The sequence below is a fragment of the Streptomyces sp. SCSIO 30461 genome (genome assembly GCF_037023745.1).
GTDB lineage: Bacteria > Actinomycetota > Actinomycetes > Streptomycetales > Streptomycetaceae > Streptomyces.
In genome coordinates this window covers 6,439,228-6,669,913 of sequence record NZ_CP146101.1, presented here as the reverse complement: position 1 = coordinate 6,669,913, position 230,686 = coordinate 6,439,228, and the positions used below count along the sequence as shown (strand labels likewise).

The 230,686-nt window shown below is 70.1% G+C and carries 181 protein-coding genes, 5 tRNA genes and 6 pseudogenes (2 of these 192 running past the window's edge); 127 read left to right on the top strand and 65 right to left on the bottom strand.

What is annotated here, in order from left to right:
- Positions 1 to 159 (bottom strand): annotated as a pseudogene (gene cutA, locus V1460_RS29955) (divalent-cation tolerance protein CutA) (it extends 169 nt beyond the left edge of the window).
- A gap of 348 nt (positions 160 to 507) precedes the next feature.
- Here cutA and V1460_RS29950 point away from each other — a divergent pair.
- The 3 genes from V1460_RS29950 (at position 508) to V1460_RS29940 (ending at position 2,914) form a co-directional block, all read left to right on the top strand.
- The gene (locus V1460_RS29950) at positions 508 to 939 is read left to right on the top strand and encodes a winged helix-turn-helix domain-containing protein (RefSeq protein WP_338678263.1); all 432 of its coding nucleotides are present in this window, start codon (positions 508 to 510) and stop codon (positions 937 to 939) included.
- Positions 940 to 1,187: 248 nt separating this feature from the next.
- Complete coding sequence (locus V1460_RS36525; protein WP_407077553.1) at positions 1,188 to 1,520, top strand: helix-turn-helix transcriptional regulator; 333 nt, start codon at positions 1,188 to 1,190, stop codon at positions 1,518 to 1,520.
- On the top strand, positions 1,517 to 2,914 hold the full coding sequence (locus V1460_RS29940) for a site-specific integrase (protein ID WP_338676719.1): 1,398 nt from the start codon (positions 1,517 to 1,519) through the stop codon (positions 2,912 to 2,914). The genes V1460_RS36525 and V1460_RS29940 overlap by 4 nt, the downstream gene beginning before the upstream one ends.
- Before the next feature lie 251 nt (positions 2,915 to 3,165).
- Here the strand turns inward: V1460_RS29940 and V1460_RS29935 are convergent.
- Positions 3,166 to 3,241 (bottom strand) — tRNA-Arg (locus V1460_RS29935).
- A gap of 314 nt (positions 3,242 to 3,555) precedes the next feature.
- Between V1460_RS29935 and V1460_RS29930 the strand changes: the two genes are divergently transcribed.
- The 8 genes from V1460_RS29930 to solA all read left to right on the top strand — a co-directional run bounded on the left by V1460_RS29930 (position 3,556) and on the right by solA (position 13,573).
- A complete protein-coding gene (locus tag V1460_RS29930) occupies positions 3,556 to 5,151 on the top strand; it encodes a dynamin family protein (protein WP_338676718.1) in 1,596 nt (531 codons plus the stop codon).
- Positions 5,152 to 5,157: 6 nt separating this feature from the next.
- A complete protein-coding gene (locus tag V1460_RS29925) occupies positions 5,158 to 7,032 on the top strand; it encodes a GTPase (protein WP_338676717.1) in 1,875 nt (624 codons plus the stop codon).
- Between the two features lie 208 nt (positions 7,033 to 7,240).
- On the top strand, positions 7,241 to 7,726 hold the full coding sequence (locus V1460_RS29920) for a single-stranded DNA-binding protein (protein ID WP_338676716.1): 486 nt from the start codon (positions 7,241 to 7,243) through the stop codon (positions 7,724 to 7,726).
- 213 nt (positions 7,727 to 7,939) lie between these two features.
- Entirely contained in the window at positions 7,940 to 9,370 is a 1,431-nt protein-coding gene (locus tag V1460_RS29915) for a Cys-Gln thioester bond-forming surface protein (RefSeq protein WP_338676715.1), read from the top strand.
- 155 nt (positions 9,371 to 9,525) lie between these two features.
- Positions 9,526 to 11,190 carry an energy-dependent translational throttle protein EttA gene (gene ettA / locus V1460_RS29910; RefSeq protein WP_338676714.1) on the top strand — a complete coding sequence of 555 codons (1,665 nt, stop codon included), beginning with the start codon at positions 9,526 to 9,528 and terminating at the stop codon, positions 11,188 to 11,190.
- A 15-nt stretch (positions 11,191 to 11,205) separates the two neighbouring features.
- A complete protein-coding gene (locus V1460_RS29905; RefSeq protein WP_338676713.1) occupies positions 11,206 to 11,634 on the top strand; it encodes a thioesterase family protein in 429 nt (142 codons plus the stop codon).
- A complete protein-coding gene (locus tag V1460_RS29900; protein WP_338676712.1) occupies positions 11,631 to 12,353 on the top strand; it encodes a hypothetical protein in 723 nt (240 codons plus the stop codon). Before V1460_RS29905 ends, V1460_RS29900 begins: the two co-directional genes overlap by 4 nt.
- 68 nt (positions 12,354 to 12,421) lie before the next feature.
- On the top strand, positions 12,422 to 13,573 hold the full coding sequence (gene solA, locus V1460_RS29895; protein WP_338676711.1) for an N-methyl-L-tryptophan oxidase: 1,152 nt from the start codon (positions 12,422 to 12,424) through the stop codon (positions 13,571 to 13,573).
- Here solA and V1460_RS29890 read toward each other — a convergent pair.
- From V1460_RS29890 to V1460_RS29840, 11 genes and pseudogenes are all read right to left on the bottom strand, one after another.
- Positions 13,557 to 13,961 (bottom strand): globin, encoded by a 405-nt coding sequence (locus V1460_RS29890; RefSeq protein WP_338676710.1) that lies wholly within the window; start codon positions 13,959 to 13,961, stop codon positions 13,557 to 13,559. The two genes, solA and V1460_RS29890, sit on opposite strands and share 17 nt — an antisense overlap.
- A gap of 111 nt (positions 13,962 to 14,072) precedes the next feature.
- Entirely contained in the window at positions 14,073 to 15,224 is a 1,152-nt protein-coding gene (locus V1460_RS29885) for an FHA domain-containing protein (protein ID WP_338676709.1), read from the bottom strand.
- 73 nt (positions 15,225 to 15,297) lie between these two features.
- Positions 15,298 to 16,680 (bottom strand): VWA domain-containing protein, encoded by a 1,383-nt coding sequence (locus tag V1460_RS29880; protein ID WP_338676708.1) that lies wholly within the window; start codon positions 16,678 to 16,680, stop codon positions 15,298 to 15,300.
- Positions 16,681 to 16,801: 121 nt separating this feature from the next.
- Positions 16,802 to 18,118 carry a protein phosphatase 2C domain-containing protein gene (locus V1460_RS29875; RefSeq protein WP_338676707.1) on the bottom strand — a complete coding sequence of 439 codons (1,317 nt, stop codon included), beginning with the start codon at positions 18,116 to 18,118 and terminating at the stop codon, positions 16,802 to 16,804.
- Between the two features lie 12 nt (positions 18,119 to 18,130).
- Positions 18,131 to 20,887: a tetratricopeptide repeat protein gene (locus V1460_RS29870; protein ID WP_338676706.1), complete on the bottom strand. Its 2,757-nt coding sequence runs from the start codon at positions 20,885 to 20,887 to the stop codon at positions 18,131 to 18,133.
- Positions 20,884 to 22,224 (bottom strand): hypothetical protein, encoded by a 1,341-nt coding sequence (locus V1460_RS29865; RefSeq protein WP_338676705.1) that lies wholly within the window; start codon positions 22,222 to 22,224, stop codon positions 20,884 to 20,886. Before V1460_RS29865 ends, V1460_RS29870 begins: the two co-directional genes overlap by 4 nt.
- A 113-nt stretch (positions 22,225 to 22,337) precedes the next feature.
- Positions 22,338 to 23,375 (bottom strand): glutamate ABC transporter substrate-binding protein, encoded by a 1,038-nt coding sequence (locus V1460_RS29860; protein ID WP_338676704.1) that lies wholly within the window; start codon positions 23,373 to 23,375, stop codon positions 22,338 to 22,340.
- An 11-nt stretch (positions 23,376 to 23,386) separates the two neighbouring features.
- Positions 23,387 to 24,670, bottom strand: coding sequence for a hypothetical protein (locus V1460_RS29855; protein WP_338678262.1), 1,284 nt, complete (start codon positions 24,668 to 24,670; stop codon positions 23,387 to 23,389).
- 561 nt (positions 24,671 to 25,231) lie between these two features.
- Positions 25,232 to 25,873: pseudogene (locus V1460_RS29850) on the bottom strand (hypothetical protein); the annotation flags it as partial.
- Between the two features lie 2 nt (positions 25,874 to 25,875).
- Positions 25,876 to 26,106: pseudogene (locus tag V1460_RS29845) on the bottom strand (6-phospho-beta-glucosidase); the annotation flags it as partial.
- 52 nt (positions 26,107 to 26,158) lie between these two features.
- On the bottom strand, positions 26,159 to 27,196 hold the full coding sequence (locus V1460_RS29840) for a mechanosensitive ion channel family protein (RefSeq protein ID WP_338676703.1): 1,038 nt from the start codon (positions 27,194 to 27,196) through the stop codon (positions 26,159 to 26,161).
- A 274-nt stretch (positions 27,197 to 27,470) separates the two neighbouring features.
- Here V1460_RS29840 and V1460_RS29835 point away from each other — a divergent pair, with 274 nt between their 5' ends.
- The 4 genes from V1460_RS29835 (at position 27,471) to V1460_RS29820 (ending at position 31,241) form a co-directional block, all read left to right on the top strand.
- A complete protein-coding gene (locus V1460_RS29835) occupies positions 27,471 to 28,007 on the top strand; it encodes an HNH endonuclease (RefSeq protein ID WP_338676702.1) in 537 nt (178 codons plus the stop codon).
- A gap of 388 nt (positions 28,008 to 28,395) precedes the next feature.
- Positions 28,396 to 28,623: a hypothetical protein gene (locus tag V1460_RS29830; RefSeq protein WP_338676701.1), complete on the top strand. Its 228-nt coding sequence runs from the start codon at positions 28,396 to 28,398 to the stop codon at positions 28,621 to 28,623.
- Positions 28,624 to 30,978, top strand: coding sequence for a 4-alpha-glucanotransferase (malQ, locus tag V1460_RS29825; protein WP_338676700.1), 2,355 nt, complete (start codon positions 28,624 to 28,626; stop codon positions 30,976 to 30,978).
- 20 nt (positions 30,979 to 30,998) lie between these two features.
- Positions 30,999 to 31,241, top strand: coding sequence for a hypothetical protein (locus V1460_RS29820; protein ID WP_338676699.1), 243 nt, complete (start codon positions 30,999 to 31,001; stop codon positions 31,239 to 31,241).
- A gap of 181 nt (positions 31,242 to 31,422) precedes the next feature.
- Here V1460_RS29820 and V1460_RS29815 read toward each other — a convergent pair whose 3' ends face one another.
- Positions 31,423 to 32,703 carry a S8 family peptidase gene (locus V1460_RS29815; protein WP_338676698.1) on the bottom strand — a complete coding sequence of 427 codons (1,281 nt, stop codon included), beginning with the start codon at positions 32,701 to 32,703 and terminating at the stop codon, positions 31,423 to 31,425.
- Between the two features lie 492 nt (positions 32,704 to 33,195).
- Here V1460_RS29815 and V1460_RS29810 point away from each other — a divergent pair, with 492 nt between their 5' ends.
- Positions 33,196 to 33,651, top strand: coding sequence for a hypothetical protein (locus tag V1460_RS29810; protein WP_338676697.1), 456 nt, complete (start codon positions 33,196 to 33,198; stop codon positions 33,649 to 33,651).
- Between the two features lie 54 nt (positions 33,652 to 33,705).
- Here V1460_RS29810 and V1460_RS29805 read toward each other — a convergent pair whose 3' ends face one another.
- The 8 genes from V1460_RS29805 to V1460_RS29770 all read right to left on the bottom strand — a co-directional run bounded on the left by V1460_RS29805 (position 33,706) and on the right by V1460_RS29770 (position 45,671).
- A complete protein-coding gene (locus V1460_RS29805; RefSeq protein WP_338676696.1) occupies positions 33,706 to 34,758 on the bottom strand; it encodes a selina-4(15),7(11)-diene synthase in 1,053 nt (350 codons plus the stop codon).
- A gap of 212 nt (positions 34,759 to 34,970) precedes the next feature.
- Positions 34,971 to 35,597: an ATP/GTP-binding protein gene (locus tag V1460_RS29800; protein ID WP_338676695.1), complete on the bottom strand. Its 627-nt coding sequence runs from the start codon at positions 35,595 to 35,597 to the stop codon at positions 34,971 to 34,973.
- Positions 35,578 to 35,940, bottom strand: a complete 363-nt coding sequence (locus tag V1460_RS29795; RefSeq protein ID WP_338676694.1) for a DUF742 domain-containing protein — start codon at positions 35,938 to 35,940, stop codon at positions 35,578 to 35,580. The genes V1460_RS29800 and V1460_RS29795 overlap by 20 nt, the downstream gene beginning before the upstream one ends.
- Positions 35,937 to 36,374, bottom strand: coding sequence for a roadblock/LC7 domain-containing protein (locus tag V1460_RS29790; RefSeq protein WP_338676693.1), 438 nt, complete (start codon positions 36,372 to 36,374; stop codon positions 35,937 to 35,939). Before V1460_RS29790 ends, V1460_RS29795 begins: the two co-directional genes overlap by 4 nt.
- A complete protein-coding gene (locus V1460_RS29785) occupies positions 36,371 to 38,071 on the bottom strand; it encodes an ATP-binding protein (protein WP_338676692.1) in 1,701 nt (566 codons plus the stop codon). The genes V1460_RS29790 and V1460_RS29785 overlap by 4 nt, the downstream gene beginning before the upstream one ends.
- 206 nt (positions 38,072 to 38,277) lie before the next feature.
- Complete coding sequence (gene pepN / locus V1460_RS29780) at positions 38,278 to 40,848, bottom strand: aminopeptidase N (protein ID WP_338676691.1); 2,571 nt, start codon at positions 40,846 to 40,848, stop codon at positions 38,278 to 38,280.
- Positions 40,849 to 41,055: 207 nt separating this feature from the next.
- Positions 41,056 to 42,084, bottom strand: coding sequence for an aspartate-semialdehyde dehydrogenase (locus V1460_RS29775; RefSeq protein WP_338676690.1), 1,029 nt, complete (start codon positions 42,082 to 42,084; stop codon positions 41,056 to 41,058).
- Positions 42,085 to 42,323: 239 nt separating this feature from the next.
- Positions 42,324 to 45,671, bottom strand: coding sequence for a S8 family serine peptidase (locus V1460_RS29770; protein ID WP_338676689.1), 3,348 nt, complete (start codon positions 45,669 to 45,671; stop codon positions 42,324 to 42,326).
- 442 nt (positions 45,672 to 46,113) lie between these two features.
- Here V1460_RS29770 and V1460_RS29765 point away from each other — a divergent pair, with 442 nt between their 5' ends.
- Positions 46,114 to 47,295, top strand: coding sequence for a serine hydrolase domain-containing protein (locus V1460_RS29765; protein ID WP_338676688.1), 1,182 nt, complete (start codon positions 46,114 to 46,116; stop codon positions 47,293 to 47,295).
- A gap of 17 nt (positions 47,296 to 47,312) precedes the next feature.
- Here V1460_RS29765 and V1460_RS29760 read toward each other — a convergent pair whose 3' ends face one another.
- The 4 genes from V1460_RS29760 to V1460_RS29745 form a co-directional block, all read right to left on the bottom strand.
- Positions 47,313 to 48,338, bottom strand: a complete 1,026-nt coding sequence (locus V1460_RS29760) for a hypothetical protein (RefSeq protein ID WP_338676687.1) — start codon at positions 48,336 to 48,338, stop codon at positions 47,313 to 47,315.
- A 460-nt stretch (positions 48,339 to 48,798) separates the two neighbouring features.
- Positions 48,799 to 51,360 (bottom strand): aminopeptidase N, encoded by a 2,562-nt coding sequence (gene pepN, locus V1460_RS29755; protein WP_338676686.1) that lies wholly within the window; start codon positions 51,358 to 51,360, stop codon positions 48,799 to 48,801.
- Between the two features lie 240 nt (positions 51,361 to 51,600).
- Positions 51,601 to 52,245 (bottom strand): superoxide dismutase, encoded by a 645-nt coding sequence (locus tag V1460_RS29750; RefSeq protein WP_338676685.1) that lies wholly within the window; start codon positions 52,243 to 52,245, stop codon positions 51,601 to 51,603.
- Positions 52,246 to 52,389: 144 nt separating this feature from the next.
- A complete protein-coding gene (locus V1460_RS29745; protein ID WP_338676684.1) occupies positions 52,390 to 53,823 on the bottom strand; it encodes an amino acid permease in 1,434 nt (477 codons plus the stop codon).
- Between the two features lie 414 nt (positions 53,824 to 54,237).
- On the opposite strand from V1460_RS29745, the gene V1460_RS29740 reads away from it, so the two are divergent.
- Positions 54,238 to 54,834, top strand: a complete 597-nt coding sequence (locus V1460_RS29740) for a biotin transporter BioY (RefSeq protein WP_338676683.1) — start codon at positions 54,238 to 54,240, stop codon at positions 54,832 to 54,834.
- Positions 54,835 to 54,864: 30 nt separating this feature from the next.
- On the opposite strand, the pseudogene V1460_RS29735 reads toward V1460_RS29740, so the two are convergent.
- A pseudogene (locus tag V1460_RS29735) lies at positions 54,865 to 55,101 on the bottom strand (amino acid transporter); the annotation flags it as partial.
- A 134-nt stretch (positions 55,102 to 55,235) separates the two neighbouring features.
- Here V1460_RS29735 and V1460_RS29730 point away from each other — a divergent pair.
- Together V1460_RS29730 and V1460_RS29725 are read left to right on the top strand one after the other, a co-directional pair.
- On the top strand, positions 55,236 to 55,730 hold the full coding sequence (locus V1460_RS29730) for a ribose-5-phosphate isomerase (protein ID WP_338676682.1): 495 nt from the start codon (positions 55,236 to 55,238) through the stop codon (positions 55,728 to 55,730).
- Positions 55,730 to 56,551: a DNA-formamidopyrimidine glycosylase family protein gene (locus V1460_RS29725; RefSeq protein ID WP_338676681.1), complete on the top strand. Its 822-nt coding sequence runs from the start codon at positions 55,730 to 55,732 to the stop codon at positions 56,549 to 56,551. The genes V1460_RS29730 and V1460_RS29725 overlap by 1 nt, the downstream gene beginning before the upstream one ends.
- A 70-nt stretch (positions 56,552 to 56,621) precedes the next feature.
- Here the strand turns inward: V1460_RS29725 and V1460_RS29720 are convergent, their stop codons facing one another.
- Positions 56,622 to 57,851: a GNAT family N-acetyltransferase gene (locus V1460_RS29720; protein WP_338676680.1), complete on the bottom strand. Its 1,230-nt coding sequence runs from the start codon at positions 57,849 to 57,851 to the stop codon at positions 56,622 to 56,624.
- Positions 57,852 to 57,994: 143 nt separating this feature from the next.
- On the opposite strand from V1460_RS29720, the gene V1460_RS29715 reads away from it, so the two are divergent.
- Both V1460_RS29715 and V1460_RS29710 read left to right on the top strand, forming a co-directional pair.
- Complete coding sequence (locus V1460_RS29715) at positions 57,995 to 59,137, top strand: PP2C family protein-serine/threonine phosphatase (RefSeq protein ID WP_338676679.1); 1,143 nt, start codon at positions 57,995 to 57,997, stop codon at positions 59,135 to 59,137.
- A gap of 14 nt (positions 59,138 to 59,151) precedes the next feature.
- The gene (locus V1460_RS29710; RefSeq protein ID WP_338676678.1) at positions 59,152 to 59,625 is read left to right on the top strand and encodes an HD domain-containing protein; all 474 of its coding nucleotides are present in this window, start codon (positions 59,152 to 59,154) and stop codon (positions 59,623 to 59,625) included.
- Here V1460_RS29710 and V1460_RS29705 read toward each other — a convergent pair.
- Positions 59,549 to 60,859, bottom strand: a complete 1,311-nt coding sequence (locus V1460_RS29705) for an acyltransferase family protein (protein WP_338676677.1) — start codon at positions 60,857 to 60,859, stop codon at positions 59,549 to 59,551. The two genes, V1460_RS29710 and V1460_RS29705, sit on opposite strands and share 77 nt — an antisense overlap.
- Positions 60,860 to 61,249: 390 nt before the next feature.
- Here V1460_RS29705 and V1460_RS29700 point away from each other — a divergent pair, with 390 nt between their 5' ends.
- The gene (locus V1460_RS29700) at positions 61,250 to 61,444 is read left to right on the top strand and encodes a hypothetical protein (protein WP_338676676.1); all 195 of its coding nucleotides are present in this window, start codon (positions 61,250 to 61,252) and stop codon (positions 61,442 to 61,444) included.
- A 3-nt stretch (positions 61,445 to 61,447) separates the two neighbouring features.
- On the opposite strand, the gene V1460_RS29695 is transcribed toward V1460_RS29700, so the two are convergent.
- Positions 61,448 to 61,621, bottom strand: coding sequence for a hypothetical protein (locus tag V1460_RS29695; RefSeq protein ID WP_338676675.1), 174 nt, complete (start codon positions 61,619 to 61,621; stop codon positions 61,448 to 61,450).
- Between the two features lie 107 nt (positions 61,622 to 61,728).
- A tRNA-Gly gene (locus V1460_RS29690) sits at positions 61,729 to 61,799 on the bottom strand.
- A gap of 199 nt (positions 61,800 to 61,998) precedes the next feature.
- Between V1460_RS29690 and V1460_RS29685 the strand changes: the two genes are divergently transcribed.
- The 5 genes from V1460_RS29685 (at position 61,999) to clpX (ending at position 66,835) form a co-directional block, all read left to right on the top strand.
- Positions 61,999 to 62,075, top strand: a tRNA-Pro gene (locus V1460_RS29685).
- Positions 62,076 to 62,260: 185 nt separating this feature from the next.
- Entirely contained in the window at positions 62,261 to 63,634 is a 1,374-nt protein-coding gene (gene tig / locus V1460_RS29680) for a trigger factor (protein ID WP_338676674.1), read from the top strand.
- Positions 63,635 to 64,049: 415 nt separating this feature from the next.
- The gene (locus tag V1460_RS29675; RefSeq protein ID WP_338678261.1) at positions 64,050 to 64,655 is read left to right on the top strand and encodes an ATP-dependent Clp protease proteolytic subunit; all 606 of its coding nucleotides are present in this window, start codon (positions 64,050 to 64,052) and stop codon (positions 64,653 to 64,655) included.
- A 71-nt stretch (positions 64,656 to 64,726) separates the two neighbouring features.
- The gene (locus tag V1460_RS29670; RefSeq protein ID WP_338676673.1) at positions 64,727 to 65,404 is read left to right on the top strand and encodes an ATP-dependent Clp protease proteolytic subunit; all 678 of its coding nucleotides are present in this window, start codon (positions 64,727 to 64,729) and stop codon (positions 65,402 to 65,404) included.
- A 147-nt stretch (positions 65,405 to 65,551) separates the two neighbouring features.
- Positions 65,552 to 66,835 (top strand): ATP-dependent Clp protease ATP-binding subunit ClpX, encoded by a 1,284-nt coding sequence (gene clpX, locus V1460_RS29665; protein WP_338676672.1) that lies wholly within the window; start codon positions 65,552 to 65,554, stop codon positions 66,833 to 66,835.
- A 93-nt stretch (positions 66,836 to 66,928) separates the two neighbouring features.
- On the opposite strand, the gene V1460_RS29660 is transcribed toward clpX, so the two are convergent.
- Complete coding sequence (locus V1460_RS29660) at positions 66,929 to 67,981, bottom strand: hypothetical protein (RefSeq protein ID WP_338676671.1); 1,053 nt, start codon at positions 67,979 to 67,981, stop codon at positions 66,929 to 66,931.
- Positions 67,982 to 68,119: 138 nt separating this feature from the next.
- On the opposite strand from V1460_RS29660, the gene V1460_RS29655 reads away from it, so the two are divergent.
- The 19 genes from V1460_RS29655 (at position 68,120) to V1460_RS29565 (ending at position 96,130) form a co-directional block, all read left to right on the top strand.
- Positions 68,120 to 70,741, top strand: coding sequence for a valine--tRNA ligase (locus tag V1460_RS29655; RefSeq protein WP_338676670.1), 2,622 nt, complete (start codon positions 68,120 to 68,122; stop codon positions 70,739 to 70,741).
- Between the two features lie 196 nt (positions 70,742 to 70,937).
- Complete coding sequence (locus V1460_RS29650; RefSeq protein ID WP_338676669.1) at positions 70,938 to 72,449, top strand: folylpolyglutamate synthase/dihydrofolate synthase family protein; 1,512 nt, start codon at positions 70,938 to 70,940, stop codon at positions 72,447 to 72,449.
- A 5-nt stretch (positions 72,450 to 72,454) separates the two neighbouring features.
- Positions 72,455 to 72,820: a DUF4233 domain-containing protein gene (locus V1460_RS29645; RefSeq protein ID WP_338676668.1), complete on the top strand. Its 366-nt coding sequence runs from the start codon at positions 72,455 to 72,457 to the stop codon at positions 72,818 to 72,820.
- Between the two features lie 99 nt (positions 72,821 to 72,919).
- Entirely contained in the window at positions 72,920 to 73,333 is a 414-nt protein-coding gene (gene ndk, locus V1460_RS29640) for a nucleoside-diphosphate kinase (protein ID WP_338676667.1), read from the top strand.
- 303 nt (positions 73,334 to 73,636) lie between these two features.
- On the top strand, positions 73,637 to 74,656 hold the full coding sequence (locus V1460_RS29635; protein ID WP_338676666.1) for a rod shape-determining protein: 1,020 nt from the start codon (positions 73,637 to 73,639) through the stop codon (positions 74,654 to 74,656).
- A gap of 142 nt (positions 74,657 to 74,798) precedes the next feature.
- Entirely contained in the window at positions 74,799 to 75,863 is a 1,065-nt protein-coding gene (gene mreC, locus V1460_RS29630) for a rod shape-determining protein MreC (protein WP_338676665.1), read from the top strand.
- A gap of 22 nt (positions 75,864 to 75,885) precedes the next feature.
- Positions 75,886 to 76,557 (top strand): rod shape-determining protein MreD, encoded by a 672-nt coding sequence (gene mreD / locus V1460_RS29625; RefSeq protein ID WP_338676664.1) that lies wholly within the window; start codon positions 75,886 to 75,888, stop codon positions 76,555 to 76,557.
- Positions 76,558 to 76,577: 20 nt separating this feature from the next.
- Positions 76,578 to 78,746 (top strand): penicillin-binding protein 2, encoded by a 2,169-nt coding sequence (mrdA, locus tag V1460_RS29620; protein WP_338676663.1) that lies wholly within the window; start codon positions 76,578 to 76,580, stop codon positions 78,744 to 78,746.
- Position 78,747: 1 nt separating this feature from the next.
- Positions 78,748 to 79,947, top strand: coding sequence for a rod shape-determining protein RodA (rodA, locus tag V1460_RS29615; RefSeq protein WP_338676662.1), 1,200 nt, complete (start codon positions 78,748 to 78,750; stop codon positions 79,945 to 79,947).
- Positions 79,948 to 80,012: 65 nt separating this feature from the next.
- The gene (locus tag V1460_RS29610) at positions 80,013 to 81,665 is read left to right on the top strand and encodes a CHAD domain-containing protein (protein ID WP_338676661.1); all 1,653 of its coding nucleotides are present in this window, start codon (positions 80,013 to 80,015) and stop codon (positions 81,663 to 81,665) included.
- A gap of 72 nt (positions 81,666 to 81,737) precedes the next feature.
- A complete protein-coding gene (locus V1460_RS29605) occupies positions 81,738 to 83,696 on the top strand; it encodes a TIGR03960 family B12-binding radical SAM protein (RefSeq protein WP_338676660.1) in 1,959 nt (652 codons plus the stop codon).
- A 97-nt stretch (positions 83,697 to 83,793) separates the two neighbouring features.
- The gene (locus V1460_RS29600) at positions 83,794 to 84,339 is read left to right on the top strand and encodes a hypothetical protein (RefSeq protein WP_338676659.1); all 546 of its coding nucleotides are present in this window, start codon (positions 83,794 to 83,796) and stop codon (positions 84,337 to 84,339) included.
- Between the two features lie 25 nt (positions 84,340 to 84,364).
- Entirely contained in the window at positions 84,365 to 85,432 is a 1,068-nt protein-coding gene (locus V1460_RS29595; protein ID WP_338676658.1) for a hypothetical protein, read from the top strand.
- Positions 85,433 to 85,560: 128 nt separating this feature from the next.
- Positions 85,561 to 86,298: a TIGR03936 family radical SAM-associated protein gene (locus V1460_RS29590; RefSeq protein WP_338678260.1), complete on the top strand. Its 738-nt coding sequence runs from the start codon at positions 85,561 to 85,563 to the stop codon at positions 86,296 to 86,298.
- Positions 86,299 to 86,611: 313 nt separating this feature from the next.
- Positions 86,612 to 90,742, top strand: coding sequence for an Rne/Rng family ribonuclease (locus V1460_RS29585; protein WP_338676657.1), 4,131 nt, complete (start codon positions 86,612 to 86,614; stop codon positions 90,740 to 90,742).
- A 351-nt stretch (positions 90,743 to 91,093) separates the two neighbouring features.
- Entirely contained in the window at positions 91,094 to 92,212 is a 1,119-nt protein-coding gene (locus V1460_RS29580) for a DegT/DnrJ/EryC1/StrS family aminotransferase (protein ID WP_338676656.1), read from the top strand.
- The gene (locus tag V1460_RS29575; RefSeq protein WP_338676655.1) at positions 92,209 to 93,222 is read left to right on the top strand and encodes a Gfo/Idh/MocA family oxidoreductase; all 1,014 of its coding nucleotides are present in this window, start codon (positions 92,209 to 92,211) and stop codon (positions 93,220 to 93,222) included. The genes V1460_RS29580 and V1460_RS29575 overlap by 4 nt, the downstream gene beginning before the upstream one ends.
- On the top strand, positions 93,219 to 94,850 hold the full coding sequence (locus V1460_RS29570; protein WP_338676654.1) for a glycosyltransferase: 1,632 nt from the start codon (positions 93,219 to 93,221) through the stop codon (positions 94,848 to 94,850). The genes V1460_RS29575 and V1460_RS29570 overlap by 4 nt, the downstream gene beginning before the upstream one ends.
- Positions 94,847 to 96,130 (top strand): nucleotide sugar dehydrogenase, encoded by a 1,284-nt coding sequence (locus V1460_RS29565; protein WP_338676653.1) that lies wholly within the window; start codon positions 94,847 to 94,849, stop codon positions 96,128 to 96,130. The genes V1460_RS29570 and V1460_RS29565 overlap by 4 nt, the downstream gene beginning before the upstream one ends.
- 93 nt (positions 96,131 to 96,223) lie before the next feature.
- Here the strand turns inward: V1460_RS29565 and wecB are convergent, their stop codons facing one another.
- A complete protein-coding gene (wecB, locus tag V1460_RS29560) occupies positions 96,224 to 97,312 on the bottom strand; it encodes a non-hydrolyzing UDP-N-acetylglucosamine 2-epimerase (protein WP_338676652.1) in 1,089 nt (362 codons plus the stop codon).
- A gap of 324 nt (positions 97,313 to 97,636) precedes the next feature.
- Here wecB and V1460_RS29555 point away from each other — a divergent pair, with 324 nt between their 5' ends.
- From V1460_RS29555 to V1460_RS29545, 3 genes are read left to right on the top strand one after another with little or no spacing between them, the layout of a single operon-like run.
- Positions 97,637 to 98,725 (top strand): glycosyltransferase, encoded by a 1,089-nt coding sequence (locus V1460_RS29555; RefSeq protein WP_338676651.1) that lies wholly within the window; start codon positions 97,637 to 97,639, stop codon positions 98,723 to 98,725.
- 9 nt (positions 98,726 to 98,734) lie between these two features.
- A complete protein-coding gene (locus V1460_RS29550) occupies positions 98,735 to 99,289 on the top strand; it encodes a hypothetical protein (RefSeq protein ID WP_338676650.1) in 555 nt (184 codons plus the stop codon).
- Positions 99,290 to 99,309: 20 nt separating this feature from the next.
- A complete protein-coding gene (locus V1460_RS29545) occupies positions 99,310 to 100,695 on the top strand; it encodes a glycosyltransferase (protein ID WP_338676649.1) in 1,386 nt (461 codons plus the stop codon).
- A 72-nt stretch (positions 100,696 to 100,767) separates the two neighbouring features.
- On the opposite strand, the gene V1460_RS29540 is transcribed toward V1460_RS29545, so the two are convergent.
- The 4 genes from V1460_RS29540 to V1460_RS29525 all read right to left on the bottom strand — a co-directional run bounded on the left by V1460_RS29540 (position 100,768) and on the right by V1460_RS29525 (position 106,108).
- Entirely contained in the window at positions 100,768 to 103,032 is a 2,265-nt protein-coding gene (locus tag V1460_RS29540; RefSeq protein ID WP_338676648.1) for a glycosyltransferase family 4 protein, read from the bottom strand.
- Between the two features lie 127 nt (positions 103,033 to 103,159).
- Entirely contained in the window at positions 103,160 to 103,762 is a 603-nt protein-coding gene (locus V1460_RS29535; protein WP_338676647.1) for an acyltransferase, read from the bottom strand.
- Positions 103,763 to 103,816: 54 nt separating this feature from the next.
- Positions 103,817 to 105,103: a hypothetical protein gene (locus V1460_RS29530; protein ID WP_338676646.1), complete on the bottom strand. Its 1,287-nt coding sequence runs from the start codon at positions 105,101 to 105,103 to the stop codon at positions 103,817 to 103,819.
- Positions 105,104 to 105,331: 228 nt separating this feature from the next.
- The gene (locus V1460_RS29525) at positions 105,332 to 106,108 is read right to left on the bottom strand and encodes a polyprenol monophosphomannose synthase (RefSeq protein WP_338676645.1); all 777 of its coding nucleotides are present in this window, start codon (positions 106,106 to 106,108) and stop codon (positions 105,332 to 105,334) included.
- 394 nt (positions 106,109 to 106,502) lie between these two features.
- Here V1460_RS29525 and rplU point away from each other — a divergent pair, with 394 nt between their 5' ends.
- From rplU to V1460_RS29465, 12 genes are all read left to right on the top strand, one after another.
- A complete protein-coding gene (gene rplU / locus V1460_RS29520) occupies positions 106,503 to 106,823 on the top strand; it encodes a 50S ribosomal protein L21 (protein WP_338676644.1) in 321 nt (106 codons plus the stop codon).
- A gap of 14 nt (positions 106,824 to 106,837) precedes the next feature.
- Entirely contained in the window at positions 106,838 to 107,092 is a 255-nt protein-coding gene (gene rpmA, locus V1460_RS29515) for a 50S ribosomal protein L27 (RefSeq protein WP_142151933.1), read from the top strand.
- 128 nt (positions 107,093 to 107,220) lie between these two features.
- Complete coding sequence (obgE, locus tag V1460_RS29510; protein ID WP_338676643.1) at positions 107,221 to 108,657, top strand: GTPase ObgE; 1,437 nt, start codon at positions 107,221 to 107,223, stop codon at positions 108,655 to 108,657.
- A 188-nt stretch (positions 108,658 to 108,845) separates the two neighbouring features.
- Entirely contained in the window at positions 108,846 to 111,011 is a 2,166-nt protein-coding gene (locus V1460_RS29505) for a glycosyltransferase family 4 protein (protein WP_338676642.1), read from the top strand.
- Between the two features lie 175 nt (positions 111,012 to 111,186).
- Positions 111,187 to 112,686, top strand: coding sequence for a bifunctional cytidylyltransferase/SDR family oxidoreductase (locus V1460_RS29500; protein ID WP_338676641.1), 1,500 nt, complete (start codon positions 111,187 to 111,189; stop codon positions 112,684 to 112,686).
- A 158-nt stretch (positions 112,687 to 112,844) separates the two neighbouring features.
- Positions 112,845 to 115,025: a hypothetical protein gene (locus V1460_RS29495; protein WP_338676640.1), complete on the top strand. Its 2,181-nt coding sequence runs from the start codon at positions 112,845 to 112,847 to the stop codon at positions 115,023 to 115,025.
- Positions 115,026 to 115,313: 288 nt separating this feature from the next.
- Positions 115,314 to 116,510, top strand: coding sequence for a glycosyltransferase family 2 protein (locus V1460_RS29490; RefSeq protein WP_407077641.1), 1,197 nt, complete (start codon positions 115,314 to 115,316; stop codon positions 116,508 to 116,510).
- A gap of 98 nt (positions 116,511 to 116,608) precedes the next feature.
- Positions 116,609 to 117,715 (top strand): glutamate 5-kinase, encoded by a 1,107-nt coding sequence (gene proB, locus V1460_RS29485; RefSeq protein WP_338676638.1) that lies wholly within the window; start codon positions 116,609 to 116,611, stop codon positions 117,713 to 117,715.
- A 295-nt stretch (positions 117,716 to 118,010) separates the two neighbouring features.
- On the top strand, positions 118,011 to 118,514 hold the full coding sequence (locus tag V1460_RS29480) for a hypothetical protein (RefSeq protein ID WP_338676637.1): 504 nt from the start codon (positions 118,011 to 118,013) through the stop codon (positions 118,512 to 118,514).
- 208 nt (positions 118,515 to 118,722) lie between these two features.
- Positions 118,723 to 120,006 carry a glutamate-5-semialdehyde dehydrogenase gene (locus V1460_RS29475; RefSeq protein ID WP_338676636.1) on the top strand — a complete coding sequence of 428 codons (1,284 nt, stop codon included), beginning with the start codon at positions 118,723 to 118,725 and terminating at the stop codon, positions 120,004 to 120,006.
- Between the two features lie 88 nt (positions 120,007 to 120,094).
- Positions 120,095 to 120,673 (top strand): hypothetical protein, encoded by a 579-nt coding sequence (locus tag V1460_RS29470; RefSeq protein ID WP_338676635.1) that lies wholly within the window; start codon positions 120,095 to 120,097, stop codon positions 120,671 to 120,673.
- A gap of 100 nt (positions 120,674 to 120,773) precedes the next feature.
- Positions 120,774 to 121,859 carry a hypothetical protein gene (locus V1460_RS29465; protein WP_338676634.1) on the top strand — a complete coding sequence of 362 codons (1,086 nt, stop codon included), beginning with the start codon at positions 120,774 to 120,776 and terminating at the stop codon, positions 121,857 to 121,859.
- Between the two features lie 161 nt (positions 121,860 to 122,020).
- Here the strand turns inward: V1460_RS29465 and V1460_RS29460 are convergent, their stop codons facing one another.
- The gene (locus V1460_RS29460) at positions 122,021 to 123,106 is read right to left on the bottom strand and encodes a M48 family metallopeptidase (RefSeq protein WP_338676633.1); all 1,086 of its coding nucleotides are present in this window, start codon (positions 123,104 to 123,106) and stop codon (positions 122,021 to 122,023) included.
- A gap of 229 nt (positions 123,107 to 123,335) precedes the next feature.
- On the opposite strand from V1460_RS29460, the gene V1460_RS29455 reads away from it, so the two are divergent.
- The 8 genes from V1460_RS29455 to V1460_RS29420 all read left to right on the top strand — a co-directional run bounded on the left by V1460_RS29455 (position 123,336) and on the right by V1460_RS29420 (position 128,269).
- Complete coding sequence (locus V1460_RS29455; RefSeq protein ID WP_338676632.1) at positions 123,336 to 123,497, top strand: hypothetical protein; 162 nt, start codon at positions 123,336 to 123,338, stop codon at positions 123,495 to 123,497.
- Positions 123,498 to 123,541: 44 nt separating this feature from the next.
- Positions 123,542 to 124,159 carry a nicotinate-nucleotide adenylyltransferase gene (nadD, locus tag V1460_RS29450; RefSeq protein ID WP_338678259.1) on the top strand — a complete coding sequence of 206 codons (618 nt, stop codon included), beginning with the start codon at positions 123,542 to 123,544 and terminating at the stop codon, positions 124,157 to 124,159.
- Between the two features lie 19 nt (positions 124,160 to 124,178).
- Positions 124,179 to 125,942 carry a LytR C-terminal domain-containing protein gene (locus tag V1460_RS29445; protein ID WP_338676631.1) on the top strand — a complete coding sequence of 588 codons (1,764 nt, stop codon included), beginning with the start codon at positions 124,179 to 124,181 and terminating at the stop codon, positions 125,940 to 125,942.
- A gap of 126 nt (positions 125,943 to 126,068) precedes the next feature.
- On the top strand, positions 126,069 to 126,509 hold the full coding sequence (rsfS, locus tag V1460_RS29440; RefSeq protein WP_338678258.1) for a ribosome silencing factor: 441 nt from the start codon (positions 126,069 to 126,071) through the stop codon (positions 126,507 to 126,509).
- On the top strand, positions 126,506 to 127,165 hold the full coding sequence (locus tag V1460_RS29435) for a histidine phosphatase family protein (protein WP_338678257.1): 660 nt from the start codon (positions 126,506 to 126,508) through the stop codon (positions 127,163 to 127,165). The genes rsfS and V1460_RS29435 overlap by 4 nt, the downstream gene beginning before the upstream one ends.
- 205 nt (positions 127,166 to 127,370) lie before the next feature.
- Positions 127,371 to 127,443 (top strand) — tRNA-Ala (locus tag V1460_RS29430).
- A gap of 359 nt (positions 127,444 to 127,802) precedes the next feature.
- Positions 127,803 to 128,036: a hypothetical protein gene (locus V1460_RS29425; RefSeq protein ID WP_338678256.1), complete on the top strand. Its 234-nt coding sequence runs from the start codon at positions 127,803 to 127,805 to the stop codon at positions 128,034 to 128,036.
- Positions 128,037 to 128,196: 160 nt separating this feature from the next.
- Positions 128,197 to 128,269 (top strand) — tRNA-Ala (locus tag V1460_RS29420).
- A 72-nt stretch (positions 128,270 to 128,341) separates the two neighbouring features.
- Here the strand turns inward: V1460_RS29420 and V1460_RS29415 are convergent.
- On the bottom strand, positions 128,342 to 129,937 hold the full coding sequence (locus V1460_RS29415; protein ID WP_338676630.1) for an NADH-ubiquinone oxidoreductase-F iron-sulfur binding region domain-containing protein: 1,596 nt from the start codon (positions 129,935 to 129,937) through the stop codon (positions 128,342 to 128,344).
- Positions 129,934 to 131,619 carry a hypothetical protein gene (locus V1460_RS29410; RefSeq protein WP_338676629.1) on the bottom strand — a complete coding sequence of 562 codons (1,686 nt, stop codon included), beginning with the start codon at positions 131,617 to 131,619 and terminating at the stop codon, positions 129,934 to 129,936. Before V1460_RS29410 ends, V1460_RS29415 begins: the two co-directional genes overlap by 4 nt.
- Before the next feature lie 495 nt (positions 131,620 to 132,114).
- On the opposite strand from V1460_RS29410, the gene leuS reads away from it, so the two are divergent.
- From leuS to V1460_RS29385, 5 genes are all read left to right on the top strand, one after another.
- On the top strand, positions 132,115 to 134,988 hold the full coding sequence (leuS, locus tag V1460_RS29405; RefSeq protein ID WP_338676628.1) for a leucine--tRNA ligase: 2,874 nt from the start codon (positions 132,115 to 132,117) through the stop codon (positions 134,986 to 134,988).
- A gap of 128 nt (positions 134,989 to 135,116) precedes the next feature.
- A complete protein-coding gene (locus V1460_RS29400) occupies positions 135,117 to 135,887 on the top strand; it encodes a hypothetical protein (protein ID WP_338676627.1) in 771 nt (256 codons plus the stop codon).
- A 197-nt stretch (positions 135,888 to 136,084) separates the two neighbouring features.
- The gene (locus V1460_RS29395) at positions 136,085 to 136,930 is read left to right on the top strand and encodes a DegV family protein (RefSeq protein ID WP_338676626.1); all 846 of its coding nucleotides are present in this window, start codon (positions 136,085 to 136,087) and stop codon (positions 136,928 to 136,930) included.
- A gap of 599 nt (positions 136,931 to 137,529) precedes the next feature.
- Complete coding sequence (locus V1460_RS29390) at positions 137,530 to 138,150, top strand: ComEA family DNA-binding protein (protein ID WP_338676625.1); 621 nt, start codon at positions 137,530 to 137,532, stop codon at positions 138,148 to 138,150.
- The gene (locus V1460_RS29385; protein ID WP_338676624.1) at positions 138,147 to 140,621 is read left to right on the top strand and encodes a ComEC/Rec2 family competence protein; all 2,475 of its coding nucleotides are present in this window, start codon (positions 138,147 to 138,149) and stop codon (positions 140,619 to 140,621) included. Before V1460_RS29390 ends, V1460_RS29385 begins: the two co-directional genes overlap by 4 nt.
- Here V1460_RS29385 and V1460_RS29380 read toward each other — a convergent pair.
- Positions 140,618 to 141,079: a pyridoxamine 5'-phosphate oxidase family protein gene (locus V1460_RS29380; RefSeq protein WP_338676623.1), complete on the bottom strand. Its 462-nt coding sequence runs from the start codon at positions 141,077 to 141,079 to the stop codon at positions 140,618 to 140,620. The two genes, V1460_RS29385 and V1460_RS29380, sit on opposite strands and share 4 nt — an antisense overlap.
- Before the next feature lie 77 nt (positions 141,080 to 141,156).
- Here V1460_RS29380 and V1460_RS29375 point away from each other — a divergent pair, with 77 nt between their 5' ends.
- The 4 genes from V1460_RS29375 to holA all read left to right on the top strand — a co-directional run bounded on the left by V1460_RS29375 (position 141,157) and on the right by holA (position 145,151).
- On the top strand, positions 141,157 to 142,737 hold the full coding sequence (locus V1460_RS29375; protein WP_338676622.1) for an IS1182 family transposase: 1,581 nt from the start codon (positions 141,157 to 141,159) through the stop codon (positions 142,735 to 142,737).
- A 290-nt stretch (positions 142,738 to 143,027) separates the two neighbouring features.
- Positions 143,028 to 143,837, top strand: a complete 810-nt coding sequence (locus V1460_RS29370) for an arylamine N-acetyltransferase (protein WP_338676621.1) — start codon at positions 143,028 to 143,030, stop codon at positions 143,835 to 143,837.
- A 16-nt stretch (positions 143,838 to 143,853) separates the two neighbouring features.
- Complete coding sequence (locus V1460_RS29365) at positions 143,854 to 144,099, top strand: hypothetical protein (protein WP_338676620.1); 246 nt, start codon at positions 143,854 to 143,856, stop codon at positions 144,097 to 144,099.
- A 65-nt stretch (positions 144,100 to 144,164) separates the two neighbouring features.
- Positions 144,165 to 145,151: a DNA polymerase III subunit delta gene (holA, locus tag V1460_RS29360; protein ID WP_338676619.1), complete on the top strand. Its 987-nt coding sequence runs from the start codon at positions 144,165 to 144,167 to the stop codon at positions 145,149 to 145,151.
- 456 nt (positions 145,152 to 145,607) lie between these two features.
- Here holA and rpsT read toward each other — a convergent pair whose 3' ends face one another.
- Entirely contained in the window at positions 145,608 to 145,874 is a 267-nt protein-coding gene (gene rpsT / locus V1460_RS29355) for a 30S ribosomal protein S20 (protein ID WP_338676618.1), read from the bottom strand.
- Positions 145,875 to 146,076: 202 nt separating this feature from the next.
- Here rpsT and lepA point away from each other — a divergent pair, with 202 nt between their 5' ends.
- The 4 genes from lepA (at position 146,077) to hemW (ending at position 153,872) form a co-directional block, all read left to right on the top strand.
- Positions 146,077 to 147,948: a translation elongation factor 4 gene (gene lepA, locus V1460_RS29350; RefSeq protein WP_338676617.1), complete on the top strand. Its 1,872-nt coding sequence runs from the start codon at positions 146,077 to 146,079 to the stop codon at positions 147,946 to 147,948.
- A 349-nt stretch (positions 147,949 to 148,297) separates the two neighbouring features.
- A complete protein-coding gene (locus V1460_RS29345; protein WP_338676616.1) occupies positions 148,298 to 150,187 on the top strand; it encodes an AMP-binding protein in 1,890 nt (629 codons plus the stop codon).
- 275 nt (positions 150,188 to 150,462) lie between these two features.
- Positions 150,463 to 152,499 carry a SpoIIE family protein phosphatase gene (locus tag V1460_RS29340; RefSeq protein ID WP_407077552.1) on the top strand — a complete coding sequence of 679 codons (2,037 nt, stop codon included), beginning with the start codon at positions 150,463 to 150,465 and terminating at the stop codon, positions 152,497 to 152,499.
- Positions 152,500 to 152,639: 140 nt separating this feature from the next.
- Positions 152,640 to 153,872 (top strand): radical SAM family heme chaperone HemW, encoded by a 1,233-nt coding sequence (hemW, locus tag V1460_RS29335; protein ID WP_338676614.1) that lies wholly within the window; start codon positions 152,640 to 152,642, stop codon positions 153,870 to 153,872.
- A 142-nt stretch (positions 153,873 to 154,014) separates the two neighbouring features.
- Here hemW and V1460_RS29330 read toward each other — a convergent pair whose 3' ends face one another.
- Together V1460_RS29330 and V1460_RS29325 are read right to left on the bottom strand one after the other, a co-directional pair.
- Positions 154,015 to 154,821, bottom strand: a complete 807-nt coding sequence (locus V1460_RS29330) for a DUF3097 domain-containing protein (protein ID WP_338676613.1) — start codon at positions 154,819 to 154,821, stop codon at positions 154,015 to 154,017.
- Between the two features lie 47 nt (positions 154,822 to 154,868).
- Positions 154,869 to 155,606, bottom strand: coding sequence for an MBL fold metallo-hydrolase (locus V1460_RS29325; protein WP_338676612.1), 738 nt, complete (start codon positions 155,604 to 155,606; stop codon positions 154,869 to 154,871).
- 200 nt (positions 155,607 to 155,806) lie between these two features.
- Between V1460_RS29325 and hrcA the strand changes: the two genes are divergently transcribed.
- From hrcA to V1460_RS29305, 4 genes are all read left to right on the top strand, one after another.
- Positions 155,807 to 156,823: a heat-inducible transcriptional repressor HrcA gene (gene hrcA / locus V1460_RS29320; RefSeq protein ID WP_338678255.1), complete on the top strand. Its 1,017-nt coding sequence runs from the start codon at positions 155,807 to 155,809 to the stop codon at positions 156,821 to 156,823.
- A complete protein-coding gene (dnaJ, locus tag V1460_RS29315; RefSeq protein ID WP_338676611.1) occupies positions 156,824 to 157,957 on the top strand; it encodes a molecular chaperone DnaJ in 1,134 nt (377 codons plus the stop codon).
- 101 nt (positions 157,958 to 158,058) lie between these two features.
- Positions 158,059 to 159,168, top strand: a complete 1,110-nt coding sequence (locus V1460_RS29310) for a nitronate monooxygenase (RefSeq protein ID WP_338676610.1) — start codon at positions 158,059 to 158,061, stop codon at positions 159,166 to 159,168.
- Complete coding sequence (locus V1460_RS29305; protein ID WP_338676609.1) at positions 159,165 to 159,896, top strand: 16S rRNA (uracil(1498)-N(3))-methyltransferase; 732 nt, start codon at positions 159,165 to 159,167, stop codon at positions 159,894 to 159,896. The genes V1460_RS29310 and V1460_RS29305 overlap by 4 nt, the downstream gene beginning before the upstream one ends.
- Here the strand turns inward: V1460_RS29305 and V1460_RS29300 are convergent.
- A complete protein-coding gene (locus V1460_RS29300; RefSeq protein ID WP_338676608.1) occupies positions 159,806 to 160,171 on the bottom strand; it encodes a hypothetical protein in 366 nt (121 codons plus the stop codon). The two genes, V1460_RS29305 and V1460_RS29300, sit on opposite strands and share 91 nt — an antisense overlap.
- 193 nt (positions 160,172 to 160,364) lie before the next feature.
- Here V1460_RS29300 and V1460_RS29295 point away from each other — a divergent pair, with 193 nt between their 5' ends.
- The 3 genes from V1460_RS29295 to V1460_RS29285 are packed head-to-tail and all read left to right on the top strand — an operon-like array spanning position 160,365 to position 162,667.
- Positions 160,365 to 160,724, top strand: coding sequence for a histidine triad nucleotide-binding protein (locus V1460_RS29295; protein ID WP_338676607.1), 360 nt, complete (start codon positions 160,365 to 160,367; stop codon positions 160,722 to 160,724).
- 22 nt (positions 160,725 to 160,746) lie between these two features.
- Positions 160,747 to 161,655: a ribonuclease Z gene (locus V1460_RS29290; protein ID WP_338676606.1), complete on the top strand. Its 909-nt coding sequence runs from the start codon at positions 160,747 to 160,749 to the stop codon at positions 161,653 to 161,655.
- Positions 161,656 to 161,665: 10 nt separating this feature from the next.
- A complete protein-coding gene (locus tag V1460_RS29285; protein ID WP_338676605.1) occupies positions 161,666 to 162,667 on the top strand; it encodes an adenosine deaminase in 1,002 nt (333 codons plus the stop codon).
- 124 nt (positions 162,668 to 162,791) lie between these two features.
- Here the strand turns inward: V1460_RS29285 and V1460_RS29280 are convergent, their stop codons facing one another.
- From V1460_RS29280 to V1460_RS29255, 6 genes are all read right to left on the bottom strand, one after another.
- The gene (locus V1460_RS29280) at positions 162,792 to 164,801 is read right to left on the bottom strand and encodes a hypothetical protein (protein WP_338676604.1); all 2,010 of its coding nucleotides are present in this window, start codon (positions 164,799 to 164,801) and stop codon (positions 162,792 to 162,794) included.
- Between the two features lie 326 nt (positions 164,802 to 165,127).
- Entirely contained in the window at positions 165,128 to 165,637 is a 510-nt protein-coding gene (gene folK, locus V1460_RS29275) for a 2-amino-4-hydroxy-6-hydroxymethyldihydropteridine diphosphokinase (protein ID WP_338676603.1), read from the bottom strand.
- A 33-nt stretch (positions 165,638 to 165,670) separates the two neighbouring features.
- Positions 165,671 to 166,129: a dihydroneopterin aldolase gene (locus V1460_RS29270; RefSeq protein WP_338676602.1), complete on the bottom strand. Its 459-nt coding sequence runs from the start codon at positions 166,127 to 166,129 to the stop codon at positions 165,671 to 165,673.
- 68 nt (positions 166,130 to 166,197) lie between these two features.
- Positions 166,198 to 167,601 carry an MFS transporter gene (locus V1460_RS29265; protein ID WP_338676601.1) on the bottom strand — a complete coding sequence of 468 codons (1,404 nt, stop codon included), beginning with the start codon at positions 167,599 to 167,601 and terminating at the stop codon, positions 166,198 to 166,200.
- 280 nt (positions 167,602 to 167,881) lie between these two features.
- Positions 167,882 to 168,706 carry a GTP cyclohydrolase, FolE2/MptA family gene (locus V1460_RS29260; protein WP_338676600.1) on the bottom strand — a complete coding sequence of 275 codons (825 nt, stop codon included), beginning with the start codon at positions 168,704 to 168,706 and terminating at the stop codon, positions 167,882 to 167,884.
- A gap of 540 nt (positions 168,707 to 169,246) precedes the next feature.
- Complete coding sequence (locus V1460_RS29255; RefSeq protein WP_338676599.1) at positions 169,247 to 170,749, bottom strand: MFS transporter; 1,503 nt, start codon at positions 170,747 to 170,749, stop codon at positions 169,247 to 169,249.
- A gap of 343 nt (positions 170,750 to 171,092) precedes the next feature.
- On the opposite strand from V1460_RS29255, the gene V1460_RS29250 reads away from it, so the two are divergent.
- The 6 genes and pseudogenes from V1460_RS29250 to V1460_RS29225 all read left to right on the top strand — a co-directional run.
- Positions 171,093 to 172,265 (top strand): PfkB family carbohydrate kinase, encoded by a 1,173-nt coding sequence (locus tag V1460_RS29250; RefSeq protein ID WP_338678254.1) that lies wholly within the window; start codon positions 171,093 to 171,095, stop codon positions 172,263 to 172,265.
- Positions 172,266 to 172,445: 180 nt separating this feature from the next.
- A complete protein-coding gene (locus V1460_RS29245) occupies positions 172,446 to 173,549 on the top strand; it encodes a PhoH family protein (RefSeq protein ID WP_407077551.1) in 1,104 nt (367 codons plus the stop codon).
- Positions 173,550 to 173,562: 13 nt separating this feature from the next.
- Entirely contained in the window at positions 173,563 to 174,060 is a 498-nt protein-coding gene (ybeY, locus tag V1460_RS29240) for an rRNA maturation RNase YbeY (protein WP_338676598.1), read from the top strand.
- Between the two features lie 106 nt (positions 174,061 to 174,166).
- Positions 174,167 to 175,468 (top strand): hemolysin family protein, encoded by a 1,302-nt coding sequence (locus V1460_RS29235; protein WP_338676597.1) that lies wholly within the window; start codon positions 174,167 to 174,169, stop codon positions 175,466 to 175,468.
- Positions 175,469 to 175,476: 8 nt separating this feature from the next.
- Positions 175,477 to 175,830: an MmcQ/YjbR family DNA-binding protein gene (locus V1460_RS29230; protein WP_338678252.1), complete on the top strand. Its 354-nt coding sequence runs from the start codon at positions 175,477 to 175,479 to the stop codon at positions 175,828 to 175,830.
- Between the two features lie 94 nt (positions 175,831 to 175,924).
- Positions 175,925 to 176,365: pseudogene (locus V1460_RS29225) on the top strand (hypothetical protein); the annotation flags it as partial.
- 134 nt (positions 176,366 to 176,499) lie between these two features.
- Here the strand turns inward: V1460_RS29225 and V1460_RS29220 are convergent.
- Positions 176,500 to 176,859: a cytidine deaminase gene (locus V1460_RS29220; RefSeq protein WP_338676596.1), complete on the bottom strand. Its 360-nt coding sequence runs from the start codon at positions 176,857 to 176,859 to the stop codon at positions 176,500 to 176,502.
- A 223-nt stretch (positions 176,860 to 177,082) separates the two neighbouring features.
- On the opposite strand from V1460_RS29220, the gene V1460_RS29215 reads away from it, so the two are divergent.
- The 3 genes from V1460_RS29215 (at position 177,083) to era (ending at position 180,499) form a co-directional block, all read left to right on the top strand.
- Positions 177,083 to 178,423 (top strand): beta-xylosidase, encoded by a 1,341-nt coding sequence (locus tag V1460_RS29215; protein WP_338676595.1) that lies wholly within the window; start codon positions 177,083 to 177,085, stop codon positions 178,421 to 178,423.
- 70 nt (positions 178,424 to 178,493) lie between these two features.
- Positions 178,494 to 179,468 (top strand): WxL protein peptidoglycan domain-containing protein, encoded by a 975-nt coding sequence (locus V1460_RS29210; protein WP_407077550.1) that lies wholly within the window; start codon positions 178,494 to 178,496, stop codon positions 179,466 to 179,468.
- 53 nt (positions 179,469 to 179,521) lie between these two features.
- Positions 179,522 to 180,499 (top strand): GTPase Era, encoded by a 978-nt coding sequence (gene era, locus V1460_RS29205; protein WP_407077549.1) that lies wholly within the window; start codon positions 179,522 to 179,524, stop codon positions 180,497 to 180,499.
- Positions 180,500 to 180,514: 15 nt separating this feature from the next.
- Here era and V1460_RS29200 read toward each other — a convergent pair whose 3' ends face one another.
- Both V1460_RS29200 and V1460_RS29195 read right to left on the bottom strand, forming a co-directional pair.
- Positions 180,515 to 180,790 (bottom strand): protealysin inhibitor emfourin, encoded by a 276-nt coding sequence (locus V1460_RS29200; RefSeq protein ID WP_338676592.1) that lies wholly within the window; start codon positions 180,788 to 180,790, stop codon positions 180,515 to 180,517.
- 5 nt (positions 180,791 to 180,795) lie between these two features.
- Positions 180,796 to 181,878: a M4 family metallopeptidase gene (locus V1460_RS29195; RefSeq protein ID WP_338676591.1), complete on the bottom strand. Its 1,083-nt coding sequence runs from the start codon at positions 181,876 to 181,878 to the stop codon at positions 180,796 to 180,798.
- A gap of 326 nt (positions 181,879 to 182,204) precedes the next feature.
- Between V1460_RS29195 and leuA the strand changes: the two genes are divergently transcribed.
- The 8 genes from leuA to V1460_RS29155 all read left to right on the top strand — a co-directional run bounded on the left by leuA (position 182,205) and on the right by V1460_RS29155 (position 194,183).
- Entirely contained in the window at positions 182,205 to 183,983 is a 1,779-nt protein-coding gene (gene leuA, locus V1460_RS29190) for a 2-isopropylmalate synthase (RefSeq protein WP_338676590.1), read from the top strand.
- Positions 183,984 to 184,197: 214 nt separating this feature from the next.
- Positions 184,198 to 184,881 carry a TerB family tellurite resistance protein gene (locus V1460_RS29185; protein ID WP_338678251.1) on the top strand — a complete coding sequence of 228 codons (684 nt, stop codon included), beginning with the start codon at positions 184,198 to 184,200 and terminating at the stop codon, positions 184,879 to 184,881.
- 202 nt (positions 184,882 to 185,083) lie between these two features.
- A complete protein-coding gene (locus V1460_RS29180) occupies positions 185,084 to 187,213 on the top strand; it encodes an MMPL family transporter (RefSeq protein ID WP_338676589.1) in 2,130 nt (709 codons plus the stop codon).
- Between the two features lie 102 nt (positions 187,214 to 187,315).
- Positions 187,316 to 188,623: a sensor histidine kinase gene (locus tag V1460_RS29175; protein WP_407077548.1), complete on the top strand. Its 1,308-nt coding sequence runs from the start codon at positions 187,316 to 187,318 to the stop codon at positions 188,621 to 188,623.
- Entirely contained in the window at positions 188,620 to 189,297 is a 678-nt protein-coding gene (locus V1460_RS29170) for a response regulator transcription factor (RefSeq protein WP_338676588.1), read from the top strand. The genes V1460_RS29175 and V1460_RS29170 overlap by 4 nt, the downstream gene beginning before the upstream one ends.
- Positions 189,298 to 189,486: 189 nt before the next feature.
- Positions 189,487 to 189,768 (top strand): hypothetical protein, encoded by a 282-nt coding sequence (locus V1460_RS29165; protein WP_338676587.1) that lies wholly within the window; start codon positions 189,487 to 189,489, stop codon positions 189,766 to 189,768.
- Positions 189,769 to 189,926: 158 nt separating this feature from the next.
- Positions 189,927 to 191,417 (top strand): hypothetical protein, encoded by a 1,491-nt coding sequence (locus V1460_RS29160; RefSeq protein ID WP_338676586.1) that lies wholly within the window; start codon positions 189,927 to 189,929, stop codon positions 191,415 to 191,417.
- A 501-nt stretch (positions 191,418 to 191,918) separates the two neighbouring features.
- Complete coding sequence (locus V1460_RS29155) at positions 191,919 to 194,183, top strand: tetratricopeptide repeat protein (protein ID WP_338676585.1); 2,265 nt, start codon at positions 191,919 to 191,921, stop codon at positions 194,181 to 194,183.
- On the opposite strand, the pseudogene V1460_RS36520 reads toward V1460_RS29155, so the two are convergent.
- A pseudogene (locus V1460_RS36520) lies at positions 194,170 to 194,259 on the bottom strand (DUF397 domain-containing protein); the annotation flags it as partial. The gene V1460_RS29155 and the pseudogene V1460_RS36520 sit on opposite strands and share 14 nt — an antisense overlap.
- Before the next feature lie 372 nt (positions 194,260 to 194,631).
- Here V1460_RS36520 and V1460_RS29145 point away from each other — a divergent pair.
- The 13 genes from V1460_RS29145 to V1460_RS29085 all read left to right on the top strand — a co-directional run bounded on the left by V1460_RS29145 (position 194,632) and on the right by V1460_RS29085 (position 211,356).
- Positions 194,632 to 196,299, top strand: coding sequence for an FAD-dependent oxidoreductase (locus V1460_RS29145; RefSeq protein ID WP_338676584.1), 1,668 nt, complete (start codon positions 194,632 to 194,634; stop codon positions 196,297 to 196,299).
- Complete coding sequence (locus V1460_RS29140; protein WP_338676583.1) at positions 196,296 to 197,744, top strand: ATP-binding protein; 1,449 nt, start codon at positions 196,296 to 196,298, stop codon at positions 197,742 to 197,744. Before V1460_RS29145 ends, V1460_RS29140 begins: the two co-directional genes overlap by 4 nt.
- A gap of 543 nt (positions 197,745 to 198,287) precedes the next feature.
- Complete coding sequence (locus V1460_RS29135; RefSeq protein ID WP_338676582.1) at positions 198,288 to 202,901, top strand: RICIN domain-containing protein; 4,614 nt, start codon at positions 198,288 to 198,290, stop codon at positions 202,899 to 202,901.
- Between the two features lie 43 nt (positions 202,902 to 202,944).
- Positions 202,945 to 203,184, top strand: a complete 240-nt coding sequence (locus V1460_RS29130; protein WP_338676581.1) for a hypothetical protein — start codon at positions 202,945 to 202,947, stop codon at positions 203,182 to 203,184.
- A gap of 294 nt (positions 203,185 to 203,478) precedes the next feature.
- A complete protein-coding gene (gene recO / locus V1460_RS29125) occupies positions 203,479 to 204,303 on the top strand; it encodes a DNA repair protein RecO (RefSeq protein WP_338676580.1) in 825 nt (274 codons plus the stop codon).
- 7 nt (positions 204,304 to 204,310) lie between these two features.
- Positions 204,311 to 205,153 (top strand): isoprenyl transferase, encoded by an 843-nt coding sequence (locus tag V1460_RS29120; protein WP_338676579.1) that lies wholly within the window; start codon positions 204,311 to 204,313, stop codon positions 205,151 to 205,153.
- A gap of 108 nt (positions 205,154 to 205,261) precedes the next feature.
- On the top strand, positions 205,262 to 205,918 hold the full coding sequence (locus tag V1460_RS29115; RefSeq protein ID WP_338676578.1) for a response regulator transcription factor: 657 nt from the start codon (positions 205,262 to 205,264) through the stop codon (positions 205,916 to 205,918).
- Complete coding sequence (locus V1460_RS29110; RefSeq protein ID WP_338676577.1) at positions 205,915 to 207,045, top strand: ATP-binding protein; 1,131 nt, start codon at positions 205,915 to 205,917, stop codon at positions 207,043 to 207,045. Before V1460_RS29115 ends, V1460_RS29110 begins: the two co-directional genes overlap by 4 nt.
- Positions 207,046 to 207,242: 197 nt before the next feature.
- Positions 207,243 to 208,112, top strand: coding sequence for a DUF3152 domain-containing protein (locus V1460_RS29105; RefSeq protein ID WP_338676576.1), 870 nt, complete (start codon positions 207,243 to 207,245; stop codon positions 208,110 to 208,112).
- A 139-nt stretch (positions 208,113 to 208,251) separates the two neighbouring features.
- A complete protein-coding gene (locus V1460_RS29100) occupies positions 208,252 to 208,758 on the top strand; it encodes a WXG100 family type VII secretion target (RefSeq protein WP_338676575.1) in 507 nt (168 codons plus the stop codon).
- A 106-nt stretch (positions 208,759 to 208,864) separates the two neighbouring features.
- On the top strand, positions 208,865 to 210,463 hold the full coding sequence (locus V1460_RS29095) for a peptidoglycan-binding protein (protein ID WP_338676574.1): 1,599 nt from the start codon (positions 208,865 to 208,867) through the stop codon (positions 210,461 to 210,463).
- Positions 210,464 to 210,472: 9 nt separating this feature from the next.
- Positions 210,473 to 210,946, top strand: coding sequence for a protease inhibitor I42 family protein (locus V1460_RS29090; protein WP_338676573.1), 474 nt, complete (start codon positions 210,473 to 210,475; stop codon positions 210,944 to 210,946).
- Positions 210,943 to 211,356, top strand: a complete 414-nt coding sequence (locus V1460_RS29085; protein ID WP_338676572.1) for a hypothetical protein — start codon at positions 210,943 to 210,945, stop codon at positions 211,354 to 211,356. The genes V1460_RS29090 and V1460_RS29085 overlap by 4 nt, the downstream gene beginning before the upstream one ends.
- Before the next feature lie 133 nt (positions 211,357 to 211,489).
- Here V1460_RS29085 and V1460_RS29080 read toward each other — a convergent pair whose 3' ends face one another.
- Genes V1460_RS29080 through V1460_RS29065 form a run of 4 tightly spaced genes read right to left on the bottom strand, consistent with a single transcriptional unit; the run spans position 211,490 to position 214,693 of the window.
- Positions 211,490 to 211,915, bottom strand: coding sequence for a transcriptional repressor (locus V1460_RS29080; RefSeq protein ID WP_338676571.1), 426 nt, complete (start codon positions 211,913 to 211,915; stop codon positions 211,490 to 211,492).
- 57 nt (positions 211,916 to 211,972) lie between these two features.
- Complete coding sequence (locus V1460_RS29075; protein WP_338676570.1) at positions 211,973 to 212,872, bottom strand: metal ABC transporter permease; 900 nt, start codon at positions 212,870 to 212,872, stop codon at positions 211,973 to 211,975.
- 1 nt (position 212,873) lies between these two features.
- A complete protein-coding gene (locus V1460_RS29070; RefSeq protein ID WP_338676569.1) occupies positions 212,874 to 213,650 on the bottom strand; it encodes a metal ABC transporter ATP-binding protein in 777 nt (258 codons plus the stop codon).
- A gap of 59 nt (positions 213,651 to 213,709) precedes the next feature.
- Entirely contained in the window at positions 213,710 to 214,693 is a 984-nt protein-coding gene (locus tag V1460_RS29065) for a metal ABC transporter substrate-binding protein (RefSeq protein ID WP_338676568.1), read from the bottom strand.
- Positions 214,694 to 214,882: 189 nt separating this feature from the next.
- Here V1460_RS29065 and V1460_RS29060 point away from each other — a divergent pair, with 189 nt between their 5' ends.
- The 3 genes from V1460_RS29060 to V1460_RS29050 all read left to right on the top strand — a co-directional run bounded on the left by V1460_RS29060 (position 214,883) and on the right by V1460_RS29050 (position 216,916).
- The gene (locus tag V1460_RS29060; protein WP_338676567.1) at positions 214,883 to 216,265 is read left to right on the top strand and encodes a glycine--tRNA ligase; all 1,383 of its coding nucleotides are present in this window, start codon (positions 214,883 to 214,885) and stop codon (positions 216,263 to 216,265) included.
- A 96-nt stretch (positions 216,266 to 216,361) separates the two neighbouring features.
- Entirely contained in the window at positions 216,362 to 216,559 is a 198-nt protein-coding gene (locus V1460_RS29055; protein WP_338676566.1) for a hypothetical protein, read from the top strand.
- 171 nt (positions 216,560 to 216,730) lie between these two features.
- Positions 216,731 to 216,916 (top strand): DUF6243 family protein, encoded by a 186-nt coding sequence (locus tag V1460_RS29050; protein WP_338676565.1) that lies wholly within the window; start codon positions 216,731 to 216,733, stop codon positions 216,914 to 216,916.
- A gap of 256 nt (positions 216,917 to 217,172) precedes the next feature.
- Here V1460_RS29050 and V1460_RS29045 read toward each other — a convergent pair whose 3' ends face one another.
- On the bottom strand, positions 217,173 to 218,627 hold the full coding sequence (locus V1460_RS29045) for an MFS transporter (protein ID WP_338676564.1): 1,455 nt from the start codon (positions 218,625 to 218,627) through the stop codon (positions 217,173 to 217,175).
- 52 nt (positions 218,628 to 218,679) lie between these two features.
- Here V1460_RS29045 and dusB point away from each other — a divergent pair, with 52 nt between their 5' ends.
- The 3 genes from dusB (at position 218,680) to V1460_RS29030 (ending at position 224,874) form a co-directional block, all read left to right on the top strand.
- The gene (dusB, locus tag V1460_RS29040; RefSeq protein WP_338676563.1) at positions 218,680 to 219,816 is read left to right on the top strand and encodes a tRNA dihydrouridine synthase DusB; all 1,137 of its coding nucleotides are present in this window, start codon (positions 218,680 to 218,682) and stop codon (positions 219,814 to 219,816) included.
- Positions 219,817 to 220,219: 403 nt separating this feature from the next.
- On the top strand, positions 220,220 to 222,928 hold the full coding sequence (gene ppdK, locus V1460_RS29035) for a pyruvate, phosphate dikinase (protein ID WP_338676562.1): 2,709 nt from the start codon (positions 220,220 to 220,222) through the stop codon (positions 222,926 to 222,928).
- 803 nt (positions 222,929 to 223,731) lie between these two features.
- Entirely contained in the window at positions 223,732 to 224,874 is a 1,143-nt protein-coding gene (locus V1460_RS29030; RefSeq protein WP_338676561.1) for a winged helix-turn-helix domain-containing protein, read from the top strand.
- Here the strand turns inward: V1460_RS29030 and V1460_RS29025 are convergent.
- On the bottom strand, positions 224,852 to 226,012 hold the full coding sequence (locus tag V1460_RS29025; RefSeq protein ID WP_338676560.1) for an alkaline phosphatase PhoX: 1,161 nt from the start codon (positions 226,010 to 226,012) through the stop codon (positions 224,852 to 224,854). The genes V1460_RS29030 and V1460_RS29025 overlap by 23 nt on opposite strands.
- A 395-nt stretch (positions 226,013 to 226,407) precedes the next feature.
- Here V1460_RS29025 and V1460_RS29020 point away from each other — a divergent pair, with 395 nt between their 5' ends.
- The gene (locus V1460_RS29020) at positions 226,408 to 226,812 is read left to right on the top strand and encodes a VOC family protein (protein ID WP_338676559.1); all 405 of its coding nucleotides are present in this window, start codon (positions 226,408 to 226,410) and stop codon (positions 226,810 to 226,812) included.
- On the opposite strand, the gene V1460_RS29015 is transcribed toward V1460_RS29020, so the two are convergent.
- The 4 genes from V1460_RS29015 to V1460_RS29000 all read right to left on the bottom strand — a co-directional run.
- Positions 226,806 to 227,324 carry a DinB family protein gene (locus V1460_RS29015; RefSeq protein WP_338676558.1) on the bottom strand — a complete coding sequence of 173 codons (519 nt, stop codon included), beginning with the start codon at positions 227,322 to 227,324 and terminating at the stop codon, positions 226,806 to 226,808. The genes V1460_RS29020 and V1460_RS29015 overlap by 7 nt on opposite strands.
- Positions 227,325 to 227,422: 98 nt before the next feature.
- Positions 227,423 to 227,755, bottom strand: a complete 333-nt coding sequence (nirD, locus tag V1460_RS29010) for a nitrite reductase small subunit NirD (protein ID WP_338676557.1) — start codon at positions 227,753 to 227,755, stop codon at positions 227,423 to 227,425.
- Complete coding sequence (gene nirB, locus V1460_RS29005; RefSeq protein ID WP_338676556.1) at positions 227,752 to 230,385, bottom strand: nitrite reductase large subunit NirB; 2,634 nt, start codon at positions 230,383 to 230,385, stop codon at positions 227,752 to 227,754. The genes nirD and nirB overlap by 4 nt, the downstream gene beginning before the upstream one ends.
- Position 230,386: 1 nt before the next feature.
- Positions 230,387 to 230,686 carry the 3' end of an FAD-dependent oxidoreductase gene (locus V1460_RS29000; protein WP_338676555.1) on the bottom strand. 930 nt of this gene lie beyond the right edge of the window, so the window shows 300 of its 1,230 coding nt (coding positions 931–1,230); the start codon falls outside the window, past its right edge; the stop codon is at positions 230,387 to 230,389.

The window sequence follows — 230,686 nt, the reverse complement described above, 5'->3', positions numbered from 1 at the left end:
CGCCGCTTCGGCCTTCCCCTTCCACCAGTGGAAGGCGGTGATCGGCGCATCGATGTGAACGCCCGCTGCCAGCTTGCTCTCAACCGCGCCTCGGGCGAGAGCCTCCGCCCGATCAGCGATATCACTGGCCGTCTGCGCGATCACGATCTCGTGCTCCATCAGCTACCTCACCTCGGCTACTGCGACCCTGGCCAGACGCCCGACAAGGCCAGCGGGTGGTGGCGTCAGGAGGACTGCGCGAACTCAGCTTCCGCGTCGATCCTCTGCCGCGGCCCCGTAATCTGCGTAACGACCTCCAGGTGCCGGCGGTATGTGTATCTCAACGGGCCCGCGACGGAGGATCGCCGGCCAGTTCGGCGTGCGCATTCGCGGACGGCAGACGGGAAAGAACGCCGAAAGACTGGATAGTTGCGCGAGGGCTATGTCAACGTACAAGTGCCTGCAAAAATCCACGCCAGCGGGTGCCGCTACTCGATCGCGATCAGGCTCCACGAGCTGTTTGGAATCATGTGTCGCGAAGATCGGCCCTTTGACGTGTGTTCTTCCTGGGAGGTCTGTCTGTCTGAGTCTGCCATCCGATCTGCTCGATTCACTTCACCCGTGCTCTTTGCCCTCGGCGGGCTGAATGCCTGGGCAGGACAGACGGCCGGTGATTATCTGGCGGTCTCCGCGGGCTTCTGCGTCCCCGTCTGTGCGGCCGGTCTATTCGGTGAAGATCTCTTGCGGCGGGGGTACCGCGGTGACCGTGTGGTCCTCGCGTACGTGGCGCGGCATCCCGGCGCCACAACCGGGGAAGTGGCGCAGGCCGTCGGAATGCCTGAGCGCCGTGTCAGGGCGAATCTCGGCCGGCTCAGGGACGACGGTCTGCTGGCGGTCACCTCGGACGGCGCTTCCGGAGCCCCGCGCCCGTACCTTCTCCCATCCCTGGACAGTGGATAGGGGAGGGCAAGGAGGCGTCGAGCGCGTGAGGCTGCGGGGAACATAGCCGATGATCGCCGGTTAGCCTAACCGGCGATTCTCGCGACCATTGAGGTGTTCGCTTTCGGCTGCGCTTGGCGGTGGAGTCGTCGCGGACGCGGGCAGCTTCGCGTTGGCAAGAGGAGGCGCGGGGCAGCTCTGCTGCGGCGCGTTTGCCGTAGGCAGCGCGTGCCGTCGGCAGGCAGCCGTCCTGGCGCAGACCGCGCGAGGTGGTGCTGCCGAGTCCCTGTCGCTCCTCGTTCCCCGCAAGGAAGTCCTGTCATGTGCCGATCCGCGATATCCCCTGCCTTTTTCCGCCGGGAGAAGGCGATGAGCCCCGTCCTCGGTGGCTGCGAGGTGGCGGCGTGGCAGTAGCCGTGGGGCCTGGGGCAAAGCTGACGGTGGATGACGTTTGCAACGAGCTGGGGATAGCCCGATCCACCTTCTACGACTGGCGGCAGAAGGGGCGAGGTCCCCGCTGTATTCGGCTGCCCAATGGATCCTTGCGCATACGGCGCGGAGATCTCGAAAACTGGCTTATGGAATGTGAGGATGTTTCTTGACGGACACCAGCTCATTGGACGTTCGCTTCTATCCGATAGAGGTGAACGAACGGGCCAAGGGTGCCACCTACACCGTTCGCTGGAAGGTCGCGCACAAGAAGCACAGCAAGACCTACAAGAAGCGTGCGGTGGCCGATGACGAGCGCTCGAAGCTGATGTCCGCGCACAGGAGGCAGGAGCAGTTCGACATCGACACCGGCCGGCCGGTTTCGTGGGCCGCGAAGGCCGCCGAAGTGAGCTGGTACGACTTCGCTGTCGAGTACGCGGACTGGAAGTGGCCTCGCTCGTCCGGCAACACCCGCAAGAACACGGCCAAGACACTCACGGCAGCGACGACGGCCCTGCTGCGCACGTCGCCGCCGAAGCGCTTCGCCCCGGTCCAGGTGCGCAGGGCGCTGCGGGAGTACGCCTTCAACACCAGACGGCGCACCGATCCGGAGAACCCGGTGCCGTCCGAGGTACAGGCGATCCTCAACTGGGTCCGGCGCAACGCGCTCCCGATGCGCGCGTGGGAGAAGACCGAGACGGTCGACAAGGCCGTCACCGCTCTCGGCACTCTCCTGGACGGAACAGCGGCAGCCGCCAGCTCGGTCACGCGCAACGACCGGATCATGAATCTCGTCATGAACTACGCGGTCAAACACGACTATCTGAAGGCCAACCCACTCCCCAAGGGCAAGGGGGAGCGGATGGCTCCGAAGGTGACCCAGGCCGTCGACAAGCGCAGCCTGCTGAACCGTGACCTGGTCGCGAAGATGCTCGACTGGATAGGTGAGCGTCCCCGGCGAGGACACCTCTACCGGGCCTTCTTCGCCACCCTGTACTACGCGGGGCTCCGTCCCGAGGAAGCCGTCGCTCTCCGGGTAGGCGACGCCGCACTGCCGGAGAACGGGTGGGGCGAGTTCCTCGTCCATGAGGCCCAGCCCGAAGTCGGCAGCCAGTGGACCGACAACGGCACGGTCCACGAGGAACGGGACCTCAAGGGCAGAGGCGAGGGCGACACGCGCCTCGTCCCCATCCATCCCACCCTTGTTCCCTTCCTCCGGGGGGTCATCGAGGAGTACGGCCTCAAGGACGATGACCTCCTCTTCCCAGGAGAGAAGGGCGGCATGCTGGCGGGCTCGGTCTTCCGGCGCGTGTGGGCCAACGCGCGCGAGGAGATCCTCTCCAAGCACGAGTTCAAATCTCCGGTCGGCAAGCGCGTGTATGACCTGCGCCACACGTGTCTGACCATGTGGCTCAACAGCGGCATCCCGCCGGCCGAGGTCGCAGAGTGGGCCGGGAACAGCGTGCTGGTGCTCCAGAGCATCTACGCACGCTGCATCGTCGGCCAGAAGGACGACTACCTCAAGCGCGCCGAAGGCGTCCAGGACCTCTCGAAGGTCGCGGAGTGATGAAGCGGCCCTGGGTCCCCCGCCGAACGGGGGACCCAGGGCCGCTTCGCTGCGTCGCGGGGAGGCCGGAATCGAGTTCCCAGGGCCCTCGTTTTGTGGGACGTATGTGGGACGGACACCCGTAGAAACCCGGTTTCAGCCGGTGCCAGCCGGACTGCCCGCCCTGCGGAAGGGCGGAGTCCGATTCCTTTCGGTCGTCGGCCAGACATAGCCTGACCTGCGAAAATACCGCCAACCAGATGGTCGGCCAGTGGTGCCCCCGGCAGGACTCGAACCTGCGGCCAAGCGCTTAGAAGGCGCCTGCTCTATCCGCTGAGCTACGGGGGCCGAAAGTGGCCTCGGTGGCCTGGAGCCCCTGGTGGGTCGGCCGTGACCGTGCCGGGACAAGGATAGGGCTCCGTTGCCCTTGACCCGGCTGCTTCACCTGCGTGGCACGATGTGGAGGTTCGGTGAAGCGAACCGATAATCGCAGGCAGGTGCGATTCTTGCAGCGGTTTTTTCGCCTGTCGCCCCGGGTGTTGTGCACTCGTTATGCCTGCGCCTCCCTTGTCTCGCCCATTTCGCCCATCTGATCGGCGCGCAGGGGTGGCCATACGCTTCAAAACGACTCCAAAATTGGGCATTCTTCGCATGTGGTGACCATGGAAGTACGGCCTCAGCTGATCGACGCACTCTCCGCCCTGCGCGACCGTGTCGCCGCCGTGCGTCTGCCACTCCCGCTCCCAGGAGCCCCGCGTGCCCGGCAGACCAGGGACGAACTGCTCGCGCAGCTCGACGACTACCTGGTTCCGAGGCTCAGGCACCCCGACGCGCCCCTACTGGCGGTGATCGGCGGGTCCACGGGGGCGGGCAAGTCCACCCTGGTCAACTCCCTGGTGGGGCGTCGGGTGAGCGAAGCAGGGGTGCTGCGGCCCACGACGCGGACCCCCGTGCTCGTGTGCCACCCGGACGACCGCCACTGGTTCGCGGGGGTGCGCGTGCTGCCGCACCTCCCACGTGTGTGGCTGCCGCAGCAGGAGACCGAGGCCGCAGGGGAGGAGCGCGGGGCCCCGGAGGGAGGGGGGCTGCGGCTGGAGACGGCGGGTTCGCTGCCCCCGGGGCTCGCGCTGCTCGACGCGCCCGACATGGACTCCCTCGTCATCGAGAACCGTATGCTTGCCGCCGAGTTGATCTGCGCCGCGGACATCTGGGTCATGGTGACGACCGCCTCCCGGTACGCGGACGCCGTTCCCTGGCACCTCCTGCGTACGGCCAAGCAGTACGACGCCTCGCTGATCACCGTGCTCGACCGGGTGCCGCACCAGATGCTGGGCGAAGTCTCCCGGCAGTACGCGGCGCTGCTGACGAAGGCCGGGCTCGGACACCTGCCGCGCTTCACCATCCCGGAACTCCCGGAGTCCACCGGCCTCGGCAGCGGGCTGCTCCCGGAGTCCGCCATCGTCGCGCTCAGGGACTGGCTGGCCCACCAGGCCCTGGACCCCCTGGCGCGCCGGGCGACCGTGGTGCGTACGGCGGCCGGGGTCATCGACTCACTCTCGTCCCGTATGCCCGAGCTCGCGGGTGCGGTCGCGGCGCAGTACGCCGCCGCGGTCCGTCTCTCCGGCGCCGTGGACGAGTCCTTCACCGGAGAGACGGAGCGGGTGCGCAAGCGACTGGATCGGGGTGCCGTGCTCGCCGGCGACGCCCGTACGCGCTGGCGCGGCTATCCGCGCGACAGCTCGGCCGGCGAGGTGCTCGACGCGATCGCCGAGAGCCTGACCGCGCTGCTGCACTGCGCGGTGGCCGCCGCCGACGAGCGGCTACGGGAAACATGGCGCCGCGAGCCCGCGGCCGGGGCGGTCGGCGCGTTCACCGGGGTCGACCGGGAGTGCGCCGAGCGGATCGGCATGGCCGTGCGGCGCTGGCGGCGGGTGCTGGAGGAGCTCACCGATGAGGCGGTACGTGACATGGAGAAGGCCGCCGCGCCCGATCCGGAGACCGTCGCCGCCCTGCTCGCCGCCGCGCTGCTCGGCGGTAGGCGCACCCGGGCGGCCGGCGAGTTGCTCGCCGAGCGGCTCGGCGCCCAGAGCGCGCTGCGACTGCGGGACAAGGGCGGTGAGCTGGTGACGAGTTGCGTGGAGGGTGTCATGCGGGATGAACGCGATCGGCGGCTCGCACCGCTGGACGCCCTCGAAGTCTCCCCGGAACCCCAGGCCGACCTGATCGCCGCGCTGTCCGTACTACAGAAGGAAAGGTGACCGCCGATGACCGCAGTCACTGGGGAGACCGAGGGACGCTCGGGAGCCGGTTCCGAGGAGGGGACGGGACAGGGGACCGGCGGGGTCGCAGCGTCCGCTGACGGTGCCGCAGAGGGGCGGCCGCCCGGGACCGTGCCCGGGACGGCCGTGATCGAGGAGGGCCCGGCGCGGGAGGCGCAGGCCCTGCAGCCGGGCGAGCAACCTGCCGATGACGGGCGCTGGGACGACGGGGTCATCGCCCGCCGTGCAGTGGACTCGCCTCCGGACGATGACCCGGCCGGAGCGCTGCACGCCCCCGTAGCGGGCCCGTACGCAGCCCCGCTGAGGAACCGTCTCGATGCCCTGAGAGAGCTCGTGGGCCTCTCCCGTACCCGGATCGAGGGCCAGGTGCTCGAAGAGGCGGGACGGGTGCTGGACGAGGCGGTGGCGCGGCAGCGACTGTCCTCGGAGCACACCGTCGTCGCCATCGCCGGTGCGACCGGGAGCGGTAAGTCGACACTGTTCAACGCCCTTGCCGGGGTGCCCGTCTCGGAGACCGGACTGCGCCGACCCACCACATCCGCCCCGATCTCCCTGACCTGGTCGGACGGAGCGGGCGAGCTGCTCGACCGGCTTGCCATCCCCGGGCGGCTGCGCCGCAGGCCGCTGGCGGGGGGGTCGGGCGACGAGGCACTCCAGGGCCTGGTGCTGGTGGACCTGCCCGACCATGATTCGGCGCTGACCGCGCACCGGGACCAGGTGGACCGGGTACTGCGGCTGGTGGACGCGGTGATCTGGGTGGTCGACCCGGAGAAGTACGCCGACGCCGCGCTGCACGAGCGCTATCTGAGGCCGCTCGCGGGACACGCCGAGGTCAGCTTTGTCGTGTTGAACCAGATCGACCGCCTGCCCGGCGAAGCCGCCGACCAGGTGCTGGACGATCTGCGCAGGCTCCTCGACGAGGACGGCATGGCGGTCGGCGAACACGGAGAGCCCGGTGCCACGGTGCTCGCCCTCTCGGCCCTCACCGGCGAGGGCGTCGCGGATCTGCGGGAGCTGCTGGGGCGCTTCGTGCAGGAGCGTACGGCCGCGGCCAAAAGGATCGCGGCCGACGTGGACGCCGCCGCGAAGACGCTGCGCCCCGTCTATGTCGCCGACGGACACGCCGGACTGAGCGAGCGAGCCAGGGACGACTTCTCCGCCCGGTTGGCGGTCGCGGTCGGCGCCACGGCGGTCGGTGAGGAGGCGGAGCGGCAGTGGCGCCGAAGCGCGGGCCGGGCCTGCGGCACGCCCTGGTTGCGGCTGTGGCGCTGGTGCGAGCGTGTCCGGATGCCGGGTAGCGGGTTTCCGCAGCCGCCGGAGCCGGTGGAGGAGGAGCTCACGGCGCGTCAGCGGGTCGAACAGGCCGTTCGGTTCGTCGCGGACGAGGCGTCACACGGACTGCCGGGGCCTTGGGCGCAGGCCGTGCGGGAGGCGGCGGTGCGGGGGGCTGACGGGTTGCCGGAGGCGCTCGACGAGCTGGCCGTCACGCTGTGGACTCCGAACACGCGGCCTCCTCGCCCGAGGTGGTGGCCCGCCGCTGTGCTGGCGCAGGCGCTGATGACGATCGTTCAGGTGTGCGGCGGGCTGTGGCTGGTGGGGCAGATCGTCGGGATCACCGAGCCGTTGCTGATTCCCCCGGTGCTGTTGATGCTGACGGGGATCATCGGGGGCCCGCTGGTGGAGTGGGCCTGCGCGAGCGCGGCGAAGGGGCCCGCGCGCAGATACGGCCAGGACGCGGAACGGCGGCTCAAGGAGGCGGCGGCGGCGTGTGGAAGGGCACGTGTGCTGGATCCGGTAGCGGCCGAACTACTGCGCTACCGGGAGGTGCGGGACCAGTTCGTGACCGTGTCGAGGCGCTGAGGGCGGCCGCCGGTGTCCGCTGACCGATGCCCCGTCACCCGAAAGGGTGGCGGGGTTTTCCACATGCCCGTCCGTGTGCACAGTCCCCGGCGGGAGCCGGCGTACGGATCCACCATGGGGGCGAAGCCGTCGGTTTCACGGCTTCGGCGGCATTCCGGCAGTGCACGAGGGGACAGAGCGGTGCACGAGGGGACAGAGGAGGCAGGGTATGAACGAGACGATGGTCACGTTGGTGGGCAATGTGGCGACGGCGGTGGAGTACCGGGATTCGGCGAGCGGGGGATACGCGCGGTTCCGCTTCGCGGTGACCTCGCGCCGCTGGGATCGGCAGCGCGACTCCTGGGGCGACGGGGCCACCAGCTTCTACAACGTATGGGCCTGGCGGGGCCTCGGGCAGAATCTCGCGGCCTCCGTGGCCGTCGGTGAACCACTCGTGGTGCAGGGCAGGTTGCGGATCAGGGAGGAGGACAGAGACGGACAGCGGCGGACATTCGTCGATGTCGACGCGGTGGCGGTGGGACACGACCTGTCGAGGGGCACCTCCGCGTTCCGCCGGGTGCTCAGAGGGGACACGGCCGGTGACCCCGGCACGGGTCCGGACGGCCAGGACCCCGGGGAGCGTGTACCGGGCGGGGGCGCCTCCGCCGACGGGAGGCACGGGTCCGCCGAGAAGACGTTCAGCGCGCCGTTCTGATCTTCCGGTTGAGGAGATTTGACGATCACCGCCCGAGGGATGTGAAGGCGGCGATAACGATTCCGATTCGGAACGGTTATCTCCAGGCATCATGGGGCACCGACTCGCGCTGCCCCCTAGGATTCCCAGTGCTCACGGGGCACTTGAGTCTTTTGGCGAGGCACTCCTCCCCCACGCATCCCACGCGATCGGCCTCGCTCGGAGGGAAAGTCTGTGTTGGTCTCCTTCTCTGCTTCCTCGGCGTTCTCCGCGCTCTCGGCCGATTCCGCGCGCAGACGGGGAGCAGTCCGGCTCGCTGTCGCGGCCTTGCTGTCGGGGCTGCTCGCGGTGGGTTCGATAGGTACCGCGGGACCGGCTGCGGCCGACGAAGCCCCGCAGTACAGTGGCGCCGCCGCCACCCTCGGCGGACTGGCCGTGTCCGATCGCGCGGTGCTGTACGAGGGAGGCCAGGCCCAGGAGCTGCCCGCCGGGCTCTTCGAGATGACCGTGGACGGCGGCGGCAGCCTCAAGACCTACTGCGTGGACATCCACAACCCCACCCAGGAGCAGGCCAGGTACCTGGAGACGCCCTGGGAGCAGACCTCACTCGGCACCAACAGGAACGCGGGCAAGATCCGGTGGATCCTGCTGCACTCCTACCCGCAGGTCGACGACCTCACGGCGCTCGCAGAACGGGCGGACACCGGGCCGCTGACCGAGCGGACCGCGGCCGCGGGCACCCAGGTCGCCATCTGGCGCTATTCGGACGGCGTCGATGTCGAGGCGGTCGATCCGGCGGCTGAGAAGCTCGCCGACTGGCTGGAGAAGAAGGCGAAGGACATCGGGGAACCGCGTGCCTCGCTCGGCCTGGAGCCGAGCGCCATATCGGGGAGGGCCGGCGGCAGGCTCGGCCCGATCACGGTCCGCACAGACGCCGACAGGGTCACGGTGACCCCGCCGGCCGACGCGGTCGCCACAGGCGTCAGGGTGGTCGGCGTGGACGGCAGGCCCGTCGACTCCACGGTGAACGGCGGCCGGTTGTATCTCGACGTACCGCCCGGTGCCGCGGACGGCACGGCCACGCTCTCCGTCCAGGCGACCACCTCGGTCCCGGTGGGCCGTGCGTTCGCCGGGGCGACCAGGAGCCAGACGCAGATACTCGCCGGATCGAGCCGGTCCACGGTCTCCGCGACCGCCACGGCGGCCTGGGCCGAGGGCGGACCCATACCGACGCTGTCGGCGAGGAAGGACTGCGCCAAAGGAGGTGTCGCGATCACGGCGGGAAACACGGGTGACGAGGTGTTCACCTTCGAGCTGATGGGCTCTGAATACTCCATCGCGCCCGGTGAGACCCGCACCATGACCGTCCCGCTACCCGAGGACAGGGCGTACGACTTCACGATCACCGGGCCCGGTGGCTTCTCGAAGACCTTCAAGGGCGTGCTGGACTGCAAGACCACCAGCCAGGCGGGCCCCCTGCCCGACCAGCCGTCCTCGGCGCCCAGCCCGGCGCTGATGGGGGCGAACCCGGGAGGTGAGAACCTGGCCGCAACCGGCTCGTCGGGCCTCACCCCGGTCATCGCGGGTGTGGCGATCGCCATGGTGGTCGTGGGCGGCGCCGTGACCGTCCTGGGACGCCGCAAGAAGGCACCCTCCGACGACTGAAACGGCCGTGACGACGGAGAGTGACGGATCGACTACCCGTATGAGCGGCGAAGTGCCAGGCCAGCGCGCCCTGACGGAACGGGTTTCGTTCCCGGGGTGGCGGTCAGGCAAGATGGAATCCATCTGCCCACTCACATATTGCCGGACGGTTTCTCTTGGCTGAGTACATCTACACCATGCGCAAGACGCGCAAGGCGCACGGCGACAAGGTGATCCTTGACGACGTCACGCTGAGCTTCCTGCCCGGTGCGAAGATCGGTGTGGTCGGCCCGAACGGTGCCGGTAAGTCCACCGTGCTGAAGATCATGGCCGGCCTGGAGCAGCCGTCGAACGGCGACGCCTTCCTCTCGCCCGGGTACAGCGTCGGCATCCTGCTCCAGGAGCCCCCGCTGGACGAGAGCAAGACCGTGCTGGAGAACGTCCAGGACGGCGTGGCCGGGATCAAGGGCAAGCTCGACCGGTTCAACGAGATCGCCGAGCTGATGGCCACGGACTACTCCGACGCGCTGATGGAGGAGATGGGCAAGCTCCAGGAGGACCTGGACCACGCCAACGCCTGGGACCTCGACGCACAGCTGGAGCAGGCCATGGACGCGCTGGGCTGCCCGCCCGCCGACTGGTCCGTGACCAACCTGTCCGGCGGTGAGAAGCGCCGGGTCGCCCTCTGCAAGCTGCTGCTCGAGGCGCCCGACCTGCTGCTCCTCGACGAGCCCACCAACCACCTCGACGCCGAGTCCGTGCAGTGGCTGGAGCAGCACCTGGCCAAGTACGCCGGCACCGTCGTCGCCATCACCCACGACCGGTACTTCCTGGACAATGTGGCCCAGTGGATCCTTGAGCTGGACCGCGGCCGTGCCCACCCCTACGAGGGCAACTACTCCACCTACCTGGAGAACAAGGCCGCCCGTCTGAAGGTCGAGGGTCAGAAGGACGCCAAGCGCCAGAAGCGGCTCAAGGAAGAGCTGGAGTGGGTCCGCTCCAATGCGAAGGGACGGCAGGCCAAGTCCAAGGCCCGTCTGGCCCGTTACGAGGAGATGGCCGCCGAGGCCGAGAAGACCCGGAAACTGGACTTCGAGGAGATCCAGATCCCGCCGGGCCCCCGGCTGGGCAGTGTCGTGGTCGAGGTCGAGAACCTCAGCAAGGCCTTCGGCGACAAGGTCCTCATCGACGATCTGTCCTTCACCCTGCCGCGCAACGGCATCGTGGGTGTGATCGGCCCCAACGGTGCCGGCAAGACCACACTGTTCAAGATGCTCCAGGGTCTGGAGACCCCGGACTCCGGGCAGATCAAGGTCGGCGAGACCGTCAAGATCTCGTACGTGGACCAGAGCCGCGAGAACATCGACCCCAAGAAGACCCTGTGGGCCGTGGTCTCCGACGAGTTGGACTACATCAACGTCGGCCAGGTCGAGATGCCGTCCCGGGCGTATGTCTCCGCGTTCGGCTTCAAGGGCCCGGACCAGCAGAAGCCGGCCGGTGTGCTCTCCGGCGGTGAGCGCAACCGACTGAACCTGGCGCTCACGCTGAAGCAGGGCGGCAACCTGCTGCTCCTCGACGAGCCGACCAACGACCTCGACGTCGAGACTCTCTCCTCGCTGGAGAATGCGCTGCTCGACTTCCCCGGCTGCGCCGTGGTCGTCTCCCACGACCGCTGGTTCCTGGACCGGGTGGCGACGCACATCCTGGCGTACGAGGGCGACTCGAAGTGGTTCTGGTTCGAGGGCAACTTCGAGACCTACGAGAAGAACAAGATCGAGCGGCTCGGTCCGGACGCGGCCCGTCCGCACCGCGCCACCTACAAGAAGCTCACCCGGGGCTGAGGCAGGACGAGGTCAGTGGCTCGGCATATCTACCAGTGCCCTCTGCGCTGGTCCGACATGGATGCCTTCGGGCATGTCAACAACGTGGTCTTCCTCCGCTATCTGGAGGAGGCCCGTATCGACTTCATGTTCCGGCTGGCCCCGGGGGACGGTTCCCCGTCGTTCTCGGGAGGGTCCGTCGTGGCCCGTCATGAGATCGACTACGTGAGGCCCCTGGTGCACCGGCACACACCGGTCACCGTGGAGTCATGGGTGAAGAAGATCGGGGCGGCGTCGCTGACGATCGCCTACGAGATCAAGGACCCCGAGCAGGTGTACGTCCGGGCCTCGACCGTCGTGGTGCCCTTCGACCTGGCGGCGGGACGTCCGCGGCGGATAAGCGCCGAGGAGAAATCCTTCCTCCTGGAGTACCTGGAAGTCGCGGAGGACGCGGTCGCGGCATGACGGCCCCCGTGCAGACCCTGCTGCTCGCCGATTCCAGGGAGGCGGCGGACCTCGCCGCCTTCCTCGGCCGACTGCTGCGCTACGACCGGGCGGCAGCGGTCCGGATGCAGGCCGGGGGCGCCCGGGGAGGGCAGGGCGGCAGCCTCGCCGTGTTCGGCAGGCCGCCGTCCTTCGAGGTGCTGGCCATCCGCACTGCCCGGCTGGCGGACCGGGATGACACCGACACGGCAGCCGTTCTCGACGTCACCGTGGCGGCGGGGGAACTGCTCGAATCCATCGAGGGCTCCGCACTCGCCGTCCCGGCAGCGATCACCGGGCCGCCCTGGGCCGGGGTGCTGCCGCCGCGCGGAGGCTGGCGGGAGATCCCCGGGCTGCCCGGGGTCCCCGAGATGCGCGGCGCGGTCGCCGCGGCCGTCGCCGAGTTCCGCGCCCGTGACGAGGCGCTGCCCCCGGAGCGGCGCATCCGCACCGAGCGGGACCGGATCGGCCGCGAGATCTGGTCACGCACCCTCGGCGGTACCGCACTGCCGCTGCGTGCCGTGCACGCTGCCCAGTCCCTGGGGTTTCTGCGGCCGGCGGCCCCGGGGGCACCCGGCGGGGCGGCCCTGCTGGCCGCGGGCGGCTGGTTGCGGCTGCGCACCCCCTACGGTTCGATCGCCGTACGTACCGGGGGACTCGGTGGGCTGACAGTCACCCCCACCGCGGGGCACTCGGCATAAGGTTCACGCAAGATCCGGAACCCGTTCTCTGGGCTGGGACCCCCGGAACCCGTGCTGAGGAGCTGCCGATGGCGCCGGCCACTGATGTGATCGTCCTCGGACTCGGTGGCATGGGCAGCGCCGCCGCCCACCATCTGGCCGTGCGGGGGGCCCGGGTCATCGGCCTGGAGAAGTTCGGCCCGGCGCACGACAAGGGCTCCAGTCACGGTGGTTCACGTATCACCCGGCAGGCCTACTTCGAGGGCGCCGACTACGTGCCGCTGCTCCTGAGGGCCTATGAGCTCTACGCACGCCTCGAACGTGACTCGGGCCGGTCGCTCGCCACCTTCTGCGGTGGGGTGATGATCGGCAGACCGGATTCCAGGCCCGTCGCCGGGGCGCTGCGCTCCGCCGAGCAATGGGGCCTGCCGCACGAACTGCTCGACGCGGCAGAACTCCACCGGCGTTTCCCGGCCTTCACACCCGGCCCGGACGAGGCCGCGCTGTACGAGCCGCGGGCGGGACTGCTGCGCCCCGAGGAGACCGTCTCCGCCCATCTGGAGCTGGCCGCACGCGACGGCGCCGAACTGTGCTTCGGGGAGCCCGTCATCCGCTGGGAGGCGGACGGCCGCGGAGTACGTGTGCAGACCGCCGAGCGTGTCCTGACCGCTGGACAGCTCGTGGTGTGCCCCGGTGCCTGGGCTCCCGACCTGCTCCCCTGCCTTGGTGTGCCGATCACCGTCGAGCGCCAGGTGATGTACTGGTTCCAGCCCACCTCAGGCACCGGGCCCTATACCCCGGACCGGCACCCCGTGTTCGTCTGGGAGGACGGCGACGGCGTCCAGATCTACGGTTTCCCGGCCATCGACGGGCCCGAGGGCGGGGTCAAGGCCGCTTTCTTCCGCAAGGGCGAGGTCTGCACCCCCGAGACCATCGACCGCGCCGTCCACGAGGGCGAGATCCGGGCGATGGCGGACCAGCTGGCCACACGGCTGCCCGCTGTCCCCGGGGCCTTCCTCAGGGCAGCCACCTGTATGTACTCCACCACCCCCGACGAGCACTTCGTGATCGCCCGCCACCCGCGGTATCCGGAGTCCGTCACCGTCGCCTGCGGCTTCTCCGGGCACGGCTTCAAGTTCGTCACCGTGGTCGGCGAGATCCTCGCCGACCTGGCGCTGACCGGCACGACCGCCCACCCCGTCGAGCTGTTCGCGCCCGGCAGGTTCACCCCGCCGTGTTGAGCATCGATGCCGCAGCGTAGGTGAGGTAGTCCCACAGCTGCCGCTCGTGCTCGGGCGCGAGCCCGAGTTCGTCTACCGCCGCCCGCATGTGCTTCAGCCAGGCGTCGTGCGCGGCCTGGTCGACGGTGAACGGGGCGTGGCGCATCCGCAGTCTGGGGTGGCCGCGGTGCTCGCTGTAGGTGCGGGGGCCGCCCCAGTACTGCATCAGGAAGAGCGCGAGCCGCTCCTCGGCCGGGCCCAGGTCCTCCTCGGGGTACATCGGGCGCAGCAGCGGATCCTCCGCGACGCCGTCGTAGAAGCGCCGCACCAGGCGGCGGAAGGTCTCCTCGCCGCCGACCTGCTCGTAGAAGGTCTGCTCCTGAAGCGTGCCCCGCGGAATCTCATTCACCCTGCCATGGTCTCAGACGCGCCGGGGAACGATCCGGGCCCTGGGGCAACGAGGGGCGAACACGCCGAGGCGGACGGCCCGCGGGCCGTCCGCCTGATCGCTCCGGCCGGATCAGCCGAGGCGGATGGTGATCGTCGTCCAGGCACCCACGTGCACCCGATCGCCGTCCTGGAGCGGTACCGGGACGTATGGCTGGATCGGGTCCTCGCCGCCGTTCACCGTGGTGCCGTTGGTGGAGTTCTGGTCGACCACCGCCCAGCCCCCGTCCGGCTGCTGCACCAGGATCGCGTGCTGGTGCGAGACACCCGGGTCCTCCGGGGGCACCGCGAGGTCGATGTCGGGTGACTCGCCGGTGGAGTGCCGGCGGCGGCCGATGGTGACCTGGCCTCCGGTGAGCGGAAGCTGCTGCTCAGGGGAGTACGCGGGCAGGTTGAGACCGGTCGCCTCCGGGCCGCTGCGCTGCATCATCGCCAGGAAGTAGTCGCGGTCGGGCGCGATGACCGCGATCCAGCCCATGGGCGCCTGAGGTGCCTGGTGGGCGTGGGGAGCCTGGTGGTGATGCGTCTGGTACGGCTGCGGACCCTGCGGCGGCTGGGCCTGGGAGGGCGGCGGCAGCATCCAGTCGTCTTCGCCCGCGCCGTGCTGCGGTGGCGCAGGTACGGCCTGCGGGAACCCGGGCGGCGGCTGGTAGCCCTGCGGCGGAGGCGGGGGCCCGGGCGGGTGGTATCCGCCCGGCGCTCCCGACTGCGGGAACCCGGGCGGCGCCGGCGGTCCGGCCGGCCGGTCGCCCGGACCCGGCTGCTCACTCATCAGCGGTTCGGCGGGCCGGTTCAGCTGGGAGGGCCGGGAGTCCTGGTACTCGTACGGATCCGGGTGGCGGGGCGCCGTCTGGTAGCCCGAGCCGACCGGACCACCGGGGCCGGGGCGTCCGGGCGGGGCCGCGGGGGTGTACGACGTCGCGGTGTTCGTGAGGAAGTTCCAGCGGCACTCCTCGCAGAACGGCGCCATCGGCTCACGCGGCGTACGGCACTGGGGGCAGATCTCCGCCTGTGCCGTGGCGTCGGGGCCCGGGTAGCCGTACCCGGCCCGCGGGGGCGGCGGGCCGTCGGGGCCCGGGTAGCCGTAGCCCTGAGGGGGCGGTGGGGGCATGGGGGGCTGCGGCTGGGGAGGCGGCGGCACCGCGCCGGCCCCGGTCATGCGATGGCCGCAGACCTCGCACCAGTCGTCGGAACCCGACTGGTGTCCGTTCGGGCAGGTCGGCATGTCGGTGCTTCCCCCTCTCCTTCGTCGGGCCCGGCAGGGCCTGACACACTCATGTGTCGCGTACGGATTTGGTCTACTTTTTTACGCGAACTGTCTTTGTGGAGCGCGTTTCGAGTGTCATCTCGTCCGCGTCGGCCACTTTTGCTTTCAGTCGCACAGTACCGGTCGCCACATCCACGACGTCCACCACCTTCGAGAGCAGCTTCGCGGTGCCCTCGTTCCCGGAGACCGCCGCCAGTTGCACCGCACGGCCCAGCTTCGCCGTGGCGCCGTCGATATCGCCAGATTTGCGTGCATCGAGACCCTGTTGGATGGCCTGGGCCAGTTCGGCCTGTCCTGTGTAGTGCGCGACCTGCGGATTGATCGACGTGGACGCTGCCATGTCATCCGTCCACACGGCCCGGACCAGGCCGTGGGAGAGCGCCTGCGGGGTCCCGCCCGCCGGGTCGGGCAGGACCAGCGAGACCCGGGCTGCCAGCATCTCCTGGCCGAGACCGGTCTGCGGTACCCGTACGCACACGTGGTAGTCGCGGGACTCGTCGCCCCAGGAGCCGGTCGGGTAGTCCCCGGCGCGTGGTCCCGACTGGGAGCGCCGATCGGTCAGGTCCTCCACCGCGGGGGCGACCTGCTTCACGAAGACGATCTCCGCGCCGACCGGAGTCCAAAGCCGCAGCGCCACATCCGCGACCTCCTTGCCCATCGCGTCCGTCATCATCCGCGTGAAGTCGGCGGCCAGATGGGCCGGGTCGGCGACGATGTCCGCGCTGCCGAGCAGTGCCGAGGCGACCGCCGTGACCTCCTTGACCTCCCAGTCGGTGCCCACCCCGCGTGCGTCGCAGGTGAAGCGGCCGGCGCAGACGTCCAAGGCGGCCTTGAGGTCATCCGGTGACTCGTGCTCGTTACGGCCGTCGGTGAGCAGGATGCCGTGGCGTATCGCGGCGTCGCCGGAGTGCAGTAGCCGGTCGGCGAGCTGCAGCCAGGTGCCGATCGCCGTACCGCCGCCCGCGCCCAGCCGGCGCAACGCCTCCTTGGCCTGGGCCCGGGTCTGCTCGTTCGCGTTCGCGAGACGGCCACCACCGGGATAGACCTCGCTCGCCACATGGGTGCCCGCGACCACGGCGAAGGCCGTACCGTCGCGGAGTGCGTCGATGGCCGCGGCCGTGGCTTCCCGCGCGTTGCGCATCTTCGTCGGCGGATACTCCATCGATCCCGAGCAGTCGACCATCAGCACCACCGCGGCCGTCGCGCCAGGGCCCGGAACGCCCGGGTCCGGTGCGCCGCGGCCCGGCCGCGACGTCGGCGGGGCGGCGGCGAACGCGCCACCGCGGCTTGTGCCGCCTCCGGTGGAGGTGACCGTGACGATCGCGTTCACCTCACGACCGCCCTCCGGCAGGTACTCGTTCTGGTACACATCGACCGAGAACCGAGGCACATTCGACTTCGCGAAGTTCGCCATCCGAACTGGCTCCTTGACGTTCCGCGCAACGGGCAGAACAGATAGATCGAACAGACACGGCACAACATGGCAAGCGAGGCAAGCACCTCACCTGACGGGGAAACGGGTAAGAGCCCCCCGTTCAGGCCGATCCTGCCCCCGCGCCGGGCACCGTGAACGGCATGACGGCCACTGTTACGTTGTCGTGGCCGCCCCCGTCGAGGGCGTGCCCGACGAGCGCCCGCGCTGCCGCCAGCGGTCGGCCGACCGCGTCGGCCGGCAGCGCGAGCGCCATGTCCTCCGCTGCCTCCGCGTAGTTCCACAGTCCGTCCGTGCACACCACGACCACACCCGGGCGGTCCGGCTTGAACGCGGCGGTGTGCGGCTCCAGCTCGTACGCGTCGGCGCCGAGCCACCCGGTGATGGCGTGGGCGCGCTCGTCCGCGTACGCCTCGGCCTCGTTCATCAGACCCGTCGCCACCATCTGAGCCGCCCAGGAGTCGTCCTCCGTCAGCCTGGCCGGGGGCATATCGCGGTCGTCCGGCACCCAGTAGACCCGGCTGTCGCCTACCCAGCCCACGACCAGCAGTCCCGCCGCGGCGACGGCGCCGACCAGCGTGCACGCGGGGGCGTTCTGGTGCCGGTGCGGATCGTGCTCCATCGCCCCGGACGGTTCGGCGGCCAGCGAGTTGACCGCCTCGGCCGCCGCGACGATCGCTTCGTGCATCGCCTGCTGCGGGTGCACACCGCGGGGCAGCGCCGCGAGCAGCGACTCACTGGCCGCGTCGGCGGCTGCGGCGGACGCGTCGTCCGGCCGGGTCGCCGACGACACTCCGTCGCACACGATCGCCACGACAGCCGGGGTACCGTCGCCCAGCGCCGTCGACGACACGGCGAACGCGTCCTCGTTGCGGTGGTGGCGCAGCCCGCGGTCGCTCACCGCGGCCACGGTGTCGCCGAGCCCCTGTTCCATGTGGTCGCGCTCACGGGGCTGGGCGTGACCGCAGTGCTCGCAGTAGCCGTCGGTGTCGACGCGCCCCGCGCGGCAGGCCACACAGACCTTGCCCTCCGGTGCTGCAGCGGCGGGCGCCGACGCGGTACGCGGATCGGGTGCGGCCAGCTCGAAGTCACCCGAGGCCGCGAAGGTGTTCGCCGCCGGGGACGGCGCCGGGAACGGACCCGGCTCCAGCGCGGCGTCGGGGCCGTCGTACCGCACGGCGGTCGCCGGCAGCGGACGGCCGCCCGTGTCGATGTCAGGCCGCTGCCGGGCCAGTGCCGGTGCGCCCGCTCCGTACCGCTCCGAGGCGCCCGGCCAGGGTCCTGCGGAGCCGATGGCAAGCGTGGGGCGGTCCGGGGGCGTCGCGGGTACGGCCGACAGGTCGTACCCGCAGGCACCGCAGAACAGGTCGGTCGATTCAAGAGGCTCTGCGCAGCCGGGGCAAGCCGAGAGCTGGTGCATGCGGTCCCTCACTCACACCCACGTCCGAGGGCGGAAACGGTTGGCCCGTTCCACCAGTTCCATGCGCTCCTCGCCGTGCTGGGCGAGCCGGGCGAGCACCCGGAACGAGCGTTCAAGGCCGAAGCGCAGTCCACGCTCGTCCAGTGCACTTCCGAGCAGGACGGTCGCGGTGGGCCGCGCCCCGGGACTACCGGAGAGTACCCAGTCCAGCGCCGTCCCCAGTACCTCTGTGGACAACCTTTCGCGGCGCACGGCGTCCAGACCGAACCCGCCCAGTGCCCCGACCTGGTCGGCGGCGGCCGTCAGTTCGTCGATCAGGGGCTCCCCGGCGGCCCTTCTGCGCAGCCGGGCCCGTACGGCGGCGACCCGCGCGGCCGTGTAGTGGATCGACGCCTCGGGCACCGACTCCAGGGTGCGTACGGCGCCGGCGCGGTCACCGGCAGCGAGCTGTACCCGCGCCAGACCGAACGCCGCGCTCACGAAGCCGGGGTCCGCCGTCCACACCAGCCGGTAGTACTCCGCGGCGTTGTCGAGCTGCCCCAGCACCTCGGCGCACACGCCGAGGGCCAGCTTGGGGGCGGCTTCGCCGGGGAAGGCGTCGTAGACCGCGTCGAAGGACAGCGCCGCCGTCTCGTCGTCGCCGGTCGCCAGCGCCGCGACACCGCGGCACCAGACCACCCGCCAGTCATCGGGGTGGTGGGCCTCGAGACCGGCGAGCGCGGACTGCACGGAGTCGAGCTCACCCATCTCCAGCAGCGCCCGCAGCTCACGTAGGCGCAGTTCGATGGAGCCGCTCGGCGCGGCGCTGAGAGCGGATATCAGTTCGGTGGGTGCGGAGGCCGCGAGACCGGCGAGGAAGCCCGCGTTCGGGTCGCCCGGATCGACCCGGGGCACCGGCAGTGCCAGTGCGGCGGCCCGGGTCTCCACCGGGTTCAGGGCCGGTTCGGACGCCGCCCGGGCCGGAGACCGGGGCCGCGTGTCCGGCGCGCCCACTGCCTCTGCGCCGCCTGTGGTCCGGACGCCCGCGAAGCCCTTGCGCTTCGTCGGACGAGCCCCGAGCGCCGACACCTCGCCGTCGTCCTCCATGAACAAGTCGCTGTCCGTCACCCGGAGTTCCGGACCGAACAGCGTGGAGAGCGCCGGCCGGGGACGTCCTGTCTGAAGGGCCACGACCTCCCGGAGCACACCCGTCAGCTGGTCCGCCATTTCCTGGGCCGAGGCGAACCGGCGGGCCGGATCCGGGTCGGTCGCCCGGACCAGCAGCCGGTAGAAGGACTCGTACCGCCGGAACACCTCGATGTGCTCCGGATCGGGAAGAGCGTCCACGAACACGTTGGTGTAGCCCTGGAAGTCGAACGTCAGCACAGCGAGAGCCCGGGCCACCGTGTAGAGGTCCGAGGCGACCGAAGGCCCCAGCTCGGCGACCTCGGGTGCCTGGTACCCGACCGTGCCGTAGATCGCGGACTCGTCGTCGTCCATCCTGCGGACCGCTCCCATGTCGATCAGCTTGAGCTGGTCCTCGGTCTGGATGGCGTTGTCGACCTTGAAGTCGCAGTACAGCAGATTGCGGCTGTGCAGATGGCCCAGCGCCTCAAGGGCCTCGATCCCGTACGCGCAGGCCTGCTCGACCGGCAGCGGATCACGTCTGCCGTCGGGCGCCCGGCGTTCGTTGGCGATCTCCTTGAGCGACTTGCCGCCGACGTACTCCATCACGATGTAGCCGTCGAGCGAGCCCGTGCGCGGGTCGAGGTGCTCGACGAAGTTGTAGATGCGCACGATGTTCGAGTGCTCGATCTCCGCGAGGAAGCGGCGCTCGGAGATCGCGGCGGCCATCGCGTCCTGGTCACCGGTGTCCAGCAGGCCCTTGAGGACAACCCAGCGGTCGGACACGGCACGGTCTATGGCCAGATAGACCCAGCCGAGGCCGCCGTGGGCCAGGCAACCGATCACCTCGTACTGGCCGTGGACGATGTCCCCGGCGCGCAGCTTGGGCACGAACGAGTACGGATGGCCGCACTTGGTGCAGAAGCCCTCCGTGCGTCCCGGCCGGTCGCCCCGTGCCCGGCCGACCGGAGCGCCGCACTCGCTCCGGCTGCAGAAACGCTTCCGCTCTGGCACTTCCGGGTTCTGCATGACCGCGGAACGCGGGTCGGGACGCGGTACTTCCGGTACGGCGACGAGTCCCGCGCCGAGCCGTCCCCGGCCTGACGAGGACGAGGAGGAACCGGAGCTTCGCACCGACACCGAACGGCCCGTGCTGCGTCCGGACAGCTGGCGCGACAGCCGTCCCGAGACCGACCTGCGGGAGGTCGAGGAACGGGATGAGCGGGAGGTCGAAGAACGGGACGAGCGCGAGGCAGCCGACCGCGAGCCGCCGGTCAGCGGCGCCGAACCCGTGCCGCCGCTTCCGCGGGCGGGCACCGCCACCCCGGTGGGCGGCGAGGACAGGGCGCCGGCGGCCGAGACGACCGGGGCGAGTCCGCAGGTGTCGCAGTAGAGTTCGCCGCCGCCCATGTCCTCGTACGCGCCCCCGCAGCCCGGCCGCTGACAGGCACCCGGGCCGGCGGACGGACCACGGTACGGGCCATCGGGCGCCGCGGCGGACGAGCCGGCGGCTGTGCTCCCCGTGTGCCCCGTGCTCCCGGGCGCTCTCCCCGCCGCCAGGGCGGCCGGGGCGAGTCCGCAGGTGTCGCAGTAGAGTTCGCCGCCGCCCATGTCCTCGTACGCGCCCCCGCATCCGGGGCGCTCGCACCCGACCGTCGCACTCATGATTCCCCCTGGTGGCCGGAGCGGTCATGCGGTCCCGGCTGCTGCGGGACCAGTACGTCGGCAGCCGCCCGCTGATAGCGCAGCACCGCCTCCTCGGCTGCGCGCAGATCGCAGGGCGCGCTCCACAGCATGCGGCGCGCCACGTCATAGCGCTCGATCAGCAGTGAGTCCTCCGCCATGCCGTGGCGGGCCACCTTGGCACGGTAGGCGTCGAGCCGCCCCCGGAGCTCCGCGCGGACCGCGAGCGGAGCGGTCACGGCCGTCAACGACTCGCGGGCCCTGAGTAGTTCGTCCTCCGCTTCGCGCTCAAGGGATTCCAGCAGGGGCGACAACCGGTGCCACTGGGCGTGGCGCCGGTAATCGGCAGCCGCGGCGAGGCGCTCCTGGAGGGCGGTCGGAGGGCCGCTGACGGCGGGGACCTCCGACGCCGCGATCTTCGCCAGCACCTCGCCTCGTGCCGCCCGGGCCTCAGCGAGGGTGCGGTCCGCACGGGAGAGCACGTCCCGCAGCCGGAGCAGCCGTTCCTCCGAGTCCTGCCGTACCGCGAGCACGGCCTCGATCTCGCGGCGGATGTCCTCCAGCGCGCGCGCCGCCCGGTCGTAGCGGTCGGTGTCCGGCCTGCCGCCGCCGGGGGCCGAGCTCATCGGCGCGGGCGACCAGAACGCCAGCGGGTCGGACACCACCTGCCCGCGCAGCGCCGACAGCTCGTGCGTGATCGACTCCAGCTCGTCCCCCGCGGGGTGCTCACCGGGCCGCACTCCGACGGAGTGCGCGAGGGAGCGGGTGCGCTGGAGCTCGGCGGAGAGCAGGTCGATCCGCGCGGGCAGCGCGGACCAGACCGCGTCGGCGGCGACGACCATGTCCAGCGAGCGGGCGTACAGCTGGTTCATCCGCCTCACCAGGTCCTCCAGGGAGAACCGCTCCGCGAGCTTGGCCGGTCCGGTGATCGATGGGGAGGAGTGCACGGCAGGGCTCGTGACGGTGACGCTCGGGCCGCGCAGCCGGTCGGTGAGGGCGACCAGGTCCTCACGGCTCGGCCAGCGGCGCCGGGCCCGCAGCTCACGCGCGGCGGTCAGCGCCGCGGAGTAGGCGTCGAAGTAGCTCCAGAGCAGGGTGATCGCCTGTTCCGCCGATGCCCAGCGGTCCTTGGTGACGCCCGTGAGCTCCGCGCCTTCCAGCAGCCGGCGGCCCGCATGGTCCTGGAGGGCGAGCAGTGAGGTCTCGATCGCCTCGTGCTCCTCTCCGAGCCGCGCCAGCGCACGGTCCACCTCGTCCCGGTCCATGACCGGACTCGGGTGTTCCCCCGCCCGTCCGGGGGAGGCTCCCGTGACGCCCATCGATCACTTCTCCGCTCGTCTGCTCGCGCTCGTCGTCTGCCCGGGCTCGCCATGCCGCCGGTCCGTTCGCCTGTCCGCCCACCTCATCGCGTCCAAGTCCGCCGCACCATCGCTCAATCGTTCCGGTACCTGGGGGTGGGCGGCGCGGTTATGCCGGGCAGGTCCGCTGCCAGCCACTTGTCGTACGCAGCCATCCACGGGCCCCTGCGGTAGTCGTCGAGCACCTTGTTGACCCGGCGGACGAGGTCGTCATTGCCCAGTTTGGCGGCCACACCGTAGAACTCGGTGGTGAAGGGCTTCCCGCCCTTCAGCTCGATGGCCGGATCCTGCGCCGCCTGTCCGGCCGCGAGCGCCGCGTCCGTCACCACGGCGTCCACCTCGCCCAGTTGCAGCCGGACCAGGCAGTCGAGTTGGTTGGGCACGGTCAGCCGGTCCTTGTCCCCCTCCCCGCCGTCGCCCTCGTCTTTGAAGACCGCGCCGTACGACTTCTTCTCCAGCGCCTCGTACGCCGTCGAGCCCTCCGCCGTGCAGACCCTGCGGTCGGCGAGGGTGCTGTTGTAGCCGGTGATGGGGGAGCCCTTGGGGGCGAGCACCTGCTGGCCCGTCTGGAAGTACGCGGTCGAGAACGCGACCTGCTTGATGCGGGCGCAGTTGATGGTCATGGTGCGGACCACCAGGTCGACGGTGCCGTTCTCCAGCGCGGGAATGCGTTGGTTGGTGGGGACGGCACGGAAGATGATCGCGTCCTTGTCGCCGAGTATGTCCGCGGCGACGGCCCGGGCGAGATCGATGTCGAAGCCCTCCAGGGTTCCGTCCGCCCTGCGGTAGCCCCAGCGGTAGCTGTTCTGGTCGACGCCGACGACGAGTTTGCCGCGCTGCCTGATCGCGTCGATCGCGGGTCCGCCCGATGCGGACGCCGGCAGCGATGCCTCCGGGTCGGTGCAGTCGGCGGCCTTCTCCGCGGCCCCATCGGCGACCGCGGAGGGAATCCGCGCGGCCGTCGTGTCCCGCGCTCCGTCGACCGGACGGGATCCACTGTGCGGGAGTGGCGACAACAGCAGCGACGCGGTCACGGCGCACATGGCCGCCATCGCAGCCACCCCGCCCCAGCCGCGCAAGCGGCCCGGCTTCCCCTCGGCTGTGTCGCCCATCCCTCCCCCTCTCACCGGTACTCCGAAAGCCTGCGGCCGATGCCCAGCATGGCACCCGCGGCGCCGAGCACCGCGAGTGCGGCCGCGCCGACGGGCAGACCGGTCAGCGCGTCACGGCCGTCGGTGGCCGCAGCAGTGAACTCCGCCTGCTCGTGCGCCAGGGCCCGTTCGAGCGCCGCGTCCACCCGATCGAAGGACGAGCCCGTCGACTCCTTGCCGCCGATCACCTTGGCCAGGGCGCCCGCGTAGTCACCGGCCGTGTCGGTGTCGGCGGCCGATTGGTGCCGGGTCGTCCACTCCGCCACGGCCGAGGAGGCGTCCAGCACCGGGGTACGGCCCTTGCCGTCGTCCGCGAGCCCCTCCGCCTCGCTCAGGGAGGTGCGGAGCCTCTCCATACCCGCCTTGTAGTCGGTCTCGTACTTGTCGTGTTTGCCGTCCGCGGTGAGCACTGCGCCGCGCGCAACCAGCGTCAGGTTCTCGTTCGCTCTGGCCTTGAGGCTGCTGATGCGGGCGTCGTTGAGCACCTTCAGCGACTGCTGGCCGTGCGCGCGGGCGTCGTGCAGTTCGGCCCTGGCCACGGTGTGCCCGATCGCCAGCCACAGCAGGACCACCGTGGACGCGGCGCTCGCCGCCAGCAGCCCGTGATTGAACACCCTGTTGGTCAGCAGGTAGTTGCGCCGCTGGGTCCAGACCAGGGTGCCCAGGGCCAGCACGCCGAACGCCAGTGACACGAACGGCCACAGCCGGGCCGCGTCATGGTCCTCGTCGAGGCGCTCCGTCTCCGCCTCGTACAGTTTCTGTGCCGCCGGCAGGAGTTCGGTGGTCATCTGCTGGTTCGCGTACCGCAGATACGCGCCGCCCAGGGGCAGCCCCTGGCGGTTGTTGGCGCGGGCCCGCTCGACCAGGCCGGTGTAGCGGGGCAGATGCTCGTTGAGCGCGGCGATGTAGTGGCCGGACTGGGTTGAACCGTCCGTGTTCGCCGCCGCCTTGACCAGCAGCCGGGAGGCGTTCGCGATGTCCCGGTGGTAGCGCTCCCGCATGTCCGCGGGCTCCTGCGCGCCTGCCAGGAAGCCGCTGGCCGCGGCCGTGTCGGCGTCCGCGAGCGAGCGGTAGATGCTCGCCGCGTCCGCGCTGAGCGGCTGGCTCCGGCTCACCACGTCATCGGCGGCCGATGACCGGTCGGCGATCTGGAAGGCGGTCAGGGCGCCGAAGGCCATCAGCAGTACGGCCAGTACGGCGCCGATGATGCGCAGCCGACCGGGCTCCGTCATGGCCGCGGCGCGCAGCCGGTCCATGTTCTCCGCCCAGGCGCGCCGCGGCGGGGCGGCGGCATCCGCGCCGACACCGTCGCCGGGTGGCGGCGGCACGGGGCTCCCGGAGGCGGCGGCCACCCGCTTCGGCGGCGGGCCGCCGTGCGCGGTGTTCCCGGACGGTGGGGCGGACTGCTCACCCGAAGGCAGCGAGCCGAGAGCGGACTGGGGCAGGGGCGTACCCCCGGGTGCGGGTGCGGTTCCCGGGGCAAGCCCGGACTCTGCTCCGGGGCCCGGCACGAGCCCGGTCACGGGCACCGGGCCCGGGTGCCCCGATGCCGCGGGGACGTGCCCGCCCGAGGGCACGGGCGAACCCGCGCTCGGCGTGTGTGTCACTCTCTGACCCCCCCTTGGTCATCGGCGGCCCTCTGCCCCGCGAGCCGGGAGACGACGACTGGATCTTCAGTCATCTCGCCCGTCCCGTCAATGGCGGGCGCTTTCCGCCGACCGCCACCGCTCTCCCTGCCCGGACCTGCGGCGGCTACACGCCCCGCACACATATGAATACGCCACCTGCCCAGGGCCGGTTCCCTCCCGGGTGGGGTGTCAGCGTCGGCGCCCGTCCTCGTAGTGGTCCCGCAGCCGCCGCTTCGCAGCCACCGGCACCCCCAGTTCATCCAGCCCGAGCAGTGCCGCACCCAGTACCCGGGGTGCGGCCAGTACCGAGACGGTGGCGTTCGGCGCGCGAACGGCCAGCAGTCCGGTGATCCGGGCGTCGAGCCGGGCATGCCGTGCCGCCAGCACACTGCCGCCGAGCACCACGGGCACCTCCTCCGCGGCGGACGCACCACCGGAGGCACCGACCCCGCCGGAGCCGTCGGCGCCGCCGAGCAGCCCGAGGCGGTCCAAGGCCACCGTCGCCATCGCGACCACCTCGTCAGCCAGCCGGTCCACGATCGCCCCGGCCACCCGGTCGCCCCCCGCAGCCACGTCGAACAGCAGCGGAGCGAACTCCAGGCGCCGCCCCCGCGGGACCCGGCCCAGATGCAGCGCCTCGATCAGCGCGTACATCGAGCCCAGGCCGAAGTGCCCCGGCAGTGCCCGTGCCAACTCCGTGGGCTCGCCCCGCCCGTCCTCGGCCCTCGCCGCGTACCACAGCGCCTCGTCGGCGAGCCCCGCGCCACCGCCCCAGTCGCCCGAGAGCCTGCCGAGTGCGGGGAACCGCGCCGTGCGGCCGTCCGGGAGCAGCCGGCGTCGGCGTCCGCCACCCCGCTGTCGAGGTCGTCGGTGGTGGTGACGGTCGCGGGATGGCCCTGCCCGGCGAGGATCCGCCGGGCCAGCCCGCCGACCGGTTCGAGCCTGTCCCCGGCCGGGTCGATGAGGATCAGCTCACTGAGCGGCAGGATGTCTCTCAGCCGGGCGAACCCGTCGACCAGTTCGGGGGTGTAGGTGGAGCCGCCGCCCACGACGGCGAGTTTCACGGGTCTCATGCAGCCGTCCCTACCCACCAGGCGACGGCGGGCTATGCGGGGATCACTTGGTCAGCGGGGAAGCCGCGACCGACTGCGGAGAGGTGCTCGACGCGTACGCGGACGGCGCGGCCATGCCCGCGGTCGGGTCCGCGGCCGCCTGTTCGTCTCCGGTCTGGGCAGGCAAGCCGCCGACGATCCGGATGCCCGCCTCGTCGAACGCCTGCTTGATGCGCCAGCGCAGCTCGCGCTCCACGCGGAGTGCCTGGCCTGGCATGGTCTTCGCGGAGACGGACACGGTCATCCGGTCCAGCATCACCTCGGTGAGGCCCAGGATCTCGACCGGACCCCACAAGCGCTCGTTCCAGGGCTCGTCCTTGGACATCACGGCCGCCGCGTGCCCGATGGTCTTCCTGACCGTGTCGAGGTCCTCGGTCGGCCGCACGTTCACGTCGACGGACGCCGTGGCCCAGCCCTGGCTCAGGTTTCCGATGCGCTTGACCTCGCCATTGCGGACGTACCAGATCTCCCCGTTGTCCCCGCGCAGCTTGGTGACACGCAGACCGACCTCGATCACCTCACCGGACGCCACACCCGCGTCGACCGTGTCGCCGACGCCGTACTGGTCCTCGATGATCATGAACACGCCGGAGAGGAAGTCGGTGACCAGGTTCCGGGCGCCGAAGCCCAGCGCCACACCCGCGACACCCGCGGAGGCCAGCAGCGGGGCGAGATTGATGTCCAGAGCGCCGAGTACCATCAGGCCCGCCGTGCCCATGATCAGGAACGACGCCACCGAACGGAGTACCGAGCCGATCGCCTCCGAACGCTGACGGCGGCGTTCGGCGTTCACCAGGAGCCCGCCGAGTGCGGTGCCCTCGACGGCCTGGACGCTGCGGTTCATTCGTTCGATCAGCTTGGTGAGGGTTCGGCGGACGAAGATCCGCAGCACCACGGCGATCGCCACGATCAGCAGGATCCGCAGGCCTACGTTCAGCCAGGTGGACCAGTTCTGCTCCACCCAGCTCGCTGCGTCGTTGGCCCGCTCCGCGGCCTCGTCGAGGGTGACGGGCGGGGTGGACGGATCGACGGCCAGGAACACGGCTGGGTACCTCCAGATCTTGCTGCGGCTTCACCACACTAACGGGGGATCCATCGTGACCCGAGCGTTATCTGCGAAGGAGAGACAAGGGTCACTCGGGGATGTTCCGGGCGTGAGCACGAGTCGGGGAGGGGTCGGCGATGTGGCCGACCACACAGAAAATCGTCCCGGCCCGTTACAGGTACGTAGTGGCGCTTCGACCAGGCAGGAGGAGAGACTGAGGGCAGATCGTCCCGGCGCGAGCCACGCGCCGCCGGCGTACAAGGAGGCATCCGTGCCGCATGTCCTGGTCCTCAACGCGTCGTACGAGCCCCTTGGCGTCGTACCGCTCCGCCGCGCACTCGTTCTCGTCCTCGAGAACAAGGCCGTCTGCCTCGAGGAGTCCGGCGCCTTCATGCACAGCGCCACCCGGGCGATCCCCGCGCCCAGCGTGGTGAGGCTCAAGCGCTTCGTGCGGGTCCCCTACCGGGGGCCCGTTCCTCTGACCCGGCGCGCGTTGTTCGCACGCGACGGAGGACGCTGCATGTACTGCGGTGGCGTCGCGACCAGCGTCGACCACGTCATTCCGCGCAGTCGCGGGGGCCAGCACGTCTGGGACAACGTGGTGGCGGCCTGCCGCCGCTGCAACCACGTCAAGGCGGACCGGCACCTGCACGAGGTGGGCTGGCGGCTGCGGCATCAACCGGCACCGCCGAGCGGTCTCGCGTGGCGGATCATCGGGACCGGGCACCGGGACCCGCGGTGGCTGCCGTACCTGCAACCGTACGGAGCGGATGATGTGATGGCCCGGATCGACGGCGTCTCAGCCTGAGACCGGGCCTTCGTGTCGCCCGGTCACGCCCGTGGCCGGGCGGTCCGCCGGACGGCCGCCTGGGCGGTGGCCGCAGTCCGCAGTCTGCCTGCTCCTTCCGGATCCCGGCGACCGGCCTCCCTCGTCGCTCCGGCGTCGACATCTGCGTGACCGACTCCGCACCGGCGGTCGGCCCGCGACCCATGCGGTGACGGAGGCGGCGCCGCCGCCCACCGTGCCCTCTTCGCCGGCTGCGCGCGTGTCCGCGCGCGGTGACAGCTCAACTTCCGCGCGTGACGCAGAATGTGACGCAGCACACGTTGAGGCGGGGCGTACGTCTGCGGCTCCGCCCAATGGGTAGGGCTGCAACTGACCCGTACGAACCCGCAGCCGACCTGAGGAGGCCCCTGTGGCCACGTCCGCCCCGCTTCGGTTCACCGCGACCCTGTCCAAACAGGTGCCCGGGCCGCTCACGAGCGAGCCCTCGCTCTCCATCGCCGCACCGCTGACCAGCGAGCCCCCGCTCGCTGATGCCCTGCCGCTGACCAGCGAGCCCCCGCTCACCGCAGCAACCCCCCTCACCAGCGAACCCACCGCCCCCGGCCCGGCCGGCGGCTCGGAGTCCCCAGGAGTCTGAATGGGCCTGGACCGCCTGGCCGCGTTGCACGGTGTCGCCACCACCCACTCGCCTTCACCTGGTGTCACCGTCCCGGTCCCCGAGGCCACGGTGGTCGCAGTCCTCGCCGCGCTGGGCGTCGACGCCTCCGCTCCGGAGGCCGTCCGCTCCGCGCTCTCCGCCGCCGAAGCCGCCGCCGCGGACCGACTGCTGCCGCCGACGGTGGTCCTCTGGATCCCGGCCGCCGGGCCCCTGGAACCCGCCGGGTCTCCAGCCGCCGGGCAGAGCACCCCCGGGGCGCCCGTCGCTCTTCCGCCCGGCACTCGGGTGCGAGTCCGGCTGGAGGCAGGCGGCACGCGCGAATGGCGGGAACCGCACGGCGCCGTCGGCGGTGTACCCCGTGCCGCAGGTGCGCTCACGGCGGAGCTGCCTCCGGCCATCGGGGACCTGGCGGCGGCACCGGACGCGGCCATGCTGACACCGGGCCTGCCCGAGGAGCCCGACCCGCGGGAGCCCGGCGTGCCCGGCCTGGTGCCACCGGCCCCGGCGGCAGCCCACGCCTCCCATGCCGAGGCTCCCTGGGCCCTGCTGCCCACCGGAGTGCACCGTCTGGACGTGCGGACCACCGACGGCCGCACGGCCAAGGCCTGCCTCGTCGTCGCCCCTGACGCCGCGCCCCAGCCGCCACGGCGCGCACACGGGTTCCTGGTGCAGCTCTACTCCCTGCTGTCCGGGCGCTCCTGGGGCATGGGCGACCTCGGCGACCTCGCCGAACTGGCGAGCTGGGCCGGACGTTCGCTCGGCACCGGGTTCGTCCAGGTGAACCCCCTGCACGCGGCCGTGCCCGGAGCGCCCACCGACCCCTCCCCGTACCGCCCGAGCTCACGCCGCTTCCCCGATCCGGTGCATCTGCGGATCGAGGACGTCCCCGAGTACGCCCATGTCACCGGCCCCGACCGGCTGCGCCTTGAGGCGCTCGCCGAGAAGGCGGCGGGACTGCGAGCCTCGGTGCTGGACAAGGGCGCGCTGATCGACCGGGACGCGGTGTGGGCGCTCAAGCTCCAGGCCCTGGAACTGCTCCACCGCGTCCCGCTGGGGCCCGGCAGGCGGGCCGCCTACTGCGACTTCCTCGCCGAGCGGGGCCAGGCGCTGGACGACCACGCGACCTGGTGTGCGCTGGCCGAGGTCCACGGCTCCGACTGGCACCGCTGGCCGTCCGGCCTGCGCGACCCCCGCTCCACGGAGACCGCCCGGGCCCGGGGCGAGCTGATGGACCGGGTCGACTTCCACTGCAGGCTGGCCTGGCTGACCGACGAGCAACTGGCCGCGGCGTCGCGCGCCGCCCGGGACGCGGGAATGGCCGTCGGTGTGGTGCACGACCTCGCCGTGGGCGTGCACCCGGGCGGCGCGGACGCCTGGGCCCAGCAGGACGTCTTCGCGGGAGGGATGTCGGTCGGCGCGCCGCCCGACGCCTTCAACGCACGAGGACAGGACTGGGGCCTGCCCCCGTGGCGGCCCGACGCCCTCGCTGCCTCCGGCTACGTTCCGTACCGGGGGCTCCTCCGGGAGCTGCTGCGCCATGCGGGCGCCCTGCGGCTCGACCATGTGATGGGCATCTTCCGGTTGTGGTGGGTGCCGATCGGCGCCGAGCCGACCGACGGCACATACGTCCGGTACGACGCGGAGGCGATGCTCGCCGTGCTGGTGCTCGAGGCGGACCGGGCGGGGGCCGTGGTCATAGGGGAGGACCTCGGCACGGTCGAGCCCGGCGTCCGCGAGGCCTTGGCGCGCCGGGGCGTACTGGGCACGTCCGTGCTCTGGTTCGAGCGCGACTGGGCCGGGTCGGGCCGCCCGCTGCCCGCCGGGGAGTGGCGGGAGGGGTGTGTGGCGACGGCCACCACCCATGATCTGCCGTCCACCGCCGCCCGGCTCAGCGGCGACCATGTGGCGCTGCGCCACCGCCTCGGTCTGCTGGCCCGGCCCCTGGAGCAGGAGCACCGGGACGAGTCGGCCGATGTGGAGCAGTGGCTGGCGTATCTGGCCAGGCTGGGACTGCTGCCCGAGGGCAGGCTCGACGAGGAGGGCGGCATCCGCGCCGTCTACCGGTTCCTGCTCCGCACGCCGGCGCGGATGGTGGGTGTCTGGCTGCCGGACGCCGTGGGGGACCGAAGACCGCAGAACCTCCCGGGCACCTGGGACCAGTACCCGAACTGGCGGCTGCCCGTCGCCGACTCGGGTGGGCGTCCGCTGCCCCTTGAGGCGCTGGCGGCGTCGCCGCGGCTGCATGCCCTGATGGAGGTGTTCCGGCAGCGGCCCGCGACCGGCCCAGCGGGGGAGGTCTCCCATACGGGCACCCCGGGCGCGCGGCCCGCTTAGTGGTTCGCTACGTTTGCACCGTGGACAAGAAGAACGCCCTGCGCGCCGGCGCCGTCGCGGCCGGTACGACGCTGATGATGTTGCTCATGTCGTCCCCGGCGCTCGCGCTGACCCGCGACGACGGTGACGACCCGGGTCCCGGCCTGAGTGCGGTCCAGACGGTCGGGCTGTACGTGGTGCTGCCGATCGTGCTGTTCCTGGTGATCGCGGGCCTGGTGATGGTGCTGGACAAGTCCGACCGGGCCCGTACCGCCCACAAGTAGGCCCCGGGCACGGCACCTGCTCGCCCAGCCGGACGCAGACACGCCTGAGGGCGCCCGACGGAAGCATCGGTCGGGCGCCCTCGGACGTTCCCGCGGGGGCTCGCGTCCAGGCCGCCACGGTCGACGGAGGCGGTCGGGGCAGGGCCGCCCCGGCCGCCCCGCTCCCGGCTGGGGGCGTCGGTCAAAGTCCCGCCGTGTACAGCAGCCGGTCGGGGGAGCCGGGCGACAGGTTGCGGATGGCCTTCTTGGTGGCTTGGCCGACCAGCCAGTCGCTGACGGCCTTCGGACTGGCGTCCGGGTGGGCGCCGCGGTAGAGCGCCGCCACGCCCGCCACATGCGGGGCCGCCATCGACGTACCGCTCATCTGGGTGCTGCCGCCGCCCAGCAGGGCCGACACGATCTCGGTGCCGGGGGCGTAGAGGTCCAGGCAGCGGCCGTAGTTGCTGAAGTCCGCCTCGGTGTCCGTACGGTCTACCGCGCCGACCGTGACGACCCGGGGAGTGCTGGCGGGTGAGGTCCGGCACGCGTCGTCGGCCGAGTTCCCCGCCGCGATGACCGGAAGCACACCGCGGGCGAAGACCGCGTCGGCCGCGCCGTTCACGGAGGGGGACTTGGTGCCGCCCAGGGAGGCGGTCAGCACGGCACGCGGTTTGGCGTTGCGGACCACCCAGTCGAGTCCGGCGATGATCCCCGACCAGGCACCGACCCCGTCGCAGTCGAGCACCCGCACACTCACCAGCGTGGCCTTTCTGGCGAACCCGTAGGTCGCCCCGCCCACCGTGCCCGCCACATGGGTGCCGTGGCCGTCGCAGTCCCGCCCGCGGCGTCCGTCGCCCACCGAGTCGAAGCCGTAGAGAGCGCGTCCGCCGAACTCGCTGTGCTTGTAGTCGATTCCGGTGTCCACCACGTAGACGGTGGTGCCGTCGCCTGTCGCGGTGGTGGCGAACTTTCCGTCCAGGGGCAGTTTCCGCTGGTCGGCACGGTCGAGGCCCCAGCTCGCCGCAAGCGCCGACCGGAGCGGTACGGACCCTGCACGCGGTGCGGTGTCCGCCCGCCGCCCGGGGGCGCCGAGACCTGTGGGAACGGCCGGGAACGAGTGCGGTCGACGCGGCGGCGTCCGGTGGACGTAGACCCTGGAGTCCTCTTCCACCGCCGCGACCCCGGGCACCAGACGTACCGCCGCGAGCTGCTCCTTGCTCAGGCGTGCGGAGAAGCCGCGCATGGCTTTGTCGTAGGTGTAGCGGGCCTTCACTCCGGCGTGCTGTGTGACGGCCGCGGCGTCGGCACCGGCCTCCAGGGAGACGATGTAGCTCCCTCTGAGCGGCTCGTCCGCCAGATGCAGCGGCGCGGGACCCGGTCTCGGTTCGGCCCCGCGGTCCTGGGCGGTGGCCGCGTGCCCGGGGGCGGTCAGGGACAGGGCGGCGAGCAGCGCGGTCGCCGCGCCGCGCGCGAGCAGTCGCATGGGTACTCCAATCGGGAAGATGATCACTTCGCCGTTCTTTTCGACCTGATCGAGCGACTGCTTGAGTCCCTGTCAATCGATACCCACATAGGGACGGTTGTGAAATCAACCACAACTTTGCCGTTTCTCGGTGTGGTCCGACGCGCGTTCGGACAGCCTCGCATGCAACGGCGGTAACCGTCGCTGACAGCCTGGACCCCTGACCACGGGTCTGTTTTGTGCTGCCGCGGCCTGGTTCACCGATCCCCCTGCACCATGTGAAAGGCACAGCAACGACCATGCACCACATCCTGAGGAGCGGCGGCCGGTTGATGACGGCCGCCGCCGCTCTGTGCGCCGTCACGGCGGCGTCGGCATCGCCCGCGGCGTGCCGACGAGCAGCCGACACGCGCACGGCTCACCGCGGATTGCGCCTCGGGCGAGGGCAAATGCACCTTCAACTCGCCCGTACTCGGCAAGGCGTACCAAGGGGAAGTTCCACCGGGTTCCGACGTGCTCTACGACTGCTCCAGTTCGGCGGCGACCCAGTCCATGGGCTGGAGCGACTCGGTGGGCGCAACGGACTCGGTGGGCGTCTCGGTCACCGCGGGCGGCAACATCGCCGGGATCGTCGACCTGATTGTGACGGCGACGTACAACCACACCTGGACGAGCACGCACACCGAGGACAGCTCGCTCACCATGACGGTGAAGCCCGGGGAAGTGGGCTGGATCTCCCGCGCCCAGGTGATGCAGAAGGTCTCCGGCACCTGGCAGACCCACTACGACAGCCCCAAGTGGGGTCATTACCACTGGTTCTTCGGCGACACCGTCACCGGTCCCGCCAAGAACGGCACCGACGGTGTGAGCAACGCCGTGGTCGTCGAGAGCCGCAAGATGACGAGCGCCGAGAAGCGGTCCTGCGCGGCCGGCGACAAGGCCGGAAGGGTCCTCGTCCGAAGTCGCTGACGGCATCGTGCGACGGTCCCCGCCCCCTCGCCACGTGGGGGGCGGGGACCCGTATCAGGAGGCGTGCGATGGGCGTGCCGCGAGCTCCCACCACCAGGCGATGGCAGGGATGTCGAGCGGCTCGTGACCGTCGTCGGCCGGGGTGTCGGTGAAGGTGGACACCGACAGCAGCTCGGGTCGGGACCCGAGGCCCCAGTCCTGGGCGCCGCGTATGTAGCAGGCCAGCCCTCGCAGGTACTGCCGCAGCTGCGGGCTGCCCCGCTCGGCCAGGCTCCCGCTCAGTCGCAGGAACAGCATCATCACCCGGTCGCGCTGACGGACTGCCAGCTTCAGGGCATCTTCGGGAGCGAGCCCGTGCTGCTGTTCGAGCACCCGCACGACGTTCAGGTGGCTCGCCTCGGCGCCGGTGCCGAGGCGCTCCCGGTGGTAGGAGAAGACGTCCCGGTCCCATGTGGTGACGAAGGAGGCCGACTCGGCAGCGGCGCGTACCGAGGGATGGTCGCGCTCATGGGGCTGGAGCTCATAGGCGTGGCCCATCTCCAGGAGGGGGAGCATCACGGAGGTCGCCCCGTTGTAGAGGCGCATCAGCGTGTAGTCGCCCAGGGTGGGCAGGGTGCCCGCACGCCGGTGGGCCGCCTCCCACACGACGGAGAAGAAGTACTCGCGCAGCGCGTCGCTCCAGCGGGCGGACTGGCCCGCGGTGCCGAACCGGTCGATCCGCAGCCGCAGGTCTCGAAGCCCCGCGGCGAGAGGGTCGTCGTCCATCATCGGCGCCTCGGGGTTCTGGGCGACCCGGATAAGCCGGTGCAGCAGCCCGACCGCGTCGTCGGCGCCGTCCCTGCCTGGCCTGTCCGGCACCTCGTCCACCGCGGCGAGCCACAGCATGAAGTCCGAGAGGACGGAGACGACCTGTTCGCTGCCTTCGGGCAGGATGCGGGCGCAGAGAGAGCCGAAGCTCCGCCCGGCGAGCTCGTCGCGCAGCTCCGCCGAGCCGATGCGGAAGGTCTCCGCCCACGCTGCCGTCTGTACGTCGATACCGGAGTGGTTCGGGTGGATCGCCGGGGCGATGGGAGAGAAGAGCGGTGGTACGGACAGCTCAGGCCCCACGTCGGCCTTCCTCTCGTTGAGTTGTTCGGTCGTGTGCCACTTGTTCGGTCGTATGTCGCAGGTGTGGTCGATGGCGCACAGGAAGTCAGGTGCAGGTCAAATCTCCAGATGCGGGTCAGATCCGCCATGGCGCTGGTTCCACGTGTCCGTGCCGCCCGTGCCGAAGGCAGGGGCTCGTGCCGGCGCGGTACCGCCGCAGCGCGGCGGTCCGCTCAGGACACCTGTGACATCGCGAGCGACTGGAGGTAGCGCATCAGGGTCAGCAGGACATCACGGCTGGACGCACGGTCCCGGGCGTCACACGAGATGATCGGCACCGAATCCGGCAGGTCCAGTGCGGCCCTGAGCTCCTCGACCGGGTAACGGGGCGCGCTCGGGAACGAGTTCAGGGCGACCACGAACGGCACCCCGCGCTCTTCGAGCCGGCCGATGACATCGAAGCTGACTTCCAGGCGACGGGTGTCCACCAGGACCACCGCGCCCAGTGCGCCCTCGAAGAGCCCGCGCCACAGGAACCAGAAGCGCTCCTGACCCGGGGTGCCGAAGAGGTACAGCACCAACTCCTCGTTGATGCTGATGCGCCCGAAGTCCATCGCGACGGTTGTCGAGGTCTTGCTGTTGACCCCGGCGGTGTCGTCGATGCCGACCCCCGCCTGGGTCATCGTCTCCTCGGTCGTCAGCGGGCGAATCTCACTCACCGAACCGACCAGGGTCGTCTTGCCCACGCCGAACCCGCCCACGACCACCACCTTGACGGCCGCGGCGGCAGTCACCGGCAGGGCGTCCTCGCTCCGGGGCCCTGCGGCCAGGGAGGGCTGCTCAGAGCTTTTGAAGTCCATGGATCACTGCCTCAATCAACGCGCGGTCGGGGAGTTTTGCGGCCGGGACGGGAGCGCGGGCGATCATCCGGTTCTCTGCGAGCAGATCGCCGATGAGGACGGTGACGACGCTGAACGGAAGGTTCGTATAGGCGGAGACCTCAGCCACCGATAACGGTGCCTGGCACAGCCCCATGATCGCGGTGTGCTCGGGTGGCATTCCGGGCTTCGGCTGGGACTTGGCCACTACCAGGGTGACCAAGTCGAGCCCGACGGGGGCCGACGAGGTGCTGCGCCCGCCTGTGATCACGTAGAGCCGTTCGGGGCTCGTCTCCTCCCAGCCGCCACCGCCAGGGTGGCTCACCTGGCCGCCCCTCCGCCGGTGTAACCGCCCGAGTAGGTGCTGTCGGCCCGCGGTGGGCTGGTCAGGTGTTCGCCGATGCGCAGGACGAGATCACGCATCCGCTGGCCCATCAGCCCGGCGTCGACTCCTTCGTCCGCGAGCACGGCGAGGAACGCCCCGACTCCCGCGGCCATCAGGTAGAAGAAGCCGCCGTCCATCTCGATGACGACCAGCCGCATCCGTCCCTCGCTGTAAGGGAGTTCGGACGCCACCGCGCCGGCCAGCGACTGGAGCCCGGCGCAGGCGGCAGCGAGCCGGTCGGCGGTGTCGGTGTCGGTGCCGTACTGGGCCATGCGCAGCCCGTCGGCCGAGAGCACCACCACATGCCGGGTCTGCGGTACCCCCTCCGCGAGGTCCTTGAGCATCCAGTCCATATTGGCCTGCTGCTGAATCATGGCTGCGTGTTCCCCTTGCTGACATCGGTGGACTCCCCGGAGAGACCGCTCTGGAAAGCGGCCAGCCACATTCCGGGCTGCACCTGAGGTGTGGGCTCGTGGTCGGGAGCCGAGGTCGGTACGTGAGCCGATGAGTCCGGTACGGACGCGGCGGTGTCCGGTGCGGGGGCCGTACCGTACGGGCTTCCGTTCGCGGCCGGGACCACCGGGTCGGGTGCCGCCGCGAGGCGCGACTTGCGGCGGCGCTGCGGCAGCCCGTTCGGTGTCCATTCGGCCACCACGCGCTCGCTGGACCGCGACACGATGGTGCCGTCCGACGACATGGGGCCGACCTCCGACGACATGGGACCGGTGGCCGGGCGTGGGTGCGCGTACGACTGCGTATGGGCGTCCGCCTGGGGCTGTGGGTACATCTCCGCCTGCGGGTGCGCCTGAACCGCCGCCTGCTGGTACATCTGCGGCTCGTGGCGCTGCGCGGGCACGAACGGGGCCGCGGGGGCCGACGCCGTGCGCGCGGTGGTCGGCGGGAGCGTCGTACGCGGCAGGGACGCGGCGCCGATGCCGTGTGCGATGCCGGTCGCGGACTCGACCCCGGTGATCATTTCCTGGGGCATGACGACGACCGCGCGGACACCGCCGTAGGCGGAGGAGCGCAGCGAGACCTGGAAGCCGTATGCCTGAGCCAGTCGGCCGACCACGGCCAGGCCGAGTCGCGGGGTCTCGCCCAGGTCGTTGAGGTCGATGCCCTGCTGGGCCTGGCGCAGCACCAGCTCGGCGCGGCGGCGGGTCTCCTCGCTCATGTTGACGCCGCCGTCCTCGATCTCGACGGCGATGCCCGACTGCACGTCCACGGCGGTCAGGTGGACCCTGGTCTGCGGTGGCGAATAGCGCGTGGCGTTGTCGAGGAGCTCGGCGATCGCGTGGATCAGCGGCTCCACGGCGGGTCCCACGACCGCGACCTCGGCGACGGTGTGCAGTTCGACCCGCTGGTAGTCGGTGATCCGCGACATGGCGCCGCGCAGCACGCTGTAGAGCGGCACGGCCCTGCCCCACTGACGGCCCGGGCGGGCACCGCCGAGCACGGCGATGGAGTCGGCGAGCCGTCCGATCAGCGCGGTGCCGTGGTCAAGCCTGAGCAGATCGCCGAAGACTTCGGGGGACTTGCCGTGCCGGTCCTCCATCTCCCGCAGCTGCTTGGCCTGCTGGTGGACGATGGCCTGCACACGGCGGGAGATGTTCACGAAGGCCCGCTGTGCGGACTCGCGCAGCTCCTCTTCGCTCACGACCGCACCTACGACAGCCTGGACCACGGCCCGGTGCGCCTCCGACGCGGAGACCGAGCTCAGCACGTCCTCCGGCAGTTCGCCCCGGTGCAGCCGGTCCATGGTGTCGGGGAGCAGCGAACCGGCGAGGTGCGCGCTCTCCGACGAGTGGCGGGCCAGGATGGCGTCCCGCTCGCGGAGCGCGCGACGCATGGTGTCGATGGTCTTGCCGCGGCGGTGGACCTCGAAGCCGACGACGGCGACCGCGATGGTGGCGATGGCACCGATGACCACGACGGGGACACGGGCCGGAGTGGGCACCAGCACCGCCGCGACGGCGGTGGCGACGGCTGTCACGGCGGCGGGCAGCAGCCACCCGAAAGAGGCCGCGGTGCGCGGGCTTCCACTTCCGGGCGACGATTCCTCACGGATCATCAGCACCCTCAAAAAGAATCGAATGGGAACGATCGCATGGCGACGCTGAGGGAGCATAGTCGTTCGTTGAGGGGCTTGTTGACGTCAGGTCAAACTTCAGACACTGACCGAATCGTGCCAGATGCGCGAAACACGGGAGCGCCCCGGACCGTCAGGTTCCGGGGCGCCCTTACTCGCCAGTAAGCAGAGTTGCGCAGATCCGCAGGTCAGGCGGCTGCGGCGTCAGCCGCCTGAGCCTTCAGTGCCCGCTCGATCCCCGCGCGGGACTCCGAGATCAGTCGACGCAGGCCCGCGTTCGGACCGGCTGAATTCAGCCACTCTTCCGTGGCCGCAAGTGTCTCCTGTGACACCTGGAGCGACGGATACAGGCCGATGGCGATCTGCTGGGCGATCTCGTGGGAGCGGGACTCCCACACGTTCTTCACGACCGTGAAGAACTTCTCCGTGTACGGAGCAAGCAGTTCACGCTGGTCGGTCTGGACGAATCCGCCGATCACCGCCTCCTGCACGGCGTTCGGCAGTTGGTCCGACTCGACCACGGCCGCCCAGGCCTCCGCCTTCGCCTCGGCGGTGGGCCGAGCCGCACGGGCGGTCGCCGCATGCCGCTCACCCGCCGCCGTCTTGTCACGCTCCAGCTCGGCCGTGATCTCCTCCTCGTCGAAGACCCCGGTGGCCGCGAGCCGCCCCACGAACGCCCAGCGCAGCTCGGTGTCCACGGCCAGGCCCTCGACCGTCTCCCGGCCCTCCAGCAGCGCTTGGAGCAGGTCCAGCTGCTGCGGGGTGCGCGCGGTCGCCGCGAAGGCCCGTGCCCACGCCAGCTGGTGGTCACTGCCGGGCTCCGCCGCACGCAGATGGGCCAGCGTGGCGTCCGTCCACTGGGCCAGGCCCGCGTCCCGCCACTCGGGAGCCGCGTACAGGTCGATCGCGAGCTTCACCTGGCGGAGCAGCGACTGCACCACGCCGATGTCCGACTCCTTGGCGATACCGGACAGCACCAGCGACAGGTAGTCGCGCGTCGGCAGCTCGCCGTCGCGGGTCATGTCCCAGGCCGACGCCCAGCACAGCGCGCGCGGCAGCGACTCGGCGAAGTCGCCCAGGTGCTCCGTTACGGCCTTCAGGGACTCGTCGTCCAGACGCACCTTCGCGTACGACAGGTCGTCGTCGTTCAGCAGCACCACCGCGGGGCGGGGCTTGCCCACCAGTTCCGTTACGGCGGTGAGCTCGCCGTCCACATCCAGCTCCACGCGCTCGGTGCGCACCAGCTTCCCGGCTTCGTCCAGGTCGTAGAAGCCCACCGCGATCCGGTGCGGGCGCAGCACCGCCTCGCCCTTGGCGCCGGCCGGCAGCGCCGGGGCCTCCTGCTTGACGGCGAAGGAGGTGATGGCGCCGGACGAGTCCGTGTCGATCACCGGCCGCAGGATGTTGATGCCCGCGGTCTCCAGCCAGGCCTTCGACCATGTCTTCAGATCCCGGCCGCTGGTCTCCTCCAGCGCGCCCAGCAGATCCGTCAGCCGGGTGTTGCCGAAGGCGTGCTGCTTGAAGTACGCCTGCACGCCGCGGAAGAACTCGTCCATCCCGACGTACGCGACCAGCTGCTTCAGCACCGAAGCGCCCTTGGCGTAGGTGATGCCGTCGAAGTTGACCAGCACGTCGTCCAGGTCCCGGATCTCGGCCATGATCGGGTGTGTGGACGGAAGCTGGTCCTGCCGGTAGGCCCAGGTCTTCATCGAGTTGGCGAACGTGGTCCAGGCGTGTGGCCACTTCGAGCCCGGGGCGTACACCTGGCAGGCGATCGACGTGTACGTGGCGAACGACTCGTTCAGCCACAGGTCGTTCCACCACTCCATGGTGACCAGGTCGCCGAACCACATGTGCGCCAGCTCGTGCAGGATCGTCTCCGCCCGCACCTCGTACGCGGCGTCCGTCACCTTGGAGCGGAACACGTACTGGTCGCGGATGGTCACCGCGCCCGCGTTCTCCATCGCGCCGGCGTTGAACTCCGGCACGAACAGCTGGTCGTACTTGGCGAAGGGGTAGGCGTAGTCGAACATCTCCTGGAACCAGTCGAAGCCCTGCCGGGTGACCTCGAAGATCGCGTCCGCGTCCAGGTACTCGGCGAGTGAGGGGCGGCAGTAGATGCCGAGCGGCACGCTCTGCCCGTCCTTCTCGTAGGAGCTGTGCACGGAGTGGTACGGGCCGACGATCAACGCGGTGATGTACGTGGAGATCCGCGGCGTCGGCTCGAACCGCCAGACGTTGTCCTTCGGCTCCGGCGTCGGCGAGTTGGAGATCACGCTCCAGCCCTCGGGTGCCGTCACCGTGAACCGGAAGGTGGCCTTGAGGTCCGGCTGCTCGAAGGAGGCGAACACCCGGCGGGCGTCCGGCACCTCGAACTGGGTGTACAGGTAAGCCTGGTCGTCGACCGGGTCGACGAAGCGGTGCAGACCCTCGCCGGTGTTGGTGTACGCGCAGTCCGCGACGACCCGGAGTTCGTTGACGCCTTCGTGCAGATGCGGCAGGGCGATCCTGGAGTCCCGGAAGACCGCGGCCACGTCCAGGGACTTGCCGTTCAGCACGACTTCGTGGACGGCGGGCGCGACGAGGTCGATGAAGCTCTCCGCCCCTGTCTCGGCGGAGTCGAAGCGCACGGTGGTCACGGACCGGTAGGTGCCGCCCTCCTGCGCCCCGGTGAGATCGAGGTCGATCTCGTACGAGTCAACGGTGAGCAGGCGTGCTCGCTCTTGCGCCTCTTCACGGGTCAGGTTTGTGCCAGGCACCCGGTCATCTCCTCGGTATGTGACGTTTCCGGCCATCTTTCCACGGAGCGGGGGCGCCACTCATCCGAGTGACGCCGCGGTGCCGGAGCACGCGGACCCGGGAAGCGGCCGGGGCGGTCCGGGCACGTCTGCGTGGCCGGACCGCCCCGGATCAGGACTGCGGTCGGGTGCCGGTCAGGTGGCTGCCGCCGAGCGGTCGAGAGGCGCTCAGGCGCCCAGCTCGGCCGCCACCAACTCCGCGATCTGCACCGCGTTCAGGGCGGCGCCCTTGCGGAGGTTGTCGCCCGAGAGGAACAGGGCGAGGCCGTGGTCCACGGTCTCGTCCACTCGGATGCGGCCCACGTACGAGACGTCCTTGCCCGCGGCCTGGAGCGGCGTGGGGATCTCGGATAGTTCCACGCCCGCCGCGCCGCTCAGCAGCTCGTAGGCGCGCTCCACGCTGATCGCCCGCTCGAAGCGGGCATTGACCTGGAGGGAGTGGCCGGAGAAGACCGGAACCCGCACGCAGGTGCCGGAGACCTTGAGCTCCGGGATCTCCAGGATCTTGCGGGACTCGTTGCGGAGCTTCTGCTCCTCGTCGGTCTCGAAGGAGCCGTCGTCCACGATGCTGCCGGCCAGCGGCAGCACGTTGTACGCGATCGGGCGCTTGTAGACACCGGGCTCGGGGAACGCGACGGCCTCGCCGTCGTATGCCAGTCGGTCGGCGTTCTCGGCGACCGCGCAGGCCTGGGTGCGCAGCTCGGCGACGCCCGCGAGGCCCGAGCCGGACACGGCCTGGTAGGTCGTGGCGACCATGGCGACCAGTCCGGCCTCCTGGTGCAGCGGCTTCAGCACCGGCATGGCGGCCATGGTGGTGCAGTTCGGGTTGGCGATGATCCCCTTGGGGCGGTCCTTGACCGCGTGCGGGTTGACCTCGGACACGACGAGCGGGACCTCGGGGTCGCGGCGCCAGGCGGAGGAGTTGTCGATCACGACGGCGCCCTGAGAGGCCACCTTCTCGGCGAGCGCCTTGGAGGTGGCACCGCCGGCCGAGAAGAGCACGACGTCCAGTCCGCTGTAGTCGGCGGTGGCGGCGTCCTCGACGGTGATGTCCGTGCCCTGCCATTCGATGGCGGATCCCGCGGAGCGAGCCGAGGCGAACAGCCGGAGCTCCTCGACCGGGAACTTCCGCTCGGCGAGGATCTTGCGCATGACAGTGCCGACCTGCCCGGTGGCTCCGACGATTCCGACCTTCACGGGACTCCTCCGTACCTTTTCCGTGCTTCAGCACAGACTGTGTGGCCTGGTGTGTTCCATGATGCGTCTGTCCCAGGCGGGGTTGTCCAATCCATTGTCCAAGGGGCGGGATGCATGGTCCTGCTCACAGTTCTGCCCGCACGATGATGCCGGTCGCACGCCGAAGGGCGGGCGCCCTGTGGACGCCCGCCCTCCGAATGGTGCCGTCGGTCACACCGCGGTGGACCTGGTGGCCCGTGTTACGGGATGACCTTCTCGATCACGACGCTGCCGGTCCCGGCGGCGGTGCCGCGGGCGTTCAGCAGCTGGACCTCGCCGAAGAACCGACGCCCCTCGGGCGCCTCGCTGCCCACCAGGACCTCGGCGGCGACCTGCGCCGACGCGCCGCTGGCGAGCTTGACGGCCTTGGTCTCGTCGACCTTGACCGTGCCGAGGGAGGACGAGAAGAAGACGTCCCGGTAGTTGTACTCGGTGCTGCCGTTCGGGACGGCGTAGCCCACGATCTTGACCGTGTACGTACCGGCGGCGGGCTTGGTGAGGCTGACCGCCTCCTCCGAGTCGCCGTCGGCGGACGTGCCGACCTGCTTGTCGCCCAGCCACACCTCGAGGTCGAGGTCGGCGCCGGCGTCCGAGGTGCCGCCGATGGCGACGTCCAGGCGCTCCACGCCCTCACCGATGGTGACGGTGCTCTCCTGCGTCTCGCCGTCGGCGATGGTCGGGCGGCTGACCTTCGCCGAGCCCAGCGAGCCGCCCTTCAGCTTGCCGTCGATCGCGGCGAAGCCGTTGGAGACCGTCCAGTCGACCTTGGCGGCGGTGCCGACCTTGGCCTCGGGGATGGTCTTCACGGCCGGGTCGAAGACCGCGCCGAGCACGGACACGTCCAGCTTGTACGTGTTGTTCAGCAACGGGGACGTACGGCGGGACTCGACCTCGATCTCCCAGACACCCGGCTGCGGGTCGGCGTACGACCGCAGGTCGGGGCGGCAGGTGTTGGTCGGGCTGGTGTAGTTCGGGTAGCAGTAGATCGTGGAGCTGTTCTCGACGGCCACACCGTAGGGGTGGATCGAGATGAAGCGGGTCTGGCTCTTGTCCTTCAGCCCGCTCAGCGCGACCTCGAGGGTCTTGGCACCTTCGGGGACGGTCACGAAGTACGACTTGTGACTGTTGCGCTGTACGGTGCCGGACGCGGAGAACGCGTAGTAGGACGGCAGGGTGAGCTGCTTCGAGACCACGACCGTGGAGAGGATCTGGCGATCCACGCCCTCCGTGCGGAGGTCGTCGAGCTCCAGGATGGCGCTGTGTACACCGGCGGTGCTGGGCAGTGCGTCCACCTTGACGGTGACCGGCTCGTCCAGGGGCAGCATCACGTAGCCGCGGCCCGGCAGGTCGAAGGTGCCGTCGTTGTACTTCCAGTCCAGCTCGTGCCGGATCGGGCGGTCCGGACCGGTGGTCCGGGTGATGGTGATCGTGTACGACTTCTTCTGGCCGGTCTTCAGGCCGCCCTCGCGGTCGTACAGACCCGTGCCGAAGCCCGGGGTCTTCAGGTACTGGTCGATCGCGGTGTCGACCGGCGCCTTCACGCTGTACTCGGTGGCGGTCGCGCCGGCCTTGACGGCCTTCCAGGCACCCGGGATGTTGATCAGGCCGGAGCCCTGCTCGTGCGCCGCCGCGCCGTCGATCTTCTTGGCGCTGCTGGTCAGCGCCGTGCGCAGGTCCGCCGGGGACAGGTCGATCTTGCGCTGCTTGGCGGCGGAGAGCAGCAGCGCGCTCGCGCCCGCCGCCTGCGGCGAGGACATCGAAGTGCCCTGCAGCATTCCGTAGCCGGCCGGCAGCGTGTATCCGGCCTCGGCGACCGGGGCGCCCGGCAGCCAGGTCTGGATGGTGTTGATCGAGGCACCGGGGGCGGTGATGGTCGGGGTGAAGCCACCGTCCTCACGCGGACCGCGCGAGGAGAACGGGAACATCGCGTACGGCTTCGCGACCTCGGAGCCGTAGTTGGACGCCCAGGTCTCCTTGGAGATCGCGGCACCCACGGAGATCACCTTGTCGGCCAGACCGGGGTCGCCGATGGTGTTGATTCCGGGACCCTCGTTGCCCGCCGAGATGACCAGCTGCGCGCCGTACTCGTCGATCAGGCGGCTGTAGAGCTCCGCACGGGCGTTGTTGCCGTCGTTGAGCGCCGGCAGACCGCCGATGGACATGTTGACGATGTCCACGCCGCGGTTGATGACCAGGTCGGCCATGCCCTCGGTGAGCGCCACGTTGGTGCAGCCGCCGCTCCAGGAGCAGGCGCGGGACGAGACCAGTTTGGCGCCGGGCGCCGCGCCGTTCATCTTGCCGCCGAACAGACCGTTGGCCGCGGTGATGCCCGCGACGTGGGTGCCGTGCTCGGACTCGATGATGCCGACGTTGACGAAGTCGGCCTTCTTGCCGACCCAGTCGCCGCCCAGCGGGTCCATGGCGACGTTCTTGCGGATCTCGATCACGAACGGGATGCGCTCGGCGACGTCGGTCGCCGGGTTGTCCGTGCCGAAGTAGCCGATCTGGTAGCCGTCCTTGTACGGCTTCATCGGCTCGTTGTCGGTGAAGTCGCCGTTCTGGTCGGTGTCGACGCGGACGGTGCCCGCGGCCGGGTCGTAGAGCAGCCCGAACCGGTCGCTGGTGTCGCCGTCGCGGTTGACGTCACCCTTCATGTCGCCGTTGGCGGTGATCGACTCCGTGAACCGGCTGAACTGGTACGAGCCGGGCGGAGCCGTCCAGGTGCTGCCCGACGCGGTGAACGTCGGACCGGCGACCGGGGTGATCTGGGCGCGCCAGGTGCCGTCGTTGTCCGTGATCGGGTCCGTCGCCGTCACCCAGTCGGTGATCTTGCGCTCGCCGGTGGTGGTCTTCTGGAGCGCCGGGTGGGCGACGTCGACACCCGAGTCCATGATGCCGATGGTGACACCGCGGCCGTCGTACTTCGGGTGGTCCTCGACGAACTTCACCGCGCCCGTCTCGAAGGACGGGTTGTACGGGTTCTTGGCGGGAGTCTTCTTGCCCGGAGCCGCGTAGCTGCCGGCCTTGGTGCTCTTGCCGCCCTTGCCGGACTTGCCGTTGGGCGAGGTGGCGATCCCGCTCGCGCGGTCGCCCGCGGGAGTCGGGTCGTCCAGCTCGATCTCGTGCTTGAGGTCGATGCCGTGCACGCTGGGCAGCTTGCCGGCGGCCTTGATCGCCGCCTCGGCCTTGCCCGTCGGCACGGTGGCGCGGACGTAGCCGAGCTTGTCGTAGACCTTGCCGACGGAGGCACCCGGCACGGCGTCGAGCTGCGCGGCAACCTTCTCGGTCTCACCGGGGGCGGTGGCGACCATCATGGTGACGGTCTTCTCGCCCTTGGTCTCTGCCTGCTCCAGGAGGTCGGCGTCGGCCGCCCCCAGCTTGTCGGAGCTCGTGGACTTCACGGGGGCGGAACCGACCGGGTCGTCAGTCGCCGCCGCGAAGGCGGGCACGACTCCAGCGGTGACCAGCGCGGCCACCAGGCCGGCCGCGGCTGCCACACGGGCCGCGCGCCTCCGGCCGGATATGGAGCTCTGGGATTCGGGGGTCATCTACATCCCTGTAAGTGAAAGAGAGGGTCCGGATTTCGGTGCCGGATGACCGCTTACCTTTTCGTAAGAGACGGGTGTTTGTGGAGAGTTGACGGAGACGTGAAGGGTTGATGGCGTACATCCGCCACTGGCGTGACATGGGTCGAGGGGGCGAACCATCCTGATACCGGACATTCGGTCGTTCGGTTTCGAGGGGTGGTCAAGGGATGGGCTGGGGGATTCCCGATTGCGGTGCCCGCCGTGATGTGGATCGCGGTGTGTTCGTCGTGTGCGCGCGTGGCGGGAGCGGCCCCGGGCGGGCAGGGTGCCCGGGGCTCGTCACGGGAACGGCTGAAACCCGCTCAACCCGGGGATGCCGGTCAACCCGGCGGCATCGGGCGGAGTTCTTCCGGTCGAACCACCTCTGATCCGCCCAACAGCACGCGTAGACAGGAGTTCCCGCATGACCGTGCGTCTGACCGTACGTCCTGTTCGCATGATCCGGTCGGTGCTCGCCGCAGCGGTGGGGGCCGCGCTCGTCGGCACCGCGCTCGTCACGCCCGTGGCAGCGGCCGGCGCCACCCCCAGGCCGCCCTCCGAGCACGAGCGCACCCAGCAGGCGCTGGAGGCGGCCGTCGCCGAGGGGGTGCCGGGTGCGCTCGCACAGGCGGCCAGAGCCGGGCACCGCGTCTGGAACGGCGAGGCGGGCGTGGCCGACCGCACCACCGGACGTGAGCGCCGGCCCGAAGACCGCTTCCGCGTCGGTTCCATCACCAAGACGTTCGTGGCCACGGTCGTCCTCCAGCTGGAGGCCGAAGGGAGACTGAGCCTCGACGACACCGTGGAGCGCTGGCTGCCCGGGCTGGTGCGGGGCAACGGCAACGACGGGCGGGCCATCACCCTGCGACAGCTCCTCAACCACAGCAGCGGCCTCTACAGCTACACCGAGGATCCGGGGTTCTCGGAGAAGGTCTTCGGGCCGGGCTTCTTCGAGCATCGCTACGACACCTACACCCCGCGTGAACTGGTCCGGCTCGCCATGGGCCACCGCCCGAACTTCGCCCCGGGCACCGGCTGGCAGTACTCCAACACCAATTTCACGCTCGCCGGACTGGTCATCGAGAAGGCGACCGGTCGCCCCTACGGCTCGGAGGTCGAGCGCCGGATCCTGCGCCCGCTGGGGCTGCGCGGCACCTCTGTCCCCGGCGTCCGCCCATGGCTGCCGGGTCCCAGCGGACGGGCGTATTCGACCCTGGTCGGCCCCCAGCCGAGCCACACCATCCACGATGTCACCGAGCTGAACCCGTCGGCCGCCGGATCGGCCGGCGAGATGATCTCCACGACCGGCGACCTCAACCGCTTCTACCGGGTACTGCTCGGCGGGCGGCTGCTGCCGAAGGCGCAGCTGAAGAAGATGACCACGACCCTGTCGACGGGTGAGGACGCACCGAACCTCCGGTACGGGCTCGGGCTGATGGCGGTGAAGTTGTCGTGCGGCAAGGAGGTCTGGGGGCATGGGGGAGGCATCCACGGCTCCTCGTCGGGAGCCGTCGTCACCCGGGACGGCGGTCACGCCCTCGCCATGAACTTCAACAGTGACTGGGTGGGAGACACGGCTGCCGTGATGGAGGCGGAGTTCTGCTGACCGCGGGGCCGCGGGGGTCAACGGGGGAGTACCACGACATAGGCGGCGGGCTCCCGGTGCGGTGAGGCCATCAACGCAGTGCGGATCACCGCCGCCTGCTGGGCGGGGGCGTCCCGCAGGCGCTTCGGTGAGACGTGCACCACCGTGATGCCGAGGCGCTCCAGATGCTCCCGCTTGCGGCTGTACGCGGGCCACTCCAGGTCCGGGCCAGGCCCGCCCCCGCGCTCGTCCCCCGCTGCGCGGGGCGGGCGCGGGGCTCGGGTGTCCAGCTCCAGGGCGATCGCCTGCTCGGGCCAGTAGGCGTCGACACTGCCGAGACGCGGGCCGCCGGACAGTCGCAGATCGACGTTCCAGACCGGGTCGGGCAGCCCGTACAGGTGGATCAGCTCGTAGAGCCGGTCCTCGGCCAGGGTCCGCCCCTCGGCCAGCAGGGAGTCCACCGCGTCCACCAGATGGGGCCTGGACAGCAGCCGCGCGCGGTCCAGCTCCCCGACCACGGCGGCCGGTTCGCAGTATCCGGCCCGCACCGCCTCGGTGAGCAGTCGGCGCACCGAGGTCGCGTCGGTCAGACGCGCGACCGCGTCTGCGAGCGCTCGGGGCACCGGGGCGACCGGCAGTCCGGCGAGGTACTCGGGCCTCGGCGGCGACTGGGTGCGGATCAGCCGGGCGCAGCCCGCCGACCGGAGTCGCCGGGTGTGCGGCACCAGCACATCGATCCGGCTCAGCAAGGGCAGGGCCGGTACGGACGCGAATCGGCGCAGCGCCAGTGCCGCCAGCCCGGTGATCATGGCCTCCCCGCCGCCTACGGGCCTTCCGGCGTACGCCATTACCGCGTTCAGCCGCTCCTCGCTGGTGAGCGGCCTCCGGTGCAGCACGTACACACCGGGCAGCACCTGCTGCCATGGCCCGCCGAGCCCGCACTGCTCGGCGGCCCGGTCCGCGGGCACTCCGTGCGCTCGGAGCTGGGTGGCGGTCAGTACTCGGCTACGCACATCGGACCGAAGGTTCAAAGGGGAAGGGTAGAGAGGGGTGTTGGGGTTCATGGTGCGCCAATTCCCTGGCTCCGTATGCCTTCTAACCGCTGTTACACGGTCGTCGATATTTCCGGACAACACCGCCCTAAAGTACGGTAGTTCGAAAGCCGATCAGGCGCTGTGCTCACCGGCGCCGACATCGCCGCCAGGTCGTCCGCCGAAGCCTGGTGACCCCGTGGAGCGTGACCACGGAGAAGTAGGCGAGCGTCCACCGTGGGGGAGCGCGGTCGTGGTCTGCCCTTCGGCCATCGGAGTGGCCGCGCCCGGCAGCCTGACCGAGCGCCCGTCCGTGCCGCCTCGCCACCGCACACCCGCCGCAGCCCGAAGCGCATCACGCGCTTCTGCCGCGGTGAGTCGACCTGGGTGAGGTCGGGCCCGCCGCGCCGGTACCGGGAGACCGGTACCGGCGCCGTAGGTTCGCTCCGGGCCGGCTCTGCGAGCCGATCGCGTCGGCTCGCAGCAGCTCAGCTCAGTCCCGTACCGCGTCCCGCTGCTGGGCGCGCAGCACGCGGGCGAGATCGTCGCGCTCCTCGATGACCAGACGGCGCAGCGCCGGAGCGGCATCGGGGTGCGAGGCCAGCCAGCCGTCCGCCGCGTCCAGGGTGGCCTGGTCGTCCTGGAGGCCGGGGAACAGCCCCTGCACCACGTCCATGCCGATCTGGATCGACCGCTCCGCCCACACCCGTTCGATCGAGTCGAAGTACTTCCGCGTGTAGGGCGCGATCAACTCGCGCTGCGACGCCTGCGCGAAGCCGGAAATCGTCGCCGCCACCAGGGCGTTGGAGAGCGCGTCGGACTCCACCACCTGCGCCCATGCCTGGTCCTTGACCGCCGCCGAAGGGCGCGCCGCCAGGCACCGGACCTGGTGGCGCTTGCCGGAAGCGGTGTCGTCGCGGGCCAGCTCCGCACCGATCGCCGCCTCGTCGGTCACCCCGTGTGCGGCCAGCGGCTCCAGCAGCGCCCAGCGCAGCTCCTGGTCGACATCGAGGCCGTCGATCCGCGCGCTGCCGTCGAGCAGTCCCTGGAGCAGCTGGAAGTCGGCGTGGGTCGTGGCCGTCGCCGCGAAGAAGCGCGCCCAGGTCAGTTGGTGCTCGCTGCCCGGCTCGGTGAGCCGCAGCTCGCGCAGCGCGCACGCGGACAGCAGCCGGCCGCCCTCCTCACGCCAGGACGGGGCGGCGTAGTGCACCAGCGCGGTGCGCGCCCAGGCGTGCACCATCTGGAGCACGCCCATGTCCGACTCCCGGCCGGCGAAGTCCATCACCACGGCCACGAAGTCCCGCGCCGGCATGAGTGCGTCGCGGGTCATGCTCCACAGCGCCGACCAGCACAGCGCACGGGCCAGCGGATCGGTGATCGCCCCCAGGTGCGAGCGCAGGGTGTCGAGTGAGACCTCGTCGAAACGGATCTTGCAGTAGGTGAGGTCGTCGTCGTTGACCAGGACCAGCGTGGGACGCTCCGCCCCGGCGAGCTCGGCCACGACGGTCCGCGCCCCGACGACGTCCACCTCGGCCCGCGCGTAACGCACCAGGTCCGACCCTTCGAGCCGGTACAGCCCCACCGCCACCCGGTGCGGCCTGAGTTCGTCGCCCTTCTGGAGCACCGCGAGTTCGGTGATCCGTCCCTCGGCGTCGTACACGGCCACCGGGGTGAGCGTGTTGACGCCTGCGGTCTCCAGCCAGGAGCGCGACCAGGCGGCCAGGTCCCGGCCCGAGGTCTCCTCCAGCACCGACAGCAGATCGCCGAGCTGGGTGTTCCCGTACGCGTGCCGCTTGAAGTAGCGCCGGACACCCTCAAGGAAGGCGTCCCGGCCCGCGTAGGCCACCAGCTGCTTCAGCACCGACGCGCCCTTGGCGTAGGTGATGCCGTCGAAGTTGAGCTTCGCGTCCTCGAGGTCACGGATGTCCGCCGTGATGGGGTGCGTGGACGGCAGCTGGTCCGCGCGGTACGCCCAGGCCTTGCGGTTGTTCGCGAAGGTCACCCAGCCGTTGCGGAAGCGGGTGGCCTCGACCATCGAGAGCGATCCCATGAAGTCCGCGAAGGACTCCTTCAGCCACAGGTCGTCCCACCAGCGCATGGTGACCAGATCGCCGAACCACATGTGCGCCATCTCGTGCAGGATCACGTTGGCGCGCCGCTCGTACGACGCCTGGGTCACCTTGCCGCGGAAGACGAACTCCTCACGGAAGGTCACACACCCCGGGTTCTCCATCGCCCCGAGGTTGTACTCGGGCACGAAGGCCTGGTCGTACTTCCCGAAGGGGTACGGGTAGTCGAAGTGCTCGTGGAAGAAGTCGAGACCCTGCTTGGTGACCAGGAAGATGTCGTCGGCGTCGAAGTGCTTGGCGAGTGACTTGCGGCACATGGCGCCGAGCGGGATCTCGAGCGTGCTCCCGTCGGGCAGTACGCGGGTGTAGAGGTCGCTCTCGTGGTGGTAGGGGCCGGCGACGACAGCGGTGATGTACGTCGAGATCGGCTTGGTCTCGACGAACCGCCAGGTGCCGCCGTCCCGGGATGCGACGGCTTCGTTGCTCCAGACCGTCCAGTCCTCAGGCGCGGTCACCTCGAAACGGTAGGGAGCCTTGAGGTCCGGCTGCTCGAAGTTGGCGAACACCCGGCGGGCGTCGGCGGGCTCGTACTGCGTGTAGAGGTAGACCTCCCCGTCCTCCGGGTCGACGAACCGGTGCAGGCCCTCGCCGGTGCGGCTGTACGCGCACTGGGCGTCGACCACCAGCACGTTCTCCGCGCGCAGCGCGGGAAGCGCCACCCGTGAGCCGTCGAAGACGACGGCCGGGTCGAGCTCCTCGCCGTTCAGGGTCACGGCGGTGACCGAAGGGGCGATCAGATCGGCGAAGCTCGCGGAACCCGGCTCGGCCGCGCGGAAGCGGATCGTCGTCACCGAGCGGAACGTCCTGGGCTCCGGCGCCTGTTCCTCGGCGGCGGACCGCACGTCGAGGAAGACCTCGTACCCGTCGACGGACAGCAGCGCGGCCCGTTCGTCGGCCTCGTCGCGGGACAGATTCTCTCCGGGCACGGCCACTCCTTTGTGTCTCGTTCGAACGGCACTGATCCTCGCATGGGCCCGGACGGCCGTGCCGTCGGCCCGGGGCGGGCCGACGGGGCACACAGAAGGGCCCCCGCGAGTCCTGTCCTCGCGGGGGCCCTTCCTCCATCCGCCTGCAAGTGAAGGTAGAGAAGACGATCACGAGCAGGACGCCTCCTTCCGGAGGGCCGGTTCCCCCGGCCTTCGGCCGGGCGGACATCCGAGCCCGCCTCAGGCGGTGATCAACGGCGTGCGCTCCTTCGCCTCGGCATAGCGCTTCGCCACGTCCTGCCAGTTGACGACGCCCCACATCGCGTCGATGAAGTCCACCTTCTGGTTCTTGTACTGGAGGTAGAAGGCGTGCTCCCAGGCGTCGAAGACCAGGATCGGCACCGAGCCCTGGCCGACGTTGCCCTGGTGGTCGTAGACCTGTTCGACGATCAGCCGGCCGCTGACAGGCTCATAGGCGAGGACGCCCCAGCCGGAACCCTGTGTGGTGGCAGAGGCCTTCGAGAGCTGGGTCCTGAACTTGGCGAAGGAGCCGAAGCACTCGGTGATCGCGTCCGCCAACTCGCCGACGCCGTCCGCTGCCAGCGGCTCACCGCCGCCACTGTCCTTCGGGGACGCCATGTTGTGCCAGTAGATGCTGTGCAGGATGTGGCCGGAGAGGTGGAACGCGAGGTTCTTCTCCAGACCGTTGATCGAGCCCCAGGCTTCCTTGTCCCGCGCCTCCGCCAGTTGCTCCAGGGTGTCGTTGGCGCCCTTCACATACGCGGCATGGTGCTTGTCGTGGTGCAGCTCGATGATCTGTGGATTGATCACCGGCTCCAGCGCCGCATAGTCGTACGGGAGTTCAGGAAGCGTGTACACGGCCATGTCCAAGCCCTTCGACCACTAATTGCAAAGTATTCGCAAGTGCAGGCTAGCAGCAACAAGGCCCGGTGGAGGGAGTGCGTGATCGAGAGGACCCCCGGACCGCGGGTGCGGTTCGGGGGTCCTCTCGATTTGGTCGGTGGCGCGTCAGTCCGCCGACCGCGTCCGCTTGCGGTTCCGCTGTACGAGCAGGCCGCCGACGGCCAGCATCAGGGTCATCCCACCCGTGTAGAGCAACTGCTCGCGGGTGCCGGGCTCACGCAGCATCAGCGCGAACACGCCCAGCATGCCCGCGATCGCGATCCAGGTCAGCGCCGGGTACAGCCACATCCGCACCACCAGCTTCTCCGGGGCCTCGCGCTCGGTGCGGCGACGCAGCACCAGCTGGGAGACGGCGATGAAGAGCCAGACGACCAGGATCACCGCGCCGATCATCTTCAGCAGCCAGGGGAACACGTCGTCGGGGCGCCAGTACTTGAGCACCACGCACACGAAGCCGAACACCGAGGACACCAGCACGGCGATCCGCGGCACACCGCCAAAGACCCGGCCCAGTGCCTTCGGGCCCTGGCCGCGGGCGACGAGCGAGTAGGCCATACGGGAGGCGCCGTAGATGTTGGCGTTCATCGCCGACAGCAGCGCGATCAGCACCACCACCTGCATCACGGTGCCCGCGCCGGGGATGTCGAGCTGGTTCAGGGCGGTGACATAGGGGCCCTTGTCGGGGTTGGCGACATCCGGGTGGTCCCAGGGCACCAGCGTGACGATGACCGCCATCGACCCGATGTAGAACAGCGCGATCCGCCACATCGCCGTTCGGACCGCCTTGGCGACGCCCTGCACCGGCTGCTCGGACTCGGCCGCCGCGATGGTGACCGTCTCCAGGCCGCCGTAGGCGAACACCGACGCGAGCAGACCGATGACCAGTCCCTGGGACCCGTTGGGCAGGAAGCCGCCCTCGCCCGTGAGGTTCGCCGCGCCGGGCGCGGCGGTGCCGGGCAGCATGCCGAGGATGGCGAGACCCCCGAGAACGAGGAAGAGGGTGATCGCGCCGACCTTGAGCGCGGCGAACCAGAACTCGAATTCGCCGAAGTTCTTCACCGCCGCCAGGTTGGTGCCGCAGAACACGGCCATGAACAGTGCGACCCAGGCCCACTCCGGCGTGCCGGGCAGCCAGCCGCTGACGATCTCGGCGGCACCGATGCCCTCCAGGCCCACCGCGACGGACAGCAGCACCCAGAAGGCCCAGCCCGCGGTGAAGCCCGCCCAGGGGCCGAGCGCCCGCTCGGCGTGTACGGAGAAGGAGCCGGAAGCCGGGTTGGCCGCCGACATCTCGCCGAGCATGCGCATCACGAGCATGACGAGCAGCCCGGACACCGCGTAGGCGATGACGATCGAAGGGCCCGCAGCCGCGATGCCCTCACCGGAGCCGACGAAGAGGCCGGCGCCGATCACGCCGCCGAGGGCGATCATCGACAGATGGCGCTGCTTGAGACTGTGCGCGAGCGCCGGGGAACCGACAGCGCCGGCGGTCCCGCCGGTCTTGTCGGTGGCGGGCGCGGGCGCCGGGGTCCGAGACATGGATGTGCCTTGTGTGTGGGAGACAGGGGCGGCCCAAGTCTGGGCCCCGTACCGCTCACGGAGCCTGGGTGACCGCTATACGGACAAAATGCTCACACAATGTGAAGCTCCGGGCACCGAGCGGTTGCATATCCCGCATATCCTCGCGGGCCGGTTGGGCTCTTGGAGGGAATCGACAGGCTTCCGAGGTGCGGCCTTCTTGCCGAAAGGCGCGCCCTCGGGCCTTTCCTGCTCGTCAACTCCGTGATCAGCATCACGTCCCGGAGGTGTGTGCATCCATCGCTTTGTCCGAACCCCACCAAGCCACCGAGCAGCGGTTTGTTCTCGACTGACGGTGAACGGGCGTTCACTCGTCGGCTAGCGTCGTCATGTCCACTTCGACACCGCCCCTGTCCCTGCCTCCGCGGAGTACCGATGAGCACCACTGCCGCCGCCCCTGTCCGTCCGCCTTTCACCGGCGTGGTCCTCGCCGACCTGCTGCCCGCCTCGCGCACCAAGGACATCGCCCTTGTCGTGGGCGGCGCCGTGCTCACCGGGGTCGCGGCCCAGATCTCCCTACCGGTCCCGGGCTCCCCGGTCCCGGTGACCGGCCAGACCTTCGCCGCGCTGCTCGTCGGCACCGCGCTCGGCGCCCGCCGCGGCTTCCTCGCCCTCGCGCTGTACGCCGTCGCGGGTGTCGCGGGGATGCCGTGGTTCGCCGGCGCGTCGTCCGGTTACGCCATGCCGTCCTTCGGCTACATCCTCGGCATGCTGCTCGCCGCGACCGTCGTCGGTGCACTCGCTCGCCGTGGCGCGGACCGCTCGGTGCCGCGTACGGCCGGTGCGATGGTGCTGGGCTCGGCGATCATCTACGCGGTCGGCGTTCCGTATCTTGCTCTCGCCACCGGGATGACCTTCGGGAAGGCCGTGTCCCTGGGTCTGCTCCCGTTCCTCGTCGGTGACGCGCTCAAGGCGGCACTGGCGATGGGGGCCCTGCCTGCGGCCTGGAAGCTCATCGGGCGCCGAGGCTGACCGCGGCCGAATCGCCCACAGGCTCGGTGCGATCATCGTCGCGGTCGCCCAGGCCGGATATGGGAACAGCCACATCTTCACGGTCAGTTTCTCCGGCGCCTCGCGCTGCAGGATCCCGCGCATCCGCAGCTGGGTGAAGCAGATCACCAGCCGGACGAAGAGCGGGACCGCACCCGATGAGTTCAGCAGGAACAGGAAGACGGTGTCCTTGTTCGTGTAGTTGAGGATGACGGTGACGAAGCCGAAGACGACCGAGGCCAGGATGGCGGGGCCGGCTTCGGCTATGCCGCTGGACGAGCCGACGAACAGTCCGGCGCCGATGTGGGTCTGGTCATCCGACAGGGCCCGTGCGACGGACCCCGCTGACGCCTGCCCGGCTTCCCGCGTGCCACACTCGGATCATGCGCGTGTACCTCGGCTCCGACCATGCCGGCTTCGAACTCAAGAACCACCTAGTCGAGTGGCTCAAGGCCCATGGCCACGAGCCCGTGGACTGCGGTCCCCACATCTACGACGCCCAGGACGACTACCCGCCGTTCTGCCTGCGCGCCGCCGAGCGGACCGTCGCGGACCCGGACAGCCTGGGCATCGTGATCGGCGGCTCCGGCAACGGCGAGCAGATCGCCGCGAACAAGGTGAAGGGCGTACGTGCGGCCCTCGCCTGGAGCGAGCAGACCGCTGCCCTCGGTCGTGAGCACAACAACGCCAACGTGATCGCGGTCGGCGCCCGGATGCACACCGAGGACGAGGCGACCAAGTTCGTCGAGATCTTCGTCAACACCCCCTACTCGGGTGAGGAACGTCACACCCGCCGCATCGAGATGCTCGCCGAGTACGAGAGCACCGGCGAGCTCCCCCCGATCCCGGCGCACCACCCGCAGGAACCGACCGCCTGATGCCCGAGGGGCACACCATCCACCGGCTGGCCGCCGACTACCGGGAACGGTTCGGCGGCCGGTCCGTACGGGTCACCAGCCCGCAGGGCAAGTTCAGCGACTCGGCCGCGCTGCTCGACGGCACGGTGCTGGAGCGCACCCAGGCCCACGGAAAGCATCTGTTCCTCGGCCTCGGCGGCTCGGGCGGCGCCGGCGAGTGGGTGCACATCCACCTCGGGCTCTTCGGCAAGGTCGCATTCGGGGACGCGCCGGCCCCGCCGCCCACCGACACCGTGCGGCTGCGGCTCACCGACCGCGATTCCTACGGCGATCTTCGCGGACCCACGACCTGCGCCCTGATCACGGACGGCGAGAAGCGGGCGATACACGCCCGGCTCGGCCCCGACCCACTGCGTTCCGAGGACGGCCCGGACCGCGCCTGGGCCAGGATCTCCAGGTCCCGTACGTCCATCGCGGCACTGCTGCTGGACCAGAAGGTGATCGCGGGAGTCGGCAATGTCTACCGCGCCGAAGTCCTCTTTCGGCACGGCATCGATCCCTACCGTGCGGGCAGGGATCTCACCGAACGCGAATGGCACGCCATCTGGACGGACCTGGTGGCGCTGATGCGCGAGGGCGTACACCACAATCGCATCGACACCGTACGACCCGAGCACACCCCCCAAGCGATGTGCCGCCCGCCGCGGGTGGATGACCACGGTGGCGAGGTCTACGTCTACCGCCGGGCCGCGCTGCCCTGCCACATCTGCGGCGGCGAGATCCGCACCGCCGATCTCGCCGCCCGTAACCTCTTCTGGTGCCCGGGCTGCCAGCCGGGTTAGGGAACCAGGCCCGCTGGCCGGGCAAGGAGCGGACCACACCCTGCTGCCGTGCCCGGTTCCGTCGCCGGAATCAGAATCCGTGCGGCAGCCATGGAGCCGGATCCGATCCGAAGGCGAGCGAGGCCACCGCGAGCGCGCCCTCGCGCAGCTCGCGCACCCGGCCTGCGCCCGCCAGCGAGGACAGCGACACACCGCCCAGATAGGCGGCCCCCAGCTCCGCCACCGACAACGCCAGATCCGGCGCGTCCTGGGTCCGCTCGCAGGATGCCCCCTTCATGTCACCGGTCAGCCGCCAGCGCCCTTCGTTCCAGGGGCAGAACGTGTCCGCCACCTCGAACACCACGTCCACCGGCGTCTGGTACGTACGCGCCGCCAGCGCGGTGCCCACATCCACCAGCCGTACGTGCAGTGAGTCCTTCATCCGTACGACGCAGCGCCGGATATCGCTGACCATGCTCAGCAGCGGATCGTCCACCGGCCTGTTCCGGACGGTCACGGACGACGTCAGATCGATGCCGCAGACAAAGCGCCACAGCGCCGCATAGGCGGCCGGGTCGACGGCGTCGAGCTGCCGCACGATGATCGAGCCGTCCGGCCCCGACGCCCCCCACTGCGGCTTGTTGTGGAACCGGACGAATCCGACCACCTCGCCGTCCCGTTCGGCCAGTACGCACTGCATCGGCGACGCGCCCTCACGCTCGGACGGCGGGTCCAGCAGCGGCAGCCGCTCCCAGCCCGGTGTCCGCGCGAACATTCCCGGCCGTACGCCGATGGTACGGCGGTAGATCCGCTCGCAGGCCTCTGCGGCATCCGTCACCGGCGCGAACCGCAGTCGTACACCGTCCGTCCCCGCGGGCGCGGCGATTCGCACCCGGTTGGTGTCGATCTCCAGGTTCAGCAGATGGGTGGCGATCCCGTATCCGAAGCGCCCGTAGATCTCGGGCTCCGACGCTGTCAGCACAGCCAGCGGCTCACCCCACTCGCGTACGTCGTCCAGCTGGCGCCGCATCATCGAGGTGAGCACTCCGCGCCGCCGGTGGGTCGCGGCCACGCTGACCATCGTCACTCCGGCCGCGGGCACGAACGCGCCGCCCGGCACCGACATCCGGAAGCTGAACGCTCCCGCGGTGCCGACGCACTCGTCGCCGTCCCAGACCCCGAGCGAGCGGTCGACCTCGGCCAGCTCGCGATACAGCGCGCGCTCCTCCTGGGTCTCCAGGACACCGCCGAAAGCGAGCTCCAGCCTCCCGTACCAGTGATCCCACTCAGACCGGTCAAGCACCCTAAGATCCGTCGTCATACGCCATGCGTACCAGGGGGCCGCCGACCGTCGCGACCCGATATTCGCGCGCGATGCCGTGCGTACCGCCCCCGTCCGCGTCTTCGAGCGCTTTGGGGGTCCCCCCTGCACGAGGGCCGCGCGGATGGATAAGGTCCACGTCGATGGCACGTGGCGCAGCAGGTTCGTTCGCGGCCCGGCTGCGGAGGTCCGCCCGCCGGGCCCGCACCGCGCTGCGCAAGTCCGGAGTCGACTACTTCCGGGGCGACGGTTCCGACTGGATCGCCTTCGTGGGCCTGCTGCTCACCATCCCGGCGATCGCCTGCGGCACCATCGCCATGCCGGTCTGGTTCGCCCCCACCGCGATGGTGCTGCCCATCGTCGCGGGCGGGGTGCTGCTGCGTCCCGCGAGCCTGCTCGGGCTCTACGCGACGGCGGCCGGCGCGCTGATCATCGAGTCGATGGCGCTCGGGCCGTATCTGGACGGACCCGCACGCGTCACCCCGGGCACCGTGCTGGTGGTGGCGGCCTGCGGACTGTTCGGACTGCTCATCGCCCAGTTCAGGGCCCGGGTCGGCGTGCCCTGGCGGCGCGGTGGAACCATGCTGTTCGACCTGCGTGAACGCATCCGCGTCCAGAGCGCGCTGCCCAGACTGCCCAAGGGCTGGCACCACGAGATGGCACTGCGCCCGGCCGGCGGCCAGTCCTTCTCGGGTGACTTCGTGGTGGGAGCCCGTACCAACGGCGGACGCACCCTCGAAGTCGTCCTCACCGATGTCTCGGGCAAGGGCATGGACGCGGGCTCACGCGCCCTGCTGCTGTCCGGGGCGTTCGGGGGCCTGCTCGGCTCCCTCCCCCCTCACGGTTTCCTGCCGGCGGCCAACGCCTATCTGCTGCGGCAGGACTGGGACGAGGGCTTCGCGACCTCCATACATCTGGTGCTCGACCTGGACTCGGGTGACTACGAACTCCTCTCCGCGGGGCATCTGCCCGCCCTCCAACTGCACGCGGGTACGGGCCGCTGGGAGGAGAAGACCGCCGACGGGTCGCTGCTCGGGGTGTACGACGGGGCCCAGTTCGATCCGGTGAAGGGCTCGCTCCAGCCCGGAGACGTGCTGATGCTCTTCACGGACGGCCTGGTCGAGGCGTCCGATCGCGAGATCGCGGAGGGTATGGACCGGCTGACGGGCGAGGCCGACCGCTATGTCGCCACCGGGTTCGAAGGCGCCGCCTGGCATCTGATCGAGGCGGTCGCCAAGGACGTCAACGACGACCGTGCCCTCCTTCTACTACGCCGCGAACCCTGAACAGGGTCGGACGCATGCCGTATCTCAGCCTGACCGAGGTCGAGTCGATCGCCCGCGAGGCCCATGCCGCGCAGTTGGACAAGGCCGGCCGCCCTTACACCGAGCACCTTCAGGCGGTGGCGGACGGTGTGCGGGCCCGTGGCGGCAGCCGCGAGCAGATCGCGGCCGCCTGGTTGCATGACGCCGTCGAGGACCACGCACTGAGTCGCGACTGGCTGGCCGCCGCCGCACTGCCGGGGTCCGTCAAGGACATGGTCCTGGCCCTCACCAAGAACCCGGGCGAGCCGCTCGCGGACTACACCCGCCGTATCCTCGCGACTCCCGGCGCGCTCCTCGTCAAACAGGCCGACCTCGCCCACAACGCGGACCCGGCCCGCCTCGCCGTACTGGACGAGGCGACCAGGGACCGGCTCACCGATAAGTACGCGACGGTACGGCGGTTGCTGGGGCTGATCGCGACGGGGGACCCGCCGACGGCTGACGGCTGACGCCCCGACCTTCCTGGTCGCCGCTCCGGCCCTCCCCGCTCCTGCGCTCCTCCCGGCGGAAGGCCCAGGACAGGTCGGGCTCCGTTGCCCACCGCAGTGCCCGCCGCACCGGCGGTGTGCAGAGCACCGTGACGGCGGCGGCGATGGCCAGCGTCAGGACGATCTCCCCCGCGGGTGTGGCCAGCCACGGGTACTGGGGGACCAGGTCCCGCCAGTCCAGGGTCTTCACCAGGAAGCCGTGCAGCAGATAGCCGCAGATGGTGCCGGCCCCGAGCACGGTGAACCAGGTCCGCCGCTGCGGTACCCAGGCCAGGAAGGCGGCGGTCAGCAGCATCGAGCACACGAACAGCACGGGTGCCATGACCAGCCCGGCCCACCAGGGAGCGTCCAGGTCCTCGGCGCCGGACGAGTGGTAGAACCAGCCCATCCGCATGTGCGGTGCCACCGCGTAGGCCACCGCGGCGGCACCGGCGAACAGGGGCAGGGCCAGCAGCCGCACCTCGCGCCTTCGCACGATCCGGAAGTGCTCCGGCTTCAGCAGCAGTCCCACCACGAAGAACGGCAGGAACTGGAGGATCCGCTGCAGGTCGAGATCCTGCCCGATGCCCGAGGTCAGCGAGCCGAGCGCGGCGATCACGAGGGCGATCGGCAGCGGGTGGCGCAGTGAACGCCACAGCGGGGTCGACAGGCGCCAGACGAACAGGGCGATCAGGAACCAGGTGAGATACAGCGGGTCCGTCATGCTGAACGGGTAGCCGGGATCGTCGTCCGCCCAGCGCTTGAACAGCGTGTACGCCACTTCGAACACCAGATACGGCACCACGATCCCGCTGACCAGCCGCTTCAGCTGGTCCGGCCGGGCGGTGAAACTCCGTGAGAAGTAGCCCGAGATGACGATGAACGCCGGCATGTGGAAGGTGTAGACGAGCATGTACAGCGCCCGTGTGGCGCGGCTGCCCTCCATCACCGGCTCCCACGCGTGCGCCATGGCCACCAGCACGATCGCCAGGTACTTGGCGTTGTCGAAGTAGGGGTCGCGTCTGCTGCCCTGGGCCTGATCCGCCGCCACCGACGCGGCCGCCGGGCGCGGCGTCGGCAGTGCCGCCGCTGTCGGCGGCGCCGACGGCTTCGCCACTGTCGCCACTTCTGTCACGTTCGCTGCGGGGACGGGTTCCGGATCCCGGGAAGCCTCGGGCGACCGGTTCCTCCGCAATGCATTCGGAGCCTGGAACATTCGAGGCACCCTAGCTCGCCATATCGGATTACGTAAAACACGCTCGCCGATTCTCTCAATTCGTTCTCTAAGCCACCGACAGGCGCCGCGTATGCCCCAGTTCATCCATGGCGAACCGGGCAATTCGACCACTCCGGCCGTGGGTCCGAAGAGAGGGGTGAATTAACTCACCAATATTGCTTGAATTTCTTGTGACCGGGTCGTGTGCATTTGGCGGAAGTGGGTAAACGGGGAGAGTCGGCTGTGTGTCGGTCCGGCTCGCCCGTCCGACGATGCGTCAGTCGGCATCCGCGGCCCGGTGGTTGGTGGCACGATGGGATGGGCAGGGGGCGTGCTGGGTCGCATGCTCCCCGTGTGGGCCCGGTGGACCGACCGAGGGTGTGATCAGTTGTGGCCATTTCGCTGTCTGTGGTGCTGCTGTTGGCGATCATCCTCGTAGTGATGATCCGCAGCGGCTCGATCAAGGCCGGGCCCGCGGTCGTCGCGGCACTGTTCGGCTTCTTCCTGGCCTCGACGGGCATGGCGCCGTCGATCCAAAACTTTCTCGACTCGATAGCGAGCTCGATCAACGCGATCAAATTCTGACACTCAACGCTTCTGTGCCCTGTACCGCTTGACCAGGACGGCGATCCTGGTCTGATCGGCGGCGCCGTTGAGTTCCGTCAGAAGGTCGGCAGGGCGCAGTTCGTCGTGGTCGTCCCACCGGCGTTGCCGCCGGCTGTCCCAGATGCGGTAGCCGCCGCCCGGCACGCCCTTGGCCACGTATCGCCGTCTGCCCGCGCTCCCACCCCCGCCGCCCCGTGCGTGTGGGGAACGCATCAGGGCCAGGCCGGAGTTCTAAGCCTCTGACCTGGCCCTGAGCCATCAAGAGCGGGCGACGGGAATCGAACCCGCGTAGCTAGTTTGGAAGACTAGTGCTCTACCATTGAGCTACGCCCGCAGGAACCGTGCGACGTCCGCCCGTGAAGGTCGTCGGCGCCGCGGCACGAAGAGCATCGTAGCGGGTCCGTGAGGGTGGCCGCACACTCATTCCGTCCATGGCGCGTGCGGCGGCCGCCCGGTACCTCCGGGCGACGCCTGTGCGGCAAAGAGGTCCGACCACGGGCGTTCGGCCATGTACCCTACGTGTCGCACCGAAACGGGGTGTGGCGCAGCTTGGTAGCGCGTCCGCTTTGGGAGCGGAAGGCCGTGGGTTCAAATCCCGCCACCCCGACCAGTACGTACACCTCTCATAGGTCACGTTGTGGGGCTCGTCCCGCTTGCGGTTACTATGCAAGCTGCGTGCCCGTGTGTCTGACGAGTGTCTGAAGAGCCGGGCCCGATCCGCTGAGCCGCCGCCGGACCACGCGCCGGGATGAGTCCAGCAGACCCCCAGTATTCAGCCACCAAGGAGACCGAACCGTGAAGAGCGCCGTAGAGACCCTGAACCCGACCCGGGTTCGGCTCACTGTCGAGGTGCCCTTCGAGGAGCTCAAGGCCAGCCTCGACGCGGCGTACAAGAAGATCAACCAGCAGGTCACGGTCAAGGGCTTCCGTAAGGGCAAGATCCCGGCCCGGGTCATCGACCAGCGGTTCGGCCGTGCGGCGGTGCTGGAGGAGGCCGTCAACGACGCCCTCCCGAAGTTCTACACCGAGGCCGTCAACGAGGCGGAGATCAACCCGCTGGGTCAGCCCGAGGTCGACATCACCGAGCTGAAGGACGGCGAGACGCTGAACTTCACCGCCGAGGTCGACGTCCGCCCCGAGATCGAGATCCCGGACTACTCCGGCATCGAGGTCGAGGTCGACGCCTTCGAGGTCAGCGACGAGGACATCGAGAAGTCCGTGGAGCAGCTCCGCTCCCGCTTCGCCTCCACCTCCCCGGTCGAGCGCGCCGCCGCCGAGGGTGACGTCGTGACCGTGGACCTGGAGGCCAAGGTCGACGGCGAGGTCCTCGCGGACGGCGTCGCCAACGGCGTGCAGTACACCATCGGCTCCGGCGAGCTGCTCGACGGCATCGACGAGGCCGTCACCGGCCTCGAAGCCGGTGGTGAGGCCACCTTCACCTCCGAGCTGAAGGGTGGCTCCGCTGAGGGCAAGGAGGCCGAGGTCGCCGTCAAGGTCACTGAGGTCGCCGCGCGCGAACTGCCCGAGCTGGACGACGAGTTCGCCCAGATGGCGAGCGAGTTCGACACCCTTGAGGAGCTGCGGGCCGACAGCCGCAAGCGCCTTGAGAACATGAAGCAGTACGACCAGGCCACCCAGGCCCAGGAGCGTGTCCTGGAGAAGCTGCTCGAGCTGGTCGAGGTCCCGATCCCCGAGAAGCTGCTCGAGGACGAGGTCAACACCCGCAAGCACAACCTGGAGCACCACCAGCTCGGCCAGATGGGTCTCGACCTCGCCAAGTACCTGGAGATCCAGGGCAAGACCGCCGAGGAGTTCGACGCCGAGACCAAGGAACAGGCGATCAAGGGCATCAAGACCCAGTTCGTCCTGGACGAGCTGGTCAACAAGGAGAAGCTGAACGTCAGCCAGGAGGAGCTCACCGAGCACCTCATGCGCCGCGCCGCCTCCTCCGGCATGTCCCCCGACCAGTTCGCCCAGGCGATCGTCGAGGGCGGCCAGGTTCCGATGCTCGTGGGCGAGGTCGCCCGCGGCAAGGCCCTCGCCACAGTGGTCGAGGCCGCCACGGTCAAGGACACCAACGGCGAGATCGTCGACCTGGGTGACGAGGACGAGGACGAGGACGAGGCCGCTGAGGCCGCTGAGGCGTCCACCGAGAAGACCGAGGCCTGAGCACCTCACCCCATCGGGTAGTACGGGCCCGGCCGCACATGCGGCCGGGCCCGTCCGCTTTTCGGGCTCCCCACCCGGCGACGCCCGGCTCCGGGATGCCGCGAGCCGCGGGCAGGGCGTGGGGCGGTCTCCGGCGCGTGGGCACGGTACGCGGAGCAGGGCGGGGGCGGGCGGCGGCAGGGCCGGAGGCCCCCGGTCCGGCGGGGGCTGCCCCGGACCCCGGCACCTTGCGCTCCCAGCGAACAGTTCCAGAACCGGGATGGCGCCCGCCCACCAGCGCGTTAGGGTCCATGAATACGAGGGCAGGGGAGTACCCGCCCCCGGGATCATCCCGGGGAGTCGCCCCGGCAGTACTACAGACGCTGAGACGGCCGCAGCCGTCAGAGACGAGCAGGTGGATTACGTGACGATTCTGATGCCTAACGCCGCCGGTGAGCCGTCCATCGGTGGAGGCCTCGGCGACCAGGTCTACAGCCGGCTGCTCGGCGAGCGCATCATCTTCCTGGGCCAGCAGGTGGACGACGATATCGCCAACAAGATCACGGCACAGCTCCTTCTCCTGGCCGCCGACCCCGAGAAGGACGTCTACCTCTACATCAACAGCCCCGGTGGCTCGGTGACGGCCGGCATGGCGATCTACGACACCATGCAGTACATCCCGAACGACGTCGTCACCATCGGCATGGGCATGGCGGCCTCCATGGGCCAGTTCCTGCTCACCGGAGGCACCGCGGGCAAGCGCTTCGCGCTGCCGCACACCGACATCCTCATGCACCAGGGCTCCGCCGGTATCGGCGGCACCGCGTCGGACATCAAGATCCAGGCCGAGTACCTGCTGCGCACCAAGCAGCGGATGGCGCAGATCACCGCGCACCACTCCGGTCAGTCGGTCGAGACGATCATCCGCGACGGCGACCGCGACCGCTGGTTCACGGCTGAGGAGGCCAAGGACTACGGGCTCATCGACGAGATCATCTCCGCTGCCTCGGGCGTTCCGGGCGGCGGTGGCACCGGGGCCTGAGCCTGTCCCCGGGCCCGCCTCGGCTCCCGCCCTCGGCCTTCCAGACTTCCAGCCCGCGAAACGCCACCAGGATGGTGAACACCCACATGCAGAACAACCTCTCCGCGAGCGGCCTCTACACGGGCCCGCAGGTGGACAACCGCTACGTCGTCCCCCGCTTCGTCGAGCGCACCTCGCAGGGCGTGCGCGAGTACGACCCGTACGCGAAGCTCTTCGAGGAGCGCGTGATCTTCCTCGGCGTGCAGATCGACGATGCGTCCGCCAACGACGTCATGGCGCAGTTGCTGTGCCTGGAGTCGATGGACCCGGACCGCGACATCTCGATCTACATCAACAGCCCGGGCGGCTCCTTCACCGCGCTGACCGCGATCTACGACACGATGCAGTTCGTGAAGCCGGACATCCAGACCGTGTGCATGGGCCAGGCGGCATCCGCCGCGGCCGTGCTGCTTGCCGCCGGTACCCCCGGCAAGCGGATGGCCCTGCCGCACGCGCGGGTGCTGATCCACCAGCCGTCCTCGCAGACCGGCCGCGAGCAGCTCTCCGACCTGGAGATCGCCGCGAACGAGATCCTGCGCATGCGCGAGCAGCTCGAGGAGATGCTGGCCAAGCACTCCTCCACGCCGATCGAGAAGGTCCGCGAGGACATCGAGCGGGACAAGATCCTCACCGCCGAGGACGCCTTGGCGTACGGCCTGGTGGACCAGATCGTGTCCACCCGTAAGAGCACGGCCGCATCGGCCGCCTGACAAAGGCCCAGCGACCCTTGGCGTGGTGCACGTCAAATGTGAACCACGCCAAGGGGGGCCCGAACGAGGGGCCCGGCAAGGTACCGTCGGATATGAGGCACCAGGAGCAGCTGAACCAAGCGCTCCCAGGCGAAGGGGAAGCACCTCGTGGCACGCATTGGTGATGGCGGCGATCTGCTCAAGTGCTCGTTCTGCGGAAAGAGCCAGAAGCAGGTGAAGAAGCTCATCGCAGGCCCCGGGGTCTACATCTGCGACGAGTGCATCGACCTCTGCAACGAGATCATCGAGGAGGAGCTCGCCGAGACCTCCGAGGTGCGGTGGGAGGAGCTTCCCAAGCCGCGCGAGATCTACGAGTTCCTCGAGGGCTATGTCGTCGGGCAGGAGCCCGCGAAGAAGGCCCTCTCGGTCGCGGTGTACAACCACTACAAGCGCGTCCAGGCCGGTGAGAACGGCGGCGGGCAGGGCCGCGACGACGCGATCGAGCTCGCCAAGTCCAACATCCTGCTCCTGGGCCCCACCGGCTCGGGCAAGACCCTGCTCGCCCAGACTCTCGCGCGGATGCTCAACGTCCCGTTCGCCATCGCGGACGCCACGGCGCTCACCGAGGCGGGCTATGTCGGCGAGGACGTCGAGAACATCCTGCTGAAGCTGATCCAGGCCGCCGACTACGACGTCAAGAAGGCCGAGACCGGGATCATCTACATCGATGAGATCGACAAGGTCGCCCGCAAGAGCGAGAACCCGTCGATCACCCGCGATGTCAGTGGCGAGGGCGTGCAGCAAGCCCTGCTGAAGATCCTGGAGGGCACCACCGCCTCCGTACCGCCGCAGGGCGGCCGCAAGCACCCGCACCAGGAGTTCATCCAGATCGACACGACGAACGTGCTGTTCATCGTGGGCGGTGCCTTCGCCGGTCTGGAGAAGATCATCGAGGCGCGGGCCGGTGCCAAGGGCATCGGTTTCGGCGCCACGATCCGCTCCAAGCGGGAGATCGAGGCGAGTGACCAGTTCCAGGAGGTCATGCCCGAGGACCTGGTGAAGTTCGGCATGATCCCCGAGTTCATCGGCCGCCTCCCGGTCATCACCTCGGTGCACAACCTGGACCGCGAGGCCCTGCTGAAGATCCTTGTCGAGCCGCGCAACGCGCTGGTCAAGCAGTACCAGCGGCTGTTCGAACTCGACGGCGTGGAGCTTGACTTCGACCGCCCGGCGCTTGAGGCGATCGCCGACCAGGCGATCCTGCGCGGAACGGGTGCACGTGGGCTCAGAGCCATCATGGAAGAGGTCCTGATGTCGGTCATGTACGAGGTGCCGTCCCGCAAGGACGTGGCACGCGTGGTGATCACGGCGGACGTGGTGCACAACAACGTGAACCCGACCCTGGTACCCAGGATCGTGAAGCACGACGGCCGCCACGAGAAGTCGGCTTAGCCGTTCCGCTCGCTCACGCGCGAAGGGCGCCCTCGGTCGATGCGACCGGCGGGCGCACTTCGGTATACGCGCGGTATGCGCGCCGCACGTGTCTCAGGCCTTGGTGCGGATCTCGTTGCGGAGCTTGGCCGTGATGTCCATGGCCGTGTCCTTGTCCACGTTCTTGGTGCGGTCGCCCGGTGACACCATCGCGATGGTGCTGTAGTCGGCCCAGGCGCAGAACCAGTCGGTCTTGGTCTGCTTGGTCACCGGGTCGCTGCCTTCCGCGGCCTGGCACTTCATGGTGCCGTTGTCGAAGTCGTCGGGGCTGACCTCCTCGGGCGTTCCGACGAGCTTCCCCTTCCCGCCGCTCCCGGACGCGTTCTTGTTCATGTCCGCGAAGAGTGTGTCCAGCGCCTTCTTCGGGTCGTCGATCCTGCCGTAGGCGCCGAAGAACGAGATGCCCTTGGCTGTTGCCAGCTCAGGGGGCCACGTGGTGGGGTCCGCCAGGTCGAAGCGGTTGAGTTCCGACGGGTCGAGGTCGGCGGTCGTGTACGCGCCGACGACGGACTTGCCGTCCTTCACCCCGCTCTTCTCGAGGTCCTCGCTGACGGAGTTGTCCGTGCTGCCCGCCTGGTTGCCGTTGGACAGGCTGTTGTACTCGCCGAGTACCTTCGCGGGCGTGGTGAGCTTGTGGGGGCCGTCGTCCGCGAGTGTCGCGCCGCCGCCGAACACGAAGTACGCCCCCACGGCGATCGCAGCCACCACGGCGACGCCTCCGATGATCAGCCCGACCTTCTTGCCGCCGCCCTGCGCCGGCGGGGCCGGATACACGCCTGGGCCCGCGCCGTACGGGGGCTGCTGGAGCGGCTGCCCGTAGGGACCCTGCTGGTGGGGAGGCTGCCCGTACGGGCCCGGCTGCTGCTGGGGAGGCTGGCCCGGGTAGCCGTAGCCGGGCTGCGGCGGTGCCTGCGGATAGCCGTAGCCGGACTGCGGCGGTGTCTGCGGATAGCCGTAGCCGGGCTGGGCGGGAGCCTGTGGCGGCCGGCCGTAGGGACCCGGCTGGCCACCGCCGTACGGACCGGGTTGCTGCGGAGGTTGACCGCCGTAGGGGCCCGGTTGCTGCGGAGGCTGGCCGCCGTACGGGCCCGGCTGGTTGTAGCTCATTACTGGGTTCCCCTCCAGATGCCTATGCGTACCGAACATCCTGTCGGAAACGGGCCCCGCCTCGGGGGCATCGGGCGCAGACCGTTACGGAGGATTCCCGTTTCAGAACGCGACCGCGACACCCCTAAACTGTGGCCCGTGACCGACAACACTCATCACCAGCCAGCCAGCAACCCCGAACTGCCGACCCAGTACGCGCCGGCCGAGGTGGAGGGGAAGCTGTACGAGCGCTGGGTAGAGCGCGGTTACTTCGAAGCCGACGCGAAGAGCGACAAGCCCCCGTACACGATCGTCATCCCGCCGCCGAACGTCACCGGCAGCCTGCACCTGGGCCACGCCTTCGAGCACACGCTGATCGACGCACTCACCCGCCGCAAGCGGATGCAGGGCTACGAGACGCTGTGGCAGCCGGGTATGGACCACGCCGGTATCGCCACCCAGAACGTGGTCGAGCGCGAGCTGGCCAAGGAGGGCAAGTCCCGCCACGACCTCGGCCGTGAGGCGTTCATCGAGCGTGTCTGGCAGTGGAAGGGCGAGTCGGGCGGCCAGATCTCCGGGCAGATGAAGCGCCTCGGTGACGGCGTCGCATGGTCCCGTGAGCGCTTCACCATGGACGAGGGCCTGTCCCAGGCCGTCCAGACCATCTTCAAGAGGCTCTACGACGACGAGCTGATCTACCGCGCCGAGCGCATCATCAACTGGTGCCCGCGCTGTCTGACCGCCATCTCGGACATCGAGGTCGAGTACCAGGACGACGACGGCGAGCTGGTCTCCATCCGCTACGGCGAGGGCGAGGAAGCGATCGTCGTCGCCACCACCCGCGCCGAGACGATGCTCGGTGACACGGCCGTCGCCGTCCACCCGGAGGACGAGCGCTACAAGCACCTCGTCGGCCGGGAGATCGAGCTGCCGCTCACCGGCCGCCGTATCCCCGTCGTCGCCGACACCCATGTCGACCCGGAGTTCGGAACCGGCGCGGTCAAGGTGACGCCCGCGCACGACCCGAACGACTTCGAGATCGGCCAGCGGCACGGGCTGCCGAACCTCGCCGTCATGGACGAGCGCGCGGTCATCACCGCCCACGGCCCCTTCCAGGGCCTGGACCGCCTCGAAGCCCGCTCCGCCATCGTCGCCGCCCTGCGCGCCGAGGGCCGGATCGTCGCCGAGAAGCGCCCTTACGTCCACTCCGTCGGCCACTGCTCCCGCTGCAAGACCACCATCGAGCCGCGGCTGTCCATGCAGTGGTGGGTCAAGGTCGGCCCGCTGGCGAAGGCCGCCGGCGACGCGGTCCGCGACGGCAAGGTCAAGATCCACCCGCAGGAGATGGAGAAGCGGTACTTCGACTGGGTCGACAACCTCCACGACTGGTGCATCTCGCGCCAGCTCTGGTGGGGCCACCGCATCCCGGTCTGGTACGGCCCGGACGGCGAGATCGTGTGCGTCGGACCCGACGAGCAGCCCCCGTCCGGCGACGGCTGGACCCAGGAGACCGATGTCCTGGACACCTGGTTCTCCTCCGGCCTGTGGCCGTTCTCCACGCTCGGCTGGCCCGAGCGGACCGAGAGCCTCGCGAAGTTCTACCCGAACTCCGTCCTGGTCACCGGCTACGACATCCTCTTCTTCTGGGTCGCCCGGATGATGATGTTCGGCCTGTACGCGATGGACGGCACCCCGCCGTTCCACACCATCGCCCTGCACGGCATGGTCCGCGACCAGTTCGGCAAGAAGATGTCCAAGTCCTTCGGCAACGCGGTCAACCCGCTGGACTGGATGGACAAGTACGGCTCCGACGCACTGCGCTTCACGCTGGCGCGTGGCGCCAACCCGGGCGTCGACGTCCCGATCGGCGAGGACTGGGTCCAGGGCTCGCGCAACTTCGCCAACAAGATCTGGAACGCCACCCGCTTCGCGCTGATGAACGGTGCCACGGTCGAGGGCCCGCTGCCCGCGCCCGAGCGGATGTCGTCCACCGACCGCTGGATCCTGTCGCGGCTGAACACGGTGGTCGCCGAGGTGGACGCGCTCTACGAGGACTACCAGTTCGCCAAGCTGTCCGACGCGCTGTTCCACTTCGCGTGGGACGAGGTCTTCGACTGGTACGTGGAGCTGTCCAAGACCACGTTCCAGGCGGGCGGCGAGGCTGCCGAGGTCTCCAAGCGGATCCTCGGCGAGGTCCTCGATGTCACCCTCAAGCTGCTGCACCCGATCGTTCCGTTCGTCACCGAGACCCTCTGGACCACTCTCACGGGTGGTGAGTCGGTCGTCGTCGCCGACTGGCCGGTCGACAGCGGCTTCCGCGACCGGGCGGCCGAGCGCGAGATCGAGTCCCTTCAGTCCGTCATCACCGAGGTCCGCCGCTTCCGCGCCGACCAGGGCCTCCAGCCCGGCCAGCGGGTCCCCGCCCGGCTGAGCCTGGACGGCACCGCGCTGGTCCCGCACGAGGCCGCCATCCGGCAGCTGCTGCGGCTCCAGCCGGAAGGCGAGGACTTCACCGCGACGGCCACCCTGCCGGTCGCGGGCGCCGAGGTGGCACTGGACCTGTCCGGCACCATCGACGTGGCGGCGGAGCGCAAGCGCCTCGCCAAGGACCTCGCGGCGGCGCAGAAGGAGCGCCAGCAGGCGGAGGCGAAGCTCGGCAACGAGGCGTTCCTGGCCAAGGCCCCCGACAACGTGGTGGAGAAGATCCGTACTCGGCTCGCCAAGGCGGACGAGGACATCGCACGGATCGAGAGCCAGCTCGCGAAGCTGCCGCAGGGCTGACCCGCACCGAGCAGGTGCGAGGTCCCCGCAGCCACCCGTGACGCCGTCGGACCGGCGGCGTCACGCCCGGCTCCGGGGACCTCGCACCTGCTCGGGGTGCGCACCGCACGGCGCGCCTCACACCGATCGCGTCACGCTCGCCCGTCACACCCCCTGCCCCGTCATCGGCTCCGCGGCGGCTCCGTAGACTGGCTGCGTGAGTGAGCAGCAGCCGCGCCCCTTCGATGCCCCCGACGCGTTCGACGAGATCGTCGACGCCGAAACCGACCGTGACCCGGACCTGGCGGTGATCGAGGCCGGCAGCCGTACACTGCGTACCCAGGCCGGACCGCCCCGCGGCGACCAGGTGCCCGCGCGCCCCGCCGACCCCGAGGTGGACAAGACTCTGCGCGAGATCGAGCAGGAGCTCGCGAGCCGCTGGGGCGAGACCAAGCTGGAGCCGTCCGTCAGCCGGATCACGGCACTGATGGACCTGCTCGGCGAGCCGCAGCACGCGTACCCCTCGATCCACATCACCGGCACCAACGGCAAGACCTCGACGGCCCGCATGATCGAGGCGCTGCTCGGAGCCTTCGAGCTGCGCACCGGGCGCTACACATCCCCGCACGTCCAGTCGATCACCGAGCGGATCAGTCTGGACGGAGTGCCGATGGACGCCGAGCGCTTCATCGCGACCTACCGGGACATCAAGCCGTACGTCGACATGGTGGACTCCTCCCAGGACTACCGGCTCTCCTTCTTCGAGGTGCTGACCGGCATGGGCTACGCGGCCTTCGCCGACGCTCCCGTGGATGTGGCCGTGGTCGAGGTCGGCATGGGCGGCGGCTGGGACGCGACCAATGTCATCGACGGGTCGGTGGCCGTGATCACCCCCATCTCCCTGGACCACACCGACCGGCTCGGCGGCACTCCCGCCGAGATCGCCGCCGAGAAGGCCGGGATCATCAAGCAGGGCGCGACGGTCATCCTGGCCCAGCAGTCGGTGGATGCCGCGCAGGTCATGCTCAAGAAGGCCGTCGAGGTCGACGCCACGGTCGCCCGTGAGGGTATGGAGTTCGGCGTGGTCTCCCGCGAGGTCGCGGTGGGCGGGCAGTTGGTGACGCTGCGCGGTCTCGGCGGCGAGTACGAGGAGATCTTCCTGCCGCTGTACGGCGCCCACCAAGCACACAACGCCTCGGTGGCGCTGGCCGCCGTCGAGGCGTTCTTCGGCATCGGCGACCAGCACGCCCGCACGCTCGACATGGACACCGTGCGCACCGCTTTCGCCTCGGTCACCTCGCCCGGTCGACTGGAGGTGGTGCGTCGCAGCCCCACCGTGATCCTGGACGCCGCGCACAACCCGGCGGGCGCGCGGGTGAGCGCCGACGGCGTCACCGAGGCGTTCGGCTTCTCCCGGCTCATCGGTGTGGTCGGCGCGAGCGACGACAAGGACGTGAAGGCGGTGCTCGAAGCCTTCGAGCCGGTCTTCACGGAGATCGTCGTCACCCAGAACTCCAGCCATCGCGCCATGGACGCCGACATGCTGGCCGCGATCGCCGTCGAGGTGTTCGGCGACGAGCGCGTCGTCGTCGAACCGCGGCTCGACGACGCTCTGGAGGCGGCGATCACGCTCGCCGAGGAGGAGGCGGAGTATTCGGGTGCCGGCGTCCTGGTGACCGGTTCCGTGATCACGGTCGGCGAGGCCCGGCTGCTGCTCGGGAAGGGGTGAATCAATTGCGTACGCTCTGCGCGTCCACTCTGATCGGTGAATTCTTCGTCATCGGCTTTGCCGGCCTTGTCGCCATGAAGAATCCCGATCTGTCGATGGCCGCGGTCTGGACCGTGTGCGGGATCGCGATGCTGCTGTCCGTGCTGCTGTGCGGAATGATCACCCGCCCCGGTGGGGTGCAGCTCGGCTGGGCCCTTCAGATCGGACTGATCGCCAGCGGCTTCGTGGTGCCGATGATGTTCATTCTGGGCGCGGTGTTCGCGGGCCTGTGGTGGGCTTCCGTCCACTACGGGCGCAAGGTGGACGAGGCGAAAGCCCGGTTCGCGCAGCAGGGGGCGGCGGGAGCCGCCGCCCCCGGATCCGAGGCCTGAAAGCCCTGTCCAGGTGCTGTCGGACGCTGCCGGAAGGGCCGCCGAAGCGGCCCTGTAGCCTCTGAAGTGCAGTTGAACCACACTCGAAGGAGCCCGCACGTGAGCCAGCGCACGCTCGTCCTGCTGAAGCCCGACGCCGTACGCCGCGGCCTGATCGGCGAGATCATCAGCCGTATCGAGCGGAAGGCGGGCTGGCAGATCACCGCGCTGGAGCTGCGTGAGCTGGACCAGGACACCCTGGAGCAGCACTACGGCGAGCACAAGGGCAAGCCCTTCTACGAGCCGCTGGTCGCCTTCATGTCCTCCGGCGCCGTCGTCGCCCTGGTGGTCGAGGGCGAGCGGGTCATCGAGGGCGTGCGCGCGCTGGCCGGACCGACCGACCCGATCGCCGCCGCGCCGGGCTCCATCAGGGGCGACTACGGCACGATCGTCCGGGAGAACCTCATCCACGCCTCGGACTCCGAGGAGTCGGCCGAGCGGGAGCTGAAGATCTTCTTCCCGGGTCTTTCCTGAACCTCCCGGATCATCCCGATCGGCGACGTCACCGCTGACCGTCCGTCAGCCGTACAGCGCCCACGGCCTGGGGCGACCGAAGGAATTTCGGTCGCCCCTCGGCATACGTACTGTCATAACGGGAAAGCTTCGCACCGACTCACCGTCACCCTTATTGAGGTGGGCCCAGCGCGCGGTTGTCCCGCATACGGCACTACGATGGGAACCCTTCACGCCATCACACCCTCCTCGCCGACCTGAAAAGCCATCAAAGCTCTATTTGGGAAGGCCCGACGCATCCTCATGGGAAACAAGGGGAACTCAATGTCGTTCATCGGCCGTGACATGGCTGTCGACCTCGGGACCGCCAACACGCTGGTGTACGTGAGGGGTCGCGGCATCGTCCTCAACGAGCCGTCCGTCGTCGCCATCAACACCAACACCGGCGGCATCCTCGCGGTGGGCTCCGAAGCCAAGAAGATGATCGGCCGTACGCCCGGGAACATCGTGGCCGTGCGCCCGCTGAAGGACGGTGTGATCGCCGACTTCGAGATCACCGAGCGTATGCTGCGCTACTTCATCCTGAAGATCCACAAGCGCCGGTGGGCGGCTCGCCCCAGGATCGTGGTCTGTGTGCCGTCCGGCATCACCGGTGTGGAGCGCCGGGCGGTCATCGAGGCGTCGACCCAGGCCGGCGCCCGTCAGGTGCACATCATCGAGGAGCCGATGGCCGCCGCGATCGGCGCCGGACTCCCGGTCCACGAAGCCACCGGCAACATGGTCGTGGACATCGGCGGCGGCACTACCGAGGTGGCTGTGATCTCCCTCGGCGGCATCGTCACGGCGCAGTCCATCCGTGTCGCGGGCGATGAACTCGACAACGCGATCATCCAGCACGTGAAGAAGGAGTACAGCCTCCTGCTCGGCGAGCGGACAGCGGAGAGCATCAAGATCACCATCGGCTCCGCCTTCGACCTCGCGGCGGACGAGCACACCGAGATCCGCGGCCGGGACCTGGTCTCCGGACTGCCCAAGACGGTGGTCATCTCCGCCGCCGAGGTGCGCAAGGCCATCGAGGAGCCGGTCAACGCGATCGTGGACGCGGTGAAGACCACGCTCGACAAGTGCCCGCCGGAGCTCTCCGGGGACGTCATGGACCGGGGCATCGTGCTCACCGGTGGCGGTGCCCTGCTCCGCGGACTCGACGAGAGACTGCGCCATGAGACCGGTATGCCGATCCACATCGCCGAGGACCCGCTGGACTCGGTTGCGCTCGGTTCGGGCAAGTGCGTCGAGGAGTTCGAGGCGCTCCAGCAGGTGCTCGACGCGCAGCCGCGCCGGTAACGGACCTCGGCGGGCCTCGATATAAGGGCAACAGTCGCACGCGTACCTCCAGGCACGCCCGCCACGCCGTAACGAATCCGCCGTATCGCACCCAGCCACACCCAGCCCGACTGTCGTAACGAGGAAGGCACGGCCGCCGCACGTGAGGGACACCAAAGAGAGCCGGCTCCTCCTGGTCCTGCTGATCGCCATCGCGTTCGCGCTGATCACGGTGGACATCAGGGGTGGCCAGGAGTCACCGGTGGACGGCGCCCGAAAGGCCGCCGCCGCTGTCTTCGGACCGGTCGAGAACGGCGTGGCGGCGGCCGTCGACCCGGTCGGCAACGCCATAGGGGCGATCCGCGACTCCGGCCGGCGCCACGACCGCATCGCCGTGCTCGAGCGGGAGAACGCCGCCCTCAAGACACGGCTGGGCAGTGACATCCGCAACCAGAGCCGCGTCCGGCAGCTCGACGCCATGCTCAAGACGGCCGCCAACGGCCAGTACGGCATCAAGGGTGCCGAGGTCATCGCCATAGGAGCCGCCCAGGGCTTCTCGTGGACCGTGACCCTCGACATCGGCTCCCAGGACGGGATCGTCCGCGACATGACGGTGCTCAACGGTGACGGGCTGGTCGGCAGGGTCACCACGGTCGGCCCGCACACCTCGACCGTACTGCTGGCCAGCGACCCGGACTTCACCGTCGGCACCAGGATCGAGCGCACCGACGAACTCGGCTTCGCGACCGGCCAGGGCGACCGGCCGCTGTCCGTGCAGCTCCTCAACGGCAAGGCCAAGGTACGCAAGGGCGACCGCCTCGTCACCTTCGGCTCGCAGGCCGGGCGGCCGTTCGTGCCGGGCGTCCCGGTCGGCGAGGTGGTCCGCGTCGACCCATCGGGCGGCGACCTGACCCGGAACATCTACGTACGCCCGTATGTGTCGTTCTCCAAGCTCGACATCGTGGGCGTGGTGGTCCAGGCGCCCCGCACCGATCCGCGTGACTCGGTCCTGCCGCCGAAGCCCAAGGCGAAGCCCACGCCGACGGTCACCGTCACGGTGACACCATCGGCCGGAGCGGACGGCCTGGCCGACGCCGACGGCGCGGACGCCGCCGATGACGGACCCGGTACGGATCCCGCCCAGAACACCGCCGCGCGCAGAGACCCGGCCGAACCGGGCGACGCCACCGCAAGCTCCGGCCCCGACGCCGGCACGGACGACGAGTAGCGAGAGGAAGAAGGAGCCGACCATGAAGCGCTTCAACCGGATGCTGCTCGCCACCCCCCTCGTCATCGTCGCCCTGGTCATCCAGGTCACCGTGCTGGCGAGGCTCCAGCTCCCCGGAGCCGTCCCCGACCTGATACTGCTGGTCGTCCTCGCCCTGGCCCTCGTGTACGGGCACACCAGTGGCGCGCTCATCGGCTTCGGGGCGGGCCTGCTGACCGACCTCGCCCCGCCAGCAGACCACGCCGTCGGGCGCTATGCGCTGGTGCTGTGTCTCATCGGCTACTGCGCCGGTCTGTTCAAGCCGGACAACGGCAGGCTCAACTCGGCCACCGGGCCGATGGCCGTGGTCGTCGGCGCCGCGGTCGGCTCGACCTTGCTCTACGCGGGCGTGGGCGCCCTCGTGGGTGACACCGCCGCACGTCATGTCGGGCTCGGCTCACTGCTGTTCACCGCGGCCCTCTACGACCTGCTGCTGGCGCCGTTCACCGTACCGGTGATCATGGCCTTGGCCAGACGGGCCGAGAACGACCCGCTCGCCGAGAGCCCGTCGGGCGGCGGTGACGTGTCCGGCGGCTGGACCTCGTTCGGCACCGGCCTGCGCATCGGCGGCCAGCGCGGCGGCTCCCTGCGGGTGAAGGCGGCCAAGTCCAGAGCCTCCCGGGCCGGCCGTATCAAGGGCATCAAGCGACTGTGACCTGAGGGGGTATCGCCAGCGTGACCAACATTCCCGAGACCGGGCGGACGCCCCGGGTGCAGATCCGCCTGATCGTCATCCAGGTCCTCGTCTTCTCACTCTTCGCCACCCTGGGCGGGCGGCTCTGGTACATCCAGATCCGCAACGGCGACGAGTACGCCAGGGAGGCGTCCGGCAACGGCGTCCAGCAGGTCGTCCAGCCCGCCGTCCGCGGCTCGATCCTCGACGCCCGCGGTGTGCCGCTGGCCGACAACGAGACCCGGCTCGTGGTCTCCGCTTCGCGCACCGAACTGCTGAAGATGAAGGACGACGGCAAGGACGTGCTCGCCCGGCTCGCCGGGGTCCTCGGCATGAAGCCGAAGGACGTCATGGACAAGGTGCGGCTCTGCGACTCAGAGACGCCGCAGCCCTGCTGGAACGGTTCCCCGTACCAGCCCATCCCGGTCACCGACGAGGCCACCACCCAGCAGGCCCTCCAGATCCGCGAACGCGCCGAGGACTTCCCCGGCATCACCGCCGAGCCCACCGCCGTACGCCGCTACCCGGCCCCCGGCAAGTCGAATACCGCCCAGGTGCTGGGCTATCTCTCACCCGTCACCGACGAGGAGCTGGAGAAGGCGAAGGACACCGACTCGCCCTACCTCCGCTCCGACCAGGTCGGCCGCTCGGGCCTTGAGCGCACCTACGACAAGGAGCTGCGCGGAAAGGCCGGTGTCACCCGCTACGAGGTCGACAACCTCGGCCGCGTCATGGGCGAGGCCAAGGCGGACAAGGCCGAGCCCGGTGCCAACGTCGTCACCTCCCTCGACGCACGCGTCCAGGCGGTCGCCGAATGGGAACTGGACAACGCGATGAAGGAAGCGCGCAAGGTCTTCGACGACAACACCGGGGAGAACTACAAGGCCGACTCCGGCGCCGTCGTCGTCATGGAGTCCAAGACCGGCCGGATCGTGGCGATGGCCTCGCTGCCCACCTACGACCCCAACGCCTGGGTCGGCGGGATCTCCGCCAAGGACTACGCCCGGCTCACCGGGAAGAAGTCCAACTTCCCGCTGCTCAACCGGGCCATCCAGGGCCAGGCCGCGCCGGGCTCGATCTTCAAGGTCATCCCCACCGCCGCCGCGGTCAATGCCGGCTACGACTTCAACGGCCGCTACCCCTGCCCCAGCTCGTACTCCGTCGGCAACCAGGTCTTCACCAACTTCGAGTCCCAGGGCCACGGCAGCATCACCCTCGGCCAGGCCCTGGAGGTCTCCTGCGACACCGTCTACTACGCACTCGCCCACCAGCAGTGGAAGAAGGACGGCGGCATCAAGCCGAAGAAGAACCCCGCCGACTGGTTCTACAAGACCGCCCACCAGTTCGGCCTCGGCGCCGAGACAGGGATCGACCTGCCCAACGAGGTCACCGGGCGCGTACCGGACCGCGGCTGGAAGCAGCGGTTCTGGGAGGCCAACAAGGACTACTGGTGCAAGATCGGCAAGAAGGGCGGCACGTACATCCAGCAGCTGTCCTACGAGAACTGCCTCGAAGGCAATCTCATGCGCGCCGGTGACTCCGTCAACTACTCCATCGGGCAGGGCGATACCCTCGTCACCCCCATCCAGATGGCCACCATCTACGCGGCCATCTCCAACGGCGGCACGCTCTACAACCCGACCGTCGGCAAGGCGGTCGTCAGCGCGGACGGCAAGCAGGTCCGGGAGATCAAGCCGGCCTCCCACGGCAAGCTGCCGATGAACGCCAAGACCCGCGACTTGATAGAGGAAGCCCTCGCGGGAGTCGCCACCCGCGGTACTGCCGCCTGGCGATTCGGCGGCTGGCCCCAGGACAAGATCCCGATGCACGCCAAGACCGGTACGGCCGAGGTCCACGGCAAACAGACGACCTCGTGGTTCGCCACGTACACCAAGGAGTACTCGATCGTCATGACGATCGCCCAGGGTGGTACGGGTTCCGGGGCCTCAGGGCCCGCCGTGCGCAACATCTACAACGCCCTCTACGGACTCGACATGGAAGGCAACCAGGACCTGAAGAAGGCCCTGCTGCCCCAGCCGCAGAAGGCGCTGCCCGAGATCCAGCCCGACGGTTCCATCGACGCGCCCACCATCAAGCCCTACGCCCCGCAGGCGCCGAAGCCGGACGACCCGGTGCTCGCGGGCCCGCCGGCCACGGGGCGGAGGGACTGACATGTCCGGAACGAACGGCTTCTCGGTCGCCCGCTATTCTCCCGACCGCGGCTCCTGGGCCAGACTCACCGCCCGCGACTCGATACTGCGCCGGCTCGACTGGCCGATGCTGCTGTCCGCCATCGCGCTGTCCGTCATCGGCGCGCTGCTGGTCTGGTCGGCCACCCGTAACCGCACCGAGCTCAACCAGGGCGACCCCTACTACTTCCTGTTCCGCCACGCCCTGAACACCGGAATCGGCCTGGCGCTGATGGCGGGGACCGTGTGGCTCGGCCACCGCACCCTGCGCGGAGCCGTGCCGGTGCTGTACGGGATCTCGGTGCTGCTGGTCCTGCTGGTGCTCACCCCGCTCGGCGCCACCATCAACGGCGCTCATGCCTGGATCGTGATCGGCGGCGGATTCTCCCTCCAGCCCTCGGAATTCGTGAAGATCACGATCATCCTGGGCATGGCGATGATGCTCGCGGCACAGGTCGACGCGGGCGATCAGGAGATCCCCGACCATCGCATCGTCGCCAAGTCGCTCGTCCTCGCGGCCGTGCCGATGGGCATCGTCATGCTGATGCCGGACCTCGGCTCGGTCATGGTGATGGTGGTGATCGTGCTCGGGGTGCTGCTCGCCTCCGGGGCGTCCAACCGATGGGTGCTCGGATTGATCGGCGCCGGAGTCGCGGGCGCGGTACTCGTCACCATGCTCGGACTCCTCGACGAGTACCAGATCAACCGTTTCGCGGCCTTCGCCAACCCCGAACTCGACCCGGCAGGCGTCGGCTACAACACCAACCAGGCGCGTATCGCGATCGGCTCCGGCGGGCACCTCGGCACCGGCCTTTTCAAGGGTTCCCAAACGACCGGCCAGTTCGTCCCCGAACAGCAGACCGACTTCGTCTTCACGGTCGCGGGGGAGGAGCTCGGCTTCCTCGGCGCCGGCTTCATCCTCTTCCTGCTCGGTGTGGTCCTGTGGCGCGCTTGCCGGATCGCCCGCGAGACCACCGAGCTCTACGGCACCATCGTCGCGGCCGGGATCATCGCCTGGTTCGCCTTCCAGTCCTTCGAGAACGTCGGTATGACCCTCGGCATCATGCCGGTTGCCGGACTCCCGCTGCCTTTCGTCTCCTATGGCGGCTCGTCCATGTTCGCGGTCTGGGTGGCGGTCGGACTGCTCCAGTCGATCAAGGTGCAGCGACCCATGTCCGCGTGACCAGTCGTGCCGGACCGGCCGAGTGCGTACTGACGTACGGCCTCCGAGCGGACTAGATTTTATCCATGGCGGACACGAAGCGCGAGATCGAGCGGAAGTACGAAGCCACCGGAGACACCCGAGTCCCCGACCTGAGCGGACACGCCGGGGTCGCCGACGTCGTCGACAGGGGCGTCGCCGAACTGGACGCCGTCTACTACGACACCGCCGGGCTACGGCTCGCCGCCGACGGGATCACGCTGCGGCGCCGCACCGGAGGCGGTGACGAGGGCTGGCATCTCAAGTTCCCCGTCGCCACCGGCATCCGTGACGAGATCCGGGCCCCGCTCGCCGACGCCCTGCCGCGCACCCTCCACGCACTGCTCCGGTCCCGGGTCCGCGACGAAGCCCTGCTCCCCGTCGTCCGGCTACTCTCCTCCCGGAAGGTCAGCCATCTCGCCGACGCCGATGGCGAGCTGCTCGCCGAGCTCAGCGTCGACTCCGTACGAGCCGAGCGCCTCGGTGGCGAAGGCGGCACAGCCTCCTGGACGGAGATCGAGGTCGAGCTCGCCGACGACGCCGACCCGTCGGTGCTCGACGCCATCGGTGAGCGCCTGCGCAAGGCGGGCATCCGCCCGTCGTCGTCGGCGTCCAAGCTGGCCCGCGCCCTCGCGGAGACGGGTCCGGCGCGGTCCTCCGCGACACAGCCCGTGCCCGTCGCCGACACCTCCGCCCCCCTGCGGTCCACCCGCGAGGCGGACACGGCGCCCGGCCGCCGGGACAAGGGCCGCACCGCTCCCAAGGCTCCCAAGGCCGCGGAAACCGTACGGGACCGAGGGGCCCGATCGAAGCGGAAGCACGCCGGCGAGTTCGTGCTCGCCTATCTGCGGGAGCAGCGGGACGCCCTCGTCGCGCTGGACCCCGCCGTACGTCGTGACCTGCCCGACGCGGTCCACCAGATGCGCGTCGCCACCCGCCGTATGCGCAGCGGCTTCAAGACCTACCGCAAGATCATCGACCGCGCCGTCACCGACCCGATCGGCGACGAGCTCAAATGGCTCGCCGGTGAGCTCGGTGTCGCCCGGGACCAGGAAGTACTGGCCGATCGGCTCCTCAGCCGGATCGAGGCGCTCCCCAGGCCCCTGCTCCTCGGCCCCGTGCGAGGACGTCTGCGGACCTGGGGTACCGCGCACCGCGCCGGCGCCCGCCGCCGTTCCGTGGCGGTGCTCGACAGCAAGCGATACCTCGCACTGCTCTACGCACTCGACGCCCTGCTTGACGAACCACCGCTGCTCAAGGCCGCCGTCGCCGACCCGTCCACCGCTCTGCCCAAGGCGGTGATCAAGGACTACGAGCGACTGGCGCACCGGGTCGAGCACGCACTGGCACTCCCCGCCGGCCACGACCGCGATCTGGCCCTGCACGAAGCCCGCAAGGCTGCGAAGCGCGCCCGCTACGCCGCGGAAGCCGCCACCCCCGCCCTCGGCAAACCCGCCCGGAGGCTCGCCCGCAGGATGAAGGCCGTCCAGACCGTGCTCGGTGACCACCAGGACAGCGTGGTCGCCCGCAGCACCCTGCGCGACCTCGCCATCCAGGCCCATGCGGCAGGCGAACCCTCCTTCACCTGGGGACTTCTCCACGGTCAGGAGGAGGCCCTGGCGGCACGTCGGGAACGCGAGTTGCCCGGGGTGTGGGCGAAGGCGTCAAGCCCGGGACCGCAGGCCTCACTCTCCGAGTGAGAGCCGCACCGGGAGCATCCGGTGATGGCTTACGCTTGAGAGTCGCCCCCTGCCAGCCCACGAAGGTTCCAGATGTCTGCCGAGTCGGTCTTCCCACAGCTCGAAGCTCTGCTCCCGCACGTGCAGAAGCCCATCCAGTACGTCGGCGGTGAGCTCAACTCCACCGTCAAGCCGTGGGACGAGTGCGACGTCCGCTGGGCGCTGATGTACCCCGATGCCTACGAGGTCGGCCTGCCCAACCAGGGCGTCATGATCCTCTACGAGGTACTGAACGAGCGCGAGGGCGTGCTCGCCGAGCGCACCTACAGCGTCTGGCCGGACCTCGAAGAGTTGATGCGCGAGCACAGCATCCCGCAGTTCACCGTGGACACCCACCGCCCGGTGAAGGCGTTCGACGTGTTCGGCCTCAGCTTCTCCACCGAACTCGGCTACACCAACATGCTGACGGCCCTCGACCTCGCGGGCATCCCGCTGGAGGCCAAGGACCGCACGATGGACGACCCGATCGTGCTCGCGGGCGGCCATGCCGCGTTCAACCCCGAGCCCATCGCCGACTTCATCGACGCGGCCGTGATCGGCGACGGCGAGCAGGCCGTCCTGGAGATCACCGACATCATCCGCGCCTGGAAGGCCGAGGGCCGTCCCGGAGGCCGCGAGGAACTGCTCTTCCGGCTCGCGAGGACCGGCACGGTCTACATCCCCGGCTTCTACGACGTGGAGTACCTGCCGGATGGCCGCATCGGCCGGGTCGTCCCCAACAAGTCCGGTGTGCCGTGGCGCGTCTCCAAGCACACCGTGATGGACCTGGACGAGTGGCCCTACCCCAAGCAGCCCCTGGTCCCACTGGCCGAGACCGTCCACGAGCGGATGTCCGTGGAGATCTTCCGCGGCTGCACCCGCGGCTGCCGCTTCTGCCAGGCCGGAATGATCACCCGCCCGGTGCGCGAGCGCAGCATCACCGGTATCGGTGAGATGGTCGAGAAGGGTCTCAAGGCCACCGGCTTCGAAGAGGTCGGTCTGCTGTCCCTCTCCTCCGCCGACCACACCGAGATCGGTGACATCGCCAAGGGCCTCGCCGACCGGTACGAAGAGGACAAGATCGGCCTCTCCCTGCCGTCCACCCGCGTGGACGCCTTCAACGTCGACCTCGCCAACGAGCTCACCCGCAACGGCCGCCGCTCCGGTCTCACCTTCGCCCCCGAGGGCGGTTCCGAGCGGATGCGCAAGGTCATCAACAAGATGGTCTCGGAAGAGGACCTGATCCGCACCGTCGCCACCGCGTACGGCAACGGCTGGCGCCAGGTGAAGCTGTACTTCATGTGCGGTCTGCCCACCGAGACCGACGAGGACGTGCTCCAGATCGGCGACATGGCGGTCAACGTCATCGCCAAGGGCCGCGAGGTCTCCCGCTCGAACGACATCCGCTGCACGGTGTCCATCGGGGGTTTCGTCCCCAAGCCGCACACCCCCTTCCAGTGGGCCCCGCAGCTCTCCGCCGAGGAGACCGACGCCCGCCTGGAGAAGCTGCGGGACAAGATCCGCGGCGACAAGAAGTACGGCCGCTCGATCGGCTTCCGCTACCACGACGGCAAGCCGGGCATCGTCGAGGGCCTGCTCTCCCGGGGCGACCGCCGCGTCGGCGCCGTCATCCGCGCCGTCTACGAGGACGGCGGCCGCTTCGACGGCTGGCGCGAGCACTTCTCGTACGACCGCTGGATGCAGTGCGCCGAGAAGACACTGCCGGAGCTCGGCGTCGACGTCGACTGGTACACCACGCGCGAGCGCACCTACGAGGAGGTCCTGCCCTGGGATCACCTGGACTCAGGTCTCGACAAGGACTGGCTCTGGGAGGACTGGCAGGACGCGCTGGACGAGACCGAGGTCGAGGACTGCCGCTGGACGCCGTGCTTCGACTGCGGCGTCTGTCCTCAGATGCAGACCTCGATCCAGATCGGCCCCACCGGCAAGAAGCTGCTGCCGCTGACCGTGAAGCAGCCGGCCGCGGCGGCCACCGGCGGTCACACGCACTGAGGTGAGGCACGGCCAAGCGCACTGAGGTGAGGCACGAGCACCGGCGCGTTCTCACGCGCCGTGTGCGCGTACCAGGGCGACGTGCCACCGTGAACAGGTGATCCTCGTCCCGGGCTGGATGTGGCAGCGGGGACCGGCGGCCCGGGCTGTGGGCGTCGGTCTCGGTGTCGGGGTGTTCTTCGCGGCGTTCGTGTTCATCGAGTCGCAGTCGTGGCCGGGCGCCGCGGTGGTCTTCGTGGTGCTCAGTCTGTTCTACGGGCGCCGGGTGGCCCGCCGGATGGACCGGCTCTGGCCGGAGGCCAAGGGCATGGAACCCGCGGACCGCGCGGCGGTGGTCCGATCCACCCGGCAGGGTGAGGCCGTCGGCGACCCCCGGCTGGCGCCGGCGGTCGGCGGATACGCCGCCGCCCTCCACCGGGCCGCCGACGAGGACCGGCTGCGCCGCTGGGTCGTCGTGCTGGTGACCGTGTGCGCGGTCGCTCTCGCCGGGTACGACACAGTGAAGGGCACCACCGGGGAGATGATCGCCTCCTGGCTCCTGGTCGTGCTCCTTGTGGCCGACCTCGTGTGGTGGCCCGGTAGACGGGACCGCCTGCTCGCGCGGGCCGACGAGGCGGTGTCAGCGGCACGAGGGGGGCTCTGAGAACAGGGCACCCCTGGGAACCCCCGTGCCGGTTGTCGCGTCCATGCACATCGTGGAGCTGGAGAAACACCGACAGCCGGCCGAGGCCGGAGGCTGTCTCACGGTCGCCGTCAGGATCCCGGTGCGGATCGTGGTGCTGCTGGTCGTCGTGCCCGTACGCATGGTCTGGGACCTGCTCGTCGTCTGTGCCAGGACGCTGCACCGCGTGCTGATGCGGCCGCTTGGCCGGGTGCTGGCGTATGTGTACGAAACCGTGCTGGCCCCCGTCGGGCGAGCCGTCGGCCGCGCCGTCACATTCCTCGCCAAGGCCCTCTTCCACTGGCCGTGGATCGCCCTGTGGCGGTATGTGCTCGTGCCCGCCGCCGCATGGCTCCACCGGTGGGTGCTGACTCCGCTGGGGCTCGGGCTGGTGTGGGTGTATGGGGCGTTGCTCGCCCCGTTGGGTCGGGGTGCGGGGTGGTTGCTGTGGGCGGTGTTCGTGTGGCCGTGGACGGCGTTGTACCGGTGGGTGCTCACCCCGCTCGGACAGGGGCTGGCCTGGCTGTGGGCGCGGGCCGTCGTCCCCGCGGCGGCGGCCGGATGGACCGCCCTGGCCTGGCTGCTGAGGGTGCTGATCGTCGTCCCGGTCGTCTGCTTCCACCGCTGGATCGTCGTGCCCGTCGGGGGCTTCCTCGCGGTGCTGGGGCGCGAGACCCTGGACGCGCTGAAGGCCGCCTGGCGGATCGCGGGGCATGTCTCGCGCGCTGCCGGGCGGGCACTGAAGTGGCTCGGCTGGAATCTGCTCGGCCGTCCGCTGGTCTGGTGCTACCGCGAGGTGTGCTCCCCGGTCGGTCACTTCGTACGCGACCAGGTGTGGCGCCCCGCCAAGCGTGTCGCAGTCACGGCCGGTCAGGCCGTACGCGGGGCGCTCGCGTCGGCCCGGGACACCGTGCGGGAGGCGCGGCGGGCCGCACGGCGCGCGCTGGTCGGTGGGCCCACCGACGTACGGGGCGGGCGACCGGTGCCGGTCCCGGCGCGTAACCTGGGAGGTACATCGACCACTGTCTCCGACGTGGCGCCCGGGCCCGGGGTCTCCCTCCACAAGCGGGGATGAGCCGGGGGAGAGCGCCCGCCGGGAAGCAGAACGCAGGCCAGAGGGCGGCGCCCACCGCGACCGCCCCGCACCGAGGAGAAGAACCACTGGGCAAGCGACAGCCCGAAGGCCCGCCGCCCGCACCCGCGGTGCAGCGCATCCGACTGTGCTACACCAAGCGTGGCCGCCTCCGGTTCACCAGTCATCGCGACTTCCAGCGTGCGTTCGAGCGTGCGCTCCGCCGTGCCGAGGTGCCGATGGCGTACTCGGCGGGCTTCACCCCGCATCCCAAGGTTTCGTACGCGAATGCCGCACCCACCGGTACGGGCTCCGAGGCCGAGTATCTGGAGATCGCACTCACCGAGGCCCGGGACCCCGAGAGGCTCCGTGCATTGCTGGACGAGTCGCTGCCGGACGGGCTCGACATCACGGACGCCGTGGAGGCACGGACCTCGGGGCTCGCGGACCGGCTCACGGCGTCGGTCTGGGAACTCCGGCTCGACGGGGTCGTCCCGGACGACGCGGATCGTGCCGTGCGGGCGTTCCTGGCCGCCGAGACCGTGCAGGTCGAGCGGAAGACCAAGAACGGCATGCGCAGCTTCGACGCCAGGGGCGCCGTGGCAGCGCTGGAGACGGCGTATCCACAGCCTGATAGGCCTGGAGAGCGGCCCTGTGCGATACTGCGGCTGGTTGTTCGGCACGTGACACCTGCCGTACGACCCGACGACGTCCTGTCCGGTCTCCGAGCTGTGGCCGACCTGGCGCCGCCGGTCCCCGCTGCGGTGACCAGGCTGGCGCAGGGGCTCTTCGACGAGGAGTCCGGCACGGTGACCGACCCGCTCGCGCCCGACCGCGAGGCAGTCACGGCCGTCCCAGCCGATCGCTGAGGGGCCGCCTGACCTGACCCGCCGCGTCGGAATCCCCCGGTGACTGCCGGGGGAGCCGGAGGGTGCCGGTCCCGCGTAGGGATCGCCGTCGAAGCGCCGCCCTTGTACTCGGGAGCCACCAGGGTCGGGCAGCGCTCGGACCAGGAGACTTTCGCCAGGCCGTGCGTACATCGCGTACGGAACCGGCGAGCCGAACATACAGCTCCCGTGCGGCGCCCGCGCCCCGGACGGCGGTCGTCGCGTCCCCTCGCGGACGGGCCACCGGACCGGACCACGACGCGGCGCCCGGGAGCGTGACGGGAGAACCGCCCGCATGCTCGAGACGAACAACCCCGGTACGGCCGGGGACAACACCGAGAACAACGGAAGTACCACGCCCAGCGACACGCTTCCGCCGCGTCGCCGCCGTGCTGCTTCGCGCCCCGCGGGTTCGCCCGTGGGTGCCGCGTCCGTGGAGACCGTCACCGATGTGACGGCATCCGTCGCCGCTGCCGTACCGGCTTCGGCATCCGAGGGCACCTCCGCCGCCGAGGCTCCGGCGCCGCGTACCCGTCGCCGTGCCACGCGCAAGGCGACGGCTCCGGCCGGTGCGCCTGCCGCGGCCGAGGTCGCGGTCGAGCCCGCCGCCGAGGCGTCTGCCGCCCCTGCGGTCGAGCCCGAGGCTGCCGCCGAGGCTCCGGCGCCGCGTACCCGTCGCCGTGCCACGCGCAAGGCGACGGCTCCGGCCGGTGCGCCTGCCGCGGCCGAGGTCGCGGTCGAGCCCGCCGCCGAGGCGTCTGCCGCCCCTGCGGTCGAGCCCGAGGCTGCCGCCGAGGCTCCGGCGCCGCGTACCCGTCGCCGTGCCACGCGCAAGGCGACGGCTCCGGCCGGTGCGCCTGCCGCGGCCGAGGTCGCGGTCGAGCCCGCCGCCGAGGCGCCTGCCGCCCCTGCGGTCGAGCCCGAGGCTGCCGAGGCACCCGCGCCTCGCAGGCGCCGTCGGGCCACCGCTCCCGCCGGGGCACCGGAGGCTCCGGTGGAGACCGTGCCGGTCGCCGCCCATGAGCAGGCCGACGAGCCGGCAGAGGAGACGGCCCCGCGCGGCCGTACTCGTCGCCGTGCCACCCGCAAGCCGTCCGCGCCCGAGGCTGCCGTGGAGACCCCTGAGCCCACCGAGGCCGCTGCGGCCGTGCCCGTCGCGGTAGAGGCACCGGCGGAGGCCGATGCACCGGCGGAGGCCGAGCAGGCTCCGGCCGGGCGTACTCGTCGCCGTGCCACCCGCAAGCCGTCCGCGCCCGAGGCCGCTGTGGAGACCCCTGAGCCCGCCGAGGCCGCGGCTCCCGCCGAGGCTGCGGCACCTGCCCGCACCCGGCGCCGGGCCACCGCGCCGCAGTTCACCGCGGACTCGGAGCGCCCGGAGCGCGCCGAGCGCCCGGAGCGCGCCCGCCGGGCCGCGCGGCCGGCGGTCGCGGTGTTCCAGGCCCCGGTGTTCACCGAGCCGATGTTCCAGACCCCGGAGACGGCGGCTGCCGCTGCTGCCGCCGAGGCGGCCGAGCTCGCCGAGGCAGAAGAGGAGGCGGAGGAGGAGCAGCCCGCCCCGGTCGCCGAGACGGGCGCGCGTCGCCGTCGCCGTCGCCGCGCTGAGGCCGCCGAGCCCCCCCAGGCCGCTGGCACCCCCGAGCCCGAGAGTGCCGAGAAGTCCGGCGATGAGCCTGAGGCCGCAGCCGAGGCCGAGGAGTCCGAGGAGTCCGACGAGTACGACGACCGACCCACCCGCCGCCGTCGCCGTGGCGGGCGCCGCCGTCGCCGTGGCGATGCCGCGGAGGCTTCCGACGGTCAGGACGAGGCCGCCGATGAGGCGGAGCGCGCCGAGTCCGAGCGCGCCGAGTCCGAGGACGCCGAGGACACCGACGAGGAGGACGCCGAGGACGAGGGCGCCGAGGCCGGTACGCCGTCCGCCGCCGGTACCAGCAGTAGCCGTCGTCGCCGTCGCCGTCGTCGTCGCAGCGGCGAGTCCGCTGATGGCGAGACCGGTGCCGCCGACGACCCGGACCGCACGGTCGTCAAGATCCGTGAGCCGCGCCCCAAGGCCGAGCCGTCGGACGAGGTGCAGTCGATCAAGGGCTCGACCCGCCTGGAGGCGAAGAAGCAGCGCCGCCGTGAAGGCCGCGAGCAGGGCCGCCGTCGGGTGCCGATCATCACAGAGGCCGAGTTCCTCGCGCGCCGTGAGGCGGTCGAGCGGGTGATGGTGGTCCGGCAGAACGGGGACCGCACCCAGATCGGTGTCCTCGAGGACAACGTGCTCGTGGAGCACTACGTCAACAAGGAGCAGTCGACCTCGTACGTCGGCAATGTGTACCTGGGCAAGGTGCAGAACGTCCTGCCGTCGATGGAAGCCGCCTTCGTGGACATCGGCAAGGGCCGCAACGCCGTCCTGTACGCCGGTGAGGTCAACTTCGAGGCGCTTGGCATGGGCAACGGCCCGCGCCGGATCGAGTCCGCGCTGAAGTCCGGTCAGTCGGTCCTGGTCCAGGTGACGAAGGACCCGATCGGCCACAAGGGCGCCCGGCTGACCAGCCAGGTCTCACTGCCCGGCCGCTACCTGGTGTATGTGCCCGAGGGCTCGATGACCGGCATCAGCCGCAAGCTGCCCGACACCGAGCGGGCGCGGCTGAAGACCATCCTCAAGAAGATCGTCCCCGAGGACGCGGGCGTCATCGTGCGCACGGCCGCCGAGGGCGCCAGCGAGGACGAGCTGCGCCGTGACGTGGAGCGGCTCCAGGCGCAGTGGGAGGAGATCCAGAAGAAGGCGAAGAGCGGCAACGCTCCGACCCTTCTCTATGGCGAGCCGGACATGACCGTCCGGGTCGTGCGCGACATCTTCAACGAGGACTTCTCGAAGGTCATCGTCAGCGGTGACGACGCCTGGGAGACCATCCACGGCTATGTCTCGCACGTCGCGCCCGATCTTGCGGAGCGGCTGAACCGCTGGACCTCCGAGGTGGACGTCTTCGCGACCTACCGGATCGACGAGCAGCTGATGAAGGCGCTGGACCGCAAGGTCTGGCTGCCCTCGGGCGGCTCGCTGGTGATCGACAAGACCGAGGCCATGATCGTGGTCGACGTCAACACCGGTAAGTTCACCGGCCAGGGCGGCAACCTCGAGGAGACCGTCACCAGGAACAACCTGGAGGCGGCCGAGGAGATCGTGCGCCAGCTGCGGCTGCGCGACCTGGGCGGCATCGTCGTCATCGACTTCATCGACATGGTCCTGGAGTCCAACCGGGACCTGGTGCTGCGGCGGTTGCTGGAGTGCCTGGGCCGGGACCGTACGAAGCACCAGGTCGCCGAGGTGACCTCGCTTGGTCTCGTCCAGATGACCCGCAAGAGGGTCGGCCAGGGACTTCTGGAGTCGTTCTCCGAGACCTGCGTCCACTGCAACGGCCGCGGTGTGGTCGTGCACATGGAGCAGCCGGCCACCTCGGGTGGCGGCGGCAAGCGCGGTAAGAAGCGCGGTCGCGGTGGCGCCGAGCACGAGCACGTGCAGGAGGCTCGGGTGGAGTCGCCCGCCGAGGAGACCGAGGCCGAGGTCGCGGCGGAGGCCGCCGCGCCGACCGCGCTGCCCGAGCCCGCGTTCGAGCCGGACGAGGAGCTGTACTCGAGCGTCGCCGAGGCTGAGGCGGCCGCCAAGCGGGGCCGTGGCCGTCGTCGTGCGACCCGGAAGGTGTCCGCTCCGGCGGGTTCGCCGCAGCAGTCCGAGCCCGTTGTGGCGGTGGAGGTCGAGCAGTCGGTGGCCGGTGTCGCCGACGAGGCTCCGGCCGTGGTGGAGCAGGAGTCGGTGCGGGAGCCCGCGGGGCAGGAGGCTCCGGCTGCCCGTGGCCGTCGTCGTGCGACCCGGAAGGTGTCCGCTCCGGCGGGTTCCCCGAAGGCCGTGGATGAGGCTCAGGCCGAGATCGTGGCGCCCGCCGCCACGGTTTCCGTGCCCGCCGAACCGGCGGCCGAAGCCCCCGAACCGGCGGCCGCCGCCGACACGGCCGGCACCGAGTCCGAGGCTCCGGTCGCGGCCCCGCCGCGGGCCCGTCGCCGGGTGACGCGCAAGGTCACCGCACCCGCCGGTTCGCCGTCGGGCACGGACGACGCCGCCGTCGTCGTGGTGGCGACCGCGCAGGCCGACGGTGCGGAGGAAGTCGCCTCGGCCGAGGCCCCGACCGAGGACACCGCGGACGGCGCCCCGGCCAAGAAGGCAGCCGTCCGGAAGACCGCGAAGAAGGCCACGGCCAAGAAGGCGGTCACCAAGAAGGCGGTCACCAAGAAGGCGGTCACCAAGAAGACAGCAGCGGCCAAGAAGACCGCGGCGAAGAAGACGACCGCCAAGAAGGCCACCAAGGCGACCGCGAAGAAGACCGCAGCCGCGGAGCAGTCGTCGCCGTCGGTGACGGTCTCGGCGCCGGACGCGGCCGAAAGCTGAACGGCCGGTGACGGCAGGCTGAATGTTCCCGTCCCGTCCCCCGCGATGCGGGGGACGGGACGGGATAGTCGTAGCGCAATCGATGCCTGGGGCCGTTAACTGCCCCGAAATCGACGGGCTAATCCCTGATAATGTGACGCCGGTTGCTGCCGTGTCGGGGGCCCAGCCCACAAAATCCCGAAGGATTACGGTCGGTGACCAGCCCGGTTGTACGGACTGACCGGTTCCAAACAATCCTCGGCAGGGCGTCGGCACCATCGTGCCGAGGGGTTCGCGTGGCCCACAGATCGCCCCGCAGGCCCCGAGTCTCTGCCATATAGAGCTCTCGCGGTGTTCAAGGAGGACGACCCAATGCCGAGCAGCAACGAGCAGCCCATCCCCGCTGCCCGCCCGGTCATCGGTGAAGAGGAGATCGAGGCCGCCGTGCGCGTGCTGCGCAGCGGCATGGTCGTACAGGGACCTGAGGTCGCCGCGTTCGAGGAGGGCTTCTCGGAGCTTGTGCAGGGGCGCCACTGTGTGGCCGTCAACTCCGGCACGTCCGCACTGCACCTCCTTCTGATGGCCCTGGACATCGGCCCGGGTGACGAGGTGATCGTCCCCTCGTTCTCGTTCGCCGCCTCGGCCAACGCCGTCCGCCTGGTCGGCGCCGAGGCCGTGTTCGCGGACATCGACCCGGACACGTACTGCGTCGACCCGGCCGCCGTCGAGGCCGCCATCACCCCCCGCACCGCCGCGATCATGCCGGTGCACCTCTACGGCCACCCGTCGGCGATGGACCGGATCATGGCCATCGCCGACAAGCACAAGCTCGCCGTGGTCGAGGACGCCTGCCAGGCGCACGCCGCCGCCCTGCACGGCACCCCGGTCGGTGCCTTCGGTGCAGGCGGCACCTTCAGCTTCTACCCGACCAAGAACATGCACAGCCTTGAGGGCGGCATGATCTCCACGGCCGACGCCGAGACCGCCCGCACCCTGCGGCTGCTGCGCAACCAGGGCATGGAGCAGCGCTACGCCAACGAGATCGTCGGCACCAACACACGCATGACCGACGTCAACGCCGCCATCGGCCGGGTGCAGTTGGCCAAGCTGCCGGGCTGGACCGAGCAGCGCATCGCGAACGCCGCGTACCTCTCCGAGCACATCAGCGCGCCGAACGTGGCCACCCCGGTCGTCGCCGAGGGCGCGCGCCACATCTACCACCAGTACACGATCCGGGTCCGCGGGGACCGCGCCGCCGCCATGGCGAAGCTCACCGAGGCCGGGATCGGCAACGCGGTGTACTACCCGACGCCCATCCACCGCCTGAAGCCGTTCTGGGAGCACGACCAGAAGGCCGGCCGTACCTGGGACCTGCCGGAGACCGAGCGCGCGGCGGCCGAGGTCGTCTCGCTGCCCGTGCACCCCTCGCTGACCGCGAACGACCTTGAGCGCATCGTCACCGCCGTGAACGCGCTGGGAGAAAACCTGTGACTGCTGCTGGACTGCGGGCCGGGCTGATCGGCCTCGGCTCCATGGGGCGCCACCACGCCCGCGTACTCGCCGGTCTCGACGGCGTCGAGCTGGTCGCCGTGGTGGACCCGATGGGGGACAAGAACGGCTGGGCGCAGGGTGCTCCCGTGCTGTCCACCGTCGAGGAGCTGATCGCGCTCGGCATCGACTACGCCGTGGTCGCCTGCCCGACCGCGCTGCACGAGGAAGTCGGCCTGAAGCTGGCGGAGGCCGGAATCGGCGCGCTGGTCGAGAAGCCGGTCGCGGACACCGTCGCGGGTGCCCGCCGCTTGGTCGAGGCCTTCGAGTCGCGCGGCCTGGTGGCCGGAGTCGGCCACATCGAGCGCTGCAACCCGGCGCTGCGTTCACTGCGCGCCCGGCTGGAGTCCGGTGAGCTCGGCGATGTCTTCCAGGTCGTCACCCGCCGCCAGGGCCCGTTCCCGCACCGGATCGCCGATGTCGGCGTGGTCAAGGACCTCGCCACCCACGACATCGACCTGACGGCCTGGGTCACCGGTCAGCAGTACACCTCGATCGCCGCGCACACGGTCTCCAAGTCCGGTCGGCCCCACGAGGACATGGTCTCCGCCGTCGGCAAGCTCTCCGACGGCACGATGGTCAGCCACCTCGTCAACTGGCTGAGCCCGCTCAAGGAGCGCTTCACCTCGGTCACCGGAGAGCGCGGCTGCTTCATCGCCGACACCCTCACCGCCGACCTGACGTTCTACTCGAACGCGGCCGTGACCACCGAGTGGGAGGCCCTCCAGGCGTTCCGCGGTGTCTCGGAGGGCGACATGATCCGGTACGCCATCCCGAAGCGCGAGCCGCTGCTGGTGGAGCACGAGCTGTTCCGGGACACCATGCTGGGCAAGTCCGATGACATTTGCACCCTGCGCCAGGGTCTGCGGACCGTCGAGGTCGCCGCCGCGGTCATCGACTCCGCCAACACCGGCACCACGGTGAAGCTGAGCCCGGAGGACGTGGCCAGTTGACCACCCCCGACGTCACCGTCGTCGTCGCCGTCTACAACACGATGCCGTACCTCACCGAGTGCCTGAACTCGCTGGTGGGACAGAGCATCGGGGTCGACCGGCTCGAGGTCGTGGCCGTGGACGACGGCTCGACCGACGACAGCGGCCGGGAGCTCGACCGTTTCGCCGAGCGCTACCCCGGCACCGTGAAGGTGATCCACCAGGCCAACTCCGGTGGCCCCGCCGCGCCCAGCAACCGGGCGCTTGAGGTGGCCACCGGCCGTTACGTGTACTTCATCGGCTCCGACGACTACCTCGGCAAAGAGGCGCTGGAGCGGATGGTGGCCTGCGCCGACGAGCACGGCTCCGATGTCGTCGTCGGCAAGATGGTCGGCACCAACGGCCGCTACGTCCACCAGGCGCTCTACAAGAAGAGCGACCCGGACATCAGCCTCTACGACTCGGCGCTGTCGTTCACGCTGGCCAACACCAAGCTGTTCCGGCGCGAGCTGGTCGAGAAGTACGAACTGCGCTTCCCCGAGGACGTGCCGGTCGGCAGCGACCAGCCGTTCACCATCGAGGCGTGCGTGCGGGCGAGGAAGATCTCGGTACTCGCCGACTACACGTACTACTACGCGGTGAAGCGCGGTGACGCGAGCAACATCACCTACCGTGCCGACCATCTGGCCAGGCTGCGCTGCACCGCCGAGATCATGAAGTTCACGGCCGGTCTGATCGAGGCGGGTCCCCAGCGTGACGCGGTGTTCAAGCGCCACTTCACCTGGGAGCTGGCCAAGTTGGTCCAGGACGACTTCCCGGCCCTGGACCGTGCACTCCAGGTGCAGGTCTGCGCCGGGGTGGGCGCACTCGCTGACGAGTACTTCACCGAGCCGCTGCGCGACTCGATGGACGTCAAGCGGCGGGTGCGGATCGCGCTGGCCCAGCGCGGCGCGGTCAGCGAACTGGTCCGCGCCATCACCGATGAGGCCGAGGCAGGCGCTCCGCCGATGCTGCTGGAGCACGGGCGGGCCTATCTGCGCTACCCCGGCTTCCGCGATCCGGCACTCGGCCTGCCCGACCGGCTCTTCGAGGTCATCGGCGAGTCCGTACCCAAGCAACTCGCCGACGGCACCGGACTGGTCTCCGCGGTGTGGGAGCAGCAGGGCCAGGAACTGGCACTCGCTCTCTCGGTCCGTGTCCCGGTCGCGGGCGAGACCGACCACGCCGTGATCCGCCTCGCCAACAAGGCCATGCCCAAGAGTGCCGACAAGCCCGGCGCCCGCAGGCTGCCCGTCGGCACCGAACTCCCAGCCCCGGCGGGCGAGCTGAGCCGCGCTGCGACGGAGGACGGCACGGGCACGGTGCTCACCGCCCGGATCCCGGTCCCGCCCGTCAAGGCCAAGCTGGGCGTGCGCGCCTATCTGGACGTGGCAGGCTCGACGTACGAGGTCCCGGTGAGGACCCTGGGCCGACCGCTGCCCCTGGCCCGCCGCTGGCGGGAGAAGGTCCCGTACCGCATCGCGGCAAACGCGAACGACAAGGGCCGGCTGGTGATCACCACGGCTCCGCTCTGGGAGTCCCTCGCGCCTCGTGAGGGCAGCCGGCTGCGCCACTTGATGTCCCGTGTGAAGAGGAAACTGACCCGATGAATATCTGTGTAGTCGCGCTCGGCAAGATCGGGCTTCCGCTCGCCGTGCAGTTCGCCGCCAAGGGCCACAAGGTCATCGGTGCCGACGTCAACGAGAAGGTCGTGGAGCTGGTCAACGCCGGCACCGAGCCCTTCCCCGGCGAGCACGACCTGGACGTCAAGCTGAAGCAGGTCACCGATGCCGGGCTGCTGTCCGCCACCACGGACACCGCCGCCGCCGTCGCGCAGTCCGATGCCGTCGTGGTCGTCGTCCCGTTGTTCGTGGACGCCGATGGCACTCCGGACTTCGGCTGGATGGACTCCGCCACGCAGGCCATCGCCAAGGGCCTCAAGCCCGGCACCCTCGTCTCGTACGAGACCACGCTGCCGGTCGGCACCACCCGCACCCGCTGGGCCCCGATGCTGGAGCAGGGCTCGGGCCTGACCGCGGGGGAGGACTTCCACCTGGTGTTCTCGCCGGAGCGGGTCCTCACCGGCCGAGTCTTCGCCGACCTGCGCCGCTACCCGAAGCTGGTCGGCGGCATCGACGAGGCCTCCGCCAAGCACGGCGTGGAGTTCTACGAGCAGGTGCTCGACTTCGACGAGCGCACCGACCTGCCGCAGCCGAACGGCGTCTGGGACCTGGGCACCGCCGAGGCATCGGAGCTGGCGAAGCTCGCCGAGACCACGTACCGCGATGTCAACATCGGCCTGGCCAACCAGTTCGCCCGGTTCGCCGACAAGAACGACATCGACGTCAAGAAGGTCATCGAGGCCTGCAACTCGCAGCCCTACAGCCATATCCACCAGCCCGGCATCGCCGTCGGCGGCCACTGCATCCCGATCTACCCGCGGATGTACCTGTGGAACGACCCCGAGGCGACCGTGGTGCGCGCCGCCCGCGAGGCCAACGCGGCGATGCCCGAGTACGCCGTCGACCTGCTGGCCGCCGCCTACGGCGACCTGAAGGACGTCAACGTACTGGTGCTGGGCGCCGCCTACCGGGGCGGCGTCAAGGAGACCGCCTTCTCCGGTGTCTTCGGGACCGTCGAGGCCCTGAAGGCGCGCGGCGCGGTGCCTTTCGTCTCCGACCCGATGTACACCGCCGACGAGCTGACCGCGCACGGCCTCACCCCGCACCAGGGCGAGCAGGTCACGGCCGCGATCCTCCAGGCCGACCACGCCGAGTACCGCGAGCTGGCCGCCTCCGACCTGCCGGACGTCACCGTCCTGGTGGACGGCCGCCGCACCACGGACCCGGCCCGCTGGGAGGGCGTCCGCCGCGTCGTCATCGGCGGCTGAGACCGCCGGGGCTTCCACCGCGCACAGGACCGGGGCCCGGTCCCGCCTCCGATGAGGCGGGACCGGGCCCCGTTTCGCCCGTGCGGGAAGCCGTCAGCGCTTGTGCTGCTCCAGGAACCGCACCACACGCTCGGCCGCCCGGCCGTCGCCGTAGGGGAGTCCGCGGTCGGTGCCCGGGGCCGGCCGGGTCGCGATGGCGGCCCACTCACCCGCGCCGAGCTCGTGCGGGTTCGGCACCAGACGGTTCCAGTCGCCTTCCAGCGTCTCCACCCACTCCGTCTCGGGGCGGATCGTCGTGCAGACGCGGTCGAGCAGGAAGGCCTCCTTCTGCAGCCCGCCCGAGTCGGTGACCACACCGGCCGAGCCGATCACGGCGGAGACCAGGCCCGCGTACGGCAGCGGACGCCCGGAGTGCAGCGAACCGCGGTTCAGCTTGATCCCGTGCTGCTCGGCGCGAGCCACCAGACGCGGGTGGGCCAGCAGCGCGACGGGCACCGGGAGGTCGGCCAGGGCATCGAGGATCGCCGCGAGCCGCTCTGGGCCGTCGGTGTTGTCGGGGCGGTGCAGGGTGGCCAGCAGATACGGCGCCTCGGGGTCGATGCCCTCGGGAAGCACCGGCTTCGGATGCTCGCCGGCCAGCACGGCGTCGCGGATGCGCAGGCACACGTCCACCATCACGTCGCCGGCCAGCACGGAGCGCTCGCTCAGGCCCTCGTTCGCCAGGTGGCGCATGGCCTCCTCGGTCGGTGCGAGCAGCAGGTCGGCGGCATGGTCGGTGAGGATGCGGTTGTGCTCCTCGGGCATACGCCGGTTGAAGGAGCGCAGCCCCGCCTCCAGGTGTGCCACCGGCAGGTGCATCTTCACGGCGGATAGCGCACCGGCCAGGGTGGAGTTGGTGTCGCCGTACACGAGCACCCAGTCGGGCTGCTCCGCGTCCAGGACCGGGTCCATGGCCGTGAGCACACCGCCCGTCTGCACACCGTGGCTGCCGGAGCCGATACCCAGGTGGACGTCCGGGTCGGGGATGCCCAGGCCGGTGAAGAAGACGTCGGAGAGATCTGCATCGTAGTGCTGTCCTGTGTGGACAATCACATGCTGGTGGTCGGTTCCGGCGAACGCCGCGGCAATCGGTGCGAGCTTGACCAATTGGGGGCGCGCCCCGACCACGCTGAGGACCTTCACGGTGTGCTGCTCCTTGAGACCTGGGAGAACGGGCGCTTGACGCGGTCCGGAACCGCAGCCCGTGAGGTGACCGTACCGTCTGGGCGGAGCATCGCTGAACGCCGGTCGAATTGGGCCCGATGATAATGTGGGCTTCGGCCGTGCGCATTCGGGAGGAAGTCGTCAATGGAAGAGGCAGCATCCCGGGATGCGGCTGTGGTCACGCCGTGGTATCCCACTCGTGAGCTGCCCTTCCGGGGATCATTCGTCCAGGCAATGGTGGGCGCGACAGCGCCGGGATGCGACAGTTTCGTCGTTTATCACTGCGACCCCTGGGTCTCCCCGATGGACGAGCCGACCACCGAAGCGGTGGAGGCGGCCAACGCCGAGCTGTTCGCCAGCGCACTGCACCGTGTCCCCACGGTCGGTGGCGCTGAGCTCGTGCACTTCCCCGTGAGCACCCCCCGGGGCCAGGACTACGGTGCGCAGTCCCGCAACCACGAGCGGCAGCTGCGCAACGCTCTGGGCGGAAAGCCCATCGACGCCCCGGTCGTGCACGCGCATGTGGGCCTTCCGAGCGGCTGGGCCGCCCTGCAGAACGCCCGACCTGACGCGCGGGTGTTCGTCACCGAGCACGCCTCGTTCCTCGAGCGGGTCTTCCAGGACCCCGAGGCGCGCGAGCTCTACGACGAGCTGCTGTACCGAGTCACGGGATTCCTTGCTGTGGGGGACAAGGTCACCGAGGTGCTGAGCAGGGAATTCCCGCATCATGCGGAAAGAATCATGCGCATCCCGAATCCGATCTCCTTCGATGAGCCCCGGCCGTCGCCGGTCAAGGATCTGCGCAGATGGCTCTACCTCGGTTCCATGGTGGAACTGAAAGGCGTCCGCTGGCTGGTCGAGGCATTCGCCCAGTGCCACGCCGAAGACCCTTCCCTCACGCTCACCCTCGTCGGTGAGGGGCCGCTGCGTAAGCCGCTCACCGAGCGCGTCGCCGAGCTGGGCCTGGACGATGCGGTCCGGCTGCCCGGCTCCATTCCGCACGAGCAGGCGCTTGACCTGATGCGGGAGCACGACCTCCTGGTGCATCCCAGCCGCTACGAGACCTTCGGCATGACCATCGTCGAGGGCATAGCCGCGGGGATGCCGGTTCTGGTGACCCGCTGCGGAGGCCCTGAGAAGACCCTGGCCGGCATCGAGGACGCGGCGGGCGAGCTCCTCGACGTCGAGGAGGACGCCGAGCACATCAGCGACGGCTTCCGCCGCCTGCGTGCCAGGTTCGACGCCGGTTCGCTGGACCTGGCGCGGGCGCAGGAGGCGCTGGCCGCCCGGTACGGCTACGAAGCTGTCGCCGAGACCCACTACCGCCTCTGGTTCCCGGATTCCCCCTCGGCCGATGAGCGGGACGCGGACCGGGCCGGCGCCCTCGATTGATGGAGTGACATGCAGGTCCTGTTCCTGGCCCTCGGCGCCTCGCGCAAACGGGCTGTGGCCGAAGAGACCGCTGCGGTCGTCGGTGCCGGCGGCCGGGCGGTGGTTCTGGTCGCCCGGAAGAAGTCCTGGGAGGGGCAGTCCTTCGCCCCGGGCGTGCAGCTGGTGACGTCCGAGGAACTCGTCGCGCGCCATCTCCCGAGGCGTCTGGAGCGCCTGGTGCTGTACCGGGTGCCGCGCGCGGTTGTCCGCGTCGTCGGCCGTGGACCACTCGGCAGCGGGGCGCGGCGCGCTCTGAAGGCGTACGAACGCCGAGTGGCGGGCCGTATCCACCGTAGGCTCTTCGTGCCGCTGCACCGCAGATTGTGGCCTCGGATAGGTGACCGGATGGTGCGGAGCCACTTCCCGGACGGCCGCGGTCCCGAGATGCTGGTGGTGGCCGATGCGCTGTCCGTTCAGCGGGCTCTCGGGCTGATCCGTTCCTGGGAGGCCTCGGGTCTTGCAACCCCGCGGGTCTCCTACAGCGTCGACACACTTGTACCCCCGCAGTCCTCAGCCGCTCGCTGATCCCCACCCGAGGAACGTTGATGAAAAGCCGTAGCGAACGGCGCCCCCGTGTGCTCTATCTGGCGTTCTACTTCCCGCCGTCACGAGCGAGCGGTGTGTACCGCGCCCGGGCGACCGCCAACCACCTGGTCGAGAAGGGCTGGGACGTCACCGTGTGTGCCGCCCCGCTCGACTTCCTCTACAACGTCATCGGCTCGGTGGACGAGGGTCTCTCGGAGACGGTCGACCCGCGTATCCGCGTCGAGCGCCCTTCGCTCAACCTGTACACCTGGCAGCAGGACCTGCGGGAGTTCAGCTGGCTCCGGCGCAGCTTCCCGCTGGCGGCCAGACGGCTGTACCAGTTCAGCCAGACGAAGCTCTTCCCCGAGCGGTACTCGTCCTGGGCGTGGGCTTCGGTCGTACGTGCCCTGAAGCTGCACACCAAGAAGCGCTTCGACGTCGTCGTGGCCACCGGCAACCCGTTCGCGTCCTTCGGCGCAGCCTGGCTCTTCAACCGGCTCACGGGTGTTCCGTTCGTGATGGACTACCGCGACTCCTGGACGCTCGACCTGTTCCACGACGAGCCCGCCTTCCCGGACGGCCATATCGCCTGGGACTGGGAGCGGCGGATGCTGAACAAGGCATCGGCATCCGTGTTCGTCAACGAGGCCCTGCGCGGCTGGCACGCCGAGCGCTATCCCGAGGTCGCCGACCGCATGATGGTGGTGCCCAACGGCTGGGACGCCGATGTACTGCCGAAGGCCCCGGACGCCCCGGATCCCGAGGACGTGGCCAGTGCCGAGCCCGACACGGTGCCGCCCACCGTGCAGCGCCCGCTGCGGTTCGCCTACCTCGGCACACTGACGGCCAAGCAGCCGGTCGAGGAGATGGCCGAGGCATTCAAGATCGCACGGCGCCATCCGGACCTGGCCGATGCCGAGCTCCGGATCCATGGGCATCTGGGCTTCTTCAAGAACAGCCCCGGCGCGCTGAAGGCCCGGCTCGGCCTTCAGGACGGACCGCGCCCGGAGGGTGTCGAGGACACCGGGCTCCGCTACTGCGGTCCGGTCTCCAAGACCGAGGTCGGTCAGGTGTACGAGAACGCCGATGTGCTCGTGTTCCTCGCGGGCGGTGGCAAGTACGTCACCTCAGGCAAGATCTTCGAGTACATGGCCTTCGGGCACCCCATCGTCTCCGTACACGCCCCGGGGATCGCGGCCCAGGACGTGCTGGACGGTTATCCGCTCTGGTTCAACGCCGACAGCCTGGATGCGGACGCGCTGGCCGCGTCCATGGTGGAGGCCGGCAAGGCGGCTCGTGATCTGAGCCCGGAGCAGCGTGAGGCCGCCCGCCGGCACGCCGACACCTATACGCGCGAAGCGGTGCTGATCCCGTTCGAGGAACGGCTCCGCGAGATCGTCGACTGAATCGCGTCGCGCGCCTGAGACGGCTGAGGCCCGACCGGAGATGCCGGTCGGGCCTCAGCCGTCTCACATCGCTCAGTCGACGGCGTATGTGTCGCGGTCCAGGTGCGTGGTCACCTTCAGATGAGGGTGGGCCTTGGCCCACTTCCAGCCGGTCACCGTGGAGTTGATGTCGCTCACGAAGACGTGGTCGATGTGTGCGAGGTCCAGCTCGGGCTGGGCGTGGCGCCGGGTCAGCTTGGCCAGCACGCGCGGGCGGACCTCCATGTAGCCCCGGTTGAAGACCTTCTTGTGGAAGGCGTTGGCGTACCGGGTGTGGACGCGCTGCACCTTCGCCACCGCCAGCTCGGGACCGATCGCGTCGCGCTTCTTCGCGGCGAGCCGCCGTGCCCTGCGCAGTACCGCGCGCGGAGCGCGGTAGACCAGGAACCGCTCGCCCCGGGGGATGAGCAGCTTCTTCTCGGCTGTCTCGATGCTCAGCACCGGGATCTCGGGGCTCAGGTCGAGTCGCTTCCACTGGGCCGTGGCACGCGCTGTGACCAGTGTGACCTCTACGCCCTGCTCGACCAGGTGGTTGGCGAAGTCGACGATGCGGCGCGGCTTCGCCGGTGTGAGGGCAAGCACGATCGCACGGCCGACCGGTTCGGTCCGATGGGCGGCTCCGGGGGAGCCGGCGCTGTCATCGGGTGCCACGGACTGCTGGGGCTCCACGGACTTCACGGGCTCTGCGGAACCGGTCGCCACGGCTGTGCTCTCGGCATCGGCCTGGGGCGCGGGCAGGTCCCGGCCTTCGTACGCGGCGATGAGCTGCTCGGCCACGGCGTCCGCGCCGTAGCGCTCCTCAAGCACCTTGCGCGCCCCTGCCAGGTCGAGCGCGTCGGCTTCCTCACGAAGCCGCCAGTAGGCATCGGTGATGACTCGGGGATCGTCGCTGACGTCCATGAGCGCACCGGCCGCGGACTCGATGCCCGCCAGGCTCTCCTCCGGGCCGCCACTGCGGGTCACCAGTACCGGAAGACCCGAGGCGACCGCCTCCACCACCGTCATGCCGAACGTCTCGCCCTTGCTGGCGTGCACCAGCAGGTCGTGCTGGTGCATCAGCTCGTTGACCTCGGCCGGGTCCACCGGCGGCAGCAGACGGAACCTGTCGGCGACACCCAGCTCGGCTGCGCGCTCGGTGAGTTCCTGCTCCAGACCGCCGTGGCCGACCATGGTGAGCGTGGCGTCGGGCTCACGCTGGGCCACCTGCGCGAAGGACTCCAGGACGAGGTGGACGCCCTTCGGCTTGGTCAGTCTGCCCACGTACAGCCAGCGCAGCATCCGGGGGTCGCGGCGTGGACCGGCGGAGAACCGCTCGAAACCGACCACGTTGGGTACGACCCGCAGCTTGTGCGCGTGCTCGGGGAATTCCTGCGCGATCTGGCCGAGCAGCTTCTCGCTGACGCACAGGAACACGTCGGCGCGTTCCAGCACCTCGGCGTAGAGCCGACGGGCCGCGGCCTGCTCGAAGACCTTGGCCAGGAACGAGGAGTGCTCCGTGACGACGACACGGGCGTCGGACGCCGCGAGCCGAGTGGCCAGCACACCACCGTAGATTCCGGTGTGCGCGTGCACGACGGGGGCCTCGATCCGGCCCTTGGGCAGCGCCTTGCGCAGGGCGGTCTCCTGCGCGGTGACCCACGGCGCGTAGTTCTTCCGGTTTATGAGCGGCACCGGCACCCGGAGCAGCTCCCCCTCGGGGGTGTCCAGCACGGGAACCAGTTCCCGGCGCTCCTGGAGCCGGTTCACGGTGACCTTGATGGCGTCGTTCAGCGCGGGGTCCGCGCGGCCGGACCAGTCCTCGGTGTGGATGACCTGGATCCGGCCGACGCGCCCGGACACAGCCGAGGCGGAGGCCGCCACGAACGACCCGGCATACGGATTGTTGGGCGAGGGATACCAGGGTGTCACCATGGCCACGTCAGCTGCGGCGGCGGCGCGGCCCGCGGTGTCGTAGGACTCGAGCCGCAGCTCCAGATCGGGCCTGCGGCGCTGGGCAGCCCAGGCCACCGGCAGTGCCTGCGCGTCACCCGCGATCAGCAGTCCGGCCCGGGTGAACGGGCCGGACCTGTCGGCGAGCAGCTTCTTGGCCGCACCCCATGCGGAACCGTGCTTGTCGGCCCGCAGCTTGAGGATCTCCACGCCGTCCAGCTCCGCGAGGCCGTCGGCGGCCGACCACTCAGGAGCGTCGATGACGACGAGATCGACCCTGGACCCCGAGGACGCCAGTTGTCTCACATGCTCGACTGCCGCTCGCACCCGGTATGAACCGAGCGCGAGATAGAGCACCTGGCTGTTCATCTGGATCCCTTCGCACTTTCACTTCCCTGAGCGCCCGGATTGCCGCTCTGCCGGTCAATACCGGAACCTTCACGTGGCGCAGCAGACACCAGACTATCCAAGGCGTGCGCCCGTTACGGTCCGGCGCTCAGCGGGTGTGCTCCTCCAGGAGGCCGTCCTTCTCCCTGTACAGTGCCCCGGTTCGCGGGCACTCCCAGAGACCCGGTTCGCCCTCGCGCTCGTGCAGCCGAGCGCCGGAGTGGCCGACCCAGCCGATCTGCCGGGCGGGGACGCCGACGACCAGAGCGAAGTCGGGCACGTCCTTGGTCACCACGGCGCCCGCGGCGACCATCGCCCAGCGGCCGATGCTGATCGGGGCCACGCACACCGAGCGCGCGCCGATCGACGCCCCGTCGGCGATCTTCACGCCCACGGCCTCCCAGTCACCGCCGCGCTTCTGCTTGCCATCGGGGTCGACGGACCGCGGGTTGTGGTCGTTGGTGAGCACGACGGCGGGGCCGATGAACACCCCGTCACCGAGCTCCGCAGGCTCGTAGACGAGGGCGTAGTTCTGCAGCTTGCAGTTGTCCCCCATGCGCACACCCGTGCCGACGTAGGCGCCGCGCCCGATCACGCAGCCCTCGCCGAGGCGCGCGCCCTCGCGGATCTGCGCGAGCTCCCACACGCTGCTGCCGGCACCGATCTCGGCGGTGTCGTCGACCTGGGCGGTGGGCTGGACCCTGTAGTTCACGCTGCTGTCTCTTTCCGGCACGGAGGCTTTGTCCGGTGAGCATACGCAACGGTGTCAGGGGGAGTGCGGCCAGACGAGCATGAGGTGGACGCCGTAGCCGCTGGAGACGAGCGTCGCCGCGCCGAGCAGCGTGTACATGGTCGAGGACCGGGTCGCCGCGAGCGCCTTGGCGGCCGGGATGAGCAGCGGGAACGCCGGAAGTAGGAAGCGCGCCTTGGAGTGGAAGTATCCCGCGCCGCCGACGGCGATGAGCAGGAGCACGCCGACATAGACGAGCAGCACGGTCGGCTGCCGCTGCTGGACGCAGATCGCGAAGACCACCAGTGACAGCAGGACGGTGCCCGTGCCCACGACGGCGTTCAGACCGACCGGGAGCTTGAGGAACACGTCGGCGATCCGGTGCAGGGTGAAGTCACCGCCGTCGAAGGCGCTGCCCCACTTCTCCTGTACCTGGAAGTACCCGCGCCAGTTCCCCGCGCGATAGCCCACCCAACCGAACCAGGCGAACCAGCCGATCGGAGCGACCACGACGGCGGTCAGCAGCGCACCGGTGCGGGGCCGGTTCGCCGTGGTCTCCGGCCGTGTCCGGCTACGCGACCGGGCGAGCAGCGTCCATGCGGCCGCCAGGACCACCGCCGCGACGACCGCGGACCCGGAGGGCCTGGTCAGTCCGGCGAGGCAGGCGAGCAGCCCCGCGACGGCCCATCGGTGGGTGAGCGCCGCGAAGAGCGACCAGGCCGCGAGGGCGGTGAACAGCGGCTCGGTGTACGCCATGGACTCGACCATGGCGTGCGGTGCGATGCCCCAGAGCACGGCGGCGATCACACCGGCGCGGCGGCCCGCCACGCGTTCGGTGACCGCGTAGACACCCCATGCCGCCATGAGCGCGCCGAGCATCGCGATGCCCCAGGCCACCACGCCGACGGGTAAGGGGAGGACTGCGGAAGCGCCGCGTATGAGCGCCGGGTAGAGGGGGAAGAACGCGTACTTGCACAACTCGCCCTGCACACCGCATGCGTCGGTCATCGGCGCGGCGTAGCCGAACCGGGCTATGTGTACGTAGTACTGGGTGTCGTACTTCGAGGTCAGGAGAGCGCCGAGGCCCGGACCGTCGTCGCCGGCGCGATACGCGACCGCCGCCACGCCCAGGGCGCGTACGACGAGATAGGCCGCCAGCGCCGGCCAGGCACGCCGCAGGGCACCCGTCGCACGGGAGAGTGCCGGTGCGCTGCGCCTGGGCCCCCTCCGATGGCGTTGAGGATGCTGCGGTCGGCTCCGCTCCTGCGGCGGTGCGGGGCGCTGGGCAGGCACCCAGGCCTGCCTGGTCTGCGATCCCGACATTCCCTCTTCACAAGTGGAAGGTGCGCCTACACAAGCTACGCACTGGTAATAAGACCCGCATACAGAAATAGCACACAGATCTGAGGTTCGGGAATGCGTCCTAATGGGGCGGGTGAGCGCGGGGTTGCCGCCGAACTCGATTCGAGGGTCCATGAGTTCGGCGCGCCGTGCGGCCGGGCGAGGCGCTGCGACGCGGCCGGCCGACGTGTTCGTCGTGTGAAGACCGGCTCAGCGGCGCACGCCCGCGAGGCGCTTGAGGCGGCTGCTGATCCCCCATGCAGTGACCCGCCAGAGGGCTTCCGCGACGATCGCGCGACTCATCTTGCTGTCGCCGCGCTCGCGTTCCACGAAGGTGATGGGGACTTCGGTGACCCGGAAACCCGATGTGACGGATCGCCAGGCCAGGTCGACCTGGAAGCAGTAGCCCTGGGACGCCACCGCGTCCAGTCCCAGCCCCAGCAGGGTCTCGCGACGGAAGGCCCGGTAGCCGCCGGTGACGTCCCTGATCGGCACGCCCAGCAGCAGTCGTGAGTAGAGGCTGCCGCCGCGCGAGAGGAACTTGCGCGACGCGGGCCAGTTGACCACGCTGCCGCCGGGCACCCACCGGGAGCCCAGCACGAGGTCCGCGCCGGGCAGCGCGCCCAGCAGCCGGGGCAGTTCCTCGGGCTGGTGGGAGCCGTCCGCGTCCATCTCGACCAGGACCTCGTAGCCGTGCTCGATACCCCAGCGGAAGCCGGCGAGATATGCCGTGCCCAGCCCTTCCTTGCCCTCGCGGTGCAGTACATGGGCATGGGTGTCGGTGGAGGCGAGCTCATCAGCGATCTTGCCCGTGCCGTCGGGGCTGTTGTCGTCGACGACGAGGATGTGCGCCTCGGCCACCGACGAGCGCACGCGCGAGACGATCATCTCAAGGCTGTCGGCCTCGTCGTACGTCGGAATGATCACCAGTACCGGACCCATGGCATCGCCCATGGCGCCCGGATTCCGCCGGCCGTCGTCGCTCACCGCTGCCCCACCCTCGTGCTCCACACCAGCTCATCCCACGGCCGGGCTGTCATCCGCGTGAGCATACGACCTCCGTCGGTGGTCGAGCGGTCGGCAGGCGCGGGCCGGGCCGCTCTGCTGCCGGGAGATCAGAGGCGGCTCCCAGGGCCAGGGCTTCCCGGGCGAGTGCACGATCCCGGCGCCGGAGCGTGACCCGGGGGCCGGTTTGACCCCTCAAACCCGGCCCCGTACCCTTGACCCTCGGTGTGTTTCCATGCGCACCAACTTCTGAGCACCTCCCTCCCGGCCTCGGGTCGGGAGAGGCCGCCCATCCACTCCGGAACAGTCCCGGGCCATCGGCCCGTGCGGGCGGCTGGCATCAGGGGTTCCCGTTCCGAGCGAGAGTGAGATCCGCGTGTACGCCATCGTGCGCAGCGGTGGTCGCCAGCACAAGGTTGCTGTCGGCGACATCGTTGAGGTTGACAAGATTTCCACTGCCAAGGTTGGCGACACGGTCGAGCTCTCGACCCTGCTCGTTGTCGACGGCGAGGCCGTGACCAGCGACCCGTGGGTGCTGGCCGGGATCAAGGTCACGGCCGAGGTCGTGGACCACCACAAGGGCGCGAAGATCGACATCCTTCGCTACAAGAACAAGACCGGCTACCGCCGTCGTCAGGGCCACCGCCAGCAGTACACGGCGATCAAGGTCACGGCGATCCCCACGGCTGCGAAGTAAGGGACTGAGGAGAGATGGCACACAAGAAGGGCGCATCGTCCACTCGGAACGGTCGCGATTCCAACGCTCAGCGGCTCGGCGTGAAGCGCTTCGGCGGTCAGGTCGTCAACGCCGGTGAGATCCTGGTCCGCCAGCGTGGCACCCACTTCCACCCCGGCTCGGGCGTCGGCCGTGGCGGCGACGACACGCTGTTCGCGCTGCAGGCCGGTGCGGTCGAGTTCGGCACGTTCCGTGGCCGCAAGGTCGTGAACATCGTTCCGGTCGCCTGATCCAGGCCCTGTAGAACGAACTCTTTCGCGAGGGCGGACCTCTCTTCCCCTACGGGAAGAGGGTCCGCCTTTCGCGTGTTACGTATGAGAACATCCCGCACGTATTTTTCCGTACTGGAGGCACCACCATGACCACCTTCGTGGACCGCGTCGAGCTGCATGTCGCCGCGGGTAACGGAGGCCACGGCTGTGCCTCCGTGCACCGGGAGAAGTTCAAACCGCTCGGGGGCCCCGACGGGGGCAACGGCGGGCGCGGCGGCGATGTGATCCTCACCGTCGACCAGTCCGTGACCACGCTGCTCGACTACCACCACTCTCCGCATCGCAAGGCCACCAACGGCAAGCCCGGAGAGGGCGGCAACCGTTCCGGCAAGGACGGCCAGGACCTGGTGCTGCCGGTACCGGACGGCACCGTCATCCTCGACGGCCAGGGCAATGTGCTCGCCGACCTGGTCGGGCACGGCACGACCTATGTCGCGGCCCAGGGCGGTCGCGGCGGGCTCGGCAACGCCGCGCTGGCCTCCGCGCGGCGCAAGGCGCCCGGCTTCGCGCTGCTCGGCGAGCCCGGGGACGCCGGTGACATCGTGCTGGAGCTCAAGACCGTCGCTGACGTGGCCCTCGTCGGCTACCCCAGCGCCGGAAAGTCCTCCCTGATCTCCGTGCTCTCCGCGGCCAAGCCCAAGATCGCCGACTACCCCTTCACCACGCTCGTGCCGAACCTGGGTGTGGTGACGGCGGGTTCCACCGTCTACACCATCGCCGACGTGCCGGGCCTGATCCCGGGCGCCAGCCACGGCCGTGGCCTCGGTCTTGAGTTCCTGCGGCACGTAGAGCGCTGCTCCGTGCTGGTGCACGTCCTGGACACGGCGACCCTGGAGTCCGACCGCGATCCGGTGTCCGACCTCGATGTCATCGAGGAGGAGCTGAAGCAGTACGGCGGTCTCGATGACCGGCCGCGGATCGTGGTCCTCAACAAGATCGACATCCCGGACGGCCAGGATCTCGCGGACATGATCCGCCCGGATCTGGAGGAGCGCGGCTACCGCGTCTTCGAGGCGTCCGCTGTGGCCCGTACGGGACTGAAGGAGCTGTCCTTCGCGCTGGCAGACATCGTCGCCAAGGCGCGCGCCGCCAAGCCCAAGGAGGAGGCGACCCGTGTCGTCATCAGGCCGAAGGCCGTGGACGACGCCGGCTTCACGGTCACGCAGGAGGAGGACGGTCTGTTCCGGGTGCGCGGCGAGAAGCCGGAGCGCTGGGTGCGTCAGACGGACTTCAACAACGACGAGGCAGTCGGCTATCTGTCGGACCGGCTGAACCGCCTCGGTGTCGAGGAGCAGCTGATGAAGGCCGGTGCCCGTGCGGGTGACGGTGTGGCCATCGGCCCCGAGGACAACGCCGTGGTCTTCGACTGGGAGCCCACGATGATGGCGGGGGCCGAGATGCTCGGCCGTCGAGGCGAGGACCACCGCTTCGAGGCCCCGCGGCCCGCGGCTCAGCGCCGCAAGGACCGGGATGCGGAGCGGGACGAGGCGCAGCGCGAGTACGACGACTTCGAACCGTTCTGATTCCGTCCGCTCACCGGGATGGGTCGGTTTCTGCCGGTTTCGGTCATCGTGGCCGCAGTGCGCAGGCGATGACCGAAACCAGCAGATCTGTTCGGGTCCGCGCGAGGAGCAACCCGCCGCCCGCGATCACCGTCTTGCAGTCGGGGATGGGGTGACAGGAGCCCCAACCGGTACTGAACGGGGCGTTGATGAAGGTCTCCTTCCTCATCCATACGATCTACGGCATCGGCGGCACCATCCGCACCACGCTGAATCTCGCGGAGGAGCTCGCCGGACGCCATGAGGTGGAGATCGTCTCCGTGTTCCGGCACCGGGACGAGCCGCTGTTCGCGATCGACCCCCGCATCAGCGTCGTACCGCTCATCGACACCCGGTCCAAGTCGCCGACGAACGAGAAGAAGCACCCCCTCGCTCTCCAGCCCGCCGAGCACTTCCCTCTGCACGAGGCGCGGTTCAAGGAGTACAGCAAACTCTCCGACGAGCGGGTGCGCGACCACTACGCGACATCCGACGCGGACGTGGTCGTCGGGACCAGGCCGGGCCTCGTCGCCTATGCGTCCCGGTTCGCGCCCGAGCGCGCCGTGCTCATCGGCCAGGAGCACATGACGCACAACCACCACAAGGCGGAGCTGCGCGCCGAGATGCGTGAACACCTCGCCGCGCTCGACGCCTTCGTGACCGTATCCGAAGGCGACGCGGCCGTGTGGCGCGAGCGGATGCCGCTGCCCGACACCCGGATACTGGCCATCCCCAACAGCGTGCCCGAGCCCCCGGTCCCGCCGTCGGACGGGACCGGCAGGACGATCGTGGCGGCCGGCAGGCTGGCCGGCGAGAAGCAGTACGACGTGCTCATCGAGGCTTTCGGCAAGGTCGTCGCCGAACGTCCCGACTGGGAGTTGCGGATCTACGGCTGGGGCAACCAGGGGGACAAGCTCCGCCGGCTGGCCGACCGCCTAGGCCTCTACAACTGCGTCCACTTCATGGGTCCGCACTCACCGATCGAGCCGGAGTGGGCCAAGGGCGCGATCGCCGCCTCCACCTCGCGGCACGAGTCCTTCGGTATGACCCTGGTCGAAGCGATGCGCTGCGGACTGCCCGTGGTGAGTACCGACTGCGACTACGGGCCGCGGGAGATTCTGCAGGACGGGACCGACGGACTGCTGGTACCCGTCGGCGATGTCGAGGCGGTGGCGAAAGCGCTGGTACTCCTCATCGACGACGAGGAGTTGCGGCGCAGCATGGGGGCCGCGGCGATGCGCAACGCCCGGCGGTTCAGCCCGGAGCGGGTCGCCGAGCGGTACGAGGAACTGTTCGCCGAGCTACGTGTCCGAGCCGACGAGCGAACCGGCGCCCGTGCTCGCGTGGGCACCCGCGTCGGCACCGGTGATGCCACGCGAGCCGGTGCGGACGATACGTCCGCACCGGCTGCCGTGACCGGTGCCCGTGCCGTGCCTGCCGTGCCTGAAAGGGGCGCCTTCGGCGCCGAGAAGGCACCCAGGACCCCGGTTGTCGACTGCACCGCCGGTGCGGACGGCACGCTCCGCTTCAGCACCGCTCCCGGCTCACCCGAGGTGAGCCGTCTGCTCTGCGTGAATGCGGCCGGTGAGGAGCGTGTGTACCCGTTCGCGGACGACGGCACCGCCACGGTCGGGGCGGCCGGGGAAGAGGAGTTCGCCGAGGGCGTCTGGGAGTGCTTCGCCGAACTGCCGCACACGGCGGGGCCGGTGCGGCTGCGCGCGCGTGCCCTGGACCTGCGCGCTGCGATGCGCGCGGGGGAGCGGGTCGGTCCCGTCCGGCATCTGCTCCCCTACGCGGGCCGGAATGACAAGCTGCTCGGCTTCCGGGCGTGGCTGCGCCCCGCTCACGCCGAAGTGGACACCGTCACCGTCGTCGGCGGCGCCATCACCCTCGACGGGCACATGGCCGGAGTCGCCGCTTCCGAAGGTGCCGCCGGCGAGCCCCGACTGCTGCTCCGTCGGCGCGGTGAGCCGGCCGAACTCGTCTTCCCCGGTCGCAGCCGTGGCAGCGGGCACTTCCGATTCCGCTTCCCGCTCGACGACCTGGTCGCCCGGCTGTACGAGGCGAACGAGGTGTGGGATCTGTATGTCCGGTACACACCCGGTTCAGATCCGGTGAAACTCGCGAAGGTCTTGGACGACGTCGTCGCCAAGGCCGGTGTCTTCACCTATCCGGTGAGCAGACTGCCGAAGGCGGGCTCGTCCGGCCTTTTCGCGCGGAATGTCGCCCGGGCCATGCGCTGGATGCGTCGGACTTCCCCGAAGCCTGTGACGGTGCGTGTCTATTACGTAGCGGCGAATGACCTGGCCATCAACGTCGTCGACGGCCAGCTGTGACGGCGTGTGGGATCGGTCACCCGGTGGGTGCGGTCAATCCGCCCAAATCCGCCTGTCCATGGGGTTAACGGCCGGTGTCGTGAGGGTGGGGAGGTCGCCAGGCCTGCCTTGCGGGACAGTCACGCTGAGTGCGACCATCACACGGTCTCCCATCAATACAAGGTAGAGGTCGTCTGTGTCCGTGCCGTATGAAGCCAAGACCCGCACCACAGCTGTCGTGCTGGCCGGGGGTACCGGTCAGCGGGTGGGCCTCGCGATCCCCAAGCAGCTGCTGAAGATCGCGGGCAAGGCCGTCATCGAGCACACCCTCACGATCTTCGAGCAGGCCGAGTCCATCGATGATGTGATCGTGCTGATGGCGCCGGGTTTTGTGCCTGATGTCGAGAAGATCATCGCCAAGGCGGGTCTCACCAAGGTCAGGAAGGTCATCGAGGGCGGGGCCACCCGCAACGAGACGACCGAGCGGGCGATCGCCGCGCTGGGCGAGGGTCTCGCCGACGGCGAGGACGCCAATGTCCTCTTCCATGACGCGGTGCGTCCGCTTCTGTCGCAGCGAGTGATCGCGGACTGCGTTCAGGCTCTCGACCGCTACCAGGCCGTGGACGTCGCCATCCCCTCGGCGGACACGATCATCGTGACCCGCACCCACGGTGAGGACGGCGAGTTCATCACCGACGTCCCGGACCGGTCCCGGCTGCGTCGCGGTCAGACTCCGCAGGCGTTCAAGCTCTCCACGATCCGCAGGGCCTACGAGATCGCCGCGGGCGACCCCAACTTCCAGGCGACGGACGACTGCAGCGTGGTGCTCAAGTACCTGCCCGACGTGCCGATCTACGTCGTCGCGGGTGACGAGTACAACATGAAGGTGACCCAGCCGGTCGACGTCTTCATCGCGGACAAGCTCTTCCAACTGGCCTCGACCGCCGCCCCGCGCCAAGCCGGCGAGGCCGCGTACCGGGAGCTGCTGCAGGGCAAGACCCTGGTCGTCTTCGGTGGCTCGTACGGCATCGGCGCCGACATCGCGGCGCTCGCCGAGCAGTACGGCGCCAACGTCTACGCCCTCGGCCGCTCCACCACCGGCACGCATGTGGAGAACCCGGAGCATGTGGACGACGCGCTGTCCCGCGCCTATGCCGAGAGCGGCCGGGTCGACTACGTCATCAACACCGCGGGTGTCCTGCGCATCGGAAGGCTCGCCGAGACCGACAACGCGACTATCCAGGAAGCGTTGAACGTCAATTACCTGGCACCTGTCCAGATTGCGCGTGCATCCTACAAGTATCTTGTCGAGACCAAGGGGCAGCTGCTCCTCTACACCTCTTCCAGCTACACCCGTGGCCGCGCTGAGTACAGCCTTTACTCGTCGACGAAGGCTGCCATGGTGAATCTGACCCAGGCGCTCGCCGACGAATGGGCGACCGATGGAATCCGTGTGAATTGCGTCAATCCGGAACGCACTGCGACGCCCATGCGCACCAAGGCGTTCGGTCAGGAGCCGGAGGGATCGCTGCTGTCCTCCGAGGCCGTGGCCCGGACCTCGCTGGACGTGCTGCTGTCCGAAATGACCGGGCACGTCATCGACGTGCGGCAGCAGGACCCGACCCGTGAGGCCAGTGAGGCCAGCGGGTTCGAGCAGGCCCTGGCGTCCGTGCTCGACCGACAGGAAGATGTGTAATAATCCAGCGCTATCGCCGCTAAGATCGTTAATCGCTCATCGGGCCTCTGTATTGCCTCGGCTCAGTGCTTAGGCGATAGGGGGCCCGATCGCGTGAAGCACTGCCTTCACAAATTCCTGCGATTGTGAACCACGGCAGTTTGGAAGGCAGGTTCTTCGTGATTTCGACCGCCATTCGACTGGCGCGAGTAGGCAGCCGGTCAGAGCTGACCGCGGCAGTACTCATGCCGCTCGGCTATCTCTGCGTGCTGGGCGCCGCGCTGATCCCGAACCTCTGGATGTTCGCCGTTTCCACGGTCGTGACCTACGCGGCCGACTGGTATCTGCACCAGCGCGGCAGCTACCTGGTCAACCGACTGAGCAAGGTCAGGGCGGGTCTGCCGATCCGCTTCCTGCTCCGCGAACTGCTGCTGATCCTGCTGCTCGCCCGTCTGGGCCTCGCCGAGCAGCCGCTGTTCTACGCCGCGGTCGCCTGCTTCCTGCTCTTCTACGGCCTTCAGGCCCCGCAGGGCGCGCTGACCACCCTGATCCGACTGCGCAGGACCATGCCGGTCGTCACGCGCAATGTCGACCTGCACGCCGTACGCATCCCCGACGCCCCGCCGCGCGCCCTGCTGCGCCGCTCCGGCGAGAAGATGCTGCACCTGGACATCCCGGCCATGGCTTGCGTGATCATCGCCGCCGCCACCGGCAACGACCTCGTCGGATACGTCGGTGTCGCGGTCACCATCGGCCTCGGGCTGGTCTATACCGCCGCCCTCGTGCCCTACCTGCGCCGCGGTCGCCGGGTGCCGTCGTCGGCCGCCGTGCTCAAGGCCGTGCAGAAGTGGCTGGGCGAGTACCAGCCCACCGTCGCGCTGTACTTCTCCGGCTCGAACGAGTCCGCCTACCAGGTCAACATGTGGCTGGAGGCCATGGAACAACTGGAGGGCAGGCCGATCATCATCATGCGCGAGCGGGGTCTCGTCAGGAAGCTCAACGAGACCTCCGTGCCCGTGCTGTGCATCCCCGGCGGGCAGCACCTCATGGCGATGAACCTGGACACGATCCGCGTCACGCTCTACCCGGCCAACGTCGGCAAGAACATCCACATGCTGCGGGTGCCGACCATGAAGCACGTCTTCATCGGCCATGGCGACAGCGACAAGTTGGCCAGCGTCAACCCGTTCTCCAAGGTGTACGACGAGGTCTGGACCGCCGGACGGGCCGGCCGTGACCGCTACGCACTCGCCGACGTCGGTGTCCTCGACGAGGACATCGTCGAGGTGGGACGTCCGCAGCTCGCGCCCATCGAGACGGCCGCCGACAGGAACACGACCGGGGCCACCACCAGGAACCCCATCCCCACCATCCTCTACGCCCCCACCTGGGAAGGCTGGGACAACAACCCCGGCAACACCTCCCTGCTGCTCGCCGGAGAGAACATCGTCCGTCGGCTGCTGGAGGCAGCGCAGCCGGTGCGCCTCATCTACAAACCGCACCCGTTCACCGGCATCCGCAACAAGAAGGCCCTGGCCATCCACCAGCGGATCACGGCGATGGTGAGGAACGCCGCGGCCGAACGTGCCACCGACCCCCGGTGGGCGAAGGACGCCACCGCCGCGCAACCGGCTCAGGCCACCGCCCGCGCCGAGCTGGCCCGGATCGAAGCCCGCCTCGCCGAGCTGGCCAAGCCCGGCCGCGCGGGGGGCGACGAGGCCGAGGTGTCACGGGTGTCCCTCGCCGACCCCCAGCGGCTGGCCGAGGTCAAGACACTGCGGGGGCAGTGGAACAATGCCTACTGGCGTACCACCGGCTGGTGGGAGCACCTGGTGGTGACCGGCTCCGAGCCCAAGCTCTACGACTGCTTCAACGAGTCCGACGGCATGGTCTCCGACATCTCCAGCGTCGTGTCCGACTTCATCGCGAGCGGCAAGCCGTACGCGGTGACGGACTCCGCCGGTCTGGGCGCCGACGAGTTCAAACGGCAGAACACCGCCGTGCGGGCCGCCGTCATACTCTCCAACAGCGCGGTGGAGCTCGACCAACTGCTGGCAGCCGTGTCCGCCCCGGCCGCCGACCCGCTGTCCGGTGCGCGAGCCGAGTTGAAGAAGTACCTGCTCGGTCCCGACGAGCCCACCTCCATCGAGCAGTTCGACGCCGCTGTCCAGGCACTGGCGGCCAAGGCCGAGGCGCGCAACACGGGTGTGGTACAGCGCATCGGCACCCAGGCCATCGGTGAACTCGACCGGGAGCCGGAGGTCGACAGCGGCGTGGAGAACGGCGTTTCTGCGAGCGGTGCCGAAGACAGCGCGAAGGACACCGAGGGTGCGGAGGTCACCGGCACTCTCACCGGCTGATCGCACCGCCACCGGCATGCGGCCCGTGAGTCCACCCCCGACCGGGGCCGACTCACGGGCCGCTCCGCGTGCCGACCGGTCCGGGCGGCGGGTGCTCGGCACGATGGGCGGATGGCCGACAGTCGCGCAGAGCCCGCCGCGGGGAGCGGGCGCGTCCCGTACAACGAGCCCGCTCTGTCTCCGGAGCCCGCACCGGACCCGGGGCAGGCTCTCCGCCCGGACTCCGACTCGGGTCCGGAGAGGGGTTCCCACCCCGATGTCAGCGTGGTCATCGCCGCCTATGAGGCGATGCCCTATCTGGTGAAGTGCCTCGATTCCGTCGAAGCCCAGACGCTGCCTCCGGAGCACATGGAGATCATCGCCGTGGACGACGGCTCGACCGACGGCACGGGCGCGTACCTCGATCGGTTCGCCGCCCGGACTCCGGTGCCCATGCGGGTGGTGCACCAGCCCAACTCCGGTGCTCCCGGCGGTCCGCGCAACCTCGGTCTGACCATGGCCCGCGGCCGGTACGTCTTCTTCCTCGACGCCGACGACTACCTGGGGCACGAGGCGCTCGCGGCCCTCGTCGCCATGGCCGACCTCGCGGGCACCGACGTGGTGGCCGGCAAGGTGGTCGGGGTCAACCGCGGAGTCGCCACGTCGATGTACACCCGGACCGTGCGGCGCGCCGACCTTTACACCTCCAACGTCAAGTACGCGTTGAGCGCGCAGAAGCTGTTCCGGCGCGAACTGCTCGTACGGCACGGCATCAGGTTCGACGAGTCCCTGCGCACCGGCGAGGACGCGCTGTTCACGATGGAGGCGTACCTGCGCGCCTCGGGAATCTCCGTAGTCGCCGACCGGGCCTGCTACTACCTCGTGGGGCGCGAGGACGGCAAACACCTCACCAAGACCGGCAGCTACACGTCCCGCTTCGACTCTGCGCGTGCCCTGATGGGGCTGATCGCCGCGCACCTGCCGCCCGGCCCTCGCCGCGACCAGCTGATGGTCAGGCCCTTCACGGTCACCCTGCTACCCCAGTTCGGCCCCGTGGTATTGCGACAGCCCGACGAGTATCTGCGGCACAAGATGGAACTGGCGGCCCCGCTGATGGCCGCCTACTGGACGCCTGGTGTGGCGCGCCGGCTCAGGGTCGAGCAGCGGCTGCGGCTCACGAGTGTGGCGCTGGGCCGTCCCGGCCCGCTCAGGGACGTGCTCGACTTCTGCCAGGAGGGGCGGCTGCCCGATGTGGTGCACCGCCGCGGCCGCATCTATCTGGCGTATCCGCACTTCGACACTCCGGCACCGCCGGGGCCGGGGATTCCACCTGCCGCCTACGAGATCACGGTGACCGAGCAGATCGGCGAGTTGCGGATCGAGCCGCGTCTGCCGCTGCTCAGACGGGCGGCACGGCGAGCGCGCCATCTGGCCGGTCGGATGGCGGACCGGGGCCCGGCACCCACAGCGGTCGACGGTGGGCGGTATGTCCATCGGTCGAAATGAGCGAGCACCGAGGTCACGCACTGGCATAGATTCGCCCTGTGACAGGTGCGAGGCAGTCAGGGGCGGCGGGGTCAGTGGTCAGGGAACACCGAAAGGGCGTGGCGGACGCCCGCAGGATCGTCGTCAAGGTCGGCTCGTCCTCACTCACCACCGCAGCGGGCGGCCTCGACGCGGACCGGGTGGACGCACTCGTCGATGTGCTGGCCAAGGCCCGCAGCGGCGGCGAGAAGGAGATCGTCCTGGTCTCCAGCGGTGCCATCGCGGCCGGACTCGCTCCCCTCGGACTGGCCCGGCGCCCCAAGGACCTCGCCCGCCAGCAGGCCGCCGCCAGTGTCGGCCAGGGCCTGCTCGTCGCCCGCTACACCGCCTCCTTCGCCCGCTATGGCGTGCGGGTCGGTCAGGTGCTCCTCACCACCGACGACACCAGCCGGCGCGCCCACTACCGCAACGCGTACCGCACCCTCGACCAGTTGCTGACCATGGGCGCGGTACCGGTCGTCAACGAGAACGACACCGTCGCCACGGACGAGATCCGTTTCGGTGACAACGACCGGCTCGCCGCCTTGGTCGCCCATCTCGTGCGCGCCGATCTGCTGGTGCTGCTCTCGGATGTGGACGGCCTCTACAACGGTGACCCCGGCAGGCCGGGCACCTCCAGGATCGAGGAGGTCCGGGGCCCCGCCGACTTGGAGGGTGTCTCGATCGGCTCGGCGGGCAAGGCGGGTGTCGGCACCGGGGGCATGGTCACCAAGGTCGAGGCGGCTCGGATCGCCGCAGCCGCGGGTGTGCCCGTGGTGCTCACTTCCGCCAGCCGGGCCGCGGACGCCCTCGCCGGGCGGGACACGGGCACCTGGTTCCACCGTACGGGGCGCCGCACCGCCGATCGGCTGCTGTGGCTCGCCCACGCCTCGACTCCGCGGGGATCGCTGACGCTTGACGCCGGGGCCGTACGGGCGATCGTCGAAGGAAGGAAGTCCCTGCTGCCGGCCGGCATCGCCGGGGTGGAGGGGGAGTTCACCGCGGGGGACCCGGTGGAACTGCGCGATGCCGAGGGCAGACCGGTGGCTCGCGGGCTCGTCAACTTCGACGCCAGGGAGATCCCGCAGCTCATCGGCCGCTCCACGCGGGAGCTCGCCAAGGAGCTGGGTCCGGGCTACGAGCGCGAGGTCATCCACCGTGACGATCTCGTCGTACTGACCCGCTGACCGCTGACCCGGGGTCGGAGCGGGCACCGGGGCGGTGCTCGCTCGGCCTCTCGGGATCGGCACAGGGCCGCATCGGAGCGAGTGCGGAACGGCGCATCGGAACGAGTGCGGAACGAAATGGGGAACGGGCTGCGAAACGGCTGAAACTCCCGCCCTCCGGCGGGGACGTTTACCAAAACCGCCACACGTGCGCCCCGGGACTGGTCAACTTTGTCCGGGGGACTTTGTCAGAGGGACTTCCGTCAGGGGGCAGGACGGGGCCCGGGAACGGCAACGGAGCAACAGGAGGTCGCCGGTGAGACGAGCGCGCCCAGGGGCGGCGCCCCGGGGGACAGGAGGCAGCGCGATCGCACGGACCCGCAGGGCGGTGGGGGAGCCGCGTGCCCTCACCAGCGTGGAGGCAGGCGCGGACTTCAACGAGCCGGGCTCCGCGGAGGCGCCCGAGGGCGATGGCGCGCTGTCCAGGCTCTGGCACATCACCTTGTGCGTCTCGGGCGCCGAGACCCCGCTCAAGGAGGTCAGGCGAGGTCTGGAGCAACTGGCCCATGACCATCCGTTCCTGCTGACCAGCCGCTATGCCAACGATCACGCCGAGATCCGCTACTGGGAAGAGGCCCGCGATCTGCACGATGCCGCTGCGGTGGCGCTGCGGCTGTGGGGCGAGCACCGTTCCAGTGCCAAGCTGCCGCCCTGGGAGATCGTCGGCCTGGAGGTCATCGACCGCGAGACGTACCACCAGCGCATCGCGGAGGGGTACGGCCCGCCACCCGCGGCCCCTGTCGGCGTCCACCCGTACTGAGGCTCCGCGGTCTCCGGGCCGCCGCCTCGGACTCCTGAACTCCGCACCGAGCCTGGGAGCGGGTCCGGGAAATCCGTGGCGGGCGACCGCATGGATCGGCCATCGGACCCGTCTTTCCCGGGCCGTGGACCGGCGCTGGGCCAGGGGTCCGTCTCGCAGTGCGGGATACGGTGCCGGATGTCCGCGGCAGGCGCATTACCCTGCGGGCATGACCTCGCTCTCCCCGTACGACGACATGTCCCCGGTCACCCAGGCCGCCTACCGGGCCCGCGCAGCCGCCGCAGAGATCGCGCCACTTCCGCGCGCGGTCAAGGACGATGCCCTGCTGGCGATTGCCGACGCCCTCGAGGTGCGTACCGCGGAGATCGTGGAGGCCAACGCCGAGGACATCGCCCGCGCCCGCGAGGCGGGGACCAGCGAGGCCATCATCGACCGGCTCACCCTGACGCCTGAGCGGGTCCGTGCCATCGCGGCGGACGTCCGTGACGTGGCCGCGCTGCCGGACCCCGTCGGTGAGGTCGTACGCGGGTCCACGCTGCCCAACGGCATCGATCTGAGGCAGGTCCGTGTTCCCCTCGGTGTCGTCGGCATCATCTACGAGGCCCGTCCGAACGTGACCGTTGACGCGGCTGCGCTCTGCCTGAAGTCCGGGAACGCGGTGCTGCTGCGAGGCTCCTCCTCCGCCTACGCGTCGAACACCGCGCTGGTGCGAGTGCTGCGCGACGCCGTCGGCGGAGCAGGGCTGCCCGCCGACGCGGTGCAGCTCGTCCCTGGTGAGAGCCGTGATTCCGTCCGTGAGCTGATGCGCGCCCGCGGCCTGGTGGATGTGCTCATCCCGCGCGGCGGCGCCTCCCTCATCAGGACCGTCGTGGAGGAGTCCACGGTGCCGGTCATCGAGACGGGCACCGGCAACTGCCACGTCTATGTCGACGCCGAGACCGATCTCGACATGGCGGTCGACATCCTCATCAACTCCAAGGCGCACCGGGTCAGCGTCTGCAACGCCGCCGAGACCCTGCTGGTGCACCAGGACATCGCCGCCGCCTTCCTGCCCCGCGCCCTGGACGCCCTCGCCGAGGCCGGGGTCACCGTCCACGCCGACGAGCGGACCTCGGAGTACGCCAAGGGCACCAAGGCCACCGTCGTCCCCGCGACGCCGGAGGACTGGGAGACCGAATACCTCTCCCACGACATCGCCGCCGCGGTGGTCGACTCTCTGGACAAGGCCGTCGAGCACATCCGGCTCTGGTCGTCCGGTCACACCGAGGCCATCGTCACCACCTCCCAGGCCGCGGCCCGCAGGTTCACCCAATTGGTCGACTCCACGACCGTGGCTGTGAACGCGTCCACCCGATTCACGGACGGTGGTCAGTTCGGCTTCGGCGCCGAGATCGGGATCTCCACGCAGAAGCTGCACGCCCGCGGCCCGATGGGGCTTCCCGAGCTCACCTCGACGAAGTACATCGTCACCGGTGACGGTCACACCAGGTGATGCCGACGTGATCGCAGGGTGGTGAGGGAGTGCGGGCACTTCCCCGCACTCCCTGCCCAAATCCCCCGGCCCGGTCTACGCTGATGGCGTGCCGGACGACGTGGGGGGCAGGCCGTTTCCGGACGGCTGGGAGCCCGACGACGACCGCGGAGGCGCGGATGAGGACTTCGCCTCCGTGGCGTTCGACGAGGACTTCGTCCGGGCCGCCCTCTTCCATGAGCTCTCCGCGGCCGAGCGCCTGATTGCCGCCGCCCAAGCACGCGCAGAAGCCGAGGCCGCGCGGGCGCGTGCGGGCGGAGGGTCTGCTGACGACGAGTTCTACGACGATGGTTACGGCCCGGGCGGTGCGTACGGCCACGCCCGCCTGTACGACGCCTACGACGACCGCGGACTGCAGGACCTGGACCCCTACGGCCCGCACGGCGGCGCACTGCGCCCCTACCGCGGCACCGCGCACTGGCACCGCCCCGTCGCATGGGTGCTCGCGCTGGTGATGGGGATCGGCATGGTCGCTCTCGCCTTTGGCGCCGTCTACCGGGGCGCGTCAGGCAATCGGCAGGACAGTGTCCCTCAGCCCGCCACCACCGGCGTCGACCGGCCATCGGCGATACCCGACCCGGACGATCGGATGCCATCCCCCGTCTCTGTCGTCCCTCAGATTCCCTGAGGCTCGGGCGTCGACTCAGCAGACCCCAAAGGGAACACTTGTCCGAACTTGTCGATCGGCTCCGCGTTTACGTTCGACCCTCCAGACCTACCCTGAAGATATGGCAGGGCGTGGAGACCCACCTGAGGGGAATCCCGAGGGGCTCCCCGGCGGAGGCGACGACGAATACGGATCCGTCGTGTTCGACGAATCGTTCGTCCGTGCTGCCCGCCTTCAGGAGTACTCCGCCCGGGAGCGGATGGGCGACCACGCCAGGGCCGTCCGCAGCCGTCCCGGCTGGCGGATGTGGACCGGGGCCAAGCAGGTGGTCCTCCTGCTGCTGCTGATAGCCGTGGCCTTCGGCACCGCGATCTACATGGGCGTCCGCCATCCCTACCAGCCCACCCCCTCCCAGCCCGCAGAGCCGCTGCGGAGCATGGTGATACCCCTGGCCCCGCTAGGCACCGTGCCCGGTGGAGACCCCGCCCAGCTGTACGCGCGCAGCCCCGCCGCCCAGTACCGCTCGGGAGCCGCCGGAATCACCCTTCCGGCGGTGGAGCGCACCGGCAATTTCTCCCAAAGCCAGGTCATGACCGCGCTGACCATAGCCAAGGACTACCTGGTGAAGTCCTCGCTCGACCCCGCCGTTCTGGGCGGCAGCTCCACGCGACCGGTACGGGTGCTGCTCGACCCGGACCAGATCGAGCAGTTCGACCGCTCCGTGGACGCCCCCGTCAACGACGGCCGCCACGCGGCGACCGGCTGGCTGGTGCGCTTCGACCCCGCGAAGGCCGCACTCGCCGACCCCGAGATACGGGTCCATGGCACCCTCAGGGTCACCGACGCCGGTTCCAACGCGCTTGAGGTCGCCTCGGACCACACCTTCACCTACGCGCTCCGCCCGGCTGACACCGGCCCGCGCGTGAATGACTCCTCCCTCTTCACCGTCCGCCGTGAACTGCGCTTCCGCTTCGACCTCGAAGATCTGCGCACCCACCGGGCGGAGCTGCTCTCCAGCTACACCCAGGCCGGCCCGATGGCCTGCTCCGCCGATCCTTCCGGCGCCCTGGACCCGCTGCTGGCAGGTCGGCGTGCGAACGGTACGGGCCCTGCCGCCACCGACCCCTACCAGACCGGGCGTGCCACCGCCGCCTTCTGCGGCTCACTCGCCCCGGGCGCCCAGCCCACCGCGCCGCCTACCACCTGACATGTCCGGGGGACCCCTCCCCACATCACGGCTGCGGTCTCCGTACCTCCAGCGGCCCCGCCAGGGCGAAGGACCTCGCCTTCCCCGGCTTCCCGCTTCCCACGGACCCTCAGGAGCTCCAGTCTCCGGCGAGCCCGGTGTCCGGGCGTTCCCGGCCGGTCTCAGTCCCTGCCGCCCTCCTCGTCCGCCCGGCGTTCGCCGCTCTGACCGCCCGTGCCGCCCGCGCCCGTGAACTTGTCCCGCAGCCGGCCGCCGAGGTCGCCCGCGCCCCCGGCTATGTCTCCGACCAGCTTCATCAGAGGGTCCTTGCTCGTCCGCACCGAACCCGCGTAGTGCGCGGCCGACTCGCGGATGGAGTCCGTGACGGACGTGTCCTTGTCCTCGGTGCGGCGCGGGTAGTGGCCGTCGAGGATCCGCTGGTAGTCACGGCTCTCGGCCCATTTCTTCAGCTCCGCGGCACGCACCGTGGTGAAGGGGTGGGAGCGCGGAAGCAGGTTGAGTATCTTGAGCACCGAGTCGCGCAGGTCCCCGCCCGCCTCGTACTCCTCCGCCTGCTCCAGGAACGCGTCGACGTTCATCTCGTGCAGGTGGTTACCGCCGGCGATCTTCATCAAGCCCCGCATCGACGCCTGGAGATCCTGGCCCACCAGCAGTCCCGCACGGTCCGCCGAGAGCTCCGACTTCCGGAACCACTCGCGCAGCGCCGTGACTATCGCCATGATCGCGACATTGCCGAGCGGTATCCACGCCACCTTGAGCGCCAGATTGGTGAGGAAGAGGAGTATCGTCCGGTACACCGCATGGCCGGACAGGGCGTGTCCCACCTCGTGGCCGATGACGGCCCGCATCTCCTCCTCGTCGAGCAACTCCACCAGGCCGGTCGTGACGACGATGATCGGCTCGTCGAGGCCGATGCACATCGCGTTGGGCTTCGGATCCTGCGTGACGTACATCGGCGGGACCTTCTCCAGGTCCAGGATGTAGCAGGCGTCGCGGAGCATGTCGTTGAGGTGGGCGAACTGGGCGTCGCCGACCCGTACGGAGTCGGACAGGAAGAGCAGCCGGAGGCTTCTCTCCGGCAGCAGCCCGCTCAGGGCCTTGAATACCGTGTCGAAGCCGCTGAGCTTGCGCAGCGCGACCAGCGCCGAGCGGTCCGCCGGATGCTCGTAAGCCCGGGAGGAGATTCCGGGGAAGCGACGGCGTTGCCTGCTCGGCACTTTCTCGCTGCCGGAATTGCTGTCGGTCATCGTATGCCCCCTGTTCCTAGCCAGCCGTTCCCACCAGTGGTGGCGGTCCGTCCCAGGCCCCGCCCCTCTGGCAGACCCCAGACTAGGGTCTGCGGTCGCGATGTCGCCGGGCCTGTGGACAACCCCGGTTGCCCCAACGACTGAGTCGGCGTGAGCGTGCCCGCACCCGGCGCATACGATGTGCGCGAAGTCTCCGGTCCGACTCCCCGATCGATAGGTCCTGTAGAAGATGAGCCTCGCCAGCACCGCCGCCAGCCTGGTCACTCTCGCCGAGGGTGCAGAGCACGGTGGCAACCACGAAAGCCTCAGCCCCTACCTCACCGGCTTCGGGGCATTCGGCGCCCTGCTGCTGCTGCTGTGGATCACCACCCGCTTCAACCGCGACCGCTGATACGGGGCCGGACGGCCGTGCCAGTAGGCTCTGCACGCATGGGTATGGGAAAACAGGAACTGCCCACGAGGGGCGGCAAGCGCCGACTCGGCGTCATGGGCGGGACATTCGACCCGATCCATCACGGCCACTTGGTGGCGGCCAGTGAAGTGGCCGCCCTCTTCCACCTCGACGAGGTGGTGTTCGTGCCCACCGGACAGCCGTGGCAGAAGAGCCACAAGGCGGTTTCCCCTGCCGAGGACCGGTATCTGATGACGGTCATCGCCACGGCGTCCAACCCCCAGTTCTCGGTGAGCCGTATCGACATCGACCGCGGTGGTCCGACCTACACCATCGACACCCTGCGAGATCTGCGCGCGCTCAACAGCGACGCGGACCTCTTCTTCATCACCGGTGCGGACGCGCTCGCCCAGATCCTCACCTGGCGGGACGCCGAAGAGCTCTTCGCGCTCGCCCACTTCATCGGTGTCACGCGGCCAGGCCACGATCTGACGGATGACGGACTGCCCGAGGGCGGCGTCTCGCTCGTCGAGGTTCCGGCACTCGCCATCTCCTCCACCGATTGCCGGGCGAGGGTCGCGGAGGGGGATCCGGTCTGGTATCTGGTGCCGGACGGTGTGGTGCGGTACATCGACAAGCGCCAGTTGTACCGCGGCGAGTGAGCCACGGAGAGGGGCAGCGGTGAACGACCAGCACAACCCGTACGACCCGTACTACTCACAGCAGCCGCACATCATCGGCTACGACGAGTACGGGCAGCCGGTCTACCAGCAGCCCCAGCACTCCCCGCAGCCCCGCGGGTACGACCCGTACGGACAGCAGCAGTATCCGGAGCAGGCCCAGCAGCCGGGTCACGGCCACACCCACGCGTACGGACACGGAAGCGACCCTTACACACAGCAGCACGGCCAGGACTCGTACAGCCAGGAGGCCCATAGCCAGGGGGCCTACGGCCAGGACTCGTACGGCTGGCAGGGCGCCCCGCAACCGAGCGCCACCGGGAACGTCCCCGAGCCGGGGCCCGCTCATGGGTACGACGGCGGGCAGGACGGCCAGACGGACCGCGTCGACAGCGACCGGTACGACGCCTACGGCGCTCCCGACCCGCGTCACGAGCCCGACCGGACCGCCCACGTACCAGGTCAGCGCCGCCCCACCGACGACGGGGGCTTTGGTGCCGAGCAGCGCGAGTACCGCACCGAGCAGTTCTCGTTCATCGAGGAGCCTGACGAGGACTCCGAAGATGTGATCGACTGGCTCAAGTTCACCGAGAGCCGTTCCGAACGGCGCGAGGAAGCCAAGCGGCGGGGGCGCAACAGAGGGGTGGCTCTCGTCGTCGTTCTGGCTCTCGCGCTCATCGGCGGCGTGGGATACCTCTGGTCCGCGGGCAAGCTGCCCGGCGCCGGCGGCCCCGATGGCTCCGAGACCGCCGCGTCGGGCCCGCAGAAGCGCGACGTCATCGTGCTCCACCTGCACAACACCAAGAAGGGCGGTACCTCCACCGCCCTGCTCGTCGACAACGAGACCACCAAGCAGGGCACCACCGTCCTGCTTCCGAACTCTCTCGCGGTCGCGGACGACGAGGGCGCCGGTACCACCCTCGGCAAGTCCGTCGACGACGACGGCTCCGCCGGCACCCGCGAGTCGATCGGTAACCTGCTCGGCACCGAGATCACCGGTACCTGGCGGCTCGACACCCCCTATCTGGAGAACTTGGTCGAGCTCGTCGGCGGCGTCGACATCACCACCGACACCGAGGTGCCCGGGGCCAAGGAGGGCGAGCAGCCGCTGGTCGAGAAGGGCGAGAACCAGACCCTCAACGGCAGGATGGCCGTGGGCTACGCCACCTACCGCGGCAGCGGTGAGACCGAGGCGGCCCAGCTCCAGCGCTTCGGCCAGGTCATGTACGGAGTGCTGCGGAAGCTCTCCAGCGACCCCCAGGCCGCCACGGTGACCATCGAGACCCTCGCGCAGATCCTCGACCCGTCACTGCCCGAGAAGGACCTGGGAGCCTCGCTCGCCACACTGTCGGAGTACGCCAAGGGCGGTGACTACAAGACCGCGCTGCTACCGGTCCGGCAGGACGGGACACTCAGCGAGGAAGCCGGCGACCGAGTCGTCAAGGACGTCCTGGGCGGCAAGGTCAGTGCCCCCGAGCAGGGTGCGGCGGTGCGGGTGGGTGTCCGAAACGCGACCGGCGACGCCGACGCCGCCGAGGCGGCCCGGATCGTCCTGGTCAACGGCGGTTACTCCTTCGTGGACGCGGGCAAGTCGGACGCCGTCCCGTCCTCGCAGGTCTTGTACGCGGACGAGGCAGGCAAGCCCAAGGCCGTGGAAGTCGCCAAGACGCTCGGGCTGCCTGAGAAGGCCGTCAAGAAGGGCAAGGCCGCATCGAACGCGGATGTCACAGTGGTGCTCGGCGGCGACTACGAGGTCCCGAAGTAGCAGGGCGGCTCCTCGGGCTCAGAGGAGGGGAGCCAGGTGCCGCGGAGCGCCGAATCAATCACCGCGTGGACTGTCGGCGGTCCGTGAGATCCTTGGAGGGTCTTGACCGCCGACGAAAGCCTGCTTGTGACCGCCACGGACCGCTCCATGGAGCTCGTCAACGCCGCCGCCCAGGCGGCGGCCGACCGGCTCGCGCACGACATCATCGCGTACGACGTCAGTGACGTCCTCTCGATCACCGACGCCTTCCTGCTTGCCTCCGCGCCCAACGACCGTCAGGTCAAATCGATCGTGGACGAGATCGAGGAGCGGCTCCTCAAGGAACTCGGCGCCAAGCCGGTGCGCCGTGAGGGCGACCGCGACGCACGTTGGATCCTCCTCGACTATGTCGACATCGTCGTGCATGTCCAGCACAGCGAGGAGCGGGTCTTCTACGCCCTGGAGCGGCTGTGGAAGGACTGCCCCGAGCTGCCGCTGCCCGAGGACGCGCTGAAGACCCGCGGCAAGGGCGCAGAGCACGCCCGTCTCATGGGGGACGGCGTCGAAACGGATGGTGAGCTGAGCTGAGTGCCACGGACCAGGGCAGGGGCAGGGAACGCCGCATCGTTCTGTGGCGGCACGGCCAGACGGCCTGGAACCTTGAGCGCCGCTTCCAGGGGTCGACGGACATCGAGCTGACGGAGACCGGCGTCGGTCAGGCCCGCCGTGCCGCCCGCCTGCTCGCTTCGCTCAGACCCGACGTGATCATCGCGTCGGATCTGAAACGGGCGGCTGCCACGGCCGGCCAGCTCGCCGCCCTCACCGGCCACGACATCATCCTCGACCCGGCCCTGCGCGAGACCTACGCGGGTGTGTGGCAGGGGCTCACCCATGACGAGATCGTGGCCCGGTACGGCGAGGAGTACGCCGCCTGGAAGCGAGGCGAGCCCGTCCGCCGCGGCGGTGGCGAGCTCGAGACCGAGGTCGCCGACCGCGCCGCGCCCCTGGTGCTGGACCACGCCGACAAGCTGCCGGACGGCGGCACGCTCGTCGTGGTCAGCCACGGTGGCACGATCCGAACCACCATCGGTCGGCTGCTGGGCCTTGAGGCGCACCACTGGGAGAGCCTCGGGGGGCTGTCCAACTGCTGCTGGTCCGTGCTCGGTGAAGGCGCGCGCGGTTGGCGCCTGCTGGAGCACAACGCGGGCACGCTTCCCGAGCCGGTGCTCGGGGACGACGACTGAGCGGGACGCCATCTGCCACAGGTCCACTGCGGACCAACGGGCCGCTGCCGACCGCCGGGCCACCAGGGCCCGCCGGGTCACCGACTGGCCGCCAGCTCCGTCTCACGCCGCCGGACCGGCCGGATTTCACTTTCCGGCTGGTCACAGGCTAAAGTTCTTCTTGTTCGCAGCGCGGAGCACGAAACGCGAGGCGCAAGGAACGCAAGGGGCTATAGCTCAGTTGGTAGAGCGCTTGCATGGCATGCAAGAGGTCAGGAGTTCAATTCTCCTTAGCTCCACAATCTCGCACATCGATCCCGTCTCCCTTGTGGAGGCGGGTTTTCGTGCTTCGCCGCCCGACCGCTGCCTCCCCGGTCGGCGCGGCCTCCTCGGCTCTCCCAGGTCTCCGTCAGTTCTCGTGCCGCGTGGCGGCGCCATGGCAGAATCGGGACGGCCGGAGGAGACGACGGCCGGAACGGGAGGAGGGGCGATGCCCGGTGGCAGCCTCGAGGAGGGCGATGATCGGCTCGCCTCTGTGGAGGCCCGTGCTCACCTCAGTTGCCCCTCGTGTGGTTCGTCCCAGGTCGCCCAAGTGCTCGGCGGCAACGGAGGTATTTCGTACGTGTGCACCGCTTGCGGCCACAGCTGGAGCTGAATGATGGGTGCACACAGGCGGAAGTGCGACTGGTGTGGCAGCGGTACACCGATCGTCCGTGACATGGATCCGGTCAACCCCGACTACCAGTACTGGTGCGAAGAGTGCGCGCGGGCGTTGATCATAAAAGGCGATCCCATCGAGACATATCGGGAGCTTGAGGGCGAACCGATCTACGGTCGACTGCTGGATGAGCACTGCGCCCTCAAGAGGTTCTACTCGTTCGCGAGGGCCTGAACGGTCCGGATGGCGCCCTGTTGACCACTCGTCGAGGCTTGCAAAGCAGGCATATCGGGTTAAAGGTTTGGGTGCCGGAAACGATTTGCTGAACCACCGGGGTGACCGTGTAATGTTCTCTCTGTCGCCGCGAGGGAAACCGAAGGCCGACACACAACAAGGGGCTATAGCTCAGTTGGTAGAGCGCTTGCATGGCATGCAAGAGGTCAGGAGTTCAATTCTCCTTAGCTCCACATCGGCTCGTTGAGAGCAGACGAAGAGGGCCATCCGATCCGGATGGCCCTCTTCGTCTGTCCCGTGTCCCCTCAGCCCCGGCCGCTGCCAAGCGCCTTGCGTCCGGAACCGGAACTCGGCAGCTCCGGGCGCTGCTTCTGGCGCCTCTCCGCAGGCGCCTGCTCAAGCCGGATCGCGAGTGCCGGGCAGCGCCGTACGACACGCTGTGCCCGGCCCCGCAGATGCATCGGCACCGCGGCCTCGGCCACCGTGGGGAAGCCGTCGGGGCCCATGCGGATCAGCTCGGGCACGATCTCGGCACAGATGCCGTGCCCCTTGCACAGTGTCCAGTCGATGGCGAGCTTCTCCCCGCTCGGGATCGACTCCTCCGCCTCCTCGTATCCGGGCAGGGGCAGGGGCAGCACACCGGTCGTCTCACGGCCGCAGCCGCCGTGCAGGACGTGCGCCGCCAGATCGTCCGTGAACGCGGACAGGGTCGACGCGAAGAAGCGCGCGGAGCCGTCCGGGTGCTTGCACGCCCCGCGGCCCTTCACGGCCTGTGTGACCTCTCTCAGAGCCTCCAGGGCGGCCGGTCCGCCTCCGTTGATGACATCGGAGAGGCCACCGGCCGCCGCGGGCAGGCCCAACTTGCAGGGACCGCACTGGCCGGCCGTCTCGGCCGCCAACCAGTTCGCCACCCGCTGCGCCTCGCCGAGTGGACAGGTCTCGGGGCCGATCGGCAGGATCGCGCCCGCGCCGAGCGCACCGCCCACGTTGGCCAGCGACTCACGCGAGATCACCGCGTCGTGCGTGGCGGCGGCATCGATCCAGTTGCCGTGGTAACCACCGGTCAGCACACCCTGGGGGACCGGCGGAGCACCCGCGAGCTGAAGCACATAACGCAGCGGTACACCGGTCGGCACCTCCAGCACCATGGGGCGCGCGACAGCCCCGGACACCGTCAGCATCACTGTGCCCGGTTCGCTCTCCAGGCCGGAGTGGCAGTAGCGGCGGGCGCCGACGCGGGCCGCCACCGCCAACTGTGCGAAGGTCTCCGCGTTCGACAGCAGCGTCGGCGCGCCGCCGACACCGGACTCGGCGGCGCGCTCACGCCTGCCAGGGGGCAGCGCGGGGCCGCCGTTGATCGCCCGGATGATCGCCGAGGCCTCGCCGGAGACCATGCGCTCGGGGTTGCGCTGCACCCGCGCGCGCAGCGTCTGGCCGCGCCGGTCCGACAGCCCCCGCTCAGCGAGCGCGGCACGCATCGAGACCTCGGTGGAGTTGCGCGTCACCGCCACGACCAGGGTCCGGGCGCCCAGTGCCTCTGCGGCGAGCAGGGCCCCGTCCAGGATCAGGTGGGGCGCCCGGTTGACCATCACCGTGTCCTTGCGGCACGCCGGCTCGTCCTCACTGGCGTTGATCACCACGACTGGCCGTACGCCCCGCCGGATGGCTGCTTTGGCCACGGCCCGCAGCTTCTGGTGAAACGGGAAACCCGCGCCGCCGCGGCCGCGCAGGGATATGTTCTCGGCCAGCTGAGCCAGCCGCTCCCCGGTCATGGGCTCGAGCGGACCATGCACCTTCAGGTGCATCTGGAGGTCGAGGCGCTCGACCAGGTCGAAGCCCTGCGTCAGTTGGGGGAGGCCGACGACACGGACTTCGGGGACATCGGGGAGAGGGGCGTTCACGGTCGATCTCCTGCGGGTGTGTTCCAGGGCTCCCCGGCCGTGGGCGGATACAGCGGGCCGGGGGCTTGTTGCGTGTCGTCCAGCGACGGTCGGGGCGCGGTCGGGTCGGCGTAGCCGCCGCTTCCGTAGGCGGCAGCGGCGCCATAGGGGTCGGTGTACTGCGGCGTGGCGCCCGTCTCGTACGCCGGGATGCTTCCTGTGTCATACGCGGGCACACCGCCACTGCCGTAGGCCGGGATGCCGCCGGTGTCGTGGGCGGGCGTCGAGCCGGTGCCGTACGAGGGCATGGCGCCCGTGTCGTACGCCGGCACGGATCCGGTGCCGTACCCCGGCACCGATCCGGTGTCGTACGCGGGTATCGAGCCGGTGTCGTAAGGAGCGGTTCCGGCCGTGTCGTAGCGGGTCGCGGGGGCCGGTGGGGCGAAGGCCTGACCGGGCGGCGGCGGGGAGGGTGTCGGCCATGACTCGGGCCGGAGGGCCGACTCGTCGACGACGGGCAGTTCCTCGGTCATCGGGACCCGCTCGGCGAAGGGGACACCGCCGGACGGCACCACCGGCATGCTGCCCGTGGTGCGGGCCGGTCCCTCGGCGGCCCGGGACACCGCGCGATAGGCGGCGGATATCCCGGTGCCGGGCCCTTCCGAGGGGAGCGGGCCACGCGATGAGGGGATGCCGCCCAGGAAGGACTCGGGGCCGCCGCCGTCGGCTGAAAGCGACGCCGACGGCGTCGCCTCGTACAGCGCGGGTGAGGGCGCGGGAATGCGCGGAGTGTCCTCGAGTGGCGGGGTGAGCGGCTGGCCGAGGGCGGCGGTGAGCGGCGACCCCAGGGGCTGAGCGGACGGCATCCCAAGCGGCTCGTCGGGACCCTCCGGGCGTCGACGCGTGAACTCGCGCTCGAACTCGGCCCCGCTCCCGGAGGTGCCGGGCAGCGGCGAGGTGGAGAGGTTGCGCAGGGATGCCTCGGTGGCTTCGGCCGCCGGTCGGTCTCCTCCCATCAGGCTCACGATGTGCTCCGCCACCTGGCGCTGGGTCTGGCGCGGCAGCAGCCGCAGGGAGACGACACCGACCACCCCGGCGAGCGCCAGGCAGTACATCGTGGTCACCCAGGTGGCGGCGGGGCGACCCGCGTAGAGGCCGTGCACGAGTGCGAAGCACCAGGCCGGGTAGGCCAGCATGTGCAGGGCACGCCAACGCGCCGCGAGCTGGACGTTTCCGGCGAGCGCGCTGCGCGCGGCTCCTGTGGACGCGGCGGCGATCATCAGCAGACCGGCGAGCGAACCGAAGCCGATGAGGGCGGACGTCCCGGTGACACCGAGACCGAACGGTATGAGCGCGCCTATCAGTGACACATGACCGAGCGAAACCTTGACGGCGGCATGAAGGAGCAGGAAACCGAGCGAGGCTGTCGCGGTGCCGCGGTGGAAGCCCTGGGCCAGTAGCCGCTGGCGCGTGTTGAGGAGCAGCCGGTCCGTGGCGAGGAGGCCCCAGGCGACCGAGGCGGACAGCGACACCAGCGAGAGGACACCGGAGGCGAAATCGAGCGCGGCGCGGAAGCTGTCGCTGCCGGTGACGGCGATCACGGGAAGGATGACAAGAGCGGCCACGATCAGTCCGCCCTGCACCTGGCGGCTGAGTCCCGGGTCTTGGCCGGGCGATGAGCGGATCTTGCTACGTGGGTTCATGGGGGCGACTCCGATGGTGCGGGAAAGCGGTCCCGTGGATCGCATGCTAGGTCGAGCCATACCAAGCAGTACGCACTTTGCTCGTTTAATGGTCAGTCCGACCGGCAACTGACTCTGGGGTTGCCCCGGAACAGGTCGATACGCCGAGTAACTCGAGGCCCGAAACCGCCCGCAAGTCGGCAGGAGCGTGGCCGGAATCACGTTTCCGGATGGCGAGATCGCGATCACTGCTGGTGTACAGGTGAACGCTGCGTGTCCGCGGCGGTCGATGCGCTCTCCTGGTGACCTCCACACCGGGTACGCACCCTGCGGTACCCTGACGCCATGCGTGCCGTACGCCGTCTGCTTAGCGGGCCGCGCTGACCAGTCCCGACCGGTGACTCTTCCGGTCGGAGTCGGCGCGGCGTCCCCTCCTGTGTGAGGGGTTCTTTTGTTTGTGGGCACAGCCCGTTCCGGGACCGCCGGCAGAGACGATCGATGGAGCTTTAAGGGATCATGACCGAGACCAACACGGGTGCCGCCGAGGTAGCCGCACCGCACCGCTATACGGCGGCCATGGCCGCCGATATCGAGGCACGCTGGCAGGACTTCTGGGACGCCGACGGCACGTACGAGGCGCCCAACCCGAGCGGGGACCTGGCCGGGGACACGGCCATCGCCGCCCGCCCCAAGAAGTTCATCATGGACATGTTCCCGTACCCCTCGGGTGCGGGTCTGCACGTCGGTCACCCGCTCGGTTACATCGCGACCGACGTCTACGCCCGCCACCAGCGGATGACCGGTCACAACGTCCTGCACACCCTGGGTTTCGACGCCTTCGGTCTGCCCGCCGAGCAGTACGCCGTCCAGACCGGCACGCACCCGCGGGTCTCCACCGAGGCCAACATCGAGAACATGAAGGCCCAGCTGCGCCGTCTGGGCCTGGGCCACGACAAGCGCCGGTCGTTCGCGACGATCGACCCGGACTACTACAAGTGGACCCAGTGGATCTTCACCCAGATCTTCGACTCCTGGTACGACCACGAGTCGAAGAAGGCTCGCCCGATCGCGGACCTGGTGGCGGAGTTCGAGAGCGGCGAGCGCACCACCCCGTCCGGAAGCCCCTGGAGCGAGCTGAGCGCCGTCGAGCGCGCCGAGGCCCTGGGCCAGTACCGCCTGGCGTACGCGTCGAACGCCCCAGTCAACTGGTGCCCCGGTCTCGGCACCGTCCTGGCCAATGAGGAAGTCACCGCCGACGGCCGCTCCGAACGCGGCAACTTCCCCGTGTTCAAGGCCAACCTGCGCCAATGGAACATGCGCATCACCGCCTACGCCGACCGGCTGCTGGACGATCTGGACGCGCTGGACTGGCCCGAGGCCATCAAGCTCCAGCAGCGCAACTGGATCGGCCGCAGTGAGGGGGCCCGCGTCGACTTCGCCGTCGAGGGACACGACGGCGAGCCGGTCACCGTCTTCACCACTCGGCCCGACACCCTGTTCGGCGCTACCTACATGGTGCTGGCGCCCGAGCACGGCCTGATCGACGCGATCCTGCCCGCCGAGTGGCCCCGAGACGTCCCGCAGGATGCCAGGGGGCTGTGGACCGGCGGCGCCGCGACGCCCTCCGAAGCTGTCGCCGCCTACCGCAAGCAGGCCCAGTCCAAGAGCGACGTCGAGCGGCAGACCGAACACAAGGACAAGACGGGTGTCTTCACCGGCGCGTACGCCCTGAACCCCGTCACGGGCAGCCGGATCCCGGTGTTCGTCGCCGACTACGTGCTGATGGGCTACGGCACCGGCGCCATCATGGCCGTCCCCGGCCAGGACGAGCGCGACTGGGAGTTCGCCGAGGCCTTCGGCCTGCCCATCATCCGGACCGTGCAGCCGCCGGACGGCTGGGAGGGCGAGGCCTTCACCGGTCAGGGCCCGGCCGTCAACTCCTCGAACGACGAGATCTCGCTGGACGGCCTGGACGTCAACGAGGCCAAGTCGAAGATCATCACCTGGCTGACCGATCGCGGTATCGGTGAGGGGACCATCAACTTCCGGCTGCGCGACTGGCTGTTCAGCCGCCAGCGCTACTGGGGCGAGCCCTTCCCCATCGTCTATGACGAGGACGGGGTGGCGCATGCGCTGCCCGAGTCGATGCTGCCCCTGGAACTGCCCGAGGTCGACGACTACGCACCGCGGACGTTCGAGCCCGACGACGCCGACACCCAGCCTGAGACCCCGCTGTCGCGGAACGGGGAATGGGTTGATGTCGAGCTGGACCTGGGCCGGGGCGACGGGGCCAGGCGCTACCGCCGCGAGACCAACACGATGCCCAACTGGGCCGGTTCCTGCTGGTACGAGCTGCGCTACCTGGACCCGCACAACGAGCAGCAGCTGGTCGACCCCGCGATCGAGCAGTATTGGATGGGCCCACGCGAAGGTCAGCCACACGGCGGCGTCGACCTGTACGTCGGCGGTGCCGAGCACGCCGTGCTGCACCTGCTGTACGCCCGCTTCTGGTCCAAGGTGCTGTTCGACCTGGGGCATGTCTCGTCCGTCGAGCCGTTCCACAAGCTGTTCAACCAGGGCATGATCCAGGCCTACGTCTACCGGGACAGCCGTGGCTTCCCGGTGGCGGCCGCGGAGGTCGAGGAGCGGGACGGGAAGTTCTTCTTCGCCGGCGAGCCGGTCAAGCGCGAGCTGGGCAAGATGGGCAAGTCCCTGAAGAACGCCGTCACCCCGGACGAGATCGCCGTTGAGTACGGCGCGGACACCCTGCGCCTGTACGAGATGGCGATGGGCCCGCTGGACGTCTCCCGGCCCTGGGACACGCGCGCCGTCGTCGGCCAGTACCGGCTGCTCCAGCGTCTGTGGCGCAATGTCGTGGACGAGGCGACAGGCGAGGTCACCGTCGTGGACGCCGAGCCCGACGAGGCGACGCTGCGCGCGCTGCACAAGGCGATCGACGGTGTCACCCAGGACATGGCCGCCCTGCGCTTCAACACCGCCATCGCCAAGATCACCGAGCTGAACAACCACCTGACCAAGGCGGGCGGCCCCGTGGCGCGGTCGGTCGCGGAGCGGCTGGTCCTGCTGGTCGCCCCGCTGGCCCCGCACATCGCGGAAGAGCTGTGGCACCGCCTGGGGCACAGCGAGTCCGTAGTCCACCAGGACTTCCCGGTCGCCGACCCGGCGTACGCGGTGGACGAGGCGGTCACCTGCGTGGTGCAGATCAAGGGCAAGGTCAAGGCGCGCATCGAGGTCCCGCCGTCGATCACCGACGCGGAGCTGGAAGCCCTGGCAATGGGGCATGAATCCGTGGTCGCGGCCCTGGACGGTGCCGGGATCCGCAAGGTGGTCGTGCGGGCTCCGAAACTGGTGAACATCGTCACCGCGTAGGACCGACTGGGTCCGCCAGGACCCTGGAGTTTCCCCTAAGGGCAGGTTGGGGGTTCCGATGGAACCCCTGGCCTGCCCGCTCCGTTTACCGTGGGAGTACGTACCGCATACGAACCGGAGGGCGTCTCGTGCTGGAAGTCATCGTCATCCTGGCGCTGCTCTTCGTCGCCTTCGTGGCGCTCGGGGTGTATGTGAGTGTGAAGGCGATCGGCGCGGCCAAGAGGGGCGTGGACCGCACCATCAGCCAGGCCAGGCGCACCGTGGAGGACACCACGCTGCGTGCGAGGAGCCTCGGGCAGGTCGGTGTGGCCGGTGAGCTGGCCCAGCTGCGGCTGCGCCTGCGCACTTCGATGAAGGCCACCCAGGACGCGCTGCATGCGGGCGCCGCCGAGGACGCCTCCCTGCAGGAGTCGATCGGGCTCTTCCAGAGGCTGAGCGCGCACGGGCATGAGCTGGACGACCAGCTTCGCCGACTGGAGCGGGAGCCGGACCGGAACCGGGTCACGCGGCAGCTGCCCGAGCTGCGCGAACGCGTGGAACGGATCACGGATTCGGCGGACTCGCTGCGCTGGGCCGCCAGGGATCGAGCTCAGGCGTTCGCCGCGGAGGATCTGGCCACGTTGAGCGCGCAGATCGACGTGGAGGCGGGTGCGCTGCGCGACTGGTCGCGGACGGAACCGGACTGGTCGGCTGTCGACCTGGCCGATACGACCGCGGCCGGGCCGCAGGCGTCCGTGCCCGGCTCGGGGGCGGCGCCACGCCAGGAACGCCAGGGACAGCAGGCCGGCCAGGCGGGTGCGGACGGCGGCGCACGTCCTCCACAGGCACTCACGGGACGGGATCCGAGGCAGCAGCCGTACTCATGGCAGAAGAGCCCGCGTCCGGAGGCGACGAACTGAGGACTGTCCGCACGAAGGGCCTGGGGTAGCGCTCTGGTGACAAACCCCGGCGCACAGCGCGACGCGCCCGCGCGCGGGCAGGGCCGCGTACCTTCCGCCGGAAGGGAGTCGGCGGCACCGGGCGTTCGCAGAGAGCAACGGTGGTCGGGGCGGGGTCGGGCTGCCGTGCGGCGCCCCCTGCGGGTAACCTCCCGCTCATGTCCCGCCATGTCGCGATCGTCACCGATTCCACGGCCTACCTGCCGCCGCAGACGATGGAGCGGCACCACATCACGGCGGTACCGCTGACCGTGGTCCTCGGTGACCAGGCACTCGAGGACGGAACCGAAGTCTCGGCGCGAGCGCTCGCTCTCGCCCTGCAGAAGCGTCGACCGGTGACGACCTCGCGGCCGAGTCCGGAGACCTTCGCCGCCACCTACCGCGCCACGGCGCAGGCTGGTGCGACCGGAATCGTTTCTCTGCATCTTTCCTCCGAGTTCTCCGGGACCTACGACGCCGCAGTGCTGGCGGCGCGGGACGCCCCCGTCCCGGTGCGCGTGGTGGACACGCGCATGGTGGCGATGGCTCTCGGCTTCTGCGCCCTCGCGGCGGCGGATGCCGTGGACGCGGGCGGCACGCTGGACGAGGCCGTGGCGTCCGTCGAGAAGCGCGCGGCGGCCACGACGGCTCACTTCTACGTCGACACCCTCGAATATCTGCGCCGAGGAGGCCGCATCGGCGCGGCACAGGCGCTGCTCGGCTCGGCGCTGGCCGTGAAGCCGCTGCTCCAGCTCGACGGCGGCAGGATCGAACTCCTGGAGAAGGTCCGCACGGCGTCGAAGGCCATCGCCCGTCTTGAGGAGATCGCGGTCGAACGGGCCGGCGCGGGGCATGTGGACATCGCGGTGCACCACCTCGCCGCGCCGGAGAGGGCGTCGGCGCTCGCGGAGCGGCTTCGGTCGCGGGTGCCGAACCTCGCCGAGCTTCACGTCAGCGAAGTCGGGGCGGTGATCGGTGCACACACCGGACCGGGATTGCTGGGGGCCGTGGTCTCGCCCCGGTAGTTCGCTCGTACGGGTGGCCGAGATATCCACAATGAGTTGTCTTTCCACCGGAATTGGGGCTGTCCGGCGGGGATATGCGGATGTGTCTACCGTCAGGTGGCATGACTCAGCGATCATGTTCCGTGACCAGCGGTCCGGGCCGCGTCCCGGGCTCGGACGGCCGGGTCCGCGGCAGCCGGCACCGGTTGAGCACCCGGCACTCTCCGACGCGCGTGCGGACGGCGCAGTCCGCCACGCCGACCGACGCCGAGGTGCCGAAGCCCCGGTATGCGGCTGCCCTCAGCTCAGCTGAACCGACGGCGGCGGCGTTCATCGGCCCGATGGATGCCCAGGCACCGGTGGCTGCGATGCGCCGGCGAGCGGAGGCGCTGTTCACACGGCCCGAGGTGTCCTCGGGGGAAGCCCAGCCACTCGAAGGCCGGTCATCTCGGACCCGGTCACACGGGGCCCATCCGTCGCAGGGGCCCACCGATGCCGAGCCGACGACAGCAAGGGCCGCGGTCCGGACGGGACGACGCGGGCGGCACACCCCGCGTCAGCGACTGCCGCTGTGGCTCCAGCTCCGATGCGGGCTGGAGCCGAGAGCGTTCGCCGCGCTCGTGATCGTACTCGTGGCCGCGGTGGGCTTCGCCGCCCACCACTTCTGGACCGGACGGCCCCAGACGGTACACGCTCCGGAGCTCGTCGGGGACAGCCGTACCACCCTGGCAGTGCCGCAGAGCATCGAACCCGGGGCGACCTCCGGCATTCCGCGCGCCCCGGGAATCGGCGCGTCGCGGATCGTGGTCGATGTCAGCGGCAAGGTGCACAGACCGGGCGTGCTCCAGCTGCCCGCCGGATCGCGGGTGGCCGACGCGTTGCGTGCGGCGGGCGGCGTGAAGTCCGGTACCGACCTCACCGGGTTGAACAGAGCCCGTTTGCTCATCGACGGCGAGCAAGTGGTCGTCGGCGCGACCCCGCCACCCGGCCTGCCTGCCTCCGGTCAGCCGCGCTTGGCGGCCGGTGGCACTCCGGGCGGCCCCGGCGCCGGGCCGCTCAGTCTGAATTCCGCGACCGTGGAACAGCTCGACGGGTTGCCCGGAGTCGGGCCCGTACTCGCTCGACACATCGTGGACTACCGCATCGAGCACGCCGGCTTCCGCTCCGTGGACGAGCTGCGCGAGGTCAAGGGGATCGGTGACCGCAGGTTCGCAGAGCTGAGCACCCTGGTGCGGCCGTGACGCGCCCCGCCGTGGGGGCAGACCCGGAGCGGGCGGGGCCGGCCGATCTCCGGCTCGTCTTCCCCGCCCTCGCCACCTGGGGAGCCGTGGCCGTCAGCCTCACCGCACGCCCGCCCTGGCCGGGGACCGCGGCCGTGCTGTGCCTCGCTGTGGCGGGACTACTCCTCGTCCCGGCGTGCCTTGCGGCCGTGCGGGCCCGGACGCTGCGGATCTCCGGCATCTCCGGGAATCGGGTCGCGGCGGCCGCCGTGCTGGTGTGCGCTGCGGCGGGGGCCGTTGCGGGCGGCCTGAGCGGGGCCGATCTGTATCGAGGGCCGATTCCGGAGGCCGCGGGACGGTACGACCGGATCACGGCCGAGGTGACGGTCGCAGGTGATCCGCGCACGATCCGCCCCCGAGCGGGGGCGTCCCGTTCGGCGGAACAGACGCTCGCCCTGGATGCGGAGGCCACGACATTCATCGGGCCGGACGGAGCTGCGGTGGCGACGCGAGCCCCGGTACTGGTCATCATCAGACCGGGCGGGTCAGCCGCCCAGTGGCTGGGACTGCTGCCCTCGACCCGGCTGCGGCTGACGGCCCGTGCGGAGCCACCGCACGGCGGCGATGGGAGGTACGCCGCGGTGCTGAGGGTGAGGTCCCCCGGACCGCCCGCGGTCATCGCTCAGCCGTCCGCCGTCCAGCGCACGGCCGGGATGCTGCGCGCCGGGCTCCGCCGGGCGACCGACGGGCTCGGCTCGGACGCCCGCGCGCTGCTCCCCGGACTTGTCGTCGGAGACACCTCGCGGATCGGAACCGAACTGCACGACGCCTTCACGGCCTCGGACCTCACGCACCTTCTGGCCGTTTCAGGAAGCAATCTCACGCTCGTGCTGTGCGTGCTCGTCGGGCCGCCGGGCAGAGCCCTCCTGGCGGAGCGCGGAGGACTGGCTCCACGACTCGGGCTGTCGCTGCGGGCGACGGCTCTGACCGGCGCGCTGCTCACCCTCGGGTTCGTCGTGGTGTGCCGCCCGGAGCCCAGTGTTCTGCGTGCGGCAGTCTGCGGGCTCATCTCACTGCTCGCCATCGGCACCGGTCGCCGACGATCACTGATCCCGGCGCTGGCCGCAGCTGTACTGCTGCTGGTGCTCTACGAGCCGAGGCTCGCCCGCACCTACGGCTTCCTGCTCTCCGTGCTCGCCACAGGGGCACTGCTTACCATCGCCCCCCGCTGGAGTGATGCATTGCGGCGCCGAGGAATGCCGGGGCGGCTCGCCGAGGCCCTGGCCGCCGCCGGCGCGGCACAGCTGCTCTGCGCACCGGTCGCGGCGGTGTTCGCCGCCCGAGTCAGCCTGGTGGCGATCCCCTGCAACCTGCTGGCCGAGCTCGCGGTCGCGCCCGCCACGGTCCTCGGTTTCGCAGCGCTCGCCATGGCTCCGGTGGCCATACCGGTCGCGGAGGGCCTGGCCTGGTGCGCCGGAATGCCCGCCGAGTGGATCGCGGGCGTCGCCCGCGCCGGTGCGTCACTCCCCGGAGCAGAGATCGACTGGCCCGGAGGCTGGCGAGGCGGGCTGCTGCTTGCGGTGGTGGGCGCACTGGCAATCCTGGCCGTCCGTGTGCTGGCGCGCCGCGCCTGGACCCTCGCCGCCTGCGCCCTGCTGATGGTGCTCGTGGTGGTCAGACCCGCCCCGCTGACCAGGGTGGTCACGGGGTGGCCTCCTCCGGGCTGGGCGTTCGCGATGTGCGACGTGGGCCAGGGCGATGCCAGCGTGCTCGCGGCGGGCCGGGGCACGGCCGTGGTCGTGGACGCCGGTCCTGATGCGAAGCTGGCCGACCGGTGCCTGAGCGAGCTGGGCATCACCCGTGTCCCGCTTCTGCTGCTGACGCACTTTCACGCTGACCATGTCGCGGGGCTTGCCGGGGTCATGCGCGGCAGATCTGTCGGCATGGTGCAGACCACGTCCTATGAAGAGCCCGCCGACCAGGCCGCGTTCGTCCGACGCACCGCGGCTCGGGCAGGGGTGCCGCTGGCGCACGCGACACCGGGGGAGCGGCGCAGGCTGGGGCCGCTGGACTGGCGCGTGCTGTGGCCGCCCGCCGCCCCGGGGCCACCACCGGACGGGCCCAACGACGCCAGCGTCGTCTTGTACGTCCGCGCCGCCGACGGCCCCTCGCTGCTCCTTCTCGGAGATCTGGAACCGCCCGCCCAGCGGCGGCTGATACGGGGGCGTCCAGCCATCCCGCCGGTGGATGTCCTCAAGGTGGCCCATCACGGCTCGGCCTTCCAGGAAGGCGGTCTGTCGGCCGGTGTCCGGCCGAGACTCGCGCTCATCAGTTGCGGCAGGGACAACAACTACGGGCACCCCTCGGCCCGCACGATCAGCGCGCTGCGGGCCCACGGTGCCACCGTGCTCCGTACGGACGTGGACGGGGCGATCGCCGTCACCGGCACGGGTGGCGAGCTGCGCGCGGTGCGCCGGGGTGCCGGGTCCTAAGGGCCGTCCAGCCACTGGCCTTCGCGCATGAGCAGCCTGCCCGGTTGCTCGTTCGCTTCGCGCCAGGCCTTCACCACGACAGGAGTGAAACTGATGTACACCCAAGGCTTTCGGCCCCGTGGGTCCCAACCGAGTTTCGCCGCGAATCGGTCGGCAGCCTCCTTCGCGAGATCGCTGCCCTCGACCAGTTCCGCGGTCCCTTCGATGTGCACCACGTCTCGGGTGTGGCCCAAGGCCACCACAGCGCTTGCCCGGAGACTCAGATTGACGGCGGTCGGGTTGGTGCGACGCGTGGCCATCAGCAGCGTGCCCCGATCCCAGATGAACGACAGCGGCACGAGGCAGGCCTCGCCGGATGGTGAGGCCGTGGCGACCCAGGCGTCCTCATCGTGTGCGAGGTGGTTCAGGGCGTCCTGCTTGCGCCGGCTCCGACTGCGTGCCGGATCTGTGCTCGTCATGGCGCACAAGCTAGAAGATCACTGAAAATCTCGGGTTTGGGCCCCGCGGGTGGCCCCGCGGGGCCAGACTGCTGTGTGTGCAGGGGGAATGGGCCGTGGAGACGGTCGGGCCGGATGTGTGGGAGACCTGCCGGGAGCTGATCCCGGCAGGGAGTGTGTTCGCGTTCCTGGCCGAGCACCGCGAGCGGCTGCTGCCGCCGGAGATGTTCGCGGACATGTACCCCTCGGCCAACGGGCGGCCGAGCCTGCCGCCGCAGGTGCTGGCGACGGCGGTGGTGCTGCAGAGCCTGTTCGGGACCTCGGATGTGGAGACCGTGCTGGAGCTGCGGTGCGACCTGCGGTGGAAGGCGGCGTGCGGACTGGGGCTGAACGACACGGCGTTCGACCCGTCGCTGCTGACCTACTTCCGGCGCCGCCTGCAGCGGTCCTCGGATCCGGGGCGGATCTTCACCCGGGTCAAGGAGGTCGTGGCCGCCACCGGCATCCTGCGCGGGAAGCGGCGCCGCGCGCTGGACTCCACGGTGTTCGACGACGCGGTGGCCACCCAGGACACGGTCACCCAGCTGATCTCGGCGATCCGCCGGGTGATCCGCGAGGTCCCCGGCGCCGGCCGCGTCGCCGCCGGGCATTGCACCGCTCACGACTACACCGACCCGGGCAAGCCGAAGATCGCCTGGGACGACGAGCAGGCCCGCGCCGGGTTGGTGGACGCGCTGGTCACGGACGCGCTCAACCTGTTGGGCCGCCTGCCCGAGCAGGAGCTGGGCGAGCGGGCCGCGAACGCGGTCGGCCTGCTGGCGCTGGTCGCGGGCCAGGATGTGGAGCCCGCCGAGGGCTCCGACGGGCGCGACGGGCGCTGGCGCATCACCCAGGGGACCGTCCGCGACCGCGTGGTGTCCACCGTCGATCCCGAGGCCAGGCACATCCACAAGAACCGCACCCGCCACCAGGAAGGCTTCAAGGGCCACGTCGCCGTCGAGCCGGAGACCGGCTTATTCACCGAGGTCGCCCTCGCCGCGGGCTGCGGCCCCGAGAACCACGAGGCGAAGATCGCCGAGGACCTCCTCGCCGCCGAGGACGAGCCGTGCGAGGTGCTCGGCGACTCCGCCTACGGCACCGCCGACCTGCGCGACCACCTCGAACAGCAGGGCCACGACGCCGTCCTCAAACCACCCCCGCTTCGCGCGGCCGTGCCCGGCGGCTTCACCAGCGACGACTTCCACATCGACACCGAGAACGGCCAGGTCACCTGCCCTGCCGGGCACATCGTCCCCCTCGGCAAGCCCCGGAAGACCGGCTTGCGGCAGGCTCAGTTCAAGAAGCTGTGTGCCGGCTGCCCGCTGCGCGAACGCTGCACCACCTCCAAGACCGGCCGCGTCCTGCAAGTCCACCCCCAGCACCAGCGCCTGGCCGACGCCCGTGCCCAGGCCACCGACCCCGCCTGGAAAGACACCTACCGCCGCTGGCGGCCACCCGTCGAACGCGGCATCGCCTGGCTGACCACCAAAGGCAACCGCAGACTGCGCTACCTCGGCACCCTCAAGAACGACACCTGGCTCCGCAACCGAGCCGCCGCCCTCAACCTCCGACGGCTCGTCAACCTCGGCCTCGAAGTGGCCGCCGACGGCACCTGGACCCTGACCCCGGCCACACCGTGAAGCACGGAGGGCGGCCCCGCCACCGGCGGACCGCCCCCACAACAAGATTTTCAGCAGCCTTCTAGGGCGTGTTGCGAAAGTCCCTCCTGACCCGCGGCGTCTGGCACGCACGCTCGCTGCGTTGTCGGAGTCATCCAAGTACGTCCAGTACAAGGATGATCCTCCGCCTTGCGATCGCACGCACCAGACGCCGCAGGCCCCGCCCTGCGGGCGGACGGAGCTACTTTCGCAACACACCCTAGGACCAAGAGCGCATGGCGTACGAGCGGGCGGGTGGCGAGACTGGGGCCATGGACACGACTCAGCCGACACCACCGGAGGCCGTCGACGCCTATCTGCGCCGTATCGGAGCCGCCCGCCCCGAGCGGCTGGACGCCGGAACACTGCGCGAGCTGCAGCACCGGCATCTGCTCGCGGTGCCCTTCGAGAACCTCTCGGTGCATCTGGGCGAGGACATCGTCCTGGAGGACAAGCCCCTTCTGGACAAGGTGGTGGAGGCCCGGCGGGGCGGCTTCTGCTACGAACTCAACGGAGCCTTCGCGGTGTTGCTGAGCGCTTTGGGCTTCGGGGTCGCACTGCTGCAGGCCCGGACATTCGGGAAGGACGGCCGGTTGGGGATCCCATACGACCATCTCACCCTGCGCGTCGAGACCGAGGACGGCACCGGGCCCTGGTTCGCGGATGTCGGGTTCGGCGAGCACAGCCGCTGTCCCCTTCTGGTGGAGGAGCGCGGCGACCAGCCGGACCCGGCAGGCACCTTCCGGGTCGCCGAGGCGCCCGATGGCGACCTGGATGTGCTGCGGGACGGCAAGCCGCAGTTCCGGGTGGACCGGAGGCCGCGTGTACTGACGGACTTTGCAGCCGGTGCCTGGTACCACCGCACCTCACCCGCTTCGCACTTCACCCAGTCACTCGTCTGCTCCCGGCTCACCGAGGACGGGCGGATCACCCTGACCGGCCGAAAGTTGGTGACGACTGTGCACGGCGTGCGCGAGGAGCGGCAGCTCGGTGACGACGCGGAGGTGCTGGCCGCCTACCGGGAGCACTTCGGAGTCGCGCTCCGCCAGGTCCCGCAGGTGGGTGGGCCTGGCTCCCGGTGAGCGGCACAATGTTGCGGTGGACGATGTGAGACATGTGCTGGTGCTGCCCGACCGCGATGCGGCCGAGGAGGTCATCGAGGCCATAGGCGAGCACTTCGGTGTACAGGACGAGCCTCAGCTGGTCAGGGATGCGCTGGCAGGCGAGGACGACGCCGAGGACGCCCAGTGGCTGGTGGTCGTGGAGGACCCTGACGGGCGTCTGGACGCGACTGAGCTGGACGGGTTCGTCGCGGACTGGGACGGCTGGCGCGAGCGGCCGTAGCCTTCGGCACATCGATGCGGCGGTCGCTCAATCGGTGTCGGTGCCCCGTGCGATGCTGGTCGGCGATGGCCACCAGGAAGAACACCAACGACGACCCGCTCGCCCCGGTCACGATCGCCGTGGGCCAGGAGGATCTGCTGCTGGACCGTGCCGTGCGGCAGGTCGTGGCGGCTGCACGAGCGGCCGACGCCGACACCGATGTGCGCGACCTCAGCCCGGACCAGCTCCAGCCGGGCACCCTTGCCGAGCTGACGAGTCCCTCGCTCTTCGCCGAGCGCAAGGTCGTCGTCGTACGCGACGCTCAGGATCTGTCCGCGGACACGATCAAGGACGTCAAGGCGTATCTCGACGGGCCCGTGGAGGAGATCACACTGGTCCTGCTGCACGCGGGCGGGGCCAAGGGGAAGGGGCTGCTCGACGCGGCGCGCAAGGCGGGAGCGCGCGAGGTCGCCTGTCCCAAGACGACCAAGCCGGCAGAGCGGCTGACGTTCGTGCGGACCGAGTTCCGGGTCCTCGGGCGGTCTGCGACGCCCGAAGCCTGCCAGGCGCTGGTCGACGCCATCGGCAGCGATCTGCGCGAGCTTGCCAGCGCGGCGGCCCAGCTGGTGGCGGATGTCGACGGCACGATCGACGAGGCTGTTGTCGGGCGCTATTACACCGGGCGAGCCGAGGCATCCAGCTTCACCGTCGCCGACCGTGCGGTCGAGGGCCGGGCGGCGGAGGCTCTGGAGGCGCTGCGATGGTCGCTGTCGACCGGCGTCGCCCCTGTGCTGATCACCAGCGCGCTCGCGCAGGGAGTGCGGGCGATCGGCAAGTTGTCGTCCGCTCGGGGCGGTCGTCCGGCGGATCTGGCCCGTGAGCTGGGCATGCCCCCCTGGAAGATCGACCGGGTACGTCAGCAGATGCGTGGCTGGACGCCGGATGGAGTGGCGATGGCTCTGCGGGCGGTCGCCGAGGCGGACGCGGGCGTCAAGGGTGGGGGCGACGACCCCGAGTACGCGCTCGAGAAGGCAGTGGTGACGGTAGCCAGAGCGGCACGCTTGCGGCGCTGAGCCGTTGACCGGTCGCCGGTCGCCGGTCGCCGGTCGCCGGTCGCCGGTCGCCGGTCGCCGGTCGCCGGTCGCCGGTCGCCGGACGTGGTACTGCCGCGTGGGCGGCGCGGCCGTCGCCGGTGGCCATGCGTATGCCGCTGGGGCGTGGGCTGCTGTGCCTGCTCGTGCCCCGTGTTTCGGTTCCGCTGCCGATCCTGCCCCTGAGCGGGGTCCGACCGTCGTACCCCGGTTGCCATGACCCGGAAAACCCAGAGCCCCGCCCCTTCCGTCCAGGGAAGGACGAAGAGGCGGGGCCCGTGGTCCGGCCGGTGGGCCGGGAAGTACTGGTCTCGCACCCGCGTGGCGAACGCAGGCCGCGTGCGAGTCCGGGGTGCCGGGTGGGAGCGGATGAGAGAGGGCCCGCTGGATCCGCCCGGCGATCAAGTCTTGGGAGTCGCCTCCCGGGTGTTACGGAGCTCAGCCCTGGAGGGAGGAAACCTTGGAAGCCAGCGCCGACTTCTTGTTGGCGGCGGCGTTCTTGTGGATGACGCCCTTCGAGACAGCCTTGTCCAGCTTGCGGGCCGCCTCGCGGGTGGCCACGGTGGCCTTCTCGACGTCGCCGGAAGCGACAGCCTCGCGGGCCTTGCGGATCGCGGTCTTGAGCGACGACTTGACGGCCTTGTTGCGCAGGCGCGCCTTCTCGTTGGTCTTGTTCCGCTTGATCTGGGACTTGATGTTCGCCACGAAAGAGCCTTTTCAGGTTCGATGATTTTCCAAGACGTGCTCGCAGCTGAGAGGGCATGCGAGACACAGCTGCCCAGGCTACCAGCCGTGGTCCGGGCGGCCCAAACCGGGCCCAGGGCCCCGGGCGTGGGACCATGGAGGCTGCGTATCGATCCGACACGACCCGAGACGAGCGCTCGGCGCTCAAGAATCAGGACCCTGCGTGCCCGCGACCCCCAGCCATGTGCCCGAGCCGAGCCGTACCGACCCGGCACTGATCCGCAACTTCTGCATCATCGCGCACATCGACCATGGCAAGTCCACCCTTGCCGACCGGATGCTCCAGCTCACCGGTGTGGTCGAGCAGCGGCAGATGCGCGCTCAGTACCTCGACCGGATGGATATCGAGCGCGAGCGCGGCATCACGATCAAGTCCCAGGCGGTGCGTCTGCCGTGGGCACCCACGACGGGCGATGGCCAGGGCAAGACCCACATCCTCAACATGATCGACACCCCGGGCCACGTGGACTTCACCTACGAGGTGTCCCGCTCGCTGGCCGCCTGCGAGGGCACGCTCCTGTTGGTGGACGCCGCCCAGGGCATCGAGGCGCAGACCCTCGCGAACCTCTACCTCGCGATGGAGAACGACCTCACCATCGTGCCGGTCCTCAACAAGATCGACCTGCCGGCCGCGCAGCCCGAGAAGTTCGCCGAGGAGCTGGCGAACCTCATCGGCTGCGACCCGACCGACGTGCTGAGGGTGTCGGCGAAGACCGGTGTCGGGGTGGACGCCCTGCTGGACCGGGTCGTCCAGGACGTCCCGCCGCCCGTCGGGGTCGCGGACGCCCCTGCCCGCGCGATGATCTTCGACTCCGTCTACGACTCCTACCGGGGTGTCGTCACCTATGTACGAGTCGTCGACGGACAGCTCAGCAAGCGCGAGCGCATCCGGATGATGTCCACCGGCGCCACCCATGAGCTCCTGGAGATCGGCACCAACTCGCCCGAGATGCTCGCCGCCGACGGCCTGGGCGTCGGTGAGGTCGGCTATCTGATCACCGGCGTGAAGGATGTCCGCCAGTCCAAGGTGGGTGACACGATCACCCAGCAGGTCAAGGGCGCCACCGAACCGCTCGGTGGTTACAAGGACCCCAAGCCGATGGTGTTCTCCGGCCTCTACCCGCTGGACGGTTCGGACTACCCCGAGCTGCGTGACGCCCTCGACAAGCTCCAGCTCAACGACGCCGCACTGGTCTACGAGCCGGAGACCTCCGCGGCCCTGGGCTTCGGTTTCCGTGTCGGCTTCCTCGGTCTGCTGCACCTCGACGTGATCCGCGAGCGGCTGGAGCGCGAGTTCGGCCTCGACCTGATCGCGACCGCGCCGAACGTGGTCTACCGCGTGGTCATGGAGGACGGCAGCGAGCACACCGTCACCAACCCGAGCGAGTTCCCCGAGGGCAAGATCGACGAGGTCTTCGAACCGGTCGTACGGGCCACGATCCTCGCGCCGAGTGAGTTCATCGGCTCGATCATGGAGCTCTGCCAGAACCGCCGCGGTGTGCTGCTCGGCATGGACTACCTCTCCGAGGACCGTGTCGAGATCCGCTACACCCTCCCGCTCGCCGAGATCGTCTTCGACTTCTTCGACCAGCTGAAGTCCAAGACCCGCGGCTACGCCTCCCTGGACTACGAGCCCACCGGCGAGCAGAACGCCTCGCTTGTCAAGGTCGACATCCTGCTGCACGGCGACAAGGTCGATGCCTTCTCGGCGATCACCCACAAGGACCAGGCGTACGCCTACGGCGTCCGACTCGTGGCCAAGCTCAAGGAGCTCATCCCGCGGCAGGCATTCGAGGTCCCGGTCCAGGCCGCGATCGGCTCCCGGGTGATCGCCCGTGAGACCATTCGCGCCATCCGCAAGGACGTCCTCGCCAAGTGCTACGGCGGTGACATCTCCCGTAAGCGGAAGCTGCTGGAGAAGCAGAAGGAAGGCAAGAAGCGGATGAAGATGGTCGGCTCCGTGGAAGTGCCCCAGGAGGCCTTCATCGCGGTGCTCTCCAGTGACGACTCCGGGGGCGGCAGGGCGAAGAAGTAGGATCCGCCCGCGCGGGTGCTGGGGGAGTCGCTTCGGCCGCTTCGCGGTTGTGCGGCGAGCGCTTCCGAGGCGGCTCGCGGGCGGCTGAAGGACGGCTCGCAATCGGTACCGGAATAGCCCGGAAGAACCAAGCACCTCTGTTCGCCTGAACCGCCCCACAGGTCCCTGTGTCCACCGGCACGGGGGCCTGTTCGTTATGAAGCGGCAGCCTGCTCCCCCTTACGTGGGGGAGCCGTGGCACTTACCCTGACAATCGCCCGGCGGGTTACTCGCGAGTTAAACAATCGTGTCCCGTCGCGCAATCAGCCAGTCATGCAGCAACGCCGCAGCAGCAGGCCCGGAGGATGTCGTGACCGACGCACAGACCCTGATCGAGAACCGACCGCCATCCGTGGCGACTCTCTTCGTCCAGCGGGTGGCGGCCACTCCCGAAGCGGAGGCGTACCGGTACCCGGTGCCCGCGGCCTCCGGACAGGGTCCCGATGACTGGAAGTCGCTCAGCTGGAGCGACGCCGCCGAGCGGGTGTATGCGATCGCCGCGGGCCTGGTCGACCTGGGCGTGCAGCCGGAGGAGCGGATCGCGCTCGCCTCCGCCACCCGTGTCGAGTGGATCCTCGCCGACCTCGGCATCCTCTGCGCAGGCGCCGCCACCACGACCGTCTACCCGCAGACGAACGCCGAGGAGTCCGCTTACATCCTCGCCGACTCCGAGAGCCGTGTGCTGGTCGCCGAGGACGCGGAGCAACTGGCCAAGGCCCGCGAGCGGCGCGCCGAGCTGCCGAACCTGAAGCATGTCGTGGTGATCGACCCCACGGGCGTCGAGCCGTCGGACGAGGACCCGGAAGGCTGGGTCGTCTCCCTCGCGGATCTGGAGGAGCGCGGCAACCGGTACCTCGCCACGCACCCGAGCGCGGTCAAGGAGCGGGTCGAGGCGATCACCGCCGAGCAGCTCGCCACCCTCATCTACACCTCGGGCACCACCGGCCGCCCGAAGGGTGTCCGGCTGCCGCACGACAACTGGTCCTACATGGCCAAGGCCATCGCCTCCACCGGTCTGCTCACCAAGGACGACGTCCAGTACCTGTGGCTGCCGCTGGCCCATGTCTTCGGCAAGGTGCTGATCTCCGGCCAGATCGAGCTCGGGCACGTGACCGCAGTCGACGGCCGGGTCGACAAGATCATCGAAAATCTGCCGGTGGTCCAGCCGACCTACATGGCGGCCGTGCCCCGGATCTTCGAGAAGGTCTACAACGGCGTCGCCGCCAAGGCCCGCGCGGGTGGTGCGGCCAAGTACAAGATCTTCCAGTGGGCCGCGGGCGTGTCCCGCGCCTACGCCAAGGAGAGCCAGGACACTTTCCGCCGCACCGGAAAGGCCTCCGCCTCCCTCGGTCTCACGGCCAAGCACAAGGTCGCCGACGCCCTGGTCTACGCCAAGCTCCGCGAGGCGTTCGGCGGACGGCTGCGCGCCGCGGTCTCCGGCTCGGCCGCGCTCTCGCCCGAGATCGGCTTCTTCTTCGCCGGTGCGGGCATCCATATCCTGGAGGGCTACGGACTCACCGAGTCCAGCGCCGCCTCCTTCATCAACCCGGCCGAGGCCTACCGCACCGGTACGGTCGGCAAGCCGCTGACGGGCACTGAGGTCCGGATCGCCGACGATGGCGAGATCCTGCTGCGCGGCCCCGGCATCATGCAGGGCTACCACGGGCTTCCGGAGAAGACCGCCGAGGTCCTGGAGGCGGACGGCTGGTTCCACACCGGCGACATCGGCGAACTCTCGCCCGACGGCTATCTGCGGATCACCGACCGCAAGAAGGACCTCATCAAGACCTCCGGCGGCAAGTACATCGCCCCGGCCGAGGTGGAGGGCCAGTTCAAGGCGGTCTGCCCGTTCGTCTCCAACATCCTGGTCCACGGCGCCGACCGGAACTTCTGCACCGCCCTCATCGCTCTGGACGAGCCCGCGATCCTCGGTTGGGCCAAGGAAAACGGTCTCGACGGCAAGTCCTACGCCGAGGTCGTCGCCGCCCCGGGGACCGTGCAGTTCATCGAGGGCTACGTGAAGCGTCTCAACGAGGGCCTCCAGCGCTGGCAGACCATCAAGAAGTTCCGTCTGCTGCCCCGCGACCTCGATGTGGAGCACGGTGAGCTGACGCCGAGCCTGAAGCTGAAGCGGCCCGTCGTGGAGCGCGAGTACAAGGACCTCATCGAATCGATGTACGACGGTTCGCGAGAGGCGTAGCAGTCCACCAGCGGGGCCCGGCGGCTCCGGTACGGTCACCGCGGGCGCGGCGAGGGGCATTTCCTCGTCGCGCCCGCGCCGTTTCTCTCCCGCTCCGGAACGCGGAATTCCTTCATCCGGGTGTGCTCATATCGAGCACTTCGATGACTCCGTGCTTATGGACGAGTCCGGTCTGTCACCCTGTCGTTGTCGTCAGTCGTTCACATGGCAGCGCACGGCAGTACACGTCGGCGCTTGCCGGCGCAGGGCAACACGGAGCCGGACAGGAGCCGAGTGTGGGGTCCGTACCGACACAGCAGGACACCGCGGCAGCCGCGGCGACCGCCGCCCGGCGGTCAAGGCACCTCCTCGCACAGCGCGGCGGCGTACGTGCCGCGGCGCGCACCAGCCTGCCCGCGAACCCGGCAGCGGCCTCGGCCGCACGGCGGTTCGTGGGCGCGGCACTGGCAGAGTGGACCCGGCTCGGGACGGTTCCCGTGCGCGGCGCAGACCGGTTGGCCGAGGACACCGCGCTGGTCGTCAGCGAACTCGTGACCAACGCCGTGGTGCACGCCGGGACCACCGTGGAGGTGCTGGTACGCCTGGACGCGTCGACCGATGACGATCCGCCGTGTCTCGTCGTCGAGGTCGGGGACCAGCACCCGGCCCGGACGGTACGCGGACACGCCGCCGACCCGGGGCCCGAGCCGGACGCGGCGGCGGACCAGCACGAGTACGGCCGCGGGCTGCGCCTGGTGTCCGCGCTGAGCGGGTCCTGGGGGATCACGTACCGCACCGGCCGCAAGGCGGTGTGGGCGAAGCTGCCGCTCGGCGGTGTCGACCTCCCCCTGAGCGCCCCGGCCGGGACGACGGTCTTCCAGCACGGTGTCCAGGGGGTGCCAGGCGGCCAAGGGGGCTACGGGGTCGCCAGGGGTCTCCCTGAGAGCCCACCGCCGCCCCGCACCCCGCCGGGGCAGGGCGACGACCACCCCGGCTGGACCGGGCGTGGAGCACTGACCTTCCTCGCCGAGGCGTCCGATCTGCTCGCCGGCCAGCTGGACGAGGACATGGTCGCCGCGCTCACCGGGCAGCTGCTGGTGCCTCGGTTCGCCGACTGGTGCGCCGTGTGGCTGGACGGCGAGGCCGGTCCGGTACCCCGGCTCGCCAAGGTCTGGCACGCCGACGAGTCCCGGATCGAGGGTCTGCGTGCGGCGCTGCTCAAGGACCCGCCCCGGCTGCCGCGTGAGGCCGGGTCCACCGCCGTGGCGGTCCCCGTGGCATGGCCGCACCCGGAGACACCCGAAAGCGGCCCGGGGACGGACGCCCCGGGCGGCACCGCCATGGCCCTGCGGCTGGCCGCCGGGGCCCGGCCGCTCGGCACCCTGGTGCTCGCCCGTGAGGGCGTGCACCAGGGTGCCCTCACGGGCGAGCAGCACGAGGCGGGTGCCTGCGCGGGCATCCCCGACCAGGCGACCGCGCTGATCGAGGACTTCGCCCGCCGGGTGGGACTCGCCGTCGGAGCCGCCCGCGCCTATACCCGCCAGGCCACCATCAGTCGGGTGCTCCAGCGCGGGCTGCTCCCCGCCCAGGTCGCCCAGATCCCGGGGGTCGACAGCTCACTCGTGTACGAGCCCAGCGGCGATGGCCTCGCGGGCGGCGACTTCTACGACATCTTCCCGGCCGGGAAGGGCGGTCGCTGGTGCTTCATGCTCGGCGATGTCCAGGGCAGCGGCCCCGAAGCCGCCGTCGTCACCGGTCTCGCCCGTCCCTGGCTGCGGCTGCTCGCCCGCGAGGGCTACCAGGTCGGCCAGGTGCTCGACCGCCTCAACGACCTGCTGCTCGACGACGCCATGGAGGCGGCGGAGGCGGCGGCGCTCATGGCGGTGGCCCCGGGCGGCCCGGTTCCCGACGGCCCCCAGTCGCGGTTCCTGTCGCTGCTGTACGGGGAGCTCGCACCGCTGTCGGTCGGCGGGGTCAGCTGCACCCTGGCCTGCGCGGGCCACCCGCTCCCGCTCCTGCTGCGCCCGGACGGCACGGTACGCCCGGCAGGCGCCTCCCAGTTGCTCCTGGGCGTGGTCGGAGACGCGGAGTACGACAGTCAGACCTTCGTGCTGGAGCCCGGCGACACCCTGCTCTGCGTCACCGACGGGGTCACGGAGCGGCGCTCCGGCTCCCGGATGTTCGACGACTCCGACGGTCTGGCCCGGGCGCTGGCCGAGTGCGCCGGTCTGAGCGCCCAAGGAGTCGCGGACCGCATAAGGCTGGCCGTGCACACCTTCGCGGAGACCCCGCCCGGCGACGATCTGGCTCTGCTGGTGCTCCAGGCACGCTGACCGCACCTACCCGGCCTCGCCCAAGCACCGCCGGGTCCCGCCTGGCCCGGCACCGTCCCCGCCCAGCGCCGCCGGGTCCGGACAGCGTCTCCCCGGCGGTGCGTCCGGGTGCACTCCACGGGTGGCGGACAATGGTCTCCATGCCTTCCGTACTGCCCGATGGTGAGCCCATGCCCGCGGACGGGTCGCTGCCGCCGCACGCCCGCACGGGCGCCGGCGACCGGCCCCTCGGGTTCTATCTGCACGTCCCGTACTGCGCCACCCGCTGCGGCTACTGCGACTTCAACACCTACACCGCGAGCGAGCTGCGCGGCAGCGGAGGCGTGCTGGCCTCCCGCGACAACTACGCCGACACCCTGGCCGACGAGGTCCGGCTCGCCCGCAAGGTGCTCGGCGACGACCCCCGCCCGGTACGTACTGTCTTCGTCGGCGGCGGTACGCCGACCCTGCTCCCCGCCGCCGACCTGGTGCGAATGCTCGGGTCGGTGCGCGAGGAGTTCGGCCTGGCCGATGACGCCGAGATCACCACGGAGGCCAACCCGGAGTCCGTGGACCCCGCCTATCTCGCGGAGCTCCGGGCCGGCGGCTTCAACCGGGTGTCCTTCGGGATGCAGAGCGCCCGGCAGCATGTGCTGAAGGTCCTGGACCGCACCCACACGCCCGGACGCCCCGAGGCCTGTGTCGCCGAGGCACGCGCGGCCGGCTTCGAGCACGTCAACCTCGATCTGATCTACGGCACCCCGGGGGAGACCGACGACGACTGGAGGGCCTCTCTGGACGCCGCGATCGGCGCCGGTCCCGACCACATCAGCGCCTACGCCCTGATCGTCGAGGAGGGCACCCAGCTCGCCCGCCGGATTCGCCGCGGCGAGGTGCCCATGACCGACGACGACGTGCACGCCGACCGCTACCTCATCGCCGATGAGGTGCTGTCCGGGGCGGGCTTCGACTGGTACGAGGTCTCGAACTGGGCCACGTCCGCGGCCGGGCGCTGCCTGCACAACGAGCTGTACTGGCGCGGCGCCGACTGGTGGGGCGCGGGACCCGGCGCGCACAGCCACGTGGGCGGCGTGCGCTGGTGGAACGTGAAGCACCCCGGTGCCTACGCGACGGCCATCGCCGATGGCCGCTCACCCGGCGCGGGACGGGAGATCCTGCCGGACGAGGACCGCAGGGTCGAGCGTGTCCTGCTGGAGCTGCGACTGCGCGAAGGCTGCCCGCTGGACCTGCTGCGCCCCGACGGCCTTGCGGCGGCGGGCCGTGCCCTGGCGGACGGGCTGCTCGAACCCGGGCCGTACGAGCGGGGACGGGCGGTGCTGACGTTGCGCGGGCGGCTGCTCGCGGACGCGGTGGTCCGAGACCTCGTCGACTGAACGGGCCGAACGGTCCGAATGGCCGACGCTCCGCTCCCCGGCCCTTGCGGGCACCCCGGCGACACCTCGGCCCGCGTGGGGCCGGACGGGGCCCGTTCTCGGCCCACCGCCGTCGGGAAGCCGGCCCACCGCCGTCGGAAAGTCAGTCCACCGCCGTCACGAAGTCGATCAGCTCCTCCACCCGTCCCAGCAGCGCGGGCTCCAGATCCCGGTAGCTGCCCACCTTCGACAGGATGTGCTGCCAGGCCGCCCCCGTGTTCTCCGGCCACCCCAGGGCCCGGCACACCCCGGTCTTCCAGTCCTGCCCGCGCGGTACGGAAGGCCAGCCCGAGATGCCAACCGAGGAAGGCTTCACCGCCTCCCAGACGTCGATGTACGGATGCCCGACCACCAGCAGATGCGGGTCGCATACGGACGCGGCGATACGGGACTCCTTGGAGCCCGGCACCAGATGGTCCACGAGCACCCCGAGCCGTGCGTCCGGCCCCGGCGCGAAGTCCGCCACGATCGCCGGGAGGTCGTCGACGCCTTCCAGGTACTCGACGACCACGCCCTCGACGCGCAGGTCGTCGCCCCAGACCTTCTCGACCAGTTCCGCGTCGTGCCGCCCCTCCACATAGATCCGCCCCGCCCTTGCCACCCGAGCCCGTGCCCCGGGGACGGCGAGGGAGCCCGATGCCGTGCGGGTGGGCCGTACCGGGGCGTCCGAAGGCGGCCTGACCAGCGTGACCGCCTTGCCCTCCAGCAGGAAACCGCGCGGCTCCATAGGGAACACCCGGTGCTTGCCGAAGCGGTCCTCCAGCGTCACCGTGCCGGCTTCACAGCGGATCACCGCGCCGCAGAAGCCCGTTCCGGCCTCCTCCACGACCAGGTCGCGTTCGGCGGGGACCTCGGGCACCGGGGTGGACCTTTTCCAAGGGGGCGTCAGATCAGGGCTGTAGCTGCGCATTGGGCAGACGCTACCGGCTCGGCGGCGCGCCGGACCGGGACACCGGTTCAGGACACCCCGAACCGCCGGGCCAGCCGGTCCCGTTGCGCGCGTACGAAAGCCGCGTCCACGACCGCCCCGTGCCCGGGCACGTACAGCGCGTCGTCCCCGCCCAGCGCCAGCAGCCGGTCGAGCGCCGCGGGCCACTGCGCGGTGACGGCGTCCGAGCCTGCCTGGGGCTCTCCCGACTCCTCGACCAGGTCACCGCAGAGCACGACCTCGGGGCCGCCCGCAGTGTCCGGAACCAGCACCACCAGGTCATGGCCGCTGTGACCGGGCCCCACGTTCGCCAGCAGGACTTGGCGTCCACCGAGGTCCAGCGTCCACTCGCCGCTGACCACGTGCCGCGGAGCCACCAGCGCGTCAGCCGCTTCGGCGGCGTCGTCCGGTGTCACACCCTGGCGGACGGCGTCCTCGCGCAGCCCCTCCCGCTGGTGTGCCGTTCCCATGAGCTGGTCCAGCCCCACCGCGCCATACACCCGCGCTCCGGAGAACGCCGCCGTACCGAATACATGGTCGAAGTGCGGATGGCTTAGCGCGATATGCGTCACACGCCGCCCGCCCAGCAGCGACTCGATCTGGGTCCGCAGCTCGCCGCCCTCGCGGAGCGAGCTGCCCGTGTCGTACAGGAGTACGGCGTCATCTCCGGCCACCACTGCCGCGGTGGCGTCCCATACGGGCAGCCGCCGCCGCCCTGCCCCTGCGCCGATGCGCTCCCAGCCGAAGTCTTCCCAACTGACGTCCATGAGGCGACGCTATCCACGTACGGTGAGGAAACCCCAGCGAAAAGCCTGATGGCGTCCGTGACGCGTTCGCCGCCGGTCGCCCTTGCTCGGGGTGTACCCCACGGCCGTACACTGGCCGGGGGGCCCTTGGCACTCCACCGTGTTGAGTGCCAGATCACACCGACCGAACCGCCTATGAACCGCAGCTGGAGGTGCGCACGATGCTCAGCGAACGCAGGCTCGAGGTGCTGCGTGCCATCGTCCAGGACTATGTCGGCACCGAGGAGCCGGTCGGTTCCAAGGCGCTCACCGAGCGTCACAAGCTGGGTGTGTCGCCCGCCACCGTGCGCAATGACATGGCCGTGCTGGAGGACGAGGGCTATATCGCCCAGCCGCACACCAGCGCCGGCCGGATCCCCACGGACAAGGGCTACCGCCTGTTCGTGGACAAGCTCGCGGGCGTCAAGCCCCTGTCGTCCCCCGAAAGGCGGGCGATCCAGAACTTCCTTGACGGCGCCGTCGATCTCGACGACGTGGTGGCGCGCACGGTGCGGCTGCTGGCGCAGCTGACCCGGCAGGTCGCCGTCGTCCAGTACCCGTCCCTCACCCGTTCCACGGTGCGGCATGTGGAGCTGCTGGCCCTCGCCCCTGCCCGGCTGATGCTGGTGCTGATCACCGACACCGGGCGGGTCGAGCAGCGCCATGTGGACTGCCCGGCGCCGTTCTCCGAGACCTCGCTCGCCGATCTGCGGGCCCGGCTGAACAGCAGGGTTGTCGGCCGCCGTTTCACCGACGTGCCGCAGCTCGTGCAGGACCTCCCGGAATCCTTCGAACCGGAGGACCGCGGCGCGGTCTCGACGGTGCTCTCGACGCTGCTCGAAACCCTCGTGGAGGAGACCGAGGAGCGCCTGATGATCGGCGGCACCGCCAATCTGACCCGCTTCGGGCACGACTTCCCGCTCACCATCCGGCCCGTCCTGGAGGCGCTGGAGGAGCAGGTCGTGCTGCTCAAGCTGCTCGGTGAGGCGAAGGACTCCGCCATGACGGTCCGGATCGGGCATGAGATCGCCCACGAGGGACTCAACTCCACGTCCGTGGTCGCCGTCGGCTACGGTTCGGGCGACGAAGCCGTCGCAAAACTCGGCGTGGTCGGACCGACCCGCATGGATTACCCCGGAACGATGGGAGCGGTACGCGCAGTGGCACGTTACGTAGGACAGATCCTGGCGGAGTCGTAAATGGCCACGGACTACTACGCCGTACTCGGCGTGCGCCGCGACGCATCCCAGGACGAGATCAAGAAGGCCTTCCGGCGGCTGGCGCGGGAACTCCATCCGGATGTGAACCCGGACCCGAAGACGCAGGAGCGCTTCAAGGAGATCAACGCCGCCTACGAGGTGCTGTCGGACCCGCAGAAGAAGCAGGTCTACGACCTCGGCGGAGACCCCCTGTCCAGCTCGGGCGGTGGTGCCGGAGGCTTCGGCGCGGGCGGCTTCGGCAACTTCTCGGACATCATGGACGCCTTCTTCGGTACCGCGTCCCAGCGCGGTCCCCGCTCGCGCACCCGGCGCGGCCAGGACGCGATGATCCGGCTGGAGGTCGAGCTCAGCGAGTCGGCCTTCGGCACGACGAAGGACATCCAGGTCGACACCGCCGTCGTGTGCAACACCTGCACCGGCGAGGGCGCGGCCCCCGGCACCTCGGCGCAGACCTGTGACATGTGCCGTGGCCGCGGCGAGGTCTCGCAGGTCACCCGTTCCTTCCTCGGCCAGGTCATGACCTCTCGCCCGTGCCCGCAGTGCCAGGGCTTCGGCACCGTGGTGCCGACCCCGTGCCCGGAGTGCGCGGGCGACGGACGGGTGCGCTCGCGCCGCACGATGAAGGTCAAGATCCCGGCCGGTGTGGACAACGGCACGCGGATCCAGCTCGCGGGCGAAGGCGAGGTCGGCCCCGGCGGCGGCCCGGCCGGCGACCTGTACGTGGAGATTCACGAGCTGCCTCACGCGATGTTCCAGCGGCGCGGCGACGACCTGCACTGCACGGTGACCATCCCGATGACCGCAGGCGCCCTCGGCACCAAGGTGCCGCTGGAGACCCTGGACGGGATGGAGGAGGTCGACATCCGGCCCGGCACCCAGTCAGGGCAGTCGATCCCGCTGCACGGCCGTGGTGTGACGCATCTGCGCGGCGGCGGACGCGGTGACCTCATCGTCCATGTCGAGGTGCAGACCCCGTCGAAGCTGGACCCGGAGCAGGAGAGGCTGCTGCGAGAGCTGGCGAAGCTGCGCGGTGAGGAGCGGCCGATGGGTCAGTTCCAGCCGGGCCAGCAGGGGTTGTTCTCCCGGCTGAAGGACGCGTTCAACGGCCGCTGACGCCGCCGGCTGGGGGTCCTCGCAGTCGAGGGCCCCCTGCTGCACGGGCGCTGGATCCGGCAGGATTCGGCCGGAGCACCGGGACATGGCACCATGCGGGCATGTCCTCCGTGCCGTCCGCGCTTTCTGTGCCGACTGAGCCGTATGCACTGTCCGGTCTCTGCCGCTATCCGATCGTGCAGGCCCCCATGGCGGGCGGCGCTTCGGGTCCTGAGCTCGCGGCAGCCGTGTCCGAGGCCGGTGGGCTGGGTTTCCTCGCCGCCGGTTACAAGACGGCGGACGGCATGTACCAGGAGATCAAGCAGCTGCGCGCGCTCACCAGGCAGCCCTTCGGGGTCAATGTGTTCATACCGCACCCGGCGCACGCCGATCCGGCCGCCGTCGATGTCTACCAGCAGCAACTCGCGGGCGAGAAGGCCTGGTACGAGACACCCCTCGGCGACCCGGACTCCGGACGGGACGACGGCTACGAGGCCAAGTTGGCGATCCTGCGCGACGACCCGGTGCCCCTGGTGTCCTTCACCTTCGGCTGCCCAGGCAAGGCGATCGTCGCGGCGCTCAGACGCGCCGGGACCCGCACCGTCGTCACGGTGACCTCGGTCGACGAGGCGCAGGCCGCACGGCTCGCAGGGGCCGACGCACTCTGCGCGCAGGGCATCGAAGCCGGCGGCCACCGGGCCACGCATCGCGACGATCCCGCACTCGACGGTTCCGGCACCGGACTGCTCACACTGATCGCGCGGCTCCGCGAGACCGTGCCGATGCCGCTGATCGCGGCCGGCGGGCTGATGCGCGGCAGCCAGATCGCCGCGGTGCTGGCGGCGGGAGCCGAAGCCGCCCAGCTCGGTACCGCGTTCCTGGTCTGCCCGGAGTCCGGTGCGCACCCGCTGCACAAGGAGGCCATGACCAGTCCGGTGTTCACCAGGACCGCGCTGACCCGTGCCTTCACGGGCCGACCCGCGCGGGCGCTGGTGAACCGGTTCGTCAGCGAGCACGGAGCGTACGCCCCCGCCGCCTACCCCGAGGTGCACCACATCACCGCCGGCCTTCGCAAGGCCGCGGCGAAGGCGGGTGACCCGCAGGGCATGGCCCTCTGGGCCGGCCAGGGCCACCGGCTGGCCCGTGAACTGCCCGCCGCCCGACTCACCGAGTTGCTCGCCGCCGAAACGGCCGCCGCGAGCGCCTCCCTTACCCTGAGGAACCCCTCATGACCGCTCCCGTGTTCCTCGTGGACCAGGTGTACGCAGGCACCGTCACCGTCGACGGCCCCGAGGGCCGCCACGCTGTGTCCGTACGCCGCCTTCGCGTCGGCGAGGAGGTCGTACTCACCGACGGCCGGGGTAGCGGCGGATACGGCACCGTCACCGCCGTCGAGGGCAAGGACCGGCTGGAGGTCGCCATCACGGAGGTGCGCACGGAGGTGGCTCCCGTGCCGCGCATCACCGTCGTCCAGGCCCTGCCCAAGGGCGATCGCGGCGAACTCGCCGTCGAGACCATGACGGAGACCGGTGTGGACGCCGTCGTGCCGTGGGCGGCGGCTCGCTGCATCACCCAGTGGAAGGGCGAGCGCGGCGCCAAGGCCCTCGCCAAGTGGCGCGCCACGGCGCGCGAGGCGGGCAAGCAGTCCCGGCGCCTGCTGTTCCCCGAGGTCACGGAGACCGCGACGACCCGTCAGGTGGCGGCGCTGCTCGCCGGAGCGGACTTCGCTGCCGTGCTCCACGAGGAGGGCGCCGAGCCGCTCGCCACGGCCGAACTCCCCGTGAGCGGGGACATCGTGCTGGTCGTCGGGCCCGAAGGAGGTGTATCCCCGCAGGAGCTGGCGGTTTTCGCGGAAGCGGGCGCGAAGCCCTACCGCCTCGGCCGCAGCGTGCTGCGCACGTCGACGGCGGGCACGGCCGCGTCCGCCTTGCTACTGGGGCGCACCGGCCGCTGGTCCTGACCCGGCGGACGCTGCGGACGGGTCGGTCCCGACGGACGTGTCGCCGTTCCGGTCGGGTGCGCCGTCGGTCCCGACGGGTGCACGAGCATGTCGTAGATCGCCCACCCGTCGACCTCGGCCGGGGCATCGACCCCGGCCGCCAGCGCCGCGTCCAGGAACCGCCGCACCACTCCCGGCTCATTGAGGTTCAGCGCCTCGCCCTTGCTGCGCGCGACCAGTCCGTCGTGCCAGTAGGCACCGGACACGATCAGCTGCGGCCCTTCCTCGAACACCATACGCAGCCGGGACCCCGTCCCCTCACGGGACAGCGACAGTATCTGGCGGCAGACCCCGTCGGGTTGCTCGAGAGGCCCTGGTCCTGTCCCGGGCGACGGGGCGAGCGCGGCGGATGGGCGGGGGAACCCCATCCGCCGCTCCGGGGATAGCATGCGCACATACTGATCACCGGAGTCGGGAAGGGGCCGGGCCATGGCGGGAGAACCGCAAGCCGACTGCCTGTTCTGCAAGATCGTCGCGGGGGACGTGCCCGCCACCGTCGTCCGTGAGACGGAGACGACCGTCGCCTTCCGCGACATCAACCCCCAGGCGCCCACCCATGTGCTGGTGATCCCCCGGGCGCACTACCCGGACGCCGGCACCCTGGCCGCCGCCCAGCCCGCCGTCGCCGCCGACATACTGCGGGAGGCGGCCCAGGTCGCTGCCGACGAGAAGGTCGACACGACCGGATTCCGTGTCGTCTTCAACACCGGCTCCGGCGCCGGGCAGACCGTTTTCCACGCGCACGCGCACGTACTGGGCGGCCGTGGACTCAACTGGCCTCCCGGCTAGCCGGCGAGACGCGGAGCCACCCGTGTCCGTACGCGAACTGGTCGTCCTCGGCACTGCCAGCCAGGTCCCCACCCGGCACCGCAACCACAACGGCTATCTGCTCCGCTGGGACGGCGAAGGCATCCTCTTCGACCCGGGTGAGGGCACGCAGCGGCAGATGCTGCGCGCCGGGGTCGCCGCGCACGACATCAACCGGATCTGCGTCACACACTTCCACGGCGACCACTCACTCGGCCTCGCCGGAGTGATCCAGCGCGTCAACCTGGACCAGGTCCCGCACCCGGTCACCGCGCACTATCCGGCAAGCGGGCAGCGCTTCTTCGAACGGCTCAGGTACGCCACCGCCTACCGCGAGACCGTCCGCATCGAGGAGCACCCGGTCGCCCACGGCGGGGTGCTCGCCACCACGCCCTCGTACACGCTCGAAGCGCGCGAGCTCTCCCATCCCGTGGAGTCCTTCGGCTACCGCCTCACAGAGCCGGACGGCCGCCGGATGCTCCCCGAAAGGCTGGCCGCGCACGGCATCAAGGGCCCCGACGTGGGCCGCATCCAGCGTGAGGGCGCCCTGGGCGGGGTCACCCTCGAAGACGTGAGCGAGATACGCAGGGGACAGCGTTTCGCCTTCGTCATGGACACCCGTCTCTGCGAGGGGGTCTACGAACTCGCCGACGGCTGCGACATGCTCGTCATCGAGTCCACCTTCCTCGACGATGACATCCGACTCGCCACCGACCACGGCCACCTCACCGCGGGGCAGGCCGCAGCCGTGGCACGTGACGCAGGCGTACGGCACCTCGTGCTGACGCACTTCTCCCAGCGCTACAGCGACCCCTGGGAGTTCGAGCGGCAGGCCCGCGCGGCGGGCTTCGACGGCGAACTCTCCGTGGCCCAGGACCTTGTCCGCCTACCCCTGCCCAAACGCGCACCCTGAGCGAGCACCGATGCCTCCACTGCCCAAGGCTGAACTGCACCTCCACATCGAGGGCACCCTCGAACCCGAACTCGCCTTCGACCTCGCCGCACGAAACGGGGTCGCGCTCCCCTACACCGGGACCGAAGACCTCCGCAAGGCGTATCTCTTCACCGACCTCCAGTCCTTCTTCGACCTCTACTACGAGCTGATGGCGGTGCTGCGCACCGCCGAGGACTTCACCGAACTCGCCGACGCCTATCTCGCGCGGGCGGCGGCGCAGGGCGTACGGCACGCGGAGATCTTCTTCGACCCGCAGGCGCACACCGCCCGCGGGGTCCCCATCGGGACGGTGGTCGAGGGGCTCGCCCACGCTCTGGACCGCGCGGACGAGCGGCACGGCGTCTCCACCCAGCTGATCATGTGCTTCCTGCGCGACCGGTCCGCCGACTCCGCGATGGCCACGCTCGACGCCGCCAAGCCGTATCTCCACCACATCAGCGGGGTCGGCCTGGACTCGGCGGAGGCCGGCAATCCGCCCGCCAAGTTCCGCGAGGTCTACGCGGCCGCCGAGTCCCTGGGGCTCCGCAAGGTCGCCCATGCCGGTGCGGAGGGCCCGCCCGCGTACATCCGGGAAGCCCTCGACATCCTGGGCGTCGAGCGCGTCGACCACGGTCTGCGCGCGATGGAGGACCCGGAGCTGGTGCAGCGGCTGGTACGGGAGCGGGTGCCGCTGACCGTGTGCCCGCTGTCGAACGTGCGGCTGCGTGCCGTGGACACCCTGGAGGACCATCCGTTGCGCGCGATGATGGACGCCGGGTTGCTGGTGACCGTCAACTCCGACGACCCGGCGTACTTCGGCGGCTATGTCGGGGACACCTTCCACGCGGTGCGCGAGGCGCTCGGCCTGGACCGGGAGCAGATGAGGCAGCTCGCGCGGAACTCGTTCGAGGCATCCTTCCTGGACCACGACGAGCCACGGCGCAGACGGTATCTGGACGCGGTGGACACATACGAGTTCGGCGGTTCCTGAGAAGGCGACGTACCCGATCGTCTTGCTGTGCCGGGTGCTGAAGGTCGCCCGCTCCTCCTGCCACGCCTGGCGCGAGAGCGAGGCGGCCCGCTGTGCCCGGCGGGCCGCCGCCGGGTGTGCACGGTCAGAGATGCCGCGGTGGTCCGAGCAGCGGAGTGCGGACCGGGGCGGCGAGCCCGACGAAGACCACGATCTCGTAGCCACCGGGATTGGTCTGCAATGGGATGGTGCGCCAGTTGTTGACCAGCCAGACGTTTCCGGAGGGGTCGATCTGGACGGCGGTGTTCCGCTCCAGCCCGTCGCTGGTGTAGCCGGTGTCTGCCGGCGAGATCGGATCGCCCGTACGGAGACCGGGCGGGCAGGCGGACACGCGGGCGCCGCACAGGTTGGCCAGGCGATGACCGCCGAAGTTCGCCACCCAGACCGTGTCGTCGCCGTCGACGGCGATCCCCCAGGGCAGGAACAGGCCGTCGTTGACGAACGGTTCGGCGGGTGTGGACCCGTCGGGACGGATCAGGGTGACCGAGGCGTCGACGTGGCGCGTGACGATGTCCTCGACCGCCTCGGCGACCATGGCGGGGGTGGTGCCCTCGCAGGGAGCGACCAACGCTCCGCCGTTGGCCACCCACACGTTGCCCAGCGTGTCGGAGGCGATGCCCATGGGCCGCTTGATGCCGCCGCCGGTGATCGAGCGCAGCGGCTCGCCCCACGGAGAGAGCAGTGTCACGTTGTCGCTCCCGTTCCCGGTCACCCAGGCACGCCCCCGGGTGTCGACCGTGACACCGAAGGGCTTGACGAGACTTTCACCGCCCGGCGCGATGTTCCGGGCCCGGACGGCGTCCCCGCGCGGAATCCTGGTCACGCTTCTGCCACCGCAGTTGGCGATCCAGATGTTCCCCTCCCGGTCCGACACGGTCCCCTGAGGCTGGACGATGTCGCCGAAGCGCCAGCCCTGGGGCGGCGAGATGGGCCGGCCCATGGCTGTGAACTGCGAGACGCTGCGGTAGAGGAGGCTGGCGTCGATAGGGCAACCAGTGCCCTGGAAGCCGAAGTTGGCTGCCCATACCCGACCCTTGGGGTCGATGGCGGTGCCGAAACCCACCCCGTACAGCCCGCCGCCCCGGTACGGGGCACCGGGGACGTCCTGGCCCGTCGGAGTGAGCCGGGACAGGATGCGGGAGCCGCAGACGGACTGCAGGGGATCCGCGTTGAACCTGTAGTTGTTGCCGATCCAGGCCGTGCCTTCCGCGTCGAGCGCGACGGACCCCGGACCGTCCAGCTCGTGACCGTTACCCACGTAGCGCAGTGCGATGGTCCAGGCGTCGGGCGCCTCGGCCAGCCGGGGCCGGTATGTGTCCCGGCCCTCTCCCAGGGCGAACAGCTCGGCGGGGTGGTTGCCGGGGAGCCGGGCGATGTCCGCGACTGCCTGGAAGGTCTCCCTAGGCGCTGGTGCCCCAGGGCGCGTGGCCAGGGCGAAGAGGCTCTCGCAGGTCTGTCCCGCGGTGCAGCCGGACAGAATGTCGGCCAGCGTGTTGAAGGCACGCAGGCTGGAGGTCTGGTCACCGTTCGGGGCGGTGGCGAGCACCTCGGCCGCCGCCCCGTCGCTGATGTCCGCGAGGTTGTGCGAGACGGCCGCCGCGTTCTGAAGCCCGGGACGGCGGCCCGCCATCTCACCACCCCGGGTGAACTGCGCCATCGCGAACCCCGCCGCGACCGTGGTGCGCTCGTTGAGTACGACCTTGCCGTGGCGATGCCCGGTGCCGATCACCGCGACCAGTCGGACCGGCCGCACACGGTGCCCGGTCCGGCTGCGCGGGTGACCGGTGGGGCCCGAGTCCGCGGTCAGGTACAGCACGGCGTCCGGACTGTCCGGGGCACGGTATGACAGGGTGAAGCGGCCATGGGCGTCGCTGCGGGTGCGGGCCAGCGGGCGGGCGCCGGCCCCGGGGCGGTCCCCGGCCTGGAGCAGCGTCACCTCGGCGGCGATGGGCCGGTCTCCGCTGCGCACCACCCCCTGCTGCTTCAGCACCCCGTGCCAGGCCGGTGAACCGCCGGTTGTCTCCGATGGGACGGCGGCCCCGGCTGCGAGGCCGGCCAGAGCGACGGTGAGCAGAGCGGCTCTACGAAGACGCACGGCATTGCCTTCCGGGGCGAGTACATGCGGCTGCCGGGCTCTCTGCGGTCGGTTCGCAGTGACCTGGCGACACCGCTCACGGTGTAGGAGGAGGGGTACCCGTCCGAGGCAGGCGTCACAGCACACGACGTCATCGCTACCCGTTCAGGCGACCGGACGGGGCCAGACGGCGTCGGGGCCGTCCTGACGTCCGAAGAAGCCGGTCCGTCGTCGCCCTCGACCGACTCGAAGCCCTCGTCAGCAACCGGCGCAAGCGCCTGCAGTACCGCCCCGACACCCTCGACGGCTTCGTAGCCGGTACCGGCCTGACCCTCGACGAGCCAGCATCACCTTGATGAGCCGAGGTCAGTAATGCCGTCGTGGGGCATCGCGGCGGCGATGTCGGCGAGGGAGACCCCGCACTGTGGGTGAATCAGTTCGCCAGCGATGTCGGCGAGTGGGACGGCCACGTGCGCGAAGCGGAGGACGTCCGGATGCGGCACATGCCAGGGCTTCGCGCCGTAGGTGGCGACTCGGTCTCCGTCGAGGAGAATGTCGAGGTCCAAGCTCCGCGACTGCCAACCGTCGTAGCAGGGCTCCGGCCGGGTTCGCCCGCACCGGCGCTCGAGCGACTCCAGCAGGGACTTCAGCCGGGCCAGGTCTCCGCCCGCGTAGTCCACACGCAGGGCGAGATTGAGGAAGTCCGGAGCGCCGGCGATGCCCACCGGCCGGGTGCGGTACACCGGGGAGGTCGCCTGGACTAGACCGTGCTTGCCGAGCCACGCCAGAGCCCAGCTGATATTGGACTCCGGGGACAGGTTGGAGCCGATGCCGAGGTAGATGCCGTCGTGTGACATGGGGTCTCCTGTGGTGCCGATACTGTCGATCTCTCAGGCTGGCACGGCGTGGTCGCGGGGTGCGGGGGCAAGCGGCTGGAGCGCGGGCTCGGCCTGTTGCCCGGCCGCCGCCCGCGGGTAGTCGGCTGCTCGCCGTTCGATGCGAACCCCCACCGTGCGGGCGAAGCGAAGGGCCCCTGGCTTGTGAACCGTGACCTGAACGTGGGGGGTTCCGTGTGCCACCAGGCAGCGGGCTATGGCATCCGCTAGAGCCTCGACGGTGTGGAAACTCGACTTCTCCACGAGGGCGATCACGGCCTTCACCGCTGTCCGGTAGTTCCACGCGTGCTCGATCGCGTCACTGGTCGCAGCAGGACGTGTGTCGGCGGCGATCCTCAGGCCGATGACGACGTCCGACCGGTCGCGCCGCTCCTCTGCCCGTACGCCTATGACACAGCGCAGCAGCAGATCGTCGATCTCGATGGTGTCCATGCCTTCGGGCCACTCACACATCGTTCTTCCCTTCTCGGAAGTGGTAGGTCTCAAGGTGGTGTGTTGTATGCCGTCCTGTGCTTGGCGGCTCATGCGCCGACTGCCCGTGCATACGACCAGGGACGCGGGATCCGAGCGATCAGGAGGAGCGTGCTCGCCGCCATGATCAGCCCCAGCGTCGTGAAGGCCGTCGAGTATCCTGCCTGGAGCGCCTGCGTCTGGGAGACGTCGTGGCTCGTACTCACCGTCGTGTAGGCCGCCAGGCTGCTCAGTGGCGCGAGGCCGATGACCCCGCCGAAGGCTCTGGCGGTACTCGTGAGGCCGCTCACCAAACCGGCTTCCTGGGGCGTGGCCCACGCCGTCGCGGCCTGTGTCAGGTGGACGACCGCCAAGCCCATCCCACAACCGACCAGCAGGGACGGCACCAGAGCCTCTTGCGCGAACGTCCCTTCTCCCGTGAGCCGACCCAGCCACAGTAGACCCGCCCCCAGTGCCGTCTGCCCCAGGACCGCAGCCATTTTGGGGCCTACCAGACGGGCTAGCCGCGCAGCCAGCACCGATCCCAACGCGGCCGCGACCGTCAGCGGGAGCTGCCACAAGGCGGCGGTCTGGGGGGTGTCGCCGAGGACCCGCTGCTGGTACTGGGCCAGGAAGAAGAACGTCGCCGTGCCCGTCATCCCCATCACGGCGACGGCCAGCTGGGAGAGGCCCACGGAAGCCTTTGCGATGGCCCGTACCGGCACCAGCGGATAGCGCCTGCGTCGTTCAGCCGCGGCAAGCAGTGCCAGGAGTACCAGACCAGCTCCCACGGACGCCAGTGCGGCCGGCCTGGTCCAGCCCGTACGCCCCGCCTCAGCGGAGCCGAAGGCGACCGCGACCAGGCCGGCCGAAAGCGCGATGGCAGCCCTCATATCCTGCCGAGACAGGCCTGGAGCGGTCCGGACGTCGGCGGGGAGCATGCGAGCGCAGGCCACGGCAAGGAGTACGGCCAAGGCGGCCGCCGTGAAGAAGACACTCTGCCAGCCCGTGCTCCCGGTGAGCAGCCCGCCCAGGAGCGTCCCGGCTCCGCCTCCGGCTGCGGCTGCGGCACCCCAAAGCCCAAGCGGCTTGCCCCGCTCGCCAGGGGGAGCCAGCAGCAGGAACAGGGAGAGCAGTGCCGGTTCCACCAGAGCAACCCCGACGCCTTGCAGCGCCCGTGCGCCGATGAGGGGCCCCACGCTGTCCGACAGAGCGGCGAGCACGGACGCGGCGGCGAACACGCAGAGCCCCACCAGCATCAGCCGGCGGCGTCCTACGAGGTCCGTCGCGCGACCGGCCGGCAGCAGCAGCGCCGCGATCGCCAGTACATATGCGCTGACGACCCAGGACAGTTGTACGGGCGACAGTCGCAGATCCTCACCGATGGCGGGCGAGGTGACGTTGATCACCGACGCGCTGAGCATCAGAAGGAACTGCACCGAGGCCAGCGCCGCAAGCTGGCTGCGTGACTGCACCGCGCCATGCCAGGCCCGTGCACTGCCGACTTCCGCAGTCGGCTCTCCCACGCACGTGCGGTTGCTGGAAGCAGGCTGGCGCCACATGTGGACCCTCTCCCTAGTGCCGCGTCAGTCAAGGTTTGCCCGTCAAGGAACGGCGCTCGGTGCGGCGCATCGCAAGGCGCCGGATCGGCCTCGTAGTGGATCTACTCGGTCGATTCGGCAACGCCGCGAGGTGTCGTGCCGGGCGTCGCGACGGGGCAAACCTTGGCTGACGCGGCACTGGCGTGGTGCTTCTTCAGCCGGACAAGACCGCGACGGCGTCGTGGCTGTGGATGCTCTCCAGGTTCCTCACCGATACGCGGTGGGAAAGGCCACGGAGGCGACAGGCTGTGGAGACATCACGCACCATGTCCTCGACGAAGGCCGGGTTGTCGTAGGCCTGCATCGTCAGTACCCGCTCGTCCGGGCGCTTGACCAACGGGACGACCGGGGCGGAAGCGCAGGACGTGGCCAGGTCGACCAGAGCACGGATCGGGAGCGCATACGCAGCATCGCCCTCTCCCGTCACAGTCAGCGTGACCTCGCTGCGCTGGTTGTGGGCACCGTAGTCAGAGATGGTTTTCGAGCAGGGGCACAGACTGGTGACGACGCACATGACCGAGGTGTCCATGCAGATCCTGCCGTCGTGCCATTGCATTGCGAACGTCACTCGGTGCACGGCCTGTGAGGTGATGCCGCTGGCGGGTGCACGGACCTCGGTTGCCACGTCCATTGCCACGTCCATGTAGAGCGCCGGAGCGTCGAGCGAATCCGCACCTTCCTTCAGGGCGGAGCCGACCGCCCTCGGGTCGAAGTGACTCAGTACGTCGCGTACGAGGGCAACCATGCGGCTCATGTGTGTGCCCCGCTGATCGTGGGGGAGCCGTACGGTGACCGCGGCCTCGGCGATTCCGTGCTGGCGCACGTCGCCGTCGTCGAACAACACCGGGTACTTCACATTGCTGATGCCCACCCGGTCGATCTCGATTCCACGTCCGTCTCGCTCGTTCTGGACGTCGTGCAGTGCGGGAGCCTCCCCCGCAGTGTGCGGGAGGCCTGTTCCCTCGGTGTGGAAAAGCATCCGCGTATTCCTTTCGTCACTCTGTCGAGAGGGGCGCCGCCCTGTGAGTGCCCGGTTGCTCTCGCGTGCTCACACCACCACCGTCGCTCGGCCCGCCCGTCTCTTTCGACAACCGATCGAAGTGCCGACCAGGGGAAACCGCTGTCCCCTGGTCGGAGGGTCCCTACGGTCGTCAACGGTGGATCTTCGAACAGGAAGTGACACCTGATGACAGAGGTGACCGTGACGACATCGCGGCCTGCCACGACTACGACGGCTCTGCGGTCGGGCTTTGGACGTATACGGCCGCCTCTAATGGTGACTTCAACGCTCCGGTGCAGTCGTGGAAGCACGACACGTGGGGAGACTGGCGCCGCACTCACCTCTGTGCAGGGGATTCCGGCGGCGACCGTGACGATGAGGCTTTCCGGTTCGACCACCCCGTCGTCCGCGACATCTTCCACAGCTACGCGCGGCCAGTCGACCTGGCCTCACATGTGAGCCCGGGACCTCCCCTCCAGGTCCCGGGCTCCGTTCCAGCGCTCCCCGAGCCTCGACGGATCAGGAGGCGAGGACCTTGGACGACCTGTCCCGGACGAGCAGGCGGCGCCTGGCCTCCACCGGTGCCGGGATCTCGGTGACCGGCTGGTCGTGCGCGCCGATCGCAAGGAGATGGGTGCCCGCTGGGGCGCCGGCGCGGCGGCGGATGAGCGGTCGTGCGGCGGGGGCGCTGTTCCGGCTTCCCCGGGCACGTGGGCCGGAGAGCCGAAAGGGGGCGCGGGCGCCGAAGAGGCGAACGCGCGCGGGTCGCGAGGCACGGGCGGCCGAGCACGAGGGAACGTCGGCGCCCGCGGGAAGCGTCCTGGTGGAGACGGCCTCGCCGACGGCGGACGGCGTGAACCTGGCCCTGAGCGGCAGGGGGCGGCCGGAGGTGTGCAGGGCCACGGCCGACATCGGGACCGCCACCAGTAGCAGCACCGCGCACAGCACCAGGCCCATCACCGGGTATCCGGCCCGTTCCGACAGCAGGCTGCCGGTCATCGGGCCGCAGGCCACGCCCAGCGACGACGCGGCGCCCACCAGGACCGCCCACCGGCCGCGCGGGTCGAGCGAGGCGGCGAGGCCGAGCAGATAGGAGAGGACCACCGGGTAGAAGAAATTCCACAGCACCTCGCCGGTGGCGAAGCCCAGCAGGCCCTTGGCCGACGAACTCACCACGACGCAGCCGCCGATCAGCGCCGTGCCGGCGCCGATCGGTATCGCCCGGCCTAGCCGGGAGCCGACCGCACCGGCGCCGATGACGCCCACCAGGCCCGCGCCCAGGGCCACCGCGAAGACGGCGCCCGCGGTGACCTCGCTCAGCCCGGCCTGGGTGGTGCCGATCCTGCCGCTGACGCCCCACAGGGCGTTCTGGGCCATGGACCAGAAGAGCATCGCGCCGGCGAGCACCAGGCCGGAGCGGCGGCGCGGCAGCAGGGTCCGCGAGCTGAAGGGGACCGTGGTGGCGTCCTCCGGCGCCGCCGCGGTCCCGGCCCCCGGCAGCCGTCCGGTCGCCGGCCACACCAGCACCGCCACCAGGGCCAGCGCGGCGAACGGCAGCGCATGGCCGCCGCCGAGCCGCGGAATCGTGAGATAGAGAGCCCCCGCGGTCGCCGAAACGGACAGCAGCCCGAGTGAGGAGACACGGTGCGGATCGCGCTGTGCGGCGATGCCCGCTGCGGCCACCGCAGTCGCCGTTCCCGAGCCGAGGCCGCCGATGGCAGCACCCGCGATCACCAGCGGGACATACGAGGTGAGAGCGGCGGCGCCGAAGCCGCCGAAGGCCAGCAGCAGCCCCAGCCGGGCCGGCCGCCGCTGCCCGTGGCGGTCGACGCGGGACGCCAGCACGAATCCGGCGACGGCCGAATGGAGCAGCAGCGTCGATCCCACGAGACCGGCCTCGGCAGGACTGAGGCCGAGGCCGGAGGACAGGCGTCCGACGACGGTCGGAAGGAGGTACGAGGCGAGGTAGCCGGCGTTGAACACGGCGACCAGGGGCCACGCGGCGCGCGGGCGCGAAGACATGGGCGTTCCCGGAACAGGGCAGGGCGAAGCAAGGGGTCAAAGAAGGGGGAGGCGCCCGGTGTTGCACAGGAACGTGGGGCAGCGGGGCAATTTGTATCAAGTGCGCCGGGGCTCGGAGAAGGTGCGATGGTGTGAAGCGGGACACATTTGGTTTGTGCGGGAATCTCTGGGGTAGACGAGCGCTCCGGTCGCCCCGTCTGGGGCCTTGATCGGGCACACTGGGCAGAATCCCGCAGATCCCCCGCACTCGGCCGTACCGCCGTGCACCGCACCACCGGGAGGCGCCGTGATCACGCCCGACGGAGACCTGCAGCATCTGCAACACGCCACCGCCGCGCTCCCGTTGGAGGAGCAGGTCGACCCGCTGCGACACCTGCGCGCGGACGACGATCCCGGCTGCGATGTGTTCCTGACCGGCACGGTCTTCCTGGACATCATCTTCACCGGCCTGGACAGTGCCCCCGTCCGGGGCACCGAGTCCTGGGCCCGGGGCATGGGGTCGAGTCCCGGCGGCGTCGCCAACATGGCCACCGCACTCGCCCGTCTCGGGCTGCGTACCTCGCTCGCGGCGGCCTTCGGCGACGACCACTACGGCGACTACTGCTGGGACGCGCTCGAACAGGGTGAGGGCATCGACCTGTCGATGTCACGCACCATCCCCGGCTGGCACTCCCCGGTCACCGTCTCCATGGCATACGAGGGTGAGCGGACGATGATCTCGCACGGCCACGAGGCACCGTCGTGCGGCGACGGCGACGGCGACGGCAGCGGCAGCGGCGATGACGGTGCGGACGGGGCGGATGGCGTGCCCCCTGGCCAGGGGTTTCCGCCCGCCCACTCGGTGCCACCACGGGCGCGAGCCGCCGTCGCCTCCCTTGTGCCGGGCCGCCCGGAGGGCTGGATCGCCGATGCCGCCGCCCGTGGCGCCCGGATCTTCGCCGACGTCGGCTGGGACGAGACCGGCCGCTGGGAGCTGTCGGCACTCCCAGGTCTCGACCGGTGCGAGGCGTTCCTGCCCAACGCCGAGGAGGCGATGCGCTACACCCGCACCGACTGCCCGCGTGCCGCGGCCCGCGCGCTCGCCGACAAGGTGCCGGTCGCCGTGGTCACCCTCGGTGCCGACGGTGCCGTGGCCGTCGACGGGGGCTCGGGGGAGACCGCGGAGGTCCCGGCGATCGAGGTCGAGGCGCTGGACCCGACGGGCGCGGGCGATGTCTTCGTGGCCGGGTTCGTCACCGGCACCCTGGCCGGCTGGCCGCTCGCCGACCGGCTGGCCTTCGCCGGATTGACCGCCGCGCTGTCGGTCCAGGAGTTCGGCGGGTCACTGTCCGCACCCGGCTGGTCCGAGCTCGCCGCCTGGTGGCAACGTGTACAGGGCTGGGTGGGGCAGGCCCCGGAGGCGCTGACTCGCTACGCCTTCCTCGGCAGGCAGCTCGACCGGCTGCTGCCCCGAGCCTCCCGCCCCTGGCCACGGGCGCGGGCGGTGCCCACGATCGGCTTCCGCCGTTCGCCGTGAGGTTCCCGCTGCTCTCGGCTTGATCCGTACGAAAGGGTCCGAGGTCCGCGCGTTCCCCGTGGGGCCCGGGTGAAAAACGCTTCGGCAGTGTCAGCGCGGGGTCGTACGCTTGTATCCGAGAGGTTGTCGAGCAGCGAGAACCCTGCACCGGGAGGTATGCGCAGGCCACAGAGCCGGCCCATGACTCAGACACCCACAACCCAGAGCACCCCCCGGCGGCCCGAGCGCCCCGAGGGGAATCCTGCGGGGCAGGCACGAGCCCAGTTCACCGTCCCTGCGAAGCATCCGATGGTGACGGTTCTCGGTTCGGGTGACGCCCTGCTGCGCGTGATCGAGAGGGCCTTCCCGGGGGCCGACATCCATGTCCGGGGGAACGAAGTCAGTGCGGTGGGTGACGAGCGTGAAGTCGCTCTGATCCAGCGCCTGTTCGACGAGATGATGCTGGTGCTCCGCACCGGGCAGCCGATGACGGAGGACGCGGTGGAACGCTCGATCGCCATGCTCAGGGCGAGCGAGAACGGTGATGGACCGGATGAGACCCCGGCCGAGGTGCTCACACAGAACATCCTTTCCAGCCGCGGGCGCACCATCCGCCCCAAGACCCTCAACCAGAAGCGCTATGTCGACGCCATCGACAAGCACACCGTCGTCTTCGGTATCGGTCCTGCGGGCACCGGCAAGACCTATCTGGCCATGGCCAAGGCGGTCCAGGCGCTCCAATCCAAGCAGGTCAACCGGATCATCCTGACCCGGCCCGCGGTGGAGGCGGGGGAGCGGCTCGGCTTCCTGCCCGGCACGCTCTACGAGAAGATCGACCCGTATCTGCGCCCGCTGTACGACGCGCTGCACGACATGATCGACCCCGACTCCATCCCGCGCCTGATGGCCGCGGGCACGATCGAGGTCGCGCCCCTGGCTTATATGCGCGGCCGGACGCTCAATGACGCCTTCATCATCCTGGACGAGGCCCAGAACACGAGCCCCGAGCAGATGAAGATGTTCCTGACCCGTCTGGGCTTCGATTCGAAGATCGTCATCACCGGTGACATCACCCAGGTCGACCTGCCCGGCGGGACCAAGAGCGGTCTGCGCCAGGTCCGGGAGATCCTGGACGGGGTCCCCGATGTGCACTTCTCCATGCTGACGTCGCAGGATGTCGTCCGGCACAAGCTCGTCGGCCGTATCGTCGACGCGTACGAGCGGTACGACAGCCGTGACGGGGCCCAGCACGCCCCGCATGGCAAGAGCGCCGCTCACGGCACCAGCGGCTCCCACGGGAAGTGAACCGATCAGCACCATGTCGATCGACGTCAACAACGAGTCCGGCACAGAGGTCGACGAAGCGGCGATCCTCGACATCGCCCGCTACGCCTTGGCACGGATGCGTATCCACCCGCTCTCCGAACTCTCGGTGATCGTCGTGGACGCCGAGGCCATGGAGCAGCTCCACATCCAGTGGATGGACCTGCCGGGGCCGACGGATGTCATGTCGTTCCCGATGGACGAGCTGCGTCCGCCGGCGAAGGACTCCGACGAGCCCCCGCAGGGGCTGCTCGGCGACATCGTGCTCTGCCCGGAGGTCGCCCTGAAGCAGGGCGAGGAAGCTCCGACGCAGCACTCCATGGACGAGGAGCTCCAGCTCCTCACCGTCCACGGAGTGCTGCATCTCCTCGGCTACGACCACGAGGAGCCGGACGAGCGCGCCGAGATGTTCGGCCTGCAGGCGGCGATCGTCGACGGCTGGCGTGCGGAGAAGGGCCTGACGGGCCCCTCCCCGGCACCGACCGTCTCATGAGACCGAGCCACAACGGCGGCGCCGCTCGCACGAGCGGCGCCGTTCGCCGTGTCCACCACGTCAGCGCTCACCGCGTACACGCACATCGACCGGACGGGTCCATCTCATGAGTGCCCAGCTGATCGCAGGAGCGATCCTTCTCGTCGTCGTCGCCTGGCTCGCCGCCTGCGCCGAGGCGGGCATCGCCAGGGTCTCCGCCTTCCGCGCAGCCGAGGCGCGGCGCGCGGGCCGACGCGGTGCCGACAAGCTGGTCCAGGTGGCGTCCGACCCCACCCGCTATCTCAACGTCGCGCTGCTGGTGCGGGTGGCCTGCGAGATGGCGGCGGGGGCTCTGGTCACCTATGCCTGCCTCCAGGAGTTCCCCGAGACCTGGGAGGCGCTGGCCGTTGCCATCGGCGTCATGGTGCTCGTCTCCTATGTCGCCGTCGGCGTCTCGCCACGGACCATCGGCCGCCAGCACCCGCTGAACACGGCGACCGCCGCCGCGTACGTGCTGCTGCCGCTGGCTCGCGTCATGGGCCCGATCCCGCAGCTGCTGATCCTCATCGGTAACGCCCTCACTCCCGGCAAGGGCTTCCGCAAGGGCCCGTTCGCGAGCGAGGCGGAACTGCGCGCCATGGTGGACCTCGCCGAGCAGGAGTCGCTGATCGAGGCCGAGGAGCGCAGGATGGTGCACTCCGTCTTCGAGCTCGGCGACACACTGGTGCGCGAGGTCATGGTCCCGCGCACCGACCTGATCTGCATCGAGCGCTACAAGACCATCCGCCAGGCACTGACCCTGGCACTGCGTTCGGGCTTCTCCCGGATCCCGGTGACCGGTGAGAACGAGGACGACATCGTCGGGATCGTCTATCTCAAGGACCTGGTCCGCAAGACGCACATCAACCGCGACTCCGAGGCAGAGCTGGTCTCCACGGCGATGCGGCCCGCGGCCTTCGTGCCCGACACCAAGAACGCCGGTGATCTGCTGCGCGAGATGCAGCAGGAGCGCAACCACGTGGCCGTCGTGATCGACGAGTACGGCGGCACGGCGGGGATCGTCACCATCGAGGACATCCTGGAGGAGATCGTCGGCGAGATCACCGACGAGTACGACCGTGAACTGCCGCCCGTCGAGAAGCTCGGGGACTCCCGTTACCGGGTGACGGCCCGGCTCGACATCGGTGACCTCGGCGAGCTGTTCGGGTTCGACGAGTTCGACGACGAGGACGTGGAGACCGTCGGCGGCCTGCTGGCCAAGTCCCTCGGGCGGGTCCCGATCGCCGGGGCGACCGCGCTGGTGGAGCTTCCGGACCGGCGCGTCCTGCGGCTGACGGCCGAGTCGCCCGCCGGGCGGCGCAACAGGATCGTCACCGTGCTGGTGGAGCCGTCGGAACCGGCGGAGCCGGTGGCCGGAGACGGCGCATGACCGACCGGATGACCGCGGAGCGGCTTCGGGCCTTCTGCCTGGAGCAGAACGCGGCGGTGGAGGACTTCCCCTTCACGCCTGACGTCTCCGTCTTCAAGGTGGCCGGGAAGATGTTCGCCCTCAGCGACCTCGGGTCCACCCCGCTCAAGGTGTCGCTGAAGTGCGACCCGGACGACGCGGTGCGACTGCGTGCCGAGTATCCGGCGATCGTGCCCGGCCGGCATCTGAACAAGCGGCACTGGAACACGGTCACCGTGTCGGAGCTCCCGGCCCGCATGGTCCGGGAGCTCGTCGAGGACTCGTACGACCTGGTCGTGGCCGGTCTTCCGAAAGCCGAGCGGCTCCGGCTCGACCGGCCCTGAACGGGCGGTCGTCACCGCCTTCGTTCGCGCAGGCCCACCGCCGTCAGCAGGGCTGCCGCCACCACGATCGCGGCGTCGATCGCCAGTACGGCCCGTCTCCCCGCAGGTGCTGGACTCGGTGGGCCGGGTGCTGCGGCTGAGTGGTGCGGAGCGCCGGCGTCTGTATGTGCCGGCGTGCCCCAACCCGCCGCCCCCACAGGTCGATCCGGCCGAGCGACACGCCAACTGCGAGGGGATGCGGTGGCTGATCGATACCTGGATGCCCTACCCCGGTGGAGGCGGCGCGGGGGCGAGTGACGAGTTCGCCGAGCTGTGGGAGCGGCACGACCGCCCCCGGTGGGCAGGTGCGCAAGGAGATGGAGCACCCGCTGGCGGGCCCGCTGTTCCTGGAGACCACCCAGCTGAAGGTGCCGGCGAGGCCCGATCTGACGATCGTGCTGCACACGCCGCTCGCCGAGGGGGACACGGCGGCGAGGCTGGAGTGGCCGGAGTCCCCGAGGGCCGCAGGGGCGCGATGTTCCCCCTCACGGGCTGACCGCGTCTCATGGGCTGAGCGCGCCTCGCGGGGAGCCGCATGCCGGGTGCCTGCCCCGCGCGGCGGGCAGGCGGGCCACGTGGTGTCCCCCCGGCTCACCGCGCGGGCTGCGGTACGCGTCGCCCGGACAGGACCTACGCCGGCAGCGTGGCCCGGATCGTGCCGTCGGGCCCCGCCAGATGCACCGGGGTGCCAGGGCCGCCCAGCTCGCGGACGGCGGCGAGGTCGGCGTCGGGGAGCACGGTCGAGTCGGCCACGACCGCCGCCGCCTCCAGGGACTTCGCGCCGCTCGCCACCGCCATCGCCACCGCGGTCCGGAGCGCGCTGAGCCGTAGGGACTCAAGGGCCACGGTGCCCGCGACATATGTGCGACCGGTCTCGTCGCGGACTGCCGCGCCCTCGGGGACGCCGTTGCGGGCGCGGGCGCTGCGCGCCAGTGTGACGATCTTGCGGTCCTCGGGGTCCAGTGCCTCGGGTGCGGTGCTCTCAGTCATGCGCCGAGCATAAGCGCCGGCGCATCGCCCGCCCTTGCGCTCCGTCCGGGACAGCCCTTGGGGCGCGGAGTCCATGCCTCCGCTGTGAGCTGCGGAAACGGGGATCTTGACAGTATCTGATGGGTCATCAGACGGTGCATTTCGCTTCCATTGACTTCTTTTCGCTGCAACCGGTCAATGGCGGCCACCGATTGAAGTGCGCTGAAGTGAAAGGGGGAAGCCCATGGCATCCCTTCGCTCCTCCACCCGAAGACGCCGCTGGGCAGCCACTCTCGGAGTGACCGCCCTCGCCGTGTCCGGGGCCACCGTCCTCGCGCCCGGCGCGCAGGCGCAGGCCCAGGCCGCGATGGCGGCGGTCTCCTTCCCGACCCACTGCGTACCGCCGCCGATCGCGGGCATCCCGCCGATCGACGGCACCACGACCGCCGAGATCACCGTCGACAACGCGACGCCCAAGGTCGGCGACACGGTCACCGTCACCTACAAGGTGACCAGCCCGGCCGCGGGGAACCCGGTCGACATCGCGCTCCCGGCCGACATCATGACGCCGACCGGAAAGGCCACCCTCGGCGGTGCCCAGACCGGCAGCATCAACGTCACAGGACCCAAGTCGAATCCGCCGGTGGCCGGGAAGGCGCCGTTCCCGCCGTTCTCGATGACCGGTACGTTCACGGTCACCGCGGCCGGATCGATCACCCTCTCGCCCGGTGACTACAACATCCACACCAGCTACATCATGGAGCTGGACACCCCCTGCACGGTGACGAACCCGCCGGCGCCCGTGTCGCTGACGATCGTCGCCGGCCCGCAGACCGTCCCCAACGACCGTGCCATCCAGCTCGGCACCGCGTCCGGTAATCCGGGCGACGCGGTCACCGTCACCGGCAGCAAGTTCACGCCGGGCGCGACCGTGACCCTGGCGGGGCGTTCCGGGGCGGCCGAGACCGCCGACAAGACGACGGTCACCGCCGACTCCAACGGGTCGTTCTCCGGGCAGCTGACGGTGAGCACGCTCGGCACCACGGGCATCGTCGCGTACGAGGGCGGCGCCTGGGACTCCAGCAAGGGCGCGGGCCCGGCCGCGTACACCGTCATCGACAACACACCGATCCCCGCGAACTCGCAGAAGATCGGCGCCTCGGTGGCGGCCGGAACCCTGTCGATGACACAGGCCGGCGACAGCGTCCAGCTCACCTCGGTCGACTACGGCCAGGGCGGCAACGCCACCGGTGATCTGAACGCGGTGACGGTCAAGGACTTCCGCGGCGGCCCCGCGGGCTGGTCCCTGACCGGCAAGGTCACCGACTTCACCGGTCCCGCCGGCACCATCGGTGCGGGCCGGCTCTCCTGGACGCCGTCCTGCACCACCAAGTCCGGCAGCCCGAGCACCTGTGTCCCGGGTTCCGGAGGTGCCGTCGGCCTGGCCGGCGCGACGCTGGCGTCCACACCCAACGGCGCTGCCACCGGCGGTGAGTTCACCGCGGGCGCGAAGCTGTCGCTGAACGTCCCGGCGTTCACCGCACCGGGCGACTACTCCGGAGTGCTCACGCTCACCCTCTCCTGATCACCAGGCGGGCCGGGCGCGCACCCGGTCGGCCCGCCCCGAACCCCGGGGAATCCGCACCGTGCGAAGAATGCCAGCAGCACCGTCAGCACTGCCCGCACTCCTCCTGGTCCTCGTGACACTGCTGTTCCAGGGCGTTGCGCCGACCGCCCACGCCGCCGACAACGGCGAGTGGTCGGTCGAGCCCGCCTCGACCGGGCTCGGCAAACGCCCGTACTTCTATCTCACCGCCGAGCCCGGTACGACCGTCACCGACACGGTCACCGTCAGCAACAAGACCTTCGGCCCTCTGAGCTTCCTGCTGTACGCCGCCGACGCGTACAACACGGAACGGGACGGAGGCTTCGCCGTGCGCACCAGGAAGGAGCCGCAGCGAGGCGTCGGCGCCTGGGCCAAGCCCGAGCGCGAGAAGGTGACCGTCCCCGCGCACGGCTCGGTCGCCGTCCCGTACACCCTCACCGTCCCCGAGAACGCCGAGCCCGGCGACCACCCGGGCGCGCTCGTGGCCCTGGACGAGCGGATCACGCGGGGGTCGGGGGCCTCGGTCGCCGTCGGTGTCCAGCGGGCCGTGGGTGCCCGGGTCTACCTTCGGGTCAACGGTCCGACCATGCCCGCTCTGACGGTCGAGGACGTCAGCTACGAGCCTGACCGGCCGCTGGTGCCCGGCACCGGAGAGAGCAGTGCCCTCATCTCGTACACGTTGCACAACCGGGGGAATGTCACCCTCAACCCCAAGGTCGCCCTGCGCGCCGAGGGGATCTTCGGGCGAACGCTGCTGGCACGCGACCTCAGCAGGATCCCCGGTGAGCTGTTGCCCCGCCAGCGGATCAGGCTCACCGAGAGCTGGTCGGGCGCCCCCCAGCTGGACTGGGGCGAGGTCGAGCTCACCGCCACCGCCCGAGAGGTGCGCGAGTCGGCATCGGTGTCGTTCCTCGCCCTGCCCTGGCTGGTCGCCGGTGTGCCGGCGGTGGCGGGTGCGGGAGCGGTGGTGTGGCTGCGGATACGACAGGCGCGCGGGCGCCGGACGGCGCCCGTCGACGGATGAGGAGCCGCCGCCGGATGACGCGCTGTACGTGAGGGCCGCCGGGATCAGGGAGAATGGCCCGCATGAGCGTTCACACCCCTGGAACTGATGGACCTGATTCCGGATCCGGAGCCCCGCATCGCGCGGGCTTCGCCTGTTTCGTCGGCCGCCCCAACGCGGGCAAGTCCACTCTCACGAACGCTCTGGTCGGCCAGAAGGTCGCCATCACCTCCAACCGGCCGCAGACCACCCGGCACACCGTCCGCGGCATCGTCCACCGCCCCGACCTCCATGCCCAGCTCGTGCTGGTCGACACCCCCGGACTGCACAAGCCGCGCACCCTGCTCGGTGAGCGGCTCAACGACGTGGTGCGCACCACCTGGGCCGAGGTCGACGTGATCGGCTTCTGCCTGCCCGCCGACCAGAAGATCGGCCCGGGTGACCGCTTCATCGCCAAGGAACTGGCCGAGGTCAGGAAGACCCCCAAGGTCGCCATCGTCACCAAGACGGATCTGGTCGACTCCAAGACCCTCGCCGAGCAGCTGATCGCCATCGACCGGCTCGGTCAGGAGCTCGGCATCGAGTGGGCCGAGATCGTTCCGGTGTCGGCCGTCGGTGACAAGCAGGTGAAGCTGCTCGGCGATCTGCTGGTGCCGCTGCTGCCCGAGAGCCCGCCGCTCTACCCGGAGGGCGACCTCACCGACGAGCCGGAGCAGGTCATGGTGGCCGAGTTGATCCGCGAGGCGGCGCTTGAGGGCGTGCGGGACGAGCTGCCGCACTCGATCGCGGTGGTGGTCGAGGAGATGCTGCCGCGCGAGGGGCGCCCGGCGGACAAGCCGCTGCTGGACATCCATGCCAACGTCTACATCGAGCGCCCCAGCCAGAAGGGCATCATCATCGGCCCGAAGGGCAGCCGCCTCAAGGAGGTCGGCATCAAGTCCCGCAAGCACATCGAGGCCCTGCTCGGTACCCCGGTGTTCCTGGACCTGCATGTGAAGGTCGCCAAGGACTGGCAGCGCGACCCGAAGCAGCTGCGCAGGCTCGGGTTCTGACCCCGGGCCGCTGCCTCACGCGCCCTCCTTCAGCACCCGTTGGATCAGCTTGCGCTGAGCGTCGGTGAGCCGCGGATCGGCGCACCGCACGGTCTCCGCCTCCCCGTCGTCCACCGTCAGCTCGTACCGGAACCCGTCCGGCACTCCTGTCACCGGCATGCCCCGGCCGTCGTTCATCGCCTGTGCGGCCAGGGCGTGCCACTCCCGGGCGTCGGGTCGGCCCTCTGTGTCCACCTCGGCGACCCGTTCGATCCCGGCGAAACCACCTGTGCGTCGTACGCGGATACGCATGGGTATCAGTGTGCGGTCACTCCGACCTGCTGCCAGGCCTTCAGCACCGCCTCATGCTCCGAACCCTCGCCGTAGCGCGCCGCGGCGGCCGACACCGTGGCCCGCGCGAAGTCGGTGAAGGAGGCGTCGACCTCCAGGGTCCGGCCCGTCAGCACGTCGTACCAGATCTGCCCGGCCCGCTCCCACGCCTTGCCGCCGAGCTGTGTGGCGAGCAGATAGAAGGCGTGGTTGGGGATGCCCGAGTTGATGTGCACCCCGCCGTTGTCCCGGCCGGTGCGGACGTAGTCCTCCATCGTTCCGGGCTGCGGGTCCTTGCCGAGCACGTCGTCGTCGTACGCCGACCCGGGCTCCTTCATCGAGCGCAGCGCCACCCCGGTCACCCGCGGTGCCAGCAGTCCGGCGCCGATCAGCCAGTCGGCCTGCTCCGCGGTCTGGTCGAGCACATACTGCTTCACGAGCGAGCCGAAGACGTCGGACACCGACTCGTTGAGTGCGCCGGGCTGCCCGAAGTAGGTGAGATTCGCCGTGTACTGGGTGAGGCCGTGGGCGAGTTCGTGGCCGATGACGTCGATCGGCACCGTGAAGTCGAGGAAGATCTCCCCGTCCCCGTCGCCGAACACCATCTGCTCGCCGTTCCAGAAGGCGTTGCCGTAGTTCTCGTCGTAGTGCACGGTCGCGATCAGGGGCAGGCCCGCGCCGTCGATCGAGTCGCGCCCGTAGGCGGCCATCAGCAGCTCGAAGGTCGCGCCGAGTCCCGCGTACGCGCGGTTCACCGTGGCGTCCTGCCCCGGATCCTCGCCCTCGTCGCGCACCTTGGTGCCGGGCAGCGTGGTGCCGTGCTCCGCGTCGTGGATGGTGCGGCGCGGTCTTCCGGCCGGCTCTTCGGCCGGGCAGGCGGTGGCGCCGACGACCGCCGTCAGACGGCGGCCGGTGCGCTGGGCGGCGTCGGAGACCAGGGTGCGGCGGGCCGCGGCGGAGATGGCCGCGTCCTCGCTGCGGGCCAGCTTGTCGAGCATGTGCGGCGGCACGATGCCGCAGAAGACCGGCGACCGGGACATTCCGGCGCGGGTGGAGGAGTGGGTGTCCATGTCTGGCAATGTGGCACTGGGTCATGGAACTGTCACGAGTTGCGACGACGATTAGCAAAATAGAGTGGTCTGTCACAATTTCCCGTTACTGATCAGTTGACTGATCAGTCGTCCCGCATACTGAAACGGGACCACCGCTCCCGCGGAAGCTCCGCTACTCTCGATCGCATCATGCGTTTCGGGCTGCTTCTCCTTAGCTGCCGCGGCGAGGGCCTGTAGTCGTAGGCCGACCCCCTCCCCGCGGAGTCTGGTGCTGCGTTTCGACAGTCGGCCGTCCCCCTCACAGGGACCCACCAAGCCCTCCAGGATCCGAGGAGCCCCACGCAATGTCCCAGCCGCAGTCGATCGGCAAGCCCACCCCGATCACCAACACGACGCACACGCAGCAGCCGTCCGGTATGCCGATCCACAAGTACCGCCCGTACGAGGCCGTGGACATCCCGGACCGCACCTGGCCCGAGCAGCGGATCACCAAGGCTCCGCGCTGGCTGTCCACCGACCTGCGTGACGGCAACCAGGCGCTGATCGATCCCATGTCGCCCTCGCGCAAGCGCGAGATGTTCGACCTGCTGGTGCGTATGGGCTACAAGGAGATCGAGGTCGGCTTCCCGTCGTCTGGTGAGACCGACTTCGCCTTCGTCCGCTCGATCATCGAAGAGGGCGCGATCCCGGACGACGTGACGATCTCCGTGCTGACCCAGGCCCGCGAGGACCTGATCGAGCGCACCGTCGAGTCGATCGTCGGCGCCAAGCGTGCCACCGTGCACCTGTACAACGCGACCGCCCCCACCTTCCGCCGTGTCGTCTTCCGGGGTTCCAAGGGCGACATCAAGCAGATCGCCGTGGACGGCACCCGACTGGTGGCGGAGTACGCCGAGAAACTGCTGGGCGACGAGACGGTCTTCGGCTACCAGTACAGCCCCGAGATCTTCACCGACACCGAGCTGGACTTCGCTCTGGAGGTCTGTGAGGCGGTCTGCGACGTCTGGCGGCCGGGCCCCGGCCGCGAGATCATCCTGAACCTGCCGGCGACCGTGGAGCGCTCCACCCCGTCCACGCACGCCGACCGCTTCGAGTGGATGTCGCGCCGCCTGACCCGCCGCGAGTACGTCTGCCTGTCCGTGCACCCGCACAACGACCGCGGTACGGCGGTCGCGGCCGCCGAGCTGGCGATCATGGCGGGCGCGGACCGTATCGAGGGCTGTCTGTTCGGGCAGGGCGAGCGGACCGGGAACGTGGACCTGGTCACCCTGGGCATGAACCTGTTCTCGCAGGGTGTCGACCCGCAGATCGACTTCTCGCAGATCGACGAGATCCGTCGTACGAGCGAGTACTGCAACCAGATGGAGATCCACCCGCGCCACCCCTACGCGGGCGATCTGGTCTACACCGCCTTCTCCGGCTCCCACCAGGACGCCATCAAGAAGGGCTTCGACGCGATGGAGGCCGACGCCGCGGCCAAGGGCCCCGGGGTCACCGTCGACGACATCGAGTGGGCCGTCCCGTACCTGCCGATCGACCCGAAGGACGTGGGCCGCTCCTACGAGGCCGTCATCCGCGTCAACTCGCAGTCCGGCAAGGGCGGTATCGCCTACGTCCTGAAGAACGACCACAAGCTGGACCTGCCGCGCCGGATGCAGATCGAGTTCTCCCGCATCATTCAGGCCAAGACCGACGCTGAGGGCGGCGAGGTCACGCCCGGCGACATCTGGTCGGTGTTCCAGGACGAGTACCTGCCGCACCCTGACGACGACGGCGCTCGCTGGGGCCGTGTCCAGCTGCGCAGCGGCCAGACCACATCGGACACCGACGGCACCGACACGCTGACCGTCGAGGCGGTCGTGGACGGCGTCGACACCGTGCTGTCCGGTGCCGGAAACGGCCCGATCTCCGCGTTCGTCGACGCGCTGAACACCATCGGAGTCGACGCCCGTGTCCTGGACTACCAGGAGCACACGATGAGCGAGGGCGCGTCCGCGCAGGCCGCGTCCTACATCGAGTGCGCGATCGACGGGAAGGTGCTGTGGGGCATCGGCATCGACGCCAACACCACGCGTGCCTCCCTGAAGGCGGTCATCTCGGCCGTCAACCGCGCGGCCCGGTAACGTCCGCGGCACCTGGCACCAGCGAACCCCGTCCACGACCGTGGGCGGGGTTCGGCCATGTCACGGCGAACTGTCGCCAGAGTGCTGACGCCGCCTCACCGATGTGGCTAACATCACGTCCACGCGGCGCTGTTGCCGTGGGGCGGCTCCTGGCTCCGCCCGGGGGACGTGACGGAGGTGCGACGTGCCGCGATTCAGACCGGGCATCAACGGCATGGTTCTCCTGTATGCCTTCCCACGGCTCTTCGGAGTGCGCACCTCGTGGGTCACGGTCGGCGACGGCGAGTTCTTCTGCCCAGACTGCGGTGGCGACCGCAACTTCCGGCGCCGCACGGGGCGGCGCCGTTTCACGGTGCTCGGTGTGCCCGTCCTCCCGCGTGGTGCGGCGGGTCCCGTGGTCGAGTGCACCGACTGCCAGACGCACTTCGGCATGGAGGCACTCGACCACCCCACCACCGCCCGCTTCTCGGCGATGCTGCGCGACGCCGTCCACACGGTCGCCCTCGCCGTCCTGGCCGCCGGCGGCACCGGCTCCCGCACGGTCACGGAGACCGCGGTCGCCGCGGTGCGGGCGGCGGGAATCCCCGACTGCACGGAGGAGCAGCTCACCGCGATGATCGAGGCGCTGGCGGCCGACACCGGACGTTTTGTCACGGACACGGAGCCCTGCGGTGCGGCGCTCGCGATCGAACTCCACGAGGCGCTGGAGCCGCTCGCTCCGCACTTGGCGCCTGCGGGCCGTGAGTCGATCCTCCTCCAGGGGGCGCGGATCGCCCTGGCCGACGGCCCCTACACCCCCGCGGAGCGTGAGGTACTGGCGACCGCGGGCAACGCACTCGCGCTGGACGCGGACGACACGGAGCGCCTCCTGGCCGCGGCGAGGACACCGTCCCCCTGATGGCGCCCGCACCGGTGGTGCCCCGTGCGACGACGGGAACCGAACGCGGGTGCGGAGCCCGGGGTTACTCCCCGGGGAGTAACCCCGTGTAGCGCGCCACCCCCCGCAGTACCCCCGACTCGGCCCTGAGCGCGACGATTCGCACCCCTTCAGGGCGGGAGGCTGGTCGCACACCGACAGCCCGTCGAGAGGGGAAGACCCCATGGGGTCCGTGACACCACCCGCCACCCCGCCGGAGGTGCGAAGCGCACGGAGGCAGCAGCCTCCGCAACACCCGCCGCGCCGCGGGTCCCAGAGCCGCCGTGCGCTGCCCTGGGCGGTCCTCGTGCTCTGGATCGCGCTCACGGCGCTCGCCACGCCTTTCGGGCAGAAGCTCGCCGACGTGAAGCGTGACGGCATCGTGGACTACCTCCCGGACAGCGCCGACTCCACCCATGCCGCCAGGCTCCAGCAGCGACTGCCGGGCGGCGAAGGCGCCGAGGTCGTGGTCGTGTACCGGCGGGAGGGCGGGCTGACGGCCGGGGACCGGGCTGCTGCCACCGCGCAGACCACCCGGATCGCGGCAGCGCACAAGCTCACGGCCCCGCCACGCGGCATCCCGTCCGCGGACGGGACCACCCTCATGTACCCGGTCTCGACCACTGAGACCGGCAACGACAACGTCGCGCGCAATGCCTTCGTCGACGCCGTACGCGAGAGGGTCGGCGGAGGCGACGGACTCGAAGTCCAGGTCGGCGGCCCGAGCGCGCTGCAACGTGACATGGAGGAGGTCTTCGAGTCCGTCGACGGCACCTTGATGCTGGTCACCGCGCTTGTCGTCGCCGTCCTGCTGATCCTCACCTACCGCAGCCCGTTCCTGTGGCTGCTGCCGCTCGCCGTCGTCGGTGTGGCCGCGGTCGCCAGCCAAGCGCTCGTCTACGGGCTGGTCCAGGGCTTCGGACTCACCGTGAGCAGTCAGAGCGCGGGAATCATGACGGTGCTCGTCTTCGGCGCGGGTACCGACTACGCACTGCTGCTCGTGGCCCGCTACCGCGACGAACTCCGGCGTGTGGAAAGGCCGTACGAGGCGATGTGGGCGGCGCTGCGCGGCTGCGGTCCCGCCGTGCTGGCCTCGTCGGGCACGGTCGCGGCCGGGCTGCTGTGCCTGCTGGCCGCCGACCTCAACAGCGCCCGCGGCCTCGGACCGGTGGGCGCCATCGGCGTGGTGTGCGCGTTGGTGGCCATGATGACGCTGCTGCCCGCGCTGCTCGTACTGCTCGGCCGCCGGGTCTTCTGGCCTCTCGTGCCCCGCTACGGAAGTGAGGCGGCGGCCACCAACGGGCGTCGTGGCGTGTTCGCCGCGATGGGCGGCGTCGCCGCCCGCCGTCCGGTCGCCGTGCTCGCCGGTGGTGCGGTGCTGCTCGGGGGGCTTGCGCTCGGCATGCTCGACCTGCCGGGCAGCCTCAAGCAGGAGGACGGTTTCACCGAACGGCCCGAGTCCGTGTCCGCCATGCGCACTCTCGCCGACGCCTACCCCGAACGCGCCAGCCAACCCATCCTGGTGATGGCACCGGCGAGCACCGCGGACCGGACACTAGCCGACGCCCGGGCGACCGGCGGAGTGGCCGCAGTCGAGCGGGGCCGTACGGCGGACGGCTGGACCGAGATCAGCGTGTACGCCGAGGATGCCCCCGAGTCGGCGGGGGAGCGCTCCACCATCGAGGAACTGAGGGCGGATCTCGACCCGGCCGGAGCGTACGTCGGCGGGCCGAGCGCCCAGCAGATGGACCTGGAGGACACCAACGCCCGTGACACGGCGGTCATCGTCCCACTGGTGCTCGCCGCCGTGCTGCTGGTCCTGGTCGCGCTGCTGCGCAGCCTGGTCGCCCCGCTGATCCTCATCGCCGCGGTCGTCGCCGTCTGGGGCGCGTCCCTCGGGATCGGCGGGCTGCTCTTCGGACCGGTCTTCGGTTTCGCCGGCATGGACCCCGGACTGCCGCTGCTGTCCTTCGTGTTCCTCGTCGCACTCGGCGTCGACTACGGGATCTTCCTGATGCACCGGATGCGGGAGGAGGCCATCGCCGGGGCTCGGCCCCGGGACGCGGCGCTCACCGCGCTGCGCACCACCGGAGGGGTCATCGCGTCGGCGGGCATCGTGCTGGCGGCCACTTTCGCGGTGCTGGCGACCCTTCCGCTGGTCGCTCTGGTGGGCATGGGAGTGGTCGTCGCGGCGGGCGTGCTGCTGGACACGTTCCTCGTCCGCACCTATCTGGTGACCAGCGCGAGCCTCCTGCTGGGCCGCCGGGTGTGGTGGCCCGGTCCGCTCAGCCGAGGCGGCACACCGCGAGAATGAGGGTTGTCCATGAGGCTGATGAGGCCTCGTGGCGGCTTCAGGGGGCTCATGCGAACTCGTGGGGGCCGGGAAGCGGATCGGGAGTCGGAGACGGGAGCCGGGATGGCGGGACGACTGACCGCGGCCATGGCGCGGGCGGTGGCCGCGTACGCCGACGAGGGCGCGGAGACACCCCGGCCCCGCCTGGGGGAGCGCGTGCTCACCGCCGTCAGCCGCGACCCGCTGACCGCTCCGCACCGCCTGCGCCATGACGTGCTGATCGCGCTCGGCGCGGGCGCCGTCACCGTCGTGCTCGCTCTCACCGTCGGCAGCGGCCGGGCCCCAGACCCGCTCGGCTGGCTGCTGCTCGGTGCCGGGACCGTACCGCTGGTCTGGCGCCGCAGCCGCCCTGTCCTCGTGCTGGCGGTGGTGCTGGTCTGCGCGGTCGCGTACCACGCGGCCGACTACACCCATGCCGCTCCGCATCCGGCCACGGTGCTGGCCCTCTACACCGTGGCCGCCACGGCGCGTCCGCTGCTGACGTTCGTCATCGGCGCGGGGGTGATGGGCGCGACCGTCGCGGTGATGTTCAAGGTCGGTACGGCCGAGGGCGCGGGGGCCCTGTGGGCCTCCGGCTGGATTCTGGCGGTGCTGATCTTCGGCGTGGACGTGCGTACCTACCGGCGCTACATCGCCTCCGTGGTGGCCCGCGCCGAACGCGCGGAACGCACCAGGGAGGAGGAGGCCGCGCGGCGCGTCGCCCAGGAGCGGCTGCGGATCGCCCGCGATCTGCACGACCTCCTCGCGCACAGCATCACCCTCATCGGCGTACGGACGGCGGTCGCCTCGCACGTACTGACCTCCGCTCCGGACCGGCTGGACCGTGCTGCCGTCGCCACCGCGCTGGACGAGATCGCGGAGACCTGCCGTACGGCCCGCCAGGAACTGCGCACCACGCTCCAGGTGCTGCGGGACGACGGCAGTCGGGGGGACGGCCCGCTGCCCGGTCTTGAGGCGCTGCCCGCGCTGGTCCGTGCCGCCGGGGCCGACCTGGAGATACGCCCGCCGGGCCTGAGCGTCGCCTCCGCGACCGGCGCCGCCGTCTACCGCATCGTCCAGGAGTCCCTGACCAACGCCGTCCGCCACGCGGGTCCTGACGCGCCGGTACGAGTCACCCTCGCCGCCGACGACCGGGGCGGCGGGGCGCTGCGGCTCACCGTCACCGACGACGGCGTATCCCCGTGGGACGGCGCACGGGGCGGATCGGGTGGATCGGGTGGATCGGGCGGGCCCAGTGCGGGGTTCGGTATCGCGGGTATGCGTGAACGGGCGCGCAGCGTCGGCGGTACGTTGTCGGCGGGACCGCGCGAGTGCGGTGGGTTCGAGGTCGCGGCCGTGCTGCCGCTCGGGATGGGGGAGTCCGCGGTATGACCGGGGCCGGGACGGCGATCCGTGTGCTGCTCGCCGACGACCAGACCCTCGTACGCGCCTCGTTCGCGATGCTGGTCGAGTCGGCACCGGGCATGGAGGTCGTGGCCCAGGCGGGCACCGGCCGCGAAGCGGTCGCCCTGGCCCGTTCCGAGCGTGCCGACGTGGTCATCATGGACATCCGGATGCCCGAAACCGACGGTATCGAGGCCACCCGGCAGATCGCGGCGGACGACGACCTCGCGGGTGTCAAGGTGCTGGTCCTGACCACGTACGACACCGACGAGCACATCATCGACGCACTGCGCGCGGGTGCTTCCGGCTTTCTCGTCAAGGACATCAGGCCGGCGGACCTGCTCGCCGCGATCCGGACCGTCGCCGCCGGTGAAGCCCTGCTGTCACCGGGGCCCACCGCCCGGCTCATCGCCCGGGTACTCGCCACCCCCGACGCCCCGAGGGCGGTGGCCGGACTCGACGGCCTCTCCGAGCGGGAACGTCAGGTACTGGCCCTGGTCGCCCGTGGCCTGAACAACACGGAGATCGCCGAGGGACTCGGCCTCAGCCCGCTCACCGCGAAGACGCATGTCAGCCGGATCATGGGCAAACTGGGTGCCCGGGACCGCACCCAACTCGTCGTCATCGCGTATGAGTCGGGCCTTGTCGTCCCAGGCTGCTGAGCCCGTCAGAGCCATGCGGAAATCACCTGAACCGGTGTGCGGCGGGCGGGGAGGCTTGCGCGGTGATACCCGACCTGGTGCCCAGCTACCTGAGCCGGGACGCAGCTGATCCCGCCCGGTACCCCTTCGACAGCGCGTCGGCGGCAGAGGTGCCCGCAATCTGATCGTCCAGGTCACCGACAAGACCGGTTGCGGAAGCGGCTGGCACGCGCCTATCCGGACGTCTGTTTCTTCCATCCCTTCGACGACGGGAACGCGCGGTCCGCCTTGCTCACCCTTGTGTTCGTGCTCGCGCGTGAAGGTGTGGCGCTCGACGACGTCCTGCTGCTCCGCCTCCGCCCCTTCCAGGCGGACGAACCGCAGGACGCGCGGCGGCTCGTCGACTACGTCGAGCTCCACCTCGACAGCACGCGGCGTGCCGCCGAGGCTCACAATCCACCGCTGTGTAGCCGGGCAATATGCAACAAATAACCACACTTGGGGCATGCTGATGTCAACTCTTTGTGAACAACAGCGCATTGACAGCACCCGACCGTGACGAACGGGTGTGGGCATGCCATGCTTCGGCCGAGTTCATTACTCCCGAGTAATGAAGCCACCCCCCGACCCATCTCGCCGGAGGACCACCCGTGCGTGCCCTCACCAGGAGATTCCTGGTCCCTGTCGCCCTGACGACATTCGCCCTCACCGCGAGCGCATGCTCCGCACCGTCCCATCAGACCGGCCCCGGCGCCGGTCCGACCCCGGTAGCCAAAGCCGCGGCGGACAGCTCCGAGCAGCTCGATGTCGCCGCGGCGCCCACCGACGCCCCCACGCCGACGGCTGTCGCCGCGGCGGGCAGCAGGGGGAACGGTGCCAAGAAGACCGCGCTGACGGTCGCCGCGTACGACAAGAGCACCGGACGCGCCGTCATATCCAAGCCGTCGAAGCGCTCTCCCGACCCCAGCCCTTCCAGCCCTTCCAGCCCTTCCGCTCCCTCCACCGAGCCCACCGACGGCTCATCGGACGCCCCCACCGCCGGCCCTTCCGACGGCCCCGAGAGCGACGCCCCCGTCAGGTCCGGCGACATCATCGCCAGCGCTCCTGCCCCCGGCGCTCCCGACGGGTTGCTCGCAGAGGTCATCGAGGTCGTCAACGAGACCGAGCAGGGCACCGAGGTCCGCACCAAGCCGACCACCCTCAACGCCGTCCTGAACGACGACAAGGCCGACGGCGAAGTCCCCGTCGACCCGTCGACGATGGACGTCGAACCCCTCGTCGAAGGCGTCAAGTTCTCCTGGGCCAAGCCCGACGGGATCACCTTCGGGCCCAACGGCGCCAAGCTGCCCCTCGGCAGCCTGCGCCTCGATGTCGGCACCTCCATCGCCACCGCGAAGGACGCACCCGCGTCCGCCGCCGCCTCTGTGGCCGGCTTCGTCCAGCTCTCCCCGCAGGTGGAGTTCTCCTACGACGGCAGCGGCAATGGCAAGGTCGGCAAGTCCGTCCCGCGCGGCGCCTTCCTCGGACTGTCCGGCGACTGGGACGCCCAGTGGCGGCTCAAGGGCCGTGCGTCGGGCGAGGTCAAGCAGCGCATCCCGTTCGCCAAGCTGCACGCCGACCCGGTGATCCAGGTCGGCCCGGTGCCGGTCGTCGTCAACCTCGATCTGACCTGCTACATACAGGTGGAGGCGGACGGCCGCATCACCCTGGACGTCGAGCAGAAGGTGAACGGCGACTTCCGCGTCGGCGGCAGCTACAGCCGCGCCGACGGCTGGAAGCCGGTCAGCACCTCCGAGGTGAAGGGCACCCCCATCACCGCGAAGGTCACCGCGGGCGGCCAGGCGAAGGCCGTGCTCGGCGCCGAGGCCTCCGTCGGCCTCTACGGACTGGTCGGCGTCAGCGCCGAGTTCGCGCCCTATCTGCGCGGCGAGGCAGCCGTCACGGCCACCGCCTCATCGGACGGCAAGGCGTCGATCGTCGGCAACTGGGCTCTGTACGGGGGCTTCGACCTGAACGGCAACCTCCAGCTCCAGCTGTCCATCTTCGGTACGCCGGTCTTCAGCAAGCGCGTTCCGCTGGGCAGCCTGCACCGCGAATGGACCCTGGTGAGCGGCAAGGGCAGCGCCTCGACGCCCAGCTAGGCGTACTGATCCACAGCCCTTGAACCGACGGCGCTCCGCCACCCCCCCCCGTGGAGTGGCGGAGCGCCGTCCGTTCGCCATGGCTGCTGCTGCCGCGTCCCGAGCCGTTCCGCCGGGAAGCGAGGATCTCGTGCGACGTCCCAGATACCACTCGACATCGCGGCGTACAGCCACGACAGCACGCATAGCCGGCCAAGTCCGAGCACCAGTGCCGCGGCCCCAGGGCAATGAGGGCGTCGACCGGACCGGTCCCTCCCAGGGCGGTGACCACGCCCGCCGCGATCCCGAGCGGGGACCGGCCGACGGGCACGGTGTCCACGACCGCATTGGTGGCGATGCCGATCACCGACACCGAGCCGGGCCGGCACTTCCAGAGCCGAAAGTACGCGACGGAGCATGACGGTCCAGGGAATTGCGCATCGGCAGTGACGCGCGCACGACACCTCGCCCGGATACGCCACAATGGGCACACGTGTACGGCGGTTGGGGGACGGGGGGACTGTGCGGCGTACGCATGCCACGACCGTGCTGGCCATCAGCACCAGTCTCCTGTCCGTCCTGCTGTCCGTACTGCTCGCCATCGCAGTGAACGTGGCGACCGGCGGCACCCTCCCCGACGCCCTCGTGCCCCTCTCTCCGTACGCCTGGTGGCTGGTCGGCCTGCTGACCCTCGCCACCGCCGTCGGGGCCGTACGTGCACACCGCGCCGTCCCCGCAGCCACGGCGCCTGAGGACAGCCCAGCTGTGCCGCCCGCCGCCGAACCGGATGAACTCCCGCCGCCGATAGCGGACTTCGCCGGCCGCGCCGACGAAGTCGGAAAGCTGTTGCGTCTGGTGGACGCCGGTCACCGTGCCATCGCCATCACCGGCGCGCCAGGGCTCGGCAAGTCGACCCTTGCCATCCGCCTCGCGCACGAACTGGGTCCGCGCTTCCCCGACGGCCGGCTCTACGCCGATCTCGGCGCGGGTCGCGGCACCCCGGCCACGTCGGCCGCCGTACTGGCCCGGCTGCTCGAAGCGATAGGCGCACCGGTCGAGGAGCGGTCAGGCGATATCGCGGCGCTCGCCGCGCGCTTCCGCAACCGTACTGCCCGGCGTCGCGTCCTGCTCCTGCTGGACGATGCCGCCGACGCCGCCCAGATCCGGCCCCTGTTGCCGGGCGGAGACGGTTGTCTCGCGCTGATCACCAGCCGCAAGGCCCTCGACGGGGTCCCCGAGGCGACGCCCCTCGCCCTCGGTGGCCTCGGCGACAGCGAGGCGCTCGCACTGCTCGCCGCCGTCGCCGGGCAGGACCGGGTGGACGTCGAGCCCGAAGCCGCCCTCCAGGTGGTCCGCGCCTGCGGGCTACTGCCCCTCGCCGTCCGGATCGCCGCCGCCCGACTGCGCTCCCGCCCCGGATGGCCGGTGAGCGAACTCGCCGCCCGGCTCGCCGACGAACGCCATCGCCTGGACATGCTCCACCTTGACGACCTCGCCGTACGCGCCGTCTTCGAGGCGTGCTACGCCGCGTTGGAACCCGCTGACCGAGCCCTCTTCCGGAGCCTCGGCGCCCACCCCGGCCCGCGTGTCACCGTCCGGGTCGCGGCAGCCGCGGCGGGCCGCGATCCCCACGCCGCCCGATCAGCCCTGGAACGTCTCACCGACGCCCAACTCCTCGCTTGCACAGGCCCCGACGCCTACCGGCTCCATGATCTGGTCCGGCTGTTCGCCGCCGAACGCCTCGAACGAGACACCGACCCCGCCGAACGCCGTGCCGTACTCGCCCGTCTCATCGCCGCCCACACCGAGGACGCGACCGAGCACGGGAGTCACGCCTGGGGCGGTGCGCAGCAGAGCACGGTCTCCCTCCTCGTGCGGGCAGCGGTGCGGGAGGGGCTGCACACCGAGGGGTTCCGACTCGCCCTGGCCGCCGACCGCTGGCTGTGGGACCAGCCCAGCCAACTGCCGCGCCTCGCCATGTGGACGAGCATCCTGGACACCGCACGTCGACTCGGCGAACAGCGCGTCTCGGCATGTGCCATGCGCGGCATGGGCGCCGCGTATCTGCACGAGGGACGCTACGACCAGGCTGTGGACCATCTGCGGATGTCCGTCGCCATCCAGCGTCACACCGGCACCAGGCCCGAGCAGATCAAGACCCGCCGTCTGCTGGGCGACGCCCTGCGCCACGCGGGCCGTTACGACCAGGCGCTGGCGGAGTACCGCACGGTCCTGAACGCCTACCGCGAACTCGGCCGCGCCATGGGCGAGGCGGAAGTCCTCAGCAGCCTCGGCGCGCTCCACCTGGACCGCCGCCGCCCCGATGAGGCCATCGTCTGCCTCGAACCGGCGGTCGCCGCACTCGTACGCCGCGGCGGCAGCCCCGCCTATCCGGCCGACGCCCAGCGCAATCTGGGCGCGGCCTACGTCCAGACCGGCGATCTGACCCGCGCCGAACACTCCCTGCGCGCCGCCCTGGCCTTGTACCGGCAGCACGACCGCCCGGTGGGGGAGGGCTGGACGCTGCGTGAACTGGGGCGCCTGGAGGAGAGACGCGGCGCTCTCTCCGACGGTGCAGCCCACCACCGTGCCGCACTCGCCGTCTTCGACGAGGCGGGCTACGGCGTGGGTGTGGCGGCGCTCACCGAGACCATCGGCGACAACTTTCTGGCCCAGGGCGACGTCCCTGCGGCCGACACCCACTACCGGCGCGCTGCTGAGGTGTACGCGGACCTCGGTTACCCCGTGCGGGAGGCCGAGGTCCGCCGCAAACTCAGCCTCCGCTGACGACGCCGCCGACGAACGCGCTCCAGGCGGCGGGGGCGACCGGCACGGGGCCGTCGGGGACCTTGCTGCCACGGACGGGGACGACTCCGGGGGATGTCGTCGCGGACCTGCAGGCACTCGCCGCCTTGGCCGTTGCCGTAGCTGCTCTTGCGCCAGGGCGCGGCGCCGCAGTCGCGGTGAGGTGCCGTAGGCGGTCTCATCGGGCGGCTCGTGGGACCCACCGCAGCCCATGCGGTCCGGGAGGTGCCCACCGGCGTCGGCAGCACCGACGCCGGTGCGAGCGCAACGCGAGCGTATACGCGGGCCCCGCACGGCATCGCCATCCCCTGACCGCCGTGGCCGGCTTCTACACCGGCAACATCACGCACTCCGTCGTCCGACCCTCCGACTGCCGACGGCGGAACGGCCCCGACAGGCGTACGCACCGCACCGCGCGCATGATGAGGAGATGGCGAAGGCGACGATCCTGACCGTCGACGACGATCCAGGTGTCTCCCGGGCCATCGCCCGCGACCTGCGGCGCCACTACGGCGACCGCTTCCGCGTGCTGCGCGCCACCTCCGGGGACGAGGCACTGGAAGCGCTGCGCGAGGTCAAGCTGCGGGGTGAGCCGGTGGCCGTGGTGATCGCGGACTACCGGATGCCCACGATGAACGGCGTCCAGTTCCTGGAGGCCGCGATGGACCTCTTCCCGAGGGCGCGCCGCGTCCTGCTCACCGCGTACGCGGACACCGGCGCGGCGATCGACGCGATCAACGTCGTCGACCTCGACCACTACCTGCTCAAACCGTGGAGCCCTCCGGAGGAGAACCTCTATCCGGTGCTCGACACACTCGTGGACCTGTGGGACGCGGCATCGGACCCGGAGACACCCGAGACGAGGGTGGTGGGCCATCGCTGGTCGGCGCCTTCCTTCGCGGTACGCGAGTTCCTCGCGCGCAACCTGGTCCCGTACCGCTGGATACCCGCCGATGAGCCCGAGGGCGCCCAGCTGCTGCGGGCCGCCGGGCTCGGCGCGTGCGATGTACCGCTGGTCGTCACCGCCGATGGCAAGGCCCTGCACGCGCCGTCCGAGGCGGAGTTGGCGGCGCAGGTCGGACTCCGCACCAGCCCGGCGGCCGACTTCTACGACGTGGTCGTGATCGGCGCGGGCCCGGCCGGTCTGGGCGCGGCGGTGTACGGGGCGTCGGAGGGGCTGCGCACGGTGCTGGTCGAGCGCACGGCCACCGGGGGGCAGGCGGGGCAGAGCAGCAGGATCGAGAACTACCTGGGCTTCCCGGACGGGGTCTCCGGCGCACAACTCGCCGACCGGGCGCGGAGACAGGCCAGCCGCTTCGGGGCGGAGATCCTCAGCGCGACCGAGGTGGTGGCCCTGGAGGCGGCCGAGGCGGCGGGGTCCGGCCGGATGCTGCGGTTCGGCGACGGCACATCGGTCGGCGCGCACACCGTCGTGCTCGCGACCGGGGTCACCTACCGGCGGCTCTCGGGAGCACAACTGGAGGACTTCAGCGGCGCGGGCGTCTACTACGGCTCCGCGTCGTTCGAGGCGGCCAACTGCCGGGGCGAGGACGTGTACATCGTCGGAGGCGCCAACTCGGCGGGCCAGGCGGCGGTCTACTTCTCGCGCTTCGCCGAGCGAGTGCACGTACTGCTGCGAGGCCCGGATCTGACCCGTTCGATGTCGGCGTATCTGATCCAGCAGATCGAGGCCCTGCCCAACATCGAGGTGCACTCGTGCACGGAGGTGGCGGCGGGCGGCGGGGACGGCCACCTGGAGCGGTTGACACTGCGGGACAACCGGACCGGGGCGCTCACGGAGGTGGACGCGAGCCGGCTGTTCGTGTTCATCGGCGCCGAGCCGCAGACGCAGTGGCTGGACGGACTGGTGGCCAGGGACGAACGCGGCTTCATCCTGACCGGCCCCGACCTCCCGGCGGCGGGCAGCCGATCGCCGCGCTGGCCGCTGACCAGGGCCCCGTACCACCTGGAGACGAACGTTCCCGGGGTGTTCGCGGCGGGGGACGTGCGCGCCGATTCGGTGAAGCGGGTGGCTTCGGCGGTGGGCGAGGGCGCCATGGCCGTCACGCTCGTACACCGCTATCTGGAGGGCCAATGACAGCTCCGGAAGCGCGGCGGACACTGCCCCCCGGCGAACTGCGCACGCTGTTCCTCTTCGAGGCGCTGGACGACGAGCAGCTCGCCTGGCTGTCCGAACGCGGAAGGGTGGAGACCCGCCAGGCCCGTAACCACGTCTACACCCAGGGCGAGGACGCGTCCTGCTTCTTCGTGCTGCTGTCGGGAACGGTCGCGCTCAGCCGCCAGCTCCACGGCGACGACATCGAGCTGATGCGCAGCGACCAGAAGGGCGCGTACGCCGGGGCCACACAGGCGTACCTGGGGGATCGGGTCGATCAGGCCTACCCCAACACGATGCGGGCCGTCACGGACGTGGAACTCTTCGTGCTGCCCGCCGTGGAGTTCGCCACCGCGGTGCGGACCTGGTTCCCGATGGCCCTGCATCTGCTGGAAGGGCTGTTCTTCGGGCTGCGGGCCAGCGACATCATCGTGGGGGAGCGGGAGCGGCTGGTGGCCCTCGGCTCACTGACTGCGGGTCTGACCCATGAGCTCAACAACCCGGCCGCCGCTGCGGTCCGCGCCACGGACACCCTGCGGGACCGGGTGGCGCACATGAGGTACAAACTGGCGCTGATCGCGGATGGGCGGGTGGACGGCAAACGCCTCCACGAGCTGGTGGAGATGCAGGACGCGGCGGTGAAGCGGGCTCGCGCCGCCCGCCAGCTGACGGCCATCGAGGCCGCGGACGCCGAGGACGAGCTCGGCGACTGGCTGGAGGAGACGGGCGTGGCCAACGCCTGGGACATCGCCCCCACCTTCGTATCAGGCGGCATCGACGCCGAGTGGCTCGCCGACGCGACCGCGGAGCTCTCCGACGACAACCGCCGGGCCGCGGTGGGCTGGCTGAACTACACCGTCGACACGGAGCTGCTGATGAACGAGATCGGCGACGCGGTGGGACGGATCTCCGGTCTGGTCGACGCGGCCCGACAGTACTCCCAACTCGACCGCGCCGCCCAGCAGCCGGTGGACATCCATGAACTCCTGGACGCCACACTGGTGATGCTGAAGGCCAAGATCCCGGCCGGTGTGCGGGTGGTGAAGGAGTACCAGCCCGACCTTCCACTGGTCCCCGCCTACGGGGCGGAGCTCAACCAGGTGTGGACGAACCTCATCGACAACGCCCTCGCGGCGATGGACGGCACCGGCGTCCTCACCCTCGCCACCTGGTACGAGGCCGAGCATGTGTACGTCGAGATACGGGACACGGGAGCCGGTATCGACCCGGAGATCAGGCCCCGTATCTTCGAGCCGTTCTTCTCCACGAAGCCGGTCGGGCAGGGGACGGGGCTCGGGCTCGACATCTCGTACCGGATCGTGGTCAACAAGCACGGCGGCGACATCCGCGTCGAATCCCGGCCCGGGGACACCCGGTTCCGGGTGTGCCTTCCGCTGGTGCGGCCTTCGGCCGATCAGCCCCTCTGACTCCGCCGGCGGTCGCGGAGCCGTCGTGCGGGCTCCTCGCCGAGTCTCCGATCGACTGCGAGCCGATGTCGATCCAGGGCCAGAGGGTGCGCGACATCCAGCCGATTTATGGCGGAAAACAAACCCTTCTCCGCACTCTTCGTTCACAGCAGCCACACAGATAACTCGTGGCATGACCTCGGCATTTGCACGCGTCGCATCACGGGAACCGGCGCAACCACATTCCGCGGTACGGCCTCGGCCCAGGAGTCATCCCTTGCGGGGCCCGGCTGACCTGCGTCTAGGGTGAACGCTGCGCGCCCGGTAGGGGAACCTTGACCGCCCCGCCGCAGCGCGCACGTCATTCGGCAGCCGGGGGGACTGCGCTGCCACGGGGGAAGGACGCATCGTCATGCCGTGCTGCCGGCTCATGGTGAACGCCGCTCGGGTCGGCGTCGGAAGCCCGCCCTGTGTCGGTTCCAGGACGGTTGGCTGACCCTCGCGTCATCTCCTTCACCCGCCCTTTCGGCGGTCACCCTCGCCTGCTCACGTTCGCTGTGAAGGATGCCCCCTTTGCGTTTCAGACCGGGGTTGCTCAACCCCAGATCACGATCATCGACCTCTCTCACCACGGCCGTCACGTCTGTGGCGGCGCTGGCCGTCCTCGGTGGCCTGGCGGTCCAGCCCGATGTGCTCCACCGGAACGCCGGGGACCGCATGGCCCCGGTGGGCAACGACTACGACTGGTACGAGGAAACCCCTGCCGAGGAGCTGCGGCAGGACCAGTGCCTGATGTCGGACGTGCTCCGGCTCGGCGGGCCTTCGATGTCCGCGACCGCGCAGGACGGGCTGAACCAGTCTCAGGAGAGGCTGCACGAGCTCGCCAACCGCAAGCACTGGGAGGACACCCCGCTCGCTCAGGCGTACAAGAAGGACCGGGACGCGGCTGACAAGGAGCTGGAAGCCCTCCACGCCCTGCGAGAGACCTGGAAGAAGCCGCTCGACGGGCTTGAGACTCCCGCCGGCTTCACGGTGGCGGGGTTCCACTGGCCGCCGGGTACGTCGGCGAGCACCGGCACAGAGGACTTCTACAGCCAGACGGGTCTGACCAAGTGGGTCGCCGACCGGTTCTGGAAGAACGAAAGCGACTTCTACAAGGACCCCACGCCGAGGGCGGACGAGGCGACGGTGAAGGCCGTCAAGGACCTCGGCGGACCGCTGTACGGCAAGGACCCCACGGCCGCGAACAACCCGAACTGGAGCCGGGACTCGGCCGAGCACGACGGGTACGAGCATCTGACAGACTGGTCGCTTGAGCCGACGGGTGCGGACAACGCCCGTCTGTTCCTCGCCTCCGGTGGATTCGCGCGTACCGCACCGCAGCCGGGTACCGCTGAGTACCGGGTCGCGGTGGAGGACCTGAAGACGCGGTTCGCGTCGTGCGCCTGGCGCGATCCGATGGACCCGAACAAGGTCCTGAAGGACCTGTCCGACACGGCTGGGCAGGAGTGGCAGCAGGAGGTCGCCTCCCAGGCGACCCAGCGCAACCAGCTTCTGACCGCCAACAAGGACGCCACCAAGGCTCTCGCCTCGGGCGCGAAGACCCTGGGCGACCTGCTGGGGCACTCCTGGATCGCCGACCGCCTGGCCCGTTGGCAGGACTACTGGTCCGCGGGTGGTCTGGGCTGGATCGGCGACAGCTATGTGACGGTCGAGGTGCCCGGCGCCAAGGGGCACTGTCTGGACGTCCAGGGCGGCGGGAAGACCAACGGCACGCCGGTCCAGATCTACACCTGCAACGGCGGCGCCGCGCAGCAGTGGACGATCGAGGGCAGCGAGGACGACTTCCACCTTCGCAACGTCGGTTCGTTCAAGTGCCTGGATGTTGCGGGGAACGCGTCCGCGAACGGCACGAAGATCCAGATCTCGGACTGCTACAAATCCAAGGGCCAGTCGTGGAAGGGCGATGTCCGCGCCACCTCGCCCCTGAAGAGCGTGTCCACGGGCAAGTGCCTGGACCTGAGCGCGTTCACGAAGAGCACGGACTCGCGGCTGTGGGACTGCAAGAACACCACTGCACAGAAGTTCCTGATCAAGCCGTCCGGTCACAAGGGCACGGACAGTCTTTCCTACCCGGACAAGGCGCAGTTCGACAAGGCGACGAAGGGTGTCACCGGCACCCAGGCCGCTGCCAAGAAGCAGTTGGCTGCGCTGAAGGTGCAGTTGGAGAACGCGAAGAAGTCGGGTACGGCGTCGGACGCCGCCGAGCAGGTGGCGTACGGGATCGCGGACGCGGCCGGTGCGCCGCGGGGTCGTGGTCTGCTGGTGGGTCAGCAGAAGGCGCAGGTCACCAAGGGCGTCGTGGCCGCGTTGACGGCGATGGTGAAGGCGGGTGAGACCGCCGAGGCGGCGACGAGGGCGTCCGCCGGTGACAGTGCGACGATCGCGCAGCGCGCGTTGGCGCAGGCGGCTCAGGTCAACGCGGAGTTCCGTAAGGAGGCTGCGCACAAGGCCGAGTTGCAGGCGAAGGCGGCTGCTGACGCGGCGAAGCTGCACCGGGACAACGCGAAGAAGGACAAGGAGACCGCGGAGGCCAAGCTCGCCGTCGCGTTGAAGGCGGAGGCGGACGCGAAGGCGGCGGCCGCCGATGCGCGTGCGAAGCGACTGGCGGCGGAGGCCGAGGAGAAGACGGCCAAGGCGGAGAAGGAGACCGCCGCCGCCAAGCAGGCCGAAGCCAACCAGCACAAGCAGACCGCACAGGCCGAGGCGGCCAACGCCCAGGACGCCAAGGAGAAGGCCGAGGCCGCCGAAGCCACCGCCGTCGCGCGGAAGAACGACGCGGTCAACGCCCGCGACAACGCCAAGGCCAAGCGCGACGATGCCTTGGACGCCGAGCAGAAGGCCGACGTCGCACGCGCCAAGGCCGACGCCAAGGGAGCCTACGCCGACTCCCTGGAAGCGGGCGACGCGGCAACCGCCGCCCGCGCTGCTGCCGACGAATCGGACAGGCACGCGGACGACGCCGAAGCGGCTGCGGGCCGGGCCCGCACCGCGGCGGATGCCGCGACGCAGGCCGCCGCCGAGGCGGATGCCGCGGCCACCCGCGCCGAGGCAGCCGCCAAGCGGGCCCGTTCGAACGCGGACGCCGCCCAGGCCGCGAAGCTGAGGGCCGACGCCGCGGTGAAGACCGCGACCAGCGCCGTGGCCGACGCGATCAAGGCGTCCGAGCACGCCTTGGCCGAGGCCAAGACCGCCGTCGCGTTGGCGAACGAGGCGGAGAAGCTGGCCAAGAGCGCCAAGTCCGAGGCGGACGCGGCGAACAAGGAGGCCATCAAGGCTCTGGCCGCCGCAGCGAGGGCCGCCGGTTTCGCCCATGTCACCGCGCAGGCAGCGGTCGACGCGGGCAACGCCGCCGCCCAGGTCGCCAAGCCGGCCAACGACGCGATCCAGCTCGGCTCCCCTTACGTCACCACCGACTCGGCCGCCAGCCTGGTCGTGCTGACCGGTCAGGCGTCGAAGACGATCGCGGACCAGCAGAAGGCCGTCGCCGACGCCCACGCCAAGAACGCGCAGGCAGCGGCCGCAGCCGCGAAGAACCTCGCGGACCAGGCCACGGGCGACGCGAAGATCGCCTACCAGTACGCGGCCAACGCCGCCACCCACGCCGCCAACGCCCGCACCTACTCCAAGGAGGCCCTGGGCTACGCGGCCGACGCCGCCAAGGCGGCATCCGCGGCATCGGCGTCACTGGCCCGCACCGTCGAGTACGACCGCCAGGCCACCGCGGACGCCGCGGCCGCCGACCAGGCGGCCGGACGCGCCGAGGGCTACGCCGAGGACGCCCGCGCCTCCGCAGACCAGGCCGCACTCGACGCCCAGGCCGCCCGTCAGGCCGCTGCCGCGGCCGAGCAGGCAGCCAAGGACGCCCGCGCCGCCGCCGACCGCGCCGACGCCGCCGCCACCGAAGCCGAACAGGCCGCCAAGGACGCCGCAAGGTACGCCAAGGAAGCCCAGGACGCGGCCGACAGAGCCGAGAAGGCCGCCAACGCGAAGCAGATCGAGACCGGAACCGTCACCGACGGGGCCGGCGGCTCCATCGGTGGAATGTTCCACGTCATCGACCACATCGAGAAGGTCGGTGAGCCCGAGATCGTCAAGAAGACGTCGGGCTGCGACGGCTGGATCAACCAGCTCGCCTACCGCGGCGACTGCACCATCACCGCGAAGCTCCGGTACCGGGCGATCGTCGACCTGTACCTGTGCACCGCGCAGGACCTGGACCCGACCAAGTACACCTGCCCTGCCGGCGCGACCGTCTACCTGGGCGAGCACCGGTCCGACGTGCTGTCCCAGGAAGTCACGCACAACATCACGATCGCCGAGTTCCAGGAAGGCGTCGACCCGATCGACATCCTCTTCGGCAGCTGGATCAGGTGCGCCCAGAAACTCACCCCCGGTGGTGAGAGCGGAAGCTGGGGCGGTTGCGCCTGGGCAGCGGTGGATGTCGGCGCGCTGTTCGCGGGCAAGCTCCTCAAGCCCATCGCGGACGCCGTCAAGGCAGCCGATGCGGCCATGAGGCTCGGCATCGGATTCGCCGACGCCTTCAAGGGCCTGCGGGCCGCCGGGCTCTCGGAGCAGGTCATCGCCGGCGTCATGAACAAGGCCATCCAGAACCTGCGCGAACTGTGTCTGAAGGGCAAGCTCCCCGCCTCGGCTTCCGCGATGCGGGCCGGTGGAAGGAGCACACCGATCGCGGCGGTCGGCGCCGGCCACCACGTGCTCGACAACGGCTCGAAGGCCGGCATCACCAGCGCGGCGTTCGCCAGGAGCGGGCCCGGGTGCGGCACCAAGTGGATATCGCTCGACAAACTCCCGCACCACTACATGCGGGAGAGTAACGAGGGAATCATGCACGCCGCAGACTTCGGCATCAAGGGCAACTACAACAAGGTGAATGGACAGGCATTCATACTCGCCATTGAGCAGCTCGTGAAGAACCCGGGAACGAAGGTGATCAAGGGTACGTGGAGGAACACGCAGGAAGCCATTCACTACGTAGATGACACGGGGCTGCACGCGTCATTCGCCGCAAACGGACCGAACGTCGGGGAGTACCTCGGTGGGTGGCGATCCTCAGGAGATCAGCTAACCTATCTCCTGCGGGATGGGAAGCTCTAGACGAGAGGCCCATGACAAACCCGCGAGCGAAGAGGGCTCTCCCGTGAAGATTGAATTGACAGACGACCAGGCACTTGTCTTGTCCGACTGGCTGGACCGGGTAATGCACCGGAAGGATTTCGCGGCTATCGTCGATGATCGCGCTGTCTGGTCTGCCCTGTTCAGAATCAGCGGAGCGCTGGAGACGCAGTTGTCATCGATTTTCGACCCCTCCTACCCTGATCAGCTGGAATCCGCCCGTCAGCGACTGATCGACCAGCTCGGGGATTTCGGAAAGCAGTGACCGACGGAAGTTCCGGTACGGCTCAGTCCTCGGTCAACAGGTAGCGAAGCGGGCGGTGACTCTCCGGGAGTCACCGCCCGCCTCCATGACGGCCGTTGTGTCACGGCCTGACGGCTGCCGAGTGGTGGTTCCCTGGCTTGGCGCGGGCCGCCGCGTGTAGCGCGGCAGGCCCTCCATCCCTCGCCGCCGCCCACCACAGGGTGAGAACCCATACCGCGCGTGCGCGGAGGGCGGGGGAGGCGGTCGGGCACCCGGGGCCGCGCCCGTCGCACCCCCGTGCGGAAGAATGGCCCCATGACCTTGTTCCGCGACGACGGCATCGTGCTGCGCACCCAGAAGCTGGGTGAAGCGGACCGCATCATCACGCTGCTCACCCGTGGCCATGGCCGCGTACGGGCGGTCGCGCGGGGGGTGCGCAGGACCAAGTCGAAGTTCGGCGCGCGGCTGGAGCCGTTCTCGCACGTGGATGTGCAGTTCTTCGCGCGGGGCAGCGAGCTCGTGGGCAGGGGACTGCCGCTGTGCACACAGAGTGAGACCATCGCCCCGTACGGCAGCGGAATCGTCACCGACTACGCCCGCTACACCGCGGGCACCGCCATGCTGGAGACCGCGGAGCGGTTCACCGACCATGAGGGGGAGCCGGCGGTCCAGCAGTACCTGCTGCTCGTCGGGGGGCTGCGGACGCTCTCCCGGGGGGAGCACGCGCCGCATCTGATCCTTGACGCGTTCCTGCTGCGCTCCCTCGCCGTGAACGGCTACGCGCCCAGCTTCGACGATTGCGCCAGATGCGGACTGAACGGCCCGAACCGCTTCTTCTCGGTTGCTTCGGGCGGAGTGATATGCGGCGACTGCCGGGTGCCCGGCAGCGTCGTACCCTCACCTGAGGCAATCGGGCTGCTCAGCGCGCTGCTGACCGGTGACTGGGACACGGCGGACGCCGCCGAGGCCCGTCATGTCAGGGAGGCGAGCGGGTTGGTGTCGGCCTATCTGCACTGGCATCTGGAGCGGGGACTGCGCTCGCTCCGGTACGTGGAGAAGTTCGCCAGGAACGCAGAGGGCACCGAGAAGATCACGAACGCCACGAACGCCACGACCGCTACGAACGCCGAGAAGAAGTGAGTGTGACATGGCACGACGCGGAATCCTGGGACGCTCCCGCCGCGAGTACAAGGTCCCCGAGCCGCACCCGTCCGGTGCCCGCCCGCCGAGGATCCCGGCGGAGCTGGTGCCGCAACATGTGGCCATCGTCATGGACGGCAACGGCCGCTGGGCCAAGGACCGCGGACTGCCCCGCACCGAAGGGCACAAGGTCGGCGAGGGTGTGGTGCTCGACGTGCTCAAGGGCTGCCTGGAGATGGGCGTCAAGAACCTCTCCCTCTACGCCTTCTCCACGGAGAACTGGAAGCGCTCCCCCGAGGAGGTCCGCTTCCTGATGAACTTCAACCGCGATGTGATCCGCCGCCGCCGTGACGAGATGGACGAGCTCGGCATCCGTATCCGCTGGGTCGGCCGGATGCCCAAGATGTGGAAGTCCGTGGTCCAGGAGCTCCAGGTTGCCCAGGAGCAGACCAAGGGCAACGACGCCATGACGCTCTACTTCTGCGTCAACTACGGCGGGCGTGCCGAGATCGCCGACGCCGCCAAGCGGATCGCCGAGGACGTCGCCGCAGGTCGGCTCGACCCGTCGAAGGTCAGCGAGAAGACCTTCCAGAAGTACCTCTACTACCCGGACATGCCGGACGTCGACCTGTTCCTGCGCCCGAGCGGCGAGCAGCGCACCTCCAACTACCTGATCTGGCAGAGCAGCTACGCCGAGATGGTGTTCCAGGACGTGCTGTGGCCCGATTTCGACCGCCGTGACCTGTGGCGGGCCTGCCTGGAGTACGCGTCCCGCGACCGGCGTTTCGGCGGCGCGATCCCGAACGAGGAGCTGCTCGCCCTGGAGAAGAAGTCGACGGAGAACCGGTAGCCGGAGTGGGGAACGCGCCACCGTCGGGCCGGAACGAGTCGCCTCCCCGCGCCCTCTAGAAAGGCGCCGGGATCGACACGACCCGGTGGCTGGAATGGGGTGGGACGGATGCGGGTGCTCGTCGTCGAGGACGAGGAGATGCTGGCCGCGGCGCTGGCCGAGGGGCTGCGCCAGGAGGCGTTCGCCGTCGATGTCGTGTACGACGGCGAGGCCGCGCTGGAACGGCTGGCCGTCAATGAGTACGACGTGATGGTCCTGGACCGGGACCTGCCCAAGGTGCACGGTGACGTGGTGTGCGGCCGGGTCGCCGGGTCCGAGGCAGGTGTGCGGATCCTGATGCTCACCGTGTCCACGACCGTCGCCGAACGGGTCGCGGGACTCAACCTCGGCGCCGACGACTATCTCGCCAAGCCCTTCGCGTTCGCCGAACTCGTGGCACGTATCAGGGCACTGGGCCGCCGGGCCCGCGCCGCGACACCCCCCGTTCTGGAGCGTGCCGGGCTGCGTCTCGATCCCCATCTGCGCGAGACCCACCGTGACGGGCGCTACATCGCCCTGTCCCGCAAGGAGTTCGCCGTGCTGGAGGAGCTGCTGCGGGCCCAAGGCGCCCCGGTGTCGGCGGAGATGCTGCTGGAGCGGGTGTGGGACGAGAACATCGATCCGTTCACCACCATCGTCCGCGTCACGATCAGGAGCCTGCGCCGCAAGCTGGGCGATCCCGGGGTGGTGGAGACGGTGACCGGCGTGGGATATCGGGTCCGATGAACGAGGAGGGTCCCGGACCGTCTCCGTCCCCGCGGCGCTGGAGTCTGCGCCTGCGTCTGACCGCCGTCTTCGGCCTGCTGTTCTTCGTCGCGGCGGCGGCTGTGCTCATCGGCGCCGCCATCCTGGTACAGAACAGCATGCGCTACAGCCTGAGCCTGGTCCTGCCGGGCGGCTTCGGCTCGGATCCCCTGGTGGACCAGACGACCAGGCAGATCATCGTCGACACGATGCGGACCAATCTGCTGACGAAGGGCGGGTTCACCGTCCTCGCCGTCGGGGTCGTCGCCACCAGCCTCGGCTGGGTGGTCGCGGGCAGACTGCTGCGGCCCCTGGAGCGGATCACCTCCACCGCGGAACGTATCGCGAGCCGGACCCTGCACCGGCGGATCGGCCTCGACAGCGGATCGGGCGAGGTGAAGCGTCTCGCGGACTCCTTCGACAGCATGCTGGACCGGCTCGACGCGGCCTTCGCGGGGCAGGAGCGTTTCATCGCGAACGCCGCGCATGAGCTCAAGACACCGCTGGTGATCAACCGCACTCTGGTGGAGGTGGCCATGGGCCGCCGCGACGCGTCCCCCGAGATCCGGCAGCTCGGCGAGAACCTCCTCGCGGTCAACGCCCGTCACGAACGCCTCATCGACGCCTTGTTGACCCTCGCCCGCGCCGATGACGCCCTCACCGAGCGGGTCGGCACCGATCTGGCGGAGCTCGCCGCGGCCGTCATCGGGCACACGCGTGACGAAGCCGAACGCGGGGAGGTGACCGTCGAGTCGTACCTCGGCGCCGCGCCGACCACCGGCGATCCGATCCTGCTGGAGCAGCTCGTACGCAACCTCGTGGAGAACGCCATCAGGCACAACGTGTCCGGGGGCAGCGTGACGGTGGAGACCCGCAAGGACGCCTCCGGTGCGCGGATCATGATCGGCAACACCGGTGCGCAGATCTCACCGCACGAGATCCCGGTGCTGTTTGAGCCGTTCCGCAGGCTCACCGACCGGGTGGGCTCGGCCAGGGGAAGCGGGCTCGGGCTCTCGATCGTGCGTGCCGTGGCGCAGGCCCACGGCGGCGACGTTGCGGCCGCGCCGCGAGAGGGCGGCGGGCTGGTCGTGCACGTCACCCTGCCGTGAGCGCGAGTTGAGTGTGAGCGCACGCGGACCTGCCGGTCCTCGTACGTGCGCCTGGCTGTGTCCATGTGAGCCGCACGTCAGTGCCGGTGCCGTGCCCCCCGTGTGAGTTCCGTGTGAGCGGAAACCCTCACCGCCAGTTCACGTAGCGGCATGTGTAGTTCCGGTAGGAACATCATCCCTGCAAGGAGCTCCCCACCATGCCGAGCAGGCAGCACCGCAAGCAGAGCCGCAGAAAGCCCCGGACCATCCGTCAGCGCACACCCCTGTACGCGACCGCGCTCCTCGCCGTCGTGGGTGCCGGGTACTTCGTCGGCTTCGGAGGGGACAACGACACGGGGACGTTCGGGAAGCCGGCGTCCTTTCCGGGGCTCGACGGCGGCGGCTCGGCGAGTCGGCAGTCGCTCGAACTCGACATACCCGAGTCCCAGGAGCCGAAGCCCGGAGCGTCCCCGCAGGCATCCGAGGCCGCCGCCGAAGCCGCGGGCCAGCCGCGCATCCCGCAGCGCGGCGACGGCGAGTTCGAGACGGTTCCGGTGAAGGGCACGGCGCGCAGCGTCGGCAAGGGCGCCCCGCTGCGTTACGGCGTGGCGGTGGAAGGCGGACTGGGCCAGAACCCGGACGGCGTCGCCCGCGAGGTCGAGGCCGTACTCGCCGACAAGCGCGGCTGGACCAGCGGCGGCAAAGCCGCCTTCCAGCGGGTCGACCAGCCGCCCTACGACTTCGTGGTGCGCTTGGCGTCGCCCGCCACCACGGACGAGATCTGCGGCACGTACGGGCTCGACACCGGCGGCCAGGTCAACTGCAGCGGCGGCACGGACGTCGTGGTCAACCTCCGGCGCTGGATGTTGCTCACCCCCGCCTACCAGGGCCGCACCTCGATGTACCGCGCGTTGATCATCAACCATGAGGTCGGCCACCGGCTCGGCTACGGGCACCGCGGCTGCCCGGGACCCGGGCGCCCGGCACCCGCGATGATGCAGCAGATCAAGGGGCTCAACGGCTGTGTGATCAACGCCTGGCCCTATGGCGCGGACGGCCGTCCGATCGAAGGGCCCCACGTCGAGTAGCAGTTCGCGCGGATGGGCTCGGGTATGAGGCCGAGGCGGAAGCTCGACCGGTACGGCCCGGTCGGGCGTCCGGTGAGGCGGCGTGCCCATGACACGGGATTGGTTATGATCTCTGGCCAAAGGCTGAACCGCCACGGGGGTGTTCGGCCGTAGAGACCAGGGGGCGCTGAGCATGGCCGGTGCGGGCTCGGACGGCTACCGGATCCAGGCGAGCGGCATGGAAGACGAGGCCGGAAAGCTCGACCAGGCGGGCGACGACGTCGGCCTCATACGCAAGGCCGTGGAAGACGGCATGTGCTACGCACAGGACGCGCTCGGCGGCTCGGACTCCGGCCCTGCCTACGACAACTTCGCGACCGCCTGGCAGGCCGAGGCGAAGACGCTGGAAGCCGCGCTGCACGAACTCGCGGACAAGGTCGGCGTCTCCCAGCGGAACTACCGGAACGCCGACCAGGAAACCATCGTCGCGCTGCACTCCGCGGGCGGGGGCAACGGCCTGACGACCATGCCCGCGCCCGCCGCCGCCCACCCGGGGATCACCACGGGCCCCGCCCCGGGCGTGCGCCCGGCCGTGCTCGGTGAGCCCCCCATTGGCACCCGGCCCACCCCGGGCGCGCCTCCGCCGAGCCTCGCCGACTTCGACTGACCGGCCGGCGCACGCCACACAGACCGACACACCGGCGACCGCGCGCATCCGGTCGGCGCGTGTGCTTCCACCTGACACCTGAGCAAGGACAGCGGGCTCCCACCACATGGCTGACGCAGGCGAATCCACCACCGACCGCAAGCAGAAGATCGACGGCTACACGGGAGACCTCGCGGTGGCCGGCAGCAAGAACGAGGTCCTGGCAGCGATCGACAACCTTCTCGGTGTCTCCGCTCCGGTCGGTTCCCCGAGCACCTTGGAGGCCATCGCCCAGCGCTACAAGAGCCAGGCCGACGACGCCGCGGACGTACAGGACCGGGTCGAGAAGGTCGCCTCCTCGGGACTTCCTTCGGTGTGGGTGGGCAGCACCGGCGCCAAGGCGGCCGAGGTGGTGGCGGCGGCCGGCCGCTCCGCGCAGCAGATGGCCGAGGCGTTCCGCAAGGGGTCCAAGGCCCTCTACGGCCTCTCTGACGCGCTCACCTCCGCCCAGTCCAAGGACGACGACGGCCGCGAGCAGTTGCTCAAGGCCCGCGGGATGCTCGGCGGTGAGGACGGCTTCTTCGACGACATGGTCGAGAAGGACGCCGAGGAAGCCGAACGCAAGCGGGCCCAGGACGTCGCGGGAAACGGCGCCAACCTGCTCCACGCCGCCGCGCAGGAGGCGGATGACGCGGCACGGACGGCGGCGCGGGAGCTGAACAAGTACGCGGCCGAGGCCCGTGCCGGGCAGATGCGGACCGACAACATCTCCGCCGCCGACCGCCTTGTGCTCGCCGACGTGGGTGTGTCCGGGGGCCCACAGGAGCAGAACGAACTCCTCACCGCCAACGACCTCGAACGTTCCGGCCGTTTCATGGAGAAGATGAACGCGCGGGACGAGGCCCGCTTCGAGCGGATGCTCGCAGAGGCCAAGACGCCGCAGGAGCGGGCGTATCTGGTCAAGGCACTGGCCGCGGGCTATGACGTGGACGAGGTCGGCCGGTTCCGCGACAAGATCCACGGCAAGGACCCGTACTGGCTGCAGCAGCACCTCAGCCCGATCGTCACGGCCGGTGACAGCAAGGTGGACGAGGGGCTCAAAGACGACAGGTCGAACCGGAACACCGACTACCAAGAGTTCGGCGACGAGGCGTGGTCCCAGGAGGGCAACACCTGTGTGCCGGCGAGCACGGTGACCGCCCGCGCCATGGTCGATCCCGTCTACGCGCTGGAGTTGACCGGCGGACCGTCCGGGCAGGAGGACGACCCCGGTGCCTTTCGCGACCGGCTCAGGGACGAGCAGCTGCGCCTGCACGAGGAGGGCGACGGCAGCGATACGCACTGGTGGTCCGACGTCCCGGCCGGAATGGACAGCGACGGGCAGAACGAGATCGCCAACAGCGAGATCAGCCCGCACACCGGCAGCGAGTACGAGTACCAGGAGGTCCGTGGCGCGGACGAGCGCCGTGATGTGCTGCCGGACATCGAGAAGTCCGTCGCCGAGGGCAAACCCGTCCCCATCGAAGTGGAGGGGTACGACGAGAACGGCCGGCACGGACACCAGATGATGGTGATCGGCCAGGAGGGTGACATGCTGCAGATCTACAACCCTTGGGGCACGACCACCTGGGTCAGCGAGGACGACTTCGTCAACGGCCGGATGGACAAGGCCTCCGACGACCGCATGCCCGATGCGTTCGCCGTCCATCTGCCCGCCGACCGATAGGTGAGCCCCATGATCAGCGTTCTGCGCCGACTCGCCCTTCCCTCCGTGCTGGTGACCGTGCTCGCGGGTTGCGGCCTCGTCGGTCCTGACACCTATGAGCTGAATGAGAAGCACATAGAGGTTGACGCGGGGGAGGAGTTCACGCTGTCGGTCCCGGTCGCCGTCGCCATGGGTGAGCGGTGGTATCTGACATCGCCGGAGCCCGATCCCGATATCGTCCGGAACAAGGGCAAGCGGGATGAGATCGAGGGTGACGACGATGACGTCGTCGGCGGCGCGAGCGGAACGGACTTCTTCGACTTCGAGGCCGTCGGTCCCGGCACGACGGAGATCCGGCTCATTCAGTGCCCGCCCCAAGCCTGCGACGGTGGAGGCGATACCGGTCCCGCCACCCCGGCCCCGATCCCGAGCGGCGGCCCCACTCTCAACGCGAAGTACCGGGCCACCATCCACACCTACACCGTCACCGTGAGGAAGCCATGACCTCCGCGCCGCAGGCCTCGCCCCCGGGCCGCACCGATGACGAGCTGGCGCGGTCGGACATCCCGACCATGCTCCGTTACGGCATCTCCTTCGCAGGAAGGCACCGCACCGCCCTCTTCGGCGACGGCGCGGTGGGCGCCGCCGTCCTGTTGGACCGGCTCGGCGTCCAGCCGAGGGCGGTGGCCTTCCTCGCCAAGGTGGTGCGCGGCGGGGGTGTCCGGTACGCGGCTGAGCTGCGCGAGCCGGTGCCGGGCGATGAGGCGGTGTCCGTGGTGCGTGCGTGGCTGGAGGCCGCGGCCACCGCCGGCAACGGGATCGACGGCGGCGAGATGGCCGCCCGCTGGCTGGAGGCCGTCGCCGAACTCCTCGGTCTCCGGGTCGTCCACCGCTCCCGGACAGCCGGAGAGTGAGTGGAGGGACTCCGGATCACCGCACAACCGGGCGCGTTCGCCCGGCAGTGCGGTCACGCGGCGTGCCGGGCCGGGGCGTTGAGCGCGGGGCCGAGCGCATGGCCGATAGGGCCACGGTCCCGGCGGGCGCGCCTCAGGAGCGGTCGGCCTCGGACTTGGCGCACTCCGCGCAGGTGCCGAAGATCTCCACCGTGTGCGCGACGTTGACGTATCCGTGCTGCGCCGCGATCGTCTCCGCCCACTGCTCGACGGCCGGGCCCTCGACCTCCACCGCCTTGCCGCACACCCGGCACACCAGATGGTGGTGGTGCTCACCGGAGGCGCACCGCCGGTAGACCGCCTCGCCCTCGGTGGTGCGCAGCACATCCACCTCACCGGCCTCGGCGAGGGACTGGAGCGTCCGGTAGACCGTGGTCAGCCCCACCGAGTCGCCGCGGTGCCTGAGCATGTCGTGCAGCTCCTGCGCACTGCGGAATTCCTCGACCTCGTCGAGCGCCGCCGCCACCGCGGCCCGCTGCCGGGTCGACCTGCCGCGTACGGGGGGTCCAGCCGTCGCCACAGGGTGCCTCCTTCGATCCGCCCGCTCCTCGGACGGGCCATTCTGCCAGGCCGGAGTTCAGACGCTGACGTCATCGGCCGGGCGGTGGCCGATCTCGGCCGCCGCGTCGCACCGCGCCTGGCCCCCGGACGCTCCGGCGGCCCGCGCCCGCCGTCGCGCCAACGGCGCCGCCAGCGCGGTCAGCAGCACGAAGACTCCGATGGCCAGCAACACGATCGTCGCACCAGGCGGGACGTCCTGGTAGTAAGTGGTGACCGTACCCGCCAGTGTCACGGCGGTGCCGATCGCCACGGACACCGCGAAGGTCAGCTTGAACGACCGGGTGATCTGCTGCGCCGCCGCCACCGGCACCACCATCAGTGCGCTCACCAGCAGCAGCCCGACCACCCGCATCGCCACGGTGACGGTGACCGCCGCGGTGACCGCGACCAGCAGATTGAGCGCTCGTACCGGCAGCCCGGTGACCCGGGCGAACTCCTCGTCCTGGCTGATCGCGAACAGCTGCCGCCGCAGTCCCACCGTCACCAGCAGCACGAAGGCCGCGAGCAGGCAGATCGCCGTCAGGTCCTCATCGGAGACGGTGGACAGTGAGCCGAAGAGATACGAGGTGAGGTTGGCGTTCGAGCCGGTGTCGCTGAGATTCATCAGCATCACGCCGCCCGCCATACCGCCGTAGAACAGCATGGCGAGCGCGATGTCGCCGCGGGTGCGCCCGTACGCCCTGATCAGTTCCATCGCGACCGAGCCGATGACCGCGACGACGGTCGCCATCCACACCGGGTTGGTGGACAGCAGGAAGCCGAGCCCCACGCCGGTCAGGGCGACATGCCCGATGCCGTCGCCCATCAGCGCCTGGCGGCGCTGCACCAGATGGATGCCGACCGCGGGAGCGATCACACCGACCAGCACGGCGGCGAGCAGCGCCCGCTGCATGAAGGGGTCCTGGAGGAATTCCATGTCAGGTCAGCAGTCCCGTGCGGAGCGGCTCGTCGGCCGCGTGCGGATGTACGTGGTCATGGCCGGGCAACGCGTGCTGGCCGACCGCCTCGGGCGGTGGGCCGTCGTGGACCACGCAGCCGTCGCGCAGCACCACGGCCCGGTCGATCAGCGGCTCCAGCGGGCCGAGCTCATGTAGTACGAGCAGTACGGTCGTCCCTGCCGCGACCTGCTCGCGCAGGGTTCCGGCCAGGATCTCCTGGCTGGCCAGGTCCACACCGGCCATCGGCTCGTCCATGATCAGTAGTTCGGGGTCGGCCGCGAGCGCACGGGCGATGAGCACCCGCTGGTGCTGGCCACCGGACAAAGCGCCCACGGCGTCCTTGGCCCGGTCGGCGAGCCCGACCAGCTTGATCGCGCGCTCGACGGCGGCGCGGTCGGCCTTGGACGGCCACCTCAGCTTCGTACGGGAAAGCCGGCCGGAGGACACCACCTCGCGGACGGTCGCCGGGACGCCGCTGGTCGCGGTGGTGCGCTGGGGGACGTAGCCCACCCGCTGCCAGTCGCGGAAGCGGCGCAGCTCCGTGCCGAAGAGGGAGACCGAGCCGTCGGTGAGCGGCACCTGCCCGATCACGGACCGTACGGCCGTCGACTTTCCCGAGCCGTTGGCGCCGAGCAGCGCGACGACCTCGCCACGGCGCACGGTGAGGTCGATACCGCGCAGCACGGGGCGCGAGCCGAGGGTGGCCCAGGCATCGCGGACGGATATGACGGGTTCCAGGGGCTCCTGTGTGTCCATGCCCTGCGCCTCCGATGATCGTGTCCGGTCTGTCACCGCTGTCACCGCTGTCACCGCTGTCACCGTGCGCCGAGTGCCTTGCGCAGCGCGGTGAGGTTGGACTCCATGACGGCGATGTAGTCGTCGCCCTTGGAGCGGTCCGTGATCCCCTCCAGCGGGTCCAGTACGTCCGTCTTCAGCCCGGTGTCCCCTGCCAGGGTCTTCGCGGTCCGGTCGCTGGCCAGCGTCTCGAAGAACACCGTCGTCACCTTGTCCTGCTTCGCGACTCTCTGGAGCTCCCTGATGCGGGCGGGGCTGGGCTCCGACTCGGGGTCGAGCCCAGCGATGCCCTGCTGTTCGAGCCGGTAGCGCTCGGCGAGGTAGCCGAAGGCTGCGTGGGTGGTGATGAACGTCCGGGTGTCCGTGTTCTTCAGCCCGGCCGTGAAGCTGGTGTTCAGGGCGTTGAGCTTGGCCAGCAGCGCGTCGGTGTTCTTGGCGTAGGCGGTGGCGTGGGAGGGGTCGGCCTTCTCCAGGGACTTGCCCACGCCGCGGGCGATCTCCGCGTACTTCACCGGGTCCAGCCACACGTGCGGGTCCTGGCCGCCGTGCTCGTCGTGACCACCGCCCCCGCCCCCTTCTCCTTCCCCGTGACCGTGGTCGTCGCCGCCGGTCGCGGTGCCGTGCGCCTCCAGCTCGGTCAGGGTGCCCGCGTCGACGGTGTGCTCGACGCCCGCCTGGGCTACGGCGTCGTCCACGGCGGGCTGGACGCCCTTGAGATAGAGGATGTAGCCGGCCTGGCGCAGCTCGGAGACCTGCCTGGGCTTCAGATCGAGGTCGTGCGGCTCCACGCCGGGCTTGGTGAGCGTGGTCACCGCCACGTGTTCCCCGCCGATCTGCTCGGCGAGATACTGCATGGGGTAGAAGGACGCCACCACCGCAAGCTTGTCGTCGCCGTTCTTGCCACCGGTGTCGGAGGTCCCCGTGCAGGCGGACAGGGTGACGAGCGACAGGGTGGTCGCTCCCGCGACGGCAGTGGTGGATATGAGGCGGCGACGTACGTTCATGACAGTCATTTTCAACAAAAGTGGAAACGATTGTCAACAAGGGGGGAGAACTGCTCAGGTCCTGCACCGATTTGATCCAAGGGGTGAGGCCGCCGGTAATCTGAGGCACTCGCCACTCGTCACACCGGCCGGGCGCCCCGCGCCGCCCCAGCCAGTCGTCCCACCCGTCGTCGTAATGAAGAGAGCACCGTGGCCGCCGACAAGATCGACACGATCGTCAACCTGAGCAAGCGCCGTGGCTTTGTCTACCCGTGCAGCGAGATCTACGGCGGGCAGCGTGCCGCCTGGGACTACGGACCGCTGGGTACCGAGCTCAAGGAGAACATCAAGCGCCAGTGGTGGCGCTACATGGTCACCTCGCGCGAGGACGTCGTCGGTATCGACTCGTCGGTGATCCTGGCGACCGAGGTCTGGGAGGCATCCGGCCACGTCGCCACCTTCACCGACCCGCTCACCGAGTGCACCTCCTGCCACAAGCGCTACCGCGCCGACCACCTGGAGGAGGGGTACGAGGAGAAGCACGGCCACGCCCCGGCGAACGGCCTGGCCGACATCAACTGCCCCAACTGCGGCAACAAGGGCCAGTTCACCGAGCCCAAGCAGTTCTCCGGCCTGCTCTCCACCCACCTCGGCCCCACCCAGGACTCGGGCTCCGTCGCCTATCTGCGGCCCGAGACCGCACAGGGCATCTTCACCAACTTCGCCCAGGTCCAGCAGAGCTCGCGCCGCAAGCCGCCGTTCGGTATCGCCCAGGTCGGCAAGTCGTTCCGCAACGAGATCACGCCGGGCAACTTCATCTTCCGCACCCGTGAGTTCGAGCAGATGGAGATGGAGTTCTTCGTCAAGCCGGGCGAGGACGAGCAGTGGCACGAGTACTGGATGGAGCAGCGCTGGAACTGGTACACGGGCCTTGGCCTCCGTGAGGAGAACATGCGCTGGTACGAGCACCCCAAGGAGAAGCTCTCCCACTATTCCAAGCGCACCGCCGACATCGAGTACCGCTTCCAGTTCGGCGGCAGTGAGTGGGGCGAGCTCGAAGGTGTCGCCAACCGCACCGACTACGACCTCACGGCCCACTCCAAGGCGTCCGGCACCGACCTGTCGTACTACGACCAGGAGGCCCAGGAACGCTGGATGCCGTATGTCATCGAGCCGGCCGCCGGTGTCGGCCGGACGATGCTGGCGTTCCTGCTCGACGCCTACAACGAGGACGAGGCTCCCAACGCCAAGGGCGTCATGGAGAAGCGCACCGTGTTGCGCCTCGACCACCGCCTGGCCCCGGTGAAGGTCGCCGTCCTGCCGCTCTCCCGCAATCCGCAGCTCTCCCCGAAGGCGAAGGGTCTCGCCGCGGACCTGCGCCAGAACTGGAACATCGAGTTCGACGACGCGGGCGCGATCGGTCGCCGCTACCGCCGCCAGGACGAGATCGGTACGCCGTTCTGTGTGACCGTCGACTTCGACACCCTGGACGACAACGCGGTGACTGTGCGCGAGCGCGACTCGATGAAGCAGGAGCGGGTGTCCCTGGACCAGATCCAGGGGTACCTGGCGACGCGCCTCATCGGCGCGTAACGCTCAGCGCGCTGCTTGAGACAAAGGCCGACCGGGCTGGTGCCCGGTCGGCCTTTGTCATGCACACTGGGCGGACTCGCAACCGGGAGGGGCCCGATGCCGTCCACGACCAGCAGCAAGGTCAGCAGATGGGACCAGCACGGCCGCGAACATGTCGTACACGTCAGGAGGTCCGGCATCCAGCGCGCGCTGACCTGCGGGACCTGCGGCTGGCGCAGGAACGCGCAGTTCCTGCCGTGGCTGAAGGCGGAGGAGCATCTGCTGGAGGCGCACCAGGCGAGGATCGCCCCCTGAAAACCGGATGTCCTCGTCCCCGGTGACCGGGTACGGTCACGGCATGTCTTCTTCTTTCCAGCAGATCTACGAGTGAGAGCGCGGCGGGTGGAGTGACCCCGCCCGCGGGGTACACCGACAACGCACCCGCACCCGCGAGGAACCCCCTTCTCACCAGGACAGGAGAGCCCCGTGGCCAAGAGCCGCAACAATCTTCTCGGCGTGGGCGGACAGCGGAAGAAGCTGTCCCGCGCCGACCAGCACGGAAGCGGTCCGGCCCGCACGAGCGGACAGAAGTCCGCCGACGACCAGAAGCAGCAGCTGCTGCGCAAGATGCGTGAGCGCACACAGGGGAAGCAGGAAGGTCAGCAGAGCTGACGCCCGACACCACATGGGCCCGGAACGCCTCAGGCGGTCCGGGCCCGCTGGTTTTCCGCGTCAGCCGTCCCCCGGGATCGTGAACCCTGAGGTGTCCGGCTCACAGCCGAACGGGTCGGGGATCTCCAGCTCGTCGCCGAACGGGACCGTGAGACGGAAGAGACAGCTCTTCGCCCACGGCTCCAGAGCACCGAGGCGGTCGCTTCCTGGAAGCCGATCAGGAGGTACACCGGCAAATGGACAGCACCCGGGGCGGCTACGACCCGCTGCGCGCCGCCACCCGCGCCCCCGTGCGCTCCAGCCGCTGCGCCGTCCGCCTGGCGGTCTCCTGGGCCCATCGCCCGCTGGTCGCCGCGCCCACCACGAGGACCGAGAGACCGCAGGCCGCGATGATCCACCAGGCCGGGCGGCCGGCCGCCAGGAAGGTCGACGCCGGGGCCGCCGCGCTGGTGCCGGCGGCAAGGACCGAGCCGATGACCGCGACGCCGAGGGTCGAGCCGGTCTGGCGGCTGGTGGAGGCGATGGCCGCCGCCACACCCGCCTGGTCGCGGGGCATACCGGAGACCGCGGTGTTGGTGATGGGCGCGTTGACCGTGCCGAAGCCGAGACCGAACAGCACATAGGCGCTGAAGAGCAGCGGTGTGCTCGACTCCGCGTCGAAGGCGGCGAAGAGCAGGCCGCTCGCCGCCATCGTCGTGCCGGCCACGATCAGCGGGAGGCGTGGACCGCGGGAACCGACCAGGCGGCCGGAGACCGGGGCGCACAGGAAGGTGAGTCCGGCCATGGGGAGCATGTACAGCCCGGCGTCGAGCGGGGAAAGGCCGCGCACGCCCTGGAGGTACAGGGTGTTGAGGAACAGGAAGCCGCTCAGCGCGGCGAAGGCGCTGACCGCGATGACCGTCGCGCCGCTGAACGGGGCCGAGCGGAAGAAGCGCAGGTCGATGAGGGGTTCCTCGCGCCGGGGCTCGTAGATCAGCAGTCCGGCCAGGGCGGCGGCGGCGACGCCCGCCAGCGGGAGGACGGCGATTCCCTTGCTGGGCGCCTCGATGATCGCGTATGTGACCGAACCGAGGAGCGCGATCACGAGGAGCTGGCCGACCGGATCGGGTCTGCGGGGCTTGGTGGCGCGGGACTCGGGGACGTAGCGCCAGGTCAGGACGAGCGCGGTGAGGCCGACGGGGATGTTGAGCCAGAAGATGGAGCGCCAGCCGACGATTTCGACCAGCAGGCCGCCGACGATCGGGCCCGCGGCCATCGAGATCCCGACCACCGAGCCCCAGGCGCCGATGGCGCGGGCGCGCTCCCGTGGGTCGGTGAACGTGTTGGTGATGATCGACATCGCGACCGGGTTGAGCATCGAGCCGCCCACCGCCTGCACCATGCGGAAGACCACGAGCAGCGGAAGGTCGGGCGCGAGTGAGCACAAGGCGGAGCCCAGGGTGAAGAGCACGAGCCCGGCCAGGAAGACCTTGCGGCGGCCGATCCGGTCGGCGGTGGAGCCCGCGAGCACCAGCAGGGACGCGAGTACCAGGGTGTAGGCGTCGATGATCCACTGGAGGCCGGTCACGCTCGCGCCCAGATCGTGGCGGATCGAGGGCAGGGCGACATTGAGGACGGTGGCGTCCAGGCTGACGATCAGCAGGCTCATGCAGCAGATCGCCAGGATGAGCAGCCGCCGCCGAGGGCCCGGGGCGGACGTCGACACGGGCATAAGTGCATAGTACGCCTAACTAACAAACCTTGCGGTGGGTGACAATGGGCGAATGGCAACGCTTCCCCAGCTCTCGATCGGGCCGCACGCTGTGCAGCCCCCGGTCGTGCTCGCCCCCATGGCGGGCATCACCAACGCCCCCTTCCGCACGCTCTGCCGCGAGTTCAGCGGTGGCAAGGGGCTGTTCGTGAGCGAGATGATCACCACGCGGGCCCTGGTCGAGCGCAACGAGAAGACGATGCAGCTCATCCACTTCGACAGGACCGAGACCCCGCGCTCGATCCAGCTCTACGGAGTGGACCCGGTCACCGTCGGCAAGGCCGTGCGCATGATCGTGGACGAGGACCTGGCCGACCACATCGACCTGAACTTCGGCTGCCCCGTCCCCAAGGTGACCCGCAAGGGGGGCGGCTCGGCGCTCCCGTACAAGCGGAACCTGCTGCGGGCGATCCTGAACGAGGCGGTCGGCAACGCCGGGGACCTGCCGGTGACCATGAAGATGCGCAAGGGCATCGACGACGACCACATCACCTACCTCGACGCGGGGCGCATCGCCGTCGACGAGGGCGTCACGGCCATCGCCCTGCACGGGCGCACGGCGGCGCAGCACTACGGCGGCACCGCCGACTGGGATGCCATCGCCCGGCTCAAGGAGCACGTTCCGGAGGTCCCGGTACTCGGCAACGGTGACATCTGGTCGGCTGACGACGCCCTGCGGATGATGCGCGAGACCGGCTGCGACGGTGTGGTCGTGGGGCGTGGCTGCCTCGGTCGGCCGTGGCTGTTCGGGGATCTGGTGGCGGCCTTCGAGGGGACGGGGCCGTACGCGCGGCCGGCGCTGCGTGAGGTCGCGGAGGTCATGGTGCGGCATGCCCGGCTGCTGGGGGAGTGGATCGGTGACGAGGCGCGCGGGGTCATCGACTTCCGAAAGCATGTCGCCTGGTATCTCAAGGGCTTCGCGGTGGGTTCCGAGATGCGCAAGAGGCTCGCGGTGACTTCGTCGCTGGACGAACTGCGTGCTCAGCTGAGCGCGCTGGACCTGGACCAGCCATGGCCGGTCGGCGCGGATGGCCCACGCGGGCGGACATCGGGGAACAATCGGGTCGTACTGCCGGACGGCTGGCTGAAGGACCCGTACGACTGCGCGGGTGTGAGTGAGGATGCGGAGTTGGACACCTCGGGCGGCTGAGCTGGCCGGACCGTCCGGATCGACGTCCGGATGGCGGGATCAAGCCATTCATCGCGGCGTGATCCTCGCCACCTCTGATCGGGGTGCCGCTCAAATGAGCGGTGTCGCAATGGCTGCACCTTTAGAAGGGTGGCACTCAGTGCCACCCTTTTTATGTTCAAGGGTTGAACTCAACTGCCTTCCTTGGCGCTCGTCTGAGCGGATAGTCTCCGCTTTCGGTCAAGCGCTCTTCGAGGGGTGAAAGGGTCGCGGTCGGGCCACCTACCAGTCGGTAACCTGTGATCTGCTGGCGGACGGGTGGTTAAGCCCTGATGACGGAGAAGTGCACGTACCCAAACACCTTCGATCTGGGTATGTTCCTCGCCGTCAGGGCAGCCACCGAGTCCTCGAGGAGTCGAGACCCGTGTCGGAAAACATTGATCAGAAGTTCGTCTACGACTTCACCGAAGGCAACAAGGACCTCAAGGACCTCCTCGGTGGCAAAGGCGCGAACCTCGCCGAGATGACCAACCTCGGGCTGCCCGTCCCCCCGGGCTTCACCATCACCACCGAGGCCTGCAAGGTCTACCTCGAAAGCGGCGACGAGCCCGCGGCGCTGCGCGACGAGGTGAGTGCGCACCTCGACGCCCTCGAACGGAAGATGGGCAAGAAGCTCGGCCAGGCCGACGACCCGCTGCTCGTGTCCGTGCGTTCCGGCGCCAAGTTCTCGATGCCCGGGATGATGGACACCGTCCTCAACATCGGCCTTTCCGACAAGTCCGTCGAGGGTCTGGCCAAGCAGGCGGGTGACGACCGCTTCGCCTGGGACTCGTACCGCCGGCTCATCCAGATGTTCGGCAAGACCGTCCTCGGCGTCGACGGCGAGCTCTTCGAGGACGCGCTGGAGGAGGCCAAGGCGACCAAGAAGGTCACCGTCGACACCGACCTCGACTCAGCCGACCTCAAGAAGCTGGTCAAGCACTTCAAGAAGGTCGTCAAGACCGAGACCGGTCGCGACTTCCCGCAGGACCCGCGCGAGCAGATGGACCTGGCCATCAAGGCCGTCTTCGACTCCTGGAACGGCGACCGCGCCAAGCTCTACCGCCGTCAGGAGCGCATCCCCGGCGACCTCGGCACCGCCGTCAACGTCTGCTCCATGGTGTTCGGCAACCTCGGCCCCGACTCCGGCACAGGTGTCGCCTTCACCCGCGACCCCGCGTCCGGCCACCAGGGCGTCTACGGCGACTACCTCCAGAACGCCCAGGGCGAGGACGTCGTCGCCGGTATCCGCAACACCGTGCCGCTCGCCGATCTGGAGTCGATCGACAAGAAGTCGTACGACCAGCTGATGCAGATCATGGAGACACTCGAAACGCACTACAAGGACCTGTGCGACATCGAGTTCACCATCGAGCGCGGACAGCTGTGGATGCTCCAGACCCGGGTCGGCAAGCGCACCGCCGGTGCCGCCTTCCGCATCGCCACCCAGCTCGTGGACCAGGGGCTGATCGACGAGGCCGAGGCCCTCCAGCGCGTCACGGGCGCCCAGCTGGCGCAGCTGATGTTCCCCCGCTTCGACGACTCCGCCCAGGTCGAGAAGCTGGGCCGGGGCATCGCCGCTTCCCCCGGTGCGGCGGTCGGCAAGGCCGTCTTCGACTCCTACACGGCCGTCAAGTGGTCCCGCTCCGGCGAGAAGGTCATCCTGATCCGCCGTGAGACCAACCCGGACGACCTGGACGGCATGATCGCCGCCGAGGGCATCCTGACCTCGCGCGGCGGCAAGACCTCGCACGCGGCCGTGGTCGCCCGCGGCATGGGCAAGACCTGTGTCTGCGGCGCCGAGGAGCTCGAGGTCGACACCAAGCGCCGCCGGATGACCGTCAACGGCACCGTCGTCGAGGAGGGCGACGTGGTCTCCATCGACGGCTCCACCGGCAAGGTGTACCTCGGTGAGGTCCCGGTCGTCCCCTCTCCGGTGGTCGAGTACTTCGAGGGCCGGATGCACGCGGGCGCCGACGACGCGGACGAGCTGGTGCAGGCCGTGCACCGGATCATGGCCTACGCGGACCGAGTGCGCAGGCTGCGGGTACGGGCCAACGCGGACAACGCGGAGGACGCGCTGCGCGCCCGCCGCTTCGGTGCCCAGGGCATCGGCCTCTGCCGCACCGAGCACATGTTCCTCGGTGAGCGCCGGGAGATGGTCGAGAAACTGATCCTCGCCGACACCGAGGCGGAGCGCGAGGACGCGCTCACGGCCCTGCTGCCGCTGCAGAAGAAGGACTTCATCGAGCTCTTCGAGGCGATGGACGGCCTTCCGGTGACCGTGCGCCTGCTCGACCCGCCGCTGCACGAGTTCCTGCCGGACATCACCGAGCTGTCGGTGCGCGTCGCCCTCGCCGAGGCACGCAAGGACCACAACGAGAACGATCTGCGCCTGCTCCAGGCCGTGCACCGGCTGCACGAGCAGAACCCGATGCTGGGTCTGCGCGGTGTCCGGCTCGGCCTGGTCATCCCCGGCCTGTTCACCATGCAGGTGCGGGCGATCGCCGAGGCCGCCGCCGAGCGCAAGAACACCAAGGGCGACCCGCGTGCCGAGATCATGATCCCGCTCGTCGGCACCGTCCAGGAGCTGGAGATCGTCCGCGAGGAGGCCGAGCAGGTCATCGCCGAGGTAGAGGCCGCCACCGGCATCGAGCTCAAGCTGGCTCTCGGCACCATGATCGAGCTGCCGCGCGCAGCGCTGACCGCCGGTCAGATCGCCGAGGCTGCCGAGTTCTTCTCCTTCGGCACGAACGACCTCACCCAGACCGTGTGGGGCTTCAGCCGGGACGATGTGGAGGCCAGCTTCTTCACCGCGTACCTGGAGAAGGGCATCTTCGGCGTCAGCCCCTTCGAGACCATCGACAAGGACGGCGTCGGCTCGCTGGTACGCAACGCGGTGGCGGCCGGCCGGGCCACCCGTCCCGACCTCAAGCTCGGAGTCTGCGGCGAGCACGGCGGCGACCCCGAGTCGGTGCACTTCTTCCACGAGGTGGGTCTGGACTACGTGTCCTGCTCGCCGTTCCGGATCCCCGTGGCGCGTCTGGAGGCGGGTCGCGCGGCGGCGCAGTCCTCGGGCAGCGACAGCCGCTGACGGCAGTCGCCGACCGGGCGGCGACTGCCGACCGCTGAGAACTCCGGGGCCGTCGGTGGCTCAACCCTCACCCTCACCGACCCATCGACGGCCGCGGCGCCCCAAGAGACGGGCGGGAGAGGCACCTTGTGCGGAGGTGCCGCTCCCGCCCGTTGGTTTTCCGGCTCCTCCTGCCGTGCCGCCGGCGGCACGGGCGGGGGCGCTGCCCGTGCCGGCTCGCGCCGCCCCCGTACCGGTTCGTACCACGCTCATACCGGCTCAGGTCGGCCCGACTCGTCGCAGCCGCGGGCCTGGCCGGCCCGACTCGGCGCGCGTGACTCGGGCGCAACTCACCCATGACTCACGGATGACTCCTGCGGGACTCGCGAGCGACACACGCACGACTCGGTTTGGCTCGATCCGACTCCGCTCGGCGCGACCGCGCCTCATGATGTGTGGCGTACGCCACTGTTGAACGGTGAGCCAGTAGTGGACATTAACGGGAGTTTGATTCCCGTCATTCGTTGAGCAAAGAACAGGCGGGGCGCGGCTGGCGGATCCCCACCCACCAGCCGCGCCCCATTACCAATGTCGGACACGGAGCCGCAACCTCCGCTGACCGCCGCCGGGCAGGGAAAGCCCCCCACGGTCTTTGCCTTGCCCCTCGGTACTCGAAGGTTTCGCGTCCGACGTCGTACAGCTTTTCGGGTTGCGCGGTTCTCCGCACTGCGTTTCAACTGTGGCTGAAACCCCGTGGTGACGGCCTGTGATTGCATGCATACTCAGTGGCTGGGACGATTGCGGATGCAACAGTGGGGGGTTCCATGCTGCGTATCCATTTCACTGGCGAAGACCTTGCAAGGGTGAGGATGGCGGCCAGGCCGGACGTTTTGTGGGAGACGATTCTGAGCTTTCATCGGCTGCGGGACCGACGGGGCACCTCGGTGTACGGGGAATGGCGCGCGGAAACCCGCGCCAGGTTGAATGGTGAAACACGGCTGCTGGCCGCCCTGGTACCGCCACGCGGATATTTCCCGGACTTCCTGACCCCGCCCGAGGCTCTCGAAGGGCTCGACGAGGGCCTCGAAGCGGTGCGGGCGACTCCGGCACAGCGGCTGCGCGCCGAGCTCGCGCTGCTCGCGGCCGACCGCCCGCAGCCGGGAATCCCGGCCAGGCTCGCCGGGCTGGCCGACGGCGACCCGGAGCCCATGGCCCGGCTCATCGGCGCCATGCGCAGCTACCACCGGGCGGCCGTCGAGCCGTACTGGTCCCAGATACAGGCCGCCGTGGAGGCCGACCGGGCCGCGCGCGGCAGGGCGCTGCTCGACGGTGGCGCGGACGAACTGCTCGCCTCGCTACCGCCGATGCTGCGCTGGAGCGCCCCGGTGCTGGAGGCGGACTACCCCGTGGACCGGGAGATCCATCTCGGCGGGCGCGGTCTGCTGCTCCAGCCCTCGTACTTCTGCCGCGGAGCCCCCGTGGTGCGGCGCGACGGCGAGCTGCCGCCGGTGCTGGTCTACCCCGTCACCCACACCGCGCCGCCGTCCGCCGCCGACGCCGAACGGGACCGGATATCGCTGGGCCGCCTCGTGGGCCACACCCGCTCGGCCGTGCTGCACTCCATCGGCAACGGCTGCACGACGAGCGAACTCGCCCGCAGGGCCGGGGTGTCGCTGGCATCGGCCAGTCAGCACGCCTGCGTGCTCAGGGAGGCCGGCCTGCTGGTCACCCTGCGCAACGGGAACGCGGTGCTGCACTCGATGACCCCGCTGGGCACCGCGCTGCTGAGGGGCGGTGCCCAGCGGGATCCGGTGAGTCCGGTGGCTGCCGCCCCGTCGGCCGCCCCCGGTGGGCCGACCGCACCGCCGGACGCGGCGGGCGGACAACCGGGCCCGGCGGGGACGGGACAGGCCGCGGTGGGGGCGCCGCGGCAGTCCGCGTCGGCTATGCGCGGAAGGGCCCGGTAACCTCATAGGTGATGCCGCCCGACGAACTCCCGCTCGTGCCGCGCTGGCTGGAGAAGTACAGCCGCCGCCCGTCCGGTGAGAAGGCCGGACCCGTGATCTCGGAACCGGACTGCCCGTTGACCCGAAGGAACGACGCGACCAGGTCGTCCGGGGTGATCAGGCAGATCTCCATGTTCCCGCCGTCCTCCGCGACGTACAGATCACCCGCTGACGAGCCGGTGACATTGTCGACGCCGGTCAGCGGGGCGGAACCGCCGACGACCAGCGAGTCGTCGTAGGCCAGTTCATAGGTGCCGCTGGTGAGGTTGAGCTGCCAGAGACGGTTGTCGCCCTTGGTGGTGAACCAGACGGTGTCGTTCGCGTAGTGGCAGCCCTCGCCGCCGTTGAACCTCTTCGCCCCGGACACCTGGCTGCGCGTCGCGGTCGGCGAGCCGTCCGGGTCCGGGACGTTCGCCCAGCTGAACGAGCCGGATGTGCCGCTGCCCGCCACCAGCACCTGGAGCGTGCCCGATGAGAGATCGCCCCAGGTGGTGGGCACGAAGCGGTAGAAGCAACCGTTGCTCTCGTCCTCGGTCAGATACACGGCCCTGCGGATCGGGTCGGCTGCGGCGGCCTCGTGCTTGAACCGGCCCATGGCGGACCGGCGCCTGGCGGCCTTCACTCCCCACGGATCCGTCTCGTAGACATAGCCGAGGCTGACCTCCTCGCAGGACAACCAGGTGTTCCACGGGGTCCGGCCGCCCGCGCAGTTCTGCCGGGTGCCGGAGAGGACGCGATACCCACCGGTGATCGCGCCGGTGGAGGAGAACCGCACCGCGCTCGCCCCGCCGGAGGGGTTGATCTCCGAGTTGGACACGTAGATCCACCCGGAACCGTCGGCGAAGCAGGCACCGCCGTCGGGTGCGCTGTGCCAGGTGTACGAGGTGCTGCCGACCGTCTGCCCGGACCTGGCGATCACCCTGCTGGTGAACCCGCTGGGCAGTTGGATCCCGTTCGCGTCGGCCGGGCCGAGCGCCCCGTAGGGGCCGGTTCCGGGCTGTGCGGGCGCCGCGGATGCGGCGCCCTGCCACAGTGTGCCGCCGAAGGCGGCGGCGGAAGTGCCGATGGCCGCCCCGCGCAGGAAGCTGCGTCGTTCCACTGTCACTCACTCCATGGGGGATTCCGTGACTGTCCCGCCCCGCCGGCCGGCGGGAGGGGTCGCGCGCGTAGGACCATAGAAGCGCGGGATGGCGGTGGCTTCAACGACCGATGAAGCGGAGAAGTCGGTCGGCGGGGCCGGAGGCGACGGCGACCCTTCGCGGGAGCGGCGCGGTGCGTGCCCCGCCCCGTCGGCTGAGCATGTGCGGCACCGACCCCGGGTGTCGTCCCTGCCCACTTCCAGGGGCACCGGCGCGGTGGAGGGCGGCCGGGAGGGCGGCGGATTCACACCGGGTGCCCTGGCGGCCTCGGGTCGGCGATGAGTTCTGCCGGGGTGGCCGGTCTGACTGTCGTAGGCGGTACACCGCAATGGCAACCACAGAAACGGGAACGGCCATGACCCAGATGATCTTCGTCAACCTGCCGGTGAAGGACCTCGGGAAGACCCGGGCCTTCTGGGAGGCACTCGGCTACTCCTTCAACCCCCGCTTCTCCGACGAGAACACGGCCTGTCTGGTGCTCGGCGAGGCGATCTTCGCGATGCTCATGACCGAGCCCCGGTTCAGGGAGTTCACGCCGAAGGACATCGCCGACGCCGCCACCACCACCGAGGTGCTCCTCGCCCTCAGCGCCGAGAGCCGCGAGCGGGTGGACGAACTGGCGGACGGGGCACTCGCGGCCGGTGGCTCGGAGGCGATGCCGGCCCAGGACCTCGGCTTCATGTACGGCAGGTCGTTCCAGGACCCGGACCACCACATCTGGGAGGTTGCCTGGATGGACCCGGCGGCAGCCGGTCAGTAGTAGCCCTTCTCCCCGTCGAGCAGCTCCCGGACGATGTCCAGATGACCCGCGTGCCGGGCGGTCTCCTCCACCAGGTGGATCAGCATCCACCGCAGGGAGGCCGCCGCAGAGCGGAAGTCCGGGTGCTTGCCCGTCTCGTCCAGCGGGTGGGCGGCTATGATCCTGTCGGACCGCGTGCACTGCTGCGCGTACTCCTCCAGCAGCTTGGCGAGCGGGACACCCTCCACCCGCATGTCGGCGTCCTCCGGCTCGTCGAGGAGCGACGGGTTGCCGGCCGCCGGACCACCGAGGAAGAGGACCTCGAGCCAGGCGTGCTCGACCCAGCGCAGATGCGAGACGAGCGCAGCCATCGTCATCAGCGGCGAGGTCGGCAGCACCTGCCGGTGGGCGTCCTCTTCGGACAGGCCCGCGCACTTGTAGTGGACGATCGCGCGCTGCGTGTCGAGCCAGCCGACGAGCTGGGTGCGTTCGTCGGCGTCGAAGGGAGGACGGATCCGAGGGGGTGTCGTCATGGTGCGGACCGTACCCCCCTCCCGGCCCGCGCCGCACGCGAATTGGAGTCGCTCGGTTCCGCCCGGTCCCAGTCAACCCGTCCGCACCCGGGCTCCGTTCACGCCTCGGCCCCGGTACGCACCGGATATGCGCGCACCGTCACCGCGTCGTCATCCAGGCAGCGGCCCGTCTCCAGGTCGAAGCGCTGCTTCAGCAGCGGCGACGCCACGAAGGGACGGCCACCCGCGGTGCCCAGCAGCCCGCGCGAGAGGACCTGCGCGCCGGTGAACGGGTCGCGGTTGTCGATCGCGTACGCACGCCCCGAGCGGTCCACGAACACCGCCGCCTGCCGGCCGTCGGGGAGCAGTGCCGCGACCCCGCGGCCCGGGGTGAGCCGGGAGAGGTCGCAGACGGGGAACCAGCTCTCGTCCAGGTGGAGTTGGAGCGTCATCGGGTCAGAGTCCCTTCCAGGGTCGGGTCCACGGCGGCCCGCACCGTCGGACCCAGGGTCAGAATGGTCAGGTCCGGCTTGATCTGGTCCCGCTCCGGGACGAACCTCACGGACGGGTCCGACGCTTCCGGCGCGTTCACGAACGACACGAAGCGGCGCAGCCGCTCCGGATCGTCCAGCGTCGCGGCCCACTCGTCGTGGTAGCCCGCGACATGCTCAGCCATCAGGGCCTCAAGCTCGTCGCACAGTCCCAGCGAATCGTGCACGACCACGTCCCGGAGGTGGCCAAGGCCGCCTTCGAGCCGCTCCAGCCAGGTGGAGGTGCGCTCCAGACGGTCCGCTGTGCGGATGTAGAACATCAGGAAGCGGTCGATGAGCCGCACCAGTTCGGCGTCGGACAGGTCCTGTGCGAGCAGGTCGGCGTGCCGCGGGGTGGCTCCGCCGTTGCCACCGACGTACAGATTCCAACCGCCGGCGGTGGCGATCACACCGAAGTCCTTGGACTGCGCCTCCGCGCACTCACGGGCGCAGCCGGACACCGCCGACTTCAGCTTGTGCGGGGCGCGCAGCCCCCGGTAGCGCAGTTCCAGGTCGATCGCCATCCGCACGCTGTCCTGTACGCCGTAGCGGCACCAGGTCCGACCCACACAGGACTTGACCGTGCGCAGCGCCTTCCCGTACGCGTGCCCGGACTCGAAGCCCGCGTCCACGAGTCGGGTCCAGATCGCCGGGAGCTGGTCCACCCGGGCGCCGAACAGGTCGATGCGCTGACCGCCGGTGATCTTCGTGTAGAGGCCGAAGTCGCGGGCGACCTCGCCGATCACGATCAGTCTGTCCGGGGTGATCTCGCCCCCGGGTATGCGGGGCACGACAGAGTAGGAGCCGTTGCGCTGGAGGTTGGCGAGGAAGTGGTCGTTGGTGTCCTGCAGCGCGCCCTGCTCGCCGTCGAGGATGTAGCCGTTGCCGAGGCTGGCGAGGATCGAGCCCACCGCTGGCTTGCAGACCTCGCAGCCCTCCCCGCCGCGCGCCGCCTCGCGGCCGTGCGAGTCGAGCAGCTGGGCGTAGGAGGTGAGTCGCAGGGTGCGGACGATCTCGTAGAGCTCGCTGCGGGTGTACGGGAAGCAGCCGCACAGGCCCTGGTCGGCCGTCTGCGGCAGCAGCCGGCCGATGACCTTGACACAGCTTCCGCAGCCCGTACCGGCCTTGGTGCACTTCTTCACCTCCGGTAGGGAGGTGTGGGCGCAGATCTCGCCCTTGGTGACGTTGTGGCAGGAGCAGATCACCGCGTCGTCCGGAAGCGCCGACGGCCCGAGTGCGACGGGCGCCCCGGCTCCGGCCGGCAGCACCAGCTGCTCGGGCGGTACGGGCGGCACACTGCCGGTGAGAGGCCGCAGCATTCCGTACGACTCGGCGTCCCCGACGAGCACCCCGCCGAGCAGTGCGCCGTCCCGGCCGATGACCAGCTTCTTGTAGACCCCGGAGCGCGAGTCGGAGTACACGACGTCGAGGCAGCCTTCGGCGGTGCCGTGCGCGTCGCCGAACGAGGCCACGTCCACGCCGAGCAGCTTGAGCTTCGTGGACATATCGGCGCCGGTGAAGGCGCCCTCGCCGCCCACCAGCACGTCCGCTACGGTCTTCGCCATCTCGTATCCGGGGGCGACCAGTCCGTACACCCGGCCGTCGGACGCGAGGGCGCATTCACCGATCGCGAAGACCGCGGGGTCGGACGTACGGCATTGCTCGTCCACCACGATCCCGCCGCGGTCTCCCACATCCAGGCCCATGTCACGGGCGAGTCGGTCGCATGGTCGTACCCCGGCGGAGAAGACCACGAGGTCGGTGGCGAGCGATGAGCCGTCGGAGAGCTTCATCCCCTTGACGGTGCCGGTGCCGGTGGTGCTGCCGGTGTCCATGCTCGTGGCCGTGGCCGTGGCCGTGGCCGCGCCCGTGTCCGTGTCCGCGGCGCTGTCGGCCGTGATCTCCTGGGTGCCGACGCCCGTGTGCACGGTCAGTCCCATGCCCTCGATGGTCCGCAGCAGCGCCGCGCCACCGCCGTCGTCCACCTGCACCGGCATCAGCCGCGGAGCGAACTCCACGATGTGGGTGTCCAGTCCGAGTCCCTTGAGGGCGCCGGCCGCCTCCAGGCCGAGCAGTCCGCCGCCGACGACCACACCGGTGCGGGCGGTCTTCGCGTACTCCTCGATCGCGATCAGGTCCTCGATGGTGCGGTAGACGAAGCAGCCCTCGGCGTCCTTGCCTGGCACCGGCGGCACGAAGGGGTACGAGCCGGTCGCCAGCACGAGCGTGTCGTAGGCGAACGACTCCCCGGAGCGGGCGGTCACCGTGCGCGCGGCGCGGTCGACGCTCACGGCCGGGTCCCCGAGCCGCAGTTCGATGCCGTACCGGTCCATGAAGCCTTCCTCCACGAGGGACAGCTCGTCAGGGGTACGGCCGGCGAAGTAGGAGGTGAGTTGCACCCGGTCGTACGCCGGGCGGGGCTCCTCGCACAGGACGACGAACCGCGCCCGCTCCGTGAGGCCGCGTTCGGCGACGGCCTCCAGGAAGTGCTGGCCGACCATGCCGTGGCCGACCAGCACGATCGTGGGCCTGGTGGTCGTGGGGGCGGTCATGTCAGAAACCTCCGTCGGTGGTGAGCAGGTGGAGCAGTGGGGCGTCGGGCAGCGGGTCGTCGCCCTCCCAGGCGCGGGCGAGCGCGCCGACCGTGGCGAGATCCCCGAGCAGGACGCCCCCGACGAGCCGGTCCCCGCGCACGACGACCTTGCGGTACGCGCCGCGGGTGGCGTCGGCGAGTTGTACGACGTCGTCGCCTGGGCGTGGGGCCGGTTCCCCGAAGGCGGCGACATCGAGGCTGCCCGCGCCGCCGAGGGTGAGCCGGGTGAGGGCGCGGGTGCCGGTGTAGGCGGCGGCCGG

What these genes read in the sequence shown, in the direction of transcription:
- V1460_RS29950 (WP_338678263.1), top strand. Translation starts at nt 508, where the DNA reads ATGTGTCGCGAAGATCGGCCCTTTGACGTGTGTTCTTCCTGGGAGGTC.
- V1460_RS29930 (WP_338676718.1), top strand. Translation starts at nt 3,556, where the DNA reads ATGGAAGTACGGCCTCAGCTGATCGACGCACTCTCCGCCCTGCGCGAC.
- V1460_RS29925 (WP_338676717.1), top strand. Translation starts at nt 5,158, where the DNA reads ATGACCGCAGTCACTGGGGAGACCGAGGGACGCTCGGGAGCCGGTTCC.
- V1460_RS29920 (WP_338676716.1), top strand. Translation starts at nt 7,241, where the DNA reads ATGAACGAGACGATGGTCACGTTGGTGGGCAATGTGGCGACGGCGGTG.
- V1460_RS29900 (WP_338676712.1), top strand. Translation starts at nt 11,631, where the DNA reads ATGACGGCCCCCGTGCAGACCCTGCTGCTCGCCGATTCCAGGGAGGCG.
- solA (WP_338676711.1), top strand. Translation starts at nt 12,422, where the DNA reads ATGGCGCCGGCCACTGATGTGATCGTCCTCGGACTCGGTGGCATGGGC.
- V1460_RS29885 (WP_338676709.1), bottom strand. Translation starts at nt 15,224, where the DNA reads ATGCCGACCTGCCCGAACGGACACCAGTCGGGTTCCGACGACTGGTGC.
- V1460_RS29880 (WP_338676708.1), bottom strand. Translation starts at nt 16,680, where the DNA reads ATGGCGAACTTCGCGAAGTCGAATGTGCCTCGGTTCTCGGTCGATGTG.
- V1460_RS29875 (WP_338676707.1), bottom strand. Translation starts at nt 18,118, where the DNA reads ATGCACCAGCTCTCGGCTTGCCCCGGCTGCGCAGAGCCTCTTGAATCG.
- V1460_RS29870 (WP_338676706.1), bottom strand. Translation starts at nt 20,887, where the DNA reads ATGAGTGCGACGGTCGGGTGCGAGCGCCCCGGATGCGGGGGCGCGTAC.
- V1460_RS29865 (WP_338676705.1), bottom strand. Translation starts at nt 22,224, where the DNA reads ATGGGCGTCACGGGAGCCTCCCCCGGACGGGCGGGGGAACACCCGAGT.
- V1460_RS29860 (WP_338676704.1), bottom strand. Translation starts at nt 23,375, where the DNA reads ATGGGCGACACAGCCGAGGGGAAGCCGGGCCGCTTGCGCGGCTGGGGC.
- V1460_RS29855 (WP_338678262.1), bottom strand. Translation starts at nt 24,670, where the DNA reads ATGGACCGGCTGCGCGCCGCGGCCATGACGGAGCCCGGTCGGCTGCGC.
- malQ (WP_338676700.1), top strand. Translation starts at nt 28,624, where the DNA reads ATGGGCCTGGACCGCCTGGCCGCGTTGCACGGTGTCGCCACCACCCAC.
- V1460_RS29815 (WP_338676698.1), bottom strand. Translation starts at nt 32,703, where the DNA reads ATGCGACTGCTCGCGCGCGGCGCGGCGACCGCGCTGCTCGCCGCCCTG.
- V1460_RS29800 (WP_338676695.1), bottom strand. Translation starts at nt 35,597, where the DNA reads ATGGACTTCAAAAGCTCTGAGCAGCCCTCCCTGGCCGCAGGGCCCCGG.
- V1460_RS29790 (WP_338676693.1), bottom strand. Translation starts at nt 36,374, where the DNA reads ATGATTCAGCAGCAGGCCAATATGGACTGGATGCTCAAGGACCTCGCG.
- V1460_RS29785 (WP_338676692.1), bottom strand. Translation starts at nt 38,071, where the DNA reads ATGATCCGTGAGGAATCGTCGCCCGGAAGTGGAAGCCCGCGCACCGCG.
- V1460_RS29770 (WP_338676689.1), bottom strand. Translation starts at nt 45,671, where the DNA reads ATGACCCCCGAATCCCAGAGCTCCATATCCGGCCGGAGGCGCGCGGCC.
- V1460_RS29765 (WP_338676688.1), top strand. Translation starts at nt 46,114, where the DNA reads ATGACCGTGCGTCTGACCGTACGTCCTGTTCGCATGATCCGGTCGGTG.
- V1460_RS29760 (WP_338676687.1), bottom strand. Translation starts at nt 48,338, where the DNA reads ATGAACCCCAACACCCCTCTCTACCCTTCCCCTTTGAACCTTCGGTCC.
- V1460_RS29750 (WP_338676685.1), bottom strand. Translation starts at nt 52,245, where the DNA reads ATGGCCGTGTACACGCTTCCTGAACTCCCGTACGACTATGCGGCGCTG.
- V1460_RS29745 (WP_338676684.1), bottom strand. Translation starts at nt 53,823, where the DNA reads ATGTCTCGGACCCCGGCGCCCGCGCCCGCCACCGACAAGACCGGCGGG.
- V1460_RS29740 (WP_338676683.1), top strand. Translation starts at nt 54,238, where the DNA reads ATGAGCACCACTGCCGCCGCCCCTGTCCGTCCGCCTTTCACCGGCGTG.
- V1460_RS29730 (WP_338676682.1), top strand. Translation starts at nt 55,236, where the DNA reads ATGCGCGTGTACCTCGGCTCCGACCATGCCGGCTTCGAACTCAAGAAC.
- V1460_RS29725 (WP_338676681.1), top strand. Translation starts at nt 55,730, where the DNA reads ATGCCCGAGGGGCACACCATCCACCGGCTGGCCGCCGACTACCGGGAA.
- V1460_RS29720 (WP_338676680.1), bottom strand. Translation starts at nt 57,851, where the DNA reads ATGACGACGGATCTTAGGGTGCTTGACCGGTCTGAGTGGGATCACTGG.
- V1460_RS29715 (WP_338676679.1), top strand. Translation starts at nt 57,995, where the DNA reads ATGGCACGTGGCGCAGCAGGTTCGTTCGCGGCCCGGCTGCGGAGGTCC.
- V1460_RS29710 (WP_338676678.1), top strand. Translation starts at nt 59,152, where the DNA reads ATGCCGTATCTCAGCCTGACCGAGGTCGAGTCGATCGCCCGCGAGGCC.
- V1460_RS29705 (WP_338676677.1), bottom strand. Translation starts at nt 60,859, where the DNA reads ATGTTCCAGGCTCCGAATGCATTGCGGAGGAACCGGTCGCCCGAGGCT.
- V1460_RS29675 (WP_338678261.1), top strand. Translation starts at nt 64,050, where the DNA reads ATGCCTAACGCCGCCGGTGAGCCGTCCATCGGTGGAGGCCTCGGCGAC.
- V1460_RS29670 (WP_338676673.1), top strand. Translation starts at nt 64,727, where the DNA reads ATGGTGAACACCCACATGCAGAACAACCTCTCCGCGAGCGGCCTCTAC.
- V1460_RS29660 (WP_338676671.1), bottom strand. Translation starts at nt 67,981, where the DNA reads ATGAGCTACAACCAGCCGGGCCCGTACGGCGGCCAGCCTCCGCAGCAA.
- V1460_RS29635 (WP_338676666.1), top strand. Translation starts at nt 73,637, where the DNA reads ATGTCGTTCATCGGCCGTGACATGGCTGTCGACCTCGGGACCGCCAAC.
- mreD (WP_338676664.1), top strand. Translation starts at nt 75,886, where the DNA reads ATGAAGCGCTTCAACCGGATGCTGCTCGCCACCCCCCTCGTCATCGTC.
- rodA (WP_338676662.1), top strand. Translation starts at nt 78,748, where the DNA reads ATGTCCGGAACGAACGGCTTCTCGGTCGCCCGCTATTCTCCCGACCGC.
- V1460_RS29610 (WP_338676661.1), top strand. Translation starts at nt 80,013, where the DNA reads ATGGCGGACACGAAGCGCGAGATCGAGCGGAAGTACGAAGCCACCGGA.
- V1460_RS29605 (WP_338676660.1), top strand. Translation starts at nt 81,738, where the DNA reads ATGTCTGCCGAGTCGGTCTTCCCACAGCTCGAAGCTCTGCTCCCGCAC.
- V1460_RS29585 (WP_338676657.1), top strand. Translation starts at nt 86,612, where the DNA reads ATGCTCGAGACGAACAACCCCGGTACGGCCGGGGACAACACCGAGAAC.
- V1460_RS29580 (WP_338676656.1), top strand. Translation starts at nt 91,094, where the DNA reads ATGCCGAGCAGCAACGAGCAGCCCATCCCCGCTGCCCGCCCGGTCATC.
- V1460_RS29565 (WP_338676653.1), top strand. Translation starts at nt 94,847, where the DNA reads ATGAATATCTGTGTAGTCGCGCTCGGCAAGATCGGGCTTCCGCTCGCC.
- V1460_RS29555 (WP_338676651.1), top strand. Translation starts at nt 97,637, where the DNA reads ATGGACGAGCCGACCACCGAAGCGGTGGAGGCGGCCAACGCCGAGCTG.
- V1460_RS29550 (WP_338676650.1), top strand. Translation starts at nt 98,735, where the DNA reads ATGCAGGTCCTGTTCCTGGCCCTCGGCGCCTCGCGCAAACGGGCTGTG.
- V1460_RS29545 (WP_338676649.1), top strand. Translation starts at nt 99,310, where the DNA reads ATGAAAAGCCGTAGCGAACGGCGCCCCCGTGTGCTCTATCTGGCGTTC.
- V1460_RS29540 (WP_338676648.1), bottom strand. Translation starts at nt 103,032, where the DNA reads ATGAACAGCCAGGTGCTCTATCTCGCGCTCGGTTCATACCGGGTGCGA.
- V1460_RS29530 (WP_338676646.1), bottom strand. Translation starts at nt 105,103, where the DNA reads ATGTCGGGATCGCAGACCAGGCAGGCCTGGGTGCCTGCCCAGCGCCCC.
- rpmA (WP_142151933.1), top strand. Translation starts at nt 106,838, where the DNA reads ATGGCACACAAGAAGGGCGCATCGTCCACTCGGAACGGTCGCGATTCC.
- obgE (WP_338676643.1), top strand. Translation starts at nt 107,221, where the DNA reads ATGACCACCTTCGTGGACCGCGTCGAGCTGCATGTCGCCGCGGGTAAC.
- V1460_RS29505 (WP_338676642.1), top strand. Translation starts at nt 108,846, where the DNA reads ATGAAGGTCTCCTTCCTCATCCATACGATCTACGGCATCGGCGGCACC.
- V1460_RS29490 (WP_407077641.1), top strand. Translation starts at nt 115,314, where the DNA reads ATGCCCTATCTGGTGAAGTGCCTCGATTCCGTCGAAGCCCAGACGCTG.
- V1460_RS29475 (WP_338676636.1), top strand. Translation starts at nt 118,723, where the DNA reads ATGACCTCGCTCTCCCCGTACGACGACATGTCCCCGGTCACCCAGGCC.
- V1460_RS29465 (WP_338676634.1), top strand. Translation starts at nt 120,774, where the DNA reads ATGGCAGGGCGTGGAGACCCACCTGAGGGGAATCCCGAGGGGCTCCCC.
- V1460_RS29460 (WP_338676633.1), bottom strand. Translation starts at nt 123,106, where the DNA reads ATGACCGACAGCAATTCCGGCAGCGAGAAAGTGCCGAGCAGGCAACGC.
- V1460_RS29455 (WP_338676632.1), top strand. Translation starts at nt 123,336, where the DNA reads ATGAGCCTCGCCAGCACCGCCGCCAGCCTGGTCACTCTCGCCGAGGGT.
- nadD (WP_338678259.1), top strand. Translation starts at nt 123,542, where the DNA reads ATGGGAAAACAGGAACTGCCCACGAGGGGCGGCAAGCGCCGACTCGGC.
- V1460_RS29425 (WP_338678256.1), top strand. Translation starts at nt 127,803, where the DNA reads ATGGGTGCACACAGGCGGAAGTGCGACTGGTGTGGCAGCGGTACACCG.
- V1460_RS29410 (WP_338676629.1), bottom strand. Translation starts at nt 131,619, where the DNA reads ATGAACCCACGTAGCAAGATCCGCTCATCGCCCGGCCAAGACCCGGGA.
- leuS (WP_338676628.1), top strand. Translation starts at nt 132,115, where the DNA reads ATGACCGAGACCAACACGGGTGCCGCCGAGGTAGCCGCACCGCACCGC.
- V1460_RS29395 (WP_338676626.1), top strand. Translation starts at nt 136,085, where the DNA reads ATGTCCCGCCATGTCGCGATCGTCACCGATTCCACGGCCTACCTGCCG.
- V1460_RS29380 (WP_338676623.1), bottom strand. Translation starts at nt 141,079, where the DNA reads ATGACGAGCACAGATCCGGCACGCAGTCGGAGCCGGCGCAAGCAGGAC.
- V1460_RS29370 (WP_338676621.1), top strand. Translation starts at nt 143,028, where the DNA reads ATGGACACGACTCAGCCGACACCACCGGAGGCCGTCGACGCCTATCTG.
- holA (WP_338676619.1), top strand. Translation starts at nt 144,165, where the DNA reads ATGGCCACCAGGAAGAACACCAACGACGACCCGCTCGCCCCGGTCACG.
- hemW (WP_338676614.1), top strand. Translation starts at nt 152,640, where the DNA reads ATGCCTTCCGTACTGCCCGATGGTGAGCCCATGCCCGCGGACGGGTCG.
- V1460_RS29330 (WP_338676613.1), bottom strand. Translation starts at nt 154,821, where the DNA reads ATGCGCAGCTACAGCCCTGATCTGACGCCCCCTTGGAAAAGGTCCACC.
- V1460_RS29325 (WP_338676612.1), bottom strand. Translation starts at nt 155,606, where the DNA reads ATGGACGTCAGTTGGGAAGACTTCGGCTGGGAGCGCATCGGCGCAGGG.
- hrcA (WP_338678255.1), top strand. Translation starts at nt 155,807, where the DNA reads ATGCTCAGCGAACGCAGGCTCGAGGTGCTGCGTGCCATCGTCCAGGAC.
- dnaJ (WP_338676611.1), top strand. Translation starts at nt 156,824, where the DNA reads ATGGCCACGGACTACTACGCCGTACTCGGCGTGCGCCGCGACGCATCC.
- V1460_RS29310 (WP_338676610.1), top strand. Translation starts at nt 158,059, where the DNA reads ATGTCCTCCGTGCCGTCCGCGCTTTCTGTGCCGACTGAGCCGTATGCA.
- V1460_RS29305 (WP_338676609.1), top strand. Translation starts at nt 159,165, where the DNA reads ATGACCGCTCCCGTGTTCCTCGTGGACCAGGTGTACGCAGGCACCGTC.
- V1460_RS29300 (WP_338676608.1), bottom strand. Translation starts at nt 160,171, where the DNA reads ATGGTGTTCGAGGAAGGGCCGCAGCTGATCGTGTCCGGTGCCTACTGG.
- V1460_RS29295 (WP_338676607.1), top strand. Translation starts at nt 160,365, where the DNA reads ATGGCGGGAGAACCGCAAGCCGACTGCCTGTTCTGCAAGATCGTCGCG.
- V1460_RS29285 (WP_338676605.1), top strand. Translation starts at nt 161,666, where the DNA reads ATGCCTCCACTGCCCAAGGCTGAACTGCACCTCCACATCGAGGGCACC.
- folK (WP_338676603.1), bottom strand. Translation starts at nt 165,637, where the DNA reads ATGTCACACGACGGCATCTACCTCGGCATCGGCTCCAACCTGTCCCCG.
- V1460_RS29270 (WP_338676602.1), bottom strand. Translation starts at nt 166,129, where the DNA reads ATGTGTGAGTGGCCCGAAGGCATGGACACCATCGAGATCGACGATCTG.
- V1460_RS29260 (WP_338676600.1), bottom strand. Translation starts at nt 168,706, where the DNA reads ATGCTTTTCCACACCGAGGGAACAGGCCTCCCGCACACTGCGGGGGAG.
- V1460_RS29255 (WP_338676599.1), bottom strand. Translation starts at nt 170,749, where the DNA reads ATGTCTTCGCGCCCGCGCGCCGCGTGGCCCCTGGTCGCCGTGTTCAAC.
- V1460_RS29245 (WP_407077551.1), top strand. Translation starts at nt 172,446, where the DNA reads ATGACTCAGACACCCACAACCCAGAGCACCCCCCGGCGGCCCGAGCGC.
- ybeY (WP_338676598.1), top strand. Translation starts at nt 173,563, where the DNA reads ATGTCGATCGACGTCAACAACGAGTCCGGCACAGAGGTCGACGAAGCG.
- V1460_RS29235 (WP_338676597.1), top strand. Translation starts at nt 174,167, where the DNA reads ATGAGTGCCCAGCTGATCGCAGGAGCGATCCTTCTCGTCGTCGTCGCC.
- V1460_RS29230 (WP_338678252.1), top strand. Translation starts at nt 175,477, where the DNA reads ATGACCGCGGAGCGGCTTCGGGCCTTCTGCCTGGAGCAGAACGCGGCG.
- V1460_RS29220 (WP_338676596.1), bottom strand. Translation starts at nt 176,859, where the DNA reads ATGACTGAGAGCACCGCACCCGAGGCACTGGACCCCGAGGACCGCAAG.
- V1460_RS29215 (WP_338676595.1), top strand. Translation starts at nt 177,083, where the DNA reads ATGGCATCCCTTCGCTCCTCCACCCGAAGACGCCGCTGGGCAGCCACT.
- V1460_RS29210 (WP_407077550.1), top strand. Translation starts at nt 178,494, where the DNA reads ATGCCAGCAGCACCGTCAGCACTGCCCGCACTCCTCCTGGTCCTCGTG.
- era (WP_407077549.1), top strand. Translation starts at nt 179,522, where the DNA reads ATGGCCCGCATGAGCGTTCACACCCCTGGAACTGATGGACCTGATTCC.
- V1460_RS29200 (WP_338676592.1), bottom strand. Translation starts at nt 180,790, where the DNA reads ATGCGTATCCGCGTACGACGCACAGGTGGTTTCGCCGGGATCGAACGG.
- V1460_RS29195 (WP_338676591.1), bottom strand. Translation starts at nt 181,878, where the DNA reads ATGGACACCCACTCCTCCACCCGCGCCGGAATGTCCCGGTCGCCGGTC.
- leuA (WP_338676590.1), top strand. Translation starts at nt 182,205, where the DNA reads ATGTCCCAGCCGCAGTCGATCGGCAAGCCCACCCCGATCACCAACACG.
- V1460_RS29185 (WP_338678251.1), top strand. Translation starts at nt 184,198, where the DNA reads ATGGTTCTCCTGTATGCCTTCCCACGGCTCTTCGGAGTGCGCACCTCG.
- V1460_RS29180 (WP_338676589.1), top strand. Translation starts at nt 185,084, where the DNA reads ATGGGGTCCGTGACACCACCCGCCACCCCGCCGGAGGTGCGAAGCGCA.
- V1460_RS29175 (WP_407077548.1), top strand. Translation starts at nt 187,316, where the DNA reads ATGGCGGGACGACTGACCGCGGCCATGGCGCGGGCGGTGGCCGCGTAC.
- V1460_RS29170 (WP_338676588.1), top strand. Translation starts at nt 188,620, where the DNA reads ATGACCGGGGCCGGGACGGCGATCCGTGTGCTGCTCGCCGACGACCAG.
- V1460_RS29145 (WP_338676584.1), top strand. Translation starts at nt 194,632, where the DNA reads ATGGCGAAGGCGACGATCCTGACCGTCGACGACGATCCAGGTGTCTCC.
- V1460_RS29140 (WP_338676583.1), top strand. Translation starts at nt 196,296, where the DNA reads ATGACAGCTCCGGAAGCGCGGCGGACACTGCCCCCCGGCGAACTGCGC.
- V1460_RS29135 (WP_338676582.1), top strand. Translation starts at nt 198,288, where the DNA reads ATGCCCCCTTTGCGTTTCAGACCGGGGTTGCTCAACCCCAGATCACGA.
- recO (WP_338676580.1), top strand. Translation starts at nt 203,479, where the DNA reads ATGACCTTGTTCCGCGACGACGGCATCGTGCTGCGCACCCAGAAGCTG.
- V1460_RS29120 (WP_338676579.1), top strand. Translation starts at nt 204,311, where the DNA reads ATGGCACGACGCGGAATCCTGGGACGCTCCCGCCGCGAGTACAAGGTC.
- V1460_RS29115 (WP_338676578.1), top strand. Translation starts at nt 205,262, where the DNA reads ATGCGGGTGCTCGTCGTCGAGGACGAGGAGATGCTGGCCGCGGCGCTG.
- V1460_RS29110 (WP_338676577.1), top strand. Translation starts at nt 205,915, where the DNA reads ATGAACGAGGAGGGTCCCGGACCGTCTCCGTCCCCGCGGCGCTGGAGT.
- V1460_RS29105 (WP_338676576.1), top strand. Translation starts at nt 207,243, where the DNA reads ATGCCGAGCAGGCAGCACCGCAAGCAGAGCCGCAGAAAGCCCCGGACC.
- V1460_RS29095 (WP_338676574.1), top strand. Translation starts at nt 208,865, where the DNA reads ATGGCTGACGCAGGCGAATCCACCACCGACCGCAAGCAGAAGATCGAC.
- V1460_RS29090 (WP_338676573.1), top strand. Translation starts at nt 210,473, where the DNA reads ATGATCAGCGTTCTGCGCCGACTCGCCCTTCCCTCCGTGCTGGTGACC.
- V1460_RS29085 (WP_338676572.1), top strand. Translation starts at nt 210,943, where the DNA reads ATGACCTCCGCGCCGCAGGCCTCGCCCCCGGGCCGCACCGATGACGAG.
- V1460_RS29075 (WP_338676570.1), bottom strand. Translation starts at nt 212,872, where the DNA reads ATGGAATTCCTCCAGGACCCCTTCATGCAGCGGGCGCTGCTCGCCGCC.
- V1460_RS29070 (WP_338676569.1), bottom strand. Translation starts at nt 213,650, where the DNA reads ATGGACACACAGGAGCCCCTGGAACCCGTCATATCCGTCCGCGATGCC.
- V1460_RS29065 (WP_338676568.1), bottom strand. Translation starts at nt 214,693, where the DNA reads ATGAACGTACGTCGCCGCCTCATATCCACCACTGCCGTCGCGGGAGCG.
- V1460_RS29055 (WP_338676566.1), top strand. Translation starts at nt 216,362, where the DNA reads ATGCCGTCCACGACCAGCAGCAAGGTCAGCAGATGGGACCAGCACGGC.
- V1460_RS29045 (WP_338676564.1), bottom strand. Translation starts at nt 218,627, where the DNA reads ATGCCCGTGTCGACGTCCGCCCCGGGCCCTCGGCGGCGGCTGCTCATC.
- dusB (WP_338676563.1), top strand. Translation starts at nt 218,680, where the DNA reads ATGGCAACGCTTCCCCAGCTCTCGATCGGGCCGCACGCTGTGCAGCCC.
- V1460_RS29030 (WP_338676561.1), top strand. Translation starts at nt 223,732, where the DNA reads ATGCTGCGTATCCATTTCACTGGCGAAGACCTTGCAAGGGTGAGGATG.
- V1460_RS29020 (WP_338676559.1), top strand. Translation starts at nt 226,408, where the DNA reads ATGACCCAGATGATCTTCGTCAACCTGCCGGTGAAGGACCTCGGGAAG.
- V1460_RS29015 (WP_338676558.1), bottom strand. Translation starts at nt 227,324, where the DNA reads ATGACGACACCCCCTCGGATCCGTCCTCCCTTCGACGCCGACGAACGC.
- nirD (WP_338676557.1), bottom strand. Translation starts at nt 227,755, where the DNA reads ATGACGCTCCAACTCCACCTGGACGAGAGCTGGTTCCCCGTCTGCGAC.
- nirB (WP_338676556.1), bottom strand. Translation starts at nt 230,385, where the DNA reads ATGACCGCCCCCACGACCACCAGGCCCACGATCGTGCTGGTCGGCCAC.